The sequence below is a fragment of the Acinetobacter sp. NEB 394 genome, from assembly GCF_013374795.1.
Classification (GTDB): domain Bacteria; phylum Pseudomonadota; class Gammaproteobacteria; order Pseudomonadales; family Moraxellaceae; genus Acinetobacter; species Acinetobacter johnsonii.
Genome location: NZ_CP055277.1, coordinates 1,268,773 through 1,499,458, shown reverse-complemented (window position 1 = coordinate 1,499,458; position 230,686 = coordinate 1,268,773). Strand labels below are relative to the sequence as shown.

The window sequence follows — 230,686 nt, the reverse complement described above, 5'->3', positions numbered from 1 at the left end:
TGCCATCATCAACGCAGGCTTGGCCACCAATGCACGCGCTAATGCAACACGTTGCCGTTCCCCACCTGAAAGCTCACCTGGTTTATGGGTTAAACGATGCGTCAATCCGACACGTTCGAGTAAATATTCGGCTTGCTTTTGTACATCTTTAAAGTTAGTACCTTGACGTAACATCAGTGGCATTGCCACATTTTCCAAAGCGGTAAACTCAGGCAACAGATGATGGAACTGGTAAACAAAACCTAAGTGTTGGTTACGTAAATAACCACGTTCAGCTTCATTCAAACTGTCAAAACGACTACCCTGCAAAAAAACCTGCCCAGAACTCGGACGGTCTAAACCGCCCAAGACATGCAACAAAGTACTTTTTCCCGAACCACTCGACCCCACAATCGAAACGAATTCACCTGCTTTGACTTGTAGAGAGAGGCCTTTAATCACCTCAACGGTCGACTTACCATCGGTAAAATGTTTTTCAATATTTTGTGCTTCTAAAACAATTTTACTCATAACGTAATGCCTCCGCGGGTTGGATTTTTGCAGCACGCATTGCAGGATAAATTGTTGCAAGGAAACTTAAAATTAAAGACAGTGACACAATGGTTAATACATCTTGCCATCTTAAATACGAAGGTAGGTAATTGATAAAGTAGGCATCAAACAGATGAAGTCCCATCACATTGTTTAACCAACCCACAAAACCACTAATTCCAGAGGCGAAAACAATGCCGAGAATCGCGCCCGATACCGTACCAATCACACCAATAATCGTGCCCTGAACCATAAAAATACGAGTAATGGTCGCAGGTGAGGCGCCAAGGGTACGTAATATGGCAATATCCGATTTTTTATCGGTCACAACCATCACCAAGGATGACACAATATTAAATGCAGCCACCAAGACAATCAGGAAGAGCAATAAGCTCACCATGGCCTTTTCCATTTGGATCGCACTAAACAAATTGCCGTGAGTATAGGTCCAATTCGAGGCATAAAAACCACTTGGCAGATCCATCACAATTTCATCAGCTACTTTAGGTGCTGCAAAAATATCATCCAATTTCAAGCGAATGCCTTGCGCGCCATCAGGTAAGCGTAACAAAGTTGATGCATCATTCAAGGCAATGTAGCCCATCATCGAATCGACCTCAGCACCAATGCTGAAAATGCCCACAATTTTGAAACGTTTAAAACGCGGTACCACACCCGCTGGTGATGGAGTTGCCTCAGGTAAAACCAAAGTCACACTATCATTTAAACCTAAACCTAAGGCATCGGTCATTTGTTTGCCTAAAACAATACCAAACTCACCTTTTTTTAAGTTATCAATACCGCCTTCGACCATGTGATCTTGGATAATCGAAACCTTTTTTTCATATTGAGGTTCGATCCCCGTGACCATAATTCCAGCCACTTGGCCTTGTGCCGTAAGCATCCCCTGCAATTGAGTAAACGGTGCTACGCCTGTGACGTGTTCCTTTGTCTCAATTTTTTTTGCAAGTTCAGGCCAATCTGTTAAAATTTGTGTTGAAGAAACAGTGGCTTGAGGTATCATTCCAAGTACACGTGTTTTCAGCTCTCGGTCGAAACCATTCATTACAGATAAGACTGTAATAAGTACAGCCACACCCAGTGTTAGACCGATCATCGAAACCAGTGCAATAAAAGAAATAAAGTGGTTGCTACGCCGTGCGCGAGTATATCTCAACCCTATATACAGCGAGATTGGTTTAAACATACCATCTAGTCCGAGGTCATAATTATGGAAAATTTACAGCATCAAAACGTTCAACCAGAACGTCGTGTGATGTCACGAATCGATGCGGCCTTGAGAATTAACTATCAGATCATTTCTGATGATGTTGCCCTGAATGACCCTTACGATCCTAATTTTGTTTTACCGCGCTATTTTCTACTACTCGCAGAATTAGATCAATTTGATCATGCACTAAACTACGAATTAGAACAATTATCTGAAAAAGATCAACAAATTGCTCGAATCTTATCCCTATTTAACCAGAAATTAAACCTGATCACGGGGTCTTTGTACGACACAATTGTACAAACCATGTTACCTACGCCTGAACATGTGAATTTTTCTGAAAGTGGTTTGAGTTTCTATAGCGAAAAACAAATTCAAGATGGTACTTATATCCACTTAACCTTGAGCCACCCTGAAAACTTCTTCCATATTGCCGCGATTGCACAAGTGGTGTACAGCAATGAAGAGGAAAATGGCAAGTGCCGTACTGGAGCATACTTTATTACCTTGCACCCGCAAGATCGTGTCAAATTGGCCGACTGTATTTCTTTGGCTGTCGAAGATCATTAAAGCCAGAACCTTGGACTAGTTTTGGCTTTTTAACTTTTGGGCAAGTGTCCGACTTGCCTGAAGATCTTTATAAAAGTAAACAAACAAACCTGACAGTAACACCACTGCACCCAAAATCACCATCATCGAGAGTTTTTCTTGATTCAGCACAGCACCTATAAATAAAGCAATCATCGGTGTCATAACGGTAGTCAGCGATAAAGTCGTGGGTTGAATTTTCTGCACCAATTTAAAATAACAGAACATCGCAATCAATGACGCCATGATGACCGTATATAGCAGCGCCAAACAAGTTTTCAAATCGGGCATTTGCTGCGGTGCATGCTGCCAAATAAAAGGCACAATACAGATAGCCGCTAATGTCGACACCAAAATTGAACCAGTCGCTTGTGCAACAGGTTCAATATTCGCATTGACTTTTTTCACCCAGAAAATAGAGGCTGCATAAGAAAATACACTGAGTAACATCAGCCCAATCCCAAACGGATGGACATGCTGTGCTGTACCTGCAAGGCAAATGATCGCAAGTCCTAGCAGTGCAATACACATTCCAAGCCACTGCATCGCACTCAAATAGCTCTTAAAGTAAAAACGTCCGATCAGCCCTGCCATAATCGGTGCTAAGCCAAACATCAATGCAATCATGCCTGAACTAATATAGTTGGTGGCAACATAGGTAAAAAACTGCGAGCCAATCAAGCTAAAAGAACCAGCCAAATAACTATGCCAAGCGACTTTATCGGTGGGGAACTGTCGTTTTAAAACCAATAACAAACAAATCGCCAAAGGCAAAGCAATGAAAAAACGTAATACCAATGCCCACAGCATATGTAAATCGGTCACACTCCACACAATCGCTAAAGGCGTTGTGGACCAAATAAAAACCAATAATCCATAGGTTGCCATCAGATTGGCTTTAGAAGACATAATCAGCTCGATGCTAAATGGTAGTTTTGCGTTTTTGCTTTTGAATGGTTTGGTCTAAAGAACTAGAAAATTCGCGTTTATCACGCTCAGAAATAGGTGGTGGCCCACCCGTGTTTACACCTGCTCCACGTAATGAATCCATAAAATCACGTAAATGTAGGCGGGCTTTGACATTAGCGGTAGTATAGATTTCACCACGTGGGTGAATTGCGATTCCACCCTTTTCAATCACTTGTGCCGCTAGCGGAATGTCTTGTGTCATCACAATATCATTCTCTTTCATGCGTTCGATGATTTCTTTATCCGCGGCATCCGCCCCACTCATCACTTGAATCGAATTAATACGAACGGAAGGCGTAATCCCGACATTTTGATTGGCCACAAAGGTCACTTCAAGTTGATAACGATCTGAAGCACGTAAAATCACTTCACGTAAAATTTTAGGCAATGCATCTGCATCGACCCAGAGTTTAAATGGCAGCACTGCACATCCATAAACAAAAGAAACTACCTTAGTCTAACAAACTCAGTGCTTGAGCATAATAGATAAAACCGCTCAAAATCCCTAATACAGAGCTTGTGTCATACTTTATAAGTATCACAAGGAAATGCTTTTACTATTTTGTCTGTCAAATAAAGTAAGGCTTTACTCTTTTTTGATGATTTTCCAGTAAAAATAAAATATAGGACTTGAAATATAGAAATAACCCTCGATTTAATAGGGATATATAACCTCATTCAATCGTGCATATGAACAATCAAAATAGTCCAGAAATAATCACCATTGATGACCAAAACTTTGGTAGCCACGTCGAGCATTGGAATTTACTCACCGATAACCCTGCACGAGATGTCCCTAAATGGTTAGGTTTAGCTTTAAATGCACCAATCATGCCGATGGGTTTATGCCAGACTGAACAAGATATGGATGCGGGTTGTTGGCTCATTCAAGGTCCAAGTCAAGCGGCTGTTCAACTGACTCAAGTCATCGCGGTTGAAGACAATAAACCCAAGGCTGTTAAAACTGCATTTCCAAGTTTTAATAGCCCCTATAAAGTGTCTGCTGTGGTTGAACGCATCATTCGAGGTCAATCCAACACACAAGCCGTTTTACGCTTAAACTTAGGCAATAACAGCATCGTCTACGCTTATGACAGCTTATATAGCGTTAATCATGCTCAATACCAAAAAGACCAAACCTATATTGCACATCTCAACGCATGGGCATATGAACTAGAAGCGGTCGCAGAACACGAGCAACTGGTGGTTGATGATCCCGCATCGATTAAACATCATCGTGCCTTGAACGATATTTTGGCAGCAAACAATGGCATTGCTCCTGCAAACCTGCAAGAACAGATTGATGCATGGGAACCAAAGTCGGATGATGACAAAGAACCTGTGACTGTCGATTTTTCAAAAATGGTCGCTTATTTGTATGGCGAAAAGATCGGTCAGGAAGATGAAGCATGGTTCCAAGGGAATATTGTGGGCAAAACCAGCATGCAATTTATGGAACAAGATTACACTCTGCTTGATGTTGCCTTGATTCATGAAGACAACCAACCTGCAACACTGATTCGTATTGCCACTAAAAATCCAGAGTACTCCAACTTTAATATTGGACAATACATTCGCGGCAACATTTGGATTCAAGCCAATATTTATTCATTAAATCAATAATTTATAAAAATAAGCCAACTCAGCCTATGCCAGAATGATGTATAGGTTGCGTTGGCTTTTTTATTTATATCAGTACGATTTATTTTAATTTGAATTCATTTGTATAAAACTTATCCACATATTTTATTATCTTTTGGTATTTTAAATTCATTTAAAAGCACATTTATCCACAGTTTTAAATTCAATTATATTATTTTAACGATGAATAATAAAATCCTAAGTTCTATGACTTTCAGATAGTTAGTTATTGGTAGCTACTGGCTTCTGGGTTAACAGAGCATAAACTTGAATATTTAAGTGATTATGTATAGTGGAGATCTGATTATTTTTAATTAGTACTTTATTTAAGCATTTTTTTATGTTAAAAATACAAACATGCAATAGGATTTTAACGATAATTAAATCGGAATAAAAACTTCCATGAAAATTATGCAAGAAGAAAATATACAGCATGTTGAACATCAGTTAGAAAAGCGCTATCAGCTTGACGCTTATTCGTGCATGTTTTTTGTGTTAGGCATGATGATTTCTGCCTACTTCTTACATCAGTTCATCCTGTAACTGATTTCACGTCGCAGCCCAATTCAAAAAAGCCAACTTTGTTGGTTTTTTATGCCTAGATTATCTGCTACGCCGTATCACTGGATCATTCTTTCCATGTTCTACGCTAAGAAACATGGCACCCACAAAATTACTTGTATCTCATAAGCTAAGTTGCTCCCTCCCCCTTACTTGTCGCACTTACCTACTACCGCACGGATCGTTAAAAAGTTTTAAGCATTTAGATATGCCTGCAATTACAAAATAGCAATTTTAGGTATAAAAAAACCTGCAAGTCTAAACTTACAGGCCTCTGAAAATACTATAAAAATTAGAATAAACGATTCATACCATTTAAGGTCGCTACACGATACGCTTCAGCCATCGTCGGATAGTTAAACGTTGTTTCTACGAAATAATTGATGGTATTGTTTGGACTATTCATCACCGCTTGACCAATGTGAATAATTTCCGAAGCGTTATTACCGAAGCAATGCACACCCAGCACTTCCAAAGTTTCACGGTGGAATAAAATTTTCAATTCACCTACTGTGTCACCCGTAATTTGCGCACGCGCCAAATGACGGAAAGAAGCCTGCCCCACTTCATACGGAATTTTTTCTTCGGTTAACTCTTGTTCAGTTTTACCAATCGAAGAAATTTCTGGAATAGTATAAATGCCTGTCGGAATATCAACCACAGGTTCTACACCCACTTCACCGCTCATGTTTGCACCTGCACAACGACCTTGGTCATATGCAGCAGAAGCCAGTGAAGGCCAACCAATCACATCACCAGCAGCGTAAATGTTTTCCACTTCGGTTTGGTATTGATCATTGACTGTAATTTGACCACGGCTGTTTGGCGTAATACCCACATTTTCTAAACCTAAGCCATCCGTATTTCCAGAACGACCATTACACCACAAAATAGCATCTGCTTTAATTTTCTTACCGCTTTGTAAATGTAGCACCACGTGATCATCATAGGTTTCAAGATGATCAATCTGCTCATTATGGCGAATCAAGACACCTTGTTGACGTAAGTGATAAGACAAAGCATCAGAAATTTCATCGTCTAGATAACTCAGCAATTTATGCTGTGTATTAATCAGGTCAACTTTATGATCTAGTCCAATAAAAATAGATGCATATTCACAGCCAATCACACCTGCACCATAAATGATGATTTTTTGGATCGAATAATCAAGGTCTAAAATTTTGTCCGAATCAAATACACGTGGATGGTTAAAATCAAGCGCCGCAGGACGGTATGGACGGCTACCCGTTGCAATCACGATTTGCTTGCACATGATCGTTTCTTTGATGCCTTCAGGGCTAAATACTAAAACCGTATTTTGGTCTTGAACATAGGCACGACCATGGTAAATATCAATTTTATTGCGGTCATAAAAACGTGAGTGTGTATCAACCTGTTGTTGAATCACTTTATGTGCATTTTGAAGCACTTGCTTCATTGTAAACTGACGCCAGTCGCCCATTTTTTTAAACATTGGGTCACGGCGATAACGGATAATACTCGATACCGTTTGACGTAAAGCTTTACTTGGAATGGTCCCCACGTGGGTACAGTTACCACCGAGCTGCTCACGCACATCCACAATCGCAACACGCTTTCCAGATTTGGCAAGTTTCATTGCCGCGCCTTCACCCGCAGGGCCTGAACCTAGAACGACCGCATCGTACTTAACGAAAGTTCCACCAACGACCTCTTTTTTACGTGGCATTCAACGCTCCTTCTTCAAAAAACTTATTACTTATCTTGGGCATATTATGACGTAATTGCAGGCAATTTGCTGTATTTAGCTTACATATATTAAGTGATAACCACATTTAGTAAATGAATAGTATTTCCGCCCTATCAATTCGCATTTCCGCTATACTAATACTGCTATTTTTAGCATCTCCCCCGTCAAAAACAGTGGAATAGTTGAATATGTCTGAAAACCGTAAACCTGAGCAGGGTATCAAACTTCGTGGCGCAGAAAAGGTCGCGCGTATACCTGTAAAAGTTATTCCTACGGTTGAAACGCCACGCAAGCCGGATTGGATTCGCGTGAAAATGGCAGCACCCGAAGAAGTGCAACGCATTAAATCAACCCTACGTGAACAAAAACTGCATACCGTTTGTGAAGAAGCTGCATGTCCAAACCTACCTGAATGTTTTGGTGGCGGTACTGCAACCTTTATGATTATGGGTGACATTTGTACACGTCGTTGTCCTTTCTGCGACGTAGCACATGGCCGTCCAAATGCACTTGACGCAGACGAACCACGTCATATGGCTGAAACGATTTCAAACTTAGGTTTAAAATATGCCGTGATCACGTCTGTAGACCGTGATGACTTACTTGACGGTGGCGCACAACACTTTGTTGACTGTATTAAAGAAGCACGTGCATTAAGCCCGAATACTTTACTTGAGATTTTGGTACCTGACTTCCGTGGTCGTATGGACATTGCGCTTCGCATTATGACTGAGTGTCCACCTGATGTGTTTAACCATAACATTGAAACTGTGCCGCGTTTATACAAAGCGATGCGCCCAGGTTCAGACTACCAACACTCTTTAAATCTGTTGAAAATGTTTAAAGAATATTGCCCTGACGTTCCAACCAAATGTGGTTTGATGGTCGGTATTGGTGAAACTGAAGAAGAAGTCATTTCACTTTTAGATGACTTGCATGCACACGGCGTTGACTATGTAACGATTGGCCAATATTTACAGCCTTCAAAAGAACATGCGCCGATTGACCGCTTCGTTACACCAGAAGAATTTGAACGCTACACTGCGCATGGTCAAAAGCTGGGCTTTAGAAATATTTGGGCAGCGCCGATGGTTCGTTCAAGCTACTTCGCTGACCGTCAATACTATGGCGAACCTGTACCAGCAGTACGTCGCAAAGCAGATCCTGCGAAAAAGATTGCTGTTCAAACGATTGAAGCTTAATTTGCTGAGGTGTTAAACAGTTAAAACACAAAAATTAAAAGCCCTCATATGAGGGCTTTTTTTTATTACGATCTTCGTTCTTTATATTTTTCAATTACGTATTCATACATTTCTAACACAGTCATTGTTCAATAAACATCCTAATCTAATTCAAAGTCTAAAATAATCGTGATGCTACACATCACATCAAATTCATTTTATTACACCTTTTTAGTCTACGTTTTGCCTTATTTTCCGTGGAATTCTATAAAACGTATGACTGACCTCACGGTATAAACAACGGGAGGTTTCAATAGGTTTCATTTTCGCCATTCTGTTTTTAATCTGTATCCTCTGGGCTGTTTTTTATTTTGAACTCAGTCGCTTAATGGCAACTGCAATGATTATTTTTGCATCCCTCTTCGCTGCTATTTTTATCAGTCCGTGGTCATTACTTCTAGGTCTGCCCTTAATTATTCTCAGCCTGATTGTGGTTATTGATCCATTACGCAAGTCCTTAATCACACAACCTGCCTATAAAGCTTTAGCCAAAGCCATGCCGAGTATGAGCAGTACTGAGCGCGAAGCATTGGATGCAGGCACCAGTTGGTGGGAAAAAGAATTATTTATGGGTGCGCCTGACTGGAAAAAATTTGATGGTTATGTCTACCCAACTCTGTCCGCTGAAGAGCAATCCTTCTTAGATCATGAAGTTGAACACCTTTGTAGTTTACTCAATGAATGGGAAATTCATCACCACTTAAAAGATCTTCCTGTTGAGGCATGGCAATACATCAAAGAACAAGGCTTTTTAGGTTTAATTATTCCCAAAGAATACGGCGGTCGTGCCTTTAGCTCCCTTGCCCAAAGCCGCATCATGAGCAAAATTTCTTCACGTTCACTGACCACTGCCGTCAGTTGTATGGTACCCAACTCTTTAGGCCCAGGTGAATTGCTTTTACATTATGGAACTGAGGAACAAAAACAACGCTACCTCCCGGGACTAGCTAAGGGTGAAGAAATCCCCTGCTTTGGTTTAACCAGTCCTGAGGCGGGTTCAGACGCGGGTGCAATACCTGATACAGGCGTGGTCTGCTATGGCGTGTTTGAAGACCAAGAAGTGCTTGGTTTACGTATGAATTTTTCAAAACGCTGGATTACACTGGCGCCTATTGCGACTGTGATTGGTCTCGCTTTTAAACTCTATGACCCTGATGGACTATTAGGCGATGCAAGCAAAACTGAATATGGCATCACCTGCGCATTATTACCTGCCAGTCATGACGGTGTCCAAGTCGGTGCGCGACATAATCCTGGTTCACCCTTTATGAATGGCACGGTCGATGGACAAGATGTTTTTATCCCACTCGATTGGATTATTGGTGGAGTGGAAAATGCAGGTAAAGGTTGGCGCATGCTGATGGAATGCTTAGCCGTAGGTCGTGGGATTTCCCTGCCAGCGCTCTCCACTGCTTCAGCTGAAATGGCTTATTTAAGTGTCGGTGCTTTTGCCAAAGTTCGCCAACAATTTAAAATTTCTGTAGGACATTTTGAAGGCGTGCAAGAAGCCACCAGTGATATTGCCAGCGGTGCATATATGTTAGAAGCTTTTCGCTATATGGTGACTTGTGGTTTAAATAAAGGTGGAAAACCAGCTGTGATGACAGCTATGGCCAAATACTATGCCACTGAAACCATGCGTAAAATTGTCAATCATGGGATGGATGTCGTTGGCGGACGGGCAGTACAAATGGGGCCGCGCAATTTTTTAGCATTGAATTATCAAGCCATCCCCATTTCAATTACCGTTGAAGGGGCCAATATTTTAAGCCGTTCTTTGATGATTTTTGGTCAAGGCTCAATGCGCTGTCATCCTTATTTATATGAAGAGCTACAACTCCTCCAAGCAGAAGATACAAAGGCAGCTTTAGCGCCTTTCGACACGCTATTTTTTAAACATTTGGCTTATACTTTTAACCGCGCAGCACGTTCATTCAGTTATGGCATATTCGGTGGCCCTTCAGATGCTTCCGCACAGACAGATGCTTTCTCACGTCCTTTTTACAAAACCATTAACCGTTTCAGTGCCAACTTCGCTTTAACCGCAGACCTTTGTTTAGGCTTACTTGCAGGCGATATTAAACGCAAAGAAATGCTTTCAGGGCGTTTAGCCGACATTCATGCTTATTTATTTATCGCGACCGCTATTTTGAAGTTTTATGAAAAAGGACAACGTAGTGAGGTGGAACAACAGCATGCACAACTGGCTTTAGAAAAAGCATTTGTCCAAATTCAGGATGCATTCGATGGACTATTCGCAAACTTTCCTATGCGAGCCGCTGCTTGTGTAGTCAAGTTCATCTGTTTCCCTTTTGGTCGTGTTGCCCAGCAACCAAGTGATCAGCTAAAAATGCAATTAGGACTTGCCATCATGGAAAATAACCCGTTCCGTGAACAACTGAAACAGCATGTTTTTTACAATACCGATCCAGATGATGTCTTTGGGCGTATGGAAAATGCCTTCCAAGCAGCATTAAAGATTGATCCACTATGGACGAAGTTTAAAAAAGCGGAATCCAAAGGACAATTTGAAGGCTTAGATTTTGAATCACATATCCAACACGCACTTGAAACAGGATTCATCAACCCTGAGGAAGCCGATCAGTTGATTCATTACAATGCTCACCGATATTTTTGATCATCAGCTTGAACAGACACTAGATTTAAAGAATCCTTACAATACTAAGGCTTCCGATATTCAACTATAGCTAAATTCTAAAAACACTAGCACATGGAAACATCTGTAAAACCTCATTTCCTATGGTTTTAGGTGTGATAATAAATTAAGTATTCAGCTATATAACCTTTCATCGGTTTTCGAAACTCCTAAAAAATAAAAGTCCGTCTACGGGCTTTTATTTTATCCACACAATATAAACCAAGACATCAAAGCGAAGTTTTAAATCCAATACACGTTTAAACGGTAATAGAACTCTTCTACTTCCAAACGGACTTGATAGCCCAGTTGGGTAAGTTCTGCTGAAAGATGACGAATATCTTCTAAGGGTAAATGTTTTGGCAGAACTGTAAATACCGCAGTATTTCCCTGTTTCGCACTCTCCTCAATGAGTGAAGCTAAACGTAATTTATAGACTTCAATATCTAAATACGCTTGGTTGGACATAATTTTTGCCTGTTCAGCATTAATAAAAGCAGCCATCTTTTCCTCCAAATTCGCCCAAGTATTGACTATGAAACTAACGCAGATCAAAACAGCGTATAACGTGATTTGGTAACACTGTGTAGCTATTCCTTAGAGAAATAACAATAAGAATCAAATCGATTTAAAAAGGCAGCGACTACAATCCAAATTTTTCTGTTCACCAAACTCACTTACCGTTACAGAAAAAATAAATAAAGTTACCATCTATTTTATTTAAATAATAATTGTTATCATTTGCAATATTGTTTACTAATACACCAACTCTCTTCCATGAATAGCACCACTCAAATTGATGCCTTGGTTCATTCGGAAAAAGTCTATCCGAAGCCTGCCAAAAAGAAGAAAGTCGACACACCACTTAGCTACCGTCTGATGGTGTTGTATCGATTTGCACTTGCTTTGCTTGGAGGTTATCTCCTTGCTGCGCTCTCTGCATTAACCATTGCCAAAGTCTTTATTGCGAATCCTGTGAATGCGGCCATGAGCGCCACCCTCATTGCATTTTGTCTTAACTGTGCTGCCTTTATTTGGGTCTTTATGGTTCAAAAAACCTTAAAAGCAACACTCGGCATTGCTGTGCCATGTATTGCACTGTATGCCCTACTCAAATTTCTAGGATAGTTTTTCAATGCGTGTTGATCAAAAAGCGGAAGGACCGCGCCAATCCATGTCATGGTTGCATACATGGGCCAGTCTCATTTTAGGGTGGCTGCTGTATGCAATTTTTGTGACTGGAACCCTCAGTTTTTTCCAAAATGAAATTTCTACTTGGATGAAACCAGAAACACATCAATCTATCCCTGCGCAGTCTCAAGTACAACAAATGCAGGTCGCTCTCAACTATTTACAGAAAAACCACCTAGATGCTGGCAGTTGGAACATTCAACTGCCCAACTCACGCCAAACCACAACTGAAGTGACTATTCGTGCCGTTGGTGAAGACCCGAAAGCACGTCGTGGTGGAACACGCATCACCTTAGACAGTGCGACTGGTGAAGTGATTGAACCACGGGATACGCGTGGTGGTGGATTCCTATATCGTTTCCATTTTGAATTGTACGGTTTACCCCGCCTGTGGACGCGTTGGTTGGTCGGGATTGCCACCATGTTCATGTTGGTCGCAATTGTTAGCGGCATCATTACCCATAAAAAAATCTTTAAAGATTTCTTTACCTTTCGCTCTGGCAAAGGTCAGCGTTCATGGCTGGATGCACACAATGCAACCGCTGTTTTTGCACTGCCTTTTCATCTAATGATTACCTTTAGTGGCTTACTACTGCTCATGTTTATGTTCATGCCTTGGGGAATTAACCAAGCGTATGAAAATCGACAACAGTTTTTACGTGACCAACAGGCCAGCATGATTGAGCAGCCCCAAAAAGCTGAAGATGTGCAGCGCGAAGGTAGAGGTCAACGCGACGGCGAAAGAGCGACTCGTGGAGAACGCGGACAGCAACGTGGTGAACATGCTCAAGGTCGTGGTGAGGAACGTCCAAAACCCGAACTCCACCCTGCACCACTGACAGACTTAGCGCCAATTATGGCAGCGGTACAACAACAGTGGAAAGACAATCCAATTTCTTCAATTAACATTATTTCACCCAATACAGACCAAGCCAAAATTGAGTTGCGTGCCTTGCGTGCTGAAAGCGTCGCGCATCGCAATGTGTATGCAACCCTCAACTATAATGGGGTCACGGGTCAAGATGAAACGGATAAAAATATACGAATCAAAAATCCATCGATTCCAAGTGGCATATATAACGTGGTCACCGTCTTACACGAAGCGCGTGGCCTCGACTTAGCACTGCGTTGGTTATTATTCTGCTCAGGTATTTTAGGCACGCTCATGGTGGCGACAGGTCTGATCCTTTGGTGTGTAAAACGTGCACCCCAACAGCAGAAACAAGGCTATAAATCGTTTGGTTTCCGACTAGTTGAAGTCCTGAATATTGCAGCCATTATTGGTTTGCCTTTGGCCTGCGCGGCATATTTTTATGCCAACCGTTTCATTCCAGCAGATGTAGAAATGCGCCTGAACTGGGAAATTCGTAGCTTCTTTACCGTATGGTTACTCACGCTGATTTATGCCATTTTCCGTACCCACCGCCAAGCATGGTTAGACTTACTTTTATTGGCAACACTCGCTTTCGCCCTGCTGCCAGTGGTCAACTTGATGACAGGTGGTCAAGCTTTGTGGAACAGCGTTGGGCAGGGTCAGTGGATGATTGCATCGGTTGATTTAGCCATGTGGGTAATGGCAGTGATTTTCTATTTCGCTTATGACAAAGTTAAAAAACATCAAGGTTTGCCGAATAAAAAAGTGAAAGTACCTGTTCAGGAGGCCGAAGCATGATTTGGTTTCTGGTCATTTGGGCTTTAACAGTCTTAGGTTTTTTTGCACTTGCCAGCAGTATGTCTAAGCACCAAAAGCAAATCTTTGCTAAAGAACTAACACTTCAGCAAACACGCTTAGCAACCACTGTGGGCTGGTTCCTGTTAATTGTTTCTTTGCTCATTTGCTTAACACAAGGACATTGGAGTACCGAAATCAGTTATTGGATTGGCGTAATTAGCTTCGCTGCACTGTTTGTTGGACTTTGCTTAAGTTATTTTGAACAAAAAATTAAGAATATCGCTGTTTCAGTTTTACTCTTATTTATATTCAGCCTAACTTTGCACCTGATCTGAGCGTAAAAGCCAATCTTCGGATTGGCTTTTTCACTTGAAAGCATTAGGCTATCCACAGTTTAAATCTTTGGTTATTTGTATGCCTAAATCTCCTAAAATTCCTGCTGAATTGGTCAATCTTGCAACAACAGGTAATAGTGACGCTCAATTTGAACTTGCTGAACTGTATATGCAAAGTGAAAATGAAGATGACATTACGCTTGCAGAAGAATGGGCGCTCAAAGCAGCAGCATTGGGTCATGTGGAAGCCATGTATTGGCTGGGTGAAGGTTATGCTTTTTATGCCAAAGAACTTCGCGAAGAAGATCCAAGCGAAGCAGAAACCTACTTTGGACATGCACATCACTGGTTAAAACAAGCCGCTGAACTGAAACACCCTACTGCAATATTAGAGTTGGCTGGTTTTTACCGTCGTGGTGATGTGGTTGAAAAAGATGTCGCTAAGTCAATTGAACTGGTACAACAAGCAGCGGAACTGGGTGAAGCTCAAGCCATGCGTGATTTGGCATTCATTTATGAAAATTCATTAGGTGTCGATGCCGATGAAGCAAAAGCCAAATACTGGCACGACAAAGCAGATGCCGCAGAACAAGAATAAACACAACTCCTCCTTTGATGTCATGCCAGTTAGTGAATAAACTGACTGGCATTTTTTAAATTTCATTCGATGGGCCATAAGGTCATCCGCAACCTAAGCAAGAATAAAAGCAATGCTTTTATTTGCAGCATAAGACGAAGTAGTCGCCTTTAAAATGATTTTTTTTGCAACAAAAGGCGCTCTACATTCGGAAAGTAAACAGATTTTTCGGATGACAAATGTTTTGGTTCTTTTGCCGAAACAAAAGAACGCCCAAAAAATTGGACTTAAAACTTACGCACAAAAATAATATCTAAATCCTGCTTTGGTACAAAATCCTTTTCTGTCATTTGAAATTGTGTCGAACTGATCTTTTTCACCTGACCATTCCAACAAAATGAAACCAACTCATTCGGGTCACGCTCAATGGTCAGTTTAAAACTTTGAATAGGTTTCGCCCAATTTGCACCCGTTTTTAAGATATAACCTAACGCTTGATAAGGTGCATATTGCGACTTGGCCTTTTTCAAACCCGCTTTGAAGCTTTGATCCATACAATAGGTTTTTTCATCATCTTCAGGATATAAAGAGACGGAACCACCGACCAATGGCATGTATTCATGTTGTACATGGGTCAACGCATTCGCCTTAAACTTCTGCTGCCAACTATAAATAATTTGCGATTCCCAATAAATTTCATCATCCGCCTGATAAGGTTTTAAAAGCTGTTGAACCGTTTTGTCCTGACAACGATACAAACGCCGATTAAGTGTAGAGTCTTGTTGCAATAACCACGGATACATCAAATCTCGATCTGAAAAACCACATTTTTTCAAACCTGCAGTCACATCGACGACGTCACCATTGGAATTGAAGTCACCACCTGCCGTTAAAGCGGGTAAAAATGCACGCACATGCGTTTCTGGCTGAATCTTTTGTGCATTGGCTTGTACTTTAAAGCTTTGAATCAATTGTTCGGTATGCGCAAAATCACTTTCACGCGAACTGCCCACACGTGGCAAGGGAAATAAAACAGTTTCCGTAATATCTTGAGTGGTAAGATTTTTAAATTGGTAATTCACCCGAATGATGTTTTTACTGATAAACAAATCTTCACTTTGCATACTGATTTTTGGGTTTTTCAGATATTGCACACCGCCCGTTGCCACAAAACCCGTGCTGTCATTCGCACTGGTCTGCATAGAGATAAACACGCATAGTCCGAGGATCTTTTTCATTTAACGTCTTCTTTTCATGTTTATTGTGCTGTTTCCATGCGAGCGTTTGAATGATCAAGCACGATCACTTGTCGGCAGATGCCCTCGACTTGACGTTGCCGTTCAAATACAGATGCAGGCATCGCATCAAAGGAATCAAAGAAACATATTTCTTGTTCATCTATAGAATAAACCAGTGAATGATTTCCAATGCCATCTAAAGTATCGTAATAGACAATGATAAATTTATTTTGCTCAAATGCCTGTTGAATTTGTTGGTAATTGATGGCCGCTAAAACTGGCAGCTTTAGTTGCTCAGCTTCTGCATAACTCAATTTTTCTTGTGCTTGAAGCTCTGTGTCTTCATCAGTATAAAATTGAACATCAAAGCCAAATTTCTTTAATCCGACTGCCAAGCCAATGGTTGTCGTTCCGTTTTCTGCATCGTAACCACAGACCTCTATCAACTGTTCAATATCCGCATCGATATATAAATGCTGGAGTAGCATCCATACCGCATAAATACCGCCATTAGCTTCAAGGTTGATTAAGGATTCAGGGATATTCAAAGCCATAACACAATTCGAAAAAGATGATTGTGTTGATAATAAACAAAACATCGTTGGAACTGAATCAATTTCCAAGTACAATACTTCGCTAGTCGAGGGATGCTGCGACTTTTTCACAGGTACATAAATGTGAAATCGCTAGGCTCGACGATCCGGTTCAAATCCTTTTTGAATCAACAACGGCATCCGCGAACTGAATGATCAATTTTTTATATTAGGAGATCGTGATGAACGCGGTTACTGCTTCATTTACAGATTACAAAGTTGCTGATATTTCACTCGCTGACTACGGCCGTAAAGAAATCAAACTTGCTGAAGCAGAAATGCCAGCACTTATGGGCCTACGTAAGCGTTATGCTGCTGCAAAACCACTTGCTGGCGCAAAAATCCTTGGTTGTATCCACATGACCATTCAAACTGCTGTTTTAATTGAAACATTGGTTGAATTGGGTGCTGAAGTTCGTTGGACTTCTTGTAATATCTTCTCTACTCAAGACCACGCTGCTGCTGCAATTGCTGCGTCTGGTGTTCCTGTATTTGCTTGGAAAGGCGAAACAGAAGAAGAATACATGTGGTGTTTAGAACAACAAATCAATGTGAATGGCACACCTTGGGATGCCAACATGATTTTGGATGATGGCGGTGATTTAACGCTACTTGTTCATGAAAAATACCCTGAAGTGATTGCAAAAATCCACGGTGTAACTGAAGAAACGACTACAGGTGTACAACGTCTGTATGAAATGCTTCGTGACGGTACTTTGAAAGTTCCTGCAATCAACGTCAATGACTCTGTAACAAAGTCTAAAAACGACAACAAATACGGTTGCCGCCACTCACTGAATGATGCCATCAAACGCGGTACAGATATGCTTTTATCTGGTCGTCGTGCGCTTGTGATCGGTTACGGTGACGTAGGTAAAGGTTCTGCGCAATCACTTCGCCAAGAAGGCATGATTGTACGTGTAACTGAAGTTGACCCTATCTGTGCAATGCAAGCATGCATGGACGGTTACGAAGTGGTATCTCCATACAAAAATGGCGTACAGACTGGTAAAAAAGAAGACATCAATGTTGACCTTCTTGAAAACACTGACCTGATCGTAACGACAACAGGTAACTACCACGTATGTGACGCTGCAATGCTTGATTCATTAAAAGCAGGTGCAGTGGTGTGTAACATCGGTCACTTCGACACTGAAATCGACACAAACTACTTACGTGGTTACAAGTGGGTTGAAGTGAAACCTCAAGTTCACCAAGTTTATCGTTCAGAAGATGAAAACAACTACTTGATCCTTCTTTCTGAAGGTCGCTTAGTTAACCTAGGTAATGCAACAGGTCACCCATCACGTATTATGGATGGTTCATTTGCCAACCAAGTCTTGGGTCAAATGCACTTATTCGCTGAAAAATTTGCTGATCTTCCAGAAGATCAAAAACAAGCGGCGATTCGTGTAGAACTTCTTCCTAAGAAATTAGATGAAGAAGTTGCTGCGGCAATGGTTGCTGGTTTTGGTGGTGTCTTGACTCAATTGACTCAAGAACAAGCAGACTACTTAGGTGTAGCTGTTGAAGGTCCGTTCAAATCTGACGCTTATAAATACTAAGTTGCAAACCTCTCCTAACCTCTCTTGCGCTGAACTTTAAAGCAGTGCTTAAAGTCTGCTCAGGAGAGGGACTTTCATTACCAAATGATGTTAGCAGTGAAATCTTGTTATCTCTATTCCATGTAATGAATCCCCTTCTCCCTCTGGGAGAAGGATGGGATGAGAGCAAACACAAAAAATAGCATTTATAAAAAAGGATTTGAACATGTCGAAACACATTCCTATTTCTTTTGAGTTTTTCCCGACCAAAACGGATGCGGGTGCAGAAAAACTGAAAGTCGTACACCAAGAATTACAGCTGCTCAACCCAGAGTTTTTCTCAATTACCTATGGTGCAGGCGGTTCTACCCGTGAACGTACCTTGGCAGCGATTGCAGAATTTAATGGTAAAGGCACACCAGTTGCCCCTCACTTGTCTTGTATTGGTGATGACAAAGCACGTATTGCTGAGTTACTCGACATTTATAAAGATCAAGGCATTGACCGTATTGTGGCGCTGCGTGGTGACTTACCTTCTGGACAAGTCAGCTTAGGTGAATTACCTTATGCCACGGATTTGGTTCGCTTTATTCGTGAACATTCGGGCGACCACTTCCACATTGAAGTTGCCGCTTATCCAGAAATGCACCCTCAAGCAGATAGTTTTGACCTAGACATTCAACGTTTTTGTGACAAAGCCAATGCAGGTGCGAATGCCGCACTGACCCAGTTCTTCTTTAATCCAGATGCCTACTTTTACTTTGTAGATCGTATCCAAAAAGAAGGCGTGAACATTCCAGTTGCACCAGGCATTATGCCAATTACCAATGCCAGCAACTTGATTCGCTTTGCAGATGGTACAGGCGCTGAGATTCCACGTTGGATTCGTAAACAGTTGGCAACTTATGGTGACGATACTGCCAGCATCAAAGCCTTCGGTCATGAAGTGATTGTGAAGCTTTGTGAACGCCTGATTGCAGGGGGCGCACCAAGTTTGCACTTCTACACCATGAATACGACTGACCCTACCCGTCAACTTGTACTAGACCTCGGTTTAGCATAAGTATTTAAACTAGATTCGCCCTATTTGAGAGTAAAACCGAATGCCTCGTTTTTTTATGGAAGCAGAACTCAATGTTGATCACACTGTCGAACTGACTGAAACTGTGTTTCACCACTGGGTAAAAGTTTTGCGTGCTCAAGTCGGTGAAACGGCTACCTTGTTTAATGGACAAGGCGGCGAATATGAAGTGACCTTAAGTGACGTTGCTAAAAAGTCAGCATCAGTTCAGGTCACTGCTTTTAACCCAACCAATCGTACACCTGCGTTTAAAACTTTACTCGGTCAAGTCATGAGTAAAGGTGATCGTATGGACTATGTCATTCAAAAGGCAGTTGAATTAGGCGTTTCCGAAATTCAACTATTAACGTCTGAACGTTGTGAAATGCGTTTGAAATATGACCGCGACCAAAAGAAGATTGATCATTGGCAAGGCATTGCTATCGCGGCATGCGAACAATGTGGCATGAACATTGTTCCCACTATCCATGCTCCAGTCAGCTTAGACAAATGGCTCGCATCCGAATTACCTGCGACTCGGCTTGTACTCGCCCCGAATAAAGAAAAAATCGACGTTTTGGCACATGCGACACCAAACATTGCACTACTCATTGGGCCTGAAGGTGGTTTAAGTGAGGCTGAAATTACAACAGCCAATGAGCACGGTTTTATTAACTGGTGTATTGGTGAGCGTGTATTACGTACAGAGACAGCACCAGTTGTCGCTTTGTCAATCCTCAACTACAATTTAGTGATTTAAATCACATAAACAGCAGAGTCACCCTTTTGTTCTGTTAATATATTGATTATGATGTACAACAATATTACCCTTGACTTATATAAAAATATAAATTGATTGTGTTTTACACAATGTATTTAAATTTGAAAAAAGACACAACACAACACCATTGGGTCATAAAAAAAATAAGGTTTCGCGATTCATGCCAGATATTTCTACAGAAAATCTTGATCGGCACTTGCAGACTGCGCAAATATCGCATTCTATTAGCCATCTTCGTTTCCTCATCAGTAGCTTACTGATTCTAAATTTTTATATTTTCTGTGCATATCACTATAATTTTTCTCAAGATTCTTTTTATTTTAACCTGTGGTTTTTTATTTCCGAGTTTATTCTCAGTATTTTTTGGCTCGTGAACACCGTGTATTTCAACCCGAAAAATCACTCTGCCAAACATGCACACCGCTGGATTCAAGGCATCTGTTTAAGTATTGGTCTTTTGGTTGCAGCAGGCGTCGTATGTATCTACTACTACTTACCCAGCCTATCTGGCAATTTTAACTATACAAATGCCCTACTCTTATCTGCACTTTTAGTGATCGTCACACAGACCGTTTGCCTCACCTATTTAACGCAACGCATCAGTTATTTTTGTTTGGTTTTTATTCCGTCTATCACCCCTTATGTCCTCTCGCAATTTATCAACTTCGATGCCAATCACACTCTTTTTCACCTCACTGTAAACTTTATTCTGATTGTGATTTTGCTTTGTGCCAACGCCACTAACCGTATTAATCAGCACTTATCCCGCCTCTCAATTAAAAATCGAGAGTTGAAAAAAGAAGCTGAAAAACAAGTCGCTTGGACCGATGATTTATGCAAACAACTACAAAACGAAGTGAATAAATCCAAAGAAATTGAACAACAGTTACAACTGAATAATCAATTGCTTGAGCAAAAAGTACGTGAACGAACCTTTGACGTAAATCAAATCAATAAAGACTTAAAAAATAAGCAAGAAAACCTATCGCTTGCCCATGAAATTTCAGGTATTCGTCCTTGGGATTGGAATATTAAAGACCGGCTCATTTCCTTGACCAATCACAAAAAAGAAAAAGTATTTAAAAATTCCACAGAGCATCAACTTCAGCTTCAGTATCTAATTCATCCAAATGATATTGCCCCGTTTAAATCTGCAATGAAAAGTCATTTACGCGGTCATTCAGACCGCTATGAAGCCACTTACCGTGTGCAACACAATAACGGGAAATGGTACTGGGTACATAACACGGGACGCGTCATTGCTCGCGATCCAATCAATCAAAAACCGTTACAAATGGTCGGTATTCGACGTGACATTCAACATGAAAAAAGCAACCAAGAACGTCTGCGACTAGCAGCGAGCGTACTTGAACAAGCTGAACAAGGGATTTTCATCTTAGATGAAGACCTGCGTTATATCGACGTAAATCCGTTCTTTAAACGTTTGGCTGGCTTTGAAGCTGTACAAATTAATGGTAAGCATCTGTTTGATATTGTTGCGAATTATAAGTCACATCAACGCACCACACATAACCAAATCATTGGGCAACTCCTAAAAAAAGGTGAATACGACGGTGAACTTAATGAAAAGTTCCTGTCAGGCAAAGAGCTGTGTATTTGGATGCATCTGAATGCCATTACCGATGAGCAAGATCGTGTCACGCATTATATTGGTATCGTGTCCGATTTAACCGAGCGCAAACTGCAAGAACAGCGTCTGTCTTATTTAGAGAACTACGATACGCTGACCGACTTACCGAACCGTTTTTACTATAACTATCAGCTTCATCAGTATTTGGTTTCTCAGCAAGACAGTATTAAACAACTGGCGATTATTCGACTCAATATTGACCGTTTCCGCCCATTGAATGAATTCTTAAGCAATAATGGCGGCGATGAGCTGCTGCGCCAAGTTGCTCAGCGCCTTCGTTTAACCAATGCTGAAGCCTTGATAGTGGCTCACTTAAATGGTGACGATTTTGCAATTGTATATGAGGTCTCTCATATTCGCCCCTCCGTTCAGGAACATATTGATCGCATTAACAAAGCCTTTAGCCTACCTTTTGATATTTTTGGTCAAGAACATATTATTACGCTTTCAATGGGGATTTCGCAGTACCCTGAACATGGTCGTCAGCTGGACTACTTAAACAACTGTGCAGAACAAGCACTGAGTGAAGCAAAACGTTTAGGTGGAAATGCCACCAAGTTCTACAGCCTGAGCAATACCGTTGCATTAGAAGAAGGAATTTATTTAGAACGCGATTTAAGGCTAGCAATACAAAACAATGAGTTGGTGGTTTATTACCAACCCAAAATCAACTTTCACAATCAGAAGATTTATGGTTTTGAGGCGTTGGTACGCTGGAATCACCCAACCAAAGGCATCGTGCCGCCGAGTCTCTTCATTCCGATGGCAGAAAAAACCAGCTTGATTTCAGATATTGGCCGCATTGTAATTTTACAAACCGCTAAGCAAATCAAAGAATGGAATAAATTGGGTTTTGATAATATCTGTGTTTCGGTCAATGTGGTTGCCCAACAATTACAACGTGGACAGCTTTTAAAGGACTTAGACGAAGCCCTTGATCGATATAAAATCAGTGGTAGTAGCCTCGAATTAGAAATTACAGAATCCACTTTGGTTGAAAACTCAGAAGCAGTGAAAAACCTCCTTGAAACCATCAAATTGCGTGGCATTCATATTTCTTTAGATGACTTTGGTACAGGTTATTCATCACTGTCTTACCTAACTGACTTCCCTATCGATACTTTAAAAATTGATCGAAGCTTCATTTCAAAAATTGGACACTACAAACAAGAAGCCATTGTGAGCGCCATGATTGCCATGGGGAAAGCCATGGGTATGACCGTGGTGGCGGAAGGAATTGAGACCGAACAACAACTGAGTTACCTACAAAACTTAGAATGTGATATCGCGCAAGGTTATTTATTTTCCAAACCTCTTCCGCAGCTCGATGCTACCCAATATTTAAGAGATCATCTCGACACACCCTCGTATACATACTCAATATAAATCAGACTGTTTTAGCTCTAAGTTTGCTTAAAAAGCACCAGCTATCACTGGGATATACCAGCAACTAATGGTATATTTGGTCTTGTCTACTAAAAACTACCAGCTCCGCTGGCTAACCCACGCTACAAAGAGATTCAGATGGACGATCAATCATTAAAACAGCAAGCTTTGTATTATCACGAATTCCCAACCCCAGGGAAAATCAGCGTTACACCTAGCAAGCAGCTGGTCAACCAACACGATTTAGCCTTGGCGTATTCACCGGGTGTCGCAGCACCATGTCTTGAAATTGAAAAAGATCCTTCAAAAGCAGCGCTTTATACTGCACGTGGTAACCTTGTTGCCGTGATCACAAATGGTACTGCCGTTTTGGGTCTAGGTAATATTGGTCCACTGGCTTCTAAACCTGTCATGGAAGGTAAAGGCGTTTTATTTAAAAAATTCGCAGGTGTTGATGTATTTGACATCGAAATTGCAGAAAATGATCCTGACAAAATTGTCGATATTGTTGCTGCATTAGAACCGACTTTTGGTGGTATCAACCTTGAAGACATCAAGGCACCAGAATGCTTCTATATTGAACAAAAACTTCGTGAACGTATGAATATCCCTGTGTTCCACGATGATCAGCATGGTACATCCATTATCGTTGGATCTGCTTTACTGAATGCTTTGCAATTGAATGGCAAAAAAATTGACGAAATTAAAATCGTCGCTTCAGGTGCAGGTGCTGCGGCTCTGTCTTGCCTAGATTTACTTTGTGCCATTGGTGCAAAAAAAGAAAATATTATTGTTGCAGACTCACGAGGTCTACTTACAACAAAACGTGAAGGTCTAGACGACTCTAAAAAACGTTATGTACAAGATGTTGAAGGCACTCAACTGGCTGACGTGATTGCAGGCGCAGACATTTTCCTCGGCTTATCTGCTGCGGGTATCTTAACCAAAGAAATGGTTAAGCTGATGGCGAAAGATCCGATTATCTTCGCACTTGCCAACCCAGATCCTGAAATTCTGCCTGAACATGCACACGAAGTTCGTGATGACGTGATCATGGCGACAGGTCGTTCAGATTATCCAAACCAAGTGAACAACGCACTTTGCTTCCCTTACATTTTCCGTGGTGCTCTTGATGTAGGCGCAACCACTATCAATGAAGAGATGAAAATTGCATGTGTCTATGCGATTGCGCGTATGGCACACATTGAAGCAGATGCGGCATCTTATGGTGAAAAATCTGCATCTTTTGGTCGTGACTACTTAATTCCACGCCCACTTGATCAGCGTCTGATTTTAGAAATTGCACCTGCTGTTGCACAAGCGGCCATGGATTCAGGTGTTGCAAGTCGTCCAATTCAAGACTTCTCTGCATACCGTCAACGTCTTTCTGAGTTTGTTTATAACTCAGCACTGATGATGAAACCTATTTTTGCTCAAGCAAAATCTGATCCGAAACGTATTGCTTATGCTGAAGGTGAAGACCTACGTGTACTTCGTGCAGTACAAATTGCGGTCGATGAAGATCTTGCAAAACCAATTTTAGTCGGTCGTACTGCGGTTATTGAGGCAAACATTAAAAAGTTAGGCTTACGTCTTGAACATGGTGTGAACATCACTATTGTCGATCAAGAAAAAAACCCTGACTACGAATTGTTTGCAGATGACTACTACACACTTATGCAGCGTAAAGGTGTAACACCTGAATATGCACAACGTGAAGCACGTCGTCGTTCAACCTTGATCGCATCGATGTTAGTGAAACATGGTAAAGCAGACGGTATGCTATGTGGTACGTATTCAAGCTATGACATTCACTTAGACTTCGTTAAAAACATCATAGGTAAAAAAGAAGGTCACAACTCTTTCTTTACATTGAATGCTTTAATGCTTGAAGACCGTAACCTGTTCATTGCTGATACTTATGTCAACACCAACCCGACAGCTGAACAGTTGGCTGAAATGACAATTTTAGCCGCTGAAGAAGTACGTCGTTTTGGTATGACACCGCGTGTTGCTCTACTTTCTCACTCAAGCTTCGGTTCAGACCAGACCGACCCAAGCGCGCAAAAAATGCGTAAAGTGTTTGAGATTTTGACGCAAATCGCGCCAGAACTTGAAGTTGAAGGTGAAATGCATGCGGACGCGGCATTGGATGAAAACATCCGTAACTTTGCATACTCAAACTCGCGCTTCAAAGGTTCTGCGAATCTATTGATCATGCCAAACTTGGATGCAGCCAACATTTCATTTAACCTGTTGAAATCAACTTCAGGTAATAATGTCACCATTGGCCCTATCCTACTTGGCGCAGCGAAACCAGTTCATATTTTGACACCGACAGCAACAACACGTCGTTTAGTGAATATGACTGCGCTGACTGTAGCGGAAATTCAAGAAGCGGAGAAAAACGGCGACTAATTGTTTGTCGTTATACACGTATCTTGTGACTTGAGAAAACCTCTATTCTGTAGCATGATGACTGCAAGAATAGAGGTTTTTTCATGCAAGTTTATTTAGTAGGCGGTGCGGTCCGAGATCAGCTTCTGGGTCACCCCTATCACGAAAAAGATTATGTAGTTGTCGGCGCAATGCCTGAACAACTGCTTGCCCAGGGTTTCCAAGCTGTAGGTAAAGATTTTCCTGTTTTTTTACATCCTGAAACCAAAGATGAATATGCGCTTGCCCGTACTGAACGTAAGTCAGGGCATGGTTATCATGGCTTTGAGTTTTATACCGACAGTACCGTTACCTTAGAACAAGATTTAATTCGACGTGACCTCACCATCAATGCTATTGCCATGGATGATGAAGGCACACTGTATGACCCCTATGGCGGCCAACGCGATTTAGAGCTCCGGGTTTTAAGGCATGTTTCTAATGCTTTCGTAGAAGACCCTCTACGCGTCCTTCGTGTTGCACGATTTGCTGCACGTTATAAAACCCTAGGATTTACAGTGGCCGAAGAAACGTTGGCACTGATGCAGCAACTCGCAGACTCGGGTGAACTGGAGGCACTGACTCCTGAACGGGTTTGGAAAGAAACCTCTCGTGCTCTGATGGAAGATCATGCCGATGAATACTTTGAAGTACTACGTCACTGTGGTGCTTTAAAAGTGCTTTTTCCAGAAATCGAGGCGCTTTACGGTATTCCACAGCGCCCTGAGTATCACCCTGAAATTGACTGTGGCATTCATACCATGATGTCCTTACAGCAAGCATGTCGTGCCAACTATGCACTGGATGTTCGTTTTGCTGTTTTGGTACATGACTTAGGCAAAGCTTTGACACCTGTAGACGAGTTACCGCGTCATATCATGCATGAAGAACGTGGGGTCAAGCCTGTGACAGAAGTGTGTGAGCGTCTAAAAGTCCCAACGCAGATGAAGCAGCTCGCAATTACGGTCTGTAAAGAACATTTGAAATGTCATCAAGCCCTGACCTTAAAACCAGGCACTTTGTGGCGCTTACTGCAACGCTTAGATGTACTACGTCGTCCAGAACGGGTTGAAGCCTTTGTACAAGCTTGTGAATGTGACTCACGTGGTCGTTTAGGGCTTGAAGATCGTGAATACCCACAGTCTGCATATATTTTAAAGGTGATGGATGTGGTGCGAAATATCAAAGCACAAGACCTGCCTGCGGATATCAAAGGCCCTGATATTGGTGAAATGCTGATTGAACGTCGAATACACGCAATTGGAGAGCTGAAGTCTCAATATAGTTAAACCTTGATCGACTCAAATAAAGCGCCACAATCGGCGCTTTATTTAATTTCACTTAAGAAATGGATGCGGGAAAAGTAATGACTTTTTCCAACTGCATGTGTTCAGTGGCAATCATTAATAAACGATCTACACCTAAAGCAATACCTGCACATGCGTTCATTTGAGGCAAAGCAGCCAATAAAAACTCATCGATTGGCATTACATGTAAGCCTAACTTTTCACGTTCAGCATTATCGGCTTCAAAACGTGAACGCAACACCTCCGCGTCAATCAATTCATCATACGCATTGGCGAGTTCCAAACCTTCAATATACAGCTCAAAACGTGCTGCAACCCATTCACCGTCTTCATCCGTTTTAGTTTTGGCAAGCGAGGCTAGCTCTGGCGGAAAATCGGTCAAAAAGACGGGCGTATCAAAACCTAGGCTTGGCTCTACAAAATGCGAAAAGAGCAAATCGATATAGCCAAGGCGGTCATCACCCAAGTCCAAATTTAAACCCACGCGATTACAGCAGTCTTTTAACTCCTTCAAACTGGCTTGCAGTGGGTTCAAATCCAAGCGATCCATAAACGCATGCTTATAGCTCAAAATGGTAGGGCGAACTTCACCAAAACGCTGCTTTAATGTGACATTCAATAAATCTGTCACTTCAAACATCAAATCCTTCAAGCTGAAATTCGGTCTATACCATTCCAGCATGGTAAATTCACTATTGTGTTTACGACCATGTTCATCATCACGGAAGACTTTACAGATTTGATAAATCGGCCCACTACCACTAGCCAATAAACGCTTCATGGCAAACTCAGGTGAGGTCTGCAAATAATGCGTTTGTTGTTTGCCTTGTAGATGGCGCTGCGCTTGAACTGAAGCCAAATGCACATCGGTCACACCAGCTTGAGATAAAATCGGGGTTTCAACCTCAAGCACTTCACGTTCAGCAAAAAACTGGCGAATTTGGCTATACATTTGCGCACGCGCTCGCATGGCTTTTAAATCACAGGTTGGCTGATAATGGATCACGTCCTGACTCATGCCTTCGGCCCTCCGTGTGCAGCCCATTCACGGCGTAATGGATAAGTTTTTCTTAAATGATCAAAAGCTTTTTGATCGATCATCCCCTCTTTTAAGCAAGCACGTAAAGCGTGATCATCTCGTAAAATTGGATAGATTTCATTTAAATGCTGTTGAAGTGCAGATTTCAAATCTTGCCCTTCAAAATACTGCGCGCACACAGCTAACTGTGACTCGAAGCTTTTATCTGCTTCAAACTGAAAGGTCTTACAAAAAGCCTCATAGATCATTTGTGTACCACGAGCTTTACCTTCTAAGCTATAACCTGCGATATGTGGCGTCACCAGACTCACAGCTTTCAACACTTGTCCAGAAATCACAGGCTCATGCTCAAAGACATCTAGTACCACTTTGCGCTGTGTTTTTTCGATGTCGACCAATAAAGCCTGCTCTTCAATCACAGGCCCACGTGCAGAATTAATCAATATTGCTGTCGCTTTCATCGCAGCGAAAGCTTCGGCGTTGAACAAATAGTAGGTTGAATGTGATCCTGTTTTGGTTAAAGGCACATGCAATGAAATTGCATCGGCAGTACGCAACAACGTATTTAAATCGACCTGCTGAATCGTATCTTGCTGTACAAAAGGATCATGACCGATCACATTCCAGCCCAATAGTTTGGCCATATAAGCTACGCGAGAACCGACATTTCCTAGGCCAATAATGCCCAAAGTAAAACTTTCTTCAGCGTTCAGCAATGCTGGATTGAGATGGAGCAAAGCCGTAATCACATATTCAGCCACCGCCTGCGCATTACAACCTGCGGCATTCGCCCATTGAATATTCTGTTTCTCAATGGCTTCAATATCTAAATGATCCGTACCAATGGTGGCACTACCCACATATTGAAGTGTGGTGTTATTGATTAATGCTGGATTGACTTGAGTTACGGAACGCACCAACAGTGCTTTGGCATCTACAACATCGGCATGGGTTAAAGTACGCCCTGCTTTGTGCTCAATTTCACCAAATTCGGCAAAAAAATAATCGGTAAATGCGAGATTTTCATCTGCCACGATTTTCATAATGTCTTCCAACGCTTTGTTGGCTCTATGATAACCGTTGCACAAGCGCAACACTATGTTGCTCTGCAATACATCTGAATAAACACTCACGATGTTTCATCTTCATGGGGCTTTGTTGCATAAAGGCTTAAAAGACAGAGTTATCCTAAGTAACTCAATTTTAAGTGACAACTTGGGTGTGAGGTCGGCCTAATTCTGTAAATTTATTTAATACAGCTACGCGTGCATGGATCTCATTCACTTGGCTGTCAAAATTCCTAGCACTGAGTTTATCCCCCAACAATTTAATGCAATACATCTTAGTCTCAACCAAACTTCGCCGATGATAGCCTGACCATTTTTTCCATAGTGTCCTGCCTAAACGTTTAACTGTTCGAAGTAATTCATTTCGCTCTAGCGAACTGATCTTTGTATCTTTCCAAGGTTTCGCATTTTTTCTTGGCGGAATCACCGCATGCGCTTGCCGATCTGCAATAATCTGACGGCAATGCTTAGTGTCATAAGCTCCATCGGTATAAACAGAGTCAATCTGCTCATCTTGTGGAATCTGATCAAGTAAATCACCAAGTACCTGTGAATCACTTACATTATTGGTTGTAAGCTGAACTGCTCGTATTTGCAGGGTTTTGGCATCTATACCAATATGAAGTTTACGCCATTGGCGACGATATTCGGGCTGATGTTTCTTACGTTTCCATTCACCTTCACCCAAAAACTTTAAGCCAGTAGAGTCTACGAGTAGATGAAGCCCATCACTGTTTTTCTGATAACTAATTGCAATATCAATATGCTTTTGTCTTCTACAAAGCGTCGTGTAATCTGGAGCTGTCCAATCTAATCTGCAAAGATGAATGAGACTTTGAACAAAACCTGTAACCATGCGTAAAGAGAGTCTGAATAAAGATTTGATCATTAAACAGCATTGAATCGCTATGTCGGAGTAGGTTTTACTTCGACCTTGTTTGCCTTGTGGTTCTGCATACCATTGTGTTTTTGGATCGAACCAAATGGCAATATTCCCACGATTAATGAGAGCTCGGTTATATGCAGGCCAATTGGTTGTGCGGTAGATTTTGTGTGTAGGCTTCTTCATTTGGAAATTATATTGCCGAAGAAGCCCTTAAGAACAGCTTTGTGCAACAAAGCCGGTATGAGACCAAATGTATTGCTAGATAAATGTAATTGGTCTTTGCTTCGTATCTTCCGTGTGATTGTTCAAGAAGGCAGTTTGAACAAAGCCGCGATTAAGTTATTTTTAACCCAGTCAGCCATTAGTCAAAGTTTAAAAAGACTGGAGGAGCAGATTGGCGAAACATTGATTATTCGAACGGGGGGGAAATTCTATTTAACCGAGACTGGAGAAATTGTATTTGAAGCAAGTATGATGATTTATAGTCAATTAATGGACTATGAAGAACGGTTAAATACAGAGAAAAATAGCTTATCTGGTACGATTAAACTTCTGGTTCTGAGTGGCTTTGTTGCACAAAGCTGTTCTTAAGGACTTCTTCGGCAATATAATTTCCAAATGAAGAAGCCTACACACAAAATCTACCGCACAACCAATTGGCCTGCATATAACCGAGCTCTCATTAATCGTGGGAATATTGCCATTTGGTTCGATCCAAAAACACAATGGTATGCAGAACCACAAGGCAAACAAGGTCGAAGTAAAACCTACTCCGACATAGCGATTCAATGCTGTTTAATGATCAAATCTTTATTCAGACTCTCTTTACGCATGGTTACAGGTTTTGTTCAAAGTCTCATTCATCTTTGCAGATTAGATTGGACAGCTCCAGATTACACGACGCTTTGTAGAAGACAAAAGCATATTGATATTGCAATTAGTTATCAGAAAAACAGTGATGGGCTTCATCTACTCGTAGACTCTACTGGCTTAAAGTTTTTGGGTGAAGGTGAATGGAAACGTAAGAAATATCAGCCCGAATATCGTCGCCAATGGCGTAAACTTCATATTGGTATAGATGCCAAAACCCTGCAAATACGAGCAGTTCAGCTTACAACCAATAATGTAAGTGATTCACAGGTACTTGGTGATTTACTTGATCAGATTCCACAAGATGAGCAGATTAACTGTGTTTATACCGATGGAGCTTATGACACTAAGCATCTCATACCCATACCTCATCTTCTGCAATCTCATAAACTTCATTTTGATCATATCAAAAATATAAAAACCTAGTTTTTTATTTTAGCGTGCACTGAATATCTGCGTTCTTCTAACACAATTACACAGACTCATTTCTATCGGATTGTTGCACTCCATCATTTTCAAAGATGCTCTTAAAGCGACGTTGAAGTGTTCGTCCACTTTGCAGAAAAACGTATGAATTAGAAAATAAGGCTATGCAAAATTTGTCCTTTTTAGGTTCATAGACGAGAGCCATTTGGAAGTACATACTCGGAGCCAGTTATATTGGCCTCAGTGATGCCACCTGTCTCTTATAAATTGTGACTTTAGATCATACGTCTAGATTTTTAGTAGTAATATGGATTAGCTTGTGAGAAAAAAAACGAAATAAAAAAAGCCCCCTGTAACTACAGAGGGCTTTTCAAATTTGGCGGAAGCGGTGAGATTCGAACTCACGGAGGGGTATAAGCCCTCGTCGGTTTTCAAGACCGGTGCATTAAACCGCTCTGCCACGCTTCCATGTGCGCCATCATACGGAGCTTTTGTTTTGATGACAAGTAAAACTTACTGTCAAAGCAACCAACTGCATATTGTTTCATCAAAAACTTATAATTTCGAAGCGATTTCTGCACCTTCGCGAATCGCACGCTTCGCATCTAGCTCAGCTGCCAATTTAGCACCACCAATAATGTGATAATTCGCGAGTGTATTTTGCTCAGCACTTGGCATCAGATCCTTTACAGACTCCTGCCCTGCACACACAACGATAGTATCAACACGTAGCAATTGATCTTGTCCTGCCATATCCACCCAAAGCCCTTCATCAGTCACGGCTTTGTACTGAACCCCACGTAACATACGTACTGCATGCTTTTTCAACTGTGCACGGTGTACCCAGCCCGAAGTTTTTCCCAAACCTGCTCCAAGTGCAGAAGTTTTACGCTGTAATAAATAAATCTCACGAACAGGCGGATGAACTTCTGCGGCCTGCGTGCCTCCTTCAGAAACATAATTCGGGTTTGGATCTACACCCCATTCACGTTGCCAATCTGCAAGCGGTTGTGGCTGAGGTTGATGCTCGGGTTTCAATAAATACTCAGACACATCAAAACCAATCCCTCCAGCACCAATCACCGCAACCTTTCGACCGACAGGTGCGCCGCGTAGCACTTCTGCATAAGACAAGACTTGCGGTGAATCACTCCCTTCGATACGTAATGCACGTGGCACAACGCCTGTGGCAATGATAATTTCTTCAAAGCCTTCACGCTCAAGCTGCTCACGATTCACCTTGGTGTTTAAACGTAAGTCGACGCCAGTTTTTTCAATCTGTACTTTGAAATAACGAATGGTTTCATGAAACTCTTCTTTACCGGGTACAACTTTTGCCAAGTTGAACTGTCCACCCACTTCATGACTTGCTTCAAACAGAGTCACTTGGTGTCCACGACTGGCTGCAACCGTCGCGGCTGACATCCCTGCGACACCACCACCCACTACCGCAACTCGTTTCGGTTGTTTCGCCTTCAAATAAACCAACTCTGTTTCAAACGCTGCACGCGGGTTGACCAAACAGGTTGCACGTTGGTTTTTAAAAGTATGATCTAAGCATGCTTGGTTACAAGCGATACACGTATTGATCTCATCAACACGATTGGTCGCTGTTTTATTCACCCAAAAAGCATCAGCCAATAACGGACGTGCCATTTGCACCATATCCGCTTTGCCCGATGCCAAAATCTCTTCCGCGGTATCTGGCATGTTAATACGGTTTGAGGCAATCACTGGCACAGCCACGTGCTTTTTCACTTCCGCAGTATAGTCAACAAAAGCAGCACGTGGTACCGAAGTCACAATAGTTGGAATCCGCGCTTCATGCCAACCAATCCCTGTATTCAATAAGGTAATGCCTGCTTTTTCTAGTGCTTGCGCAATCGTAACCACTTCTTTCATGGTATTGCCATCATGCACCAAATCGAGCAATGACAAACGGAAGCAAATAATAAATTTTTCGCCGACTTGTGCACGTATTCCTTTAACGATTTCGACCGCAAAACGCATACGGTTTTCAATCGCCCCCCCCCAACGGTCTTCACGTTGGTTCACATGACGGCTTAAGAATTGATTCAGTAAATAGCCTTCTGAACCCATAATTTCTACACCGTCATAGCCTGCCTTTTTTGCAAGACTGGCACAGTTGACGTAATCATCAATGGTATTCAAAATTTGTTTTTCAGACATTTGACGCGGTTTAAAAGGCGAAATCGGCGACTTGATTGGGCTGGCAGAAACCACAAAAGGTTGGTAGCCATAACGTCCAGCATGCAAAATTTGCATTAAAATTTTTGCGCCATGCTTATGTACTGCATGGGTCACTAAACGATGCGGAGCAATATCCCCCAGCGTATTCATCGTACCGCCCGCAGGAAGAAGCCAACCTTGACGGTTTGGAGAAATCCCACCTGTAATGATCAGGCCGACACCACCTTTAGCACGCTCACCGAAGTATGCTGCCAATTTTGGATAATTATAAAAACGATCTTCCAAGCCCGTATGCATGGAGCCCATCACCACACGGTTTTTAATGGTAGTAAAACCCAAATGTAAGGGTTTTAAAATATGTGCATAGCTATTGGTTGTCATCATGAATCCTTATCTCTGGCTTTGCAACTTGTTGCACACTACTTTAGCTGTTTTTTAAAATATTGGGATGACAATTTATAAAAAATTCTTGGCATCTACGGTCAATTCAACTGAGCGCTCAAAAACATACGACAATAAAAAAACCAGTGACGTTGCCCTCACTGGTTTAGTTTTTTAGACCAAAGCCCTTTACTGCCAATGCTTCAGCTTACTGGTTTGACCAATACCCACATTAAAACTATTGGTTGGATCGAGCTTTTCATAATGCGTTCGTAGTGCAGGTTTTGCTACATATAAATGTCCGACATTATGCTCAGCTGGGTATTCCGCCCCACGAGCATCCAGTAAATGCCACATTTGGTGTTCCATCGCCAAAGGATCTACGCCTTTTTTCACAATATAGTCCTGATGAAACACATGACATAAAAAGTGACCATAATAGAGTTTATGAACAATCAGATCATCCATCTCTTTGGGCAAGGTTTCCACCCACTCGCGATCATTACGACGTAATGCAATATCCAGAGCCACAATATCTTCAACTTCTGAACGGTGCGTATCCCGATAGCGAATTGCTGCACCTGCAACAGCAAAACGATGTAAAAATGCTTTACGTCCTTCTTCCTCGCTACAATGGAAAAAATCACCTGAGCTTTTATCTTGGAAATAACGTTTTAAAAAGCTTTCAACTTGCTCGACATCTTGATTTTCAACCCGAATAATCAAGTGATGTTCATATAAATCACGGAAAGCATTCATCCGTTTCGGTAAATGATTAGGCAAAAATTTGGTGATCAATTGCAGGACTTTATCTGACAGTCCTTTCATACCAAATTTTTCTAAGTACGCATCGACCTTATCTTTCATTGCAAATGCAGCAGGTACTTTGGCTGTACCGAGTTTTTCAATAAACATAAAGGTGTCTTTACCGTACTCTGCCCCAATGTCATAAGCCACGCGATGAATGTATTCCCCTGCAATCGGCAATCGCGGCAAATCTTTTAGTAAAAAACGGCGGATTTCAGTCAAATCATCATGTGAATTTGTACCCACGTAGAATACTTGGCTTGGAATTTTTTCAAAGGTATCCAAACGTACGGCAAAGACACATACTTTACCTGCTGAACCCGATGCTTCATATAAACGAGACGGATCGGCATTAAAACGCGCGGGCGTATTTTCATCCACTTGTTTAACATCATGTCCATAACGATGGTCCGATGCGCAGCAGCCTGAGTTATTGATAATATCGCCGATTTGATAATTTTTCGTTTCAAGCTTGCTTAGAATTTCTTCAGGTGTTTCTCCGAGATTTACCCCTAAATGATTCACCAACTCTAACTGACCATCATCATTGACACGGGCATACAATGCCAGCTCAGTATAAGCAGGACCACGGCGCACCAAAGCACCGCCTGAGTTATTACAGACGCCACCTAAAACTGAAGCTCCAATACACGATGAACCAATCACCGAGTGTGGCTCCCGATTAAATGGCACCAATTCTTTTTCAAGTCGATCTAGTGTTGCACCAGGTAGACAAATCACTTGCTGACCGTCATTAATAACCTGAATTCCAACCAATCGACGCGTGCTGATCAGAACCACAGGACGGTCATAGTCATCGCCAAAAGGCGTTGAGCCGCCAGTCAAACCTGTATTGGCTGCTTGCATAATTACAATACAATCTGCATCAACAGCCGCTTGCAGTACTTGCCACTGTTCCAGTAATGACCCTGGTGCAACAACAGCCAGTACTTTCCCTGCACCGTAACGACGACCTTGGCGGTATAAACGTGTGTCTTTATCGTCAGTTAAAACGTGTTGTTTACCAACAATGGTGATGAGTTTTTGAATGGTTTGCTGTGAATCTGAATGGGGTTGCATATTGGTTATCCTATGGATGAATGCTTATACAGTTCAGGCTTTAAAGCATTCATAACGGCGGAGTAATTTCAGTTTTGTTTATATTTAGGAATTAACCTTCGGTTCGACCTACTTTTCTTTTGGGAAAAGTAGGCAAAACCATTGTCATCCGCAAAACTCGTCAAATACTTTCTGATAAATATTATCTTCGCAGAAACATTACTTTAAATATGTAAGCCTGCCTCGAACAATTGCAGATGACATTTACGCGTATCAAAGTTAAGAAAAAACTCGAATTTGACATTTAACAGTTAACGGCTAAGCCAACTCTCGTTCTAACTTCACTAAACAGTCAGACGTAATATCAGCAATGGTTTTTGCACCTGTTAAAGTCATTGCCACACGCATTTCTTTATCAATTAAATCAAGCAGATTTGAAACACCCTCACCGCCTGCCGCACCTAAAGCATAAACAAAGGCACGACCGAGCATACACGTGTCCGCACCCAACGCCAGCATACGTACCACGTCTAAACCATTACGAATACCCGAATCCGCGAGGATTTTAATATCACCCTTGACTGCATCTGCAATTGGCGGAAGTGCACGTGCAGAAGATAAAACGCCATCCAGCTGACGACCACCATGGTTTGAAACCACAATCCCATCTGCACCGAAACGCACTGCATCTTTGGCATCTTCAGGATCTAGGATGCCTTTAATGACCATTGGCCCATCCCAAAACTCACGAATCCACTCAAGGTCTTTCCACGAAATAGACGGATCGAAGTTAGAACCTAACCAACCAATATAATCTTCTAGACCTGTAGGCTTACCTAAGTATTTGGAAATATTGCCCAAGTCATGCGGACGTCCCATCATGCCGACATTCCACGCCCAGTGTGGGTGGAAACACGACTGCATATAACGACGCATTGCTGCATTTGGGCCACTCATACCCGAGTGAGCATCACGGTAACGCGCGCCCGGAACAGGCATATCCACGGTAAATACCAAGGTTGAACAACCTGCCGCTTTAGCACGTTCCAAGGCATTTTTCATGAAACCACGGTCACGTAGTACATAGAGCTGGAACCACATTGGACGTTGAATCGCAGGTGCAACTTCTTCAATTGGACATACTGAAACGGTAGACAGTGTAAATGGAATACCCTTTTTATCTGCAGCGACAGCAGCTTGAACTTCACCGCGGCGTGCATACATGCCTGTTAAACCCACAGGAGATAATGCAACAGGCATCGACAAAGTTTCATCAAACAGTTTGGTCTCTAAACTTAACTGTGACATGTCGTTCAGTACACGCTGGCGCAAAGCAATTTTTGATAAATCTTCTACATTACGCTTCAGGGTATATTCTGCATACGCACCACCATCGATGTAATGGAATAAAAATGGCGGTAAACGACGTCGTGCCGCTTCACGGTAGTCATTGGCAGAAGAAATAATCATGCTTATATCCTGTTTAATCGACTGGCGCGCTGACGACGAGCTTCTTCTTCATCAATCATTCGCACCTGTTGTACTACAAACTCAATGTGTCCACAGACTGCTTTACGTGCAGCTTCTGGATCACGACGTTCAATTGCATTCATGACTTGAAAGTGCTGATCATGCAATTGATCAAAACGGTGTGCTTCGCTATAGACTTTTCGACGTCCCAAAGCGACGTTGAACTGCAACAAATCGAACAGACCACGCATCATCTGAATCAAAACCAAATTATGAGAGGCTTCAGCAATCGCCAAATGAAATTTCGCATCTGCACGAGCCGCCTCATCATCATTTCCCAAAGCCTGAAAATGGTTAATCTGGTCATAATGATGTCGGATATTCACCAGATCTTCTTGGGTTGCGCGTTGTGCTGCATACCAAGTTGTTCCACCTTCTAAAATAATGCGCGCCTCTTGCACATCAAATCGATAGGCAGGATCCTCACTCATCAAATTACTAATCGGTTGTACGATTTGATAACTGGACCACGTTGCTGGTAATTGTTTTAAAAAAGTCCCCGCCCCCACTTTGCTGACCAACATACCCATGCTGGTCAACTGCGAAATGGCCTCTCTTAAAGAAGAGCGAGAGACTTGAAGCTGTTCACACAGTTTTCTTTCAGCAGGCAGACGGTCTCCAACTTGCATATTGCTTTGTTCAATCAATACACGCAGGCTTTGTACAGCTTTATCGGAGACTTTCATCTGCTTTCCTTAACGTTGATACACAATTTGTGTTATGGAATCATCCATGGGAACACATAGGCTTGTAGAGTAATCATAATACCCATCATAATTGTGAACGTTATACTGTGTTTTAAGGTAAAACGGAATAAATCAGACTCTTTACCAACCAGTCCTACCGCCGCACACGCAATCGCAATCGATTGCGGTGAAATCATCTTACCGGTCACACCACCACTGGTATTGGCTGCCACCAGTAAAACTTCTGGCACACCAATTTGCTGAGCTGTGGTGGCTTGAAGCGCTGCAAACAATGCATTGGCAGAAGTATCTGAACCCGTGAGGAATACCCCCAACCAACCCAAGAAAGGTGAGAAGAACGTAAATGCCGAACCTGTATGTGCAAGGGCCAAAGCCAAGGTCGAAGACATACCCGAATAGTTTGCGATAAAAGCAAAAGACAACACCATACCAATTGAATAAATGGGAACTTTCAACTCATTCAGGGTTTCACCAAAAGTTACCACAGCATCTTTCGGTTTCATCTTCAAATAGGCAATGGTGATCAATGCTGCAATAAAAATCGCAGTTCCTGTAGCCGAGATCCAATCAAATTTGTAAATCGCGTCATAGTCTTTAATTTCAGCAACTACAGGTGGCATTTTTTGAATCATTTGATGCAAAAATGGCACTTTGATTGAAATCACGAGATCATGCAATGCACCGTCTTTGGCAAATAAATCCTTAAACGGTTTCACACTCCAGATCGTCACCATCACAGTTAAAATCGCGAATGGAGACCATGCTTTTGCAATTTGTCCTACAGTGTATTTTTGCTGTTTTTGTGCAGCCACATCTTCACTCATTGTTGCGTCTTGATCTACAAAACGGAAAATGTGCTTCGGCTGCCAGTATTTAAACAAAATTGTTAAAGAAACCAAGGATGCAATTGCAGCCGTAATATCAGGTAATTCTGGCCCGACAAAGTTCGAGGTTAAGTATTGCGCAATTGCAAAGCTACTTGCACCCACAATAACCGCTGGCCATGTTTCCTTAATACCGCGCCAGCCATCCATAATCGCCATAATCCAGAACAGCACGATTGGTACCATAAATGGTAGCTGACGACCCACCATTTGACTGATTTCCATCGTATCGACACCAGACACTTGTCCCGCAACGATAATTGGAATACCCATCGCACCAAAAGCCACAGGTGCAGTATTTACGATTAAGCACAGACCTGCTGCATATAAAGGTTTAAAGCCTAAACCGACTAATAATGCTGCAGTAATCGCCACAGGAGCACCAAAGCCTGCAGCACCCTCTAAGAAAGTACCGAAAGCAAAACCCACTAACAGCATTTGTAAGCGCTGATCTTCAGTAATTGAGAGAATAGAAGAACGAATGATGTCAAACTGGCCTGTCTTCACTGAAATTTTATACAGGAATACCGCACCAATAATGATCCATGCAATCGGCCATAAACCGTAGAGGAAACCATAAGCCATCGATGCGAATGCCATCAGCACCGGCATCTTATAGGCAAATAAAGAGACAAGAAGTGCAAGTACAACAGTGATCGTACCTGCCACACTGCCTTTTAAACGAAATACCGCGAGCGCCAAAAAGAAGAAGATAATCGGAATCAGTGCTATTAGACTTGAAATCCAAATATTCCCCATCGGGTCATACATTTGCTGCCATTGAAGCATTGTCATCTCCTTGAAATGCTTACTAAGATTTAATTTTGAGCATATTATTGGCACTTTTGCCAATATTGGACAGACCAATATAAGCAACAGTAAAGAGAAACAAACCAATAATGACTTATGCTTGGCTTATTATGATTTAAAATGAAGTAAAACTTCAATTAAAAGTTAATATTGGTATGACCAATATTAACTACCTTCACAAACTAGATCATATTTCAATCAAATTAATATCATTGTTTTTACTGATATTTTTATGAAAATAATGCCAATTTTAGACTTTAGTCCAATAATATAAAAAATAATCACCGAACTTAAATCCAGCTTAATACTCAAAAAATGGAAAAATCACACAATATTGGTAATACCAATTTAAAACCAAACAAACTTCACCACTTTCCTGATTAATTTACAGCCTAAACATCTTCTAAAAAGACAAAAATTGAGCACACAATATAGAAACCGATTTTATCCAGAAATTTTTCAACAGTATCGATATGCACATGAGCTTTAATATTTTTAAAGCCCTATGATTTTTTAGAAAAACCATTTGGAAAAGTGCTACAATCGCGGACATATGTATTCTTTCAGGCCACCCATTCTCGGTGCCTATATTTATATCGTTAGGATTAACAATGACTGATAATGCAACTATCTTGCAGAATGTCCCAGTTGGCAAAAAAGTTGGTATTGCCTTCTCTGGTGGTCTAGATACTTCAGCTGCACTTTTGTGGATGAAACAAAAAGGCGCAGAACCTTATGCTTATACAGCAAACTTAGGTCAGCCTGATGAAGACGACTACGATGCGATTCCAAAAAAAGCGGAAGCGTATGGCGCAGTAAAAGCTCGCTTAGTTGACTGCCGTTTACAGCTTGCACTTGAAGGTATTGCTGCAATTCAATGTGGTGCGTTCCACATTTCAACTGGTGGTGTACCGTATTTCAACACGACGCCATTGGGTCGTGCAGTAACAGGGACTATGCTTGTTACCGCAATGAAAGAAGATGATGTAAACATCTGGGGTGATGGTTCAACATATAAAGGAAACGATATTGAACGTTTCTACCGTTATGGTTTGTTGACCAACCCTGCACTTAAAATCTATAAACCTTGGTTAGACCAAACGTTTATTGATGAATTAGGTGGTCGTGCTGAAATGTCGCAATTCTTGATCGACAACGGCTTTGACTACAAAATGTCAAAAGAAAAAGCGTATTCAACTGACTCAAACATGTTGGGCGCGACCCACGAAGCAAAAGATCTTGAATACCTCAATGCAGGGATCAAAATTGTTGACCCAATCATGGGCGTTGCATTCTGGAAAGACGACGTAGAAGTTAAAGCTGAAGAAGTATCGATTACTTTTGAAGAAGGCTTCCCTGTTGCAATCAATGGTCAACGTATCGAAAACCCTGTTGAGTTCATCCTTGAAGCCAACCGTATTGGTGGTCGTCATGGTCTAGGTATGTCTGACCAAATCGAAAACCGTATTATTGAAGCAAAATCTCGCGGTATTTATGAAGCACCAGGTATGGCACTTCTACATATTGCTTATGAGCGCTTGGTTACAGGTATTCATAACGAAGACACGATCGAACAGTACCGTATCAACGGTCTACGTTTAGGTCGTTTACTTTACCAAGGTCGTTGGTTCGACTCTCAAGCATTAATGCTACGTGAAACCGCACAGCGTTGGGTTGCGAAAGCCATCACTGGTACTGTGACTTTAGAGCTTCGTCGTGGTAATGACTACACCATCATGAACACAGAGTCTGAAAACCTCACTTATGAAGCTGAGCGCTTGACGATGGAGAAAGGTGATTCAATGTTTACGCCAATGGACCGTATTGGTCAGTTAACTATGCGTAACTTGGACATTACCGATACTCGTGCGAAACTTGGTATTTATACCAATACTGGTTTGCTTGCAGTCGGTACGGGTTCTGCTGTTCCACAGTTAAAAGACAAAAACAAATAAGTTTGTTGAATGTCAAAAAAACCGCTCATAAGAGCGGTTTTTTTATTTCAGTGATTTATTCCGTACAAGTCGATGTGGTTAAAGGCTGATAATAAATCTGATTACGCCCCAATTGCTTGGCACGGTATAAAGCCTGATCTGCGATCCCCAGCAACTCGACTTTGCTCAAATCAACCTCGCCTTTAAAGACTGTAATCCCTAAACTAATGGTGACAAATGGAGACACTTCAGACATTTCATGCGGAATTTCCAACCGCTCAATCGCTCTATAAATATTTGAAGCAACCGCATAAGCGCCATGTGCATCGGTTTCTGGCAATAAAACTACGAATTCTTCGCCACCATAACGCGCCACAAAATCCATATGTCGAATCGCATTTTTAATAGATTTTGCAATCGATGAAATCACATCATCGCCCTTTTGGTGACCATAAAAGTCGTTATATTTTTTGAAAAAATCAACATCGATAAACAAAATGGATAAAGGTGTTTCATCCTGACGTGATTGCTCATAATAGGTATCCATCATTTCGTCAAAATTACGCCGATTTGATATCTTCGTCAGCTCATCATTTTGACTTAAATGCAGCAATTCTGAGGTATGAATTCGATGTATTTTTTCACTAATTTTAGCGCGACGAATATTTAAAAAAATGATGCGCTCGCGAGCGTAGATCATACGACTGATGATAAACCCCAGCAAACAGCTACCCAACATCACACGCCCCATCACGATCGCATCAAACTTGACCAGAGTCGAAATCAGGACTAAAAATGAAACCCCAGCGGCTGCTATACCAGTCATAAAAACATATCCCGGCTTTACCCCAGTCAGCAAATACCCCAAGACATAAATCATGCAAATGATCATCATTGCTTGATGACGCAAAGCTTCGGTATGCACCGACATGGTCAACCAAGTCGTCGAGACCACAGCCCAAAACACAGCAAACATGGCTGCATAAGCAAAAAAAGGCTTCAGCTTGGTAAAATGTGAAAAAATATAAAGGAACAAAAGACAAACAGCACCATTTAGCAGCCCCAGTAAACAATGAATAAAATCTTGTTTAAAATGAGACTGCTCAATAATCCAGTAATCCCCCGGAATCGTTAAAATGGCAAAAATAAAATAAGCCAAAACACCTGACCATAAAAAGTCATTAATATTGCGACGCGCGCGCTCCAAGTTTAATCGCCAAAACTCTTGTTCTAATTTCTGAGGAAAAACCTGACCAATACGACGGTTGTGTCGTGTAATCAGCTCTTCCATTTTTTCTTTATCGTACTGAAGTTTGGCGAGGTTGTATTTATATTCCATACCAGACCAGATTTAATTCTTGTAGTTGCTTAAAAATAACACAAAATTACAAAGATAAATCATAATAATCAGACAAGATGCCTTTATTTGTCATTACCATTTTTGCCGTATATGCATTATCATCTGTTTTATTTCTTTGACAGAAATCGCCTTGAATACGATTACGATTCTCCAACCAGATGATTGGCACGCTCACCTTCGTGATGGTCTTGCATTACAACGTACTGTTCCCGATTTAGCCCAACAGTTTTCACGCGCTATTTGTATGCCAAATACCGTACCTCCCGTTAAAACGGTTGAGGAAGCGAATGCGTACCGTGAACGCATCATGGCGCATGTTCCAGAAGGCAATGCCTTCGACCCACGCATGGTGTTGTATTTTACTGACACAACTTCGCCTGAAGAAGTCAAAAAAATTAAAAATTCTGAGTTTGTAAACGCGATTAAACTCTACCCTGCTGGTGCGACCACCAACTCAGACAATGGTGTAAGCGGCATTCGTAAAGTCTATGCTGTCATTGAGCAACTTGAAGAGCATCAGGTTCCATTGCTGTTGCATGGTGAAGTCACACATAATCATGTCGATATTTTTGACCGTGAAAAGCGCTTCTTAGACGAAGTTCTTTCTCCGTTGCTGAAACAATTTCCAAAACTGAAATTGGTTTTAGAACACATTACGACCAGTGAAGCGGCCAACTTTGTTTTAGAACAAGACCGCAATGTGGCTGCAACCATTACCCCACAGCATTTACTGTTTAACCGTAATGATATGTTGGTTGGTGGCATTAAACCACACTTTTATTGCTTACCGATTTTAAAACGTCAAACCCATCAGCAAACTTTGCTCGAAGTTGCAACCAGTGCCAACCCTAAGTTTTTCTTAGGTACAGACAGTGCACCACACTCTAAAAATGCCAAAGAAAATGCATGTGGATGCGCAGGTTGCTACAGCGCACCAACGGCAATTGAACTTTATGCTCAAGCATTCGATCAAGTGGGTAAACTTGAACGCCTTGAAGGTTTTGCCAGCCACTTTGGTGCAGATTTCTACGGTCTACCGCGCAATACTTCAACAATTACACTCGTAAAAGAAGACCAAGTCATCCCTGAGAGTTTAGACTATTTGGATGGTGAACAAATTATTCCGCTGTATGCGGGTAAAACCATTCAATGGAGAAAAGTGTGACAAATGAAACATTGCCAATAATTGGTCAGCGTTTCCGTGGTTTTCTACCTGTTGTTGTCGATGTCGAAACAGCAGGTTTTAATGCACAGACCGATGCCTTATTGGAAATTGCCGCAATTCCGATTATTTATAATGAAGAAGGTCAATTTGTACCGGGTCCTGCACATCATGCGCATATCAACCCCTTTGAAGGTGCAAATCTAGACCGTCGCTCATTGGACTTTATTGGTATTGATCCCTTTAATCCCATGCGCATGGCTATGGCTGAAGACGAAAAAACAGCATTAAAACGTATTTTTAAAGCCGTCAATGAAGTCCGTCGCCAACAGAACTGTACACATGCGGTCTTGGTCGGTCATAACGCCCACTTTGATTTAGGCTTTTTACAGGCAGCGATTGCACGTACAGGGACTAAAAATCAAAACCCATTTCACAGTTTTTCAGTATTTGACACCGTCACCTTAAGTGCTGTGATGTTTGGTCAAACTGTTCTTGCGAAGTCATGTATTCAAGCAGGGATTGAGTTCGATGGTAGAGAGGCCCACTCGGCTTTATACGACACTCAAAAGACCGCCGAACTGTTCTGTTATATTTTGAACAAACTCGCGCCACACCTACTTGACACTCTGGTGGCGGATCAATAAGATACCGCCATCCTCGCAACGTCCCTATCGTCTAGAGGCCTAGGACATCGCCCTTTCACGGCGGTAACCGGGGTTCGAATCCCCGTAGGGACGCCATCTTATTCTATTTCTAGAAAACACTACTTTTCATTTAATCGGTTCTGATTGACCACCGATATTTCATTTCAATTTTAACCATGCACTCGCTATACGATGCTTCGTGTTTTTCAAGGTTGATTGCTATGCTTAAGAAATCTTTAATCTTTTTATTGATTCTATCGCCTTCTATTTTTTATCTATGGTTTGTCCAACAAGGGACCAATAACACCAAACAAGACCCTGTTGCACAAGAACTACATTCAAGTGCTGAAAACAGCTCTTCTTATCCAACACCCGACCACTAAAAAATAGTCTTTAAGCATTTGTTTTTTAAATTGATAGCCAAAGTTCATTAGAAAATTTCAATTCACGTGATTTTTCATCTTATTAAAAACTAGAATATAACTTTAAGCCCATTGTTTGATTTTCTATGCAATCTGCAACGCCGCCTTCGCAGTCTTCAATTGATTCACCGCAAAATACCTCATTAAAACGTGCCATGAGCTCGCGCCACCTGATCATGCTATCGCTTGGTGGTGCCATTGGCACAGGCCTATTCATAGGCTCAGGCGAAGTGATCTCTCAGGCAGGCCCTCTCGGTGCTGTGCTGGCTTATATTATTGGCGGGTTGATCGCATATATGGTCATGCTTTGCCTTGGAGAGCTTGCAGTACATTTACCTGTTTCTGGTTCATTTGGTGCCTTTGCAACACGTTATATTGGCCCTGGCACAGGCTATATGGTTTCGTGGATGTATTGGCTCGGCTGGTCAGCAACACTTGGCACCGAATTTACCGCAGCAGCCATTTTGGTACAGGAATGGTTCCCACAAACGTCGATCTGGTTATGGACGCTAATCTTTGCCAGTGGCGTACTGATTTCAAACCTTAGCTCAACCCGAGCTTTTGCAGAGTCTGAGTTTTGGCTGTCCATGATCAAAGTCGCAACTGTACTTATTTTCATTCTATTAGGCTTTGCCTGTATTTTCGGTGTTATCCCTTTTCAGGGGTATGAGTCTGCGCCCTTATTCAACAACTTAACCTCACAAGGCTGGCTACCAAATGGCCTTATTCCGTTGTTTACCACCTTATTAATTGTGAATTTCGCTTTTAATGGCACAGAAATGATTGGCATTGCCGCAGGTGAAACTGAAAACCCAGAAAAAATGTACCCAAAGCCATTCATGCCGCGGTTTGGCGCCTGATTATTTTCTTTGTTGGTACTATCATTGTCATTAGTTCCCTGCTCAGCTACACCAACACAGGTTTGCAAGTGGGCGGACATGGCGGCTTAAGCAGCAGCCCGTTTGTAACTGTATTCACCCAAATGGGCATTCCCTATGCTGAAGACTTTATCCGTTTTGTGATTATCACGGCATTATTATCAACCGCGAACTCAGGCTTATATGCTGCATCTCGTATGATGTGGGCCCTGTCCTCACAAAACCAACTCCCCAAGCTTTTTGCCAAAGTGAGTAAATCTGGGGTGCCTTATATTGCCATTTGGGTCACCATGATTGGTGGCTTGCCGGGCTTGCTCTCTGAGCAATTTGGTGCAGATGTCATTTTTAAGAACTTAATGGGTATTGCAGCATTCACCATGGTGATTGTCTGGATGAGTATTTGCTGGAGTCAGTTTAACTTCCGTCGCCAATGGTTAAAGCAAGGTCATGCTTTATCGGAATTGAAATTCCGTACCCCGTGGTATCCGTTGGTTCCGATCCTAGGCTTTATCTGCTGTACTGCGACAGGTTTAAGTGTGGCGGCAGACCCTGAAATGCTTTCAGGTTTTATTGGCTGCTTGCTCTTTATGGCCGCTTGCTATGCCAGTTACTATTGGCTCTATCACAATAAAAACTAAGCATCTTCAGCAAAGTGAGCTCAAGCTTATTTTTTGAGCTCGCTTTTGCAACAATAAAAAATTAATTCAATTTAATTACTTGTTTTGCCTAATGTTTGAACTTTCAACCACCACAGAGCAAAAACCCTTTTGACAAATAGGCCTTTAATCCTTAATATACGCATCACCTCGCAACGTCCCTATCGTCTAGAGGCCTAGGACATCGCCCTTTCACGGCGGTAACCGGGGTTCGAATCCCCGTAGGGACGCCATATCTTGATCTTATCCGATCAACACTTATTCATAATTACTATTATTTCATTGCAGATTTGCAGTTTTTCACTACAATAGCCCGCTTCATTCCTGAACTTATTAACGCTTATGCACTCATCTCCGAATGATGCTTCGCATCAGGGCAATTCTGCGCCTTTAAAACGCGCTATGAGTACTCGACATCTGGTTATGATTTCGCTTGGCGGCGCAATCGGGACTGGCCTATTTTTAGGATCGGGTGAAGTCATTGCACAAACGGGGCCTGTAGGTGCCATTATTTCTTATTTCCTCGGCGGGATCATTGCATATATGGTCATGCTGTGTTTAGGGGAACTTGCTGTTCATATGCCTGAGTCTGGCTCATTTGGTGCTTATGCCAAACGCTATATCGGGCCAGGTACAGGTTATACCATCACATGGCTGTACTGGCTGACGTGGTCCGTCACGCTAGGCACCGAGTTTACAGCTGCTGCACTTCTCATGCAGGAGTGGTTTCCAGATAGCTCAATGTGGATGTGGACCCTTGTTTTTGGTGCTTTTGTATTTAGTTTAAATATGATCTCGACCAAATGGTTCGCTGAATCTGAGTTTTGGTTGGCTTTAGTCAAAGTTATCACGGTTGTTATTTTTATTTTATTGGGTCTACTCGCTATTTTTGGCGTGATTGGCTACAGAGGCTATGAAGCTGCACCTTTATTTAGCAACTTAACGGCTCAGGGTTGGTTCCCAGAAGGCTTGTTCCCTATCTTTACCACCATGTTGATCGTGAACTTTGCATTTTCTGGTACAGAGCTGATTGGTGTTGCTGCGGGTGAAACCAAAGATCCTGCTAAGAATGTACCCAAAGCCATCAATACTGCGATTTTCCGCTTATTGATTTTCTTTGTGGGTACCATCTTGGTCGTGACTTCACTCCTCCCGCATCAAGAAGCAGGTTTAGCGGCTGAAGGCGTGAGTAGCAGTCCATTTGTGACCGTATTCCAGCACATTGGCATTCCTTATGCTGAAGATATCATTCGTTTTGTGATTATCACTGCGTTGCTATCTGCTGCAAACTCAGGACTATTTGCCGCTTCGCGTATGATGTGGTCGCTATCTTACCAAAAGCAATTACCAGCAGTATTCTCAAAAATCAATGCACGTGGTGTCCCTTATGTGGCAGTTATCGTGACCATGATTGGGGGTATGCCGGGTTTACTGTCTGAGCAGTTTGCACCTGAAGCCATTTTTACAAACCTTTTAGGTATTGCAGCGTTTACCATGGTCGTCGTTTGGATGAGTATTTGCTTAAGCCAATTTAACTTCCGTCGCCAATGGTATAAACAAGGACGTAAAAAAGAAGAATTAGGTTTTGCAGCACCCCTGTTTCCTATTGTGCCAATCCTTGGCTTTATCTTCTGCTTTATCACCTGCGTCAGTATGGTGTTTGATCCAAGTATGCGTATTAGCTTCTTTGGTTGTTTATTGTTTATTACAGTATGTTATGCAAGTTATTACACCTTTTATCACAAGAAAACTTAATCCGTATTGTTAAAAAGAGCGACTTCGGTCGCTCTTTTTTTATACTGTTTTTATCGAGTACGTCATCGGTGCATGCACGATAAATATTGTATGGATTCATGGGATGAATCAGCAGCACAAGACTGCACGTACCCTGCTTCAACATTGGCTTGTGATCTTACAACAGGTACTGAGTGAACTTGGCCGTGCAGATGACCTTCCCTATCTTCAGCGGCACAGTCGGCTGGCCTTTTATGGAGATCTTCTAACACGTCAGCATTTAGAAAACACCCTCAATGCCAGCACCCTCATGCCACAACATTGGTCTCCTTTTTCTTTTTTACATCCTATTCACCTGACGCACACCGCTGCACCCAATATCGAACATCAAGCTGAAATTTCTAAAAACCCCCAGCTCACTATTTCAGATGAACTCTCATTCAATAATAAAATTAAATACATCAGCCTCCTCGGCAAAGATCTGGCCTTACGTGACTTAGCCAGTTTAATCAACCACTTCCCAGAGCTGCATAGTAGCTTTATTCATCGTTTTTTGATGGAAGCGTACCTATATTTATCCAATCCACACTTCATCCACACCGTGCATACACGTCTGCATGAGCACTTACACGGTACGAAACCTAATGTTGTGATTGCCCATTCTCTAGGCAGCGTGATTGCCTATAATTATTTAATTCAACACCCTGAACTTAAGATTCAAACACTGATTACCCTCGGTTCACCACTGCCTTTCGCGTTATTCAATGTCATTTACAGCAACCCATTCAACGGCCTACTGCTTTATATGGTGATTGGATCAATTTTTATTCAGATGCTGATTTTCTGAGTGCTTTTCCACTGAACCAAAAACCATTTGCTTTTACTCCCGCGATTATCAACAAGCAAATCACCACCGATCTTGCTCATCCTCATCTGATCGAAGGCTATTTACGCCACCCCGAGTTCATCAACAATTTGCTAAGTTTGCTTAAAAAACCAGCTCAAATCATATGATTTTTAATCATTTTATCTAGATTGTTTTAAATTTATGCACTCAACACTTAAAACTGGAATTATTTAGAGAAAAGCGTTTGACACCCCTCTATTTTCGCCCTAATATACGCCCACCTCTGAAACGTCCCTATCGTCTAGAGGCCTAGGACATCGCCCTTTCACGGCGGTAACCGGGGTTCGAATCCCCGTAGGGACGCCAATTTCAGAAGTAAAGTTTTATTAAGTCCCTATCGTCTAGAGGCCTAGGACATCGCCCTTTCACGGCGGTAACCGGGGTTCGAATCCCCGTAGGGACGCCATTACTTAAGATCAAAAGTAGTCGGTTTTAAAACATCACTTCTGTACTGTCCCTATCGTCTAGAGGCCTAGGACATCGCCCTTTCACGGCGGTAACCGGGGTTCGAATCCCCGTAGGGACGCCATATTCGAGATTGATTTTTCTAGAGTGATCTCATAAAAAAGCCCAAGCATTATGACTTGGGCTTTTTATTGCCTGTCTATTTACGATCAACTTCAACTAAAGCAGTCGAGGCAAAAATAGCCTGTGGCGCAATCACAGTTTCATTCAAGGGAATGCTTTGCCCATATCGCTGTTGCATGAGTTGCTTGACTTCAGGCGAGCTTAAATCAAATTGCTTCAGTTTGGATAACGGCGCCAACTCAATGCCTAAAGCATCATGATAGGCCTTCCAGACTATTTCTGAGCAATATAAAGCACGATTGTCCCACTCAAAATAAAGATCATAAGGCTGGCCTAAGTATTGTTCTGCGTTCTTGATCAGTTGCTGCTTTTGCTGAACAGTCAAATTCGTTTTAAAGCGCTTCACCACATAATGCCGCTCAACCCCGCGATCAATCCACTGCTGAAGTGCCGTATATTTCACAGGCTGAACTGCCTCTAAAACCCATGCTTTTCCATCTTTATTAACAATTAAACCCATATGGCTATAACGGGACTTGGTCGCTTTTTGTATCCCTAAACTTTGTTGAGACTTCGAGACGTGAAAAATAATATCACCTGTTTGATAGGATGTATTCGCCCATAGCAGTTGAGGACTTGCCAAAACTAAAACAGCACTTAAATGTATTAGTTCAGACTTGATCGTACATTCTTCTTGAAAAAGAGAAAGTTACCCGTTTTGATAAAGGTGTCGAAATCTTAATCAAACAAAGGTAACTTTCTTATGTTGCATACTAACAATCAAATCATTAAACACAAAGTAGGTCTGCTTAATTTAGCTGAAGAGCTTCAGAATGTATCCAGAGCATGCAAAGTGATGGGTGTTTCAAGAGATACATTTTATCGCTATCAGGAATTAGTGAAGTCTGGTGATATTGACGCACTGATTAATAAGTCCCGTCGAGTACCAAATTTAAAAAACCGTGTAGATGATGCTACTGAACAGGCTGTTATTGATTTCGCAATTCAATATCCCGCATATGGTCAGCACCGTACTAGTAATGAATTACGCAAGAAGGGTGTATTCGTTTCAGGGAGTGGGGTTCGCTCTATATGGCTTCGTCATGATTTAGAAAACTTTAAGAAACGTTTAAAAGCACTTGAGGCTAAAGTGGCACAGGATGGTATTGAATTAAATGATCAGCAGATTGCGGCACTTGAACGTAAGCATGAGGATGACGTTGCTTGTGGTGAAATCGAAACAGCTCATCCAGGCTATTTAGGCGCGCAAGACACCTTTTATGTCGGGAATCTCAAAGGTGTTGGACGAATCTATCAACAAACATTCATCGACACTTATAGCAAGGTCGTTCATTGCAAGCTCTATACAACAAAAACACCGATTACAGCGGCTGATTTACTCAATGATCGTGTGTTGCCATTCTATCAATCTCAGGACTTACCAATGCTTCGCATCCTCACAGACAGAGGTACTGAGTATTGCGGTAAGGTAGAACAACATGACTATGAGTTGTATCTGGCAGTTAATGATATTGATCACACGAAGACAAAAGCAGCTTCGCCGCAAACAAATGGTATCTGTGAGCGTTTCCATAAGACGATTTTGCAGGAGTTCTATCAAATTACGTTTAGGAAGAAGCTTTATAGCTCATTGGAAGAATTACAAGTTGATCTAGACGATTGGCTGAAATTCTATAATACTGAACGGACTCATCAAGGAAAAATGTGCTGTGGTCGTACACCACTTGAAACTTTACTTGATGGAAAACGGATTTGGGCTGAGAAGAATTTAGCTCAAATTTAACCTGACAGGCACAATAAAAAATGGGTAACTGTCAGATCAGGTTTGAGCTAGTACACTTATTTAAACCCTGAGCTACATCGACAACTTAAAGAAATTGATATTCACTTAAGCACGCATGCATACTTTGCAGGCGATGTGTTTAGTTATGCCGATATCTTGATGTGGTTTCCACTCTATGCGGCCAGTTATGCCACTCCGCAGTTTGCTCAGTATAACTCTATTCAACACTATTTCACCCAAATACAAAGCAGACCTGCCTTCAATGCTGCAATGGCACGTGGGCAATGGTCCGCTTCTGATTTTGAACAGTATTGGTCTATCACGCAGTAATGCTATGCTTAAGCTGACTTTCTAGAGTTGACTTGCCCTTTAATCACCGCCTTTAGATTGCCTTTTAAATAATGAAAAAACACTTTGAGCGGTGACAGTTTCGGATTTGGTCGTTTACCTTCTGCGATATCCTTAAATTGCGCGGCATACCAGATCACTTCCATAATCGCCATTTTATCGATCATTGAAATGCCTGTTTTGATCTTATCGACTGCATAACGCACATCTTGACCTGCAATTAAACGGTTGGTCACGTCAGGTTCTACCGCAAACGGGCGTGCCATCCCAATAAAATCACATGCACCACTTTCTAAGGCTGCGTTCATCCCCACAGCAGTACGAAAACCGCCTGTCACCATCAACTTACACTGGACTTGTTCACGAATTTTTTCAGCAAACTCTAAAAAGTAAGCCTCACGTGCAATGGTCGATGCCTTACGTTTTTCTTGCTTCACCCCTGCCATCGCAGGTGCTTCATAACTGCCGCCTGAAATCTCAATCAAATCAATCCCAGCAGCATCAATGGCTTTAAATGTCGCAATGACATCTTCTTCCGAGATTCCACCACGCTGAAAATCTGCTGAATTAAGTTTGACCGAAATAATAAACTGCTCTGAAGTCGCTGCACGTACTGCTTTATAAATTTCTAATAAAAAACGCATGCGGTTTTCAGCAGAGCCACCCCATTGATCTTGGCGTTTATTGGTGAGTGGCGATAAAAACTGACTGATGAGATAGCCATGTGCACCATGTAATTGCACGCCTTCAAAGCCCGCTTTCTCACAAATGGCAGCTGAAGTTGCAAAACGTTGGATAATATCAAGGATTTCATCTTCACGAAGCGCTCGCGGCGTTCCGAAGCTCATTGCTAAAGCAGGGCTAAACGGTACTGCTGAAGGTGCAACCGTTTCCTTATTTAAACCCTTAGGACATTGACGGCCCGGATGTGACAACTGCACCAATTGCACCATGCCATGTTTTTTACCAATCACAGCCCATTGTTTTAGTGGTTCTAAGTCACGTTCGGTTTCAATCACCACCACGCCTGGTTCATTTTTAGCTCGGAAGTCCACCATCACATTACCTGTAATGGCACAGCCTAGGCCTCCTTTTGCCCAAGCCTCATACAAACCTAAGTGCAAATGATTCGGCTGGCCTGCATGATTGGCGAGTGCTTCACTCATCGCCCCTTTAATCATCTTATTTTTAAAATGGACCTGCCTAATGTCGATTGCGCTTGCAAGCTGGCTCATGAAAATTCATCCTTTAATATTTTTTAGTGTTTTTACTCTATGTATTTTTTGGCGACAGTCAAGAGAATTTGACAATTCATTTTGTCAAAATTTCTGATCTTTTATTTAGAAAATGATTTTACTGATACTGACTGGCTTGAATCAATTGACGCGTATAGTCAGACTGCGGTTGTTCAAAAAGTTGTTCAGTGGCTTGTAATTCCACTACTTTGGCATGTCGCAAGACCAAAATCTGTTGGCAGAGTGCCCGCACCACTTGTAAGTCATGACTAATAAACAAATAACTCATGCCCTGCTCGTGTTGTAGACGTCGTAATAACGCCACAATTGAACGCTGCGTACTTCGGTCTAAGGCCGAAGTTGGTTCATCTAAAATCAACAGTTTAGGTTGAAGCACCAAGGCTCTCGCCAAAGCCACACGCTGCCTCTGCCCACCAGATAGCTCATGTGGATAATAGTTTTTAAATGCGACTGGCAACTCCACCTGAGTTAAGACATTCTCAATACGCTGTGTTCGCTCAAACAAAGACAAAGGCTTTAAAGTCAAACCTTCTGCAATGATTTGTTCAACACTCATGCGTGGGTTCAAACTTGCGAACGGGTCTTGAAATACGGTTTGAAAATCACGACGTAGCGGAAGTAATGCCTTTTGCGAGAGTTGGTTTAAATCATGTTCTCCAAACCGGATCTGCCCTCGACTTTCAATCAACCTTGCTACAGCCAGTGCCAAAGAACTTTTGCCTGCACCACTTTCCCCAACAATTCCCAACGAATGCCCTTGAGCCAAGCTCAAATCCAAAGCTTCAACCGCAGCAAGATACTGGGTCGTTCGATTAAACCAGCCCTTTTTAATCGGAAATTTAACCTCGAGTTGTTTTAAGCGGAGCAAAGGAGCAGTATCTTGTACGTTAATAGCTTGACCAAAAGAATGATTGAGTAAGTTTTGAGTATAAGCAGACTGCGACTGCTCAAAAATCTGCGCAACCGCCCCTTGCTCTACGACCTTGCCTTGATGGATGACTACGACATCATCAGCATAATGTTTCACCAAATTGAGGTCGTGGCTGATCAAAATCATGGCCATGTTATGGCGCTGTTGTAAAGACTTCAGCAACTCTAAAATTTGAACTTGCAGCATGACATCTAGTGCCGTGGTGGGCTCATCAGCAATCAAAATATCAGGCTCTTGCACCAGTGCCATGGCAATCATGACCCGCTGGCGTTGGCCGCCAGACAGCTCATAAGGAAAACGCTGTAACACACTTTCAGGATTTGGAATACCCACATCTTCTAACAAGGCAATCACGCGTTGTCGCGCTTGCTTTTTAGACCAACCCTGTAACCATAAAGCCTCGGCAATGATTTTTTCTACTCGATGTAAAGAATTCAAGGCAGTCATCGGCTCTTGAAAAACTATTGCGATTTTTTGCCCACGAATCGACCTGAATTGCGCATCGTTTAACTCGAGTAGCTCTTTTCCGTCTAATAGCACTGAGCCCTGCACTTGCAATGCTTTCGGTAATAACCCCATCAAGGCTAAAGCACTAATCGATTTTCCTGAACCGCTCTCTCCAACCAGCGCCAAAGTCTGCCCAGCATACAGTTCAAAACTGAGCTGATCGACCAATAGGCGTTCTGCACTTTGAATACTCAGTGCATTCACTTTAAGTATAGGGGCTGTACTATTGGCGTCTAGGGTCAAATGCATCGCGCAAAGCCTCCCCGATATACATCAGCAACGCAAGCACAAGGGCCAAGCTGAAAAAGCCAGACAGTGCTAACCATGGTGCATTTAAATTATTCTTGCCTTGTAACAAAAGCTCGCCCAATGATGCCGCATCAGGCGGTAAGCCATAACCCAAGAAATCCAGTGCTGTTAGCGCTGTAATATTGGCCGTTAAAATAAAAGGCAGTTGTGACAGGCTAGAGCTGATTGCATTGGGTAAAATATGCCGAAAGATAATAGCTCGGTTGGTGACACCTAAACTTCGCGCGGCACGGACATAGTCTAGCTGACGGGCCCTTAAAAACTCAGCACGTACCAGTGGAACTAAAATTGTCCAACTGAATAACAGCATGATTAAAAACAGCCAGTAAATATTTGGGCTAAACATACTGACTAAAATCATCACCATGAACAGCATGGGTAACCCACCCCACACTTCTAAAATGCGCTGTCCGATTAAATCGACCCAACCACCGTAATAACCTTGTACTGCTCCAATCACAATGCCCAGTACAGCTGAACTGAAAGTCAAAATAAAACCGAACAGCAATGAGACACGTAAACCATACAACACGCGTGCCAAGACATCACGACCTTGGTCATCTGTCCCGAGCCAATTTTGCATTGTGGGTGGTGACGGTACAGGGACTGTCAAATCAACATTGGGGGTTTGATATGAATATCGAATCAACGGCCAAACAACCCAACCTTTTGCTTGAATCAGCTGCTGTACCACTGGATCTTTATATTCAGTTTCAGTTTCGAAAACACCGCCAAAAGTCGTTTCAGGATAGTGTTTCAATACAGGGAAATATAAGGTCTGATCATACTTAACCAATAGTGGTTTATCATTCGCGATTAGCTCTGAGGCTAAAGACAGTACAAAAACACAGATAAATAAAATACTACAACTAAGACCGAGCTTATTTTGCTTAAATCGTTTGAAACCTGCCTGTAAAATGGGTGACATCAGCCTCTCCCTTGCGAATCAAAATGTATTCGCGGATCAATCCACTGATACAACACATCGCCAATTAGACGCAGCAGCAAGCCCAACAAAGTAAAAATGAACAATGTGCCAAAAATCACAGGATAGTCACGCTGCACAATCGCCTCAAAGCCCAATAAGCCTAGACCATCCAGATTAAATATGATCTCAATAAATAAATTGCCTACAAAGAAGTAAGCGATTAAAGCTTCAGGTAAACCAGCAACCACAATTAATATCGCATTGCGAAACACATGACCATATAACACTTGCGACTCAGTCAGACCTTTAGAACGTGCCGTCAGCACATAAGGCTTGCTGAGTTCTTCCATAAACGAATACTTGGTGAGATAAGTCACTGTGGCAAAGCCACCAATCACCATCACCAAAAGCGGTAAAGCCATGTGCCAAAAATAATCTTTAATTTTGCCCCATAACGACAAATCCGCAAAATTTTCCGAAACCAAACCTTGTAAGGGGAACCATTGGAAATAAGAACCGCCTGCAAAAAAGACAATCAAGAGAATTGCAAAAATAAACGCAGGAACTGCATAGGCCACTGCCAACAGGAGCGATGTAGACTGATCAAATACTGTGCCGTGCAATCGGGCTTTTTTGATGCCCAAAGGAATCGAAATCAGATAAATTAGCAAAGCACTCCATAGCCCCAAGGACACGGATACAGGTAATTTATCCTTAATCAGCGCTGTAACGGGCTGGTCTTTAAAAAAGCTCGTGCCGAAGTCCAGTTGCGCGTAATTTTTCACCATTTCAAAAAAGCGTATATGCATGGGCTGATCAAAACCATAATGTGCTTTGATCTTTGCGAGCATTTCATCACTGAGCCCTTGCGCGCCTTGATAGACATTTGAGCCTCCACCTGCACCGCCCAAATTACCCAAAGTTTGCATAGCTTCCGCTTGTTGAATGGCTTGCTCAACAGGACCACCGGGCGCAATTTGAATCACAGCAAAATTGATCAGTAAAATCAGAAATAAGGTCGGAACGATCAGCAACAGCCTTTTGAATATATAAATACGCATCTCAAAAACCCCTATACCAGCTTATGGCTTGGCTGCCTGACCTAAGTACTGACTCACCTGTTTCGCCTGTTTGGCATCACTCCACCAATAATCCAAACCGACATGCAACTGTGGACTCCGTGCCGGTTTTTGGTACATATTCCAATAGGCATACCATTGATCCGCTTTACCATAGGTTGGAATTTGATAATAACCCGCACGCAACAAGCGATCTAAAATACGCGTTTGAACGACCACTTGCTTACGATCATGCGCTTGAATCAACTGTCGGATCATCTGATCAATCACCGGATTTTGAATACCCGAATAATTATAATTTCCCACCTGATGGGCTGAAGCACTGCCCCACAGTTGCACCTGTTCTTTGCCTGGTGTCAAAGACTGTGGCATCGTTTGTAGGGTCATATCAAAATCTTGAGTCCGCATCCGCTCATAATACTGGGGTGTATCAACCTGTCGAATGTTCAGCTGTATTCCTAGGCGCTTTAGGTGGCGAACAAAAGGCGTAATTTCACGCACAGCATCACTCGGCTGAATCAGAAACTCAAACTGAATCGGCTTATTTTTCCGATCTAACAGTCGACCTTTTGCATTATATGTATAGCCATTTTTTAATAAAATCTGTCGTGCGATGAGTAAATTATTTCGATTATAGCCCGATCCATCTGAAGCTGAATAACGCCAGTTCTTTAAAACACCATCTCGCTGTACGGGATGCAATTTCGCCAAATAAGGCTTCAATATTTTGATTTCAGCAGCCGAAGGTAGACCCTTCGCCTCTAATTCACTATTAGAAAAATAACTTTGTAGGCGTTGATATTGCCCATAGAACATCGCTTTGTTTTGCCACCCAAAGTCGTAGGCATAAGTCAAAGCTTGGCGAAAATAAATATCTTGAAAAGGCTGACGACGGGTATTAAATACAAAACTTTGCGTTGGAATTGGATTGAAATGCTTAAAGCGATATTTTTTAACGAGACCTTGTTTTACAGCGGGAAAGTTATAGGCTGTCACCCATTGTCGTGCGGACTCTTCCTCATGCAAGGTATATAAACCCGCCTTAAACGCAGTAAAAGCAATATCTTTGCTACGATAGTACACATAACCCACGCGGTTAAAATTATAGCGCCCTTGGTTGACCTTTAAATCTCTGGCCCAATACTTTGGATTACGCTTATAAACAACGCGCTGCCCTGCATTGATTTTCTCTAAGAGATAAGGACCTGAGCCTAAAATCGGTTTGATCGAAGTTTGACTAAAGTCTTTGCCTTGCCAGTCTTTTTTGGAATAAATTGGCATTCTGGCTACAATCAAAGGCATTTCCACATTATTTCGGGTTTTAAAATGCATTTTGACGCTGTATTTGGACAATACTTCGGTCTTGGCTAAATCCGATAAATACATCTGTAAGCCAAAATTGGATTTGCTTTGAAAGATATCAAAACTGAACTTTACATCGGCTGCGGTAACAGGACTGCCATCACTAAACCGTGCTTTTGGGTTTAAATGAAAAATGATGGTGTTAAAGTTTTTCGGGTCATAGCTGACCTTTTCTGCCAGCAACGGATACATCACCGCAGGCTCATCCAAAGAACTACTCATGAGCGAGTCAAATAAATAATTGGTTCCCTCAACCGCAGTACCACGACCATTCATACTGTTTAAGTTATCAAAATTCCCGATGACTGCACGTGTTAATTCGCCACCCTTTGGCGCCTGCACATTGGCATAAGGTAAATGATCCAATTGGCTATATTTCGGCGTAGCATAAGGTGCAATAAAAGGCATGGTCTGCAGTTCAGACCATGCCTTTAATGGAATCGCTACAAGGCTGAACAGCAAAAATGTTGTTCTAACCTTCATCGGGGCTTTCTCTGAAATTGCATTTCAACTCAATATTAGTTCGGCACCTTAATTACATCACCAATGCGCAACTGCGTATTCGGTTTAATGTCATTGAGCTCAGCCAATTGCGAAGTGTCCATACCATAACGACTTGCCAGTCCAATTAAGGTATCACCACGTTTCACTGTGTACTGTGAAATCAGTTTTGGAATTTGAATGGTCTGCCCAACTTGTAAGCCCGCACGCGGACTCAGATTATTTAAACTAGCAAGCTCTGACACAGACATCCCAGCACGGTTTGCAATTGAGTTTAACGACTCACCTGACTTCACTTTATAAGCTTCAGTTGCACGGCTAGAAGTTGCTTGTGGCTTTGCTGCCACTGTTTCTGTTTTGATTGGAGCTGAATCAACATCACCTTCAATTTTTAAACGCTGACCAACACGAACATTCGCCGTACGGCTTAGGTTGTTTAATTCAGCCAAATAGTTCAGTTGCAAGTGATATTTACGCGCAATGCTATTTAGGGTTTCACCCGATTTCACCACATGGATATCGGTTGAGTTATTACTTGCAGTAGTTTGTTTTTCGACTGTTTTCGGCGTTTCAACAGTAGGCACTTCACCCGTTAATTTGAGTTTTTGACCTGCACGTAAGCCCGCTGTACGACTCATGTTGTTGAGGTCAGCAATATAATCCATACCCAAATTATATTTCGAAGCAATCGCAGTTAATGAGTCTCCGGACTGAACGGTGTAAGTATCTGGCACGGTTGAACCCGCAGGGATCTTAATACTTTGACCCACTTGCAAGCCGCTATTGCTTGAAAGATTGTTGAGATCAACCAGCTCCGACAGGCTCATCTTCGACTGTAATGCAATGCTATACAATGTATCACCACGTTGTACTTTATAGCTTTCAACTTTGAACTGTGGCTCAGCTTTAACTGAAGGCGTTTTAGCACTACTTGTCGCTAAGCTTTTAACATCATTAAGTGGCACATTAATTTTTTGTCCAACTAACAGATTACTGCCCGCATTTAAACCTGGTGTTAAATCTGCCAATTCTTGATTTGACAGCGCATAACGGTCTGCAATCAGTTTCAGATATTCGCCACGTTTCACCGTATACGACTGAGTTGCTACTTTGGTTAGGCTGCTGTTCTTTTCATCATTGACTTTAGCACGGGATTGAGCCGTTTCTTTTAAAGAAAGCTTTTGCCCCACACGTACACCACTCGTCACGCTTAAACCGTTATAGTCGGCCAACTGTTTTAAGCTTAAACCAAACTCATCCGCAATGCCTGTTAAGGTATCATTGGCACGAACAGTATAACTCTCGGGTTTAGTCTCAGCTTTCACGGTAGAACGCACTTCGACTTTTTCAGCTTGTGGTTTTGCATCATATAAATAAATCGATGTACCGACATAAAGTGTGGCATTGGCATCCATTTGGTTCCACTTCGCGACATCACGCCAGTTCACCCCATTTTTGGCGGCAATCAGCGCCAAAGTATCACCCGGTTGTACGGTATAAGTTGAACGTTTACCTTTTGGCGGCACAATCACAATTTCAGAGTCAGTCTTAACAAAGTTTTTGCCTTGATTACGCTTCACTTCATCTGAATCTAAGCGGGTATTGTCAGCCACGGATTTTGGATAAGCAAAACCTTTGGTTAACTCTTTACCTTGCAGCTCAGCCACAGACTGACTGGTTTGAATTGCGGTGAGCTTAATTTTACCATCCAAAGGATCTACAATTTCAGTCCCTTGAGGGGCCAAAGCTTGAATTTCAGCAACCACTTCATCTTGTTCAGCCTGCGTTGCAATCGGCTTCAGAACTTCATCGACAGTTTTGCTTTGACCTTCGGCTTGAATTGCCGCGGTTAACTGTTCACGCTCTGCTGCGGAAATTGGTGGTTCAACGGAAACTGGTTTCACTGGGGTGACAGGCGTAACTGCAACGGGAATACGCGGCGCACTTGGAATACCACTATTGGCAGCAAATGCAGCCAGTGCATTAGACCCTTTAGGCGTTGAACCACGAGGCGTAGAGATAGCTGCACTGCTTGACGACGTTAATGTAGACGAAGTGGCAGGCTTCGCTGCTGTGGTTTTTGTGGTAGTCGTCGCTAAAACAGGTGGTGTAGTTTTCGATGGTGTGATCGATTTGGTGTTTAAGGTCGGCGGTTCAATTTTGCTTGGTTGAATGGTTTGGTTATTTTCAGGCAGCTTGGTATTTGCAGATGCCCACAAGCCGCCTGAACCACCCTGTAATTTTTTCAAACGTACATCCACTGAAGGACTCAAATCCGCAGGAATTAAAATCCGCATTGGACTTGCACCATCAATCCATTCACCACGGTGTCCCGGATTTAACTGATACAGCTCGGCACGACTTAAACCTGTAATCGACGCAACTTCATTTAGACTCACTGCGCCCACAGTAACTTCTCTAAAGTGCGGACGATTGGCAATCGGTGGTAAATTGATGTTATAGGCATTTGGATTTTTAATGATCTGTGCAACCGCCAAGAACCGTGGCACATAGTTCATGGTTTCTTCAGGCAGTTTTAACGACCAATAATCTGTCGGCAAACCTGCGGCTTTATTACGGTTAATCGCTTGTTGAATACGGCCCGGACCTGCGTTATAAGCCGCTAGTGCAAGTTCCCACGAACCAAACTGGTTATATAAACTGCCCAAGAACTCATATGCAGCACGCGTTGACTCCACCACATCACGGCGTCCGTCGTATTGGCTACTTTGTTTTAAGCCATAAATGCGGCCCGTACTTGGAATAAACTGCCATAAGCCCGCAGCCGCAGCACTACTGGTTGCAGCAGGGTCATACGAACTTTCAATCACAGGCAGTAGAGCCAGCTCTGTTGGTAAACCGCGACGCTCCGCTTCTTTAACAGTGTGATACAAATAACGTGAAGCACGTGCACTTAAACGATCCAAATACGGTTGGCGTGAAATGAACCACCCGCGCTGTGCATCAATACGCGGATTCCAATGATCGCTGTTCATTTTAAAGCCCACGGTCATACGCTTCCAAACGTCACCGTGCTTTAACACCAACAGGCGATCCCCTTCCACCGCACGCATGTCGGTTGCAGAAAGTAAATCTTCTAAAGAATCTAGGCTGTTTGCATCTAGGTAGTTCGATCCGACTTGTTTGGATTTAGATGTTTGCGTTGCACTTTGCGTCGAGGAACAACCAGCCAGTCCAAGTGTCGCAAGTGCTGAACCGAGTACTGTAATTTTAAATAATGTCGGTAACATCGGTTGGCCAAAAATGGCAGCTGACTTATACATAAGAAAATCCAAACAACTCGTATAAAATTTATTTTTTAGATCTGCCATTGTAGTAAAGCACGCCGCAGACACAAGGCGTTAATTTAACTTGAAATCAGTATAAATGTTACAAGAAATTAAAAAAGCTGCATCTTATACACTTCTCTAGTGCATTTGCGTTATACAATGGTGCCCGCTTAGTTTTAATTTTCAGTTTACGGAAGTTGTGTATGTCACAAACAATTACCCTGTATGTCGATGGTGCTTGTCGTGGAAACCCTGGTCTTGGGGGATGGGGCGCGTACATTATTACAGAAACTGAAGAACATAAACTGTGTGGCGGTGAAGACAACGCCACCAATAACCGTATGGAACTCACCGCGGCCATTGAAGGCATTCTTTTTTGCCCAACCGATGCGAAGTTGGTCGTCTGGACAGATTCAACCTATGTCAAACGTGGCATTACCGAGTGGATTACGGGTTGGAAAAAGAAAAATTGGAAAGACGTTAAAAACCCAGATTTATGGAAAAAACTCGATGCAGCCTGCCAAGGCCGCGATATCGATTGGCACTGGGTTAAAGGCCATGCAGGTCATGAAGGTAATGAAATGGCAGATCAATTGGCAAACCTTGGTGCCGATCAAACACAGGATCAACTTCGTCAGTCTAAAACAGCGATAACAGAACCGTCTGTAGATAAAAAAAAAGTTGAACCAGACTGGTTGTTAAACGACCCTTTTGGTTTGGGTTTCGATGACGAAGAAGCCGATAACAGCGAAGATTTAGCCGAAAGTGAAATACACGTTGCAGAACAAGAGCCAAGTTTAATGGCTGAACCAGAACTTGGCACAACGGTTGCTTCTACTGAACAAACGCCTGAAGTTGCGGCAAGTGTCGATTTAACACAACTCAAACAACATCCGCAAATTGTGATTACTCCACGTAAGGTTGAGGTCTTTGGACCTCGACAGCTCATTCTCGATACAGAGACCACCGGTTTCTATTATCAAGATGGCGATCGCATTATTGAAGTTGGCGCGATTGAAATGGTCAATCGAAAGCTTACCGGAAGCTCTATTCATATCTACATCAATCCAAAAAAACCTGTGGGCGACTCTGAAAATATCCACGGTATCTCTGATGACTTTTTAAAAGATAAACCGCTATATCAAGAGATTGCCGACACCTTATTTGCCTATCTCAAAGGTGCGGAAATCATTGCGCATAATGCAAGCTTCGATATGAACTTCTTAGACATGGAGTTCAAACGTGCAGGATTTGTTGCGCTTTCTGAAGTTTGTGTAGTGACAGATACCCTCGCGATGGCAAAATCTAAGCATCCGGGGCAAAAAAACTCACTCGATGCCTTAGTTCGCCGTTACGAAATTCCACAGCGTGACCGTACCTTCCACGGGGCCTTACTGGATGCTGAAATTCTAGCCGACGTTTACTTGGCTATGACAGGTGGTCAGGTTTCCTTTGATATGGATGCCCTGTCACATAGTGAACAACAAAATGGGCAAAGTCAGCATCAAACACTAGATATTGAACTGGCGGTAATTCACCCTTCAGCCGAAGAACTTGAAGCACATGAGACTTGGGTCAAACAATACCAAGAAAAACACGGCACACCCTGCCTTTTTGCCAAATAAATTCTAAAGTTTTTGTTAACTTTTGTATTACAAGATTTTTCAGTTAGGCTATAGTGATGAACAAGTTGCTATCCCTTCTTTGGGCCGCATATAAACACGATAAAACACTAGGATAGGTGCAGATCAATGTCTTACCAAACCTCTATTCATTTTGATCCAACGGCGCTGCTGATAATAAAAAATGAAGTGGATAACTCCATTAAGCTGGTTGAATCAGCTGTGAGCACCTTAGCAGAAGATCAGACTTTACCTTTTGGAATTGACGATGCATTAAACCAATTTGAGCAATGTGCTCAAGTGCTTGCATTGATTGATATGTCGAGCTTAGCCAAAATTGCTGAATATTCCGCAGAGCTTATGCGCAAGATCATGGTGAATCCTGAACAGATTAATACGCAAGATGTGATTGCACTCAGCGAAGGCACGACCATGCTGAAGCGCTATATTGAGTTCATTTGCTTAAGAGAAGTGAAAATTCCACAGTTTTTACTCGACACCTTAAACCGTCTTGAAATCGCATTAGCAAAGCCTTTAACGCAAGAAGGTCAGCACATCGAGTCATTACTGGACTGTATCACCCCAGATTTTAGCCTCCCTCAAGCACCAAGTCTTGAAAAATCACAATATGTTCACCGCCTGTACAAGCTGTCTTTAAGCCAAATGCTGAAACAAGAAGAAAGCGAACTTGATTTACAAGCAATGAAATTGGTGGGCACTTATTTAGCGGGTCTAGCAGAACAAACGCCGAGTAAACAATATTGGAACTTGGTCTATGTTGCACTCAATCAAATTGAACAATTGCTCATTAATGAACCACGTTTACGTACTTTGATTAGCATCGAACGTAACATTGCACAGTTCTTTACTGCGCCTGAACGTTTCAAAGCCAGCCTCACCGATCTTGCCAACATTCTCAGCTTATGTATCAGCCAAGAAGACGAAGTATCCCAACACATCCGTGGCAAACTCAATATTGGCGACGACCTACTCACAGATACGCAGCTGCAAGTTTTCAGTCGTCATCTGTATGGCCCAGATTTCGACACGATGCATACCATTAGTGATTTGGTAACCACCGAAATGTCGCAAATCCGCAATGACATTGAGTACAACTATCAAAACATGACGCCTGAGAAGACCCAAGAGCTCCAAGCAAAACTGGTCGATTTGGCGAACATCTTCAAAGTATTGAACTTAAATGAAGCGCATAATGACTTAAACCGTCAAGCAGCATCACTTAGTCAAGCAGATATGCTGAAAGATGAAGGTTTTGCGCAGCAGTTGATGAACGTGATCTTGTCGGCAATGAACTCCATTGGAGTGCTAGAACGTCACCATACTTCAAGCCGCCTACAGCTTCGTGTGAACAACATGAATATTTCACTAGACCGTTTAGATGAAGCCCATGCTGCGTTATTGTCAGAGGCTAAAACGTCTATTGACTTAAGTAGTCAAGCTTTGGCGCAATATCAGCAAGAACAAGATTTAAGTGCTCTTGAGAATACTCCTGCACAACTACGTGAAGTTGCGGGCGCAATGTTGTTCTTAGGCGCTGAAAATGGTCAAACCGCCCTGAATATTTCAGCAGATTTTGTGCAACAACAAATCACGGCTGAAACTGCGCTCACTGCTGCTCAGGTGAATCATGTGCTTGACGCTCTCGCAAGTGCAGATATGCTGATTGATAACTTAAAAAACAAACAGCCTGTATTACACAGTATGTTTGATGTAGCATTGAACAGTAGCCAAAAACTAAAGACTGTTGCCTAATGTCAGAACTTTCACTTGCTTATATTTTCCACCAACAACAATTGTTGGTTGACCATAATTTTCAATTGCCTCGTGTAGAAAAGCTAGCAAGTGATTTAAGTTTTCACTCGGGTGATCAAGTGATTGCCCGAGACCTGCTAGACAATGAGCCGATTCCTGAAGGCTTAGAACTCATCCCAATTCGCCAGTTGCTTCCACTCTGGAGCACCAAACAATTCGAACAGGCCAGCCGAGCTATTCAGCTGCTAGAATGGCGTCGCAATCATAAATTTTGTAGTCATTGCGGCCACACCACAGAAGTACATGCTAGCGAATATGCCATGATCTGCCCTGCCTGCGGTTATCATCAGTATCCACGGGTACAACCCTGTGTCATCACCGTCATTACACGAGGTGAAGATGAAATTCTGTTGGCAAAAAATGCGCGTAATACCCGCAGTAATATGTATGGTTTGATTGCAGGCTTCGTTGAAGTCGGTGAAACCTTAGAAGAAGCTGTACGCCGCGAAACTCTGGAAGAAGTCGGCATTCGAGTTAAAAATGTTCAATACTTGGCGAGTCAGCCTTGGCCATTTCCAAGTAACCTAATGATTGCATTTAAAGCAGAATACGCATCGGGTGAGCTTTGCTTACAAGAAGAAGAAATCAGTGATGCCCAATTCTTTAAGTTTGATCAACTGCCTGAAATTCCGTTCAAAGGCAGTATTGCACATGCCATGATCATGCATGCGACAGAAGGCACAACAGTCGCAGATGATACACGTGAGTGGCTGTAAGCTCACTCACTATATCTACAACAAATACACGTTAAATGCCAATTAGTGCTTAAGCGCATCCTCGAGCGCCTGCATAATTTTTTGCTTGGTCGTGAAGTAACGACTAAACAAACTCGATACTGAACCAATCATTGAAATATGACCGATGCGCGGCACAGTCCAAAGTTGACTGTAGTTACCTTTTTCTTTCAATCTACGATCCAAATCAACAGCATTGCTCAACCCGACTACATCATCATTCTCTGCAACCAACAGATAATGTTTAACTGTATTCGACTCGACGAAATAATACGGCATCACCTCTTGATAAGGTCTGTTCTGATCAAAAGCATCTGCACAAATTGGATCGCCTTTATAGTCGAAATGATATGGGCCTGCCAAACCAATAATAGCGGTAATTTGGCTGCGGCATTGTATTTCATATGGCTTCGGATGATAGAGCGCAGACATCACATTAAACGCGCCCGCAGAGTGTCCCATCAACACCACTTTTTCAGTCGAAATTTGATATTTAAGCTGATGTACATTGAGATAATTTAAAGCCAAGCTGAGATCATCAATAGAGGCAGGAAAAATATGCTCAGGCGCCAAGTGATAGTTAATCACCGCCACATCAAAGCCTTCTTTGGCAAAGGCTTCGCCAATAAAACGATAATCTTTTTTATCGCCATGCATCCATGCACCGCCATGCACAAATACAATCAGAGGCCGATGTTCGCGCGGTGTTAGTGTACGAAACAAATCTAAACGATGTCGCGCGCGTAGCCCATAGGCCACATTTTCTTGGACCGAATAACCCTTACGCGGTGTTAAACGGTTTAGGGCATAACTACCGACATCATAAATACGAAACTCACGATAGAGTAATCTTGCATACTCTACCGAACGATTCAGTCTTTGAACAAAAGGCTGAAGCTTATTGAACATTATTTGGCTCAACTTGGTCTGGGTCTATCGCAACAGGCGTTTGCTCTGTCGGTGTTGAATTGATCATTGGTGATGCAAACGCACTGGTCGTTTGGGACTGTTGTTCTATATTATCCACCAGTGTGATAATTTTAGTCACATTCCCCACTTGCTGTAAAACTTGGTTTAAATCGGTAATTTCAGCACCATTTAAACGTCCCATCACATATAACACGCCATCTTCGGTGTGAATACGCACTTTCGCATCTGAAACAACAGCAGCTTTCATGATCAAGCCACGTGTATTTGCCGTAACTGAGGTGTCTTGCATGATGGTGCTATAACTAATTTGGTTTCCAACTGTAATGTAGTTATGCACGGTTTTGACATCCGACATCGCACGTACATTGTCTTCAGCCAACTGACGTAAGTGTTGATCGGGTACTTGTCCTGTTAATAAGACATTGCCATGAAAACTTTCGATATTGACACGTGACTGTTTAAAACGACTGTCCAATTTATATAAGTTAATTTTTGCAGTACGCTCAATTGAAGAGTCAATAAAGACCTGCCCTAATGAACGTGCACCGCTTTCTGTTCCTACAGCGGCTGTTCCTGTCCCACCCGAAATGAAACTTGCACATCCAGATAAACTTGCGACGCATAATACGGTCATTGCAATACGATTGAACACTCAGCAAGACTCCTCAACTTTTCAAACTATTTTAATTCAGCATTTCAGCTTTGATTTTGTTCAAAGATTAATAAAGTCTTGATCAAAAGTAAAAGCATTTTCTATCCATTGCTGATCATAAGTGAATTTTGAAAAATCTTGCTGTATGGTTTTTGCAATTTCTTTAAAAAAATCAAAACAAATCACATCAAAGCGGCAATAATATTGCTGGAAATGTGGATGATCTTGTAAAAATAACATGGCCGTTTTTGCTATTTTGCGTTGTTTTGAATAGGAAATTGTTTCAATAGCCTGTGCAAAACGCGTTTTTGAGCGTGCTTTGACCTCAACAAAAACCAATTCCTGCCCTTTTTGTACAATCAGATCAATTTCTCCAAAGCGCGAGTGATAATTGGACTGCACATGAACATAACCCTGTTCTTCTAGCACAGTCAAAGCTTGTTGCTCTGCCCATTGTCCCAGTTTCATCTCTTTATCTTCCCTACTTTATTTTTGTTTTTTAATCATCACATTTCGAAAAACTCAATTTCGATCAAAAATCTCACGTCTTGATGTTTAAAACCACTGCTGTGAGTCTCTCGAACCAATCAATTCATTTCATTCTACTTTTAAAGCCCTCCTGACGTTTAAATTTCAATCGAATGTCTTACCGACTCCTGCAAATCCATCGCCGACAACATTCTAGCTCACGCCACGACGGACAATTCAGGTAGAATGCTTATCGCGGTATCGGTTGAATGTACCAAAGCACACGACTCACCCCCCATCCTTTTATTATTTTGCAGCGCGGAGAAAACCCATGAGTGCCCAGTTATTTGTAGTCGCAACCCCTATTGGGCACTTAGATGACATGACTTACCGCGCAATTGATGTACTAAAATCAGTCAAAATCATTGCTGCTGAGGATACACGAACTTCAGCACAATTACTGAAACACTTTAATATTCAAACTCCACTTACTGCATGCCATGATCATAATGAAAGCAACAAAATTGACATCCTTATTCAGCGTTTGTTGAAAGGTGAAGATATGGCGCTTATCAGTGATGCAGGAACGCCTCTTATCAGTGATCCAGGTTTTAAATTGGTTCGTGCAGCACAAGAGCATAATATCCGCGTAATCCCTGTTCCTGGCGCTTGTGCTGCCATTGCCGCTTTAAGCTCAGTGGGCTTACCAAGTGATCGTTTCAGCTTTGAAGGTTTTTTGTCTTCTAAACAAACCCAACGACTGGCAAGTTTGGAAAAACTCAAAGACGAAACGCAAACCCTGATTTTTTATGAGGCACCACATCGTATTTTAGACAGTGTCAGTGACATGGCTAAAGTCTTTGGTGCTGACCGCCCTGTCGGTTTTGCTCGTGAAATTACCAAAACCTTTGAAACCATTAAGAAGATGACTTTAGGTGAGTTGGTTGAATTTATTGCAAACGATCATCATCAACAAAAAGGTGAGATTGTATTGGTTGTTGGTGGCGCGACCACTGAAAAAGATATGGCGCAAGAAAAACTCGACCAGCTTTTAACACGTCTCTTACAAGATTTGTCGGTGAAAGCTGCATCACAGTTAGCGGCTGATTTGACCGGCATTAAAAAGAAAATTGCTTACCAACGTGCTTTAGAATTAACACAAGATCAGGCTGAATAGGCTTCAATAGCTTAGAATAAAAGTATTGTTTTTGTTGTGAATGAAAAAAATAAAGAGCAACAGACGTAAGTGCTTTGGCCTTTCTCTGCTGCTCTCCATGTTAAGCGGTTCCATGTGAACCGCTTAACTCAAATTATCGTAGTTATATCATTTAAAATTTATAAGCATGTGTATGGGTTGACTGATCGTCAATTACAATCTCTATCGAATTAGCTTGCTTCTTGGTAAATACGACCACCGGGTAATTGGCAAAAGTATTGTTTCAATGCATCCAAACAACGATGGATCTTCATCGGCTGTTGTTCATGCTTTGAAATGATGGCGTATAGCGTAAAGTTAGGGAGCTTCCACTCTGGAAGAACTTCCACTAAAGAACCGTTAACCAATTCTTTTTGGACATCCAAATATAAAATACGTGCAATCCCATGCCCATGTTGGCATAAAGTCTTTGTCACTAAAATATTATTACTGGCTACTCTTGATTTCATCTCAAGTTTAACTGCGTCACCTGTCACCACATTTTTAAAATCAAAATCATGATTATTTTTCATAATCGTGATCGGAATAAGATCATGATTTTTCAAATCTTCAGGTCGTGAAATTGGTGCAGACTGATTCAAATAGCTCGGTGAAGCAACCAAAATCTGTTCCACGCGCGCCAATGGCACAACATGTACGCTTTGATCGTCAACTGTTGGGCTCATTCTGAGGGCAATATCAATTCGCCCATTCATCAAATCCACATAATGATTATCTGCTTCAATATGAATAGATAATCCGCGATGTGCAGACATCCAATGCGACAAAGCAGGAATCACATGATTGGCACCTAACTCTGGCGTAGTGGCTATTCGCAGCTCACCCACGAGATCATCGCGCAATTCATTGATACGTATTTTGCCACGTTCAGCAGCGGCGAGCATTTCTTGACAGCTGTGGAAAAAAGCCTGGCCTGCTTCAGTTAAATTCAACTTTCTTGTTGAGCGATGTAAAAGAACAACTTCCATCTCTTGCTCTAAAGAACGAATTTGCTGACTCACAGCACTTGTAGTGATGCCTAACTCACGCGCAGCACCACTAAATGAACTCTTTTCGACAACACAAGCAAAAACACCCATTGCCCGTAGTTGATCTAACATAAAATTCTCTCTGGATTCATGAGAAGTTTTCATCTATTTGATAAAAACAACTCATTGTATTATACGGTGAATTTTTTGCGTTGCATCCAGATTTTTTAATTTAATGGTAAAACTATAGTCGGATTGATTGGCTTGCCATCTAAGCGTACTTGGAACTCTAACATGGTGCGCGTTGCACCTGTGGATCCCATTTCAGCAATTTTCTGTCCTGCCGTCACATTTTGACCGCTCTTCACATTCATCGCACTGTTGTGTGCATATGCTGTGATATAACCATCAATATGCTTAACCAAAATTAAGTTTCCATATTCTTTCAATCCGTCTGCTGCATACACCACTTGGCCATCTGCTGCTGCATAAATTGGATCACCTTGGTTACCAGCATAGCGAATACCTTTTACATTATTTGCTAAATTATAACCTTGCAAAACAGCGCCATTACTTGGTTTTACCCAGCGTAAAGTTGAACTTTTCGAGCTCGCAACAGGTGCGGTCGGTACTTTAGCAGGAGTTGTTGTGGTTGTGGTGGTCGTATTTTGACTCGGGAGACCAACATTTTGACGTTGAATTGGAGCGGTTTGTGTAATAGGTTGCGTCGTGGTTGTACGCGGACTACCCGAACCTTTTAAACGTAATGACTGCCCCACATAAATACGATACGGCGCAGCAATATCATTCATGTCTGCAACAGAGGTATAACTCAGCCCATAACGAGTTGCAATACCGCTCAGCGTGTCGCCTGAACGAACTGTATAATAGTCTGGTGCTTTCGCAAAACGTGTTGCATTGTTAACCTGTGGTTTAGAAGCACAACCACTCAAAATAACAGTTGAAACTACAGCTGTGGATAACACGACAGTTTTCAGTAGTGCTGTAGGAATTGCAATAAAACGAATTTGAGACAACACAGACATTTATCTTACTCTCTAAAAATAGAAAAAATAATCAGTTTAATTTGCGCTAAGATTAGCAAAAAAGTATGTGAAAATAGTATCTCTGCGCGTATTTTCACAAAGTTATAACAAACAGCTGAATACACTCCCTGTATTGCTCAGCTGTAGTGCCTTTTAAGCACTTATTTGCCCTTGTAATGCATGCAAAACTTCATAGTTGGTTGCATCCATCTGAATAGGCGTAATACTGACAAAACCATTCGCCACGGCGAAAAAGTCTGACTCTACCTCATCATAGCCTCTTTTCGGTTCTGCCACAGCTTCACCTGCAAGCCCAATCCAGTACACTTGACGACCACGTGGGTCAACATGACTGGTAATCGGCTTAGACTGCAGACGACGTCCTTGATACGTAATTTTAGCGCCTTGTAACTCAGCTACATCAGGAATATTAATATTTAAAATATGGCGTGGTGGCAATGCAGGCAAACCTTGTTTCACAAAGTCATGCACCCACTGTGCAGCATGATGATAATCTTCTGGACGATTGTACGAACGCACTTCAGGGCCCGCAAGTGATACCGCAATGGCTGGCTGTTTCATTAGACGCCCTTCAAATGCTGCTCCAACAGTACCTGAGTAGAGTACATCATCACCCAAGTTTGCCCCGCTATTAATGCCACTAACAACCAGATCAAACTCAAAGTCAAATAAGCCATTCATGGACAAATAGACACAGTCCGCGGGTGTACCATTGACTGCCCACATGTCGGGTGCAATTTCGATTGGGCGTAAGGGTCGATCTAAAGTCAAAGCACTAGAAAAACCACTGCGTTCACTTTCGGGTGCTACAATCACCACGCGACCTAATGGACGTAAAGCATGTGCGAGCGCTTGAATACCTGGTGCAAAAACACCATCGTCATTGGCTATTAAAATATTCACTGATGGATCTTCTTCAATCTATATGAGTCGGTAAAAGCCTTATACATCTATTTTGCACTCGTCTTCGTCTTTTTAATCTGCAATTCAAACAGGTAGATTTACGGGTAGCTTGAAAAAAACTAAATCTTTAAAGCGAAAAGAAAAGCTATAGAGTCCTCGATGCAGAACGACTATACATTGAGATCAGGCAATCTGAAAAGATGAAATCATTGATCTGGGTGAGTACTTCACTCTTGCATGAGCAGAGTACAAAAAAGAGAGAGCCTAAAAATAAAAGAAGCTAAGTATACGTTCAAAGTGTTTACTGGAGAGTACGCCTTCAAAAAGATAAAATATAGATCTCTTGATTCTGTAAAAGCACTCTTCTCTTACATAGAAAAATAACTATAAAGCAAAGAGTTAAAAAATCTAAGAAAGCGAGTTTAGCTATCACTCACTATTACAGAACACGCTTTAAGCATGAGTATGTTGAGCCAAGTTATTCGCGTTTTTTACTCATTTCGGATAACAAATCCAGTTGTATTTCTTGTATTTGGGCTAACCTATTCCACTGATGCATCAACAGATGATCTAGTTTTTCATTTAAATGTTGAATTTCTAACTCTGCCTTTAAATTAATTTTATAATCGTTTTGCGAGCGCAATCTGTCTTTGGCCTCCTGTCTATTTTGGCTCATCATAATCACAGGAGCTTGAATCGCTGCAATACAGGATAAAATTAAATTTAATAAAATAAAGGGATACGGATCGGCAGGATGCGTGACCATAACCACTGTATTCACAATAATCCAAATGGCTAGGAAAGTCGCAAAGCACATGAGAAAAGCCCAACTACCGCCAAAGGTCGCAATTTTATCTGCCAGCCTTTCCCCTAAAGTCCAATTTTGATCCAACTGATTTTCAACATTTTTGGTGATCACTTCATGTTGTTGCAAACTTTTAATCACCTCATATTCAAGATCAGTCACTTCCCCCTTTTCAGACTTTAACAGTGAATGAACATACTGAATTCGATATTTGGTTAAGTCCGCTTGGCATATATAACTTTGAGGCGACCATTCTGGAAAATCATGTGAAATTTCTTCGGTAATAGATTTTCGTATTGCCCCCATAGGAATGAGATTTTTAATGAGGAATTTCTGCCCACAGACTAAACATTCATGACTTTGATTTTTTTCGCTCATGCTCGTTCTCTTTTATAATCATTATTGGTTTTGGGGAGATAAACATCATCGAACAAATTTTAAACCAATGTCAAATTTTCAGGATCACTCAGAGTAGCTCCTCATTAAGTTTTTTCTAGACAGTAGCTATGAATAAAAAAATGCCACAGATATAATCATAATTCTGTGTCTTAAATAAGACTAAACAAGTTCATATCATCAGGCTAAAAATTAAAAAAATCCAGCTTTAGAGCAAGGAGACAATCAATGTCTAACTCCGCAAGGCCTATGCGCTTAGGTCTACTTTTTCATACCATATTACTCACAGGTATCACCGCTAACGTAGATGCAAATACACCACCTGTAATGTTGACTTCTCCTAAAAATTTTATATACCCAGATGTAGATAATACTCTAAGTGAAAGTCTTTATCCGAATGAGACCACCACGGCTAAAGAAATCGCGAACATCATTGAAATGACAATCCGAAAACAATATGCCACAGAAATTGCGCTACGTGATGCGCACCCTAAAGCACATGGTTGCGTACGCGCAGAATTTAAGATAAATGAGGCATTGCCTCAAAACATGACCCATGGTGTTTTTATTCCGGGAAAAACTTACCAAGCGTGGATTCGTTTTTCGAATGGATCGAGTAATGCAAAACAGGCGGATATAAAAAAAGATGCACGCGGCATGGCGATCAAACTTTTAGCCGTGCCAGAGAAAAACCTTTTAGATGAACCTGCGGCTACGCAAGACTTCATTATGATCAATCACCCTGTATTCTTTGTAAATGACCCTGCTCGTTATCTATCATTTATGCAAGATATCAACAGCGATCGTTTTCTAAAAAAACTGCATGTCCCTTTTGCTTTAGGAGCCAAAGGAACTTGGATTGCCTTGAACACTAGAAATAAAATTTCAAATCCACTGCAAACCAGATACTGGTCTATGGTGCCCTATCAGTTAGGAGTCGGCGATCATCGTCAAGCGGTAAAGTACTCTGCTCGTGCATGTTCAACTGTTGTTAGCCCGATTCCAGTTACTCCTCAAAAGGACTTTTTAAGAGCGGCACTTCGAACGACCTTACAAGATCGTGATGCCTGCATGGAGTTTTTAGTACAACCTCGGACATCCAGCGCAATGTCTGTTGAAGACTCAATGACGGAATGGAAAGAAGACCAAGCTCCTTTCTATAAGGTGGCCACTATTCGTATTCCTCAGCAAGTTTTTGATACCCCTGAGCAAAATAAGTTTTGTGAAAATCTATCCTTTACACCATGGCATGCATTAGCTGAACATAAACCACTGGGTGCGATAAACCGAATGCGCAAAGTCATATATGACCAGATTAGTCGCGTCAGACATGAGATGAATTCGGCTAAACAAACCAACGCTAACAACGTCGAAGATCAATAAGGAGCCCTATGGTTAAACTCAATGGCCTATTAATCTGTGTGTCTAAAGAAGAAGTCCGTATGGTGATAGAACTCCTTCCAGAACATATTGAATTAACTCATCAAGAAGAAGGTTGCATTTCTTTTGAGGTCAAGCAAAGCCTCGACCCTTTTATCTGGGAGGTGCAAGAAGTGTTTGATAGCATGAAAAGTTTTAAACATCACCAAAGTAGAACGGCCTCGTCCATTTGGGGAGTGAAAACGCAAAATATTAAACGGCAGTATAAAATATCTGAGGGCGATTAACAGTTATTCGGTTCACAACTTGCCTACACGTATACGCGTTTTTTATCCTAAATATGATTCCTGCACCAACAAGCAGATCATCCTAAAGACTGCCAAAACTGAAGATTAGAAGAGTTAAGATGATCATTGGCGATTAAAAGGTCCAAAACAAAAAACTTTATTAAAAAATGACTGGTCAGAAATTTTCATTGAATTCTAACTGAAAATATATATATTGAGTCTCCGCATCCACCATAAATATGTGATTTTAAAAATGATTAAAAGCTTAACATTACGTAATTTCTTCGGATTAGGCATGGCTATCATGATTTCTCAATCTGCTTTTGCACTAGAGGGATTAAGTACAGAAGAAGCCAACACCATCGTGAAAGAAGATATTGCAGCAGCGCAAGTCATGACCGAATTTTGCCCTGCTTTGGTGGGTCAAGGCCCTAAAATTGAAAGCAACATTCAAACTTTAATTCAAACCTATTTACAAGACTACTCAGATAAGTCGATGACCTATGCAAAATTACAGTCAGACAGCGAATACCAGTCGATTCTGCAAGAAGCTCGTACAGATGCAAAGGGTACTGACAAAGCAGAACAAAAGTCAGTATGTGATGACGTTGTAAACTTTGAAGGTTAATTCAAGTTTTACATCTATATCGCAAAGAAAGGATGAATAATGGGGTTGTTCATCCTTTTTTATTAGACTGAAAAATGTAAAAACAATGAAGCGACTTCAACAGCTTCTATACATTTTTGCGCTTACATTTACTTAAAATTTGTTTAAGCTCATCCTATTATGGCAACAACATGTATGCACTTAGGGTTTAGAATGAATTTAAATGTAATGAAAAAAGTGATTTTGGCAGTTTGTGGTTCTTCTTTAATTGCCATCAGTTCGGCTCATGCGGCCAATAAAGACGAAAATATTGAAGTGACTCCACTGCAACAAGTGACGCAGCAAGAGTTGGCTGCAATTTATGTCCTATCAGAAGTTTGTCCAAGTCTCGTTTCAGACCAGAGTCAGTTTGAAAATGGCTACAACACTTTGGCCAAAGAGTATCTACCGCAACAGAAAAACCCGACTGAATACCTCAAAAGCCTCAGCAAAGAGAAAAAATTTAAGCCTATTTTAGCCGAAGCTCAATCCGATGCGAAAAAAGCAGGTAAAGCGAAAAACCAAGAAATTTGTAAAGAATTGAGCACTTACAGCAAATAATACCAATTGGTTACAATATCTTTGAAATAAGCCGATTTCTCCCGTAGAAGTCGGCAGAACTTTGTCCTAAAATGCAAAGCTCTCGTGCTTATACTAAAGAAATCGGAACCCCTTAGAATGATTCAAAAAAGCGCCCTTGCTGCGGCATTACTCGTACCAAGCATTTCATTTGCAGCAACTGTCTTATCCTCACCACCAGAACTAAATAATAAATCATATGTGCTGATGGATTATGAGACTGGGCAAATCCTCGCATCTAAAAATGAAAATGAAAAATTAGCACCAGCGTCAATGACAAAAATGATGACGAGTTTCATTATTGAGCAAAAGTTGTTGGCGGGCGAGCTAACCGAAGATGAAAAAGTTCGGATGAACGAGTCTGCTTGGTGTCGTGGTAGTAGTTCAGAATCATGTATGTATGTGCCATTAAATGGTACTGCAACTGCATTAGAGATGTTACGCGGCATTATCATTCAATCGGGTAATGATGCATCTAAGGCTATGGCTGAGCACATTGCCGGGAACGAAGGCACTTTCGTTCACATGATGAACACTGAAGCAAAACGTATCGGCATGACCAATACCAGCTTCATGAACTCAACAGGTATGCCTGCTGAAGGTCACTACTCGACCGCTAAAGACATGGCAACGCTTGCACAGCACATCATTCACGACAGTTCAAAATATTATCCGATTTATTCTGAAAAAGAATTTACCTTTAACGGTATCAAACAAGGCAACCGTAATGCCCTGCTTTATACTGACCCAAGTGTGGATGGTTTAAAAACTGGTCATACTGACGAAGCGGGTTATTGCTTAACAACTTCGGCTAAACGTGGCCCAATGCGTTTGATTTCTGTGATTTTTGGTGCGCCAAGCATGCAAGAACGCGCAACGCAAACACGTGAAATTTTAGCGTGGGGTTATGCAAACTTTGAAACTAAAAATGTTCAAGCTGCGAACCAAGTTTTAGCAAAATCAAAAGTGTGGTTTGGTAAAGAAAGTGACGTACAAATTGGTTTAGCTGAAACCTTTAACGTGACTATGCCTAAAGGCCAAGCCAACGCAATCAAAACACAACTCGTGGTTCAACCGAAACTGACTGCACCGTTGAAAAAAGGTCAAGTGGTTGGTAAATATGTAGCAAGCCTTGATGGTAAAGTGATTGCTGAAAAACCACTTGTGGCGCTAAAAGATGTTGAAGAAGCAGGTTTCTTTGCACGTATGCTTGACCACATCAAACAATTCTTCTCAAACTTATTCTAGTAATATTTAGACTTAAGTTAAAGCATCCACACCTCGGTCTGGGTGCTTTTTTATTTTATAATGGACACCTACGCAAAGGCAGAACACCAAAATGGCTAAAAATATTCGCCCTTATTTGAACAGCACTCCACAGCTTGGCAACAACTGCTATATCGATGAAATGTCGGTAGTGATTGGTGATGTCATCTTGGCTGAAAATGTTTCTGTGTGGCCTTTTGCTGTGATTCGTGGTGATGTAAATCATATTCGGATTGGTAAAAACTCGAATGTACAAGACCATGCAATGCTGCATGTTAGTCATAAAAAAGCAGATAAACCAAATGGCTCGCCGTTAATCATTGGTGAAGATGTTACCATTGGTCACCATGTCACCTTACATGGCTGTACCATCGGCAACCGTGTTTTAATTGGTATCAATAGCATTGTTTTGGACGATGTCATCATTCCTGACGACGTGATGATTGGCGCAGGAACACTGGTTCCACCAGGGAAAGTGCTGGAAAGTGGCTACTTATATGTCGGTAGTCCTGCCAAAAAAGTTCGTCCTCTGACAGAAAAAGAATTAGCATTTTTACCATATTCAGCACAAAACTATGTCAAAGTTTCGGGGCATTATTTAGAGTCATAATCATTGGGGCTATTTCCCCTGCATTTGGCAGATACAATAATGTTCTTAGAATCTGCTGCAAAGCCTTTGAGCTTTTTTGTTCGCATATCATATTGCCTGACGATGCTGTGAATATAAACACCGAAAACTCATACAAGGAAATCATTTAATTTTTAGCCTCTTAATAGCACTTGATAAACCTTGTACAATCTGACTAAAATTTCAACAACTATTATTAATTATTAAAACGATGCCATCTATCTATCAATTAAAACCAGCATTTCAAAATCTATTACGACCTTTTGTACAACTGTTATATAAATCTGGAATTACAGCAAATCAAGTCACTTTATTGGCGATGTTGATTTCGACTTGCTTAGGCTATTTTCTATATCAACATTATTTAGCCCATCCTATTTCTGGGCTTTTATTGTTATTTCCACTGTGGATGCTCATTCGTATGGCCTTCAATGCAATTGATGGCATGTTAGCGCGTGAGTTTAAACAGCAGTCCAACTTGGGCGCTTTTTATAATGAATTGTGTGACATTATTTCCGATACTGCACTCTATCTTTGTTTTATTGCCTTTGGTTTTATTAATGCAAAACTACTATTGCTTGTCGTTTTTCTTGCCCTGCTCAGCGAATATGCAGGTGTAATGGCGCCACTTATTGGCCAAGAACGGCGTTACGATGGCCCAATGGGTAAAAGTGATCGCGCTTTTTGGCTCAGTTTAATTGCTGTTATTATTAGACTTCCGTCATAAATCAAAAAACGTACAATTTATTTGATCTTAAATTAATCAGCAAAATTATTTAATTCAAGAGATAATCCTTGGATGAAATTCAAAGATATTCAAAAATTATCAGACGTTAAGTTTCGTAGGCTTAGCGGTGTTAGTTGGGCTACATTTAACCTCATGTTGGCCGAGCTAAATAAGCATTTACCTCGTCATATTGGTAAAGGACGACCGCATAAATTACCGTTGGAAGATCGCTTGCTCTTATGTATAGAATATTGGAGAGAATATCGAACATTTTTCCATCTTGGTATGAGTTACGGTGTATCTGAAACGAGTGCAATTCGTATTACACGTGTTATTGAAGATACCTTAATCCGTTCTGGAAAATTTAACTTGCCAAAACAACTTCCTAATCGAGATGAAGTGGATTGGGAAGTTGTTGTGATTGATGCAACTGAAATATTAGTTCAACGTCCAAAAAAAACAGAAGAAATGGTATAGCGGTAAAAAAAAGCGACATACCTTTAAATTTCAGCTATCTATGCACTATACAACAGGTGAAATACTGAGTGTATGTGGAAGTCATGGAAGCATGCATGATTTTAAAATATTTAAAAAAAGCATGAGGAAATTAAAATTTAAGCCCTTTTTTATTGTTGATAAGGGGTATTTAGGGATAAAGAAATTGGGTTTTGGATGCCTCATGCCATCTAAAGCAAAGAAAACTGAAAAACTAGATTCTGAATTAAAAAAGTTAAATAGAGAGATTGGTCGTAGACGAATTCAAGTAGAGCATGTATTTGGAAGGATGAAATGTTTTAAGATTTTATCTTGTGTATATAGAAATCGTCGTAAAAGATTAAACCTGCGGTTTAATTTACTTGCTGGCATATACAATTTAGATTGGGTGAAAGATAAACAATTAAATTGATTGAAAAATGATTTATGAAGGAAGTCTATTGTGATATTTCCATACATCAGTACAAATCTACAACTTCTCGGTAGAATTTGTAATGGCATTCTTATTCTCATTGCTCTACTGCTTCTGCTCACCATATTTAACCGAATTAAAAATAGTTTAAAGACAACTTCTTCATAATTTTATTATTCAGAGTAAAAATAGATGTATAACAATAGTCAACACACTTTTACCAGTCATGATGGGACCGAACTGTTTTACCAACACTGGGCAACGGCTACACCATCTACAACAAAAAAAGCCATTATTCTCTTTCACCGTGGCCATGAACACTCGGGGCGTATGGCGCATTTAGTTAACGAACTTAATTTACCAGATTTCGATTTCTTTGCATGGGATGCGCGCGGCCATGGTCATTCGCCCGGTGAGCGTGGTGATGCGCCAAGCTTTTTTGTATGTGTCAAAGACATTCAAGCTTTCGTACAACATATTGAACAGAAATATGCCATTTCTACGGAAAATATTGCCGTAGTCGCTCAAAGTGTTGGTGCTGTTTTAGCTGCAATTTGGGTGCATGATTATGCACCTAGAATTCGTGCGCTCTGCTTAGCCTCTCCTGCTTTTGATATTAAATTATATGTGCCTTTTGCTGAACCAAGCTTAAGGGTGATGGCAAAGTTGCGTGGCAATTTCTTTATACAAAGCTATGTAAAAGCCAATATGCTCACGCATGATAAACAACGTGCTCAAAGCTATGATACCGACCCTAGAATTGCCAAAGCAATTTCAGTCAGAATGTTATTGGGGCTATATGATGCTTCAAAACGTATTGTCGCGGATGCACAAAATATCTTTGTTCCAACACAAGTTTTATGTTCAGGCTCAGATTTTGTGGTCTTCCAAAAACCGCAGCAACAGTTTTATCAAAAACTACCGCATCCCAAAAAAGAATTTCATATATTAGATGGCTTCTTTCACGATACTTTGGGTGAAAAAGACCGTCATATAGCGACTGAAAAAATCCGTCGTTTTATTCAGCAATGTTTTGCTGTGGAATATCAAGCCCCTGATCTTTTAAATGCAGATAAAATTGGTTCAAGTTGTGCCATTGCAGAGGGTCTTAGTGCGCCACTCCCAGCGAAATCCATGAAGAATGCATTTTGGGAGTTGACTAAAAAGAATTTGAAAATAGGAAGTCATTTATCTAAAGGCTTAAAAATTGGCGAAGATACAGGGTATGACTCAGGTAGCACTTTAGACTTCGTTTATCGTAACCAAACAGAAAGTGCTAATCTGATTGGTAAAATCATTGACCGACAATATCTCAATGCGATTGGTTGGCGTGGTATTCGTGTCCGTAAACAGAACATTGAGCATCTGGTGCAGAAATACGCTGACATTCTTATCAAAAAACGTAAACCACTCAGAATTATGGATATTGCTTCAGGACACGGTCGTTATATTCTCGATGCCGTTACACAACTTCCAAAACGTCCAGACTCGATTTTATTGCGCGATTATAGTGATATTAATGTCCAAGCTGGGCAAAAAATGATTGCAGAGCGAGGCTTAAGTGATGTCGCTGAATTTGTTCAAGCCGATGCATTTGATACACAATCCCTTGCATCTGTTAAACCGAAACCGACGTTGGCTGTCGTTTCAGGTTTATATGAATTGTTTAGTGATAATGACCTGCTGCGACAATCACTGGAAGGTTTAAGCAAAGCCATCCTCAAAGATGGTTATTTAATTTACACAGGTCAAATTTGGCATCCTCAGCAAGAATTTATTGCACGCGCCCTAACCTCACATCGTGAAGGTGATGCATGGGTCATGCGTTTACGTTCTCAGGCTGAAATGGATGCCCTTGTAGAAGCAGCAGGCTTTAAAAAAGTAGATCAATGTATTGATGAGTTTGGAATATTTACCGTGTCCGTTGCCCAAAAGCTTTAAAATCACAGGATGACATGATCAGTCTTTGGATCATGTCATCCATGTAAAACTTAAAAATAATAATCTGTGGACGTTTTATGCAAATACTGAAAAAAGAAACAGGCACTTGGAAATGGGGAATCCTGTGTTTGATTTTCCTTGCACCGTTTTTCTTTCTCACTTATGGATTTGCAAATCACTATGCATCACAACTGCCCAATGTGCCGAGTATTGTCTATGACTGGGAAAAACACATTCCGCTTTGGTCATGGAGCATCGTGCCATATTGGTCCATTGATCTTTTTTACGGTCTATCTTTGCTGTTATGTTGGAATAAATTTGAGCTGAAACAGCATGCACTTCGGCTATTTAGCGCACAGCTGATTTCGATCAGTTGCTTTCTTCTTTTTCCACTCAAATTTAGTTTTGAACGACCACCTTTAGATGGCTTTTTTGGCCTATGGTTTGATGTTTTGATGGGTTTTGATAAACCTTTTAACCAAGCACCTTCTCTCCATATCGTTTTATTGGTCATCCTTTGGGACTTCTTCCGCAGACACAGCTCAGGTCAGTGGAGATACTTTGTCGACCTTTGGTCATTTTTAATTGGCATATCGGTACTCACCACATGGCAACATCATTTTATCGATATTCCAACAGGTTTATTGGCAGGTGCATTATGTTTGTGGTTATTTCCAATTACGGCAAAATCACCCTTTAAAAAAGATGGTTTGCAGACTTTAACGCCAAAGCATTTAAAGTTAGGCAGTTATTACCTATGCGGCGCATTACTTTTCCTAATCTTGGCCTATCTGTTCCAACCTTGGGGATTATGGTTACTTTATCCAGCAATCAGTCTATTTGGCGTTGCTTTAAGCTACTATTTAGTTCGCCCTCATTTCTTCCAAAAGCAAGCAGATGGAAGTTTGAGCATTGCCGCTACAATGTTATTTGCCCCTTACCTAATCTTTGCGTGGTTGAACAGTCGAATCTGGACAAAGAAACATCCCGAAGACTCCAAAATTTTAAAAATTGAAAACACAACCATTTTTTTAGGGCGCATCCCAACACGTTCTACAATACAAAAATATCAGGCCGTTTTTGATTGTGTTGCAGAGTTGCCAGTGAATCCGAAAAATTCATATTTTCAATATCCAAGTTTAGACTTAATTCCTTTACAGGCCGACCAACTTCAACGTGCGGTTGAAGTGTTCAACCAATTAATGGCAGCAGCTTCAAGCCAGAGCACACAACAGCATGTATTAATTTACTGTGCGCTGGGTTATTCCAGAAGTAGCGCTATTCTCTGCGCTTGGCTTATGCAACAGCAGCATGCAACACAGGTAAATGAGGCCATTCAAATAGTTCAATCCGCTAAACCATGGGTTAGACTGAACGACGTACAAATCAAAAATCTCAATACTTATCAGTTAAAACTCAAAGGATCGGCCTCATGAAAATGCACTTTTATGTGGCGGCAAAACTTTTATCTGCAACGTATGGTTTGTTATTTTCAGGCTATGTCGCATTTGTCTTAACCGTTTTGGCTATACTACTTAAAAGCTGGCAATCTCTTGAGTTTTGGATATTAATTTTTATATGTTTCGGTTTGATGGCGATACAGCATTACCTAGCACTCAGGTTGAAATTTGATGCTGAACTCATTGAAGTGATTGCGCAACAATCTGATACAGTGGCCATCGAAGACTTAACGCAACAGTTTGATCAATCATTACTGCAATTTAAGCTCATACCAAAATCGAAAGTGGGTCGAGATTGGTCTTTGCGCTTTGCAGGCTGTTTCCGTTTGTTTAAACTGCAAATAACTATATTGTTTATACAATATATAGTTCTAATGATTCTAATTTATAAATTATTGGCACAATAAACCTCTTTCTACTGGCTAAAAGTCCATTGAAATTATTGATAAAATTGGTTTATGCAATGAATAAAACTCCGCTTCAAAACGAGAAAAAAACAGCTTTAGAGCAAACCCAAAGTCATTTTGCGACTCATTCTATTGCCCGTTTAATTGCATTTTTTACACGGCGTGGAGCGCGTCTGCTAACGGGTACACGTAGTTTATGGATCGGTTGTCAGCCTGTGCCCAAACAGCGTATTTATTATGCTAACCACAATAGCCATATCGACTTTATACTGCTGTGGTCATCTTTGCCGACAATCATGCGACGGAAAACCAAGCCTGTGGCTGCTTCTGATTATTGGCTGAAAGATGGCTTTCGCCAATTCCTTATTAAAGATACCTTCAATGGTATAACGATTCAGCGTAACCGAGATGATCATACTGATCCATTACAACCCGTTAAAGATGCGCTTGAACAAGGTTACTCGATTATCTTTTTTCCTGAAGGTACGCGCAATCTAAATGATGATATTGAATTACTACCCTTCAAAAGTGGCTTATATAATTTGCACAAACAGTTTCCAGACATTGAAATTGTTCCCGTTTGGATTTCAAATTTAAGACGGGTTATGCCCAAAGGCGCATTTATCCCTCTACCTTTGCTTTCTACCGTATGTTTTGGTTGCCCTTTAGAGCAACATTTAGACATGGATAAGGCCATCTTTATAGATTATGCGCAAAAACAATTATTAAAATTAAAAGAGGTTGAAAATCAATGATGTTAGACAACCTTAATAAAACCTATGCCCTATTTGCTATTTTTGCAGGCATTTTAGTTTTTGCTTCAACTGTTGGTTTTATTCTCAAACAAAAAGCCGGCTCTCAATCTTCACCAGTTATCGATAACTTAAATGCACGAATCAATGCATGGTGGGTCATGCTCATCGTGATTGCTGCTGCAATTTTACTCGGAAAAACCGCATTTATTGTATTATTTGGAATTATCTCTTTGTTTGCCCTACGTGAGTTCATTAGCCTGCTTCCCACCAGACGTGGCGATTATTTTCCATTACTGATTGCATTCTATTTTGTTATTCCTTATCAATATTATTTGATTTATACCGACTGGTATGGGCTTTATTCAATCTTCATTCCACTCTATGTATTTTTATTAATTCCTATTGCCAGTTTAAAACAAGAAGATACCACCCATTTTTTAGAACGAAGCTCAAAAATTCAATGGGGACTCATGGTCAGCGTATTCTGTATTTCACATGTTCCAGCATTGTTGAATTTGAAACTCCCAGAGTTTAAAGGTGAACCAATTTGGCTAGCCATTTGGTTAATTATGGTGGTTCAAGTATCTGACGTGTTGCAGTATGTGTGTGGAAAATTATTTGGCAAACACAAAGTTGCACCCGTTTTATCCCCGTCAAAAACAGTCGAAGGCCTACTCGGTGGTATTTTCTTAGCCACAGCTTTAGGGACTGCAATGGCTTGGTTAACGCCGTTTAGCTATGTTCAAGCTGCTTGTATTGGATTGGTTGTTTGTATCTTTGGCTTTTTTGGCGGCCTCGTTATGTCTGCGATTAAACGTGATCGTGGTGTTAAGGATTGGGGACAACTCATTCATGGCCATGGCGGAATGCTAGACCGCATTGATTCTATTTGCTTTTCTGCACCTATTTTCTTTCATATACTTAGATATTGGTGGAGTTAATTGGAAAATTGGGTTAGGCAAATATTTAAACGATAAATTTCCCCTAGTCCAACCCAGTTCCAGCACTCGCTTGGCTTGCATTCTGCCTCATAATATTTTGTCGATGCTGCCTAACGTCTATGTGGTATTACCTTACAAGCGTCCTTTTGTAATTTTCTTAACCGCTTCCCAACACGTCTCAAACCAAAGCAAATCTCCATAGCCACGCACTGCTAAATTTTGTAGAATAGCCCTTTTACCCCATGGTGCTTTTATATGACCGCTTGGACAGCTCACGTCACCGTCGCAACTGTTGTTGAAAAAGACGGAAAATTTCTATTTGTAGAAGAGCATACTGCGGGTGTAACACACACTGTATTTAACCAGCCTGCAGGCCATGTTGAATCAGGTGAAACACTCATCGAAGCTGCCATTCGTGAAACTATGGAAGAAACTGGACATGAAGTGTCTATAGATGCGTTATTGGGCATTTATACTTATACACCACCCATGTTTCCAGACCGCACGTATTATCGTTTCTGCTTTTTAGCGCAGTCACTCCATCACCATCCAACCGCCGAACTCGATACAGGTATCGTGGGTGCAGTATGGATGACTTTGGATGAACTACTTGAAACGGCCCGTGCACGTAGTCCATTGGTGATTAAAGCAGTTCAAGACGCACTCGCGGGTCAAAAATATCCTTTATCGCTCGTTTATGAGCACCAAAATTCTCCCCTTATTTCAAGTTTGGATGCCTAGTCCTATGCAACAACGTGTCATCGTCGGTATGTCGGGTGGTGTAGATTCTTCTGTTTCTGCTGCTCTTCTTCTTCAACAAGGTTATCAAGTTGAAGGTCTTTTCATGAAGAACTGGGAAGAAGATGACGGTACGGAATACTGCACAGCGATGGAAGACTTAGCCGACGCTCAAGCCGTCTGTGACAAACTAGGGATTAAGCTACACACCGCTAACTTTGCTATGGAATATTGGGATCGTGTATTTGAGCATTTCTTAGCGGAATATGCTGCAGGCCGTACTCCAAACCCAGATATTTTATGTAATAAAGAAATCAAATTTCGTGCGTTCTTAGATCATGCTATGCAACTGGGCGCAGACTTTATTGCGACTGGTCACTATGCACGTCGCGGCGAAACTATGACCAACTCTAAAGGTGAGGAATACGCACCTTTACTGCGTGGTTTAGATAAAAACAAAGACCAGACCTATTTCTTACATGCTGTGCATGGCCGTGAAATTAATAAGACGTTGTTCCCTGTCGGTGAAATTGAAAAGCCTGAAGTACGTAAGATTGCCGAACAATATGACTTAGTCACAGCGAAGAAAAAAGACTCAACAGGCATCTGTTTTATTGGTGAACGTCGTTTTAATGACTTCTTAAAACAATACTTACCTGCACAAGCTGGAAAAATCGTCTTAGATGATGGCAAAGAGGTTGGTGAACATCACGGCTTAATGTACTATACGCTCGGTCAACGCGGTGGTATTGGTATTGGTGGTTTGAAAGGTGTGGCTGAAGGCGCATGGTTCGTTCTACATAAAGATATTGAAAACAACCGTTTGGTGATTGGTCAAGGTCATGAACATCCACTCATGCAAAGTACTACACTTTGGAGTGAAACGATTGACTGGGTCGCAGGTGAAATGCAGATTCCTGAAACAGGTTTCCGTTGTACCTCTCGGACGCGCTATCGCCAAGATGACCAAGATTGTGTGATCTTTAATGATCCGACTACCCCAGGTGGCGTACGTGTTGAGTTCGATGAACCCCAACGTGCCGTGACTCCGGGTCAGAGTGTCGTATTCTACTCAGGTGAAGTTTGTTTAGGCGGTGGCGTGATTCATCATACCAATGCTCCTAAACCTGATTTTATTTAAAGGATTTTAAGACATGGCTGAGTTACCGTTTCAACAGCCTCAAACTTTGAACGAACGCCAAAACCGAGCTTTGGCGTTGGCGGCTGTTTTTCAGTCCGCGCAACTGACGCATATGACCGCCTTGAGCGGTCAACAAAGTATTGGGGAAAGCGGTAACTTCTATTTAGAGCAGTTGATTAAAGCCAGTTTAAATATCCGACCAAAGGGCAACCAAAGCGGACAAACTTTAGACTTCTTTCATCAGCTGGCGGACATCTCCTTAGGACTAAAAACCTTAGAAAGTAGCATTACCCAACCCTTTAATACCTCACCAAAAACTCGAATTCCCAAATTATCCACTGCTAAACTTCCCATGACTTATGCCATGGCACTCTTACAACTCGAAAAGAAAGTGTATAGCAACCCCAAATTCGTTGAAATTATTGAACAGTCCCAACAAAAAATCTTAAGACAGCTTTCTTTTTTCGATAATAACTATTTACACCCAAGCATCATTGCCAACCTCGCACAAACCTATGTCGACACTGCTGGGCAAATTAACCCACGCATTATGGTGCGAGGTAATGCAGAAGCATTTAAAGACTCATCGCATACCAACCGCATTCGAGCTTCCCTCTTCACTGGCTTACAAATGGCACATTTATGGCGTCAGCTCGGTGGAAGTTCATGGGGCATGGTGTTTAGTAAACGCAAATTGCTCAAAGATATTCAAGATCTCGCTCGTTTACAGTATCAGGTGATTTAACACATGATCGACGGGCTTTTAGTTTTACGTTTAATTCCAAAGTTTAAGGAATCGCTATGAACGCTTTAACCGCACTTTCTCCATTAGATGGACGCTACGCTAGCAAATGTGATGCGCTTCGTCCTTTCCTCTCTGAGTTTGGTTTAATCCATGCTCGTGTGACTGTTGAAGTGCGTTGGTTACAAGCGCTTGCAAACCGTCCAGAAATCACTGAAGTGCCTGCTTTCAGTGCTGCGACCAATGCTGCACTTGATGCAATTGTTGCTGACTTTTCTGAAAACGACGCCAACCGTATTAAAGACATCGAACGTACTACAAACCATGACGTCAAAGCGGTTGAGTACTTCCTGAAAGAAAAAATTGAAGGCATCGAAGAGCTTAAAAATGCGGGTGAATTCATTCACTTTGCATGTACGTCTGAAGACATCAACAACTTGTCTCATGCATTAATGCTGAAAAGTGGTCGTGATGTATTGGTTGCATCTATGCAGCAAATCATTGACTCAATCGTGGCATTGTCTGAAAAGCATGCTGACCAACCTATGTTGTCTCGTACACATGGTCAGACGGCAAGCCCAACCACTTTGGGTAAAGAAATGGCAAACGTAGCATATCGTCTTGCGCGCCAAATCAAACAATTCAAACAAGTTGAGCTTTTAGGCAAAATTAACGGTGCAGTAGGTAACTATAACGCTCACCTTTCTGCTTACCCAGACATCAACTGGCCTGCACACTCACAAGCATTCGTTGAATCTTTAGGTTTAAGCTTTAACCCGTACACCACTCAAATTGAACCGCATGACTATATGGCGGAACTGTTTGATGCTTTACGTCGTTTCAATACGATTTTGATCGACTTTAACCGTGACGTTTGGGGTTATATCTCGCTTGGTTTCTTCAAGCAAAAACTCAAAGATGGTGAAGTGGGTTCTTCAACGATGCCACACAAAGTAAACCCTATTGACTTTGAAAACTCAGAAGGTAACTTAGGCTTAGCCAATGCAGTACTGGCACACCTTGGCGAAAAACTTCCAATTTCTCGATGGCAGCGTGACCTAACGGACTCAACTGTACTACGTAACATGGGTGTTGGTTTTGCACAAAGCTTGATTGCTTTTGAAGCTTGTTCAAAAGGCATTGGTAAACTTGAACTCAATGCTGCACGTATTGATGAAGACTTGAACAATGCGCAAGAAGTTCTAGCTGAACCAATTCAAACCGTCATGCGTCGTTACAACGTTGAAAAACCATACGAAAAACTAAAAGCATTAACTCGTGGTCAAGCCATGACACGTGACATGATGGTTGACTTCGTCAATGGTAATGAACTTGAAGCTGTCCCTGCTGCTGACCGCGCACGTTTAGCGGAAATGACACCTGCAACCTATACAGGTAACGCAGCTGAACAAGCAAAACAAGTTGCTGACTTAATTTCTAAAATCTAATTTTAGAAATTGAAAAAAAGCGAAGCTTCGGCTTCGCTTTTTTATCTATAATGCAAACAAGAATCTCCTATATGCATAATTGAAAAACCAATAAAAATGATGACAATCCTGAAAAGTACAACACCGAAAGCTCACATTGACTATCAACTGAAAAAGCCGCATTGGATTGCTCTCACTGTACTCGCTGTCGCCATTGCTTTCGCATCGATCCACCCCCTTGAAGTCAGCTCTTATATTTTGCATCAGGTCGGAACCGTATTCATGTTGGTGACGCTGATCATTTGTCTTTATAAAATGGGGCTCAGCTTAATCAGCTTTATGCTTTATATTGGTTTTTTGCTGATTCATATACTCGGTGCGCATTATCTATATTCTTATGTGCCCTATAATGAATGGTCTATGCAGTATTTAAATCTAGACCTCAACCAGAGTTTCGGTTGGACGCGGAATATGTATGATCGCTTTGTACATTTAGCGTACGGTTTGCTGCTCTACCCATTTTTCTATCGTCTGTTTCAAGTGTGGTTACCCCAACTTTCTAAACTCACCCTATTCTTGCTGGTCATTCAATTTGTGATGGCAAGTAGCCTCATTTACGAATGGATTGAATGGTTTATTGCGATGGGCTTATCACCTGAAGATGCTGAAAACTACAATGGGCAACAAGGTGATATTTGGGACGCGCATCAAGACATGCTTTTAGCCACAGTTGGTGCAATCATCACAGGCATAGCCTGTCTATTGAAAAAGTAGTCATTTTGTCTACCATAAAAAATAACGACAGGACTCATTCAAGTATAAGTGATTTGTGCATCAGCTTTAAAAATACAATAAAAAACACCACGTCAGGCGTGGTGTTTTTAACTCTTAGTCTTTCGCAGACTCATCTGTTGGCACTTCAGTAATTCGGCCACCGCGAGCAAGGAATGCCGCAACTTCGTCTTCAAGTGCTTGGCGTTGTTTTAATTTTGCAGTCACCGTCAGTGTTTCAGCTTCGGCAACATCACCATCGCTTGCAGCATTATCAGAAGAATCTGATGCGCCTTTTTCCGCTGCTTGAGCTTCGTCTTCGTCGACTGCTGAGTCTTCTACATCATCATAATCATTTGAATCAGTCATCTTAATCTCCCCACAAATGACATTTTAGGTTCCCATGAATTACTGGTTTCCAATTATGTTGAAATTTAACAAGCTCTCAGCCTTTCGCATAGTCTTATTCAACGGAAAATCGTATCTTTTTTAATCAAAATCGTAATCTTATTTTACGACTGGCTAAAAAATAACACTTCCCGTCTTAGACAGCATAACGCGTCTCTTTGAGCAAGCCTAGACCATTGGCCTGTGCCATAAAAGCATCTTTTAATACAGGCAATTTTTCAACCTGTTTCAAACCAAAGTTTCGCGCCCACACCACAGGAAAGAGTTGTGTGGTTTCCATCCAACCGATGGCAGACATGCTATGCATCATGGCATCATTTTGTCCTTTACGGCGGTGTTCATAACGCTTCAGTGTTTGCTCATGTGCCCACACGCCACGTGCTAGATCATGTAGTAATACATCACACAGTACAGCCGCATCAAGACAACCAATATTCACCCCCTGTCCTGCTAAGGGATGAATCACATGAGCCGCATCACCAATTAAAGCCAAGCCTGCTTTAACATATTGCTGTGCAGCACGTGCTTTGAGTGGGAAAGTGGCACGCGGTGTCGCTTCCAACACTTCGCCTAACATGTGATGACTTTCTCGCGTTAACAGCTGGGTAAATTCAGCATCTGAAAGTGCAGCATATTCTTCTGCATAATCATCGGGGAGCGTCCATACGATGGACTGCCAATGCCCTGCTTGCTCTGGTTTTAAACTCGCCATTGGTAAAAATGCCAAAGGCCCCGTTTCTAAAAAAATCTGACGTGCAACGTGTTGATGAGGCTGAGCTGTACGAATGGCACAGCTTAAACCAGCCTGTTTGTAGTCCAGCACATCGATATCGATAAACGCTTGTTCCCGTACAAAAGAGTTAACACCATCAGCACCAATCACCAGTTTGGTTTTCAACACCGTACCATCGGCCAAATGGATATACCACAGCCCAACACCTTCTTCGACACGGGCAACTTTAACTTGGGTGCGGTAATCATTGAGTACAGCAAGCATCTGCTGTTGAATCGCTAAATTAAGCAAACTTGGCTCGACCATAGAACCGAGTGCTTGTTCGCCTTGTGGTTCCTGCGTGGACACATGACCAAAGTTAATTTCACCATAGCCATTTTTATTCCACACCTGCATGCCACTATACGGCATCTGGCGGGCAATTTTGTCCCAAACATCAACGGTTTTAAGTAGGTGTATCGTCGCTAGACTGAGTGCCAAGACACGTGGGTTTGCAACACTTAAAGTCTTTTGTTCATCTAAAATAGGTGCAGCATCCAGTACGGTAACCTGAACACCGCCTTGTGCTAAAAGCAAGGCGGTCAGTCCACCCACCAAACCACCACCAATGATCAGCACATCTAAAACATCAGTTTGAACATGACTCATGCTTTTAGCCCCATTGCATAGTTGGCAACGAGCGGTTTAATACCAGGAATCGTATCAAACGCGACCAAACCAGTATTACGAATAAACTTTAAGATTGGATTGCTATTGCTAAAGCCTCGTACCACCGAATCACAGAACTTAATCACGCGTTGTTGATCGGTCAAACGTGAAGCCTCATAGGCTTGCAACATCTCAGCATCGCCCAAGTCTGCATTTTGCGCAATTTGCTCCGTCAAATAGCGTACTAAGACGTGCGCATCTCGCATACACAGGTTAAAACCTTGCCCCGCAACGGGGTGAATGGTATGCGCAGCATTGCCCATTAAGACCACACGTCCTACGGCCTGCTTTTCTGCTAGCACTTGTGACAATGGAAAACTAAAACGCTTACCTGTTTTTTGGAACTTTCCTGCACGGTCGCCATAGGTTTCTTGCAAAGCATCTAAGAAATGCTGGTCATTTTCATCGCCTAACCATTCACCTTCTGTGCCTTTTTTCACAGGCCAAACCACGGAGCGACGGTATTCACCTGGAAGCGGCAACAGTGCCAATGGCCCTAAGCTACTAAAACGCTCAAAACCCACATGGTTGTGCGGTTTTGAGGTTTGTACCGTGGTCACAATAGCGACCTGATCATAATCATGTTCTGAAGCACCTATTCCTAAGGCTTTACGGCAGAATGAATCACGTCCATCTGCAGCAATGACAAGTTTTGCTTGAAGTGACAGTTGTTCTTCTCCACGACTCGCGTCTATGTAGGCCATATCGGCATCTTGGGTCAGTTGGGTGACTTGTACACCATCAATCAGCTCAATGAACGGTTGTTTTTGGACTTCCGTCAGTAGTACACGACCGAGCCATGCGTTTTCGATGACCTGCCCGAAGCTTTCGACTTTTTCTTGTTCTGCTTTGAGTCGAGCTTTACCAAAGCTACCTTGTTCGGTGATATTTACTTCAAAAATAGGCGTTGCATGTTCTTGTAAAGCGCTCCATAAACCCAGTTCTTGGTAAATTTGAACTGTACGACGAGACAGTGCGCTGTTTCGTGCATCAAAACTAGAATGGTATGGCGCAAGGTTTACATCATCATAATTTGGGTATTTGATCGCCTCTAAAAGTTTCACCGCAATGTTTTGTTTGGCTAACATCAACGCCAGACTCAGTCCGACCATACCACCACCGACTATGATGACTTCTTGTTGCATGCTTCTATCCTTTTTATGGCGTACTTAAAGTCAAAAAACTTCAAATACCTCTAAGTTTTAATGGATTTATATTACATCAAAGATTTTCTTTTTTATAATGAAACGGATGTTTTTATGTACTTTCACCGTACGACCCTGTTGCATAAGTTATGATGCTGACAACGATTAACACCTTGACTTACTCTTGGCTCGAAATCTTTGTTAAAGTTAATTTATAAAAATTATGTGACCTTGGCTAAGTATTTAATATAAAGCTGGAACAATAATTAAAAAATTCATTCTAGCACTCAATAACCACCAATTCTTAACATTAAAACGGCTTTGTTGCACAAACCTATCTGTAAAGGGTTTTTCAGCGATATAATTTTCAAATGAAGAAGCCTACACACAAAATCTACCGCACAACCAATTGGCCCGCATATAACCGAGCACTCATGAGTCGCGGAAATATTGCCATTTGGTTTGATCCTGCTACGCAATGGTATGCGCCATCAAAAGGCAAACAAGGGCGAAATCAAACCTACTCCGACGCAGCCATCCAATGCTGCTTAATGATTAAATCCTTATTCCGTCTGTCTTTACGTATGGTCACTGGCTTTGTGCAAAGTCTGATTAAACTTTGCGGATTAAATTGGATAGCTCCAGATTACACCACGCTTTGTAGAAGACAAAAGCATATTGATATTGTAATCAGCTACCAAAAAAGTAGCGATGGGCTGCATCTACTCATGGACTCTACAGGCATGAAGTTTCTAGGTGAGGGCGAATGGAAACGCAAGAAACATGGACCTGAATATCGTCGCCAATGGCGTAAACTTCATATTGGTATAGATGCTAAAACCCTACAAATACGAGCAGTTCAGCTTACAACCAATAATGTCAGTGATTCACAGGTGCTTGGTGATTTACTTAATCAGATTCCACAAGATGAGCAGATTAACTCTGTTTATACCGATGGAGCTTATGACACCAAGCAATGCCGTCAGGTCATTGCAGATCGGCAAGCGCATGCGGTGATTCCACCTAGAAAAAATGCGAAACCATGGAAAGATACAAAGAGTAACTCGCTAGAGCGAAATGAATTACTTCGAACAATTAAACGTTTAGGCAGGACACTATGGAAAAAATGGTCAGGCTATCATCGTCGAAGTTTGGTTGAAACTAAGATGCATTGCATCAAATTATTAGGAGATAAACTCAGTGCAAGGAGTTTTGATAGCCAAGTGAATGAGATCCATGCACGTGTAGCAGTCCTTAACAGATTTACGGAATTAGGTCGACCACTTACCCAAGTTACGCCTTAAATTTGGCTCAATTAGGGGCGCTTTGCATTTCAAATCTTTGTGCAACAAAGCCCATTAAAACTATAAATTAGCAGCAATCATTCAAATATATTTTGTATTAGAAATTTCCCTTTATTTGATTAAGATTAGACATTTTTCATCAAATAAAGGGATTTTTTCAAGACTTGTTCTAAGTAGGCCTAAGATCATCAATCTGATGTTATTCCAAAATATAAATTAATCATCTAAATGGAAAAGAATTATAGATACTTTTTTTAAGCACATCCAAATATTTTTGATAATTAAAACAATAATTTTCAATATTTACATCATTCAAAGATTGGATATCATTTGGGTTGATATGTTGAAAATTTTCTCTTCCTATAGAGCAAAAATAATCCCAAAATTTCCACATACCACCTTTATGAAGATCACCATCCCATAGCCAAAAATTAGGTATATCATAGCTATCTGCAATAATTAAACCATGCAAACTCGATGAACAAATAAATTCACAAGAAGATATTTTTTTTGCCGTTTCTTGAATATTTTTATCTTCAAGATCAATAATTATACAACTTGGAGTGCATTCAAGTAATCTCTTGACCCATTTTTTATTTTTCTGAGAATGATGAATAATTAATCCCCATTTTACACTAGTATTCCTTTTACTCCACAATAGGTTCGTCAACAACCCGGGATCACCTAAAGGAATATTCTCGTTAATATCAAATTGAGATTTTGTTAATGGGCCTCTAAGACAATGTAATATTAAATCTTGATTCGATAAATTTATAGGTTGTATTGCTCCAGTTCCCCAAATATGTAAAGGGGACTTTCTAAAGATACTTTTTTTTCGATCAGCAGAGTGTAAAATACTACCTATACCAAACATATCTGCATCTTTCGGTGGACTCCATTTTGTTTTTCGTTTAGAGACATATTCTATAATATATGGTGTAAGTTCTGATGTGTGCTGAAAAAACAGGAGGTTTTAACTTGGTAAACTAAACACACTCATCAGGAGTTTACCATGAGCAAGAAACACAAGACTTACACCACAGAATTTAAAGCTGAAGCCATCAAATTAATTGAAGCCAATCAAGGCAATGTCTCGGAAACAGCTAGACAACTTAGCATTTCAATGCAAACTCTTTCAAATTGGAATACCAAAGCAAAGGCTGGAACTTTAGCAGGTACAAAACAGTATTCACCTGATCTAAACGTTCTACTCGAAGAAAATAAAAAACTCAAACAACAGCTCAAAATAGCTGAAATGGAACGTGAATTTTTAAAAAAGGCAGCAGCGTACTTTGCCAAAGAAAGTCAGTAAGGTACGCCTATATGAAACAAAAAAGATATTCTTTTCCAATTACCTTAATGGCTCGATTACTTCATGTTTCAGTTTCATGTTTTTATGATTGGCTCAAGAGAGGCGTGAGCAAAAGAACGATTCAACGAAATCAACAGACGATATTGGTGAAAATAGCCCATGAGGAGACAAGGCAGAGCTATGGTTATATTCGATTAACCAAATACTTACAAGCTCAGGGCATAAAAATGAGTATGTACGCTGTACGTCAGATAAAAGCGCTGAACCACCTGTATTGTAAGCGACACAAGCGTTTTAAAAGGACTACGAATAGTGACCATAATCGAGCGATCTATGAAAACCTGCTGGAGCAACAATTCTCAATGACTAGACCAAATCAAGCATGGTCAAGTGATATTACGTACATATGGACTGTTGAAGGATGGCTGTACTTAGCAGCGGTAAAAGACCTTTACACGAAGCAAGTGGTTGGCTATAGCTTAAATGAGCGCATGACAACACAGCTTGTTTGTAATGCGCTAAATATGGCTATTCACAATCAAAAACCAACCAAAGAACTGATTGTGCATTCAGACAGAGGAAGTCAATATTGCAGCCATGAATATCGAAATATACTTGAGCAATATGGTTTTCAAGGTTCAATGAGCAAGCGCGGAGACTGTTACGATAATGCACCGATTGAAAGCTTTTGGGGAATACTGAAAAATGAGTTAGTGCATCATTACAACTATCAAACCAGAGAAGAAGCCAAAGCAGATATTATAAAATACATTGAATTATTTTATAATCATCGAAGAATTCAAAAGGGTTTGGGTTTTAAGACACCAAATCAAATGGCCGAAGACTTTTATAAGTTGGCTGCCTAGAATCTCCCAAGGGAAAGTCTCCTGATAATTCAGCGTATATCATTCATCACCAAAGTTAATCACATTCTCATTCTTAGGTTTCCACCAATAAGCTTTTATTTCGTTAATGTGAAGCATAATATTTATATCTATATAACCTAAAAAAGAATACGGAAAGGAGCTGACTTGACAAATAAGAGGACTAAAATGATCAGTTGAATAAACTAGGACTTACGCATTGACGGATTCAAAAAAGTATTAAAATACTTTATAAAGTATCTGTGATCAGACGAATTAAAAATGCTTCTACAGCAACTTGTACACTACCCATTTATATGGGCTTTCTCATGACAGAACCGAACTCTATTAGCTGCACACAACTTGCCGAGACTTATAACATCTCGCATGATAGTGTAAATCGCTTTCTAGAGCGTGAAGACTACACACCTCACGACCTATATCAAGAAGCAATTCAACATATTGATAATAATAAACTTATAGTCAGTATTGATGATACTGTTTTAGATAAACCGTATAGTCAGCATATGGACTTGGTTAGCTATTTTTGGTCAGGCAAACACCACCGATCCGTCAAGGGTATTAATCTCATTACCTTGTATGCGACAGATCAAAATGGTCAAAATATTCCAATTAATTTCCGAATTTATGACAAATCTGAAAGTAAAACCAAGAATGATTACTTTATGGATATGTTAAGTGAAGTACTCAGTTGGGGTGCAAAGATTCAATTTATTACAGGTGATAGTTGGTATTCATCGACTGCAAATCTAAAAACCATAAGAAAATATGGTATTCGATTTATGTTTGGTATCGACTGTAACCGTAAGGTTTCCCCAGAAAAAGGACAATGGTTTCAACTGCGTTTATTGCCGAATTTCCATCAGGGTCAAGTGGTCTGGCTTAAAGATTTTGGCTTTGTACAATTATTTAAGACTCAGTTAAAAGAACAGCAGAGGTTTTATATTGTGCATCAAGATGAAGATGATTTATTGTCCTTTGAGGGTTTTCATGAATTACATTCAAGTCATTGGAAAATAGAACAATATCACCGAGTGATTAAACAGGTTTGTCATATTGAAAAGTTTCAAGTAAGACGATCTAAACTGATTTCGAATCATATTTTTTCAGCCTTGATGGCCTACGTTGAGATACAAAAGAACCAGTTTGAGCGGATCTTTGAAAATGTATATCGTTGGCAGAAGAAGTTATTTAGACCAATGATCAAAAACTTCATTGATGACTTTATTCTCGATAAAAATCATCTGCTACCACAGAGAATCTATAAATAATACTGCGTAAGTCCTATAAACTTAAAATTTTAGTAATATTTATTCGAAGGTAAGTATAAATATTAACATAATATTCCTTACATAAAATCAATCTTTATACAGTAAATGATATTTATCGCGCCATTAACGCTTCGATTTCGTCTACCGACTTCACCACTTTCGCAGTCAAATTCAATGGACCGTTTTGGGTTGCTACGATGTCATCTTCAATACGAATACCAATACCACGCCATTTCGCATCGACCGTTTCATCATCAGGTGCAATGTATAAGCCCGGTTCAACCGTCACGACCATGCCTTCTTCATAGGCACGCCACACACCTTCTTGCTTATATGAACCCACATCATGCACATCCATACCCAACCAGTGTCCTGTACCATGCATATAAAACTGACGGAAACTTTCCTTTTGGATTATCTCTTCAATATCACCTTGCATAATCCCCAGATCAAGTAGACCTTGGACTAAAATGCGCACAGCAACATTATGTGGTTCTTTATACGAGTTCCCTACACGCACTGCATCAATGGCAGCAAGTTGTGCATCAAGCACTACATTATAAAGTGCTTTTTGCTCAGAGCTGAACTTTCCGTTGACGGGAAAAGTACGGGTGATGTCTGAAGCATAATATTCATATTCACACGCTGCATCGATCAACACCAAATCGCCATCTTTTAGCTCTTTGTTGTTCTCTACATAGTGCAAAATGCAGGCGTTTTCACCGCCACCGACAATGCTGTTATACGACGGCACGCAGCCATTTTGACCAAACATATAATTCAGCTCAGCTTCTAGAGCATATTCCATCATGCCTGGCTTAACAGTTTGCATGGCACGAGTATGAGCTTGTGCAGAAATATCTGAAGCTGTTTGCATCAATGCAATTTCTTGTGCTGATTTAAACAAACGCATTTCATCTAAAATACGATCGAGCTGTATCACTTGTGCAGGTGCAGCAGTCCCACGACGTGACTCACCATTGGCCGTCGTGATCCATTTTGCTACGCGCGCATCAAATTCGGGCTGTTGCCCAATACGATAGAATAATTTTTCTTTGCTTAAGAGTTTTTCAATGATTTCTTCATCTAACAAATCTATCGCATACGCTTCGTCAGCTTCATAGTCGTTTACCGCACCATCCACACCTGCGCGGTAACCATTCCAGATTTCCATCTCGCGGTCACGTTCACGGCAGAACAAACTGTAGCTATAACCGTCTTCATCATCCTCGGCAAAGGTTTCAATAACCGCTACGGCTTCGGGCTCAGCAAAACCGGTTAGATAAAAGAAGCTGCTATCGGTGCGGTATTTATAGTCTGCATCACGATTACGCATCGCCACTGGACTGGTTGCAATAATGGCAATACTGTTCGGACCCATTTGTGCAGCCAAACGGTCACGGCGTTCCTGAAAATCCACTTGCGTTAGTTTCATGTTTGATCTGTCTTTTTTATACCAGAGAATATAAGTGCCACGCGCACTCTATCATGTACGCGCAGCAAGTCTTATGCCAATCAGCTTGGGCGATGCGGCGTAAACATTTCTACAACATTGTTTGCTTCTGTTACAGAACGATCAATTTGTTGCTTGTTATGAAAGTGTTTAAGCAGAGAACTTTCCTCAACCGCAATCTTTTTACGGCCTACAGATAAGCTCACAGGAATTAAACGTACAAACTCGTATAACTCTTGATAGCTCTCCTCACCCTCTTCATCATCATCGGTTTCTTCAAACTCAACTGCCGCCACATCCTGTAAATGTTCGATCAGTTCCATTTCATCTGGGCGAATATGACCTGACGCCAAACCAAAGCCCAGCACTACGCCTGCGCACCAATCCGCCAAAGCTTGTACACGGTCTGCGAGCGTATGCGTGTCATCGGGAAGTAATGGTAAATAGTCCAATTCATCTTCAGAAAGTGCATGTGCAACATCTTCTGCTTCATCGGCTAACAAAGCCAAGGCTTCTTCACTTAACTCTGGAATTTCCAAAGTCGTGAGGATGTGTTGCCACTCTTCACGGCTCGGTGCCTGAGTTACACAAATGATACCTGTGAGTAAACCATGTAACTCACTTGGGCTAGAAATCTCTTCAATTTTAGAAAAATTTGGCTGCCATTCTGACCAACCTGAAATATCGTCTTGCATTCGTTTATCCAATCTCTATACTTCTTATATATTACCTTTGTTTGCAGCACTGTGCGACCACGATATGTTAGAAGAATTACAGCGTCTACAGGCGCATATTGGCGTTTTAAAAACGCGACTTGCTCATTTTGAAAGTGAAAATAGCACTTTAAATGCAGCTAAACTGGATGCTGAAGAACAGCACCGTTCTCAAGTTGTGCAAAAAAATGGCTTAATTACCCAGAAACAAGAACAAATTGATGATTTAACTGAGCAATTAAGCAGCGCTCAGACCCAATATCAACATTTGAACACCGATGCGACTGCTTTGGCCGATCGTTATAGTCGTTTGGAAAAAAGTTGTACGGATTTAAAAAATCGCTTTCAGGAAATCTTGGCTGAACGTAATGAATTACGTGCAATTAAAGAAAAAATGAACAATGATCAGCGTCAAGCTCAGCAAGAAATCCAAGCACTTCAGCAAGAACGTGAAAGATTGTTACAAAAAAATGAGCATGCTAAAGCTAAAGTCGAAGCCATCATCCAACGTTTGGCTATTTTAGGCACAGAGCAAGATCATCACGCGCAAGAAATTCAACAACTTGCCCACCCTACTGAAGCTGGCGAGGAAGTTTAATCATGAGCGAACCAATTACCGTTGAATTACGTGTCTTAGGTCATAGCTTTCGTTTAGTCACAACGGAAAAAGAAAAAGCCGACCTTGAACGTGCAGCTCTGCTTTTAAATGATAAATATGATGAGTTTCGCCGTAAAGCGCCACGGGTAGAACCCAGTAAAATTATCATTATGGTGGCACTAGAGTTAATGCAAGAAGTGTTGTCGATGAATAAAACACTGCAAGAGTATGCACACGCAGAACGATTACTGGCAAATATTATCGATGACGTTGCGGAACTTGTTTAAACTCGACTTAATTGAATAAAGTATCAACACTTACTCCAGTTGTTTACAGTTCGTAGCGGTGTATGAGTTGCCATCAGCGTGAGATTCGTTATACTTAAGGCAACTCTGAGGTGTTCGCCAGCGGGTCTATTCCCCTGCCGATACTTAAACTTATGGATGTGTTCTGTATATTTAGAGTGTATGCCCACTTTCATGTGGGAAACCCAGCAAGTATACGTCGCGTCCACCTTGAACTCATCGGGTTCAGGGTAACGACACATGCAGCGGCATCTTCGGAGTACTTTATTTAATTAAAAATAATAATTACATACATCGTTAATACTCTTTCATTTTTATTTTTCAAGTTTATCGTTTTCATCTTGTCTCCCAGCTACCAAACAAAATGATTATTGAATATCTCTATCTCTTAAAATAACGCTTTTATTGGACTATTAAATCTTTATCGAACCATTTTTCCACTACATTTGTCCATAAAACAAAGCCAATCAGCCCTCAATTATTAAGAATTTCTAAATGAAAAGCCTGACTTAGCTACATGCTGCATCAGGTTCATTCAAATGATTTATTTTTTTAGCAAATCGATCCAATAATATGCTCTGCGTGACAAGTTGTGCCTTGCAAAGCTGTCAATTGAATCACTCCACTTTGATGTGCAAGTACAGGGACTTCCATTTTCATGGCTTCCATAATCGCCACCACTTGCCCCTCTGCGACCTGCTCCCCGTTTTCTACCTTCCAAGCGCTAATTACGCCATTGATTGGTGCAAGTAAGTGTTCAGCACTCACTGCTGTTTCTGTAGCTGGTTGGTCTTGAGACGTCATTGTAGGGTTTTGTGCAAACATACCCGCAGGTAAGCCTAAACGGTGTAATTTCCCATCAATTTCAATATAGCTGAGTAACATCGGCTGTTGATGATTCGGAATACTGCGTTTCGTTGGCTTTAAGTCCTGTTTAAAATCATTTTCAATCCAACGAGTATGAACATTAAATGTGGCGGTAAAATCAGCTTCATTTAATACAACACGGTGAAAGTCTAAAACCGACGCAACCCCTTCAATTTTAAATTGCTTCAGCGCACGTTTAGCGCGAGCAATAGTAACCTCACGTGTCGGGCCAGTGATAATCAGTTTTGCCATGAGCGAATCAAAATGACTCGACACCAAAGAGCCTGTACGAACACCTGTGTCTACGCGTACGCCCTGACCAAACGGGGCTTCAAATAAACTTAATACACCAAATGCAGGAATGAAGCCACGAGCAGGGTCTTCAGCATTGATACGAAACTCAATGGCATGCCCCTGCGCTTTAGGGGTTTCTTTGATTGAAAGTTCATGGCCTTGAGCCACACGAATTTGCTCAACTACCAAATCGACATTGGCCGTTTCTTCCGTAACAGGATGTTCCACCTGCAAGCGGGTATTAACCTCTAAAAATGAAAGCTTTCCATCACGGCTCAGCAAATATTCAACGGTACCCGCACCGACATAGTTAGCTGCCTGACAGATATTTTTGGCTGAAGTTAAAATTTCTTCATAAATTGCATCGCTGATAAAAGGTGCTGGGGCTTCTTCAACCAACTTCTGATTACGACGCTGTAGCGAACAATCGCGTGTACCTAAAACCACTACATTGCCATGTTGATCTGCAATCACTTGCGCTTCAACATGGCGGGGTTGATCTAAGTATTGTTCAATAAAACACTCACCGCGACCAAAAGCGGCTTGCGCTTCTCGTACAGCCGAATCATACAGCTCCTTTACATCTTCCAGTTTCCAAACGACTTTTAAACCGCGACCACCACCGCCAAACGCGGCTTTAATCGCAATAGGTAAACCAAACTGCTTTGCAAACTCGAGTGCTTCATCAGCATTATTTAGTGGGTCTTGTGTACCTTGAACTAAAGGTGCGCCCACTGAAGCGGCTATCTTACGTGCTTCAATTTTATCACCCAACTTTTCAATGGCACTTGGTGACGGCCCGACCCACTTTAAGCCTGCATCAATCACGGCCTGAGCAAATTCAGCACGTTCAGATAAAAAACCATAACCTGGATGCACCATGGTCGCTTTGGATTTTTTAGCAACCTCAAGAATGGCTGGAATATTCAAATAAGTTTCACGTGCAGTTGCACCCGCCAAACCCCATGCTTCATCCGCCAGTTCGACATGCATACTGTTCATATCGTCATCTGCATATAACGCAACTGAACTAATACCCATATCACGGCAAGCATGAATAATACGAACGGCAATTTCACCACGGTTTGCAATTAATAATTTTTCAGTAGTCATCATTCATTCTCAAAATCTGTAAATTCGGTCATTTTTTTAAATTTGATTTGGCAACCTGCTGGAATCTGCGCCACCAAGTCCCAATGGTGCTTTGCCACAGCCGCAATGACGGGGTAACCACCAGTTAAAGGATGGTCATTCATAAACAGTACAGGTTGACCACTGGGTGGAATCTGCAAGGCACCAATGCAAGTTCCCTCACTTTCCAACTCATGGGTAATTTTGCGTTGCAATGGTTGTTCACCTGAAAGCCTCAGTCCAACTCGATTGCTTTCATTGGTCACAAGCCAAGCTTGTTGACATAAGCGCTCAATGCTCTCTGCTTCGAACCAATCCGTTCGCGGTCCCATTACAATGTCGAGCTCAACCACATCGCCGACTTTGGGCAAGTTCAATTTCACAATTTCAGTAATACTGATATTTGAAACGTCAACCTGTCCTTGATAAACCGTATCCCCCATTTTTAGAGGTTCTGGTCCTAATATGGCCAAACTATCAAATGAGACACTATTAAGCACAGGCTGTACGTCGATACCACCACGAATCGCCAGATAATTTCTTAGCCCTGCCGTCGGTGCTTGAATCTGAAATTCATCACCTTCATCAAGGGCAATCGCCTGATAACTTTCAAAGTCAGTCTTTTGGCCATCACTAAATTTCACGTGGATGTTTGAAATCGCTCCCGTAACCGCAATGACTGCGGACTGATGCATTTTGGCTTTCAAACCACCATTTAAAACTTCAATCACAGGCGTCGGAGTTGGGTTACCGACAATTCGATTTGCACTGTGCATCGCCGATACATCCATCGCCCCTGCAACACCAACCCCAATCTTGGTCTGGTTAAAACGCCCTTCATCTTGAATCAGCATGTGTAGGCTCGGTGCAGTTACCGTAAACAAAGGCATGGATTGTTTGGGTTCAACTGTACGAGTGACTTGCTGTGCTACGCTAACCGTAGTCGGTTGATGTGTGACATCTTCAAAATGGACCGTCATCCCCGGTAACAATAGCGCTGGATTTTTACGCTCTAGATCCCACATTTTTTCAGCAGTCGTACCGATCAACTGCCAGCCCCCCGGACTGTCTTTCGGGTAAATCCCTGAATATTGTCCTGCCAGTCCCAAAGAACCCGACGGTATTTTTTTACGTGGCACAGCTAAGCGAGGAATATCTGTAAATGGTCGATCGGGACTGCTCATATAAGCAAAGCCCGGTGCAAAGCCAATAAAAGCCACATTCCAAACACTTTGACGATGCTTCAAGATAACTTCAGCAATTGAAAGCCCTTGTAACTCTGCAACTTGAGCAAGATCTTCGCCCGTATAGCAGATAGGAATAATCAATTCTTGGACATTACGCTCACCGCCTGAACCAATTTTTACAGTCTGAATCGAAGTAACCAGTGTTTTAAAGGTGGTCTCAATTTCATTAAAAAATACCAAAATCGTTTTTGCAGCAGGGACTAAGTCTTTAATTCCATTCAATTGCATCGTGTGCAATTTATTGTACAACGCCAATGTTTCCTCTAGGCTGTCAAGCTCTATAAGAAAACAATCCGCGTTTACCGATAAAAAACGCATATGCCTATCCTTTTAATTGTTCTTTGGTGCTGCTTAAGCTATCCATGCACGATCAGGAATGTCGGTAATCAACATATGACCGGGTGCATGGCTTATGGCAAAAGGAATTTTTGAGTTCATCACCGCCGCTTGTGGGGTTACACCACAAGCCCAAAACACAGGAATTTCCCCTGTCTCAATACGTGAAGCATCGCCAAAGTCTGGCTGATTCACATCACGAATGCCTAAACCTTCAGGATGTCCAATATGCACAGGTGCACCATGCACACTTGGCATCCGTGCTGTAATTTTGACGGCATCCGCGATTTGATGGGATGGAATTGGGCGCATAGAAACCACCATATTGCCCGAAATACGTCCCGCAGGCTGACACTGAATATTACTCAAATACATCGGCACATTGGTCTGATCATGGATATGACGAACTTCAATACCTGCTTCTTGCAATGCGGTTTCAAAAGAAAAACTACAGCCAATTAGAAACGTCACCAAGTCAGGATGCGCATGATAAATGTCACTCGCATCCGTGACTTCATCGACCATTTCACCCTCTTTCCAGATGCGATAACGTGGAAAGTCGGTGCGTATATCTGAGTTCTCTGCCAGTCTTGTGGCATAAACACCTTCCTCTAGCACATCTAAAACAGGACAGCTTTGCGGATTGCGATGTGCATACAGTAGAAAATCATAAGCCCAATCTTTAGGTACCGAAATCATATTGACCTGCGTCATGCCCGCAGCCATACCCGCCGTTGGTTTGTCAAAGCCTGCACGAATTTTTAAACGTGCCGCTAAAGCGGCTTCAAGCTGTTCTGAGTCGACTCGGATATCCTTATACATTGCATACTTCCTCATGCTTTAAGACAAAGGGACGAATTTCAATATGATGATTTAGCAGTTCAGCTTTAATCGCAGCCGACATCTCTAAAGCACCTGCGGTGTCACCATGTAAGCAAATCGTGTCCGCTTGAATCGGGGTAAATACACCATCAATCGAATCAACACCGCCATTTTTCAACATAGACACCACACGGCGTGCCACAAAGGCTGAGTCATGTAAAACAGCCCCGTCCAAACGTCGTGAAACCAATGAACCATCACTGTTATAAGCACGGTCTGCAAATGCCTCAGATACAACCTTTAAGCCTGCTGCACGTGCTTGCTCAACCAAATGGGAACCTGCCAGTGCCACCAAAACCAGTTCTGGGTTATACATTTTAATGGCATCAATCACCGCAGCGGCCTGAGCGTGATCGTGTGCAATAGTGTTATACAGTGCGCCATGTGGTTTCACATATTGCACGTGAGAACCAGCCACTTTAGCTAGACCATCCAGTGCAGAAATTTGATACAACACATCGGCAATCAGCTCATCACGTGACACATCCATATTGCGACGACCAAAACCGACGAGGTCTGGATAAGATACATGCGCGCCAATCGCGACATTTAATTCAACAGCCTTACGCAGTGTTTTTAAAATCCCCAGCGGATCTCCTGCATGAAAGCCACATGCAATATTGGCACTCGTCACCACGGGTAGAATTTGGTCATCATTGCCCATTTTCCATGAACCAAAACTTTCACCTAAGTCACTATTTAAATCTACAAACATGGCTTGATTCCTTTATCACTTCACCGTCTACTGGCTTAAAGTTTGGTTAAATAATTAAAGACTGTGGTAAAGGACATATAGCCCATCCACCATGTCAACATACATGTGAGTACACCCAAAATAAGTAACCATTTTGGATAGTTATAATTCCCCATCATATCTTTACGGCAAGCGGCAACATAAACAAAAATAGTCAAACCGATTGGCAGTACCAAGCCATTAAAGCCACCAACAAAGATCAATAATCCAGCCGGTGTCGCGCCCAGTACGACATACAGCAATAAAGCTAAAGAGATAAATGTAATGGTGATGTAATTGGTTTGTTTTGGACTCAGGTTTTTCTTAAATGCGGTAAAGAACGAAACCGAAGTATAAGCGGCACCAATGGTACTACTGATCCCTGCTGCCCAGAAAATCAGACCAAATAATTTATAACCGAAAGTCCCTGCGGCATATTGAAAAGCTTGTGCTGCTGGATTGGCATCATGGCTGGCTAAATCAATGCTTGCACCACTCACCACTACACCCAAGAAAGCTAAAAACAGCACATAACGCATGATGCCTACAACCACAATACCTTTGGTTGCAGCTCTTGCGACTTCATCAATATTTTCAGGGCCAACCGCGCCTTTATCCAGTAAACGATGGGCGCCTGCATAACAGATATAGCCGCCGACCGTTCCACCAACAATCGTAGTGATGATGGCAAAATCAATCTGATCGGGTGCAAACGTTTGATGAACAGCTTGACCCACAGGTGGCATCACAATGACGGCAACAATGATAATCAAGATGATTTTGAGCAACCCCAAAACGATCATGCTTTTATCCATCGCCAGCGTGGCTTTTCTTGAAGCAAAAATTAAAATGGCTAAAGCACCACTTAATATGCCGCCCCATTTAGTGTCCAAACCAAATAATGCATTGAGACCTAAAGCTGCGCCTGCAATATTACCAATACTGAAGAAGAAGCCACCCAAAATGACCAGAAAAGCCAGTAAGTAGCCACTGCCCGGCAAGGCTTTATTGGCAATATCCGAGGCACGCATTTGCGTCAGCGTTACGACACGCCAAATATTTTGCTGAACCACATAATCAATCAAAATAGACACGAGAATGGCAAAGCCAAACGCCGCACCCAATTTCACAGTAAAAACTGCGGTTTGAGTTAGAAAACCAGGTCCCATGGCGGAGGTTGCCATCATGAAGATTGAAGCAACAATGGCCCATTGGCGATCTGATAAAAAAGAAGATTTTAATAAAGACATATTTAATGCGTTCCTCGTCCATTTGAGCTTAATAACGCTATTTTCAAGTTGAACCAAGAACATCATTTTGTTTGCAAATTCTGTTCTTAAATCCCTTTAACTGACAAAGATTCCCAGTTGCCCAACCAAAGCCATGGCGGATCAAATCTTCTATTTGAAATAAGAACATAGGCAAGCACGATGAACAATACGACTTTTTACATCCATTATTAAAACTAAATAACTGTATTTTATTATTTTTTATTTATTATTTATTAAAAGTCTAATGATAAATTTTACTTATCACGCACGATAAGCTGCTTTTATAGTTTTTCAAACAAATTACGTTTTGAGATAAAGTAACATCACTTGTAAAAAAGCTGTGTGCGCCTCAATTATTTTTTAATTTTCTCAAGCAATCTTTTCATTGCGCTTTCAGAAACAGTGACTGCAACATCGGTTAGTTTCTCTTTCAAGGCCGCATCATTTCCTTGCATATAAATCGAGGTGAAATGAAAGGTTTTGAGTTGGATCGGTGTATTTAAAATCTCTAAACGACCATCTGTAATTTCCTTTAAGGCCCTTAAGGTCGGCACAACGGCGATCCCTAAACCTTGCTCCGCAAGACGCAATAAGGTCGCAAGCGAATAACTGGTAATAGACAGCGGCTCATCCAGTGCCTGCTCTTTCATTTTGGCCTTGAGCTCTTTATAGGGATAGGTAATTTTCGGGTAGGTTAAAATGGTATGAGACATCAATGCCTTAAACGACATTTGACCCACACCACCTTTGAAAGATGGGGCTGCCAAAAAACTCAGTTCAAAGTCACACAGCGCCTGCTCTACACACTCAAAAGCCAAAGTCGGCCCCAACAAAAAGGCCATGTCCAAATCCCCTGTACGCACACCCTCTTGCAAATTTGGAGTCAAATCCACCACAATTTCCACAGAAACTTTAGGAAACTCTTTTTGTACTTTCTCGATATATTCAACCAACCACGTATAAACGATCGTCTCAGAAACACCTAAACGAATTGTTCCTGTGAGGTGTTGGTTTTCAGTCAGCTCAGCCACCAAATCGGTTTCCAAACGCATAAACTTTTCAGCATATTTAAACAGAGTCATGCCTTTATGAGTGGGTTTAAGCTGTCGAAAACTGCGATCGAGAACTTTAAAACCTAAATCATTTTCAAGAGAGGTGATTTTTTGTGAAACGGCAGGCTGAGTCGTTTGTAATTTTGTGGCAGCCTTATTGAAACTATTTAAAGTCACAACCCAATAAAATGCTTCTAGATTTTTTAAATTCACCCTGAATCCTGCCTTTACTCCATCCCGCTTATAGTACGGCAGTTCCCCCTATTTTTTAAGTTACTGTTTTATATAATTTCAAAATGTCTTACGAGATGACGCTCATTCAAGCGCTATGCCTTACCCAAATACATCTATTTTGCGTCTTTTACAACCTTACTCGGTCTAACCGAATCAAGGCTCTTTAAATCAAGTTGAGTCAAAAAAAGACGCTTGTAAAAAGCAATATTTATTCGCGCTGCGCTTCATTCCATTACGAATCATCATAAAAAAAGCACCTTTGTTGAAAAGATGCTTTTTTTAAAACTCAACTTAAAAAGAGACCGTAAAAATCTAAAAGCACTTATTTACTCTTTTGTAGACGTAAAGCATTTAAGACCACCGACAGTGAGCTCAGTGACATCGCCACCGCAGCGAACATCGGGGTGAGTAATAACCCTGTTAATGGATAGAAAATTCCTGCTGCGACAGGCACACCCAAACCGTTATACACAAAGGAAAAAGCAAGGTTCTGTTTCATATTACGAACACCTAGTTTCGCCATATGTAGAGCATCGGCTGCGCCACGAATATCACCTTTAACCAAGGTGACTTGTGCGGTTTGTTTAGCAATATCAGTTCCATTGCCCATGGCAATTCCGACATTGGCTTGTGCCAAGGCTGGTGCATCGTTAATGCCATCTCCCGCCATCGCCACAATTTTACCTTGGGCTTGATATTTCTTCACAATGTCCAACTTTTCAGTTGGCGTACAGTTGCCATAGACTTGTTGAATACCCAATTCCTTAGCCACCAACTGGGCATTTTGTTCATGGTCACCTGTTGCCATGACCACTTCAATACCATCATCAATCATCTGTTGAATGACTTGCTGCGCATTGGCCTTAATCGCATCGTGAATAGAAATATAAGCCAGCACTTCTTGGCTATTGCTTAAGAAACTGATCACATTGCCTATCGCACGCTGCTGGTTCAACTGGCTTTGCAAAGTATCATCTAAAGTGATGCCGAGTTGTTCAAGCAGCTTTTGGCTACCAATATAGAGGGTTTGCTCGCCAATCTGACCTTTGACACCAAAGCCAGTCACATCCTCAAAGTCTGCCACTTTAAGCAATTGCTGTGCAGGCACAATTTGCGTCAAAGTCTGTGCAATCGGGTGACTTGAATATTGCTCAATCGAAGCAATCCACTGTTCCGCTTGCGCTTGGTTCACATTTGGGCTGAGCAACTGAATTTCTTTAAGGCTTGGTTTACCTTCCGTCAGAGTCCCTGTTTTATCGACAATCAGGGTATTCACTTTACTTAAAGCTTCAATCGCCTCTGCATCTTTAAACAGTACCCCTTTTTGTGCCGCGCGCCCTGTAGTGGCCATCACGGACATTGGCGTCGCTAAACCCAGCGCACATGGGCAGGCAATAATCAGGACCGCCACCGCACACATCAGTGCCAGATCAAATTGCGCACCACCAAACACCATCCAAGCAGCAAAGGTCAGTACACTAATCAGTAACACCACAATCACAAAATACTTGGCAAACACATCGGCCAAACGTTGTAACGGTGCTTTAGAGCGCTGTGCTTCTGCCACTGTCTGAATCATTTTCGCCAAAGTGGTATTCGCCCCGACCGCCGTGGTTTGAATACGAATACTGCCTTGTTGATTGACCGTACCGCCAATCACCGTGTCATGCATTTTCTTTTTCACAGGCACAGGTTCACCGGTCATCATGGCTTCATCGACATGGGTTTTGCCTTCAACCACCACACCATCCAGTGGAATCTGCTCGCCCGAGGAAATCTGTAAAATATCGCCTTGTTTGACCATGCCAATATCCACTTCTACCACTTGATCGTTTTGAACCAACTTGGCCGTATTGGCTTGCAGTTTCAGTAAGGCTTTAAGTGAATCTGCAGTCTTGGCACGTGCTTTTAACTCCATGATTTGCCCAAGTAAACTTAAAGACACGATCATACAAGCTGCTTCAAAGTACACTGCAACGCCATGCCCTGTTTTGGCTTCCATTGGAATTACACTTGGGAAAATCGTTGCCACTACACTATAAATATAGGCCGCCAACACCCCTACACCAATGAGGCTCCACATATTTAAGTTGCGGGTTTTATAAGAGGTCCAGCAACGCTCAATAAACGGTTTACCCGCCCATAGCACTACAGGAGTCGCTAGGACCAACTCAATCCACGGCTGAATATGCGGTGAAATGAAACTATGAATATGTGAACCCATCGCCAGTCCAAACACGATCAGGGTCAGTGGTAAGGTCATCCAAAAGCGATGGCTAAAATCCACCAATTCAGGGTTCGGTGCATCATCTAAAGTCGGTTGCATCGGCTCGAGTGCCATACCACAAATCGGACACGTCCCCGGTCCCTTTTGTACAATTTCAGGGTCCATCGGACAGGTATAGTCCATATCCGCCGCGCCTTCAGGCACAGGACGCTGATCGGGTGGAATCAGATAAAACTCAGGATCCCCTTTAAACTTATCTAGGCAGGAAGGATTACAGAAATAATAGGTCTGTTGTTGATAATCTGTTTTTAACTCTGTATTTGGGTCAACCGACATGCCGCAGACGGGGTCAATAAATGTGGATGACCCTGATGGAGTAAGATGTTCATGCTTTCCTCCACCGCAGCAGCTACTTTTGGCAGCTTCTGCTTTCGGCTTGGGTGCACAACAACTAGCTTTGCTTTCTGCTTCTGTTTCAGGTTTAGGCGCACAACAAGATGCTTTTTTCTCAACCACTTTCGAGGTCGAACCACAACAACCTGAGGATTTAACTACAGAATCTGAACGTTCAGCCTTTACATAAGCCTCTGGGGTTGCAATAAACGTTTGCAAACATTTTTCACTACAAAAATAGTAGTTCTGCCCCTGCCACTCGGTGTGCGGTTTACTTAAATCAGTTACGGTCATGCCACACACCAGGTCAATAAATGTGGTCTTCTCTAAATTTGACACAGGTTTTGATCCGCAACCACAACCCTTGGATGCAACTAATGTACCTTCCTCTTTAGCCTGCGCACATGCATCAGTTATATCTGTTTTGGATTGACTACAACAAGCACTGGGCGCTTTTTCTGATGTTAAGTAAGCCTCTGGATTGGCCGAAAATTTCTTTAAACAGCCTGAGCAACAAAACAAATAACGAACTGATTGATGCTCATACACATGGGGAGAGTCCTCTGCGACCGTCATCCCACAGACAGGATCGATATTCACCACCATCGGCGCTAATTTCTGTTTAGAACAGCAAGACGTTTTATGTTGCTCACTCATTCTGACTTACCTTTTATTTTTTGATTGTGTTAGCATAAAGTCTGTACCTAGGTACTGAGTCAAGCCTTTTGGAGATTATTTTATGCTCACTATCGGCAAACTGGCGAAACACTGTCAGGTGAATGTGGAAACCATTCGTTATTATCAACGGATCGGTCTCATGCGCATTCCTGAAACCTCGCAAAACTATCGTTACTATAGTCAGCAAGATATTGAAACTTTAAGCTTTATTCAAAAAGGTAAAGATGCAGGCTTACAGCTCAGTGAAATTCAAGATCTATTGCATTTGCAACTGGATGACCGAGAAAAAGTCCGTGATGTGATTCAGCAACGACTGGAAAAAATTGATCAACGGATTCAAGAATTAAATGCACTGAAACAGCGTCTTTCAACTTGGGTGGATGAATGTAAAACCACCACTGACAGTTGCTGCCCAATTTTGCAAGAACTGAAAAAAGGTTCAACGACTGCGCCATAAACAGATACCATCTTTTAAATTTGGCGATCATTTTCACACTCATCTTTCCGATACTCAGGACTGCGTTCACCATGTCGATTGAACTTGCCCAACTCAGAAAACAGCTTCGCAAACAACGCAGACAAGTTTCCGCCTATCAACAGCAGCAGTCCGAACTTCAAATTTTACAGCGCCTAAGACGTGCGCCCGAATTCAAACATGCCACTCGCGTCGGGATCTACCTACATGCTTTTGGGGAAATTCAGACCCGTAAAATCATTGAATATTGTTTTCATCAAAAAAAAGCAGTGTATTTACCGATGATTTGCAATATGAATCAGCGCTTGGTGTGGGTCAAAGTTTCACGCAATCAATTTCAAAATAAACGCTTTTCCCTCCATCCGCTGGGTATGCAAGAGCCCATGGCAACACGTGGCCAGCACGTTTCACATTTAGATCTGCTACTCATGCCCTTATTGGCGTGTGATCCTTATGGCACACGCATTGGTATGGGCGGTGGTTTTTACGATAAAACCTTGGCTTCTGCGCGCTATCACCGTCCATTTCGTCTTGGTTTGGCTCATCACTTCCAGTTGGTGCCACAGCGCTTGAATCGAGAAACATGGGATCAGCCTTTAGATGGACTGCTGACCCCTCAACAACATTTACGCTTCAAGCGCTAAAATTGACATTTTTGACTGTTGAGAATACTTAAAAATCACATGCTTAGTCATTTTTTATACAATTTATTTTGACCTGCCCTTGTATTTTTTAAAATACCCATCACTATAAAAAACATGGCAACACCGTTGTCACTCATTAGGAGTGCCCATGTCTGAAATTATTATGAATCAAGAAACCTTAGAGCCTCAGGTTCCAAGTGTATTACCACTTTTAGCGTTACGTGATGTGGTGGTGTATCCACACATGCAAATCGCGCTATTTGTAGGTCGTGAAAAATCGATCAATGCAGTTGATGTGGCTCGTAACAGTGACAATCTAGTATTTGTAGTTGCTCAAAAAGATTCTCTTTCAGAAGAAATTGATCACGACAACTTATATCAATACGGTACTGTCGCGAAGATTGTGCAAGTTGTGAATCATGAAAATGATGAAAACTGTATAAAAGTATTAATTGAAGGCTTGCATCGTTCAAAGCTAGAAAAAATCATTGATGAAAATGATTATCTAACCGCAGAACATGCACTTAGCCCAATGTCAGTCCACATTGACGAAACAACGCAAGAAACACGTGTACAAGAATTACGTGCCCTGTTTGCTCAATATGCCGAAGCAAAACTACGTAATGCACGTGAACTGATTGCTGCTGCGAACAAGATTGACGATTTACTGCAATTGTTATTCTTCGTAGCGACCCGTGTCCCACTGAATATTGATGTGAAGCAAAAATTCCTCGAACACGATGAGTTTGAAGCACATCTACAAGAACTGATGACGTATTTATTGCAGCAATCTGAAGAACAACAGATTGAGCAAACTTTACATGACTCAGTGAAGCGCCAAATGGAGAAAAATCAACGCGAATACTTCCTCAATGAAAAGATGAAGGTGATTCAGCGTGAGCTTTCTGACATGAATGGCGGCGCGGAAGATGACGTGGCTGAAATTGAAAAACGTCTTGCTGAAGCTGATTTGCCTGAACACGTGCGTAAAAAAGCTGAAAGCGAATTCCGCAAACTCAAAGCAATGCAACCTGCGTCTAGTGAAGCGGCTGTGGTGCGCAATTATATTGAGGCCATTTTAGATACGCCTTGGAATAAAGCCAGCAAAGTCAGCATTAACTTAAGCAAAGCGCAAGAAATTTTAGATACCGATCATTACGGCTTAGATGACGTAAAAGATCGTATTGTGGAATATCTCGCAGTTCAATCGCGCGTGAAAAAACTCAAAGGCCCAATCCTTTGTTTGGTTGGCCCTCCAGGTGTAGGTAAAACTTCGCTGGGTGAATCGGTTGCGAAAGCGACAGGTCGTGAGTTTGTACGTATGGCGCTCGGTGGCGTACGTGACGAAGCAGAAATCCGTGGTCACCGTCGTACCTATATCGGTGCGATGCCGGGTAAAATTGTGCAGTCTTTAACGAAAGTTGGCGTGAAGAACCCATTGTTCTTGCTCGACGAAATTGACAAGATGGCACAAGACTACCGTGGCGACCCTGCTTCTGCATTGCTTGAAGTACTCGATCCATCACAGAACAGCAAGTTTAACGATCACTATTTAGATCTTGATCTGGACCTGTCTGAAGTGATGTTCATCTGTACTGCCAACAGCATGAATATTCCAGAAGCTTTGCTGGATCGTATGGAAGTGATTCGTCTACCGGGTTATACCGAAGATGAAAAAGTGAATATTGCTGAGCGTTACCTTGTTCCGAAAGCAATGAAAAATAATGGTCTACGTGCGAAAGAATTGACTGTTCATGAAGAAGCGATTCGTGACATCGTGCAACGTTATACACGTGAAGCTGGTGTGCGTAGCTTAGAACGTGAAGTCTCTAAAATTGCCCGTAAAGTGGTAAAAGAAGCGGTTAGCAAGAAGGCGAAAAACCTGCAAGTTGATGTGACTTCGGCCAATCTTCCAGACTACTTAGGTCCACATAAGTTTGACTTTGGTATGGCGGAAGATGAAGCTCAAGTCGGTCGTGTTAACGGTTTAGCGTGGACTTCAGTGGGTGGTGAGTTGTTGACCATTGAAGTTGCTGCGGTCAAAGGTAAAGGTAAATTCATTACCACGGGTTCACTCGGCGATGTAATGAAAGAATCGATTACCGCTGCTATGACTGTCGTGCGTACCCGTGCAGATGAATTGGGTATCGAGTCGACACGTTTCGAAGAAACCGATGTTCACGTCCACTTACCAGAAGGTGCAACACCGAAAGATGGCCCTTCTGCAGGTTTAGCGTTAACAACTGCATTGGTTTCTGCTTTCACAGGCATCCCAATTCGCCCTGATATTGCCATGACAGGTGAAACCAGTCTCGGTGGTCGTGCAATGCGCATTGGTGGCTTGAAAGAGAAACTTCTGGCTGCACACCGTGGTGGAATTAAGCTGGTCTTCATTCCTCAAGACAACGTCCGTGATTTATCTGAAATCCCTGACAATGTTAAAGAAGGTTTAGAGATTAAAGCGGTGAAATCAATTGATGAGATTTTACCACTGGCGTTGACATCTATGCCTGAGCCTTTGGTCAAAGCACCAATAGTGAAAGCGGTCGATGAAGGCAAAAAAGCTGCACGCCACTAATTCTGCATCTTAAAAAAAAGAGAGCTTCGGCTCTCTTTTTTATTACAATTTACTGTAGATAACACCACACATCTTTATGCTTTTATTTCCTACAATAATTTGATCAAGAGATACATGTAGGACAACTAAAATGAAAAACCCGATTGGCTGGTTTGAAATTTATGTGGATGACTTATCTCGTGCCAAACAATTTTATGAATCTGTTTTTAATATTCAATTAACTGAATTAACCCCACCAGCGGATGATAATTCACTGCAAATGTGGGCTTTCCCCTCAGACATGCAAGCCTATGGCGCTTCAGGTGCACTGGTGAAAATGCCAGGCCTATCCGCAGGAGGAAATAGTACCTTAATCTATTTTTCATGTGACGATTGTGCGAATGAAGCGAGCCGGCTTGTTGAGTCTGGTGGAAAAATTCATGAAGCAAAAACGGCTATTGGTGAATATGGTTTTATTGTGCTGGCCTTTGATAGCGAAGGAAATATGATTGGCCTACATTCCATGACGTGAAATAGATGAAGCCCCAAATTTTCACTTAGGTTGTTTGAATTTTTGTATTAAACCTTTTCCTCTATCATCAATCAGACTTGAAAAATCGATAAAAAGCCCGATATAAATAATAAGAACAGATACGCGCTGTATGTTTCTTTTTATTGATGATTTGAAATTGCATGGTCATCTGATTCTCCAGACGGATGACCTTTTATCGCAGTTCTCGCTACTTGGGAACTGCGTTTTTTATTGCTCAAATATATTAAGGTTTCAATAAATGCTGTACCAACCCATCGATCACATTCGCCATTTTGGTCAAATTCAACGTTGCTAAGCGGTCTGCTTTGGTATGGTAGTGACCATTTCGATAAAATGCGGTATCGGTAATCATGACTGCGGGAATATCAAACTCCCAATAATTCAAGTGATCTGAAAAATCAAAAGCATTAGCAAAGCTCGGAGCAACCAAACGCTGACATTCCAACTGATCAAGTTGCTGCATCGCTGTACAATAGCCTGAGCCTAAATCACGTGAGCTGACGTTACTTACGGTCGCAATAAAATTACCATGGCTTGGATAAATCCACTTTAAGCCCACAGGATAGCTTTGGATGGGTTGTTCGCTAAAGAATCCGATCATTTCTAAAATATACACGCCTTTAATCTTATCTTTTTGTGACTGAACCGATTTCGCATGCACATAGCTGCCCATTTGTTCAGTTTTAGAAAACGGTGGTTCTTCTAAACTATAGAACACAAAGTCCACATTGTTGGGCAATTTAGACTTTTGCTCTGCCAAAATACGCGCCGTTTCAATCACACCAGCAACGCCAGAGGCATTGTCATCTGCGCCATCCTGATCGCCAAAGACGTCATAATGCGCCCCAACAATCACGCGGTCTGCCCGTCCGACGTTTAAACTACACACTACATTTCGGTAAATTTGCTGATTGGCCGTAAAGTTTTGATAGTGACACGGAACGCCTAATAATCGCATTTGTTCTTTGATCCATGCAGAGACACGGTTTAGTTCATCAAGATTTTTATAGTTCCGTGCTTTGCCCTGACCAATCACTTGCTCTAAATAAACTTGTAGATTTTGTTCATCAGCCATTTTGACGTTGCTTGCAAATACCTGCACTGTGAAAGCACCCAGTACAACAATCAACAAAAAAGCCTGTTTTTTTAAAGTTTTGAGCCACATTGTTATTATTCCAAGTATTTCTTATTCCTCTCATCTGTTGAATTAAGCAACATTAGTTCAGTGAATTCAATTGCATTTTGTTTCGTCTCACTACAAAGCCTTGCTTTCACCGTTATAATGAATCGTCTCCTTATACATGCCCCATTATGAAAATCCGTATTCTGACCATTGGTCAAAAAATGCCAGCGTGGGTACTGACTGGTTTTGAAGATTATTTCAAACGTATTCAACCTTTTGTGCAAACGCAGATTATTGAACTGCCAATGGCAAAGCGCGGTAAAAATGATTCAGAAGCAGATATTTTAAAATACCGTCAAATTGAAGGTGATAGCATTTTAAATGCAATGAAAGGTAACGAAGTACTGATTGCTTTGGAAGTCGGTGGTCGTGATTTTAGCACCGAAAAACTGGCAGAAACCATGAAAGGGTGGATGCTTGAGGGCAATGATATTGTGCTTGCTATTGGTGGGCCTGACGGTCACTCTGAAGCAGTACGCAAAGCAGCTGCTTGGCATTGGTCTTTATCCAAACTGACCTTACCACACCCGATGGTTCGCGTGATGCTGATTGAACAACTCTACCGAGCTATGAGTATTAATCATAATCATCCTTATCATCGTGCAGGTTAAGCTCAAGTATTGTTCTTTTTTTGGAACAATACGTTGATATTTCCCCCATTACACAGATGATAAGAATCTGACAAAATTCTTTTCATCTTCTCCTATTAGGCTTTCACAATGAACTTACAAACGCTACCCGGCTTATTCATTTCTCATGGCTCACCCATGCTTGCGTTGAATCCAGAGCAAGTTGGGCCTGCGTTGCATCGTTTGGGTCTAAACTTACCTACACCACAAGCAATTGTGATTATGTCCGCGCACTGGGAAAGTAACTCACTTGAAGTAAGTACTGGAGTACGTCCGGAGACATGGCATGACTTTCGAGGCTTTCCTGCTGAGCTTTATGACATTCGCTACCCAGCACCCGGTCAACCTGTTCTAGCCGAAGAAATTCTACATTTATTAGCAGAAGCAGGTTTTTCAGCTCATGCAAACAGTACCCGTCCGCGTGATCATGGCGTTTGGATGCCTTTACTTCATATGTATCCAGATGCAGACATTCCTGTGGTGGAAATCTCACTCCCGATGAATCTGTCCGCAGAAGAGATTTATAAAATTGGACAAACTCTTGCACCACTTCGTGAGCAGCAGGTGTTACTGATTGGTTCTGGAAGTATCACACATAACTTAGCCGAGTTGTCTTGGCATGGTCAGTCACAAGCGGTACCTGAGTGGGCATCGACGTTTCGTAATCATGTGGCCGCGAAACTTAGCCATCAGGACTTTGACGCTATTTTAGACTGGGAATCGATTCCTTTTGTCCGCCGTAACCACCCAACATTAGAACACTTTGCCCCAATATTTTTTGCAATGGGTACAGGGCATCGTTTTAATATTGTGCATAGCAGTTTTACCATGGGTGCACTGGGCATGGACATTTACCGTTTCGACTAATGTATAAATTTTACTTATATATTAACAAAGAAATATTTATGGATACATTTTGAAACCCAAAAGAACTGAATGTATCCATTCTTTTAAAAATAACATCGGATAGCATGTATCTTGTTATTTTAAATCAAGAACTTGTAAGCCATGAAATTAAAATATTTAGCGATTGTCCTTTTCCCACTCGCACTGGCTGCTTGCCAATCATCTGATATTCAAAAAGTAGGAGATTTGGCTGTGTCTGTACTACAACAAAATGCAGATCAAACACTCGCAAACTACCATTGGAGCGCGAATATCCCAGATGCGCCTAAACCTTTGGTTTTAAACTTTGACAAACAAGCAGGTCGCTTAGGCATTGCAACCAGTTGTAACAGTATGGGTACCAGTTGGAAAGTTGAGAATAATCAAATTGTGACGGGTAACCTGATGGCGACTCAAATGGCATATGAACCAAAAGCCATGGCTCAGGAAGGCATCGCAGCAGATTTATTTGACAACCTTAAAGCACCGTTTGTTTTAAACCTAAATGATCCTGATGCACCAACACTGACCGTGGTATCGGCAAAGGGTGAAAAAATTGTATTCACTGGTAAGCAAACTGCTGAGTCGAAATATCAAAGCCAAGGTGAAACTGTTTTCTTAGAAATCTCACCAGAAACCAAAACATGTTCTGCAGGTGTTGCCCGTATGGAATGCCTACAAGTTCGTGAAATTAAATATGCTGAAAATGGCGTAAAGACACAGGTCGATAAAGACTGGACTTTATTCTATAACCACATTGATGGCTTCACCCACAATCCGAAAGAGCGTCAAATCGTGCGTGTTAAACGTTATGAAATTGCCAACCCTGCGGCTGACCAATCAAAATATGCTTATATTCAAGACATGATTATTGAACGTGAAGCAGTCAAAGGTTTATTGTAATCGTTCAATGATCTGTAAAAAAACCGAGGCTATCGTCTCGGTTTTTTATAGAGATTTTTCTAAGTGTATATAAACTTAGAATACGCCTTGAGCAAGCATTGCATCTGCAACTTTTACAAAGCCTGCAATGTTGGCACCATTTACATAGTTCACAGTACCATCTGCTTGTGTACCGTATTTCACACAGTTACGGTGAATTTCTTTCATGATCGCATGTAAGCGCTCATCGACTTCTTCAAAAGTCCAACCCAAACGCAAAGCATTTTGTGACATTTCTAGGCCAGAGGTCGCAACACCACCCGCGTTGGATGCTTTACCTGGTGCGTATAAAATTTTCGCTTCAACGAATTTTTCGACTGCATCTAAGGTAGAAGGCATGTTCGCCCCTTCAGCGACACAAATTACTCCATTTGCAAGAAGTACTTCAGCATCTGCCTGATCTAACTCATTTTGAGTTGCACATGGCAGTGCAATATCACATGGAATAGACCATGGACGCTGACCTTCTAAGTATTCAAAGCCATGCTTAGACGCAAACTCAGAAATACGACCGCGCTTCACATTTTTCAATTCCATCACTTCAGCAAGTAAAGCATCGGTAAAACCTGCTTTTACATATACCGTACCCGCAGAGTCAGACAATGAAACGACTTTTGCACCCAGATACATTGCTTTTTCAGCAGCGTACTGTGCTACGTTACCAGAACCAGAAATCGTGACTGTTTTGCCTTGGAAGCAGTCGCCACGTGTTTTCAGCATTTCTTCAGCAAAATACACTGTGCCGTAGCCCGTTGCTTCAGGACGCGCCAAAGAACCACCAAAGGTCAAACCTTTACCCGTAAACACAGATGAAGTGTCATTACTCAACTTCTTCATCATGCCAGCCATATAGCCCACTTCACGACCACCCACACCAATATCACCCGCAGGGATATCCGTATTTGAACCTAGGTGACGGTATAGCTCAATCATTAGCGCTTGGCAGAAACGCATAATTTCGCCTTCAGACTTCCCCTTAGGATCGAAGTCTGAACCGCCTTTACCACCACCCATTGGTAGTGTCGTTAACGCATTTTTAAAGGTTTGCTCAAAGCCTAAAAATTTTAGGATCGATAGATTCACCGATGGATGAAAACGCATACCACCTTTAAATGGACCAATTGCCGAGTTGTACTGAACACGGAAAGCACGGTTGACATGTGTTTGACCTTGATCATCCACCCATGAAACGCGGAATTGAATCGCACGCTCTGGCTCAACTAAACGTTCTAGCAAGCCGTGGTCTGCATAACGAGGATTTTTTTCAATGAACGGCCAAAGGCTGGTCATGACTTCCTCTACCGCTTGTAGAAACTCGGGTTGATGTTCATCACGTGTTTTCACGTAATCTAAAAACTCATTAAGGCTGTTATATTTCAACGCTTAATCCTCAGCAGAAAATGGATCAAAATTGGTCAAATTTTATAAACAATGTTAAATTTTGGCGCAAACAATTAAATATCTTTTACCAACAATTCACAACACATTTCTGTCAAAAAACATATTTATCATTTATATAACAATTATTTATATAAAATATACCTAGAATTTTTTATAAAAAAACACCAATGAAAACACGGGCTTAAAATCTTTTTTTGCTCAAAAATGATGCAGTTAATGAACCATTTCAGAACACAGGATTATTCAAAAAAAACATGGTAAAATTCAGTGATCTACCTATTTCTCCTAATATCTCTGCAAATTCAGTTGCAGGATTGGTTTACGCATGAATTCGCACATTTCCCTGATCCAAAATATCGATGCTCTCCTTCCCCAAACCCAATGTGGACTCTGCGGACATCGTGATGGATGTCTGCCTTATGCCCAAGCCATCAGCGAAGGTGAAGCAGCCAATAAATGTGTACCTGGCGGGCAGCCTGTAGCCGATGCATTGGCTCAGTTACTAAACCGGCCAGCATTAATTGCAGAAGAAAGTGTTTGGCCTATTCAAGCCGATGGCCGCCCACAGAGAATGAAAGCAATCATTCGTGAAGATGAATGCATTGGTTGTACCAAATGTATTAGTGCCTGTCCTGTAGACGCCATTATTGGCTCGGGTAAACTCATGCACAGTATTTTGACTGACCTGTGTACAGGCTGTGAACTGTGTATCCCACCTTGTCCTGTTGACTGTATTGACCTTATTCCAGATGTAAACGGTATACCGACGGAAATCTTACGCAAAACTGAGCAAGATGATTTAAGACAACGCTATTACGCACATATTCAACGTGAAGAAAAACAGCGCCTACACCGTAAAGGTCCAGTGGTTCGTGCCGAAATTGATACGGCTTTATTTGCCCAGTTTTCAGCACAGAACGATGCTGTACCTGATATTCAAATCCTCGACAAAGAGCCAGAAATAGCAGCAAAGTTCGATGCAAAATCCACCATTGAGCTGGCGAAATTACGTGTACAAATCAAAAAACTAGAAAAGCAGCTCAGCGTGCGTGAAGATACGAAAAAACGTCTGTTGTTAGATGACTTAACCCAACAGCTTCATCAGTTACAGGGAGCTTAAGCATGCTAACCACAAGCGGAAAACCTGTAAAAAACATGACCAAAAAGCAAATCCAAATCTTTTTTGAACGTTTACGCGCACAACGTCCAAATCCCAAAACTGAATTGAATTATTCGAGTCCTTTTGAGCTGTTGGTGGCTGTGACCTTGTCTGCTCAGGCGACGGATGTGAGTGTCAACAAAGCTACAGATAAACTCTTTCCAGTCGCCAATACACCTGAAACTATTTATGCCTTAGGGGTAGATGGTTTAAAAACCTATATTAAAACCATAGGCTTATATAATGCAAAGGCTGAGAATGTGATCAAAGCCTGTAAAATACTGATTGAAAAACATAACAGCATCGTGCCAAACAACCGTGCCGATTTAGAAGCCTTGCCCGGTGTAGGACGAAAAACAGCCAATGTGGTGTTAAATACTGCTTTTGGACAACCGACGATGGCGGTCGATACGCATATTTTTCGTTTAGGCAATCGTACGGGATTAGCGGTCGGCAAAAATGTGCTTGAAGTCGAACATCGTTTGGTAAAAGTCATACCGAAAGAATTTATTGTTGACTCGCATCATTGGCTCATTTTACATGGTCGATACTGCTGTATCGCACGCAAACCGAAATGCCATGAGTGTATTGTTTCAGATGTGTGTAACTGGCCAGATCGTTTTGAATTTGGTGCAGCACGTATTGCCACAACGACGATAGAAGCTGAACATTAAAGTTCAGTTTTTTATTTTTGATTCGATTTATCTTTTAAGTCTTGCTGCAACTTCGGATGTAACTGACGTTCTGGCTGCGTCTTCGACATTTTTTCTTGCTTACTGACATCGCGTAGCATTTTTACGCTGATATAAAACAGACCTACTAATACCGCCGCAGCAACAATAATTAAAACAATGATTCCAACTTGTGCCACACGCGACTCCATTTTAACAGGATCAAGAAAAAGAGCCCTAATATGACTTAGAGCTCTTTCAATGTCAAAACATTGCCATGTTTAAAACATGCAATTATTTGTCTTGATCAAGAATCGCAAACAAATCTGCTTGTACTTCGTCAATTGGACGTAAGCCATTCAGCTTGTCATAGGTTGGTGCATTTTCACCAGACGCTGCGCGACCTTGGTAGAAACCAACCAACTGTTCAGTTTCAGTGTGGTATGAACCTAAACGCTTACGAATCGTTGCTTCTTGGTCATCAGGACGTTGTACCAGCTCTTCACCAGTTTCGTCGTCCTTACCTTCCACTTTAGGTGGGTTGTAAACGATGTGATAAACACGGCCCGATGCAGGGTGCTGACGGCGACCAGAAAGACGTTGTACGATTTCTTCGTCAGGAACATCAATTTCAATCACGTGATCAATGTTGATACCTTCATTTTCAAGCGCTTCGGCTTGAGGAATGGTACGAGGGAAACCATCAAAGATACAGCCATTTACACAGTCAGGTTGCGCAATACGTTCTTTCACTAAACCAATGATCAGTTCATCAGATACAAGACCACCATTGTCCATCACGCTTTTAGCTTGTAGACCGAGTTCAGTTCCTTCACGAATTGCAGCACGGAGCATATCACCGGTTGAAATTTGTGGGACATTGTAGCGCTTACAGATCAACTGAGCTTGTGTACCTTTACCTGCTCCAGGTGGTCCGAGTAAGATAATGCGCATAAAAAAACATCCTCATTTAAACAATGTATTTGACACTTTGTACATATCGAAAAATTCGACATATTTTTAGCATCTAATTATAAGAAAGCTACAAACAAATGTATTGTACCCGCAATGAAGCCTGTTACCCCACCCAATAGAATCAAAATCCATTCGTCTTCCTGAAATGCAGGACGTAATAAGTTTTGAAATTCTTTCGGCGTTAGCTCCCGAATACGGTCTCTAAACATTTGATAGATTTTCTGTGCACGGCTCGCATTGAACGCTGGGTCGCATACAGGCACCATCGTAATTTCAATTGAACGATCAATCAAGTCCGTCTTGAGTTTTGCGTATTCACGTGGCCCCAAAGACAGCTGCAAAGATGTTCTCACCAATGGTGTTTCCATGATTTCATTAATATGACGTTTGACAATACGACGGGTCTTGTCTTTTTTATTGCCATACATCATTTCAGTCATGATGGATTTTAACGTAATCAGGTCTTCTGTGACTACACTTGCAAACACATCAGACACTTCTTCTTGACGCTTCATGAAAGCGCCTTGCACATTATAAGTCCCAATGCGCGGAATCACAGGTTTAATCCATGGAAACTTACGATCTTTTGTTAATTCAGTCAGTTGCAAGTATCGAACATAGTGTGGCTCAATTGGATTAAACACCATCCAAATCGCAATCCAGTTGGTTAAGAAGCCCCATACTGCCGCCCAAAATGGCACGGTCCAATGCCATGGCACCACAAACCAAACAATCATTTGGAAGATACCAAAGAACATCCCAATGAGGGCACTAATATGCCAAATAAAGTTGATTTCTTTCTGACCCACTTTCAAGAACATACGCACCATTAGTCTGCGGTCACCTTCCATTTGGCTGACCACCATATCGCGCATATCCACAAGTGACTCGACGTTCATGGTCAGTTCGGTCACTAATTCTCTGAGCACAGCCGGAAGCTGTTTGTGTGCCTGCGCATAAATTCGACGCTTAATCGAATAAGGTAAGTTTTCCCAAAGTACTGCATTGCGGTCAATCATGACTTCATCAATCAGGTGCTCAAGTTCAAAACCAACTTGCTCACCAATGATCCGTGCCATATCCTCAGGATCCATTGCATCTAAAAATTCACGCAAAGAACCAAGCTTAGATAAGGTGTTATCCGTAATGATGCCTGAAATACGCCCCGCTTTTCTAGGCACAATGCCCTGCCACCCCACAGGCAAACGCCCAATATGAAAACCCCAAAATGTAATCGGGTAAAAAACCATTTTCAGGGCCATCCAAACGTGCGCCCACGTCACAAAAGCAGTCACAGGAATAATGCTGAGTACAGCCCAAAAATCGGGTCGATTCAAAAAGGTTTGCCACAACTGATTGACGTACTCAAGCATGCATAACTTCCATATTTAATTTTATTAACTGAATTATATAGCGTTTTAAAAAAGATATTGTGTCTATAAACCGAAACTTAGAGTATAGGAAAATTGTAGTCTCGGTTCGGTTTCTACAATCACATCCCCCGATTTAGTTTCGAGTTTTTCCCCTGCGCCAATCCCCACACTGAAAGTGCTGATTCGTTCAGGACTAAGTAACACATAAGCAAGATCTACACCACCACCAAGGCGAGATTCGTACTCGCCATCTACTTTCTTACTGTCAATATGCCCTGCATAAACACCGAGATAATAACCATTTTTATCTTTACCGGTAAAATGAACTGGAAATCTAAAACCCAGTTGACCACCTACAGGGTAATCATCATTGATAAATACCCCAGCTTTTGCGTATGCAATGCCATAAGGATTCAACCATTCCAGATTGGTGTGCAGTAATTTCTGCGTTACACCAGCCCCTACATTCCACGTTTGAGCACTGCCAGCAGGAATTTTTGCATCTGGCAAAAAGGAATTATCTTGAGCGTAGGCTACGTTTGCACAGGCAACAAGTGCCAACACTGGATAAATTCTTGTCATTATTGTCACCATTATCCGTAATGTTATTTTAGTAATTGGTCCCTTTTTACAGGATTTTGACTGTAGCAGAATTTATAAAACACTTATATACAGCAATTTATATTTTTGATGTCTATAAAGTCAAAATTTAGGCAAAAATGAAAAGCAGAAGCAGCGATAACAAATATCAAAACAGTGTGACATGCGTTAGAATAGCGCGCAGGTATTTTCCTCTTTATCCATGTGTTTAAGTCGATTTGGTATGAAACAGCACTTTCCTTTAAAAAATGTCCAACAAGAAAAGCGCATTTTTCGAAATCGTACCTTTATCTCCATGGGTATTGTGGTCTTTTTCTTGCTGATTTTAGTCACTCGCTATGCCTATTTGCAGCTGGTGCAATTTGATGAGTTTTCAACGGCATCCGATCAAAACCGTATCCGCCTACAACCTTTAGCCCCTGCGCGTGGTTATATTTATGACCGCAATGGTGTGCTGTTGGCGGACAACTATCCTGTCTTTACCGCGACGATGAGTCGAGCGGATGTGACGGATATTGATGCTACGATTGAACGTTTAACGCCAATCTTAGAACTCACCCCTGATGATATTGAGCGCTTTAACAGTCGTATTAAAGCCTCACGTAAAACTGAACGCGTTTCCATTAAACTTAATCTCAATGAAAACGATATCGCTCGCTTTAGCGAAGTTAAATATCAATTCCCGGGGGTCAATATCGAAACCCAAATGACACGTTACTATCCACATGGTGAACTGTTTGCCCATGTGATTGGTTATGTGGGTCGAATTAACGATAAAGAATTAAAAAGCATCAATAAAGATTTGTATGCAGGCACTAACCTGATTGGTAAAATTGGGGTAGAAAATTCCTATGAAGATTTGCTGCATGGTGTACCAGGAAATGAGTCGGTCGAAGCCGATGCGCATGGTAACGTGCTACGTCATTTGGGTCGCAAAGAACCCGTTCGTGGTAATGACTTATATCTTTCACTCGATTATGGTTTGCAGACGGTTGCCTCAGAGCAGCTTGCAGGTCGTCGTGGTGCAATCGTGGCGATGGATCCACGTACAGGTGAAATCCTTGCCTTGGTCTCAAGTCCAAGTTTTAACCCTAACCTGTTTGTCACTGGCATTAGTCATACCGACTATAGCGGTTTACGCGATAACCTCGATCAACCGCTATATAACCGTGCTGTACAAGGCGCTTACCCACCCGGCTCAACCATTAAACCGATGTTTGGTTTAGGTGGTATTCATTATGGCTTAATTGATTGGGGCACGGCCATTTCCGATCATGGCTATTTCACACTTCCGGGCGATTCGCATAAATTCCGCGACTGGAAAAAATCAGGACACGGCGTAGTCAACTTGCATAAATCACAAGTAGTCTCTTGTGATACCTTCTTCTACATTCTGTCGTTCCGTATGGGCATTGAAAAAATGAACACATGGATGCGGCAGTTTGGCTTTGGTGAAAAAACTGGTGTGGACTTACCAAGTGAAAGTACAGGTCTTTACCCCAACCCTGAATGGAAAATGCGTACCCGAGATGCCAAGTGGCTCAAAGGGGAAACCATTTCAGTGAGTATTGGACAAGGTGCTTTTACAGCAACACCGCTGCAATTGGCTATGGCAACAGCCATTACCGCCAACCATGGTTCACATGTGATTCCGCATGTTTTACAAACCAGTAAAGGCGCAAAACCACATAAAGACTTAAATGCACCTGATGGCAGAATCCAGTTCAATGGCACCGATCAAGACTGGATACAAATGCGTGATGCCATGGTCGATGTCATTGAAACAGGGACTGGACGTGGCATTCGCACGCCAATGTATAAAATTGCAGGTAAAACCGGTACTGCACAGGTCAAAAGTATTGCTCAAGGTAAACGCTATAATGAAGCCCTGCTGACCGAACGTCAATTAGACCACGGTTTATTCGTGGGCTTTGCACCTGCGGAAAACCCTGAAATTGCGATTGCAGTGGTTTGGGAAAATGGTCGTCATGGTGGTTCTGCGGCACAGCTGGCTCGTCCGATCTTAGACTACTGGTTACTCACTCGTCATAAAAATCCAATTCGTCCACAAAACCATCAAATTAGTGGTGGTTTGATGACAGCGGGGATTAAACCGGGTGAATTACCAAGTGGTAGCACTCCACCAGCGACCACGGCAGGAACAAGTGCAGCAACACCAACCAGTATTCCAAATACAGCACCCGCTTCAACAACGGCAAATACAAGCCGTTCAGCTACACCACCTTCTGCACCTGTGGAGTCAGACTAATTATGAAAAACCAACTCCGCATCATTGGAGGGGACTGGAAACGTCGTCAACTGCCTTTTGCCAATATTGAAGGTTTACGCCCTACGCCTGATCGCGTACGTGAAACTTTGTTTAATTGGCTCATGTGGGATGTGCAAAATACCAATGTTTTGGATATTTGTGCAGGTTCGGGTGCGTTGGCATTTGAAGCCTTATCACGTGGTGCCTCAAAAGTAGTGATAATTGAACCTGACCGCAGTCAAGCACAGTTTTTAACACAAAACTTGGAACTCCTTAAAGTCCCTAAGTCTCGTGCCCAGTTAAAAGTAGCGACTGCACAGCAAACATTACCCACCTTAAAAGAACAGTTTAATTTGGTCTTTTTAGACCCGCCGTATAGCCTAGAGCTATGGGAAGAACTAGCCCTCTTGGCGGATCCGATGATTCAAAATAATGGCTATATTTATGTGGAAGCCGACCGAGATTTGAATCAGTTAAAACTTCCAAGCACTTGGATTCAAATAAAGAACACCAAAGCTGGTACTGTTCGCGCAGGCTTATATCAAAAGAAAGTGGCGGTTTGTCCATAATTAGGACTTTACACCCTTTTGATTGACTTTATCAGGCTGCCTTAGCGCATATTAGTATGGTTCTGAGCTACGCAATGTATGAAGATCAATATACATATTCAAAATCAAGCTAAGACTTCAGTCATTTTTCATGTCTAAAACTATGTAGACAGATCGAAAAACCGTACACTCGCTAAAATTTTAAATATATCGCATATGACTTGGTTGATCTTTATCTTAGGTGCAATGGTGGCGGGTTTTGTACAGGGGCTCACAGGCTTTGCATTTGCCTTAATCGCCATGTCATTTTGGGTCTGGATCTTGGCACCTCAGCTCGCAGCGCCCTTGGTGGTTTTTGCCTCGGTCTGGAGTCACCTAATTTCCTTAAAGTCAGAATCTGCCTTTCAACTTGATAAAAATCTCGTTGTACCTTATATCCTTGCAGGTCTGATTGGCGTTCCACTGGGAACCTATCTGCTAGACATCATTCAAGCACATACCTTTAAACTGGTTCTAGGAATTTTTTTGATTCTTTGGTGTCCATTAATGCTACTTAATCCCCAAATTCGCTTCATTCAAAACTCTGGAAAATACGCCGATAGCAGTATTGGTTTTCTTGGGGGTGTATTGGGTGGGCTGGGAGGCTTTTGTGGCTCATTGCCTTCGGCTTGGGTCATGTTAAAAAACCTTCCTAAAGAGCAACAGCGCTTAATTTTAAGGCATTTTAATTTCGCCATTCAGCTATTCACCTTACTCACCTATCTGCTCCGCGGAAATTTAAACTTGCAACATTTACCCTATATGGGCATCTTACTTCTGAGTGTGAGTCTACCTGCCATGCTCGGCGCGCAATTGTTTTATAAAATTTCTGAGCGGCAGTTCAAACATACGGTACTGGGTTTATTGTTTAGTTCAGGCTGTTTTCTATGTATCAGCTATCGCTTTCTGTAACACCATAAGACCTGAATCTGAACCTGAGTAATAGCTTGGGTCAGCAATTGTGTATTTTGTGTCAATATAGGCTCATCTTTAAACAACCTAGCTCTACTGGGCTTTCTCCAACTCCAAAAATCTTTATACAATTGGCGCACCTTCCAACCCATCGCTCACCATATATGAAACTGCCTCTTGCACTACTGAGTTTTTGCTTTATCAGTGCTTGCTCCATAAGCTCATCCAAAGAAATAAAACAAGCCGAAAAACTTCTCCAATCTTTTAACTGTCAAAATATAGAGCACGATCAGGCAGACCACAGCAGTATGACCAGTTATCATGAACAAGTGCTTGCCAGCAGCAAACAAAAAGCCAAATCCTATGTAGAAAGCTATCAACATGGCGATCAAATTTTTGACCTGCCCCTGCCCGAAGTGATTGAAACACAGCTACAAAGTTATACGGCCGCATGCCAGTCACTAGGTGGGGTTTTACCCAATCCCCAGCAAAACCCTTAAAATACGATTAGCAATAAAAAAGACAGCTCGAAAGCTGTCTTTTTTAATTTCATATGACTTAAATTTGAAGTTAAGACACAGTTGAGTCGTTGTGATAGCGAGTATCGACACTGAAATCTTGAGGAAATTTAGCAGAAATTTGCGCATAAAATGCCATAATTTCAGCCATATCTTTTTCATAGTCACCAGTAGGATAAATAATTTTACCCACCCCAGTTTTTTTCTTCGCGTAGTCCATATAGGCCAGCGCAATCGGAACACCAGCACTGACTGCAACATGGTAAAAACCTGTTTTCCACTGTTCCTGCTTGGCACGTGTCCCTTCAGGGGTGACCAACATGACCAACTTAGGGTGCTCTTTAAAAAGATCACTCATGAGTTGCACCATACTTGGACGTGGTTCACCTTCATGCTTCGGACGACGGTCAATACCTATCCCGCCCATTGCACGAACAAATGGCCCAAATGGTAGTTTCATATAGCTGTCTTTAATAGTGATACGGACATGCACACCTAAGGCCTTTAATGCCAAACGAGCGTACAACGCATCCCAGTTGCTGGTATGTGGCGCTGCAATCATTACACATTGATCGATATTCAAATCCCAATGATTATCAATCTGCCACCCCATTAAGGCTAAACTTTGTTCTGCAAGCTTTTCGAACACAAAAAAATACCACATTACTGAAAATCCGCGCCGATTCTAGCAATGCTGCTGATCAAATACACGGCGAGGCGCTCAATAAAACAACAATTAATCTATAAACGTATATTTTATTTAATTCCAAATATTTCAGGAAAAAACGGGGTCTTCGAAATTAAAGGTGAAAATACGTGAATAGTATTCTTTATTGAAGATACAGAAGCACTCACAGATCTTCACAGATTCATTTCCAGCACTCCTGTAAGGTAAAACTAAACACTGAATAATATCGGGTGCTGTATATGCAAAAGATTTTTTTAGTACTATGCCTATCTTTCACCATGTTAACGGCATGCTCAAAACCGAATGAAAACAATCCTCCACCAGATCACAATGTCACGGCATCTCTGGACGACAGTACTAGCGCAACCGCGTTAGATACACCAGACACAGCAAATGCCTTAGATTGGGTAGGCACATATCAAGGGGTTCTGCCCTGTCACGATTGTTCTGGGATCGACACTGAACTTGAACTGACCTTAGATCGTCATTTCGTGCTGAAACAAAAATTTTTAGGCAAATCGAATAATAATTATGTCAATGAAGTGAAAGGCTCATTTCAATTTTTGACTGGCTCTGATCAACTGATACAGCTCGACTCATCAGGTGATAGCCGTATTTATTATATTGGTGCGCAATTTATTGAGATGCGTGGCGATAAAGGCCAAGTACTGGATCAACCTGAGTTCAACTTTAAACTCACCAAATCCTTAGAATAGACACTCGCAACATCATGCATGATTTAAATTACTTATTTGTATGTCGCAGCATGAACTCCCCCAAACATCAAAAAGGTGGCTGAATTACTTCGGCTCCCTTTTTTCATAATTTACTTCTTTTGGTTCTGCAAATTTTTAATTAACTCACTAAAATCAAGTGTTGCAGCCTTTTGTACAGGTGGATAGTCCATCAACGATTTAATGTGTGAACCCAGTAATGCCTGTAAGGGTTCAGAAATCCATTGCTTGGTTTGAATAATGTCTGAACGATCTCTGATACTATCAAAAGTCTCAGATGGGTCTTGACGAAGGTTGTACATCGCTGGAAATTTTTGCTTTTGATATTGGTCGTAATAATTTTCACTGGTTTCAAAATGAACTTTCCATTGATTAATACGAACTGCACGTAAAATCGATTCATGATAGTACAGAAAATTATCTCGCATACTCTCTTTTGATTTGCCGGTCCAATAGTCGATATTGTTTACACCATCAATAATTTGCTTACGATTGGTTTTCATCTCCTCGACCACATTCGCATTCCCTGCGACATTCGCCAAAGTTGTAAACAAATCCATATGCGACTGAATGCCATGCTTCACTTGCCCCGCAGGAATATGTCCCGGCCACCGCACCATCATTGGAACACGGACTCCCCCTTCATAAGTCGTCATTTTCTCGCCAAGGAATGGCGTGGTTCCACCATGGTTTTTGGCACTGTGTTCAGGACCATTGTCCGTAGTATAAACAATAATGGTGTTATCCAACACCCCCATCTTCTTCATTTCATCCAGCACATGACCAACTTGCATGTCATGCTCAATCATGCCACTACCGTACAAATCTTCTTCAGAAGTGGCTTTTAACGCCAGATGACGATGTGAGTCACGTAAATGTGTGAACACATGCATACGACTTGGGTTTAACCATACAAAAAACGGCTTGTCTGCTTTTTTACTGCGCTTCATAAAATCGACACTGGCAGCGATAAATTCATCATCCACCGTTTCCATACGTTTACGGGTTAAAGGGCCTGAGTCTTTACACTTTTGTTTACCCATCACACCAAAACGAGGATCGATAGTTCCATCATTATCGTTGGACGAATAACAGTGTAATACACCACGTATTCCATACTGATTCACAAATTCAGGATCTTTTGGATAATCATACTGTTCAGGAAATTCTTCAGTATTTAAGTGATATAAATTACCAAAGAATTCATCAAAACCATGTACTGTCGGTAAGCTATCGTTCCGATCACCCAAATGATTTTTACCAAACTGACCACTCATATAACCTAACGGTTTCAACACTTCTGCCAAAGTCGGTGTTGCAGCTTTAATCCCTAAAGGTGAACCTGGACGACCGACTGTCGTCATACCTGAACGAATCGGATATTGTCCCGTAATAAATGCTGCACGTCCAGCGGTTGAACTTGGCTGTGCATAGTGATCGGTAAACATCACGCCTTCTTTGGCAATACGATCAATATTCGGCGTGTCATAGCCCATAACACCATGACTATAAGCACTGACGTTCTGCCAGCCTACATCATCGGACATAATCACCAAAATATTGGGTGGTTTCGCCATGAGTGCTGTTGAAAGTAATGCTCCACCTACCAAGGCTAAAGAGCGAGAAATTCAGTTTTTTTGCATGGTATTTTCCTTAAACACATTCGTATACAACGAATTTTCATCCTTGTTTCAAACCCAATTGGCACTACACACAGAACAATATCAGTGCCTTAAAAATTTAATTTTTAGAAAAAGCATTTTCTAAAAACCTGTGACAACAGTTTCCTAATGCGGTCATATCCGTTTAGCAATTTCATTTTTAGATAAAAGTGCAGTATGAAAAAAACGTTTTAAACCTGAGCAAAGATAATGTAGACCCGCCTCTCCATCAGGGGTTTTGAGGAACCGATCTTTCGGACAATCTCCCCAGCAAAATTGAAGATATGGACATTTTTGGCAGTATTCTGGCAGTGACTTCGATTTAGCATATGCAAATTTCTTTTGTCGCTCAGAAAAAACTAAATCGCCTTGATGAATCTCGTGAATGTTGCCCAATTTATATTCGGGATAAACAAAATGATCACAAGAGAAGAGGTCGCCATTGTGTTCGACCGCCAAGGATTTCCCGCAAATTTGACCCGACACACATTTCTGCGCTCCATAGCCGAACATCATTGAAACCATGTTTTCAAACTGGTCGATAAAGACCTGCCCAAAGTCTTGCTGTAACCATTCTTTCCACACAGTTGAAAGGAATATGCCCCAATCATCGGCAGCAATCGACCAGTCTGTCACCACAGAGTCTGAGCTGCCCGGCTGCGCTGCTGAACAGCCCAATTTAGGTAAATCTTGAGGATTCCAATGGCCTGGTGCTGTCTGCTGAAACTGGGCACTTTCCATTCCCGGAATCAGTTGAATCATGCGCGGTTGCACCTGATCGCGGATAAAACGATAAACATCTAACGGGCGTTTCGCATTATCACGGTTCACCACACATAAGGCATTAAACGGAACTTGATACTGGCGTAATAACGCAGCAGCCTGCATGACTTTGGCATGCGTCGGTTTTCCACCTTTGTTATAGCGATGGATATCTTGCAACTCGGCAGGCCCATCTATGGATAAACCCACCAAAAAATCATGCTGTTTTAAAAATGCGCACCAGTCTTCATCCAGTAACGTACCATTGGTCTACAAATCATTTTCAATACGTTGATGAGGTTTCGCATATTTCTTTTGCAGCTCAACCACTCTTTCAAAAAAGGCTAAGCCCATCAGCGTCGGTTCGCCACCTTGCCAACTAAAAATAACTTCGTTGCCCGTTTGCGCTTCGATATATTGCTTAATATGTAACTCAAGCATCGACTCAGACATACGTGGAACTTTTGGTTGCTGTAACATGTCTTGTTTATGCAAATAGAAGCAATAACTACAGTCTAAATTGCACTGTGCCCCAGTGGGTTTGATCATCACGTGATAGCGATAGGTTTGTCCCTGCACTTGCAGGCTTCTTAAAGGCGGAGATTCAGCTTGTATAGGTATCATTCGCATTTTAGAATCCTCATTTTTTTCAGCGTTCAGGCACAAATTCACAACTGTACAAAACCATGTACACAAGTTATTTTGCGAAAAAAGATCTGGTAGTTTCATTCCATTCACTGCATGAAGTCGGCTAAAGACCCAAGCCATTTTTTGTTTTGAATGGATTAACCAGAGTGATTATTGCCGTTAAACATGCAACAGGAAGGCTGCTATACGATGACCTTGCAAATCTTTTGATAATTTCAATGTTTTATAATTCATTCTCTTCTTATCCCTAAGCTTAATTTTCATGAGCAAAACCACTGTGTAAGAGTAAAAATCAACAGCCAATTCCAATTTTGGCCTACTGAAAAATACTGACCCATCTCACACAGTTGCATTGCTTGGTAGAGCACGTTATCAAACTTTGAAAACAGAGAAACCACTCAAAAGAATGGTAATTGCATTTTTTATGGTCGTTATATACTTGAGCTACGTCATCCTCCAAACCTAAACACCATTCTGTTGAACCCAAACTAGACATATTTTATAAAATGTGAAGCTTCGCTTTTAGAACTTCGACATAGACTATTTTAAGAATTGAGAAGCTGGATAATGAATTTTTAAATGATCCATTTATACCTAATGTGCTGACTCGTCTCCGTCTTATCTTTTGTTTTTATTCACACAGTCAGAAACATCAAAAAGTTCAATAAAAAAGGCCGCTCATAGAGCGACCTTTTTCTTTTCAAATATATGTGAGTAACTATGAATAAATTACAAACACTTATTTAATTAGGGTTGGAATTACATCATTCCGCCCATACCACCCATGCCGCCCATATCAGGCATTGCAGGCTTGTCTTCTGGAACGTCAGTAATCATACATTCAGTTGTCAACATTAAACCTGCTACAGATGCAGCATGCTCAAGTGCAGAACGCGTTACTTTCGCAGGGTCAAGAATACCCATTTCTAGCATATCGCCATACTCAGAAGTTGCAGCATTATAACCGAAGTTACCTTCGCCATTTTTCACAGCATTGATCACAACTGAAGGCTCATCACCCGCATTCGCAACGATTTGACGAAGTGGCGCTTCAATCGCACGACGTAAAATGTTGATACCAACATTTTGGTCGTCATTCGCACCATTTACACCGTCAAGCGCAGCTGCAGCACGTACCAGTGCAACACCACCACCAGCAACTACACCTTCTTCAACAGCAGCACGTGTTGCATGAAGCGCATCATCCACACGGTCTTTCTTCTCTTTCATTTCAACTTCAGTCGCTGCACCAATTTTGATTACAGCTACACCGCCTGCCAATTTAGCAACACGTTCTTGAAGTTTTTCTTTGTCGTATTCAGACGATGATTCTTCAATTTGCGCACGAATTTGAGTGACACGTTCAGCAATTTGAGCTGCATCACCAGCACCGTCAACAATCACAGTGTTCTCTTTAGACACAGTGATTTTGTGCGCAGTACCTAAGTCTTGAAGAGAAGCTTGTTCCAAAGTCATGCCTACTTCTTCAGAAATCACAGTCGCGCCAGTCAAGATTGCGATATCTTGAAGCATTGCTTTACGACGGTCACCAAAACCTGGCGCTTTAACCGCACATACTTTGATAATTCCGCGCATGTTGTTAACAACAAGTGTAGCTAAAGCCTCACCTTCAACATCTTCAGCGATGATTAAAAGTGGTTTACCAGTTTTAGCAACAGCTTCAAGTACAGTAATTAATTCACGGATGTTGCTGATTTTTTTGTCAACAAGCAAGATGAACGGATTTTCAAGTTCAGCCGTTAATGTGTCTTGTTTGTTTGCAAAGTATGGGCTGATATAACCACGGTCAAACTGCATACCTTCAACAACGTCCAAAGCATCTTCAAAGCCTGAACCTTCTTCAACGGTAATCACGCCTTCTTTACCTACGCGTTCCATTGCTTGTGCAATGAGTTTACCTACAGTTTCGTCAGAGTTTGCAGAGATTGAACCGACTTGTTCAATCGCTTTAGTATCAGAAGCAGGTTTTGCTGTTGCTTTAATTTCAGCAACCAATGCTTTAACAGCCAGGTCAATACCGCGTTTCAAGTCCATTGGGTTCATGCCCGCTGTTACAGACTTGATGCCTTCATTTAAAATTGCTTGAGCTAGTACAGTTGCAGTTGTTGTACCGTCACCCGCGATGTCATTGGTTTTAGAAGATACTTCACGAACCAATTGAGCGCCCATGTTCTCAAATTTGTCTTTTAGAGAAATTTCTTTCGCAACCGTTACACCATCTTTAGTGATGTGCGGCGCACCGAAAGAACGGTCGATCACAACGTTACGGCCTTTAGGACCCAAAGTTACTTTTACAGCATCTGCAAGCACGTTTACGCCTGCAATCATTTTAGAACGAGCTGAATCACCAAATTTTACGTCTTTAGCTGACATACTAAACTCCAAATATTCTTAAATTTTAATCAATTGTATTGCTTAAACAGCAAATGAACGTTCTGAATTAACCTTCAAGAACCGCTAAAATATCAGACTCTTTCATCACAAGAAGTTCTTCGCCTTCAACTTTAACTTTAGTGCCTGCATATGCACCAAACAATACATTGTCGCCCACTTTTACATCTAAAGCACGAACGCCATTGTCTGTAATTTTGCCATTGCCTACTGCAATGATTTCACCTTGAGCTGGCTGTTCAGCAGCAGAAGTACTCAAAATTAAACCACCCGCAGTTTTAGTTTCCTTTTCTACGCGGCGAATCACAACGTTGTCATGTAAAGGACGAATTTTGCTCATTTCTAGCTCCATAGACATTTTCAAAATGCCATTGTTTACGATGTGAAGATGACTTCTTATTCCTAGGTCATCAACAAAATTTTGATATGACACTTTTGTGGGGATGGAATAAAACGCTTCAAGGGCAAACACAAAATATTTTTATATTTTTGCGCTCTTTTTAAGCAAACCTAAGCAAAGTTTAGACACTCGATTCAATCTGAGGTATTTTGCTGCATCAACTCGAAGCGATTTGTTTCAGCGTTAAAGCTCAAATGTTGTACATCGGCATTCGGCAAAATAATATTCAGGCTATTGGGCAAACCCGCATGTAAACGATAAGATGTTGCCGTTCCAGCATGGATATCCAGCACTGGATGCGATACCCCAAGTTGATAAATCTGATTCAAATCATAAACGGCAGCGTGGTGTAAATGCCCATGTAAAAGTCCATTTAAACCATGTTGGCTCCATTGCTCCAATGCAATACGACCAAGCATCGGACAGTCTTTCACACCATGACTATGGTCTGGCGGAGTATAAAAAGGCTGATGCGCAGCGATCAGTTTAAGTTTGTGTGCAGGTGCTTGCTGCAATTTTAGGTCAATCTCTTGAATTTGGCTCAGTGAAATATGCCCTCGCGTATGGTAACGCCGACGAATACTATTCACTCCAATGACATAAAAATGTTCAGTTTCTAAGGTGTTTTCCATCCCCCCAAAAAACAGTTGATAACGTGCAAAGGGGCTAAAAAAACGATTCCACACATGGTACAGCGGAATATCATGATTCCCTGGCACCACCAAATACGGCAGCTTTAAACTGTCTAAAAACTGCCGACAAGCATAAAACTGAATAAACCGTGCACGTTGGGTCAAGTCCCCACTGACCACTACGGCTTCAAAAGGATGTTCCTCACATAACTGACGAATGGCCTGCATACAGGCTTCGCGTTCGGTTCCAAAGTGTAAATCCGACAAATGTAAAATCATGCGGGAACCATGATATTCAGCGCATGCTTACGTACTGTAATTTTCAGCGGTGGTGTCATCGTGACAATTTCTCCATCTACTGCAACCGTGAGCTTATTACGCTTTGAATGAACAATCACTTCATCTGCTGCAAAGCTATAGACATCGGAAGCCTGATCCAAATTGCCTTTTATCAGCTGCCATAAGGTCTTGAACAAAGTCCGCTTATCACTTTTTGCTACTACCACGCCCGCTACTTTGCCTGCTTCCGCCGCCTCGGCAATACGTAGTTTCATTTCAGCTAGTTGAAGCTGATTATTGCCAAAGAAAATCAATGGCGTTTTCACTGGATAGCGCTGTCCATCGACTTCTACTTCAAGTTTTAACTCTTTTCGGTCGCGGATGAGAACATCCAATGCCGAGGTATACGCATGCAATGGAAAACGTCCAAAATGCTTATTAAACTGCTCTCTTTTTTGAATAAATAAAGGATAAAGCCCTAAACTGGCATTGTTCAGATAGATATGTTGATTCAGCTGTGCCACATGTACAGAACGTGGCTGCCCTTCACTAATTGCTTTGGCCGCTTCTAATAAATCCAACGGAATATTCAACACTCGCGCAACATAGTTAAATGTACCTAGAGGCAAGATCCCCATAGGAATATCCGTTCCCATCAATTTAGATGCAACTGCATTTAAAGTTCCATCACCACCTGCAGCAACGACGACCCCTACATTCTCCGCTTGACGATGACGTAGTAAAATATCTTGCATCATCTGATCAAAGTTGATGCACTCACTTAACTCAAATGACTGTATTTCAAAACCCGCAGTACTCAAATCTGCTACCAACTGTTCATACACTTCATCTTTATTTGCAGCATGAAAACCTGATTTTTTATTATAAATAAGTGATAAAGGTTTGAGTTGTTCTGACATTTTGCACCTAAATTTGAAGTAATTGCTCTATTTTTGTCCAAATATTCAACACTTAACAGTTTTGTTATGTAAAATTCAAATGACTACCATTTATTTAATCAATAATAAATCTCAATCACAAAATAAATGCAAACATATGATTTTAATAATAATATCTTAAATGAATAATCCTCATAAATATAATAAATACACAAAATAAAAGCAAGAAATCTAACCAAACTATTGTTTTTTAATAATTAAAATGAAGCAACTCCATCGAACTGTTCATAATTTAGATACGCCTTTGGTCTTATTTTTTTTATCAAATTATGCTTTAATACAGCCACTTTTTTTCATCTTTTCATCTCTGCAGTAAATTTTATTGCTGAGATTGTACTTTGTACAAACGTGTACATATTTGAGATAGGCCTCACCATGACCCAAGTGAACGCACCAGAATTCGTTCGTCACCCTAAGCTTATTGCGTGGGTGGAAGAAATTGCAAAATTAACAAAACCAGCGAAAATTGAATGGTGTGACGGCAGCGAAGAAGAATATCAACGTTATATCAACTTGATGATCGCTAACGGCACAATGCAAGCGCTTAACCAAGAAACGCATCCTGGTTCTTATCTTGCTAATTCTGATCCTTCTGACGTTGCTCGTGTTGAAGGTCGTACTTACATCTGCTCTGAAAAACAAGAAGATGCTGGTGCAACAAACAACTGGGAAGAGCCTGCTGAAATGCGTGCTCGCCTAAATGGTTTGTTTGACGGTTCAATGGCAGGTCGTACTTTATATGTAGTGCCGTTCTCTATGGGCCCATTGGGTTCTCATATTGCGCACATTGGTATCGAATTAACTGACTCTCCTTATGTAGCAGTTAGCATGTCTAAAATGGCTCGCATGGGTAAAGCTGTTTATGACGTTCTTGGTACAGACGGTGAATTTATTCCTTGCGTACATACTGTTGGTGCGCCGCTTGCTGATGGCGAAAAAGACGTTGCTTGGCCTTGCAACCCTGAAAAATACATCGTGCATTACCCAGAAACACGTGAAATCTGGTCTTACGGTTCTGGTTACGGCGGTAACGCATTGTTAGGTAAAAAATGCTTAGCTTTACGTATTGCATCGTCTATGGGTCGTCAACAAGGTTGGTTAGCAGAACACATGTTGATCCTTGGTGTGACTAATCCTCAAGGCGAAAAACACTACATCGCAGCAGCATTCCCTTCTGCTTGTGGTAAGACAAACTTCGCGATGTTGATTCCACCAGCTGGCTACGAAGGTTGGAAAATTGAAACTGTAGGTGACGATATTGCTTGGATCAAACCAGGTGAAGATGGTCGCTTATACGCAATCAACCCAGAAGCAGGTTTCTTCGGTGTAGCACCTGGTACAAATACCAAGACCAACCCGAACTGCATGGCGACATTGACTAAAGATGTCATCTATACCAACGTTGCGGTAACTGACAACGGTGAAGTATGGTGGGAAGGTCTTACTAAAGAAGCACCTGCTAACCTGACCAACTGGAAAGGTCAACCTCACACTGGCGCAGAAAAAGCGGCTCATCCAAATGCGCGCTTCACTGTTTCAGCAGGTCAATGTCCTTCTATTGATGCTGACTGGGAAAATCCAGCTGGTGTTCCAATTTCAGCATTCATCTTTGGTGGTCGCCGTGCAGACACAGTGCCTCTAATTTCAGAAGCATTTGACTGGGTAGATGGTGTTTACAAAGCTGCAACGATGGGCTCTGAAACAACTGCTGCTGCTGTTGGTCAACAAGGTATCGTTCGTCGTGACCCATTCGCAATGCTTCCATTTGCGGGTTACAACATGGCGGATTACTTCTCTCACTGGTTAGAGCTTGGTGAAGAAGTAGCAGCAAAAGCTAAAGCTGCGGGCAACAAACTTCCAGGCATCTACAACGTGAACTGGTTCCGTCGTGATGCTGAAGGCAACTTCGTATGGCCTGGTTTCGGTCAAAACATGCGTGTTCTTGAGTGGATTATTGACCGTTGTGAAGGCCGTGCTGATGCAGTTGAAACACCAATTGGTTTAGTTCCAACTTATGAACAGTTGAACTGGACAGGTTCTGACTTCACTAAAGCCCAGTTTGACCTTGTGACTTCTCAAGACAAAGATCAATGGATCAAAGAGCTTGAAAGCCATACTGAGCTATTCGACAAACTTGGTGAACGCCTACCAGCTGCACTTAAAGCTCGCCAAAACGAACTTTTAGATGCTGTTAAGCAATCTGCTTAATCTTTAAATTAAGCCAAAAAAGACCGCGTAAGCGGTCTTTTTTTAATCTATTTATAATTTTAAAACTTTATAACTCAACAAAAACTTATCAAGGGGTAATTCATGCTTAAAAAACTCACACTCACAATCGGTCTACTGGGTTTATCAAGCCTAGTCATGGCTCAAACAGAAGTAGCAACAACTCAGCCAGCACTTCATGTTTGCGCAATCAAAGGCACACCTGATTCAACTCAATTTGAAATCAAAAAGCGCATCAAAGTCGCTAAAGGCACTTATGGCAGCGTGGTTGAACTCTATCCGCGTTTTGCTGAGCGTGCACATCAAGTCGGTGGTAATGTCGTCATCAACTACAATGCCAGCCAACGTTTTGGCTTTTGGCCTTGGCGTATTGTTCGCCCAGTCGTTTGGGGAACGGCTGTAAAATGGAAGACACCTGTAGACTGTAAACAGCTCGGCGGTATCGAAATTTAAATCTAAAAAAGCCGCGATAGCGGCTTTTTTAATAGAACGAAATCAACTGTATCCATTACACATACTTAACACTATGCAGCATCCCCCTGCATACGACGCAGGTGTAAATCCTGCAAGTAGATGTCTAAAGCTTGAGTTTCTAGTGCATCAAATTTTAAATACAGTTTAGTCCGTCGTTTTAAAATATCTTCACTGCTGATGGCCCACTCACGTTTCACCATATAATCCACTTCTTGCTGATACAAACCATGGCCAAAAGACTGCCCTAAAGTTTGTACATCTTTGTTCTCAGCGAGCATATGCCATACTCGACTACCATAACTGTTTGCCCAACGATGCGCTGTTTGAGACTCTAGCCCTTTGATTTCATGCATCAACTCAGCACATAAAACCTCGACTGAACTAAAACCTTCCGCACCTGGGAGTTTTGCCGCAGCCGTCCATTCCGCCTTCATGTGTGGAAAATAACGTTTCAACTGTAGTAAAGCCGCTTCCGCCAACTTTCGATAAGTCGTTAACTTTCCACCATAAACAGATAACAATGGCGCTTCATCCGCAACAGGTTTAGACATTGCCAGTACATAATCACGTGTCACTTTAGAGGCTTGGGTACTTGCATCATCATACAGCGCCCTTACGCCTGCAAAGCTTGAGATTACATCTTCTGGCTGTAATTGAAGCTTGAAATGATCATTAATCACATCAATCAAATAAGCAGTTTCGTGCTCGGTGATGTATACATGATTTGCATCACCCTCAAACTCTACGTCCGTGGTACCAATCAGGTTGTATTCATCTAAATAAGGAATTACAAACACAATGCGTTGATCGTCATTTTGCAAAATAAATGCATGCGGTTCCGAGTATAAACGCTTTACAATAATATGACTGCCCTGAACCAATCGAATGCCTGCTTTTGGGGTTTGAGACAGTTGTTGTTGAATAAAATCTGTGACCCATGCACCCGTTGCATTAACTAAAGTTCGAGCTTTAATTTGGTAGTGTTGTTTTTGATGCTCCAACGTTAGGCACCACACACCCTCCTGCTGAACCGCAGAAACGCATCGCGTTTGTGTCCGAATTTGAGCCCCTAGCTCATGTGCTTGGATTGCATTAACCACGACCAAACGCGCATCATCCACAGTACAATCTGAATATTCGAAACCACGTTTAATCGTATCTTTTAGCGGGCTATCGACATTAAAATGAACAAGCTCTGAACCCTCTAATGTTTCTCGTTTTGCCAAATAGTCATAGATAAATAAGCCTGAACGAATCAGCCATGCAGGACGCAAATAAGGCAAATGCGGCATAATAAAACGCATAGGATGGATCAAATGTGGGGCTTTTTTTAACAGGACTTCACGCTCTAATAGCGCTTCACGTACCAAACGAAATTCTTTTTGTTCGAGATAACGCAATCCACCATGAATGAGCTTACTACTGGCTGAAGACGTATGACTGGCTAAGTCATCTTTTTCACAGACGAAAACACTTAAACCACGCCCTACAGCATCATTTGCAATGCCCACCCCATTGATGCCCGCGCCCACAACGGCAATATCATAAATGGCATCTGTGTCTTGCATATTCACCTCTCTCGTTGAGTTATTGTGTTATTTTTGTTCTTCACGCTAAACTTAACATCAAAATCCAACCTTGTCATATTCCACAGCCAGTCAAATCAGAGAAAATTCGTTACTCTAAATAAATTAATAGCCGCATCTATTTTTACAATTTAATTGTAAATTTTGACTATTCAGTGAAAAATCGACTAATTTCCAAGCTAAAAAAACGTTCCTTTCTAAAAATTAAGATTCACCATAAAATAAAAAAATTCTATAAACTCTTGTATTTTAATTGATTATTCACACATTAAAAAATCACAAGACTTTGTTTTAGATAAGTAAAACGATAATTTCCTATTAAAATAAAGATATTCATTAGAAAAACTTAACAGCATATAAATCATACCAACATTTAGACTAAAGTCGAATGAAGTCCAAGGATAAGGGGCGTATAACGAAACAGAATTTTTTGTTTAATCTTAAAATATATTGTTTTAACTTTTTCTACTTAAAAAAGTTAAAAGATGTATTTTCCGAACTTCTCTTTGGGAAATTTTTGTGACTGATCTATCTCCCCAAGCTGCTCCAGTAAGCATCGATAAAAAGACCCGTTTAAAATCGATTCTCGGTGGTTCAGCTGGTAACTTAGTTGAATGGTATGACTGGTATGTCTATGCCGCATTTACCTTATATTTCGCGCCACAGTTTTTCCCTGAAGGGGATGACACGGTAAAACTTTTACAAGCTGCTGCCGTCTTTGCACTGGGCTTCCTGATGCGTCCTATTGGCGCGTGGATCATGGGCATTTATGCAGACCGTAAAGGACGTAAATCAGGTCTTACCCTGTCTGTATCGTTAATGTGTGTGGGATCTCTGATTATTGCCTGTGCACCTACCTATGCCAGTGTGGGTATGCTCGCACCTGCCTTATTACTCTTTGCCCGTCTATTGCAAGGTTTAAGTGTTGGTGGAGAGTACGGTTCAAGCGCAACCTATTTAACGGAAATGGCTGGAAAAAACCATCGTGGTTTCTTCTCTAGTTTTCAGTATGTGACTCTCATTTCAGGTCAGCTCTTGGCGCTGTGTGTGTTGATCATTTTACAACGCACGATGAGCGAAGCACAGTTATCTGAATGGGGCTGGCGTATTCCCTTCTTCATTGGCGCTGTACTTGCGATTGTGGTGTTCTGGATTCGTCGTGGCTTGGTTGAGACCCAATCCTCAAAAGATGCACAGGAACAAGCTAAAAATGGTGGCCCAAAATCAAGTGCACTTGCTTTATTTACCAAATACCCAAAGCAAGCCTTCACTGTGATTATGCTGACAGCGGGTGGAACACTGGCATTCAACACCTTTACCACGTATTTACAAAAATACTTAGTTAACACCTCAGGTTTTGAGAAAACCACAGCAACAGAGATCACCACAGCAGCAATCTTTGTCTTCATGCTATTACAACCTGTGGTGGGCGCACTGTCTGATAAAATTGGTCGTAAACCAATTATGATCACTTTTGGTGTATTGGGTGTGCTATTCACAATTCCAATTTTCAATGGTCTAGGCTCAACTAGCAGCCCAACAACCGCATTCATGTTATGTATGAGCGGTATGGTGATTGTGACAGGTTATACTGCGATTAATGCCGTAGTCAAAGCAGAGCTCTTTCCAGCACATATTCGTGCACTAGGGGTTGCCCTGCCTTATGCGATTGCCAATACTATCTTTGGTGGTACAGCAGAACTTGTGGCGTTGAGCTTTAAAAATGCAGGACATGAAAACTACTTCTTTTACTACATCACCTTCATGATTGGTTTATCTCTACTGACTTACATCTTTATGAAAGACACCAAAAAGCACAGTATGATTACCGATCATTGATGCTTAAAGTAAGTGTGTAAGTTAATAAGCTAGACATAAAAAATGCCTTCTCGAATGAAGGCATTTTTTATGTCTGATCAATTTTTTGCCGAAACTTGATTGATTGAAATATCGTGAATTACACCCGCGTATGGCATACTAAGAACAAGAATAATGTTAGGAACTTTTTATATGAAAAATACGTATAAACTTTTAGGCTTAAGCTGTATCGTTTTAGCCGTATCTGCATGTCAAAGCACACCTCGTCAATACAATGGCAATGTTGGCTATCAAATTGAACATCAATCAGCGTCGAGCGCTACCCTTGCTTATACGCTTGCTGCTCGTAAGAACCAGCAACTCGATGAAAACAAATTACAACGTGCTTGCCAAAAAGTTTTAGGTTCACAAAAGAATTATAAATTGGCGATTTTAAGTATTAATGAAATTCCTAATACTGCAGCAGATGTTCCCGAATATGGACGCCAAATTGGTCAAACTCGTGCCACTTTTGGCTTAAGCAATACACCTGACTTACACCAAGGTGAAAACTTTGCAACACGCGAGTCACTTGAAGCACGACCAAGCACACTACATGTTGTACGCTATACGTGCTCTTAAGACCTTCTGATATATAAAAAATGGCTTAATGCCTTTTTTGAACATTCAACGTTCGATAAAAACTCACATTGCGAAACTCTAGTGACTCATCTAGATCTGGCCAAGTTGTGGCACTACGCTCATCAAGCTTTATGTATTGCGGATGGCTAAAATTTTTAACACGACTATCTGCCACCCAAACTTCAGGTGCAAACTTTAAAAATTCATCTAAAAAGAAACGATTACACTGATCATATAAAACATCGGCAGCCAATAGCACATCGACCTGTTCAGATTGATACAAGTCATCCAAATACTCTAGCTCTACGTTATTGAGTTCCGCATTGGCACGGCAAGCATCTAAACTAACTGCATCAATATCACAACAAATTACACGTTTTGCACCCGCTATTTTGGCTGCAATCGCCACCACACCTGAACCTGCGCCAAAATCCAACACTACCTTATCTTTGACATGATGTGGCTCTGCCAGTAACCACTGCGCCATGGCTAGACCTGACGCCCAACAAAAGATCCAATATGGCGTTTCATTCCAAATACGACGAATGATTTCATCATCCAGTTTATCGGTTGGAAATACGGGAGGAATGAGCCACAGCGAAATAGATGTTTCAGGAAGCTGTTGCGCAAGCAATTCACACTGTGGAATCACTTCATGCAAGGCTTGAAGTAAATGATCTGGGGCTTTGGGGAATTGGAAAGTACAGCTCATGGACATTTTATATTTGTAGAATTTTTTAATAAACGCACAACGGAGTCTTACACATTAAGACGCATGATATGCATAACCTTCGGTTCGACCTACTTTTGTTTCGACAAAAGTAGGCAAAACCATTGCCATTTGCTGAACTCGACTGAAATCATCATTTATTTACTGCTTCGCAGAAACATTTTTATCAAATTTAGTCCGGCCTCGAACAACAGCAAATGACGATGTCACGACTCCCAAACCATCATAAAACTGATTTTAGAGTCTTATAAAAATTAACCTAAAGCTTTTTCAGCAGCTTCAACTGTTTGACGAATCAACGTGGTAATGGTCATTGGACCTACGCCACCTGGAACAGGTGTATACGCAGAAGCGACTTCTTCAATACCGACCAACTGAATGTCGCCTACACCACCACCATCACGTGGATGGAAACCAGCATCAACAACCACTGCACTTTGTTTGATCCAATCTTTTTGAATCAATTCTGCCTTACCAACCGCACCCACGATAATATCGGCTTGCTTTACAAAGTCAGCTAAGTTTTGAGTACGTGAGTGACAGATCGTTACGGTTGCATTGGCTTGAAGTAACATCGCAGCCATTGGCTTACCTAAAATTGCAGAACGACCTACAACAACGGCATGCTTTCCAGCAATTTCAATATTGTTTTCTTGCAAAATAGTCATAATGCCGGCAGGCGTCGCAGAGCCATATGCTGCTTCTCCCATGGCCATACGACCAAAACCAAGACACGTTACGCCATCCACATCTTTTGCAAGAGAAATTGCATCAAAACATGCACGCTCATCAATTTGTTCAGGCACTGGATGTTGAAGCAAAATACCGTGAACATCAGGATTTGCATTCAGTTTTTCAATTTCTGCCAACAATTGTTCAGTGGTGGTCTCTTTTGGCAGTTCAACTTTAAGTGAGTCCATACCAACACGACGGCAGGCATTTCCTTTCATACGTACATAAGTTGCAGATGCACCATCGTCACCCACCAAAATAGTCGCAAGAATTGGGGTACGACCTGATTTTACTTTGAGCGCTTCAACGCGAGTTAACAAGTCAGCTTCAATTTGTTTTGCCAATGCACGACCATCTAAAACTAATGCCACGGCACATCTCCAAGTGTTGATATGAATCAATTTTGCACATAATACATGATAATTTTAAATATTTTTCGCTATATGCTGTTTTTATGCGCATACGAATGAAAGCACTATTGTTTTTTTTTCAGAGCTTGCTAATATACGCATCAACAAGACGCGGCGGGGTGGCAGAGTGGTCATGCAGCGGACTGCAACTCCGTGGACGCCGGTTCGATTCCGACCTCCGCCTCCATCTTGTTAAAGCCCGAGTGGTGAAATCGGTAGACACAGGGGATTTAAAATCCCCCGCCCACAAAGCGTGCCAGTTCGAGTCTGGCCTCGGGCACCATTCTTATACTTCTAAGTATGGTGCATATAAAGAACCCAGCGTTAAGCTGGTTTTTTTATGCCTACAGAAAAAGCATAATGCAATGCACAAAAAAGAGAGCACATTGACTCTCTTAAAAATAATATCTCATTCGTTTATCACGATAAGGGTGGTCATAAGTAATGTTGCAGATCTTGTTCTAATTTTTCTTGAAAATGAGCTGGCTCAATAATTTTAATGTATGGAATCCAATAACGTACCAAAGGTAAAAGTTGCATTTCATGGCAAATTTGACAATCAATTAATAAACCACCCGATGCATCTTCTAGTACAATTTGTTGCTCTGGCAATAACAGACGTTGCTTAAAATATAAAGCAACTTCAGGTCGCACCGATATTTTGACCGTTTGCTTATGCTTTGCAAACCAAATCCCCTCACTAAGCTCTAATTGGGTCAAAACTTCTAAATGGTGCTCGAAAAGCTCCGACTCATGTACAACCACTTGATCTATTTTACTTAAACGATAAGCACGTAATTCATCAGCTACAGCTGCAGCCAAATACCAACTTCCCTGATGATGAATTAAACGATACGGGTCAACATGGCGCAAACGATCATTATAAATAAAACTGATTTTTTGACGCTTATGAATCGCGCCCGCAAAAACCTGAAAATGTTCAGCAAATTGCTGTGCATTTTCATAATAATAACCTTTGGCAGAGAACACTTGATTCGCTCGCTCATCAAGCAGGCCACGTAGAAAAGACATATCTAGAGATGGATAGAGCTCACTGATCCCAGAAAGCTGCGCAAAGTTCTGAATGTCTTGTAGCTTAAAGCGCCCAAGATAAACAGGATCTAAAAAGTACTTCTTGGTATATTCATCTTGAAGTAAAGGTAAATACGTATTGAGACGATCAAAATCTCGCTCTATTGTCCGAGTACTCACCTGAAATTCATGTGCTAGTTCTGCAACCCCCAATTGATACCCAGTATTTAATTTAGTCAAAATATTTGCTAAACGCTCCGCAAGGCGTTCATGTGTTGAAGCTTTACGCTTCATATTGCCCTCGCTGCACAATCAATGTTGTGTCTTTATTTATAGTTAAATGCCTAAGCATTAAATTCAATATAAATCACTGAATAATATTAAGTAAAAGACAAACAGTCAACTTTCAAGCTATGTCATGTTTTTATCAAAAAAAGCGCTCAATGTTAGTTAGATTTCCTCTTCTTTACAGCGGTTTTCTGATGCGCTAATCGCTCTATATAGCGTTCAAAATGAATTAAGGCTTTATACAACTTGTGTAACTCATCAGGTAAAACACTATTATAGATAACCGCCTTATGCAAGCGCTTGAGCGCACGGAAACCATGCGCATGTGTATATGATGTCGATAAAATTTTCATGACAACCCTCTTTTCTGTTTTATTTTTCATTTAAAACCACGTAAATTTGTCAGGTTTAAATTTAGTTTCAAATTTACACCACGGTTTTGACAGGTTGTGTCGAACAGTTATCATTTTTTAATCTTTGTGAAATTATTTTCTGTTTTCAGTACATTATTTTTATTTTTTGGAAAAATTTTAGGCAAAAGAAAAGCCGACATGATGACAGCTCTACTTTTTATACTCTAGAAATATTACAGGATTGTTACCACAACTTTACCCACGTGCTCACCCGTGTCCATGCAGGCATGCGCTGCTTGAATCTGATCAAACTCAAAAGTTTGATAAATCATCGGCAAGCAATCGCCTTTGGCCCATAACGGTGCCACATGATCTTGTAAACCTTGTGCAATCTCAGCCTTCTCAGCGGTATTTCGTGCACGCATGGTCGAACCTGTGATGGTTAAGCGCTTCATCATAATTTGCCCCAACTTAACCTCTTTGGCTTTTGCACCCCCTAAAAAGGCAATATAAACCAAACGTCCATCGCGGCGGAGCAAGTTCAAATTCTTTTCTAAATACGGTGCACCCACCATATCTAAAATGACATCAATACCAGCATTATCCGTTTTCTCATTGATCAGGTGTTCAAAGTCTTGGGTTTTATAATTGATGGCATCTGTCAAATTCGCAATGGCTTGTACTTTTTCATCGCTGCCGACGGTTGCAAAGGTTTTAATGCCCAATGCTTTACATAGCATGAGTGCCGTGGTGCCAATGCCACTGGTTCCACCATGTATTAACACCACTTCCCCTGCTTTGGCTTTACCCATTTGGAATACATTGGCCCAGACCGTGAAAAAAGTTTCAGGAATAGCCGCCGCTTCCACAAAGCTTACATTTTCTGGAATATGTAAAGTTTGACTTTGTGGAACTACACAATACTCGGCATAACCACCACCATTGGTCAAACCACAAACTTTATCGCCTAATTTAAACTGGGTAACTTCAGCTCCAACTGCAACGACTTCACCTGCAACCTCAAGCCCCGGCACTTGTGTTACCCCAGGCGGCATTGGATATAAACCTTGACGCTGTAAAATATCTGGACGGTTAATGCCAAACGCATGGACCTTAACCAAGACCTCATCTGCTTTTGCTTTAGGGATAGTCACTGTTTCATATGCCAGCTTATCCACACCACCCGGCTCTGTAATAATGACCTGTTGCATCGTTGTTTGTGACATGATTTATTCCTAACTCTTGCGATATTTTTCAAGTTTCATAGACCTATTTGATCATAGAAATAAATTGAAATGAAGAACACCGTACTTATGTATAGTGTGAAGCCTATTTTGCTACGTGATAGCGCTGATTATTGATAAAAAAAGCAAGCTGCGACATCAATGCAACTGCACTCGACATCCCTCTCAAACATTACGTAGAACGATTAGGGCCAGATGAAAAACACAGGTATTCAGTTGCGTGGCTGATCAGGCAAAGATACAAACCGCATTAGAAATTTACGAACCAAAGGCAAAACACCATAATCAGAGGAAATGCAATCAGCCAAGATAGACTCCAGCTTTTGAGCCAAAGGTGGAAGAAATTATGCACTAGGCCTTTATTTAACAGTAAGTTAAAACCAGAAATAGATCCGCTCATCAGACCTGAAAGTAATAAAGGCATTAACCAATTTAAGTGTTTGATATGAATTTTGGGGAGCGTGTTGAACATAATCGACCTGAGTAAATAAAAGTTAGCTTTGGTTTTACGTTTTAACGGTTTGTTTTAAAGCTTTCATAAACTGCCCAAAATGTGGCATAAAATCTTTAAAGAGCGGAAGGCTTTTATGCTCTAGCATCACCTCACTAAAGAGCTTTAAACCAACAGCAAATGATTTCGCTGCTTCATCATCCAGCATTTGACTGTTTTGAATCACCTGTAACACGTTAAAAATATCGTCGTGGTTATAGCTGTTAAAACTCAAAATATCGGTATAGGTCGACGGGTTGCCTTGAGCATCTGCAATGTGTTTAAGTGTGACTTCATAAGCATGTTGTTTCATTCTGTTTTCCTAGAGACGTGCAATATTCACCGCTGCTTGATCAATTTGTTCTGCAATAACACGAATTTGTTCAGCGCTCAGCTCACTGTGTTGTATCTTGAGCTTTAAGGAAGCTTTGAGGTTTTCCATCGCACGTTTAATGTCAAGATATTGTTCATTATTTTGAATTTTTTTACGCGTATCGAAACGAGATAAAATCTTTTCCACATTTGCTTGCTCAACCTCAAGATGCTTCAAACCCAAGGCCGTTATACGGTATTGCTTACGTTCAGCATCATCTAACGCAACCTGAACAAACTGCTGCTCTTCCAAATAATTCAAGGTTGGATAGATCGTTCCTGCACTTGGGCAATAGCCCCCTCCCACAATTTCACTCACTTCTTTAATAAGGTCATAGCCATATTTAGGTGCGAATGAAATGAGATGTAAGGCTAAAAGTTTCATCTGACCCGCTTCAAATAGGCGCTGTTTACGTAACACTGGCGCTATTTCCAAATGAGTAAAGGATTCAACTTTTTGTGTTCTAGACATGTCTAAGATACAACTTTAAATTATTAAGATATATCTTAGTTAATTTTTTAATGATTGCAACCTTAAATTCTGAAATAGAACATCAGAATTTATAATCAAATAGGTAAACGTGAAGGATTACTTGATCTTTTTAGATAAGATTGCTGAACAGTTGTAATACCGCTAAAATTTAACCTCTGTTTGCATGCTCACACCCTCAAGCAAACTCTGACAAAACTCCTAAAATTCAGAATTAAATTAAAATGACAGATCAACTTAGAAAAAAATTTGAAAACCTACAACTCAATGCTGGGCAAGGCAAGATCAGTGCATTTCTTTCTGTTTCCTTAGGCTTTTTGGGTATTTTTGCGGCTTTATGTTTTTTATTCCCCACTGTGCTCACCACACCAGAACTACGCCCGCTCTATAGCAAACACTATGATATTTTCTACTATACCTTACTGTTTGGCATTGTAATCAGTGCTGGTTTTGGTACCTATAGTGCGATCATTAAACAGAATAAATATGGTTTTTATGGTTTGTGTATCACCATTTTAGCGGCTGTTTTAGGCTGTGGGCTGATCAAAGCGCCGACATTGCCTGCGCTACCATTTTATGCAGGTTTTGATTATTTCGTTATTACCTTAATCATCCTTGCTTTAGTTTTCATACCACTTGAAGGATTCTTTGCAAAGAACACTGAACAGAAAATTCTGCGCGTCGGCTGGGTCACAGACATGAAATATTTCATGTTTAGCCATATTGGCATTCAGCTTTTTTCGTTTTTAACGGTCATGCCTATTCAGTATTGGATCACACATATTCCCAATAACCCGATTGTGCCTTATGTGCAGGCACAACCGATTTGGTTGCAGTTTATTGAGTTATTGATTGTGGTGGACTTCACCACCTATTGGTTACACCGTGCGATGCATGAAGTGAATTTTTTATGGCGCTTTCATGCCATTCACCATTCAACGGAACAAATGGACTGGCTAGCCTCTTCACGCTTACACATCGTTGAAGTGTTAATGACCCGTTTTATCGCAACCTTACCAATTTTCTTGTTAGGTTTTCATACGTCTGCTGTCTTTGCTTATTTGGTCTTTATTTCTTTCCATGCCATTTTTATTCACTCCAACGTGCGTTTCCGCTTTCCCTATCTGCGCTGGCTGATCGCAACACCTGAGTTTCACCATTGGCATCATTCTTCTGAAAAGCCTGCGATTGATAAAAATTATGCAGCCTTTATTCCACTTTATGACGTGATTTTTAAATCGATTTACATGCCTAATCATTTGGCCAGTGTATATGGCACAGTCGGCTATAAAATTCCAAACAGTTTTGTGAAGCAATTTACTTGGCCATTTAAACGTTATGTGAATAAACTGAAAAAGCGCTTAAACAAAGATAATGAGACTTCCTAACAAAACCAATCGATTAACAATCTCAATAATTAAAGCTTGTCTAATCCCTCACCAAAATAGAAAACCTGTATCTCCGCAGGTTTTCTTTCATTTTCCAAGCTTTGTAGATCGAACTTAAATTACGCTCGCCCTTTAAATTCTTTTACCATACGATCACTCACGTCTTCTGGATAACAAAGTGGCGAGCACCACCGACTCGATTGTAAGCACTACGTTTACCACACCGACTTCCATTTCTTGCAGTATTGTAAGGACAATTTCCCGAATACGTTTGTATCGATTGTTGAATAATTTCCTTCTTAATCGCTTCATCACTTTGCGTAGCCTGTTTAGCATCAGCAGCAAAAGTTAAAGTTAAACCAATAAATAATAATATTTTTTTCATAATACCCCTCTACAAAAGAGGCATTCTATAGCACTGAATTTTTATTGAAATATCACATTATTTATTTGAATAATATTTATCCATCTAAAATAGAAATAAAAAACCCACCTTACGGTGGGTTCCTTCAAATCAGCTCAATCTCTTATAGGCGAACCAATTCCACAATTTTATCAGCTAGCTCTTCAACCGCATCTTGAGTGAATGCGACATCTGTACCGTCGACAAGGTCAGTCACCACAACCACACCTGTTTCACGTACTAATGCAACCTGATCAGCAGTTAGACCTGCTTTCGCAATTGCAACCACACCTTGTTGAATTAACAAGGTTTCAAGTGCTTGTGCATTTTCTAGGGCTTTCGCAGAGACAGTTACCGCAGCAGGTTTTTGACCTAAACGTGCAGCACGGTCTTCCGCTGTGACAGGGTTGCTATGCGCAGACCATTCCACAGACTCTTCCACCATACCCGCACCAATCGTCACGTTGTTTAAACGGTCGATGAAGATAAACGAACCTGTATAACGACTGTCTTGGTAGCGATCAAATACGACAGGCGCATCAAACTCAACGGTAACATGAGCAATAGCGTTCAGCTCAAGGCTATCCACTTGTGCCTTTTCCAATGTGTTGACATTGGTACGGTAGTTAATAGCAGTGACTTTTGCAGGAACGGTTTGCGTACCCACTTTTAGGTTGTACAACTTACCAATCACCAGCGGTTGATCTGCCATCCAAACCACAGTGGCATTGACCGAACGTGAAATTTCTGGCGCAGCTTGATCCGCACGCACAAGCACGTTACCACGCGAAATATCAATTTCGTCATTCAGAGTCAAGGTTACCGCTTGACCTGCAACGGCACGCTCTAAGTTCCCATCATAAGTAACGATTTCTTTAACCGTCGACGACTTACCTGATGGTAAAGCCACGATTTTGTCACCTACCGATACATCACCTAGCGCAACCGTACCGCAGAAACCACGGAAGTCGAGGTTTGGACGGTTCACATATTGCACAGGGAAACGGAAATCGTTGGTCACTGAACTGCGGTTAATTTCCACAGACTCAAGCGTACCCATTAACGTTTCGCCTGTATACCATGGCGTATTTGGTGATTTATTGACAACGTTATCACCATTCAATGCTGAAATAGGCGTAAAGATAATGTTGTTTGGCTTACGGTCACCCAATTGCGCCACAAAACCTGCATACTCCGTCTGAATTTCATTGAAGCGCGCTTCAGAAAATTCAACCAAGTCCATTTTGTTAATCGCAACAATAATGTTCTTAATGCCCAGTAAGCTTGCAATATAAGTATGGCGACGCGTCTGAGTTTGTACACCATAGCGCGCATCAATCAAGATAATCGCAAGATCACAGGTTGACGCACCAGTCGCCATGTTACGCGTGTATTGCTCATGTCCTGGCGTGTCGGCAATGATGAACTTACGTTTTTCAGTTGAGAAATAACGATAAGCAACATCAATGGTAATACCCTGCTCACGTTCAGCTTGTAGACCATCTACAAGGAGTGCTAAGTCAGGTGCATCGCCTGTCGTACCGACTTTTTTAGAGTCACGAGTTACTGCTTGCAATTGATCTTCATAAATCAATTTTGAATCGTAAAGTAAACGACCAATTAAAGTTGACTTACCATCATCGACATTACCGCAAGTCAAAAAACGCAATAGGTCTTTATTTTCATGTTGTTTTAGATAGCCCAAGATATCTTGGCTAATCAGTTCTGATTGATGAGACATTGCTCAAAACTCCACATATTCTTTAGAAATCGGTTTTTAATCTCTTTAATCCCTCTAAATCTCCCTTTGTTAAGGGAGACTTTCCCCTTCACAAAAGAAGGGCTTTTCTCCTCTCTTAGAAAAAGATGAGCAGCACTGCTGCGCAAGGGGAGAGATTTATCAACAGTTAGAAATAACCTTCTTGCTTTTTCTTCTCCATCGAGCCCGCCTCATCATGGTCAATCATACGACCTTGACGTTCAGAGCTGGTTGCAAGCAACATTTCTTGGATAATTTCAGGTAAGGTATTTGCCGTTGACTCAACTGCACCCGTAAGTGGGTAACAACCAAGTGTACGGAAGCGTACCGATTTCATTTGTGGAATTTCACCTTCTTTTAAAGGCATACGTTCATCATCAACCATAATCAGGGTGCCACTACGCTCAACCACAGGACGTTCTGCAGCTAAATAAAGTGGAACCAATGGAATGCTTTCCAAGTAGATATATTGCCAAATATCAAGCTCAGTCCAGTTTGATAGTGGGAATACACGAATACTTTCACCTTTGTTCACTTTACCATTGTAAAGATTCCAAAGTTCAGGACGTTGGTTTTTCGGGTCCCAACGGTGTTTCGAGTCACGGAATGAATAGACACGTTCTTTGGCACGTGATTTTTCTTCATCACGACGCGCACCACCAAATGCCGCATCAAAACCGTATTTATCAAGTGCTTGTTTTAAGCCTTGAGTTTTCATGATGTCGGTATATTTTGAGCTACCATGATCAAATGGGTTAATGCCCGCATCTTTCCCTTCTTTGTTTTGATGCACGATCAAATCAAAGCCATGGGTTTTTGCCATGTTGTCGCGGAAAGCAATCATGTCTTTAAATTTCCAGCCCGTATCTACATGCAGAAGCGGAAATGGAAGCTTGGCAGGATAGAACGCTTTAAGCGCCAGATGCAGCATCACTGCTGAATCCTTACCAATAGAATAAAGCATCACTGGGTTTTCAAACTCAGCAGCTACTTCGCGGATAATATGAATACTCTCAGCTTCAAGCTGTTTAAGATGAGTAAGTCTTTCCTCATTTAATGACATTGACAGCACCAACTCACAAAAATCGTGTACTTATTACACTTTTAAAAATATATATTCATTATAAAGATTTAGTTATACACACTATTGCTTGTTTTATTATATTTATATGCAAAAACCTCATATAAAACAAAATTGATAAGCCCTATAAGTTTTATTCAACAATTATATATCCCCCAAATAAACTCAAATATTACATCAACTTCATTCAAAGTATTCAGCCTATTTACCAATTCACCCTTCAATTTTCCTCTAATTTTCTGCTAGGTAATACATCTACAAATACCTAAAGTCGGTTTTATTTCAGTTCTATATATGTGACTCACCAAACTCGCAACCTAGAAGACTAAAAAGCACACTACAGACCAGCTTGTTGATTATATATCAACATGATAGCAAATAAAGTTAAGCTAATTGCACGAGCCATAAAAAACCCGCAATGAATGCAGGCTTTTTATGTTCAGATCAAACTTAGTTTTTATGACGCATGTGTGGGAACAGAATCACATCACGAATACTTGCTGCATTAGCGAATAACATGACTAAACGGTCAATACCGATACCCTCACCCGCTGTCGGTGGTAAACCATACTCAAGTGCTTCAACAAAGTCTGCATCGTAGTGCATTGCTTCATCGTCACCCGCGTCTTTTTCTGAAACCTGTGCTTGAAAACGTTCAGCTTGGTCAATTGGGTCATTCAACTCGGAGAAACCATTCGCAAGTTCACGGCCACCAATAAAGAACTCAAAACGGTCCGTAATGTGTGGGTTATGATCATTACGACGTGCCAATGGCGATGTTTCAGCTGGATATTCTGTAATGAAAGTCGGTTGACGTAGCTGAGTTTCAACAGTTTCTTCAAATACGATGGTTTGAAGTTTGCCCAGACCAAAACCTGGTTTTACCTGTTCTTTCAGCTCTTCTTGCACAAATTTTGCCAAGAATTCACGATCATTGACATTTTCAGGCATGAACTGTGGGTTGTGTGCAAGAATGGCATCAAACATTGAAATTTTCTTGAATGGGCCTTTGAAGCTATACACTTCTTCACCATAAGGCACATCAGTTGAACCCAAAATGTCCAGCGCTAAACGCTCAAGCATATTTTCGGTAAGTTCCATCAAGTCTTTATAGTCGGCATAAGCTTGATAGAATTCAATCATGGTGAATTCTGGGTTATGACGCGTCGAAACACCTTCGTTACGGAAGTTACGGTTAATTTCAAACACACGCTCAAAACCACCAACAACCAAACGCTTTAAGTAAAGCTCAGGCGCGATACGTAAGAAAAGTGGCATATCCAAAGCATTATGATGCGTTTCAAATGGGCGCGCTGATGCTCCACCTGGAATCACATGCATCATCGGTGTTTCTACTTCCATGAAACGCTGCTCAGTTAAGAAGGCACGAATGCCTGAAACCACTTTGGCACGGATTTCAAAAGTCTTACGTGTTTCTTCGTTCACAATCAGGTCAAGATAACGCTTACGATATTTAACTTCAGTGTCGTTTAGACCATGAAATTTATCTGGAAGTGGACGAAGTGACTTGGTTAAAAGCTCAAAGTGTTCAATATGTACATAAAGGTCACCTTTACCTGAACGACCGATATAACCTTTCACCGCGATAATATCGCCAAGATCTAAGCTCTTAATGGTTTCTAAAGTTTCTGGTGCTAATTCTTTACGCGCCACATATAACTGTATACGACCCGTCATATCTTGGATCACGATGAATGAACCGCGGTTCAACATCACACGACCCGCTACAGACACATAAACATGCTCTGCTGCTTCAATTTCTTCTTTGCTTTTGTCTGCAAATTGATCTTGTAAGTCTTGCGCATAATGTTCACGTTTAAACGTGTTTGGCCATGGGCTAGTGCCCGTTTGTTTGGCTTGATCTTCAATCTGCTTTAACTTGGCATGACGCTGTGCAATTAAATCGTTTTCGGAAATGGCTTGTTCAGAAGTCGATTGAGCGTTTTGTTGCGTCATCTCTGCCTCGTATATGTATTAAAAAACGGAAGTTGCATAGCATAGCAGAATTCCAGACGAATGAGCATCATCAAAAACCACGCGGTATATAAAAAAGTATACATCCTGTTTATTTCTGAGCTTATACGCCCACCGTATAAAAGGTCTGTCTATTTCTTAGACCAAAAGCTAACTTCATTTCACGGTTAATCCCTCTACAATGGACATTATAAATCGTGGAAAAGTAAACTTTTCTCCACTCATAAAATAATTTAGTTTTTTTAATTGAATGATAAATCATGAGCAGATGCGAATCTAAAATTTTGTTTTTGCATGGATTAGACTCCTCACGTGAGTCCACTAAATTCCATGCCATTGATGCAAAGCAGAAATTTTGTATCGATATCGATTATCGCTATCTCAATTTTTCTACCGTAGCCAGTTTCTACGACGATATTATTGAAAAAATAAAACCTGAAATTATTGTTGGACATTGTATTGGTGCGTATTGGGCATTGAAAATGTCGCTACTGCATCAAATTCCGTGTGTGATTGCCAACCCACGCTTAGCCCCTGACTTCCGCGATGATTACCCGAGCATTAATGATACTGACTTAGATCACAATGTACCGCAAGTGGCCTATTTAGAGCTGGGAGATGAATTAATCGATATGTACGCGGCACAGGAGATTTTAGAAAATTACATGTTGATTCAAACGGTTGAAGGTGGACATCACCGACTACTTAAACCTGAAAATATTAATCAACTGATTGAACATTTAGAACAACAATATTTATATAAATAAAAAAAGCCTTGGATGTCCCAAGGCTTTTTAATCTGCTTACGCCGCAACAGATTCTGGTTTTGATTTGTCATCTAATACTGACCAAATCTTTAAACCTAAGTCAGCATGCAAATCAGGCAAATCAAGAAAAATACTGGCACCTAGCACTTCATGATTACATTTTGCCACTAACTGTTTAACGGCTTTTAATGTCCCGCCTGTCGCTAAAACGTCATCTACAATAATCACTTTTTGCGATGGAGTATTGGCTGCCATTTCTAAACGGTCTAAACCGTATTCCAAACTATACCCCACACCCACGACTGGTGGTGGCAGCTTGCCTGCTTTGCGCACCAACAATAAACCTTTACCTAAACGTTGTGCCAATAAGCTCGCAAGGACAAAGCCACGCGCTTCTACAGCAACAAAACTGTCTACTTCCGCTAACTGCTCAGCAGGAATACTTGCAATTAACGCGTCGGTTAAAGGCTCAATATTGCTCATAAACAATGGTGTTAAATCGAAGAAACAAATCCCAGGTTTTGGAAAATCTTGGACCGTACGAATGTGCGACCACAACGTTGTAGACAAGTTGTTCATAGGAGATCAATAAAATTTGAAAAGGAATAGATGAATTTTACAGCTTTATCTGTTAAAAAAACAGTCAAGCACTGGCTATGCAGCCGACTGAACAACCAAAATATTTATGTAAGTTATTGTTTTTAATTAAATCATTTTTTTAATAAATATTAGGTATAGATGTACTCAATGTTAAAATAGCAATTTAATTCTACATTTGAATCACGACCATAGTCTATATTTTTAAGGATTTTAAAAGACCAGCTGATTGAAAAAACACAGCTTTTTGACTTGCAATCATCTATATCTTTCACACTTTTGCAAAATACGATCTGGTTTTAAATGATACGTTTTGTCCTGATCATCGCTTTTAGCAGATAGATTCAATCATTAAACTCCGATATTTACTTTACATTCGTATTAGAACTGCGTAAAAATTTAGGTTAGCGAAGCATGCTAACCACTCAGATGAATAGCAGCTTGCGTAATGGATTATTTTGCTGAACCCTTTCTTGTTCAGCGTTTTGGAGAGTCAAATGAAGAAGTATCAATGCATCGTTTGTGGATGGATTTATGACGAAGCAGAAGGTTGGCCACAAGATGGCATCGTAGCGGGAACGAAATGGGATGATATCCCTGACGATTGGACTTGCCCAGATTGTGGCGTGTCAAAAATCGATTTTGAAATGGTTGAAATCTAATTCATAGTGTTAAAGACCATGCAGCATGGTCTTTTTTTACGTCTTTAAAATAATCTCTGGAGAACCTTATGCATCCCATCGTCATCATTGGCTCAGGTATGGCAGGCTATGCTGTAGCACGTGAATTTCGCAAGCTGAACCCTGAACAAGAGCTGCTTATGCTATGTGCAGATGATGCGACTAATTATGCCAAACCAACATTGTCCAATGCCTTTGTTGCCAACAAAGCGCCTGAACAAATTGCTTTGGGTGATGCAGAGAAAATGGCAACACAACTGAAAATGCAAATTGCCACGCATACTTGGGTGAAAGAGATTCATGCTGAACAGCAGCAGTTAACCGTTATTAAAGATGGCGCTGAATCTACACAGCCCTACTCTCAATTGGTTTTAGCGGTAGGTGCAAACCCAATTCGCTTAGCCATTGCGGGCGATGGAAGTAATGACATTCAAGTTGTAAACAATCTAGACGACTATAAAACCTTCCGTGCAAAACTTGAAAAACGTGCAGACAAGCGTGTAGTCATTTTAGGTGCAGGTCTCATCGGCTGCGAATTTGCCAATGATTTACAACATACAGGCCATCAAGCTACCGTCATCGACTTGGCAAACCAGCCTTTGGGTCGTTTATTGCCAGCGCATGTTTCAAGTGCCTTTAAAGAAAACCTTGAAGCAACAGGTATTCATTTTGTCCTTGGCACCACAGTTGAAAAAGTGTCTAAAATTGAAAATGGTGACTATGTTGTGACCTTAGCCAATGGTCAGTCTTTGGTCGCAGATGTAGTCTTATCTGCGATTGGTCTACAACCAAACATTTCCCTTGCAAAAGAAGCAGGTATTCAAACCAGTCGTGGCATTTTGACCAATGCACAACTTGAGACGAATCAACCACATATCTACGCCGTCGGAGATTGTGCTGAAGTCAATGGACTCTTGCTGCCTTATGTCATGCCGATCATGCAGCAAGCACGCGCTTTAGCGAAAACCTTAAATGGCGAGACCACTGCGGTGCATTACCCTGCTATGCCTGTAGCAGTTAAAACACCTGCTGCGCCGCTCACTGTTTTACCTGCACCAATTGATGCAGAGGTGAACTGGGAAACTGAAGAGTTAGATGATGGCATGATTGCCAAAGCCCTAGACAGTCAAGGCACACTTCGCGGCTTCGTACTGCTTGGAGCAACCGCAGCGAAACAACGTTTAGCATTAACAAAACTGGTTCCAGACTTGATTCCAGCACAGGTTTAGAGTTTAAATAAAAGGATATTTATAACAATAGATGTCCTTTATGTGAGGATTACAATAATGAATAGCGCACTCCAATATAATCTTTCACCCTATACCTCTTTCATGCGCGAAACCAAAGTCGACTTAGGCAATGGTATTGAACTCCATGTCGAAATCGGTGGCGAAGACCATCATCCGACCATTGTTTTGATCATGGGCTTAGGAGCACAGCTGTTATTTTGGCCTGATTTCTTCTGCAAATCTCTGATTGATCAAGGATTCCGTATCATTCGCTTTGATAACCGCGATATTGGTTTATCTTCAAAAATTAAACATCAAGGGCCACGCTTAAATACCCTCAAACTAATGGGGCGCTTTGCTTTAGGTTTAGATAACCGTGGTGCACCTTATGACTTATATGACATGGCTGACGATGTAGCACTACTCTTAGACCGTTTAGGTTTAGATGAAAGTTATGTGATTGGTGCATCCATGGGTGGTATGATTGGGCAAATTCTAGCAGCGCGTCATCCACAGAAGGTCAAAAAGCTCGGCCTAATGTTCACCAGTAACAACCAACCTTTACTGCCGCCGCCTTTTCCAAAGCAACTCTTTAGTCTAATTGGTCGACCTGAATCGACCGATGAAGAAGGAATTGTGAGCCACTCTTTGAAAGTGTTTAAGATCATTGGCTCGCCTGATTATCACAATCCAATCGAGTCAATTCAGACTTCTCGCAAATTATATCGCCGAAGTTATTACCCTGCGGGTGTACTTCAACAGTTTTTAGCAATATTATGTACAGGTTCTTTATTGCAACTGGACAAACAGATTCAACAACCGACCCTTGTGGTACACGGTTCGCGAGACCGTTTACTCCCGCCTAGTCACGGAAAGGCGGTTGCAAAGGCAATTATGGGCGCTAAATTTGAATTAATTGATGGAATGGGGCATGATATCCCACCGCACTTCATTCCAAATCTTAGCGAATTATTTGCACAACACTTTAAATCATAATCATTAGGACACTATGGCTGCATTACCATCCTTAAGACAGCTGTCATATCTCGTTACACTGTCAGAAACGCTGCATTTTACTGAAGCTGCACGCCGTTCATTTGTAACCCAATCGACTTTGTCGGGCGGGATTATGGAGCTTGAACGCCTACTCGGTGGCGTACTTGTAGAGCGTGATCGCCAAAATGTGCGCTTAACTCCTCTAGGCGAGCAAGTCGTTGCTCGTGCTCGTGTTCTACTGGCAGATGCTCAAGACCTGATGCGTTTAAGCCGAGAAATGAGCGAGCCTTTAACTGGTGATTTACATCTAGGTGTTATTCCAACCATTGCGCCATTTATTCTGGCGCAATTGTTAGATGAAGTGCATAAGCAACTCCCTAAAATTCAACTACATTTGCACGAAGCGCAAAGTGAGAAAATTGTAGAGAAACTCGAACATGGCAATTTAGACATGGTCGTTTTGGCTCTACCTTTTGATACACGTGGCTTAAAAGTTGCTGAAGTCGCAAAAGAAAGTTTGTTTTTGGTCTGCAATAAATCAGATATCGCAAGCCAAGCCAAATCGCTGGATGACTTAGACCTTTCGCGTTTAATGTTGCTTGAAGAAGGCCACTGCTTACGTGACCACACTTTAAGTGCCTGCCCAATTGGTGAACGTAAGAATGACCATCGCTTAAAAGCGAGTTCTTTACCGACCCTTGTGGAAATGGTATCGGCTGATCTTGGTTTTACCCTATTACCGGAAATCGCAATTCATACCAATATGATTAAAGCGAATCCAGAGTTGATGGTCAAACAAATTGAAGCTGCTCCAAGCCGTATCTTGGCTTTGGTGACACGTAAAAGCACGCCGCTACAAAGCGAATTTGATGTGCTATTACAAATCCTACAAAAAATTACTCAAAATCTGCACTAAGCTTATTTTAGTGCATAAAAAAGGAGTCAAACATGACTCCTTTTTTTGTACCTAAATCTTTAGTAGACTCAAGCACAACCCCTAAAGTTATTTAATCACATCTAGCAAATAACGCTGTGCATTATGCTCGGTTTCGCCTTCAGCAGGTGTGGCACGAAGCCAAGTTCCATCACCCTGTAGTAACCAAGCTTGTTGATTATCCTGCAAATAGGTCAATAAACCTTGTTGATAAATACGTTTTTTCAAAGCTGGATCTTCAATTGGGAAACATGCCTCAACACGATTAAATAGATTTCGATCCATCCAGTCGGCGCTCGAACCATAAATACGCGCATCGCCATTATTACTAAAATAGAAAACACGCGTATGTTCTAAGAAGCGCCCCACGATCGAACGTACACGAATGTTTTCCGAAAGCCCTGGCAAGCCCGGGCGTAGACAACAAATTGAACGAATAATGAGATCAATTTGTACACCTGCTTGTGATGCCTCATACAGCTTGTTGATCAGTTGCACTTCGGTTAGTGCATTCACTTTCACAATAATCTGCGCTTTCTTACCTGCTTTCGCATTGGCAATTTCGTCATCAATAAAGTTGATCAGTTGAGCATGGAGCGTAAATGGCGCATGAAGTAGCTTTTTCAGCTTCGCCATTTTCCCCATACCTGTCAATTCTTGGAAAATACGGTGTACATCTTCACACAACTCTTTATCGGTCGTAAGCAAACCATAGTCGGTATAAATACGTGCATTACCCGCATGGTAGTTACCCGTTCCCAAGTGCACATAACGAACGAGTTTATTATTTTCACGGCGTACCACAAGAATCATTTTGGCATGAGTTTTATAGCCCACAATGCCGTAAACAACCACAGCACCCGCTTCTTGTAGCACATTTGCCACTTCGATATTTGACTCTTCATCAAAACGCGCACGCAGCTCAATCACCGCGGTAACTTCTTTACCATTACGCGCCGCTTCTGCTAGGACTTGTACAATTTCAGAGTCTGCACCACTGCGATAGAGGGTTTGCTTAATCGCCAACACTTGTGGGTCACGTGCAGCTTCACGCAACAAGTTAATCACAGGTGCGAAAGACTCAAACGGATGATGTAGTAAAATATCCTGCTTCTGCATTGCAGAGAACATGCTTTCCGACTTTTTCAACACTTTAGGAATAACAGGAATATGTGCGTCATACCGTAGATGTGGACGTTTAAAATTGGACAATAAACGCGCCAAGTTCACAGGTCCTTCGACTTTATACAACTGCTCCTGATGCAGATCAAATTCATCTAGCAAGTAGTTATAAATATGTTCTGGACAGTTTTGTGTAACTTCCAAACGTACTGCTCGTCCAAAACGACGTGAACTTAACTCACCTTTCAGTGCTTTGGCTAAGTCTTCAACATCTTCGTTGAGCGCCAAATCAGCATTCCGTGTGACACGGAACTGATAACAGCCTGTAGCTGTCATCCCTGGGAACAAGTCAGAAACATGCTCATGGATAATCGCTGAAAGCATCACATGATGCTCTTTTCCAACTGTGAGTTCATCCGGTAGACGAACCACACGTGGCAATGAACGTGGTGCAGGAACAACGGCCAAATCAATCTGACGCCCAAATGCGTCTTTCCCTTCCAAAGTCACGATAAAGTTGAGACTTTTATTCACTAAACGCGGAAATGGATGCGCAGGGTCAAGGCTAATCGGTGTTAAAACAGGTGCAACCTGTTCTTGGAAATATTTCTTCACCCATGAGGACTGTGCAGGTGTCAGTTCCCCACGGCGTAAGAAGCAAATGTCTTCCTCACGTAGTTTCGGCAGAATTTCATCATTGAGAATACGATACTGACGTTCAATTGCGGCATGTGCGGTTTGCGAAATTTGATCGAGTACTTGGCGTGGAGTTAAGCCATCGGGGCTACGGCTTTCATTGCCCAGATCCAACTGTTCCATGACGCCCGCAACACGAATTTCAAAGAACTCATCTAAGTTACGTGAAAAAATCAGTAAGAAATTCATCCGTTCTAACAGCGGATGTAAAGGATCTACGGCTTGTTCCAATACACGTAAATGGAAATCTAATATCGATAACTCACGGTTAATATAGCGATCGTTATACGCGTATTCAGGTTGTAGTATCGGAGATGTGCTTGCTGCCGTATTCATAGCTAACCTTTGATTATTTGAATGCGTTTTATCCTGATAAGTATGCTTCAATTTTGTGACAATTTCATAAAAAAAAGCCCATAAATTTGGGCTTTTTCACATTAATCAAATTAAGGGATATCGCTATAGCGCATATACTTTCGAATCATGCGCTCACGGTTTTGCAACTTACGGTCATTTTGATGGTCTTGGTAGTATTTCGGATTGGGTAAAATGGCCGCTAAAAAGACCGCCTGCTCTCGGCTTAAGCTACGTGAACTTTTACCAAAGTAGTGTTGGGTTGCAGCTTCCACGCCATAGATATTATCGCCAAACTCCACCGAGTTTAGGTATACCTCTAAGATGCGTTCTTTGCTCCACATCCGTTCCATCATCCAAGTTGCAACAGCTTCTTGACCTTTACGAATGAATGAACGCTTGTTATATAAAAATAAGTTTTTGGCCAATTGCTGAGAAATTGTTGAACCACCGGCAACCACTTTGCCCGTGTCATTATTACGTTCAAGCGCCGCTTGAATGCCATCCCAGTCAAAACCATGATGTTGCATAAATTTGCCATCTTCAGCCGCAACAATAGCTTTTTTCATGTACTCACTGATCTCGTCATAATCACGCCATTCGTGTTGAATGGGTTTAGATGGCTCAGACCAATAATCAATCCGCATAAACATGGTGGTTTCCACTGGCTTGTAACGCCACCACGCTAGGCTTGCAAAAATCCACAACTGTACCAAAAGCACGAAGCTGACAACGACTAACAAACTACGAACAATAAAAGCTTTCATGCCAGTGGCTTACTCCAAAAATCATTTTTATTCATGCTAAGCTGAGGCAAATATAGCAAAATTTTAGCAAGAATAGCATGACCGAGCTTACACCTCCGCAAATCAAAACAAAATTCGACGTACATTTATGGTGGATTACCGCCGTCATTATTGCCGTGAATGTTGGACTGTTTTTTTGGCAAGTCCTGCATGGCATGGATGTCAGCAATCCAAGTACGGCTGATGCCATACGCTGGGGAGCAGACTATGCACCGCTCACCTTCTTGACTGAACCGATGCGTTTATTGAGCAGTATGTTCTTTCATTTTGGCTTGGTTCACCTCATGTTGAACATGTGGGCGCTGTATATTTTTGGCAGTGTGCTGGAGCAAATTTTTGGACGTGTCTATTTTCTTGCGCTATATGTTCTTGCTGGTCTCATGGGTAGCTTGCTCAGTGGTTATATTGCCATTCAAGACAGTTATGAACTGATTCGTGTGGGTTTAGCAAACCCTGAACTCTTGCCGCGTGTCGGTGCAGGGGCTTCAGGTGCCGTCATGGGACTGGGCGCAGCACTGACGGTTCTATCGCTACTACCGATGCTCCCACAGCAACGTTTTATTTTAGATAAAAAGACTTTGCTCATCGTGATGGGAATCAACTTAGCCATGGGCTTTATGATTTCAGGGATTAACAATGCCGCACATATTGGCGGCATGTTGATGGGTACTATTTTGGCGGCACTTTGGTATCTCTCCCAAAAGACACAGCAGCGTTGGATTATGCCGCTGAGCCTTGCTTTGGCAGCCTGCGGTTCGTATTGGTTTTACTTACACTGCCAAAACCTTGTGGTCTATATTCAACCCTTATGGTCAGAAGTGTTAATGATGATGCGTCAACAGCTCAATTTCTAAGATTCAACGCTTAACATGTTAAGAGATCAATCACGATTGATTGATCTCTCTCAAACTTTGTAAAGGCGGAATATCACTGAGATAACTTAAGCGATAACGCCCAATCAGCGCGCAGAGTAAGGTCATGAACAGTGGTAAAATGAGCCAGATTTCCCAGTGTGGCTGAATAGCTAATCCCATGCGATAACATGCTACTGCACTTATTGCTTCAGCAAATAAACAAGAAACCACACCTGCCATAAAACCAATAAAGCCAATTTCTAGACTGAGCATAGTTCTGAGTTTTTGCTTGGAACCACCAAATGAACGTAAGAGCGCCACTTCACGTTTACGCTCATCCATAAGTAAGTTCAGGCAAGCAATTAAAACCAGAATACCTGAAATACTCACTAAAACTGCAAGGATCGTGACAATCTGCACCAGCACCGTCACGATGCGCTTAATTTCATCTAAAATTAAACTGACATCAATAAAGACGGTGTTGGAAAATTGTTGAATGATACTGACCAATTTCGCTTTGTCTGACTCAGGAACATAGAAACTGCCCAAATAACTGCCCGCATTTTCATCCATGGTCTGTGGCGCAAAAATAAAGAAGAAGTTTGGGCTAAAACTTTCCCATTCTACAGTTCGTAAGTTCGCCACTTTGGCGTGAATGACACCCTCAGGTAAGCTAAAGGTCAGTTGATCCCCCACTTTTATCTCAAGCTCTGTTGCGGTATTGGCTTCTACCGAAACTTGTCCTTTTGCTGTGAGTTTTGATGCGCCAGAGACAATTACATTATCTTTAGGATAACGGTCTGCTTGAGTCAAATTTAATTCGCGGCGTAAGGAATTATTTTGCTTCACCAAATCCTCAGCAAAAGGCTGTCCATTTTTGGCAATCAGTCTACCTCGAATATTCGGATAGAGCGGCGTACTGTTCCAGTGGTTCTGCTCAATTTGTGCTTTTAACTCAGGCATGTCAAAAGGCGGTAAACCATATACAAACTGATTGGGCGTTCCCGCAGGGATTTGCTGCTGCCAACGCTCTAACAAATCGGTTCGTAAGACGGCTAAGACCGTAATTAAACTAAGCCCCAAAGCCAAAGCGGTAATCTGAAACGCAGTCTGGTAAGGTGTGCGGACATAAGCAGAAACCGCATTTTTCAAGCCACGGATAAACTTCAAACTCAGCCAAACCACACTGTATAACACTACACATAGAAGGATAATTGCACCAATCACCATGGCTGTCAGTACCATGTTTTCAGTCAGAACAATACTAAATAATACAAGACTTGCCGTTCCTGCGAGCAACATCCAAAACATAGACGAAACCGATTTTTCTTGACTGCGAATGACTCGGATCGGTGGGGTATTCAAAAGTTCCCAAAAACTCGGTAAGACAAAACCCAGAAGTACTACGGCACTGGTCAACATGGCAATCGGAATCGGCCCGAGCAGCATATCCCACGCTGAAAATGCAATACTTAAGTGTGGAATCAGTTGTAACATTAGCTGTAACAGGCCATAACCCAACCCTACCCCCACTGCACTCCCGACCAGCATGGCAAGCAAGAACACCACACCCAACAAGCTGAGATAAGCCCAGAGAATTTGTGACTTCGCCGCCCCCATACAACGCAATAGCGCAATGTGATCTTGGTTTTGTTGTACAAAGCGCTGACTGGTCAAAGCAATCGCAATTCCACACAGCAAAATCGTTAAAATATTCGCTAACTGCAAAAAAGTGTCCAAATTTGCAATTGGTTTCATTAAGCGGGTATTACCCTCACTGGCATTGCGTAAGCGTAAGCTGTTTTGTGGCTCTTCAGCATTGACACTTTGAGCTGCCGCACTGACCTCTTCAGACAATACATTCTGCTTCTTAAAAGTTGCTTCAAACTGCTGAGTATTTTGTGCTGTACCTGCCATCAGTAGACGATAGTCAATACGACTACCGACTTGTATAGCATTGGTCTTGGCAATATCTGCTTTTGAGATAATCACCGTCGGCGAGAACCCCGAAAAGCCTAACTCTTGATTGGAATCATGCTCAATCAAGCCTGTGATCTTAAACACACCATCTGCAATATTGAGTTGATCGCCCAGTTTAACCCGTAGCAAATCCATAGCACGCTGACTCAACCAAGCTTCACCTGAAGCAATATGCTTAGCAGCAGGCTGAATACGTAACTCTCCGCGCAGAGGGAAGGCTTGATCGATGGCTTTGACATTAACCATAACAAACTGATCATCGGTATATGCCATCGAACTAAAGACAGTGACTTCAGATTGCGTTAAATCAAGAGCTGTCGCTTGTGCTTTCCATTTCGGGTCGAGTTTTTGGCTGTCCGTTAAAACCAAGTCCCCTGCTAGCATCTCAGCGGCTTGAAGCGCTACGGCATTTTGAATTTGCTCATTACTAAACTTCAGCGCGGTCGTTGCACTGATCGCGAGAATCAACGCAATAATCAATAAATACACACCGCTACTTTTAAAACTTTGCTTCAGTAAGGGTTGAAATAGCGAATTCATTTTATCCTCCCGTTCGAGGATGTTCGATCAACTGTCCATCGAGTAATTCAAAATGGCGCTGGCACTGTTCTGCAAGCGTATGGTCATGCGTCACTAAAATCAGGGTCGTACCCAACTCACGGTTCAATTGAAACAATAATTGCTCAATTTCTCGCGCAGTTTGACTGTCTAAGTTTCCTGTTGGTTCATCGGCAAAGATAATTTTTGGCTCAGCAATCAATGCACGAGCAATTGCGACGCGCTGCTGCTCCCCACCCGAAAGTACCTTCGGTGTTTGGGTGGCTTGTCGCTCTAATCCAACCTTTTGCAACAAACTCAAAGCGCGTTGCTCCGCTTCAGCGAAGTTAAATGATGCATGAAGCCGTAACGGGAGCATCACATTTTCAACCGCAGTCAGGTGTGGCAGCAGTTGAAAGGACTGAAATACAAAGCCAATATGCTTTAAACGCACCTGTGCACGCTGTTCTTCATTGAGCTTGGAAATACTTTCACCACAAACGATTAACTCACCATCGCTGGCCTGATCTAAAGTCGCCAAAATACCCAGTAAGGTAGATTTTCCAGAACCTGAACGTCCTGTAATTGCGACTTGTTCACCTGCTAATATGCTCAGACTCAAATCTGAGAAAATGGTCAGTTCTTTTTGCGGAAGTTTAGGGTCTGTTGACACTTACTGTTCATAATTAACCCTATAACGGTAGCCATAAAAATATACAGGCTAAGGCAACAGAACTTTGATAATTTCTTTTGAGCTTGTCATATCGAGTAGCTATTCCTCTAAATTGCTTTAATCTACAAAACATATTTTCAACTAAATGCCTGATTTTATATAAATACCAGTCCATATGGTCATTGTTCGATTGGCTATTCGTTTTCTTTGGTATATTCGCTTTAGTCCCTGTTTTCCTGATCTGTTCACGCAGTGGTTCTGAATCATAGCCTTTATCTGCGCATACCACTTTTGTCTCTTTTAAATCTAATGTTGATATTAAATCAGGCGCAACTTTAACATCATGTGTGGTTCCATCGGTAATCATGAAATCAATAGGATTACCATGTGCATCAACAATCAAATGTATTTTTGAGGAGTTTCCTCCTACACTTTTAGAAATAGATTGATTCGCTATGCCGGCAGAATGTTGATGAGCACGTACATGAGAGCCATCAATAAAAATCCATTCCATATCGGGGCATGAGGCTAGTAATTTGAATAATCTAAGTAACTTACCGCTGCTTGACCAACGATTAAAACGTTTGAAAATAGAGTTTGAATGACCAAAACAAGAAGGAATATCTCGCCACGGACAACCTGTTCTAATTCTATAGAGAATAGCTTCAATAAAATTGCGTAAATTTGAGTTGTGGTGAATGGATAAATTACGCAGAATAACTTTCAACTTTTGCCAGTGTTGATCTGTCAGCATGGTACGAGGCATAGCGAATAGTAAAATTGGGTTTGGTGATTTGATTTTACTACTTCGCTATTTTTTTAAGCTAAAAGTGTCAACACACCCTAATCTTTTGTGTCAGTTGCTGGGCAGAAATAATCACTTGTGGCATGATGCTTACATCACTATGAACTTGGGTCATAACATCCCTATATGCAAATATTCGTGCAAAATCGCAAATTTAAAAAACGTATCAGTTCATACTTGGTTTTGCTTGCACTGTGCCTAAGCCCCACTTGGGTTTTTGCAAAAACCGTGATGGTTTTAGGAGATAGCATTAGTGCAGGTTATGGCATAGAACCACAGCAAGCATGGGTAAATTTACTGCAAAAACGGTTAGACCAACAGTATCCGAAACAACACAAAGTGGTCAATGCCAGTGTGAGTGGTGAAACCACCAGTGGAGCTTTGGCTCGTTTACCCAAACTGTTGCAAACGCATAAGCCAAATGTGGTGGTGATTGAGCTTGGAGGGAATGATGGACTCCGTGGTCAACCCCCTCAGATGATTCAAAAAAATTTAGCGCAACTGATTCAACAGAGTCAAAAAGCCAATGCCACTGTGGTTGTCTTGGGAATGAAAATGCCACCAAACTATGGCACAGCCTATAGCAAGGCATTTGAAAATAATTACAAAGTGGTCAGTCAACAATACAAAGTTAAATTGCTGCCCTTCTTTTTGGAAGGTGTAGCGGGAAATAAAAGCTTGATGCAAAAAGATTTGGTTCATCCAAATGGCAAAGCACAGCCTATTTTATTAAATTTAGCTTATCCCTATATAAAAGGCGCTTTATAAAGCGCCTTTTACTCTGATCAGCACATAGGATCAGAAGTCAAAAAAAACCACTTCACCACTTTCAAGTGAGTACTCAGCGCCAACCACTTGTAACTTGCCTTTGGCAATTAAACTTTCAAGCACAGCTGATCCATGACGTAACTGATTTACAGAGGCAAATACATTTGAACGCACCGCGTGTTTAGACAGTTTGCATAAATCATGTTTCAGTTCAGTTTGCATCAAGGTTTCAACCGAAGGACGGACACGGTTTACAATCGACATCAAGTTTGCAGACGGTGGGCTATCTGGGTTCATCAGGGTGTCAATGGTGGCTTGAATCGCGCCACAATGGCTATGACCAAGTACCACAACGACCGCACAGTCATAACGCTCAGCAGCAAACTCAACACTGCCAACCTGTGAAGGTGCAACTACATTTCCTGCAACACGAATAACAAACAGATCACCCAAACCTTGGTCAAAGACCATTTCTGCAGGCACACGAGAATCAGAACATCCCAGTACAATGGCAAATGGATTTTGGTCTTCCGCCATCTCTGCTCGTGCTTGGTGAGACAATTGCTTATGGTGGGTTGTCTCACCCGCTACAAAACGTTGGTTACCTTGTTTTAGACGGCTTAAAGCTTCTTGAGCTGTTAGCATTCCCTTTCCCACTCGGTTGTTATTAAGTTGGACTAGTTTAATCCCAGCGAAATTGATTGTCACTTGCAAAAAACATAGCCGCTTCTTTTTTTGCTTGATTTTAAATTTGCATTTTATCTCAATCGAATTGTTATGCAGTTCACACTTTATCCAAATGCAGTATATCCTTTCAAATAAATAATTAATGACATTTGCATGAAAGCTATTAGAATCAAACAGACCTGTAAATAAACATAAAAACTATTCAAAATCAGAGCATTTTTATCTTATTCGGTCAGTTTTTTTATTCATCTCCGTTTAAGGATGAACCATGATGATGCGCTCAAAATCCGTCTTGAAACAAAGTCTAAAGGCTGGTCTATTCGCCTTAGCTTTGTCATTTTCTTTCGCCAGCCATGCGGTAGAAAATACCATCATCAAAGACAAGCTCAGTTTACAAAGCTACCTTCTACAAGAGCGAGTCACCGCCGGCTTAAAAACCAAAACACTTAAAGTGGATGACATCGTTTGGAGCTATAACGAAGGCGGTGCAGTTGATAAGCCAACGATTTTGCTGATTCATGGTTTTGCTGGAAATCGAGACAATTGGAACCGTGTGGCACAGTTTCTAACCCCCTATTACCACGTAGTCATCCCTGACCTTCCAACCAACGGCGACACCAAAGTCCCAGATGATTTTGATCTCTCTATGCCAAATGTCACAGAGCGACTCCGTCGTTTTGTTGAAGCTATTCATATACAAGATAAGCTGAATGTTGCAGGACATTCCATTGGTGGTTCAATTGCAACTCTATATGCCGCGCAATACCCTTTTGACACGCAAAGTTTGTTTTTATTAAACAGTGCAGGCATTTATAAAAACGCCAACACCAACTATGCCAAAGACCCGCATTATTTAAAGCACTTGATTGTGAGCAAGCCGGGCGATTTAGATGATGTGATGCAACGTGTCATGCAAACCCCAATCAAAATGCCCTATTATTTAAAACGCGCCCAAGAAAAACAGTTAATTACTCAGGCTGAAAAAAACAGTAAAGTGATTGATCAATTGGTGACCTTGAACCGAATTTATACCACTGACTCCTTTGCTCGAGTGACCCGAAATATTGAAGCACCCACCCTCATTTTATGGGGTAAGCAGGACAAAATTATCAATGTCGAAGTGGCGAATGAACTCAAATCCTTATTGAAACATGCTGAAGCTCCTGTCATCCTTAACAATGTTGGTCATATGCCACTTTTGGAGGCAGAACAGGCCGTTGCACAGCACTACCTGCCTTTTCTTGCAAAAACACAAAAGTTAAAAAATCCATTGGCTGATAAACTGATTCCACTAAATTAATTTTGTTGAGTACGTATGCAGAAACACCCGATGATTGAGCAGCTCATTGAAGCTCATCTTAATTTTTTAGATCATGAGTTTTCGCAAGCAAGTACCGTACAAAATGAATTCACCCTCTTTTATCAATGGTTTAGAAAACAAAATTTACAGCAACTGTGGAGCTTTGAAGACATCAATGCGTTGTTGCAAAAACAAATCCTAGCCACACCTGCAACCGATCATCTAATCTCACAAATTGCTGAGCACATCAAGTTTGCTTTAATACATCCCATCAATGAAACAACAAAAATTGCCGATGTGATTCCTGTACTCACCATCGATAAAATTGCGCAGTATGTCACGAGTAAAAGTGGGCATCGTCAGCGTCTAATTAAAACTGTAGTAAATAACCCAGCTTTTTCAGCCATGATTACTCAGCTCATTCAGCACTCAATTCAAGACTATTTAAACAACTCCGTCATAACCAAACGTGTGCCGGGTGTTTCTAGTTTTATGAAAATGGGCAAGTCCGTTCTGGAAACCGTCACAGACTCAAACCTAAATGACACTATTGGGCATTATTTACAAAAGAACATCTTAAAACTCAGTCAAATGAGTGAACAAGTGTTAAATCAAAACTTTAATGATGAAAAGCTATATCACTTTCAAGCCAACCTCTGGCACAAAATCAAAGATATGCCTTTATCAGTTTTGAAAAATTATATTGAAGTACAGGACTTGCCTCAAACTGTCACTATCGGGCACGAAATTTGGGAGCATATGCGTCAAACAGACTATCTGCAGCAACAGGTGCATGATGGTGTTTACGCTTGGTACATTCGCAACCAAGAACGTCCTTTTGATTTACTACTACGCGACTTAAATATCGACGAAGCCCTAGTCCAAAATCAACTTCAAGATTTGTTGAATCCTATTATTCAAGAGCTCATTCGTTCTGATTACTTACGTGATCGAGCACGCTATTATTTAGAACAGTTTTATTATTCTGACCAAGCACAAGCGATTTTAAAGCCATAAAAAAAGCCGCATTATGCGGCTTTTTTCTTTCATAATTTAGAATGCGTACTTCAAGCTCGCATAATAAGCTCGACCTGGTTCGTTGTAGGTTTGGTTCAAGTCATTATTACGAACAAGTTGCTCATCAAATAAATTACTCACACCTAAACGACCGCTAAATTGATCTGTAAATTTGTATCCAACATTAATCCCTGCGATACCATAGCTTGGCACACTTTTCGTGTTCATCGTTGTATTACGCGTTTCAGCAAATTGACGTGGTTTTTGGCGACCATATTGGGTATAAACGAAATTCACATCAAATTGATCTGTAATATCATAGTTGAAAATCGAATTAATCGTGTAATTAGGTACAACTGACAGAGGATTTCCTGTGGTTTTATTCACTGAATCCATCATATAAGTAAAGTTGTTTGTCCAATTAATATTACCAAAATCTAAGCTAACACTTCCTTCTAGACCTTGAATTAAAGCCTTTGGAATATTGGTCCACTCTAATAAATGATATGTTGTTGAACCTACGGTTGTCGTTCCAACGACTTCGTCACCTGATGTGATTTTGTTTTTATAATGAACCGTACCGGGTTTGTCGGAGACTTTTTTATTTAAGTTAGGCCACCTGACCTAACGGGTTAATCTTATCATAGTACATTGCTTCAAACTCAAAAGGTGATACATAACCCAGTGCACTGTGTACACGCTCTTTATTGAACCAATCTACCCAGTTTAGTGTCGCAAGTTGTACATCCGCTAAACCTTGCCAATCCGCTTTTAAATATTCAATCACCTCTGTTTTGTATAAGCCATTCACCGTTTCAGCCAAAGCATTATCGTATGAATCACCGGTCGTACCGACTGATGCTCGTAAATTTGCTGCTTCTAAACGATTGGTATAACGAATGGAAAGATATTGCACGCCTCTGTCACTATGATGAATCACGTTCTTTGGCATGCCTCGATCATGCAATGCTTGCTCCAGTGCATCGAGCACCATATCTGTATTCATACGTGTTGATACTTTCCATCCAACAATTGCTCGCGAGAACACATCAATAATAAAGGCGGTATAGACCCAGCCTGAATGAGTTTGAATATACGTGAAGTCAGCGACCCATAGTTGGTTTGGATGATCAGCATTAAAATTACGTTTCACTAAATCATCTGCTCGTTTTTGATCATCTCGGCTACGGGTGGTTTGTTTATTCTTACCACGCCAAACACCTTGTATACCTAGCTTCTGCATCAATCGAGCAACTGTACAACGTGCGATAACACAACCTTCACGTTTCAATTGTTGCCAGACCTTACGCACACCATATCGACCTAAACTTTCTTTCCAAATACGTTTGATTTGCTCTGCATGATGTAAATCATGCAGAGCACGTTTCGCTCGATGTTCTGGGTTATCAACGAGATCTAAAGCCCGATAATAGGTCGAAGCTGCAATCGGTAAAATTCTACAAATCGCTTCAACACCATATCGATCTTTATTGTTCTGGATAAAATCCACCATTATTTGTGTGGGCGGTCGAGCTCCGCCTGGGCGAAAAAAGCGGCTGCTTTACGTAGAATTTCGTTAGCACGTTGCAGTTCTTTATTTTCACGTTCGAGTTGTTTAATACGTTCTTGATCTGAAAGTTGCTGTACTTTAATTGGGTTTTGTTTATCTAAATATTTTTGATACCAAACACGTAGAGTTTCAGGAGTACAACCTATCTTGGGAGCAATAGCGGTGATTGCAGCCCAAGTAGAAGGATAATCTTTTTCAGATTCAATCAATAATTGAACCGCTCTATCTCTGATTTCAGGGGTGTATTTTACTTTTTTCATCGGGACATTCTCTCAAGAAAAGTGGTCTCCGACAAACCCGGTACGGTTCATAATCATTACGGAACCACGTTAAGCTTGCATTCACAATATCTTTTTCAAACTGGATACCCACTTCCTTGTTAATAGAAGTCTCAGGTTTTAAGTCTGCATTTCCAACTAAATAGCAACTTCCCGAAGCCGTTGCTGTGGTGTCAGGACAACCATTCCCGCGTGTAAAGAGTAAGTAGCCTTCTGCATTTTGATACATATTTGGCGCTTTATATGCTCTTGCTATACCACCTTTTAAAGTGAAGTAATCTCCAAGTTTTTGGGTAATGTTTAAACTTGGACTCCAGTTTGACCCAGACTTACTATGATCATCAAAACGAACTCCCAAGACCAAATCTGTTGCATCAGTTACTTTAAAGTTATCTTCAATGTATGCAGAAGCAATTCGTGATTTCATGTGAGTACGATCAGATGGCAACTGTACCAAACCAGAGGCATCTGCTTGTACTGTACTGGTTGCATCACTAAACTTATCTTCAACCCACTCTGCGCCCAAGGTGAGTGCTTGAGGAAGAAATATATCCAATGGAATATTGGTTTCAGCATTAAAACGTGTGGTATCTAGCACCGACGTTTTTTTATCAAATGAATTTGGACTTCCTTCTGGCCCACCAGCTAATGACTCAGGAATACGCTTATTTTTAGTTTTATCAAATTGAGCCAATAATTTTGTATCACCCCATGCCCATTTTCCTTCATGGGTTAAAGCATAACTGTCCCGGTACATCGTATTAGTTTCTTTACCTAACAATCCATTGACGTACGCAATGTTGCTAAAGCTAGAATCTGGATTGGTTGCATCTGCATTACTGTTTTGAATATCACCTGTATATTCATTCCCTTGACGACCAAATGAAGTGTCAAGAGTCAAGCTCTGTTAATCATTAATCTGCCAAGCTAAACGCCCTGAGATATCTTTATTCTCAACGCCTTCTCGACCTGCTGCACGACTACCACTTTCTGTCAGTGGGTTGATATCTGCAGCATCGGCATCTGTCTTGTTATAATTTCCATATAAACGATAAGACAATACGTCCTTAATAATTGGACCACTCAAGTTAAAACTTTCTCGATGGCTCGAACCTTCTTTTGAGTTCTCAGGTTGGTTAGTAAATACCTCAACCGAACCATGAACTTCGTTTGTGACTTTTTTAGTTTTAATATTAACAACACCACCCATGGCACCTGAGCCATAACGAGCAGCCGCTGGACCACGTAATACTTCAATAGATTCAATTGCATCTGCAGGCACCCAGTTTGAGTCACCGCGGGTATCACGTTCCCCTCTCCAGCCATAACGCACAGAATTTCTCGAATTCACAGGCTTACCATCAACCAAAATCAAGGTATTTTCTGGGCCCATACCGCGAATATCAATTTGGCGGTTATTACCACGTTGTCCCGTTGCACTATTGCCTGTTAAATTTACGCCAGGCATCCGACGTACATATTCAGAAATATCATTTACAACAGGTAATTTTTCTAAATCTTTATCCGTAATAATAGATGCGCCTAGAGACTGCTTAACCTGTTCCTCAGCCGTTAATACAATCGTCTGTAATTGTGTTGCTTCTTTCTCTTTTGTGGTTTCCACAACGTCATTCGCCATCGCAAATGAACTCATTGCCCCTACAACAGCCAAAGCTAAAGTTGATCTCGTCAGATTTTTACCCATAACGCATACACCCAAATACAAAAGAAGGAGAGATTGTGTAAATTTCGTAGACCATCTTAACAAATGATAAACATATTGCAATAAATATTGATAATTATTATCAATTACATTTTGCCTTTAGATAAAATATAACCCCCTAATTTAAGGAGGTTATTTAGTAAAATGGTTTAAAATTATTTGAAGTACGCGCCTTCTGCCTGTGTATGATCTGTCTGGTCGATGACACGACTTAACTCAGGAATGTGCTGTTGCAGAGTCGTTTCAACACCTTGTTTCAAAGTGACGTCAATTGCTGAACAACCTTGGCAACCACCACCAAATTTTAATACAGCCGTTAAACCATGCTCTTCATCTTCAACAACTTCAACCAATGCACAGTTACCGCCATGACCAGCTAGACCTGGGTTAATTTCAGACTGAAGAATATACGTAATACGCTCTTCAATTGATGCATCAGGACCAACGCGTGGTACTTTCGAGTTTGGTGCGCGGAATGTCAACTGCCCACCAAAACGGTCTTTGTTGTAATCAATCACCGCATCTAATAAGTATGGAATAGACGGTGTGTCGATATACGCAGGAAAGTCTGGATAATCTTGACGGTAATCGGTTGGGATCACTTCTTCAGGCGCACTATATGCCATACAACATTCAGCACGTGGTGTACCCGGATTTTCAACGAATACACGTACAGCAATGCCCGGTGTATTTTGTTTTTCTAATAAATCACGTAAATACTCTTGTGCAGTCGGAGTAATCAATAAGTTTGGAATTTCCTCTGCAACTGCAGTGCTGCTGTTCTCAGTCGACATAACAATCATTTCCTCAAGCTGAAGTTGCTATTTTAACTGAAGATGCGGGGTAATTAAAAAAAATCAACCAAAATTGTCGGATTTATTGTGAAAGTTCATCTTTCCGCTCAATTTAATGGCATTATGACCACAAGATAGTTATATGTAGAACATCTCAGAAATGTTGGATTTACCTTTTAATCATACAGTTACGATCATTATTATTACGGTCATTATTTCTATGGTGGCATTTTCAAATCAGAACGTGATGAATCGTCTGATTTTCTGGCCTCCTGCGATGCAACGTGGACAATACGATCGTTTTATTACACATGGCTTTATTCATGCCGATGGTATGCATCTCCTGTTCAATATGTTCACCTTGTTTTTCTTTGGTAGCATTATTGAAAGTTTTTACCGTCAATACTTCTATGAGTTAGGTTTTATTTTGTTTTATCTGGGTGGCTTAATTTTTGCCATTTTACCAAGTTATTTAAAACATAAGAATGATGTGCGCTGGGCAAGCCTTGGTGCTTCTGGTGCGGTCTCTGCGGTATTGTTCGCTTATGTGTTGTTTGAACCTTGGAAGCTGATTTTTGTATTTTTTATTCCCGTGCCTGCGATTATTTTTGCAGTGTTGTACGTGGCCTATAGCATCTGGTCGGGTAAAAAAGGCAACTCCAACATCAACCATAGCGCCCATCTTTGGGGAGCTGCTTATGGGGTCATAATGACCTTAATTTTAGAGCCGCGTCTTATTCCACATTTTCTGAGCAAATTAACCCAGTTACCTATTTAAAACCGAACGCCTAGATTGCACATGGATTGCATCCATACGCATATAGGCTCAGTAACATTTTTCTACAGCAACGGGTGGTCCTAATTTTTACAATGAACATCAGGACCACAATAAACCAAGGAAATTGCGATGAAAATAATGTCTATATTTGCAGCCTTGATGATCAGCCTCAGTTTTACAGCCTGTGCGGTACACACCCCTGAAGGGAGTATCATCGTCGATCCTGATCGTTCTTATTATCCTCATGGCCAAGGCGATTTCTGCCCACCCGGACAGGCCAAAAAAGGTCGCTGCTAAACTCAAAAGCCTTCTATTCAGAAGGCTTTTTTATTACATATATTTTTACATAAATTTGGCATGAAATGCCAAGCAGGAATTTGATTTGGCATAGATAATGTTTACAACTGTATATAAATAGCAAATGCCAGTGAGATTTCTTGCATGTCCAATCCCTTAGATGGTCTTCAATTTCCAATTTACTCGAAAACACAAAAAGTTAGCACCTCACGTACAGGGAAAGAGATTATTGCAGAGGCCTTAGCCAATGTTGATCACCAAAGCTCTGTTACTGCACTTACAGAAAAGAACTGGCGTAAACAATATCCACGCTATTTTAAATCCTTAGTTGAATTTGGGATTTGTAATCAAATTGCACCGATTCAAATAGCACAAGATGGGCTCAACAAAGCACATAATGTGTTTGAGTTTTATCGCGATGGCCAAAAGCATCTCCTCAAAGATGTGATGTCACTTAAAACTACACCGCTACACACCATCAAACTCAAAGGTGAAAGCGATGCTGCACCTGAGTGGTCAGTACCTTATAAAGGCCAACAACTCACAGGTGATGCATTACTCGCACAAATCCAAACGTGGTTAGATGCTGGGGTGATTGAACCCAGTCATGCTGAAGCACTAATTGCTTGTGTGGAACATCCTGAATGGTTTGATTTATCTGACCGCACTATGGTTTTGTTCGGTGCGGCATCTGAAGCGGGTCCGCTCACATGGTTAGCCCAATGGAAAGCCAATATTGTGGCGGTTGATTTACCCAATAGACGTGTGTGGAGCAAAATTTTAGACACCATTCAACACGGTAATGCCACGCTATATGCCCCATCAGTTGAAGCTTTGAGCGCGGAAACACCTGTGTCTGTGCTTAAAGAAAAACTTGGTGCGAACTTACTGACACAAGTGCCTGAAATTGCACAATGGTTAGTACAAAACCCACATCAGTTAGATTTGGCTGCGATTGCTTATTTGGATGGTGAAAAACATGTCCGCGTTTCCGTTGCAATGGATGCGATCATGCAATATGTCAGTGCACAAAAAGCAGATACCAGTTTGATGTATATGTGTACACCTACCGATGTCTATGCCGTACCTGAAGAAGTCATTAAAGCATCTGAGCAAAAGTTCAGTGGTCGTTCTAAAACTCAGCAGATGATCAGTAAAAGTATTTCAACCCTCAGCGGACAACTATTTTTTAAGAAAAACCTACATGACCTCGTCGAGTCAGATAATACGAAGTCTTATGGCATCACCGACTGTTTAGTGATTGAGCAAGGACCGAACTACGCATTGGCTAAGCGTATTCAACAGTGGCGTGCAACGCTTGCTCGATCAGAAGGTCAACGTGTCAGCATAAACATTGCACCATCAACCACTACGCATTCCGTCACCAAAAATCCACTGCTCAAAGCCGCATTTAATGGGGCAAGCTTGTTTGATGTTGAAGCCTTTAAACCTGAAACGACCAATGCCATCATGGCGGCTTTATGGATCCATGACCTGCGTAATCCTGCGTCTGTAGCGAATCCGGAGGTCAAACTTGAACATCCTTTAGAGCTGATGATGCATGGTGCAAACCATGGTGGCTTATGGCGTGTCGCTTATTTAGCACGTACTGCACTGCCCTTTGCAGCACTTTATGGCTTTGCCGCAGATAAACTACCTTTAGACAAAGTCTGGGCGAAGTTCAAAAAGTAAAATATGAACAGCATCGTTCATAAAATACAGAGCTAAAAAAAAACGCTACCTTAGGTAGCGTTTTTTATTATTGGTTTTTACCAATCAGATTAAACAAACTGTAGGAACAACCAAAACAAACCACCTGATAAACAGATTGTTGCTGGCAAGGTAAAGATCCAAGCCGAAAGAATGGTTCTTACTGTTGCAAAGTTCAGACCAGACTTGTTTGCCACCATGGTCCCTGCTACCGCAGAATTCAATACGTGTGTAGTCGATACGGGCATACCAAAGCCATCAGCAGCTGCAATCGTAGTCATCGCCACCAATTCTGCTGACATACCTTGACCATAAGTCATATGGTTTTTACCAATACGCTCACCTACAGTCACGACAATACGCTTCCAGCCCACCATCGTACCTAGACCTAAAGCCAATGCCACAGCCACTTTCACCCATGTTGGGATGTACTGTAAGAATGAATCAAGGTTACTACGATATTCTTTTACTGTCTTTTTGCCCGCTTCCGACATCGCTGGCAATTGATCCGCTTTATCCAAACGTTTGAACGCTGTCGTGCTTAAGTACATGTCATTACGTAGTGCAGAAACTTCAGCTTCAGGAATAGCTTTAAGATCTCCATAATGGCCAACACGCTCACCCAAATGATCTGTCAAACTGGCTAAAGCAGGTACGACTTCTGGGGTTATTTCTTTGGTTTGAATATATTGCGTGATTACCGTACGGGCTTTTTCATCTGCAATATCGTTATGATTCGGATAAATCACAGCCGCAGTTTGATCTGAAAGTTGAGCAAATGACTGAATATGCTGTGAATCTAAATTCTTATTTAAAGAATAAGCCAAAGGCACAATACCAATCAAAATCAGCATGATTAGCCCCATACCTTTTTGACCGTCATTTGAACCGTGCGCAAAACTTACACCTGTGCAAGTAAAAATCAAAATGGCACGAATCAGTGGCGGTGGTGGTTTGTTGCCTTCAGGTGGTTGGAACAGTTCCAGTTGTTTCTTAAAGATTTTTTTCACCAATAAGAACAACACTGCTGCAAAAGCAAAACCGATCATTGGTGAAAACAGTAAAGCTTTACCGACTTTAATCACCTGATCCATATCGACACCCGAAGCACCGCTACCCGAATGCATCAGGTAGTTCATGATGCCCACACCCAAGATTGAACCAATCAAAGTATGTGAACTTGATGCTGGAATACCCAAGAACCATGTGCCCAAGTTCCACAAAATCGCAGCAATCAACATGGCAAACACCATGGCAAAACCTGCGCCTGAGCTGACATTCATAATCAACTCAACGGGCAGCAACGCAATAATACCGTAAGCCACTGCGCCACTTGCGACCATAACCCCAAGGAAGTTACAGAAACCAGCCCACATCACCGCAACAGGCGCAGACAGTGCATTGGTATAAATGACCGTTGCAACCGCATTGGCAGTATCGTGAAAGCCATTTACAAACTCAAAACCCAAAGCAATGAACAACGCCGTCGCTAAAAGGATTAAAGAGTAAAGATTCAGTGCAGGAACATGCGATAAGTCAGCAGAAAGCTGAAAGCCAATATAAATTAGCGTTGAAATAATGACCGTTAAAAACACCGGCATAAAAAATTTCGGTGTAGGTACGTGCACATTCGTCGACTTGACCTGTGTCACGTGCACCTGATCTTGGACGGGAGGAATATTAGAATTCATGCAGACGGCTAAAGAGGATATCAATATCCCCTATTGTTCAATTTAATTGTGACAATTATATGACAAATGCGTGTCACATGAAGCCAATTTTTTCATAATTGGCTTATTTTAGATCAGCAGTAAATCACCTATAGGCCTTGAACGCACTGTGCTGGCTCAAAATTTAATTTTTCGGTGCTACTTACGCTGAATTATTTTCTTACATTTGGCTGTGCTGTCTGTAACAATCTGCTCTAATCAATATTTTTTCATCTCTATTTATTCTGATCTATTAACATAGCGGTTCTATATTTCACTTTCGTGAAAACTAAAGCTAAATCAGCCTTTTTTATTTGCCATATAGCCAATACCACTTGAATTAGGCATCAATCGACCTGCTTTTCTGCTAAAATATTACACGTTTTGAAAACCTGTTTGTGAGTTTTGAATGTCTACACTTGCCACCTTAAAAGCACTTCTTGCCGAGCGCATCCTTATTATCGATGGTGCGATGGGTACCATGATTCAGCGTCACAAGCTCGAAGAAGAAGATTATCGTGGTGAACGCTTTGTAGATTGGGCTTCTGACCTCAAAGGTAACAATGACCTTTTGGTACTGACTCAGCCGCAAATTATTCAAAGCATTCATGAAGCTTACCTTGATGCAGGTGCAGACATTATTGAAACCAACAGCTTTAATGGCACACGCGTTTCAATGTCGGACTATCACATGGAAGATCTCGTTCCCGAGATCAACCGTGAAGCAGCACGCTTAGCTAAAGCGGCCTGTGAAAAATATTCAACCCCAGATAAACCTCGCTTTGTTGCAGGCGTACTTGGCCCAACCTCACGTACTTGTTCAATTTCACCCAATGTAAATGACCCAGCGTTCCGTAACATTACCTTTGATGAACTGAAAGAAAACTATATTGAAGCAACGCACGCCTTAATCGAGGGCGGTGCAGACATCCTCTTGATTGAAACCGTTTTTGATACATTAAACTGTAAAGCTGCAATTTTTGCGGTGAAAGAAGTCTTTAAGCAAATTGGTCATGAATTACCACTCATGATTTCAGGGACCATTACCGATGCTTCAGGTCGTACCTTAACAGGTCAAACTGCTGAAGCGTTCTGGAACTCGGTGCGTCATGGTGACTTACTCTCAATTGGTTTTAACTGCGCCCTAGGTGCAGATGCCATGCGTCCACACGTGAAAACCATTGCTGATGTAGCCGATACTTTTGTTTCAGCGCATCCAAATGCAGGCTTGCCAAATGCTTTTGGTGAATATGACGAAACCCCAGAGCAAACCGCAGCCTTCATTAAAGAATTTGCAGAAAGTGGTTTGATCAATATTACAGGTGGTTGCTGTGGCACAACGCCTGATCATATCCGTGCCATTTACACTGCGGTTAAAGATATAAAACCACGTCAGATTCCAGAAACCAGACCTGCCTGCCGTTTAAGTGGTTTAGAACCATTTAATATTTATGATGATTCATTATTCGTTAATGTCGGTGAACGTACCAACGTTACAGGTTCAAAAAAGTTCCTACGTCTTATCCGTGAAGAAAAATTTGCTGAAGCCCTAGAGGTTGCACAGCAACAAGTCGTTGCAGGCGCACAAATTATTGATATCAACATGGATGAAGGGATGCTCGATTCGCAAAATGCGATGGTGCATTTCCTTAACCTTGTCGCTTCTGAACCTGATATTTCTCGTGTGCCGATCATGATTGACTCATCAAAATGGGAAATCATTGAAGCTGGTTTGAAATGCGTACAAGGTAAGCCAGTCGTCAACTCGATTTCCTTAAAAGAAGGTTATGACGAGTTTGTCGAAAAAGCACGTTTATGCCGTCAGTACGGTGCAGCGATTATTGTCATGGCCTTCGATGAAACTGGTCAGGCAGATACCGCAGAACGCAAGCGTGAAATCTGTAAGCGTTCTTATGATGTTTTAGTCAATGATGTTGGCTTCCCCGCTGAAGATATTATTTTTGACCCGAACGTGTTTGCAGTGGCAACAGGGATTGAAGAACACAACAACTATGGCGTCGATTTTATTGAAGCCACAGGTTGGATCAAACAGAACCTACCGCATGCCATGATCTCGGGTGGTGTCTCTAACGTCTCCTTCTCCTTCCGTGGTAATGAACCTGTACGTGAAGCGATTCACTCGGTATTCCTTTACTATGCCATTAAGCAAGGCATGACCATGGGTATCGTGAACGCGGGTCAAATGGCCATTTATGACGATATTCCAAAAGAACTGAAAGATGCGGTTGAAGATGTTGTACTGAACCAAAACCAAGGTGAATCAGGTCAAAATGCTACAGAAAAATTACTCGAAGTTGCTGAAAAATTCCGTGGTCATAGCGGTGCGCAACGTGAAGCAGAAAACCTTGAATGGCGCAATGAGTCTGTAGAAAAACGTCTTGAATATGCCTTAGTTAAAGGCATCACGACGTATATTGATGAAGATACTGAAGAAGCTCGCCTGAAAGCCAAACGTCCTTTAGATGTGATTGAAGGCGCTTTGATGGATGGTATGAACGTGGTCGGTGACCTATTCGGTTCAGGCAAAATGTTCCTGCCGCAAGTGGTTAAATCTGCGCGTGTCATGAAACAAGCTGTGGCTTGGTTGAACCCGTACATTGAAGCTAAAAAAGGCAATGCACAATCCAAAGGTCGTGTGTTAATGGCAACGGTAAAAGGCGATGTACATGATATTGGTAAGAATATCGTGGGCGTGGTCTTGGGTTGTAATGGTTACGACATTGTTGACCTTGGTGTGATGGTGCCTGCCGAGAAGATCCTACAAACCGCGATTGATGAGAAATGTGACATCATTGGTTTATCGGGTTTGATTACCCCATCTTTGGATGAAATGGTGTTTGTTGCGAAAGAAATGCAACGTAAAGGCTTCAACATTCCATTGTTGATTGGTGGTGCGACCACCTCTAAAGCGCATACCGCAGTCAAAATTGATCCGCAATATTCAAATGATGCTGTGATCTATGTGGCTGATGCTTCTCGTGCAGTGGGTGTGGCAACCACCCTACTCTCGAAAGAAATGCGCGGTAATTTTATTGCTGAGCATCGTGCTGAATATGCCAAGATTCGTGAACGTTTAGCGAATAAACAGCCGAAAGCAGCGAAGCTCAGCTATGCGGATTCGGTTGAAAATGGCTTTAAGATTGATGAAAACTATATGCCTCCAAAGCCAAATGCTTTGGGTACGCAAGTCATCACCAACTACCCATTGGCGACACTGGTTGAATATTTTGACTGGACACCATTCTTTATTTCTTGGAGCTTGGCGGGTAAATTCCCGAAAATCTTAGAAGATGAAGTGGTGGGTGAAGCCGCGACCGATTTGTACAATCAAGCGCAAGCGATGTTGAAGGACATTATCGACAATGATCGTTTCGACGCGCGTGCTGTGTTTGGTCTATACCCTGCACAACGTACAGGTGCAGATACGGTCAGTGTGTTTGATGAAGCAGGTCAAACGGTAACGCATACTTTTGAGCATTTACGTCAGCAGTCTGACAAAGTAACAGGCAAACCAAACTTGTCTTTGGCGGATTACATTAAGCCAACAACGACTCAGCAAGATTATTTGGGTGGCTTTACTGTATCGATCTTTGGTGCGGAAGAGTTGGCAAATGAATATAAAGCCAAAGGTGATGACTACTCTGCGATCTTGGTTCAGTCATTGGCAGACCGTTTTGCTGAAGCTTTTGCCGAGCACTTACACGAGCGTATTCGTAAAGAGTTCTGGGGCTATAAAGCCGATGAGACTTTGGGCAATGAAGAATTGATCAAAGAGAAGTATGTCGGTATTCGTCCTGCTCCTGGTTACCCTGCTTGCCCAGAGCATTCTGAAAAAGCAGTATTGTTTGACTGGTTAGGTTCGGAAGCGAAGATTGGTACGAAGTTGACTGAACACTTTGCAATGATGCCGCCTTCTTCTGTAAGTGGTTTCTATTACTCACACCCTGAAAGTGAATACTTTAATGTGGGCAAGATTTCTCAGGATCAACTTGAGGATTATGCAAAGCGTAAGGGTTGGTCACTGGATGTAGCGAAGCGTTGGTTAGCACCGAATTTGGATGATTCGATTGTTTAAATAATCAAATTATGTAATACTTATTCTAGATTCTCTTTAGTTTTTTTATAAATTCGACTATCTTTCTTTGATAGAAAATTTTATAAAAGTTTAGCGTTTCGCTAAACTAACGTTATTGTGAGAAATTTAGGATACCATTAGATGAATTTCTTCGTACCTAAAGTTACTTAGAAATTAATCTAACGCTATCCTGAGTAAAGAGATTCAAAAGGTGAGCTAACCCTCACCTTTTTTATTAGAAATTAAATTTATGTCTTTTGAATACTTTATACTAGGGCTTGTTGAGAATTAACAAATGCTACTGATTAATTTACAATAGTACTATGGATAGATACATACTTACTGATGCCCAATGGGCAAAAATGGAACCTTTTTGCCTAGGTAAAGTGACCGATCGAGGTCGTAGTGGAAAAGATAATCGATTATTTTTAGAAGCAGTCCTATGGATTGCCCGTACAGGCAGTCCATGGCGTGATCTACCTCCTCATTTTGGTAAATGGAATACCGTCTTTAAAAGATACCGTGATTGGGTGAAAGCTGGTGTATTTGAAAATATTTTTGCATCTGTAAATGAAGATGTTGATTTGGAATACGCCTTGATTGATGGAACGATTGTTAAAGTTCATCGACATGGGCAAGGTGCAAAAGGGGGACTTTCAAACAGTCTATAGGTAAATCTCGAGGTGGAATGACCTGTAAAATTCTTGCCTTAGTGGATAGTCTAGGCAACCTTATTAAATTTCGATTAATGCCTGGTCAATATCACGATTTAGTAGAAACCAAACCTTTAATTGAAGATGTTGATTTTCAAGCATTACTGGCTGATAAAGCATTTGATGCAGATTGGCTCATCCAAGAACTCAATGAACGTAAAGTGAAAGTGGTGATCCCACCTAAATCTAATCGAAAAGTAATGAGAGCATTTGATACGATTATGTATAAATGGCGTCATCTCATTGAAAACTATTTCTGTAAGTTAAAAGAATGGTGGTGTTTTAAAAAGTATGCTGACATTAAATGAAGCCATTATTGATGTAAAAGAAGGTTAAGTCGAAGGCTTTAAAATGGTTTTCAAGCTTTTTGGAGAAATTACAACTTCTTCTAAAACCACGCCTTATTCGATGCCTTATTTTGCAATTATTACCTTCAATTCCTACAGTAAAAAACTTACCAATACTTTGCTTGCAGTTTTTAAAAGCAGTGATGAAACTGTCCCAATGATCACTTGCAATTCGGGTGTAGTGAATACCTAATTGTTTAAGCTTTGTCTTCAACCTTTGGACTGTAGCTAAATCTCTCTTACCCCAAACATAAGCAACAATCTCACCTGTTTCTCGATGGTAAGCGTAAATAAGCCATTGTTTATTATTTTTATTTCCAACAAAAGTCCAGAATTCATCTACTTCGAGAGATTCATAATGACTTTGTTTAGGCTGAATTTGATAGGCCGATTCAGTTAAAGTCCGTAAGACTTTACCGATACTAATGCGCTCAACTTCAGCGATATCTCGTATACCGCTGCCTCTGACCATTAACTGTAATATTTTACGAGTAATGCCAGAATTACATCCTAGATAGCTCAGAGCATGGTCACCAATAAACTGACGTTTGCAGTCTTTGCATTGGTAGTTCTGTTTCCCATCTACTTTGATGCCATTTTTCTTTATATTGTCACTGAGGCAGGTTGGACATTTGATTTCTAGAGTTATTTGCATTTCTCTATTTTATCAAAATTCAACCTGCTTTTTTTTAGCATACTTTTTGATACACCACCAAAAGAATTTAAACGTATAGCGATGCGTAGTTGTAAAACAGATACGAGTTTTGAAGCCATGATTCAATTGTGCGCGAGTTTAATTAACTCTCGGTAATTCTCAACAGACCCTAGAACATATTGATAATTGGGGTACTAATAGATTCAAAGTTAGTATTGATAAGCCTATTATTTTCGTTTGTGGTGGGCAACTGGAATATATAGATCAATATAAAAATCAATCCGATGCTTTTCCTCAAAAGTTTCAAAGCTTACGAAAATTCTTTTGTGATAATATTTTCTATGTTCAACATGCTAAAAAAAATGTTATATGTGAGAATATACATTTAGCTGAAGATTTTTATAATTATATTCAGGTAGGAAGATATACCAACTTATTAGATTTTGAGCACGATATTGCACAGATTTCATCACATGTTTTAATATTTCTTGAAAGTGAGGGTGCCTTAGTCGAGCTAGGAATGTTTATCGGTAATGAGCATCTTAATAATAAGCTTGTAGTCGTAGTTCCAAATGAACATCGTCAAAGTGAATCATTTATCAATTTTGGACCTCTCGAATATTTAAAATCTATAAATGATGATTCTGTTTTAACCTTTGACTGGTGTAACAATAATAAAAACTACACTCAAGATATGGTTCAATCAATTACAGAAGAATTGATCGAAAAATTACCAAAAACAAAAAGTATAGCTTTTAATTCAAACAATAGTTCCCATCATATATTTCTCATATACGAATTAATTAAAATTTTCTATCCTATTACAGTTAAAGAATTAATTGACAGCCAAAAAATTATTTTGGATACAAATAGTTTCTCAAAAAGAATATGTGAAAATTATACTTATTTATTAAAGAGCTTAGGCTATATTGAGTCATATGACTACTCATCTAAGACATACTTCTACCCAGTGAATCCTGACCTAATTAAGGTATATCTCAAACGCAAAAATACTGAATGCCCTCCTTTCGATATAATAAAGTTAGGTTTAAGTAAAATTTCTTACTTAGAAAATGATAGAAAACGCAAACAGGCTTTTGAAAAAATTCAACAGATATTAAATGGTGATCCTAAATGATTGAGTTAAACCTACTTAAATCTTTAAACACCGATTTCCCATTAGGTGAAGATAATATTTTATCCTTTGCTCGTACTGCACCTCATAGATATAAAACTTATGAAATTTTAAAAAGAGATGGGGTTAGTAAGCGAAAAATAGCTCAACCATCCAAGGAAGTAAAATTACTACAACGTTCAGCATTGAAAGTACTAGAACCTATTTTACCAGTCCACCCATTAGCTTTTGCTTACACAAAAGCACGTAGTATTAAACATAATGCTCTAATACATAAAGAATCTAAATTTATTCTAAAATTAGATTTAACAAATTTTTTTAATTCTATTACTCCAAAACTACTATTAGAAAAATTTCATACAGCAAATATTTCACTTACCCATAATGATCAAGATTTAATTAGCCATTTATTCTTTTGGAAAGAAAAAAGAAATGAAAGTCCCAAATTAAGTGTAGGGGCACCATCTTCTCCCCTATTATCTAATTTTATTATGTATAACTTCGATACTAAAATTATTGAGGTTTGCAAAAAAAATGGATGTTTATATTCACGCTATGCAGATGATATAACTATATCTTCAACGGAAAATTTTTATCAATTAAACTTACCTTTCATTATTGCAAAAATATTAAGAGAAGAATTTGGTGAAAGTATTACCCTGAATAACACTAAAACTAAATATATTAGCAGTGCTTATCGTCGTCAAGTGACAGGAGTTATTCTAACCAACGATCAAGATATATCTATTGGTCATAGAAAAAAGCGTCTACTTTCATCAAAAATACACCATTTCAAAATTCAAAGGCTTTTAGATCCAAATGAAATTCAAAAATTAAAAGGAGAACTAGCGTTTGCTTTCTATATTAAACCAGAGCTTAGAAAAAAATTTGAAATTAAATATGGACAAAATACGATCACAAAAATTCTTAAATACAAACGCTTATAAGGAAAATCAAATTTAGCTTGGCTTGGTTCAATTGAGTTCCTACAGTCTTCAAGTCTTACTTTAAGAAAGCAAGAAGCGATGCAAATTTTAGACTGTCATTAAATTATTGAAAAGTTCCACCTTTGAAAAAGGGGGATTTTTTCAAACAAAGCTAATAAATCACTTCCACAACACTATCAATCTGCCAAACACTTGCATATTATCAAATATCTAAGCACCCACACCCCAAATTGATCCACAGACTAATCACTTCCTTCAACTGTAAGGTATAGACTGCGATCACACACTCAAGGACGAGGTTCGCAGCGGACAATAAAAATCTACGATGAAGTTAAGAATTGGCTTTTGCCGATAAAACTGTAATCCTAAAATTTGCTTACGGCATAATCTTTGCCATAGCCATTGTTCTGCATCGGTCATATTGTTGCGTAAATCACGAGATGGCTGTTTTAAGTTCTTATTGTAGGGTTGCATTACGATGCTCTTTTTTAAATATTCTTTTAAGAATCTTGGCATAATATCTAGCAGAAAATGACAATGCACGAAACATCATCATGAATTCAACCCAACTTTTCCTCGGTGTAATCTTTAGTTCAATTGGTTTAGGCTATTTTCTCTATAGCAAAAAACAAAAAATGACCGTGCCTTTGTAGGTCTAGTTTTAATGATTTTCCCTTACTTTATTGAAAGTAACGCATTACTAGGCAGTATCGGCTTGCTTTTGTCTATTGTTCTCTATTTTTTACGTTTTTAAAGTGATCAAGCCGTTTTAATCAATTCAAATTTAATCTCTACCACATTCCAGTGATGCATCATCTCCCGTAGCACGATAAAGTAAATCAAACTAGAAAGACCGTCATCAGCCACCTTAGACACATAGTATTCCCTGCGCTCAACAAATGTATTGAAAGCACTTTCAAGTTGCACACGGTCAAGTTGCTGCTGATCTGGAAAAAATAATGCTAAAACCTTTTGGAATATTACATCTGAAGTCATGGCGGTCTTAGGTTGGGCATACTTCATTTGAACGGATTCTAACAACTCTTCAATCACATAAATCATCGACTCAATCGCAAGCTCATCCAGCAACCCATGACGCATACTGTTTGACTGTATAAAGCTTAAGCCTTGGTCCAGCTGTATATGCTGTCCATCCATTTCAAATGAAAGCTGGTCTATGCCCAAGGAAAATTTGAGTACACCATCAAGATCAGTCATCGCTTCAATCCTCTAAAATCAAAACACACAACCCTAGTGCATTTATACATAACAATAATCATCAGGCCAAAATGCAATCGCGCCATCTTCGTTTGATAAGATAGCGCGATTGAAACTGAAGGTCAGCAGTATTCAGTTAGTTTGCTTGCGTCTTCGGTAAAAAGAAGGTCGCCAAACCGAGTAAAGGCAATAACGAACACACGCCAAATACCCATTGAATGCCTTTGACGTCGGCCAAATATCCTAAACCTGCTGCGGCAATACCACTTACACCGAACATTAAACCAAACATCAAACCTGCAATCATGCCAACTCGTCCCGGGACGGCTTCTTGAGCATAGACCACCATAGCGGCAAAGGCAGAGGAAAGTACTAAACCTGAGATAATCGAAAGTACTGTCGTCCAAAATAGATTGGCATGTGGCATCATCAACGCAAACGGCGCCATGCCGACAAAAGACACCCAAATCACTGCTTTACGCCCAATTCGGTCTCCAATCGGCCCACCTGCAAATGTACCCAGAGCCACCGCTGCCAAAAAGGCAAACAAATTCAACTGCGCACTTTGCAAACTGAGCTGAAACTTGTGCATTAAATAAAAAGTAAAATAGTTACTGATACTGGCGATGTAGGTAAATTTGGCAAACATCAAAACGCAAATGGTCGACAGCGCGATGACGAGTTGACGCCCATGCAGTTTGCTTTGCACTTGATGCGCTTTCGCAGCCAATTGTTTTTTACTGTGGCTGATGCTCCAACGGCTGACACCGAATAGCACCCAAATCGCAAGTAATGCAAACACAATCAACCATGCCAAGGCGTGCTGTCCGAAAGGCACAATAATCAGCGCGGCCAATAAAGGCCCAATGGCTGTACCTGTATTGCCACCGACCTGAAAGGTCGATTGTGCTGTACCAAAGCGCCCACCTGAAGCCATTCGCGCCACACGAGAGGCTTCAGGGTGAAAGGTTGAAGATCCCACACCAATCAACGCCGAAGCCATGAGCAGTACAATAAAATTTGGTGAAAATGCCAACAGTAAAATGCCGCTAAAAGTCACCACCATGCCGAGTGGCAGCAGATAAGGTTTCGGATGTTTGTCGGTATACAGTCCAATCCAAGGTTGCAGTAGCGATGCCGTAATTTGATAGACCAATGAAATCAGTCCGACTTGCGCAAAGCTGAGCGAGAAATTGGTTTTCAGCATCGGGTAAATAGCTGGCAAAACGGCTTGAATCAAGTCATTGAGCAGATGTGCAACCGCCACCGCTCCCACCACTTTTATGATCATGCCTTGCGGTTGCTCATTGATCGTAGCTTCGCCCATACCCTCTTTCATTTGAATTGAAGACGACATCCCTCGCAAACTCCATGTATTTTTCATCAGGCATTGATTGTAAAATGTCATTCACAAGACTATCTTCCAATAATCATTGTATAACTGACAATTTTAAACCACACATGCCAAATTCTCTGATTCAAACCGAAATGTCCGAATTGGTGATTGGACTGTCTTCTGAGCATACCTACCGAGAGATTACCCCTGCGCATACCCATTCGCGGGCGCAGTTTCTGTATGCTTCGACAGGGATGATTCAAGTGTTCACCCCGAATCATGTCTGGATCGTGCCGCCGATGTGTGCACTATGGATCCCGACCCATGTTGAGCACAGTGTGATTTCATTAAGTCGAGTTAAACTCAATACCGCATTGGTTCAGGCCGATGCAGCTGCACTGCTGGGGCAACATTGTTTTATTATTCGGGTCAGTAAGTTATTGCATGAACTGCTCATTCGGCTCAATGCGATTGAACACATTCCACCCTCCGAACTGATCAGCTCTGATGAACTGTCTCGATCTTTACAGATTTTAATTTTTGATGAAATTCATAAAGCCAATCTGTTGCCCATTCAAATTCCGTGGCCACAAGACAAACGCTTAATGAATATTTGCCAAGCACTATTAAGTACGCCCGATCAGTTAAAAGATTTAAGCACATGGGCAGATGAAATTGGCACCAGTTCCAGAACCTTGATGCGCATGTTTCAAAAGGAAACGGGGCTGTCTTATCGCGCATGGGTTCAGCAAATGCATATTGCCCATGCCTTAAGTAAAATTGCCAGTGGTGAATCTGTCGCGCAGATTGCAAGATCTCTTGGTTATAGCAATCCGAGTGCATTTAGTAGCATGTTTAAACGTCATTTGGGACAGACCCCGCAACAGTTTAAATATAAAGATGAATAGAACGATACTCGCGACTAAGCACTCAGGCGATCGACAAATAAAATACCATTGAGATGGTCGATTTCATGCTGCACTATGCGCGCAGGAAAACCTTCAAAAGTGCTTTCCATTACTTCACCAGTCAAAGTGTGATACAGCACCTTAATACTTTGCGCACGCTGTACCTGACCGCGTTCATTCGGCACACTTAAACAGCCTTCTTCACCTAAGGTTGTTGCCTGAGAAAACGCTAAAATTTCAGGATTGACCATCACCACGGCGTCCATTTCTGGTGCATCGGGATAGCGTAAATTTGGCCGTGAAGCCACAATAATGACCCGCTTTGAAATATAGACTTGTGGTGCAGCAATGCCTATACCACTCCGCTCCAACATGGTCGCAATCATGGCAGAGGCCAACTGCATGAGCCAGTCGCTATTAAATTCTGCATCTGCGACGCGAGCGGCTTTGAGTCTTAAAATATCTTCACCACGTTGTGCAACAGGTAAAATGACACTCATACACAAATCCTCATTTTTATACCTATTTATTCTTTTTATATCATAAGCTTTTTATCTCACCTGCGTTATATGTTTACGTTGACCATCAAATCAACGATGTTGATTCATGTATAATTTTTAGTTCACTCCCAGTAAAGAAAGATTGATTATTCATTCAAAAAAGACTTCTTTAAAATCAAATATAAACCTTTATTCAGCTTTGGAAATATACGCATGGATGCAACACCACGTTTGACCAGAGAAGACAAACGTACCCTTGGGCTGTCATCACTCGGTGGTGCACTTGAGTTCTATGACTTTGTTATTTATGTTTTTTACGCCAAAATTATTTCTGAGCTGTTCTTTCCCGCAGGGCTCAGCCCATTTTGGGCTATGCTGAATACTTACGGTATTTTTGCCGCAGGTTACTTCTTCCGTCCACTTGGCGGTGTAGTCATGGCGCACTTTGGCGACCTCATCGGGCGCAAGCGTCTATTTAGCTTATCTATTTTGCTCATGGCTTTACCTACCCTCATGATCGGGGTCATGCCGACCTTTGAAACGATTGGTTATGCCGCACCTTTACTCTTACTCCTTATGCGGGTGGTACAAGGCATTGCAATTGGTGGAGAAATTCCAGCGGCATGGACCTTTGTTTCTGAACATGTCCCATCTGAAAAAATTGGTTTTGCCAATGGCTTACTTACGGCTGGTTTGTCACTCGGCATCTTGCTCGGTGCTTTAATGTCACTGTTCATTTCTCTTCAGTTTAGTGAAACATATGTACATGATTGGGCATGGCGCATTCCCTTTATTGTGGGCGGTATTTTTGGCTTAGTGGCCTTGTATTTACGTAGTTATTTGAAAGAGACCCCAGTATTCAAAGCCATGCAAGCACGTAAAGAGCTTTCTAAAGAAATGCCGGTCAAACAAGTCTTAGCCCGTCATAAAACCGCCGTGGTGATTGGTATGCTCTTGACTTGGTTCTTAACTGCTTGTGTGGTGGTCCTGATTTTAGCCATGCCAAACTTACTGACGGGTGCCTTTGGATTTGAACGTAGCGATGCTTTTCAAATGCAAAGTGCTGCGATCATCATGCAAATGCTGGGATGCATACTCGCTGGGACATTGGCAGATCACTTTGGTGCAGCCAAGGTCTTGGTTTTTGGCTCGCTCGGTGTCGCCGCTATCGCAACCATTTTCTATCACAGTTTAGGTGCGGTCAGTCCAACTACGGTGTTTGCACTGTATATGCTTTTGGGATTCTTTTCAGGCACGGTTGGGCTTGTGTCCTATAGCATGGTCAAGATGTTCCCTGCTTCGATCCGCTTTTCGGGCATTTCGTTTTCCTACAATGTCGCCTATGCTATTGCAGGAGGCATCACACTGCCTCTGGTTCAATGGCTCAGTCTCTATAGCAACATTGGCGCGATGTATTATATTTGGCTGGTCTGTTTGGTTTGCTTCTTCACAGCTTTGGTTTATCGAACTCGGTTCGAGACGAAGCACTAAAATGACAAAACCCTTCAATCGAAGGGTTTCTTTTTATGCAAGCTACTTTGAAAACATGAGGTCAAAGCCTTTAGCTTAAAGTTTCTGCATGCAGATTTTGGCGCAGTTCATCTTCCACAATATCAAGCTCGATTTGGCTAAACTTACGAATTTCGCCTTCAGCATGTTTTTCTAACATACCGCCAATTAATGGCACTTTCACTTTTACCGTCCATTCCAGTTGAAAGTGAATCTGCTTATCATTACCCGATACACTACGTTGGCACACAGCTTCTAAAGGTAAGTTAGGGTCTAAACGGACTTCCGAGCTGAGCACAACTAAATTGCTGACGTCGGTACGTTGTAAACGAAATGCATCTTTTAGAAATTTCTTCGCAATATCAGGAATATTGACATCCAAATTATACGCGCGCTTAAGGGTATAAATATCACCAACTTTATTCGACTCCAAAATTTCCAACTTCTCACCGGGAATACGGCGACAAACATTTTCATGTAAGCTGATATTGGCTGCGAGTCGACGGAAGTCATCCAAAGAAACACCTTTGATGGTGGCATTGACTACAAACTGATGTGCCATAACATTAAATCCTTTATTTTTTTGTTTTTGTAAACATCCATGCCCTGATCAGGACTGAAAAACTGGATCTCGTCATCCTGTAGAAGGGTCAAATATAGACGATGCTCCAGCACAGACTATACCGTGATCTAGATTTCAATGTGTGCCATTCTGTATGACAATATCATCTGCAATATAAATAAAAACCACGCGCTCAAAACAGGCCAAGCGAATATCAAAATGCTCGGCCCCATCATCCAGTCCTGTGACCGCCCAACTTGCACTACTGGGTAAGTCATCCAGCCAAGTGGCCTGATAAAAATCCGCAACCGAAGCAAAGTCCAAATATTGCTGTGGACTTCCCTTTAACCGTTCGACGACCGACTCAAATTGAGCCAATTGTATTTGTTTAAAGTCAATCAACACTGCCTAGCCTAAACACTTTTCAGCTGTTGTTTATGGCGTACCTGTGTCCATTGCCACCATCCAAAAGCCGCCAAGCCAACAAAGCCTGCATATAAAGCCGCGGTTAGGAACAAATCTTTATAGATAAACATACCGACATAAACAATATCGACAAATACCCACAGCACCCATGTCGCAATATGTTTACGACTGGTCCAATAAGTCGCCAACAGGCTAAACGCTGCGAGCTGGGCATCCAATAGCGGTACAGCAGCATCGGTCAAATACTTTAAGCTCAGACCAAATACTGCACCAGCCGCAGCGGCAAGCAGCATTTGCAAAATCACTTGCCGAGCTGTAATCGGTTCAATTCGAATCTCATGATCTTGTTGTTTACCTTTGAGCCAGTGATAAAAACCGTAAAAGTTCACCACCACAAAGAAAAACTGCAAAATGGTTTCGCCATATAGCTTATAGGTATAAAACAAATAGGCATATAACAAGAAAGCAGCGAAGTTAAACCACCAACACCACATATTGCGCTTAATGGTCAACGTCACCCCAATTAAGCTAATGATGACTGCAAATATTTCAAGGCTAGACATGGTTCAACTGGTATTCAAAGAAGTGCTGCTATTATGAAAAAAAACTCAATAAAGGCAAGACAATTCCGCTCAATCTAAACGTCGTTTTTTTCGGTGAATCGGATCAAACTGTCGAGTCACAGAATGAATACGCATAAGTTTTGACAGTTTTCTAACAATCGTTTAAAAACTTATAAAACGATGCAGGAATAATCAAAATGTCAGAACAACAAGGTCGTGTCAGTCGCGAAGTTCGCGGTTCGTTATTTTTAATTGGTTTAGATCGCGTAGCCAAGCGCAATGCTTTCGATAGTCATATGATTCATGACTTATCACTGGCCCTTACCGAATATGAGGATGATCCTTCACTGCGCTGTGCTGTAATTTTTGCGCACGGAGAACATTTTACTGCTGGGCTTGATTTGGTTGAGTTGCAACCCAAACTCACTGCAGGCGTTTTCGACTTTCCCACGACACAAATTAACCCTTGGGGCACCAGCTCCAGACCTCGTACCAAACCCGTGGTTGTGGCAGTCAAAGGCTTTTGCTTTACCGCGGGAATTGAACTGATGCTCAATGCCGATGTGGTTATTGCCGATGCCAATACACAATTTGCCCAAATGGAAGTACAGCGCGGTATTTTACCCTTTGGCGGTGCAACGGTTCGCTTTGTACAAGCGGCGGGTTGGAACAAAGCTATGCGCTATCTACTCACAGGTGACAGCTTCAATGCACAAGTAGCTCTCGACCTCAATTTAATTACCGAGGTCGTAGAAGCATCCACGCCAAATGCTGCATTAGAGCGAGCATTGAGCCTTGCAGAATCAATTGCACAAGCTGCACCACTTGCCGTTCAAGCCACGCTGGCTTCTGCACAACAAGCAGTACAACACGGCGCAGACTATGCCTTTGCACATTTACAAGAGCACCTCAGCCCACTACTCAAAACCCAAGATGTCCAAGAAGGTGTCATGGCGATGCTACAACGCCGCCCTGCTCAGTTTAAAGGACAGTAAAGCCCAAAAGTCTGGAACCGACTTTAGTATTTAACAAAAAAGAAGAAACGATAATGCAAGCCACAGCCCATTTAGATTCGCCCCAAATTGAGAAACAAACTGTAAAATTTTCAGCAACCGATGGTTATGTACTCGTTGGCACACGTTATTCCTCATCTGAGCCGATCAAAGCCAACATCATTGTTGCCAGTGCAACAGGTGTACCACAGCAGTTCTATCGCCGCTTTGCCGAGTATGCAGTAGCTCTAGGTTATCAAGTCCTAACTTTTGATTATCGTGGTGTGGGACTTTCTGCACCGAAGCAACTCAAAGGTTTCGGCATGTCCTATTTGGACTGGGGCCAGCTAGACTTGTCGGCTGCCATTGACTCTATCCTCAAAGATGGCAAACCTATTTTTGTGGTTGGACACTCTTATGGAGGCCAAGCACTCGGTTTAACCCACAACCATGGCCAAGTCACTGCGATGTATTGCTTTGGCACGGGTGCGGGCTGGCATGGCTATATGCCGTTTCGGGAGAAAATGAAAGTACATGTCATGTGGAATCTTATTTTCCCACCGATGGTTGCACTAAAGGGCTATCTGCCTTGGAGCCTATTGAAAATGGGTACCGATTTACCTGTCGATGTCTACACACAGTGGCGAAAATGGTGTAAAAATCCGACCTACTTTTTTGCAGATCCCGAGCAACAACACTTACTGGAACAATATGCACAGGTCAAAACTCCAATCTATGCTGTTTCAGCACTGGATGATGACTGGGCTTTACCCAACTCAAGGCACGCATTTATGCAGCATTATCGGAATGCGAACATGCATTATCGCAATATTGAAGCCAGTGACTATGGCTTGAAAGAAATTGGACACATGGGATATTTCCGCCAAGGGGCCGAAGCCATCTGGGAAGATATGCTGAACACTTTCGATGGCTATTTATCCTCACCAACCACTACGGAACGTTAAAGCTCTATGCGCCCACAAAAACTGAGTAAAGAACAAATCCAGTTGCATTGCATGCAAACCTTTAAAACCCATGGTTATGCAGGCACCAGTATGGATTTACTAGCAAAGTCTTGTGGGCTCAGTAAAGCAGCATTTTATTATTATTATCCCAATAAAGAAGCTTTGGTTTTAGATATTTTGCAAGTCAGCCAGCAATACTTAAACCATAAATTGTTCAGCATTTTGTGTGATACGCACTTAGCGTATTGCGTTCGCTTTGAACACTTGCACCAGCAATCTGTCAGCTTTTTTAGTGTTGGTGTTCAAGGCTGCTTAGTCGGGATGCTGTCATTGGAAATCCCACATTTATCCGAACAAATTGATCTCAAAATTCAATCGATTTTCCAAGATTGGGAATTGGCGTTGTTGCACTACTTTCAGCAAGTCATGCCTATTGCTCAAGCTGAGGCACTGGCTAAAATCAGTGTTGCCGATTATGAGGGGGCAATCTTAATGACACGCTTAAAACAGGATGACTTCTATCTAACTCATGTTGCAGAACGAATTCTTAAACAGTTATCCATGGCTGTGATGGAAGCTGCGGAGGCTTAAGCGAGGAGATCAATCACGAGTACGATGGCTTTTTTTATGCTCGCGTCCACTGCGGTCAATATGCGTATAAAACATGCCATAACGACTTACATAATATTCAAGCGACTGATCATAGAAGCTCCAAAAAATAGACCATTCATTTAAATCCATTTTGCGGATTTGCGTCTGGGTTTTCGCAGGCATTTTGACCAATAAGGTACTTTGCATCAGCGTTGCATCTTCTTCAGCAGTGAGCAATATCGCTTGATCTAGAAATAGAGTCGCCACGTCATCGAACAGCTCTTGTTCATAAGCATCAACTTCAATAACACGCTCAACCTGAGGTGCTCTATTGGTATGCGTTGTCATTTGAGAAGATGCTGCTTCCGATTCAACCACTTTTTTTTGTCGATTCAAAAAACGTTGCTTTTTTTGAATTTTGATTACAATAATAGATGTCGCAACCAAAGCAATGACTATGCAAATCATTAATAAAAATGTCGCCATGCTCTGCTCTCGTAAAAAATATTCCCTTTTAAAATACAGCATTACCGCTCAAATAAACACCAAATTAATTAAACAGAGTACGTATGAACTCAAATGCTCAATTCGATGACTTGTAATTGGGTGTTGATTCTCAGACCAATTCAAGTGATTCAACACATATTCTCACAAACGTGAAAGGCATCACGATATGTGATTTTCCACTCACAAAATCACTATAAAAAGTAATTAACTTAGTGCGATTGAACAACAAAGTTACATCCGTACTAACAGTAATTCAATTTAATAAATACAGTCACTAGCATGAAATAGCTGCTTCTATAGCTCTAAGAACAAAAGATGATACGGGCAGCCCAAATTCAGGACATTTCTGAAATTTTAGATGTCGTGCACGACAGTATTCGATCATGTATCAAAGACCACCATCGCCATGAAAGTACGATTCAAATTTGGCTAGAAAATAAAACCCAATCCAACCTGATTATGTGGATGCACTATAACGACAGCTGGGTCTATGTACTCAATCAGCACGTAGTGGGTTTTATTATGGTCAGTGACCAAGGGCGTATTTTACTCAATTATATTTCATCCGCTGAACAACAGCGCGGCATTGGAAAAGCTTTATTAGAAACTGTTATTGAACATCTTAAACGTAAAAAAATTCACCAAATTAGTTTAGAAAGCACCCAAACAGCATGCTCTTTTTATCAAAAACATGGCTTTCAAATCCATGCCCAAGACATCCCAAATCCCAAAATGGTGCCTATGATTAAACTCTTATGCTAAGGGTGATTGAGCGAGGCATGGCTCAACTAAACATCACTCATTTTCATCTGATTCATTGGGCATTTTCATCTGATCACGCCCCGCTTCTTTGGCTTGATACAGTTTTAAATCGGCCGCCTTCATAAGGTCGTGAATATTGGCATAACTCGTTTCATGATCCATCCACGACACTCCCATACTCAAAGTCACATAATCTTTGCCATCTAGGCGGTTATGATGCTCAAAGCGCGCACTACGCACCGCATCTAAAACGGTTTGCATAATCTGACTAATAATTACAATCGGGACATTATATAAAATAATGGCAAATTCTTCCCCACCATAGCGTGCTAAGTAGGCATTATGTGGCAGTACCGCACCAATCACTTTCACTAAATTTTGCAGAACTTCGTCGCCCTTTAAGTGCCCATAGTAATCATTATAATTTTTGAAATAATCGACATCCATCATGGCAAAAGCCAAAGTTGCATGACTATCTTGTTGTGTTTCAACGAAGCGCTGCTGAATCTCTTGATTCAATGCACGCCGATTATAAGCGCCTGTTAAGGCATCAATTTGAATTTGATATTCGAGTTTTTCATTTAAGTCATGTAACTGTGAAGTGCGCTGTTGCACTTTTTGGTCTAGAGAATCATTCAATTCAATTAAATTATTATTTAAACGTTCGGTATGGTAAGTCTGATAAGCGTAGTTACGTGATTGTTGGAACATCACCAAAAGTGCATACAGACTGGTAGAGATAAAAGAGAGATGAATCGAATCAATTACATGTAGCGTCAACAAAAAGTCATGAATGAACGATATACACAGCAATACCACGGCGTATAAATTGAGTTTTGAATATTTTTGCTTGGTCTTTAAAGTAATGTAAAAACCATAGGCAAAATTAAGCAAAATAATAATACTGAAGAATGCGCTATAAAAAGCCAGCTGCTCAAAAACAACTTGCTCGGATAACAAGGTAATGACGATATTCAAGGTCAAAACCAACATGGAGACGGTATAAATCCAATGCTGTAAATAGTGCTGATTGAGCAAATACATATAGCTCAAAAAGAACATAACCGCCAAATAGATAAATAAATATTCTAAGCGGATTCCCCACAACCAGTTGATATCTAAGAAGGTCGTGTAGGCATAAGGCGCGGTAAAAAGATTGTGTAAGGCAAGAAATAAAATAAAAATACCAAAGACAAAAATACCTCTACTATTTCGCTCATCCGAACCACGGAAAATAGAAAACATAGTGGTGAACAAACCCACACCAAATACCGCGCCACAGATCATGGCGATACTCATCATCAGTTGCTGATAATGTCGATTAATCGTTTTAGCAATGCCAATATGCATGGGGCTTTCAAGTCCACCACCTAACTTATTAAAGTTTGAGGCTTGTATGCTCAGGGTGAAATAAGGACGATCGGGAACAAAATAAGCAATCCGCGGTGCATTTTCTGTTTGTTGTGCTTCTGCATTATCGGCAACATCTCCCAAACGGACTAAAAAGTCTCCATTGAGATAAACCCGATAAGCTCCAGATTGGTTGGGAATGTGAATGGCTAATCTTCGGCCAATGAATTCCTCTGGAATTTTAAAATGTGCAATAAAGGTGCCGTAACCAATATTACTGCCAGTAAGTTCCTTAAACGAAATTGGCAACTCCGTTGCTTTTGAAACTAATTTGGGATTGGGCCGAGTAATCAGTTCATGGTCATAATACAACCACGTCCCTTTTAAATAACCAGTGGTTTTTTCACCAAACTGAAGATCATAGAGGTGGATCAGGAAATTTGAACAACACTTATAAGTGATATTTTGCTCCCCAAATGATGTTATAAACATCAATATATGGAGTATTTTATGACACGTAGACCAAGAAGAAATCATTCAAATGACTTTAAAGCTAAGGTAGCACTTGCTGCGATTAAAGCAGAAAAAACACTTGCTGAATTGAGTGCTGAATTTGATGTTCATCAAAACCAAATTATTGACTGGAAAAATCAACTGATTTCAGCTTCCTCGCAAGCTTTCGATCAATCAAAAGCTCCAACAGAACCACCCATCGATCTAAAAAAACTACATGCAAAAATCGGTGAGCAGGCATTAGAAATTGATTTTTTAGAAGGTGTGTTGAAGAAACTGGGCCGCTTCAACCACAAAAGTTAATCGATGACTCACTTCAGATTTCAGTATCTAAGCAAGCTAAGCTGCTGAAAGTCTCCCGTGGTTGTTATTACTATCGCCCAAAACCTGTGAGTGAATCAGATCTGAAGCTGATGCGCTGTATGGATGAGTTACATATGCAATACCCTTTTGCAGGTAGCCGTATGATGCGTGATTTATTGAATCGTCAAGGACATCATATAGGACGACGTCATACACGTACTTTAATGAAGAAAATGGGCATTAATGCGTTATATCGTAAACCAAATCTAAGTCAGGCCAATCAAGCTCACCGTAAATATCCATATCTGCTCAAAGGATTGGCTATTCAGCGCAGTAATCAAGTGTGGTGTACGGATATAACGTATATCCCTATGGCAAAAGGCTTTGTTTATTTATGTGCTGTGATTGATTGGCATAGCCGCAAGGTACTTGCGCATAGGGTATCGATTAGTATGGAGGTGGATTTTTGTATTTCGGCTTTAAATGAAGCAATTGAAAAATATGGATCACCTGAAATATTTAATACAGACCAAGGCAGTCAGTTCACCAGTGATGCATTTATTGATGTATTGAAATCAAATGGCATTCAAATCAGTATGGATGGTAAAGGTCGATGGATTGATAATGTGATGGTTGAACGATTATGGCGGAGCGTTAAATATGAAGAGGTGTATCTCAAAGCTTATAGCAGTGTCACAGATGCGAAAAAGCAATTGAGTGCATATTTTGAGTTTTATAATTTGAAACGACCTCATTCGAGTCTGGACAAAATGACTCCAGATGAGTTTTACTATGACCAGCTACCACAACAAAATAAGGTAGCTTAACTAGAGCAGAATATCACTTATAAATAAGCTTTTAGTTGTTCAAACAAGTGGGACCACCTCTCATTGACATTTTTTTGATGCAAATAATACTCTGCGGGTTCGGCTTCATATTGCGCCCACGTCGAAGGTATTAGACTTAAAATTAGCAAACAGCTGATAATAAACCAGATAAACGGCTGTTTACTCAATGAGCTATACAAAAGCGACTCTTCCCTTAAATACGCTCTGCCTAATAATCAATCTACAAATGTTTTTCTTAAAAACCAAGTGTTTTTACAAATGAATCAAATACATCCTTGTAATTGACTCTTTTATTTATCAATATTTTTGATTAATCACGTGTTTTTACATCATACAACTCAATTTCAAAAATCAAATTTGAATTGGCAGGAATAATATTACCCATTTTACGCTCACCATAAGCCAAATGTGATGGCACGATGAGTTTACGTTTACCACCCACTTTCATGCCCATAATCCCTTGGTCCCAACCTTTAATGACACGGCCTGTCCCAATCACAGTTTCAAAGTAGTTCCCGCGGTCTAAAGATGAGTCAAATTTGGTTCCATCTTCTAACCAGCCCGTATAATGCGTGGTGATTAAAGCACCTTTAACCGCTTCTTTACCTTCACCGACAACCAAATCAATAATTTCTAATTCTGCGCTCATGTTTTCGCTCCCAACCTATTTAATCAATAAATCTAGTTAAACTGCATGCTTATTGCAATTGCGTCCACTCAATAATGGCTTGAGCATTGTCACCAATTAAGGTCCACTCACCATCCATTACATTCAACTGAAGTTGCATGGTCCGCTCACACAGGGCTTGAACCGCTTCAGTACTTGCAGTCGACAACTGCCAAATTTCAACATTGTTCAATGTCTTCAACTTACTGTTGCGCTTATACCATTCATCGACCGCTGTGCCATAAGTGACAATCGCCACTTGCTTACAACGTGCACTGGCTTTTTTCACTTTATCTTCGTCTGGGCTACCCACTTCAATCCATTTCACCAACTGACCCGTGAGGTCTTTTTCCCACAGCGCAGGCTCATTGGTTTCAAATAAGTCTTTGGTAAACTCTAAAGCTTCATCCGCAAAACGTGCAAACGCTAACAAACGCACCATCAAACGCTCAATGGTTTCTGAAGGATGCAATGCCAAAGTCAGTTGATAGTCCCCATATTGGTGGACATCCATATTGGCAATATTCAAATCTGCCTTATAAATTGTAGCTTTAAGCGCCATACATACCATCCTCAAATTTGCCGACTAGCATATAAGATTTCGGCTTTTTTTGCTTAAAACAATTTAAGTCATTGCTCAATGCGACATGCAAAAAGTGCGCTTTCAAAACCCATCCAATCTCTTTCTTTTTGAACAATCAATTCAACTCGGTTATCAATCCCTTCTTCAACATCTTGATAGTTAAACTGTTCAGGATTGAAATTAAATGCCTTCCACCCCTGATTGGTATGGAAAATTCCTTTAATCCGTCGCCAATCTTGCTGTTCGCAAAGCAAATCGAGTAAATCGTAAAAGTCAAAAACCCAACGCTTCGGCATTTTCCAACCTGCAACACTATAACCTTGTGCCGTTTCTACATAGTGATACGGCAACTGTTTAATCTCGGGAAAATCTTGTTGAGTCGCTTTCAACTGTTGCTGAACGTTCAGTAAAGGCTGTTTGAATCGTTTTGTTCCGATGTACTCAAAATCGATTTGCGTAAGCTCAATCTTGCCCTGCTCTGCCATCAGCCACTGCTGAGCATAAGGCTTATATTCGGTTTGCAGTTTTTCAAGAGCATCTTGATCTGCTTTTTGCATATGAGCTTGATGCGAAACCACCACAATCTGCGCCGCTTTTAATTGATCCTGATAAAGATTTTGTGCTGTCCAAGCATGATCATGTAAACGCGAACCATCCAGCACCGTGATCGGCGCACGCATCTGTAGGGTCGAGTGCCAATGTGGCTCGGTCAGTTGCTCCAGTAACTGTGCGGGATGTCCCAAGCCTGTGGGTTCAATAAACAACCGATCAGGCTTTTGTTCTGAGAGCAAACGAGACAGTGCAATTTGCATCGGTAGTTGGCTGCTACAACATAAACAACCACCGAGTAATTCTTTCACCGCATAGCCTTCCGTTTGTGGCATGAGCTGTTGATCTACGCCAATTTGCCCAAACTCATTCATCAGTACCGCCCAAACTTCATGTTCAGGTTTCTGACCTAACAAATGCTTGAGCAAAGTGGTTTTACCTGCACCAAGAAAGCCCGAAATAATATGCGTAGGAAGCGCCTGCGGCATCGACATCAGTTTCAAAATTTTATACCTAGCATGGAATATGATAAAATCAGCACAATAAAATAAGCCATCATCTTAATTTAAATCACCAATTTTCTCATCTCAAATCCATGGCATCGAACACTCAGCATTCAGTTGGCTGACATTTCATTCATTTATACCCCTATTGGACAAACTTCCTTACATTTTACTCAGTACTGAAATTAGGGTTTCGCACTTAATTCGCATGCTTTGTACAGTTTATGTGAGTTTTCAAACATCCATATTGATCATTAATTCTTCATTTCCTCTCAATCTATTCACAAAAAACTTCTACTTGTTACTTAAAGCTTACTATTTTTTCATCATCTGTAGTTTTAGGTAATGTGCACTTTTCACATTGTTGCTTCGATTGAACCGCAGATATTCAGGCGATAGCATGAAGCTCAGTTCAAATTGATGTGATGATCAGTCTGAACTATTTTTATCTATAAAATATAAGGATGCCAAAACCATGAAACTTTCTCACTTAATTATTGCAACATCTTTAACAGCTGCGAGCTTTGCAACTTTTGCTGCACCTCAACAAGCGCCAGCTCAAGAAGACAAAGTTGTAGTATCAACCCAAGAAACAGCTGAAACTACAGACTTAAGTGCAAATGCACCTGCTTCGGAAGCATCAGCAGAACAACCGAATCAAGAAAAAGCTGCTAAATAATTGAAATGTTGAGAGATCCTGTGGCTTACTCTGCTGCTGGATCGCAACAACTTTTTAGCGTCACTTGAAACCAAGATATATCCTATCTTGGTTTCTTTTTATTTATGCGCATAGACTTTAGAAGTTTGAGATCAACAGGTGCAAAAAGCCAAATTTGCGTAGTTTTCCCATATGAGCTTCTATTCAAAACATCAACGTCAGACATAAAAAAAGATCCCCTATACAGGAGATCGTTTTTTTAAAACTTAACTATGTGATGCTTTTTTATAAATACTGCACGAAGGATGATGGTTCTCTTGTAAACGCGCGACCTTACGTTGTTCTGCTGCTTCAAAACGACAGCGCTTCCAGTCATTGTCCAAATTCAACGCAGGAATTTGTTTTGGCTTACCATTTTCATCTACCGCGACCATGGTGAAGTAACAACTATTGGTATGGCGTACTGTACGCTTTTGAATATTTTGTGCTTCAACACGAATACCAATTTCCATCGAAGTACGACCGACATGGTTCACGCTTGCCAAGAAAGTTACTAACTCGCCGACATGAATCGGCTCTTTAAAGTTAACTTTATCAACCGATAAGGTCACCACATAACTTCCTGAAAAACGACTTGCACACGCATATGCCACTTGGTCTAACAGTTTCAAAATGGTGCCACCATGCACATTTCCTGAAAAATTCGCCATATCAGGTGTCATTAAGACCGACATAGTGAGTTCAGACTGGTCATCCGCAGCCGCAGCAATTTGATCTAATGGGGACATCGCGTTCTCTAATTGGTAAGATAATAGGATATGTGACATTTATTATATCGGTTTTGAACGCTAAATTTGGTAACAAAACCATCATTATTATTTATAGTGATTTAAGTATCATTCAAAAAAATATATATAAAGAAGACTAAGCTTTTGAATCTATAGGCCTTCTTTAAATTTTAATTTATTCAAAAACATTGTCGCTGTGATATTTTCGCAGCATATAAATGGCTTTGAGCATGATTAATTGTAATTCGAGTTATAGAGATGTATAAAAGCCCATTCAGGCTTTTATGTCGAAATCACGCGTGATCAATGCGTTCTTACTTGAATACTTTGAATATTCAATTTTTGCTTATAATTTTTCTGCGCAAAAACTTTTTGAATCTGTCCTAACTGCGCAACGGTTGCATCGACCCCAGCTTGCATAGTCAACTCACGTCCACTCACATCAAAAATATGTACTTTCTCGCGCAAGTCTGGCTGAATCACAATATCAGCATTTTTCAGCTCAATTTGTGCAAGGTTCTTTTGCATGATATTGATATTTTGGTTGAACAGTCCCCAGACATTTGAGGTTTCGGTATACATCGGCTGCGCCAGAATATCGACCGCGATAATAATATCTGCCCCTAACTTACGTGCGACATCAACAGGTACTGGGCTGACTAAACCACCATCTACATATTCATCAGTACCAATCTTGGTTGGAATGAACATACTCGGGATCGATACCGATGCCCGAACCGCTTGCCCAGTATTGCCATAGTTAAAGACAACTTTTTTACCTTCTTTTAATTGCGTCGCCACTACATACATCGGGATAGGTAAGCTTTGAAGTGGCATATCGCTCACTTGTTCATTGACATAGTCTTCAACTTTTTGACCATCAAAGAAACCTTTCATGTCCAAACGAATATCGCGCACATCACTGGCTTTCATATTCAGCGCAATATCACGAATTTGATTGGCATTTTTACCACTTGCATACAGTGATCCGACGATACTGCCGGCACTGGTTCCCACGATAAAGTCGGGACGAATCCCCGACTGCTCTAAGACTTGAATTGCGCCAATATGTGCATAACCACGTGCACCACCACTCCCCAACACCAAGGCAATAATTGGACGGTTCTGTTCTTTTTTGAGCTGTTTAAAATTGATCTGGTTGAGTCGCTCTTGGGCTTCACCTGACTCAGTTTCGGCTGAAAAAGCCTGATTTGGCGTTTCTTGAGCCACTTTGGGCATGCTTTGACAGCCTGCTAAAGCGAGCAATGTAAACGACATAAGGCTAAGTTTAATGTTTAACATGATTCACCGAGGTTGAGATAGCGCGAAGTTTTCCAGCAGCATAGTGTATGAAAATCAGCAGTCCAAGTACTGTTGTTTTTCGTAAAAGCGTCATATTTCTCTATTATAATCTGTTTCAATTTTTCAGCATAATTCAACATGCACACTCAGCAGCTCATTCGCATCTTTCTGCATTTTTTAAAATTGGGCTGCTTGTCTTTTGGTGGCCCTGCTGCTCATTTGGTGTTTTTTCACCGACATTTTGTACAACAACTTCGGTGGTTGAGTGATGCTGAATATGCCCAGTTGGTTGCTCTCGCACAATTGCTCCCAGGACCGACCAGCAGCCAAGTGGGTATTGCCATTGGTTATCAACTCCAAGGCTACCGCGGTGCGTGCGCGGCTTGGCTCGGTTTTACTTTGCCGTCTATGCTCCTCATGGCATGTTTCGCGGTACTGGGTCAGCAGTATTTCAATCAACTCAGTGCGATGACACTACATAGCATTCAGTTGATCGTTTTTGCTGTGGTGGTCTGGGCCTTTTGGCAAATGTTGACAAGTTTCTGCAAAACTATCTGGCAATATGTGCTGATGCTACTTAGCACCTTGTTTCTTTACTTTGTGCCATGGTCATTCAGCCAAGTTATCGTCATCTTTGTTGCTGCTCTCGTCGGTATTTATTTCGCATCAGATTCGACATCAAAGCTCCAAGACAGCAGCTTAAAATCAAAAGTCCAAGCAAAGCAGACTTATCTTTGGCTAATTGCCTTTGTTTTGCCTTTTGTAGTTTTTATGGTGTTGCATTCATCTTCTTCACTCTTCTCACAGAGCCTGTTCAGTTTTTACCAAGCAGCATCTTTGGTTTTTGGTGGTGGGCATATTATTTTGCCACTTTTACATCAGGACTTCGTCTCCAGCCATATTTTATCTGCCGAACAATTTGACTTGGGTTATGCGCTGGCTCAACTCATGCCCGGCCCCTTATTTAGTTTCGCAAGTTACTTAGGTGCTTTACTGCCTTTAACTCCGTTTGTTTGGCTGAATGTGGTTCTAGCCACTTTAGCAATCTTTCTGCCCTCATTCTTTTTAATATTTGCCACCTTGCCCTATTGGTCTTGGCTTATGCAGCAAGCTGCGATACGAAAAGCCGTGATTGGGATTAATGCAGCAGTGGTCAGTTTACTGCTGTGTTTAGTGATACAAATGGGACAAAGTTATTTCAAGCATTGGACTGACTTAGGTTTTGTGATCGCGGTGATTTTACTGCTTCGAACCAAACTCCCGATTTGGCTAAGCCTGATTTTAAGTTTTGCACTCTATCAGCTGTTCTTTTACTTTAGCGGTTAAATAGCCATAAAAAAGCCCCTATCAATATAGAGGCTTTTTTATGTACTAAGTGATTACCAAATGTCTGATTTCACTTTGTCTTTAAATTTAGGATGGTTATCCAATTTAAACACAGGCTCTTTCACACCTTGTTTCAGCTGTGCCAAATAGTCTTTTAACAGCATCAATAAGAATGGTGTTAATAACAAAATGGCAAACAAGTTAATGGTGGCCATGATACCCATGAACAAATCCGCAGTGTTCCAAATGAGAGGCACACTCATCACTGAACCGAGATACACCATAATCAAAACAAAGATACGGAAGACAAACATCACCTTGGCATTGTTATTGATAAATTGCACATTACCTTCTGCATAGGCATAGTTACCAATGACCGATGAAAAGGCAAACATGAATAAAATCGTTGCAAGGAAGTCATCACCCCAAGAACCAATTTGGCTCTCTAAAGCCATTTGGGTGAGCGCTACGCCTTCAAAGCCCGCATCATGATAAAGTCCTGAGGCCAAAATAATAATCGCTGTACATGAACACACCACAAAGGTATCCACAAATACACCGAGCATTTGTACCAAACCTTGGTTTACAGGGTGCTTCACATCCGATGCAGCTGCCGCATTCGGTGCTGAACCCATACCTGCTTCATTAGAGAATAAACCACGTTTAATCCCCATCATCATTGCCATAGAAACCATCGCACCGAAGAAACCACCAGCAGCAGCTTCAAACTCAAAAGCTTTAGAGAAAATGAGCTGGAAGATATCAGGTAAAATAGCGTAATTAATTACGGCGATATATAAAGCAACAGCCAGATACAACAAGGCCATCAATGGCACAAAACTTTCTGCCACTTTGGCAATACGTTTGATCCCACCAAAGATAATCATTGCGGTCAGCAAGACTAGACCTAGTCCAACCCAAGACACCACAATATGAATGCCACCGAGTTCAAATGCTAGATTGGCTTTATCCCATCCCCATGCATGTGCTGTTGCACCTGTAATTGCATTGGCTTGTACTGCGTTAAACACAAAACCATAGGTTGAAATAAGCGCAACAGCAAAGACTACACCCAACCATTTTTGTTTCAGGCCTTGGGTAATATAGTAGGCAGGTCCACCACGGAACTGTTTATTTTCTTGGTCGCGCACCTTAAATAACTGCGCGAGAGATGACTCAACAAAAGCCGAACTCATGCCTAAAAATGCAGTGACCCACATCCAAAATACTGCACCCGGCCCACCAATCGCAATTGCGATCGCAACACCCGCGACATTACCTACACCTACACGACTTGCAAGCCCAGTGACAAAAGCCTGAAAAGGTGTAATGCCATGATCATCATCACATTCCTTACGGCTTGATTTCATGACCTTGATGCTATGCAAAAATAAGCGAACCTGTACTGCACCCGTAATTAGGGTGTAAAACAAACCGACCGCAACAAGGAAAATCACCAAAAAGTCCCACAGAGGTCCATTCAGCGTATTCACCCACCCGAGTAATGTTTCATTTAATTGATCATTCATCTCGATGCCCTAATTATTGTGAGAGACCTGAAAGCAAAAAAGCCCTAGTTTCCTAGAGCAAATTGCATTTTCAATTAGTTAAAATATTGCAAAATAGACTGAATGACAGCCACGTTAATCAAGTCTACAAAGAATGCGCCGCATAAAGGCACAATCAAGAATGCCTTGTGCGAAGGACCATACATGTTGGTAATCGCCTGCATGTTTGCAACCGCAGTCGGTGTTGCACCCATACCAAATCCACAGTGACCCGCAGATAACACCGCAGCATCGTAGTTTTTACCCATCACACGGAATGTTACAAATGCAGCATACAAGCCCATCGTAATCATTTGTGCACCTAAAATCACCACAAGCGGACCAGCAAGGTCAGCCAATTGCCATAATTTCAATGAAAGCAAAGCCATCGCAAGGTACAACGACAGTGATGCATTACCAAATACATCAATCGCACGGTCAAAGATTTGAACTTTGAAAATACCTTCCAACACATTACGTAAAATCACACCACCTGCAAGCGCCCAAACAAAAGTCGGTAACTCAAGCATTGTGCCTTTCATATGGCCGGTCATAAAGTCAGCAAAAGCCAAACAGCCTGCAAACAAACCTAATGTCGTAATCGCATTATCCGCAGTGATTAAACGCACACGATGTGGATATTCAAACGGTACATATTCTGTTGAATTAATATCAGTCAGTGGCGTGTTATCACTCTTTTCAATTTGTTCATTGGTGCGAGGCGTTGCCAATTGATAGCGGTTAATAAGTAACTTCGCTAAAGGACCACCAATCAAACCACCAATAATCAAACCAAATGTCGCACTCGCCATACCCAAAGCTAATGCACCTTGGATACCATGTTTAACTTCTAAAATTTCACCCCAAGCACCCGCAGTACCATGACCACCAGTTAAGGTAATTGAACCTGCAATCAAACCAATAAGTGGGTCAATACCCAATAAAGTTGCAAGGCTAATGCCGACAAAGTTTTGCACCACAATAAATGATGCGACAGCCATCAAGAAAATAACCAGACCGATCCCGCCCTCACGCAATTTGGCAAAGTTTGCACTTAAACCAATTGAGGCGAAGAAAATCAGCATAAAGCTTGTTTGCAATTCGCTACTGGTCGTAATGCTATAGCCCCAAAGACTATGCACAACCAAGGAGATAATCGCTGCAACTAAACCACCTGCGACAGGCTCAGGAATGTTGTAGCGTTTCAAGAAACCAATTTTATTTACCAAGAAGCGGCCAAGTAACAAAACAATGACAGCAGCAATCAAGGTATAAAAAGCGTTAAAAGTAAATTCCATGACAATTGTCCATAAAGCGGATGCTTAGATTTTGTTATCTGGCTAATAAGCCACCGAATCCATTGATACTTCAAGAGATATTTCGTAAATCTGAGACAAACTCAGTCTTGCGTATGGAAATTCAGGCAATGGGTAAATTGGTAACAAACTAAGCGATCTGATGCATAACATGTTCAGTTCTACACGATGAGTAAACTGAAATAACGTAATGCCCAATAATGTTTGGACACAGATACGGTTTTTGAAAAAAATCACAAAACCGCCCCATATTGCTTTAAAAACAAGCAATAAATGCACAATATGGGCGAAAGACGGACATTATGCAGATTTTTTATAGATAATCTTTATTTTTTACAATAATTTCAAACTATTTCACTTATTCTTTTTCTACCCTAATACTTAAGTCTATATTTAGGTTGTATTTAGTACAGTTAAAAATGACTTGATGAAGAATGAAAAAAACAGGAGCCTAAAGCTCCTGTTTTTTAAACTACATCTATATCATCACATGATTAGAAGCTGTATTTCGCCATTAAGCCAACACGGTTGTCTTTGTAGCTATTACCAGCAAAGGTATCACGTTTACCATTGATATATTCAACACCTAAGTCCAATGGCTTAACTGGTGAATAGATGAAGTTAATCCATGCTTGATAAACTTCTTCGTTTGCTGTTGGGTTTGAAGTTGCATAATCTGTGCTGTCATCTGCAAATAGAGCACCATACGCTAAAGTCGAACGTAATTTTTCGTTGAATTTATACGTACCACCGACTTGTACACCAAACGCTTCATTTTGTGCGATCTTGCCATTTGAAGTATTAACCACATATGCAGAGTTGCTGCCATACAAGTAGTTACTGTTACCATCCACATAAGACACATCAGCACTTATTTTTAGTGGGTCCATTACTTGATAGTTTACACCAGCAGCTAAGCCCCAAGCTGTATCAGAGTCATCAGCCGATTTATAATTTTCAACTAAAGCACGAGCAGATACAGAGCCTTTGCCATCAGCAAAACCTTGCGTCAACTTCGCAGTTAAGTTGGGTACGCTATATTTAATTGCAGCATCTGAACTACCACTATTGCTATTTCCTTCTTCCGCAGCAATAAATAATTTCGTTGCAGGTGATAAATTAAAGCCATAACGTACTTGTGGAATACGTGCTGCTGTACCGCCACCCACGTTGGTGGCGAAGTCAATCATTTCTGGTGCATGGTTAGACAGGAAGTTGGATGTGGTTTGACCAAATAACCAGTTGTTATAGGTTAAATATGCATGACGGATACGCAGTGCTTCATTTGTTCCAGCGAAGTCGACTTCTACTTTACCGCCCAATTTGTTATCACCAGCCACATTGGTATTGAAATCTAAACCTAAACGTGTAGTTTTCGCTGTTGCACGAAGTTTGTCTTTTACATCTTCTTTAGAGCTTGCAACTTTGTTGAAGTCGTCGTCCGCACCTTCAATAATGTAGTTTGCATCGCCACGAACAAAACCATACAGGTTAATGTCTGCGCCAGACTTAGATTTGAACGAAGACAGTGGAGATTCAGCTTTTACAGGAGCTGGCTGTGTTTTCACCTGTTGAATCTGAACTGCTTGTTGTTGTTGAACTTGTTGCTGTTGTTGCATTAAAGCTTTTAACTCAGCAACTTCGGCACGTAGCTGAGCGAGTTCTTGTTGTTCTTTGGTTGCAGCATGAGTTGTTGTCATCATCAGAGCAGCCACACTAAGTGCTAGGCTTTGAGCGATAAATGGCTTTTTATTGAGGGCTAAACGCATACACAAACTTCCTTTATTACATTGTTAATAGTGAATCAAAAATTCCATTTCAGTAAAGTTTTTTGCACAAAAGACCACTCCGTTTTGGTCTTTTCATATGCAAAGTAATCTTATAAAGATGAAAAATCGCACATTTCGATGTTTTAAGATATGACCTTTTATTACTCTTGCCACTAAAGTCTAATGCCATCAATTTTGAACTATAATTGATGTTATTCGCGATTGGCTTTGAAGCATCAAATTACAATTTAGACAGACTTTTGCAATAATTAAGTAACAATTATTCATATTTTCTTAAATATAGACTGAGTTTTATTTGATATCTATACTTTTTTCTTATAACTAAAGTCTTAGTCTAATCGATAACCACCTATGCTCAGTGATGGGTCAAAATCACACCTTTGCACCAAAAAACCCCAACTATTCAGACGATTATTGCGCATGGTTCATTGAACGCCCTCAGGCACCAATACACACCCACAGAAAAAGTACATGTGATCGCAGGGAAAAAGCCCAACGAAATACTTGAGCGGGTCTGTCATACTCAATTTAGATCGTCTTCACATCCTCAAAAAACATCGAACAACAAAAAAGTTTTGTATTTTATCCGAAAAAATTGATTTCGGCTTTTATTGAGCACCGCAGTGAAAATGGTTGGGGCTTGTATGGCTGACTTAATATTCAAAAAGGTGAAAAAGCGAAAATCGCACAGCAGCAATCATGTAATGACTAATTTTTTGATGCACCTGCCGAACTATTCTTCACAGTCAATCCAGCCATGGGCATCAGCACGAAAATGGATATTGCCATGATGATACAAAAGACCATGATTACAGCCAAAGCACGAGACATATACGCTTGCCCATAAGCCGCATGGAATCATCTTCATGCTCTCGTGCTGAATATACTTGGTGCTGCACAATTTGAAGAATTGGTCTGCGGCATGACGATGGGTTATGCGGATCCTGAGCAGATCGTCAATCGCTTTATAACACCACGCGTGCCAGTTGAAGATTTTGCAGTATTCTTAAACAATGAGTGAGATTTAAAGCATTCATTTAAATATAAAAAAGAGACTAAAATGAGTCTCTTTTTTATATAGTCACGACTTCAATTTTTAGGCTTTTTCGTGCTCAAGCTTAAACACATAATACAAAGCCAAAGCCACAAAAATAGCCATGACAATGGCCATATTCAAAAGTGCCGACCAGAGTAGAAAATTAAGAATCACGCCACAAAGTAGACCACAACCAAATTGCATGCTGCCCATAATCGCACTAGCCGTTCCTGCCCGTGCACCCTGCTCAGACATTGCAATCGCCATGGCATTTGGCCCTGTAAAACCGATTGCTGCGACAGCGAGAAACATCCCTGCGCATACGATATATAAGGGCGCATGCGTCATGCTGCCCGCTACCAACAGCAGCCCCACACCAGCCAACTGCAAAAAACTGCCTAATTTTAAGCGCTGAAATACACTTAACTTTTGTGCCAGACGTTTATTTAAAGTCGAGAACAGCATAATCCCAACTGCATTGGCACCAAAGGCATAGGCAAAAACTTGCTGACTTAAGCCGTAACCATCCATCAGAATGGCAGCAGAAGCACTGATATAGCAAAAGAGTACAGCCCCAGCAAAGCATCCAACAAACATCGGGCGTCTAAAACTCGAATCTTGCAGAATCGCCCCGTAAAGGTTTAAAACTTGGTTAAAGTTAAGCTTTAAACGACGTTTCGGATCTAAAGTTTCTTCAAAGAAAAAGTGTACGCAGCACAGGCTTCCCAAGCCAACGACCATCAAAAAGCCGAAAATACTATGCCAACTACTGAAACTCAGTACCAGTGCTCCCAAGCTTGGTGCAATAATCGGTGCGATGGTGGTCACGATCATCATACTGGCAAATGCTTGGGCTGAGGCTTGCATATCTAAACGGTCACGAATCGCAGCACGGGCAATCACCACGCCCACACAACCACCTAAGGCTTGCAAAACCCGAGCGGCAATGAGACTCCACTCACTGTTTGCAAACACACACAATAAACTGGCAAGAATGTAGAGACTTAGGCCAAAATACAGCGGTTTTTTCCGCCCAATTCGGTCACTTACAGGTCCATAAATCAGTTGTCCAATCGCCAAGCCCAAGAAGTACGCAGGTAAGCTGTTGGCCACCATTTGTGTGCTTACCCCAAAGTCATTCGCCATTTGTGGCAAAGCAGGTAAATACATATCAATAGACAGTGGACCGAGTGCAGTCAGTGAAGCAAGTAAGAGAATCCAAGCGTTGGAATAGACCGCTTTTTCCTGTGTAGTCGACATAGGATTAATTTATGTTTTGGAAGGAGAGTTTGCAGACAAGTTTACACGCTCCATAGTATGATTTATACCAGAGCAGGTGAAATTTCACATATTCTCATATTTGAAAATTGTCCAACCCTAAGTGACAAACAAAGGTGTCCTTTGAAAGCATGGCTGACGAGTCTAAAACAGGCTACTTATAATACAACCTTCATGTATAACCTCCGCATGGTCATTACTTTTGCAGGGACTGCTTTTGTTCCATATTTTATGGGTTTTCAACTGGCAACTATTCCGCTGACACTCGGCGCAGTTGCTGCGGGTTTAAGTGATATTGATGACCGCTTTTCCGTGCGGATCATGAATTTAATTTTTACCTATATTGGCTTTTTCATTACCGCAACGTCGATTTACTTTTTATTTCCGCATCCAATTTTATTCGCACTGGGTCTAATCGTTTCGTGTATTGGTCTGATTTTACTAGGCTCACTAGGACGTCGTTATGCCACCATTTCCTATGGTTGCTTAGTGGTTTCCGTTTACTCCATGCTCGGTGTCGGACTTTTTGACAACTGGTATACACAACCATCTCTGCTGGTGATTGGAGCAATTTGGTATAGCGTTATTTCAACTATCAGTTTTCTGCTCTTTCCCGTTCGTCAGGTTCAAGACAATCTATCGAAGTGTTATTCCTCACTCGCCGATTTTCTGTTTGCCAAATCCAACCTGTTTGATGTCGATATGACAGCTAACAGCTATCAACAGAGCATGATTGAACTATCGTTGGAAAATGGTAAATTAATTGCAATTTTCAACGACATGAAAACCGCCCTACTCACCCGTTTAAAAGGTGACCGTGGACAACGAGATACCCGTCGCAGTCTGCAATATTATTTTGTGGCACAAGATATTCACGAGCGTGCAGATTCAGCACATATTGACTATCAAAAACTGGCGAAAATTTTTCAACACAGCGATATCTTATTCCGCTTTCAACGAATTTTATCTATACAAGCCAAAGCCTGTAAAGACTTAAGCAGCAGTATCTTAAACCGGCAAACCTACACCCATAATAAACGCTTTAAACATGCATTTGAAAACCTCCGTTTATCACTAGAAAAGCTCAGAGACGAACAACAATACGACCAAATTTGGGTCAACGCTCTGTTTTCGTTGTATCAAAACTTAAAGTCGATTGATGCACAGCTACGTAACTTAGAAACTGAACGCAATATTAAACTAGATAAAGCTAAGCATATCGAAAGCCAGCTCAAAGATGATGACCTGAAAGGCTGGGATGACATTAAGGTTCGGATTAAACAACATCTCACCCCAGAGTCGGTTTTATTTCGACACGCGATTCGTCTGTCTATCGTGCTATTAGTTGGATATATCTTTGTTCAAGTCACCAACATTGAATATGGGTACTGGATTCTACTTACAGCACTATTTGTCAGTCAGCCCAATTTCAACGCAACCAAACGTCGTTTACGTTTACGTATCGTAGGGACGTTGGTCGGAATCATTTTAGGGTATGCCGTATTGTACTTTGTACCTTCGATTGAAGGACAACTTCTCGTATTGGTTATCAGCGGGGTACTTTTCTTTGAGCTTCGCAGTAAACAATACGCTCAAGCCACCGCTTTCATTACTATCTTGGCGCTGATTAATTTCAACTTAGATGGTATGGGATATGAAGCTGCCCTTCCGCGCATGATGGATACCTTAATTGGCTGTGGTCTGGCATGGTTAGGCGTGAGTTTCATTTTCCCTGACTGGAAGTTTCGTCGCCTCCCCCGCACAATTTATCGTTCGCTTTCCGCACAATGTGATTATTTGGCTGAGGTGATTGAGCAGTATAAGTCTGGACGCAACAATGGCCTGAATTATCGCGTGGTCCGTCGTGCCGCACACAATACTGATGCCGAAGTTGCTTCACTCATTTCAACTTTAGCCACCGAGCCCGACTTTGACCCAACGCAAAAGAGTTTGGCGTTTGAATTCTTGTGCCTCAATCATACCTTTATTAGCTATATTGCAGCTTTGGGGGCTCATCGCGAAAAAATTGACGACCCAGAAATTTTAGAATTGATGGATCGTGCTTTTGACAATATCCAAGGTGCACTCCTGCGGGATGAAATGCCTGATTTAACTGCCCAGAATATGCTACAGACCATTCGTCAGCGTTTAAGCCAAAATAATGAGGAAGATCAGAAGGCATTGATCATTTTACAACAGCTTTCGTTGATGTTTAGTATCTTGAATCAGTTCAGTCGTTTGAAGCAAAGTTTAAGCCACGAACGGGATCATGAGGCCACAGAATTGGCTTCATTATAATTTGGGTGATTTTGGAACAATATACTCACTGAAATGCTCTAAATGATGCTAAACTTTTTGCAGTTTTAAATCTGTTACTTTCACTATGACCGCGAAAAATTTATACGCTTATACTTTACAGCCTGTGACCTATGAAATCACTGAAGCTGAACAACGCGATGCTCAATTAAAAATTTGGCGTAGCACAAACAAAATTAGCATGAAAGCTTGGATCATCATGGCTGTCGTTACAGCCCTTTCGATTCTTGGCCTAATTTTACTCAAAAATTATTCAACCATCTTTTGTTGGGTCGCAATCGCCTGCGTCGTGGTTTACCTTTTAGTCCGTAAATTCGGCTTAGAATGGTATGTGAAACGCAAAATGAATGAGTTTCCAGTTCAGGAAATTAAAGGCATTCGTTTAGGCGTACAACCTCATGGTCTGATTATGCGCCAGCAAATGGGCATGCAAGAAGGTGTCGGTGCGATCGGTTGGAAAGACATCTACGAATGGTATAACACACCTGAGTTTTTGTTGATTAAATTCAAAGTGAAAGGCCAAGAAGGGGCTTACATTCTGCCAAAACGCATGGATAGCAAAAACTTCTCGTTTAATACGATTCGTAAACATTTAAAAGAAACAGTCGGTGAAGCGCAGCCACTTTAAGTCCTGCCTTTCTCTTCTGTAAAAAAAACCTCCAACTTTTGGAGGTTTTTTTATATCCCAAACCCTCGAATAAAAATGATAATGAGAATAAATATTAATTTCTAAATCCATATTATCTTCTCAATCTTCAGGTATAATTTCCGCACAACAAATCGCTCACCATTAAGTATCGCCATGTTTAAAAAAACATTTTTCCAAGTGCATTGGTTTTTGGGAATCACTGCGGGTCTTATCCTGTCGCTTATGGGCGTCACAGGGGCCATCTATTCTTATGAACAACAAATCTTAAAATGGATGAACCCAGATAGCTACACCGTTCAAGCAACACAAAACAACAAATTAACCCCTGCTGAGCTGTATCTACATTTCCAAAAACAAGATTCTGCCATCAAAATCAATAGTATTACGATTGCTCAAGAGCCAACCACTTCAAGTACGGTCAATATCGAGAAAGAAGGCGCACGTCGTGGTTATAACATGATGGTGAACCCGTATACTGCTGAAGTCTTACCCGAAGTTAAAGGCCGTGAGTTTTTTAACTTTATTCAACAGTTGCACCGTAATTTAACCGTCGGTCCTGTCGGTAAACAAATTACTGGCGCTTGTACCCTCATGCTTATTTTCTTTGTATTGAGTGGCCTGTACTTACGTTGGCCCAAACGTCATTCCATCAAACAATGGTTTTTTATTAAACCTAAATTGAAAGGACGTAACTTCATTTGGGATTTGCATGCTGTTGTTGGTACTTGGGTGGTGATCTTTTATCTGATCTTGGCCTGTACAGGACTGTACTGGTCTTATGATTGGTGGCGCGATGGCATGTTTAAAGTCCTCGGTGTTGAACGCCCACAAGCACAAATGCAAGAAGGACCCCGTCCAAATGCTGGTGCAGCTCAAGGCCCACGTGGCGAACAGGCTGGTGCTCGTGGTGGCGAATCACGTGAGCAAGGTCGTGGCGGCCCACAAGGTGAACACACAGCCCGTGGTGAACGAGGTCAAGGCGAACAACATGGTGAGCGTAAAGGCTTATCTCCAGAACAAGTACAAATTGCTTTAACCCAAACGTGGACAGGATTTAATGCACAAGTGGGTCGGGGCTATTCAACCCTGACCCTAAATATTCCGAAAAAGCCTGATGGTACACTTGAGCTTTCATTTGTAGATGCAATTCCACAGCATGAGCGGGCGCGAAACTCAGCGGTCTTCAACTATCAAACTTCACAAATTGAAAAAATGGAGTTGTATGAGCAGAAGAAGCTGAATGAAAAAATCATGAGCAGTATGCTTCCTGTGCACCGTGGTAGCTTCTTTGGCCCAATTTATCAATTCTTTGCAATGCTTGCATCACTGATGATGCCACTGTTCTTTGTAACGGGTTGGATGCTGTATCTCAAACGCCGTAAACAAAAGAAACTCACTCAGCAAGCCCGTGGTGGAGCGTTGAATGTTCCAGTTGATCCACATGCGAAACCATGGCTCATTGCCTATGCAACTCAAACGGGTGTTTCTGAACAAATTGCTTGGCGTACTGCAACCAGCTTACAAGAAGCAAGACAACCTGTAAGCGTTAAAGCTGTGCAACACTTAACACAGGATGACTTAAAAGCTGCTGAGCAAGTGCTTTTTGTTGCAAGTACTTATGGCACGGGTGAAGCACCTGACTTAGCCAGTAGTTTTGAAAAGAAATTTTTAAATACAACTTTGGATTTGTCACACCTTCACTATGCCGTGTTGGCTTTAGGCTCTCAAGAATATCCTGACTCCTATTGTAGTTTTGGACATCGCATTAATAGTTGGTTAAAAGCCAATGGCGCACATGCTTTGTTTGAAACGATTGAAGTCAACAACGCAGATAACAATGATATTCAACGTTGGAACAGTGCTCTTGCCTCTGCAACCAAACTTGAGCTTCAAGCCATGAATATTGACAAAACCTTTGATCAATGGACTTTGGCACAACGTGAAGTACTCAATCCAAACAGTGTCGGAGCACATGCTTATAATATTGAGCTAAAAACCAACTTCGATGCAACATGGCAAGCGGGTGACATTGCTGAGGTTCAGCCAGGTAACAGCACCGCACGTATCCAAGCCTTTATGAAAAAGCATCACATTGCAGCACAGAGCATCGTTGAGTCTTTAGCCATTTCGATTGAGCAAGCGCTTTGGGATAAGAACCTCAACACAGAGATTGAACCTTTTGCTAATTTGGAACATTTACTGGAACAGTTGAGCCCTTTACCTACACGTGAATACTCGATTGCAAGTGTACCGACTCAACAAGTGTTACGTTTGGTCGTGCGCCAACAGCAAGATTCAGCAGGTGAACTGGGCTTAGGTTCTGGTTGGTTAACCCAACATGCAGAGCTTCAGCAACCTATCGCACTACGTATTCGTACCAATGAATCATTCCACTTGATCAATGACAACCGTCCTATCATTTGTATTGGTAACGGCACAGGCATCGCGGGTTTAATGAGTCTACTTCATGCACGCACACGCCTAGACTATACGCAAAACTGGTTGATCTTTGGTGAGCGTCAACGTGAACATGATTTCTTCTATCAAAGTACGATTGAAGCGTGGCAAACCACAGGCATGCTACAACGCTTAGATTTAGCGTTCTCGCGAGATCAGGCAGAGAAAGTCTATGTACACCATAAACTGCGTGAACAAGCCACTGAGCTTAAAACATGGGTTGAAAATGGTGCCGTAATTTATGTCTGCGGTAGCATTAATGGTATGGCGAGTGATGTCGATGCTGCGCTAATTGAAATCTTAGGCGAAGAAAAATTAGATCAATTACGTCAAGAAGGTCGTTACCGTCGCGATGTTTACTAAACACTAAGTCCAAATGAAAAAACCGAGCCACAGTGCTCGGTTTTTTCATGCGTAAATTTGCTAGAATCATGCAAACAATAACCCACAAGCCTGTATGCAAAAATCAAAAAGAGTCATTAGTTTTATTATCGGGTCATTACTGCTCGCAGACGGCTTGTATTTTGTTTTACAACTACGCTTTAATTTTGGCACCCTCTTGCCCTTATTGATTGGACTAGGTCTAATCATTTATGCACTGGCTTATCCTAAACTTATCGCCTATATTCAAACCAATACAATCAGACAATCAATATGGCGTTGGGCTTGGCCGATTTTCTTTGTTTGGGTTTTTAACTTAGTCATTTTCTTCGTCTTTTTAGGGTTTTCAAATCAACAAAATACCCCTCATGTCGCTGCACCCGCTATTGTAGTTCTTGGCAGTGGTCTGAAGCATGGCAAACCGAGTCCAACATTGGCCAGCCGTTTAGATCAAGCGGCAAGCTATGCCAAGCTACATCCCAACAGCATTATGGTCGTCAGTGGCGGCCTCTCCTTTCAGCAAAAAAATAGTGAAGCTGAAGCAATGCGACAATATCTGATTGATTTACACCATATCCCAGTACAGCGTATTTACACCGAAGATCAAAGCACCAGTACTGAGTTAAATCTGATCAATAGTAAAAAGATTTTAGCCAAGCAGCATATTTCTCTCCAGCAACCTATTGCTATTGTGACCAGCGATTTTCATATCCCCCGTAGCCGTGCTATAGCCATACGTCAGGGTTATCAAACGCCTATCATGATCAGCGCTCAGACACCTCTTGCCACTCGCTATAATGCATGGTTACGTGAATATTTTGCGTATTGGAGTGGTTGGCTACTCAATGAATACTAAAATAAAATCCTCATGAATTAATGAAGACGGATTGTCCGTGGCGACGGTAATTGTAATTGTTTAAATAATTCAGGCTTCTGCATCGAAAATTGATATAAATAGTTTTTGATATCTAATAACAATTTTTCTGGTGCAACCAAGACATTTTGCCCTTCGGGGCTTAAGTTCATAGAGACCGTAGTTTTTTCTGAACGTAAGAATGGAATCACTTTTTCGACTAAATCGCTGAGACCAATACTCTGGATTTCGTAGCCCGCCCAATTATCTTTTACCAAAAGCTGCGCTAAACCTTTACTCTGCCACATCGCAAAAGAACGTTGTCCAGTCGGCGTAGCACATAAAGCCCAGCCATCTTGATATAAGGCTATAACATGACCTTGATGCACGATAGTTTCGATAAAAAGACGATAGATTTCAAGAGGATCGTAAGCAGTATTTTGATTTTTAGACGCAGCTTTGCGTTGATATGGGTTTCTCATAAATCTGTCATATTTTAAAATTATTATTGCACAGAAGTGTATGAAAACAGCTTGAGATAAGCAAGGTTTTTACGATAAGGGAATATGGTGGGCGCTGACGGGATCGAACCGCCGACATTCTGCTTGTAAGGCAGACGCTCTACCAACTGAGCTAAGCGCCCTTGAGAAATAAAAATAGCGTCGCTATTTTTATAATGCAAGAAAGAAATCTTGCTTGATTCCATTTACTAGCACAAGGGATCTAGAAAATGGCGCAGCGGACGGGGCTCGAACCCGCGACCCCCGGCGTGACAGGCCGGTATTCTAACCAACTGAACTACCGCTGCAACGGTAATTGCGAATGCAATTAGGGTCATTAAGCTTTACAGTTTGAATATGGTGGGCGCTGACGGGATCGAACCGCCGACATTCTGCTTGTAAGGCAGACGCTCTACCAACTGAGCTAAGCGCCCTGATTTAAGATTGTCAGTCTTAGTTTTCAAATTTAAGCTCAGGGACTTAAATTTATATTTTATATGGCGCAGCGGACGGGGCTCGAACCCGCGACCCCCGGCGTGACAGGCCGGTATTCTAACCAACTGAACTACCGCTGCGTCGTAAAATATGGTGGGCGCTGACGGGATCGAACCGCCGACATTCTGCTTGTAAGGCAGACGCTCTACCAACTGAGCTAAGCGCCCTGATTAAGATTGTCAGTCTTAGTTTTTAAACTTAAGCTCAGGAACTTAAATTTAATTGATTCTTTGAATGGCGCAGCGGACGGGGCTCGAACCCGCGACCCCCGGCGTGACAGGCCGGTATTCTAACCAACTGAACTACCGCTGCATCGCAAAAAATCTGGTGGGCGCTGACGGGATCGAACCGCCGACATTCTGCTTGTAAGGCAGACGCTCTACCAACTGAGCTAAGCGCCCTCATTAAGGATTCTGTATAAATGGCGCAGCGGACGGGGCTCGAACCCGCGACCCCCGGCGTGACAGGCCGGTATTCTAACCAACTGAACTACCGCTGCACTTACACAAAGTCACTAATGTGGCACAAACAATATTAAAAATCTTAAGTGGCGCAGCGGACGGGGCTCGAACCCGCGACCCCCGGCGTGACAGGCCGGTATTCTAACCAACTGAACTACCGCTGCACGTAAGATCTTTAACGTAAAGGCTTGGTGGGCGCTGACGGGATCGAACCGCCGACATTCTGCTTGTAAGGCAGACGCTCTACCAACTGAGCTAAGCGCCCTTAACGTCTTTATCGTTTGTGAGGTGCATTATAGAGAATCTTTACAGGCTGTCAAACGCTTTTCGGCTTGTTTTCGCTTTTTTGCAATCGAGTGATTAAAAAATAGGTCAAATGGTATAAAAACAAGTATTTTCTGTATGTTATTTAACATATTTGCGAAAATTAAAATGATTATTCGCTAAATTTCTTTTCCTCAAAATACACATTTTCTATGACTAATCCCCTTCTTCTACTCAATATTCATATTTTAAATTACAGCGTTGAATACTCAATAAAATAAGCTTGCACATTTTTTAACATCTATTTTTAGAGTTCAAGTTTATGTTCGGAAATATAAACCAGCGCATTGCAATCAATTAGTTCAAATAACTCTATGACATCCGTATTACGCATACGAATACAGCCATGCGACATCGGCATCCCCATTGGTTCACTATCTGGTGTTCCATGAATATAGATATAACGTTGATAGGTATCGCAGCCTTCCCCGCGATTGAAGCCCTCTTCTAAACCACTCAGCCATAAAATCCGAGACAAAATCCAGTCACGTTCAGGAAACTGCTTGGCTAAATCGGTGTCGTATACTTCACCTGTAGGCTTTCGAGCAATAAAAACGGCATTTTGCGGTTGCTCAGCACCATGCTTCTCAGCAACCAGATGCCAACCTCGCGGCGTTTTACCACTATTTTCAGTTTCGCCAATACCATTTTTCCCTGACGAGATCAGATAAAATTTATTCTTTTTAGGCAGCGTTAGAGTCTGTTCAGCCAGATCAATCAAGACGTCTGCATCAGCAATTACATAAGACATCAATTGTCCTCTATTTGTTTTTTATCTATTACAGTATTTGGTTCTGGACGTAACCATAACCATATTGCGACAAGCAGCATGGTGGTATTGGTAAATAATTTCACTAAAAATGGTGCATTGGTCAGTAGCATGATCAGTCCACTGATCAACATCATGATACTGGCAAACCATTTCGCTTTACGTGGTACAGTTCCATTGGCACGCCATGCTCTTAACGTTGCGCCATATTTAGGATGGTTGAGTAACCAAGCATCCATTTGTGGCCAACCTTTAGATGCAGCCCAAGCGGCCAAGATCAGAAAAACAGTGGTTGGCATACCCGGCAACAGTGCACCGATAAAGCCTAGGATGACAAAGATCACCACTAAACAACGCCAAAACAACGTTTTCATACCACTTTCCTGAGCAATGAATTGCGGTAGTATAAAGTGTTTTTTAACTCTATCCGTTGTCCTTCTGCATATTTAGCTTCTTTTTTAAGGCACTCGCATGCACCTTATTTCACAACATCAGTTGTTCGAACCTTGGCTCCAACTCAAACACCCATTGGTTCGCCAGTTAGCTTTTGCTGTAGCAAGTCCAAATATTTTGTCTGCGTTGCCGTTAGAACTCGATATACAACATGCTTTTCATTTTCATCCCTCACAGATCTGGCAACAGCACTTTCAAACCTATTTATCTCGCCTTAAACAGCTCGATCAAGACCCGAAAGAACTCGAAGACTTTATGGCTCAGTTGAAAAGTACCCGTCTAGGTCTACGCTTTGAAATGTTCATGTGGTTTTGGTTACTGGATCATCGCTATCATGCATACGAGTTATTGGGGCATAGTATTCAAATCATTGATGGTGCTCGGACTACAGGTGAGCTGGACTTTTTAATTAAAAATACCGAAACCAATCAAGTCGAGCATTGGGAAGTCGCGTTAAAATATTATTTGGGTGAAACAAATCTGAGCTTAACCACATGGTATGGTTTAAATCGTACCGACACTTTAAACCGAAAATTAAAACACTTTACCCATAAACAGTTTCAATTCCAGCAAGCTTTGAACACAGACATTCAGGCTCGCTTTGCCGTTTTAAAGGGGCAACTC

The 230,686-nt window shown here is 41.4% G+C and carries 198 protein-coding genes, 18 tRNA genes, 1 other RNA gene, 14 pseudogenes and 1 other annotated feature (2 of these 232 running past the window's edge); of the genes and pseudogenes, 115 read left to right on the top strand and 116 right to left on the bottom strand.

Annotation, left to right across the window (positions count from 1 at the left end; genetic code table 11):
- Positions 1–510, bottom strand: partial view of a lipoprotein-releasing ABC transporter ATP-binding protein LolD gene (lolD, locus tag HUK62_RS07090; protein ID WP_004693913.1) — the 5' portion only. 174 nt of this gene lie to the left of the window's left edge; the window shows 510 of its 684 coding nt (coding positions 1–510); its start codon is at positions 508–510; the stop codon falls past the left edge of the window.
- Positions 503–1,738 carry a lipoprotein-releasing ABC transporter permease subunit gene (locus HUK62_RS07085; RefSeq protein ID WP_004693914.1) on the bottom strand — a complete coding sequence of 412 codons (1,236 nt, stop codon included), beginning with the start codon at positions 1,736–1,738 and terminating at the stop codon, positions 503–505. The genes lolD and HUK62_RS07085 overlap by 8 nt, the downstream gene beginning before the upstream one ends.
- 24 nt (positions 1,739–1,762) lie before the next feature.
- Between HUK62_RS07085 and HUK62_RS07080 the strand changes: the two genes are divergently transcribed.
- Entirely contained in the window at positions 1,763–2,332 is a 570-nt protein-coding gene (locus HUK62_RS07080; RefSeq protein WP_176537472.1) for a PilZ domain-containing protein, read from the top strand.
- Between the two features lie 15 nt (positions 2,333–2,347).
- Here the strand turns inward: HUK62_RS07080 and HUK62_RS07075 are convergent, their stop codons facing one another.
- Positions 2,348–3,259, bottom strand: a complete 912-nt coding sequence (locus HUK62_RS07075; RefSeq protein ID WP_176537471.1) for an EamA family transporter — start codon at positions 3,257–3,259, stop codon at positions 2,348–2,350.
- A gap of 13 nt (positions 3,260–3,272) precedes the next feature.
- The gene (locus HUK62_RS07070) at positions 3,273–3,743 is read right to left on the bottom strand and encodes a YaiI/YqxD family protein (protein WP_176537470.1); all 471 of its coding nucleotides are present in this window, start codon (positions 3,741–3,743) and stop codon (positions 3,273–3,275) included.
- 266 nt (positions 3,744–4,009) lie between these two features.
- On the opposite strand from HUK62_RS07070, the gene HUK62_RS07065 reads away from it, so the two are divergent.
- The gene (locus HUK62_RS07065; protein ID WP_176537469.1) at positions 4,010–4,942 is read left to right on the top strand and encodes a hypothetical protein; all 933 of its coding nucleotides are present in this window, start codon (positions 4,010–4,012) and stop codon (positions 4,940–4,942) included.
- A gap of 420 nt (positions 4,943–5,362) precedes the next feature.
- A complete protein-coding gene (locus HUK62_RS07060) occupies positions 5,363–5,503 on the top strand; it encodes a hypothetical protein (RefSeq protein WP_004693924.1) in 141 nt (46 codons plus the stop codon).
- 310 nt (positions 5,504–5,813) lie between these two features.
- Here HUK62_RS07060 and sthA read toward each other — a convergent pair whose 3' ends face one another.
- Entirely contained in the window at positions 5,814–7,229 is a 1,416-nt protein-coding gene (gene sthA, locus HUK62_RS07055; protein ID WP_004693926.1) for a Si-specific NAD(P)(+) transhydrogenase, read from the bottom strand.
- 209 nt (positions 7,230–7,438) lie between these two features.
- Here sthA and lipA point away from each other — a divergent pair, with 209 nt between their 5' ends.
- Positions 7,439–8,452, top strand: coding sequence for a lipoyl synthase (lipA, locus tag HUK62_RS07050; protein ID WP_004693928.1), 1,014 nt, complete (start codon positions 7,439–7,441; stop codon positions 8,450–8,452).
- A gap of 292 nt (positions 8,453–8,744) precedes the next feature.
- Positions 8,745–11,199: pseudogene (locus HUK62_RS07045) on the top strand (acyl-CoA dehydrogenase).
- A gap of 191 nt (positions 11,200–11,390) precedes the next feature.
- Here HUK62_RS07045 and HUK62_RS07040 read toward each other — a convergent pair.
- Positions 11,391–11,651: a hypothetical protein gene (locus HUK62_RS07040; RefSeq protein ID WP_004980661.1), complete on the bottom strand. Its 261-nt coding sequence runs from the start codon at positions 11,649–11,651 to the stop codon at positions 11,391–11,393.
- A gap of 273 nt (positions 11,652–11,924) precedes the next feature.
- On the opposite strand from HUK62_RS07040, the gene HUK62_RS07035 reads away from it, so the two are divergent.
- The 4 genes from HUK62_RS07035 (at position 11,925) to HUK62_RS07020 (ending at position 14,943) form a co-directional block, all read left to right on the top strand.
- Positions 11,925–12,275, top strand: coding sequence for a hypothetical protein (locus HUK62_RS07035; protein WP_176537468.1), 351 nt, complete (start codon positions 11,925–11,927; stop codon positions 12,273–12,275).
- A 7-nt stretch (positions 12,276–12,282) separates the two neighbouring features.
- Entirely contained in the window at positions 12,283–14,010 is a 1,728-nt protein-coding gene (locus tag HUK62_RS07030; protein ID WP_176537467.1) for a PepSY-associated TM helix domain-containing protein, read from the top strand.
- Positions 14,007–14,345, top strand: a complete 339-nt coding sequence (locus tag HUK62_RS07025) for a DUF3325 domain-containing protein (RefSeq protein WP_176537466.1) — start codon at positions 14,007–14,009, stop codon at positions 14,343–14,345. The genes HUK62_RS07030 and HUK62_RS07025 overlap by 4 nt, the downstream gene beginning before the upstream one ends.
- A 79-nt stretch (positions 14,346–14,424) precedes the next feature.
- Entirely contained in the window at positions 14,425–14,943 is a 519-nt protein-coding gene (locus HUK62_RS07020) for a tetratricopeptide repeat protein (protein ID WP_176537465.1), read from the top strand.
- A gap of 266 nt (positions 14,944–15,209) precedes the next feature.
- Here HUK62_RS07020 and HUK62_RS07015 read toward each other — a convergent pair whose 3' ends face one another.
- Both HUK62_RS07015 and HUK62_RS07010 read right to left on the bottom strand, forming a co-directional pair.
- Complete coding sequence (locus HUK62_RS07015; protein WP_176537464.1) at positions 15,210–16,160, bottom strand: DUF4424 family protein; 951 nt, start codon at positions 16,158–16,160, stop codon at positions 15,210–15,212.
- Positions 16,161–16,180: 20 nt separating this feature from the next.
- The gene (locus tag HUK62_RS07010) at positions 16,181–16,714 is read right to left on the bottom strand and encodes a cysteine peptidase family C39 domain-containing protein (RefSeq protein ID WP_176537463.1); all 534 of its coding nucleotides are present in this window, start codon (positions 16,712–16,714) and stop codon (positions 16,181–16,183) included.
- 221 nt (positions 16,715–16,935) lie between these two features.
- Between HUK62_RS07010 and ahcY the strand changes: the two genes are divergently transcribed.
- The 6 genes from ahcY (at position 16,936) to HUK62_RS06980 (ending at position 26,900) form a co-directional block, all read left to right on the top strand.
- Positions 16,936–18,318 (top strand): adenosylhomocysteinase, encoded by a 1,383-nt coding sequence (gene ahcY / locus HUK62_RS07005; protein ID WP_130234983.1) that lies wholly within the window; start codon positions 16,936–16,938, stop codon positions 18,316–18,318.
- 205 nt (positions 18,319–18,523) lie between these two features.
- The gene (gene metF / locus HUK62_RS07000) at positions 18,524–19,360 is read left to right on the top strand and encodes a methylenetetrahydrofolate reductase [NAD(P)H] (protein ID WP_176537462.1); all 837 of its coding nucleotides are present in this window, start codon (positions 18,524–18,526) and stop codon (positions 19,358–19,360) included.
- 40 nt (positions 19,361–19,400) lie between these two features.
- The gene (locus HUK62_RS06995) at positions 19,401–20,117 is read left to right on the top strand and encodes a 16S rRNA (uracil(1498)-N(3))-methyltransferase (protein ID WP_004693949.1); all 717 of its coding nucleotides are present in this window, start codon (positions 19,401–19,403) and stop codon (positions 20,115–20,117) included.
- A gap of 181 nt (positions 20,118–20,298) precedes the next feature.
- Complete coding sequence (locus tag HUK62_RS06990; protein ID WP_176537461.1) at positions 20,299–23,175, top strand: GGDEF domain-containing phosphodiesterase; 2,877 nt, start codon at positions 20,299–20,301, stop codon at positions 23,173–23,175.
- A gap of 138 nt (positions 23,176–23,313) precedes the next feature.
- Positions 23,314–25,593, top strand: a complete 2,280-nt coding sequence (locus HUK62_RS06985) for an NADP-dependent malic enzyme (protein ID WP_176537460.1) — start codon at positions 23,314–23,316, stop codon at positions 25,591–25,593.
- 83 nt (positions 25,594–25,676) lie between these two features.
- The gene (locus HUK62_RS06980; protein WP_176537459.1) at positions 25,677–26,900 is read left to right on the top strand and encodes a multifunctional CCA addition/repair protein; all 1,224 of its coding nucleotides are present in this window, start codon (positions 25,677–25,679) and stop codon (positions 26,898–26,900) included.
- A 52-nt stretch (positions 26,901–26,952) separates the two neighbouring features.
- Here HUK62_RS06980 and epmA read toward each other — a convergent pair whose 3' ends face one another.
- The 3 genes from epmA to HUK62_RS06965 form a co-directional block, all read right to left on the bottom strand.
- Positions 26,953–27,936, bottom strand: coding sequence for an EF-P lysine aminoacylase EpmA (gene epmA, locus HUK62_RS06975; protein WP_176537458.1), 984 nt, complete (start codon positions 27,934–27,936; stop codon positions 26,953–26,955).
- A complete protein-coding gene (locus HUK62_RS06970) occupies positions 27,933–29,000 on the bottom strand; it encodes a 4-phosphoerythronate dehydrogenase (protein ID WP_176537457.1) in 1,068 nt (355 codons plus the stop codon). The genes epmA and HUK62_RS06970 overlap by 4 nt, the downstream gene beginning before the upstream one ends.
- A 160-nt stretch (positions 29,001–29,160) precedes the next feature.
- Positions 29,161–30,093, bottom strand: a complete 933-nt coding sequence (locus HUK62_RS06965; protein ID WP_176537456.1) for an IS5 family transposase — start codon at positions 30,091–30,093, stop codon at positions 29,161–29,163.
- A 12-nt stretch (positions 30,094–30,105) separates the two neighbouring features.
- On the opposite strand from HUK62_RS06965, the gene HUK62_RS06960 reads away from it, so the two are divergent.
- Entirely contained in the window at positions 30,106–30,501 is a 396-nt protein-coding gene (locus HUK62_RS06960) for a LysR family transcriptional regulator (RefSeq protein WP_176537455.1), read from the top strand.
- A gap of 27 nt (positions 30,502–30,528) precedes the next feature.
- Positions 30,529–31,131: pseudogene (locus tag HUK62_RS06955) on the top strand (IS5 family transposase); the annotation flags it as partial.
- Between the two features lie 452 nt (positions 31,132–31,583).
- On the opposite strand, the gene HUK62_RS06950 reads toward HUK62_RS06955, so the two are convergent.
- The 6 genes from HUK62_RS06950 to lldP form a co-directional block, all read right to left on the bottom strand.
- Positions 31,584–31,674: transfer RNA gene (locus HUK62_RS06950), tRNA-Ser, on the bottom strand.
- Positions 31,675–31,761: 87 nt separating this feature from the next.
- Positions 31,762–33,798, bottom strand: coding sequence for an NADPH-dependent 2,4-dienoyl-CoA reductase (locus HUK62_RS06945; RefSeq protein WP_176538455.1), 2,037 nt, complete (start codon positions 33,796–33,798; stop codon positions 31,762–31,764).
- Between the two features lie 189 nt (positions 33,799–33,987).
- Positions 33,988–35,685, bottom strand: a complete 1,698-nt coding sequence (gene dld / locus HUK62_RS06940) for a D-lactate dehydrogenase (RefSeq protein WP_176537454.1) — start codon at positions 35,683–35,685, stop codon at positions 33,988–33,990.
- A 297-nt stretch (positions 35,686–35,982) separates the two neighbouring features.
- Entirely contained in the window at positions 35,983–37,134 is a 1,152-nt protein-coding gene (gene lldD / locus HUK62_RS06935) for an FMN-dependent L-lactate dehydrogenase LldD (protein WP_176537453.1), read from the bottom strand.
- 2 nt (positions 37,135–37,136) lie between these two features.
- Positions 37,137–37,880, bottom strand: a complete 744-nt coding sequence (gene lldR / locus HUK62_RS06930) for a transcriptional regulator LldR (protein WP_004694009.1) — start codon at positions 37,878–37,880, stop codon at positions 37,137–37,139.
- Positions 37,881–37,912: 32 nt separating this feature from the next.
- On the bottom strand, positions 37,913–39,580 hold the full coding sequence (gene lldP, locus HUK62_RS06925) for an L-lactate permease (RefSeq protein ID WP_171428548.1): 1,668 nt from the start codon (positions 39,578–39,580) through the stop codon (positions 37,913–37,915).
- Positions 39,581–40,206: 626 nt separating this feature from the next.
- Between lldP and argG the strand changes: the two genes are divergently transcribed.
- A complete protein-coding gene (gene argG / locus HUK62_RS06920; protein WP_176537452.1) occupies positions 40,207–41,550 on the top strand; it encodes an argininosuccinate synthase in 1,344 nt (447 codons plus the stop codon).
- A gap of 55 nt (positions 41,551–41,605) precedes the next feature.
- Here argG and HUK62_RS06915 read toward each other — a convergent pair whose 3' ends face one another.
- Positions 41,606–42,868, bottom strand: coding sequence for a GGDEF domain-containing protein (locus HUK62_RS06915; RefSeq protein ID WP_176537451.1), 1,263 nt, complete (start codon positions 42,866–42,868; stop codon positions 41,606–41,608).
- 151 nt (positions 42,869–43,019) lie between these two features.
- Between HUK62_RS06915 and pyrC the strand changes: the two genes are divergently transcribed.
- The 11 genes and pseudogenes from pyrC (at position 43,020) to HUK62_RS06860 (ending at position 49,824) form a co-directional block, all read left to right on the top strand.
- The gene (pyrC, locus tag HUK62_RS06910; RefSeq protein ID WP_176537450.1) at positions 43,020–44,054 is read left to right on the top strand and encodes a dihydroorotase; all 1,035 of its coding nucleotides are present in this window, start codon (positions 43,020–43,022) and stop codon (positions 44,052–44,054) included.
- Positions 44,039–44,698 carry a ribonuclease T gene (gene rnt / locus HUK62_RS06905; RefSeq protein ID WP_176537449.1) on the top strand — a complete coding sequence of 220 codons (660 nt, stop codon included), beginning with the start codon at positions 44,039–44,041 and terminating at the stop codon, positions 44,696–44,698. Before pyrC ends, rnt begins: the two co-directional genes overlap by 16 nt.
- Positions 44,699–44,718: 20 nt before the next feature.
- A tRNA-Glu gene (locus HUK62_RS06900) sits at positions 44,719–44,794 on the top strand.
- A gap of 125 nt (positions 44,795–44,919) precedes the next feature.
- A complete protein-coding gene (locus tag HUK62_RS06895) occupies positions 44,920–45,081 on the top strand; it encodes a hypothetical protein (protein ID WP_176537448.1) in 162 nt (53 codons plus the stop codon).
- Positions 45,082–45,206: 125 nt separating this feature from the next.
- Positions 45,207–46,636: pseudogene (locus HUK62_RS06890) on the top strand (amino acid permease).
- A 175-nt stretch (positions 46,637–46,811) separates the two neighbouring features.
- Positions 46,812–46,887, top strand: a tRNA-Glu gene (locus HUK62_RS06885).
- A 109-nt stretch (positions 46,888–46,996) separates the two neighbouring features.
- Complete coding sequence (locus tag HUK62_RS06880) at positions 46,997–48,409, top strand: amino acid permease (RefSeq protein ID WP_176537447.1); 1,413 nt, start codon at positions 46,997–46,999, stop codon at positions 48,407–48,409.
- A 79-nt stretch (positions 48,410–48,488) separates the two neighbouring features.
- Positions 48,489–49,402, top strand: a pseudogene (locus HUK62_RS06875) (alpha/beta hydrolase).
- Positions 49,403–49,525: 123 nt separating this feature from the next.
- A tRNA-Glu gene (locus HUK62_RS06870) sits at positions 49,526–49,601 on the top strand.
- Between the two features lie 24 nt (positions 49,602–49,625).
- Positions 49,626–49,701: transfer RNA gene (locus tag HUK62_RS06865), tRNA-Glu, on the top strand.
- Positions 49,702–49,748: 47 nt separating this feature from the next.
- Positions 49,749–49,824 (top strand) — tRNA-Glu (locus tag HUK62_RS06860).
- Between the two features lie 75 nt (positions 49,825–49,899).
- On the opposite strand, the gene HUK62_RS06855 is transcribed toward HUK62_RS06860, so the two are convergent.
- Positions 49,900–50,505: a YiiX family permuted papain-like enzyme gene (locus tag HUK62_RS06855; RefSeq protein WP_176538454.1), complete on the bottom strand. Its 606-nt coding sequence runs from the start codon at positions 50,503–50,505 to the stop codon at positions 49,900–49,902.
- An 81-nt stretch (positions 50,506–50,586) separates the two neighbouring features.
- Between HUK62_RS06855 and HUK62_RS06850 the strand changes: the two genes are divergently transcribed.
- The gene (locus tag HUK62_RS06850; protein ID WP_004642076.1) at positions 50,587–51,627 is read left to right on the top strand and encodes an IS481 family transposase; all 1,041 of its coding nucleotides are present in this window, start codon (positions 50,587–50,589) and stop codon (positions 51,625–51,627) included.
- Positions 51,628–51,720: 93 nt separating this feature from the next.
- Positions 51,721–51,957, top strand: a complete 237-nt coding sequence (locus HUK62_RS06845) for a glutathione binding-like protein (RefSeq protein WP_228723762.1) — start codon at positions 51,721–51,723, stop codon at positions 51,955–51,957.
- An 8-nt stretch (positions 51,958–51,965) separates the two neighbouring features.
- Here the strand turns inward: HUK62_RS06845 and HUK62_RS06840 are convergent, their stop codons facing one another.
- From HUK62_RS06840 to HUK62_RS06815, 6 genes are all read right to left on the bottom strand, one after another.
- The gene (locus tag HUK62_RS06840) at positions 51,966–53,210 is read right to left on the bottom strand and encodes an NADH:flavin oxidoreductase/NADH oxidase family protein (protein ID WP_176537446.1); all 1,245 of its coding nucleotides are present in this window, start codon (positions 53,208–53,210) and stop codon (positions 51,966–51,968) included.
- A 118-nt stretch (positions 53,211–53,328) separates the two neighbouring features.
- The gene (locus HUK62_RS06835; protein ID WP_176537445.1) at positions 53,329–54,918 is read right to left on the bottom strand and encodes a dipeptide ABC transporter ATP-binding protein; all 1,590 of its coding nucleotides are present in this window, start codon (positions 54,916–54,918) and stop codon (positions 53,329–53,331) included.
- Positions 54,893–55,906: an ABC transporter permease gene (locus HUK62_RS06830; protein ID WP_176537444.1), complete on the bottom strand. Its 1,014-nt coding sequence runs from the start codon at positions 55,904–55,906 to the stop codon at positions 54,893–54,895. Before HUK62_RS06830 ends, HUK62_RS06835 begins: the two co-directional genes overlap by 26 nt.
- Positions 55,906–56,967: a microcin C ABC transporter permease YejB gene (gene yejB / locus HUK62_RS06825; RefSeq protein WP_176537443.1), complete on the bottom strand. Its 1,062-nt coding sequence runs from the start codon at positions 56,965–56,967 to the stop codon at positions 55,906–55,908. Before yejB ends, HUK62_RS06830 begins: the two co-directional genes overlap by 1 nt.
- A gap of 21 nt (positions 56,968–56,988) precedes the next feature.
- Positions 56,989–58,830: an extracellular solute-binding protein gene (locus HUK62_RS06820; RefSeq protein ID WP_176537442.1), complete on the bottom strand. Its 1,842-nt coding sequence runs from the start codon at positions 58,828–58,830 to the stop codon at positions 56,989–56,991.
- A 35-nt stretch (positions 58,831–58,865) separates the two neighbouring features.
- Positions 58,866–62,132, bottom strand: coding sequence for a LysM peptidoglycan-binding domain-containing protein (locus HUK62_RS06815; protein ID WP_176537441.1), 3,267 nt, complete (start codon positions 62,130–62,132; stop codon positions 58,866–58,868).
- A gap of 209 nt (positions 62,133–62,341) precedes the next feature.
- On the opposite strand from HUK62_RS06815, the gene dnaQ reads away from it, so the two are divergent.
- The 3 genes from dnaQ to nudC all read left to right on the top strand — a co-directional run bounded on the left by dnaQ (position 62,342) and on the right by nudC (position 66,309).
- Positions 62,342–63,763, top strand: coding sequence for a DNA polymerase III subunit epsilon (gene dnaQ / locus HUK62_RS06810; RefSeq protein ID WP_176537440.1), 1,422 nt, complete (start codon positions 62,342–62,344; stop codon positions 63,761–63,763).
- Positions 63,764–63,889: 126 nt separating this feature from the next.
- Positions 63,890–65,533: a chemotaxis protein gene (locus HUK62_RS06805; protein ID WP_176537439.1), complete on the top strand. Its 1,644-nt coding sequence runs from the start codon at positions 63,890–63,892 to the stop codon at positions 65,531–65,533.
- Positions 65,533–66,309: an NAD(+) diphosphatase gene (gene nudC, locus HUK62_RS06800; protein WP_176537438.1), complete on the top strand. Its 777-nt coding sequence runs from the start codon at positions 65,533–65,535 to the stop codon at positions 66,307–66,309. The genes HUK62_RS06805 and nudC overlap by 1 nt, the downstream gene beginning before the upstream one ends.
- A 42-nt stretch (positions 66,310–66,351) precedes the next feature.
- Here the strand turns inward: nudC and HUK62_RS06795 are convergent, their stop codons facing one another.
- The 3 genes from HUK62_RS06795 to HUK62_RS06785 are packed head-to-tail and all read right to left on the bottom strand — an operon-like array spanning position 66,352 to position 68,377.
- Entirely contained in the window at positions 66,352–67,236 is an 885-nt protein-coding gene (locus HUK62_RS06795; protein ID WP_005399778.1) for an alpha/beta hydrolase, read from the bottom strand.
- Positions 67,226–67,909: a BON domain-containing protein gene (locus HUK62_RS06790; protein WP_005399779.1), complete on the bottom strand. Its 684-nt coding sequence runs from the start codon at positions 67,907–67,909 to the stop codon at positions 67,226–67,228. The genes HUK62_RS06795 and HUK62_RS06790 overlap by 11 nt, the downstream gene beginning before the upstream one ends.
- 60 nt (positions 67,910–67,969) lie before the next feature.
- On the bottom strand, positions 67,970–68,377 hold the full coding sequence (locus HUK62_RS06785; RefSeq protein WP_005399780.1) for a YraN family protein: 408 nt from the start codon (positions 68,375–68,377) through the stop codon (positions 67,970–67,972).
- A gap of 331 nt (positions 68,378–68,708) precedes the next feature.
- On the opposite strand from HUK62_RS06785, the gene rsmI reads away from it, so the two are divergent.
- Complete coding sequence (rsmI, locus tag HUK62_RS06780) at positions 68,709–69,554, top strand: 16S rRNA (cytidine(1402)-2'-O)-methyltransferase (RefSeq protein ID WP_062034476.1); 846 nt, start codon at positions 68,709–68,711, stop codon at positions 69,552–69,554.
- Between the two features lie 209 nt (positions 69,555–69,763).
- On the opposite strand, the gene HUK62_RS06775 is transcribed toward rsmI, so the two are convergent.
- From HUK62_RS06775 to HUK62_RS06760, 4 genes are all read right to left on the bottom strand, one after another.
- The gene (locus HUK62_RS06775; RefSeq protein ID WP_176537437.1) at positions 69,764–70,693 is read right to left on the bottom strand and encodes a LysR family transcriptional regulator; all 930 of its coding nucleotides are present in this window, start codon (positions 70,691–70,693) and stop codon (positions 69,764–69,766) included.
- 95 nt (positions 70,694–70,788) lie between these two features.
- Positions 70,789–71,607: a peptidoglycan DD-metalloendopeptidase family protein gene (locus HUK62_RS06770; RefSeq protein WP_176537436.1), complete on the bottom strand. Its 819-nt coding sequence runs from the start codon at positions 71,605–71,607 to the stop codon at positions 70,789–70,791.
- Between the two features lie 153 nt (positions 71,608–71,760).
- On the bottom strand, positions 71,761–72,531 hold the full coding sequence (gene surE, locus HUK62_RS06765; RefSeq protein ID WP_176537435.1) for a 5'/3'-nucleotidase SurE: 771 nt from the start codon (positions 72,529–72,531) through the stop codon (positions 71,761–71,763).
- A gap of 478 nt (positions 72,532–73,009) precedes the next feature.
- Positions 73,010–73,714: a DUF1003 domain-containing protein gene (locus HUK62_RS06760; RefSeq protein WP_078388870.1), complete on the bottom strand. Its 705-nt coding sequence runs from the start codon at positions 73,712–73,714 to the stop codon at positions 73,010–73,012.
- Positions 73,715–73,960: 246 nt separating this feature from the next.
- On the opposite strand from HUK62_RS06760, the gene HUK62_RS06755 reads away from it, so the two are divergent.
- From HUK62_RS06755 to HUK62_RS06665, 20 genes and pseudogenes are all read left to right on the top strand, one after another.
- Positions 73,961–75,115 (top strand): catalase family protein, encoded by a 1,155-nt coding sequence (locus HUK62_RS06755; protein WP_176537434.1) that lies wholly within the window; start codon positions 73,961–73,963, stop codon positions 75,113–75,115.
- An 8-nt stretch (positions 75,116–75,123) separates the two neighbouring features.
- On the top strand, positions 75,124–75,399 hold the full coding sequence (locus HUK62_RS06750; RefSeq protein ID WP_125281851.1) for an antibiotic biosynthesis monooxygenase family protein: 276 nt from the start codon (positions 75,124–75,126) through the stop codon (positions 75,397–75,399).
- A 253-nt stretch (positions 75,400–75,652) separates the two neighbouring features.
- Positions 75,653–76,027, top strand: coding sequence for a hypothetical protein (locus HUK62_RS06745; protein WP_176537433.1), 375 nt, complete (start codon positions 75,653–75,655; stop codon positions 76,025–76,027).
- Positions 76,028–76,219: 192 nt separating this feature from the next.
- Complete coding sequence (locus HUK62_RS06740) at positions 76,220–76,606, top strand: hypothetical protein (protein WP_176537432.1); 387 nt, start codon at positions 76,220–76,222, stop codon at positions 76,604–76,606.
- Positions 76,607–76,723: 117 nt separating this feature from the next.
- Positions 76,724–77,872: a D-alanyl-D-alanine carboxypeptidase PBP5/6 gene (gene dacC / locus HUK62_RS06735; protein ID WP_004694204.1), complete on the top strand. Its 1,149-nt coding sequence runs from the start codon at positions 76,724–76,726 to the stop codon at positions 77,870–77,872.
- A 91-nt stretch (positions 77,873–77,963) separates the two neighbouring features.
- Positions 77,964–78,500, top strand: coding sequence for a gamma carbonic anhydrase family protein (locus HUK62_RS06730; RefSeq protein ID WP_004694206.1), 537 nt, complete (start codon positions 77,964–77,966; stop codon positions 78,498–78,500).
- Between the two features lie 229 nt (positions 78,501–78,729).
- Positions 78,730–79,224 (top strand): annotated as a pseudogene (locus HUK62_RS06725) (CDP-alcohol phosphatidyltransferase family protein); the annotation flags it as partial.
- A gap of 93 nt (positions 79,225–79,317) precedes the next feature.
- Entirely contained in the window at positions 79,318–79,722 is a 405-nt protein-coding gene (locus HUK62_RS06720) for a transposase family protein (protein WP_176536857.1), read from the top strand.
- Positions 79,723–79,759: 37 nt separating this feature from the next.
- Positions 79,760–80,152: pseudogene (locus HUK62_RS06715) on the top strand (transposase family protein); the annotation flags it as partial.
- A 27-nt stretch (positions 80,153–80,179) separates the two neighbouring features.
- A pseudogene (locus HUK62_RS19270) lies at positions 80,180–80,320 on the top strand (CDP-alcohol phosphatidyltransferase family protein); the annotation flags it as partial.
- A gap of 24 nt (positions 80,321–80,344) precedes the next feature.
- On the top strand, positions 80,345–82,093 hold the full coding sequence (locus HUK62_RS06710; protein ID WP_176537431.1) for a bifunctional alpha/beta hydrolase/class I SAM-dependent methyltransferase: 1,749 nt from the start codon (positions 80,345–80,347) through the stop codon (positions 82,091–82,093).
- Between the two features lie 77 nt (positions 82,094–82,170).
- On the top strand, positions 82,171–83,529 hold the full coding sequence (locus HUK62_RS06705) for a phosphatase PAP2/dual specificity phosphatase family protein (RefSeq protein ID WP_176537430.1): 1,359 nt from the start codon (positions 82,171–82,173) through the stop codon (positions 83,527–83,529).
- Positions 83,526–83,960 carry a hypothetical protein gene (locus tag HUK62_RS06700; RefSeq protein WP_125281170.1) on the top strand — a complete coding sequence of 145 codons (435 nt, stop codon included), beginning with the start codon at positions 83,526–83,528 and terminating at the stop codon, positions 83,958–83,960. Before HUK62_RS06705 ends, HUK62_RS06700 begins: the two co-directional genes overlap by 4 nt.
- A 56-nt stretch (positions 83,961–84,016) precedes the next feature.
- Positions 84,017–84,715 carry a lysophospholipid acyltransferase family protein gene (locus HUK62_RS06695; RefSeq protein WP_114393010.1) on the top strand — a complete coding sequence of 233 codons (699 nt, stop codon included), beginning with the start codon at positions 84,017–84,019 and terminating at the stop codon, positions 84,713–84,715.
- Positions 84,712–85,656 (top strand): phosphatidate cytidylyltransferase, encoded by a 945-nt coding sequence (locus HUK62_RS06690; RefSeq protein ID WP_125281168.1) that lies wholly within the window; start codon positions 84,712–84,714, stop codon positions 85,654–85,656. Before HUK62_RS06695 ends, HUK62_RS06690 begins: the two co-directional genes overlap by 4 nt.
- Positions 85,657–85,911: 255 nt before the next feature.
- Positions 85,912–86,397 carry an NUDIX hydrolase gene (locus HUK62_RS06685; protein ID WP_058869272.1) on the top strand — a complete coding sequence of 162 codons (486 nt, stop codon included), beginning with the start codon at positions 85,912–85,914 and terminating at the stop codon, positions 86,395–86,397.
- Positions 86,398–86,401: 4 nt separating this feature from the next.
- Positions 86,402–87,535 (top strand): tRNA 2-thiouridine(34) synthase MnmA, encoded by a 1,134-nt coding sequence (gene mnmA, locus HUK62_RS06680; protein WP_005399800.1) that lies wholly within the window; start codon positions 86,402–86,404, stop codon positions 87,533–87,535.
- 13 nt (positions 87,536–87,548) lie between these two features.
- A complete protein-coding gene (gene hflD / locus HUK62_RS06675; protein WP_004980842.1) occupies positions 87,549–88,280 on the top strand; it encodes a high frequency lysogenization protein HflD in 732 nt (243 codons plus the stop codon).
- A gap of 56 nt (positions 88,281–88,336) precedes the next feature.
- A complete protein-coding gene (purB, locus tag HUK62_RS06670; RefSeq protein WP_005399801.1) occupies positions 88,337–89,725 on the top strand; it encodes an adenylosuccinate lyase in 1,389 nt (462 codons plus the stop codon).
- A 96-nt stretch (positions 89,726–89,821) separates the two neighbouring features.
- Positions 89,822–90,478 (top strand): DUF2238 domain-containing protein, encoded by a 657-nt coding sequence (locus HUK62_RS06665; protein WP_159127817.1) that lies wholly within the window; start codon positions 89,822–89,824, stop codon positions 90,476–90,478.
- 114 nt (positions 90,479–90,592) lie between these two features.
- Here HUK62_RS06665 and HUK62_RS06660 read toward each other — a convergent pair whose 3' ends face one another.
- The 3 genes from HUK62_RS06660 to ubiH form a co-directional block, all read right to left on the bottom strand.
- Positions 90,593–90,844, bottom strand: a complete 252-nt coding sequence (locus HUK62_RS06660; RefSeq protein ID WP_004694228.1) for a hypothetical protein — start codon at positions 90,842–90,844, stop codon at positions 90,593–90,595.
- Between the two features lie 175 nt (positions 90,845–91,019).
- Positions 91,020–92,264, bottom strand: coding sequence for an FAD-dependent monooxygenase (locus tag HUK62_RS06655; protein WP_176537429.1), 1,245 nt, complete (start codon positions 92,262–92,264; stop codon positions 91,020–91,022).
- Positions 92,261–93,469 (bottom strand): 2-octaprenyl-6-methoxyphenyl hydroxylase, encoded by a 1,209-nt coding sequence (gene ubiH, locus HUK62_RS06650; RefSeq protein WP_176537428.1) that lies wholly within the window; start codon positions 93,467–93,469, stop codon positions 92,261–92,263. The genes HUK62_RS06655 and ubiH overlap by 4 nt, the downstream gene beginning before the upstream one ends.
- Before the next feature lie 371 nt (positions 93,470–93,840).
- Here ubiH and HUK62_RS06645 point away from each other — a divergent pair, with 371 nt between their 5' ends.
- Positions 93,841–94,773, top strand: coding sequence for an IS5-like element ISAba12 family transposase (locus HUK62_RS06645; protein ID WP_176537427.1), 933 nt, complete (start codon positions 93,841–93,843; stop codon positions 94,771–94,773).
- Between the two features lie 220 nt (positions 94,774–94,993).
- On the opposite strand, the gene HUK62_RS06640 is transcribed toward HUK62_RS06645, so the two are convergent.
- Complete coding sequence (locus tag HUK62_RS06640) at positions 94,994–95,647, bottom strand: polysaccharide pyruvyl transferase family protein (RefSeq protein WP_176537426.1); 654 nt, start codon at positions 95,645–95,647, stop codon at positions 94,994–94,996.
- Between the two features lie 138 nt (positions 95,648–95,785).
- On the opposite strand from HUK62_RS06640, the gene HUK62_RS06635 reads away from it, so the two are divergent.
- Both HUK62_RS06635 and HUK62_RS06630 read left to right on the top strand, forming a co-directional pair.
- Positions 95,786–96,951, top strand: a protein-coding gene (locus HUK62_RS06635; protein WP_176537093.1) for an IS3-like element ISAba22 family transposase whose coding sequence is annotated in 2 segments (ribosomal slippage) — positions 95,786–96,044 and positions 96,044–96,951 — 1,167 coding nt in all. Because the reading frame shifts where the segments join, the coding sequence is not laid out codon by codon here.
- A gap of 260 nt (positions 96,952–97,211) precedes the next feature.
- Complete coding sequence (locus HUK62_RS06630) at positions 97,212–98,240, top strand: transposase (RefSeq protein ID WP_176536921.1); 1,029 nt, start codon at positions 97,212–97,214, stop codon at positions 98,238–98,240.
- A gap of 112 nt (positions 98,241–98,352) precedes the next feature.
- On the opposite strand, the gene pepP is transcribed toward HUK62_RS06630, so the two are convergent.
- Positions 98,353–99,675 carry a Xaa-Pro aminopeptidase gene (pepP, locus tag HUK62_RS06625; protein WP_176537425.1) on the bottom strand — a complete coding sequence of 441 codons (1,323 nt, stop codon included), beginning with the start codon at positions 99,673–99,675 and terminating at the stop codon, positions 98,353–98,355.
- A gap of 80 nt (positions 99,676–99,755) precedes the next feature.
- On the bottom strand, positions 99,756–100,388 hold the full coding sequence (locus tag HUK62_RS06620; RefSeq protein WP_125274664.1) for a UPF0149 family protein: 633 nt from the start codon (positions 100,386–100,388) through the stop codon (positions 99,756–99,758).
- A gap of 64 nt (positions 100,389–100,452) precedes the next feature.
- Between HUK62_RS06620 and HUK62_RS06615 the strand changes: the two genes are divergently transcribed.
- From HUK62_RS06615 to ssrS, 3 genes are all read left to right on the top strand, one after another.
- Positions 100,453–101,004 carry a hypothetical protein gene (locus tag HUK62_RS06615; RefSeq protein ID WP_004980866.1) on the top strand — a complete coding sequence of 184 codons (552 nt, stop codon included), beginning with the start codon at positions 100,453–100,455 and terminating at the stop codon, positions 101,002–101,004.
- 2 nt (positions 101,005–101,006) lie between these two features.
- The gene (locus tag HUK62_RS06610) at positions 101,007–101,291 is read left to right on the top strand and encodes a cell division protein ZapA (RefSeq protein WP_004694243.1); all 285 of its coding nucleotides are present in this window, start codon (positions 101,007–101,009) and stop codon (positions 101,289–101,291) included.
- Positions 101,292–101,390: 99 nt separating this feature from the next.
- A non-coding RNA gene (ssrS, locus tag HUK62_RS06605) (6S RNA) lies at positions 101,391–101,574 on the top strand.
- Positions 101,575–101,861: 287 nt separating this feature from the next.
- Here ssrS and HUK62_RS06600 read toward each other — a convergent pair.
- The 7 genes and pseudogenes from HUK62_RS06600 to HUK62_RS06570 form a co-directional block, all read right to left on the bottom strand.
- Positions 101,862–103,583: a biotin carboxylase N-terminal domain-containing protein gene (locus tag HUK62_RS06600; RefSeq protein WP_176538453.1), complete on the bottom strand. Its 1,722-nt coding sequence runs from the start codon at positions 103,581–103,583 to the stop codon at positions 101,862–101,864.
- Positions 103,583–105,166: an urea amidolyase family protein gene (locus HUK62_RS06595; RefSeq protein WP_176537424.1), complete on the bottom strand. Its 1,584-nt coding sequence runs from the start codon at positions 105,164–105,166 to the stop codon at positions 103,583–103,585. The genes HUK62_RS06600 and HUK62_RS06595 overlap by 1 nt, the downstream gene beginning before the upstream one ends.
- 33 nt (positions 105,167–105,199) lie before the next feature.
- Positions 105,200–106,006 (bottom strand): putative hydro-lyase, encoded by an 807-nt coding sequence (locus HUK62_RS06590; RefSeq protein ID WP_176537423.1) that lies wholly within the window; start codon positions 106,004–106,006, stop codon positions 105,200–105,202.
- On the bottom strand, positions 105,999–106,781 hold the full coding sequence (locus HUK62_RS06585; protein WP_126035901.1) for a 5-oxoprolinase subunit PxpA: 783 nt from the start codon (positions 106,779–106,781) through the stop codon (positions 105,999–106,001). Before HUK62_RS06585 ends, HUK62_RS06590 begins: the two co-directional genes overlap by 8 nt.
- 35 nt (positions 106,782–106,816) lie before the next feature.
- Positions 106,817–108,071, bottom strand: a pseudogene (locus HUK62_RS06580) (NRAMP family divalent metal transporter).
- 352 nt (positions 108,072–108,423) lie between these two features.
- Positions 108,424–109,335, bottom strand: a complete 912-nt coding sequence (mumR, locus tag HUK62_RS06575; RefSeq protein ID WP_176537422.1) for a LysR family transcriptional regulator MumR — start codon at positions 109,333–109,335, stop codon at positions 108,424–108,426.
- Positions 109,336–109,678: 343 nt separating this feature from the next.
- Positions 109,679–112,633, bottom strand: coding sequence for a heavy metal translocating P-type ATPase (locus tag HUK62_RS06570; RefSeq protein WP_176537421.1), 2,955 nt, complete (start codon positions 112,631–112,633; stop codon positions 109,679–109,681).
- Positions 112,634–112,715: 82 nt separating this feature from the next.
- On the opposite strand from HUK62_RS06570, the gene HUK62_RS06565 reads away from it, so the two are divergent.
- The 4 genes from HUK62_RS06565 (at position 112,716) to HUK62_RS06550 (ending at position 116,862) form a co-directional block, all read left to right on the top strand.
- The gene (locus tag HUK62_RS06565) at positions 112,716–113,111 is read left to right on the top strand and encodes a MerR family transcriptional regulator (RefSeq protein ID WP_176537420.1); all 396 of its coding nucleotides are present in this window, start codon (positions 112,716–112,718) and stop codon (positions 113,109–113,111) included.
- A gap of 71 nt (positions 113,112–113,182) precedes the next feature.
- The gene (locus HUK62_RS06560) at positions 113,183–113,773 is read left to right on the top strand and encodes a 5-formyltetrahydrofolate cyclo-ligase (RefSeq protein WP_176537419.1); all 591 of its coding nucleotides are present in this window, start codon (positions 113,183–113,185) and stop codon (positions 113,771–113,773) included.
- Between the two features lie 148 nt (positions 113,774–113,921).
- Positions 113,922–116,351, top strand: coding sequence for an endopeptidase La (gene lon / locus HUK62_RS06555; protein ID WP_010326303.1), 2,430 nt, complete (start codon positions 113,922–113,924; stop codon positions 116,349–116,351).
- A 130-nt stretch (positions 116,352–116,481) separates the two neighbouring features.
- Positions 116,482–116,862 (top strand): VOC family protein, encoded by a 381-nt coding sequence (locus tag HUK62_RS06550; protein ID WP_004980894.1) that lies wholly within the window; start codon positions 116,482–116,484, stop codon positions 116,860–116,862.
- 244 nt (positions 116,863–117,106) lie between these two features.
- Here HUK62_RS06550 and HUK62_RS06545 read toward each other — a convergent pair whose 3' ends face one another.
- A complete protein-coding gene (locus HUK62_RS06545) occupies positions 117,107–118,048 on the bottom strand; it encodes a M28 family peptidase (protein ID WP_176537418.1) in 942 nt (313 codons plus the stop codon).
- A gap of 146 nt (positions 118,049–118,194) precedes the next feature.
- Between HUK62_RS06545 and rlmH the strand changes: the two genes are divergently transcribed.
- The 3 genes from rlmH to HUK62_RS06530 all read left to right on the top strand — a co-directional run bounded on the left by rlmH (position 118,195) and on the right by HUK62_RS06530 (position 120,483).
- A complete protein-coding gene (gene rlmH, locus HUK62_RS06540) occupies positions 118,195–118,677 on the top strand; it encodes a 23S rRNA (pseudouridine(1915)-N(3))-methyltransferase RlmH (protein ID WP_176537417.1) in 483 nt (160 codons plus the stop codon).
- A gap of 108 nt (positions 118,678–118,785) precedes the next feature.
- Positions 118,786–119,562 (top strand): class III extradiol ring-cleavage dioxygenase, encoded by a 777-nt coding sequence (locus HUK62_RS06535; protein ID WP_125281155.1) that lies wholly within the window; start codon positions 118,786–118,788, stop codon positions 119,560–119,562.
- Between the two features lie 141 nt (positions 119,563–119,703).
- Positions 119,704–120,483 carry a DUF4377 domain-containing protein gene (locus tag HUK62_RS06530; protein ID WP_176537416.1) on the top strand — a complete coding sequence of 260 codons (780 nt, stop codon included), beginning with the start codon at positions 119,704–119,706 and terminating at the stop codon, positions 120,481–120,483.
- A 75-nt stretch (positions 120,484–120,558) separates the two neighbouring features.
- On the opposite strand, the gene gdhA is transcribed toward HUK62_RS06530, so the two are convergent.
- Entirely contained in the window at positions 120,559–121,902 is a 1,344-nt protein-coding gene (gene gdhA / locus HUK62_RS06525; protein ID WP_004980905.1) for an NADP-specific glutamate dehydrogenase, read from the bottom strand.
- Positions 121,903–122,248: 346 nt separating this feature from the next.
- Here gdhA and HUK62_RS06520 point away from each other — a divergent pair, with 346 nt between their 5' ends.
- Together HUK62_RS06520 and nth are read left to right on the top strand one after the other, a co-directional pair.
- Positions 122,249–123,043, top strand: coding sequence for an RnfABCDGE type electron transport complex subunit B (locus HUK62_RS06520; RefSeq protein WP_176537415.1), 795 nt, complete (start codon positions 122,249–122,251; stop codon positions 123,041–123,043).
- A 2-nt stretch (positions 123,044–123,045) separates the two neighbouring features.
- The gene (nth, locus tag HUK62_RS06515) at positions 123,046–123,756 is read left to right on the top strand and encodes an endonuclease III (RefSeq protein WP_148826427.1); all 711 of its coding nucleotides are present in this window, start codon (positions 123,046–123,048) and stop codon (positions 123,754–123,756) included.
- Between the two features lie 11 nt (positions 123,757–123,767).
- Here the strand turns inward: nth and HUK62_RS06510 are convergent, their stop codons facing one another.
- The 4 genes from HUK62_RS06510 to HUK62_RS06495 form a co-directional block, all read right to left on the bottom strand.
- On the bottom strand, positions 123,768–123,965 hold the full coding sequence (locus HUK62_RS06510; protein ID WP_176537414.1) for a hypothetical protein: 198 nt from the start codon (positions 123,963–123,965) through the stop codon (positions 123,768–123,770).
- A gap of 82 nt (positions 123,966–124,047) precedes the next feature.
- Positions 124,048–124,707 (bottom strand): adenylate kinase, encoded by a 660-nt coding sequence (gene adk / locus HUK62_RS06505; RefSeq protein WP_004980915.1) that lies wholly within the window; start codon positions 124,705–124,707, stop codon positions 124,048–124,050.
- Positions 124,708–124,784: 77 nt separating this feature from the next.
- Positions 124,785–126,101 (bottom strand): hypothetical protein, encoded by a 1,317-nt coding sequence (locus tag HUK62_RS06500; RefSeq protein ID WP_176537413.1) that lies wholly within the window; start codon positions 126,099–126,101, stop codon positions 124,785–124,787.
- Between the two features lie 63 nt (positions 126,102–126,164).
- Positions 126,165–126,683: a hypothetical protein gene (locus HUK62_RS06495; RefSeq protein ID WP_176537412.1), complete on the bottom strand. Its 519-nt coding sequence runs from the start codon at positions 126,681–126,683 to the stop codon at positions 126,165–126,167.
- 241 nt (positions 126,684–126,924) lie between these two features.
- On the opposite strand from HUK62_RS06495, the gene mrdA reads away from it, so the two are divergent.
- From mrdA to HUK62_RS06475, 4 genes are all read left to right on the top strand, one after another.
- Positions 126,925–128,970, top strand: coding sequence for a penicillin-binding protein 2 (gene mrdA, locus HUK62_RS06490; protein WP_176537411.1), 2,046 nt, complete (start codon positions 126,925–126,927; stop codon positions 128,968–128,970).
- Between the two features lie 2 nt (positions 128,971–128,972).
- Entirely contained in the window at positions 128,973–129,539 is a 567-nt protein-coding gene (gene rsmD, locus HUK62_RS06485; RefSeq protein ID WP_176537410.1) for a 16S rRNA (guanine(966)-N(2))-methyltransferase RsmD, read from the top strand.
- Positions 129,540–129,734: 195 nt separating this feature from the next.
- A complete protein-coding gene (locus HUK62_RS06480) occupies positions 129,735–130,469 on the top strand; it encodes a sulfite exporter TauE/SafE family protein (protein WP_176537409.1) in 735 nt (244 codons plus the stop codon).
- A 164-nt stretch (positions 130,470–130,633) separates the two neighbouring features.
- A complete protein-coding gene (locus tag HUK62_RS06475; protein ID WP_176537408.1) occupies positions 130,634–130,969 on the top strand; it encodes a hypothetical protein in 336 nt (111 codons plus the stop codon).
- 70 nt (positions 130,970–131,039) lie between these two features.
- On the opposite strand, the gene HUK62_RS06470 is transcribed toward HUK62_RS06475, so the two are convergent.
- Positions 131,040–131,636: a 1-acyl-sn-glycerol-3-phosphate acyltransferase gene (locus HUK62_RS06470; protein WP_010326291.1), complete on the bottom strand. Its 597-nt coding sequence runs from the start codon at positions 131,634–131,636 to the stop codon at positions 131,040–131,042.
- Positions 131,637–131,914: 278 nt separating this feature from the next.
- On the opposite strand from HUK62_RS06470, the gene HUK62_RS06465 reads away from it, so the two are divergent.
- Entirely contained in the window at positions 131,915–132,391 is a 477-nt protein-coding gene (locus HUK62_RS06465) for a copper resistance protein NlpE (RefSeq protein WP_176537407.1), read from the top strand.
- Between the two features lie 110 nt (positions 132,392–132,501).
- Here HUK62_RS06465 and HUK62_RS06460 read toward each other — a convergent pair whose 3' ends face one another.
- From HUK62_RS06460 to HUK62_RS06435, 7 genes are all read right to left on the bottom strand, one after another.
- Positions 132,502–133,986: an arylsulfatase gene (locus HUK62_RS06460; protein ID WP_176537406.1), complete on the bottom strand. Its 1,485-nt coding sequence runs from the start codon at positions 133,984–133,986 to the stop codon at positions 132,502–132,504.
- A gap of 219 nt (positions 133,987–134,205) precedes the next feature.
- The gene (locus HUK62_RS06455; RefSeq protein ID WP_228723746.1) at positions 134,206–135,042 is read right to left on the bottom strand and encodes an SPASM domain-containing protein; all 837 of its coding nucleotides are present in this window, start codon (positions 135,040–135,042) and stop codon (positions 134,206–134,208) included.
- Positions 135,043–135,102: 60 nt separating this feature from the next.
- Complete coding sequence (locus HUK62_RS19010; RefSeq protein WP_228723745.1) at positions 135,103–135,462, bottom strand: hypothetical protein; 360 nt, start codon at positions 135,460–135,462, stop codon at positions 135,103–135,105.
- Positions 135,463–136,239: 777 nt separating this feature from the next.
- Positions 136,240–137,874: a chaperonin GroEL gene (groL, locus tag HUK62_RS06450; protein ID WP_004694331.1), complete on the bottom strand. Its 1,635-nt coding sequence runs from the start codon at positions 137,872–137,874 to the stop codon at positions 136,240–136,242.
- A gap of 67 nt (positions 137,875–137,941) precedes the next feature.
- On the bottom strand, positions 137,942–138,232 hold the full coding sequence (locus tag HUK62_RS06445; protein ID WP_010326285.1) for a co-chaperone GroES: 291 nt from the start codon (positions 138,230–138,232) through the stop codon (positions 137,942–137,944).
- 194 nt (positions 138,233–138,426) lie between these two features.
- Complete coding sequence (locus tag HUK62_RS06440; RefSeq protein ID WP_176537405.1) at positions 138,427–139,203, bottom strand: metallophosphoesterase; 777 nt, start codon at positions 139,201–139,203, stop codon at positions 138,427–138,429.
- Positions 139,200–140,123, bottom strand: a complete 924-nt coding sequence (locus tag HUK62_RS06435) for a diacylglycerol kinase family protein (RefSeq protein WP_176537404.1) — start codon at positions 140,121–140,123, stop codon at positions 139,200–139,202. The genes HUK62_RS06440 and HUK62_RS06435 overlap by 4 nt, the downstream gene beginning before the upstream one ends.
- 414 nt (positions 140,124–140,537) lie before the next feature.
- On the opposite strand from HUK62_RS06435, the gene HUK62_RS06430 reads away from it, so the two are divergent.
- Together HUK62_RS06430 and HUK62_RS06425 are read left to right on the top strand one after the other, a co-directional pair.
- Positions 140,538–142,370: a phosphoenolpyruvate carboxykinase (GTP) gene (locus HUK62_RS06430; RefSeq protein WP_176537403.1), complete on the top strand. Its 1,833-nt coding sequence runs from the start codon at positions 140,538–140,540 to the stop codon at positions 142,368–142,370.
- A 102-nt stretch (positions 142,371–142,472) separates the two neighbouring features.
- Entirely contained in the window at positions 142,473–142,841 is a 369-nt protein-coding gene (locus HUK62_RS06425; RefSeq protein ID WP_078390144.1) for a hypothetical protein, read from the top strand.
- 71 nt (positions 142,842–142,912) lie between these two features.
- On the opposite strand, the gene glpD is transcribed toward HUK62_RS06425, so the two are convergent.
- Positions 142,913–144,430: a glycerol-3-phosphate dehydrogenase gene (glpD, locus tag HUK62_RS06420; protein ID WP_176537402.1), complete on the bottom strand. Its 1,518-nt coding sequence runs from the start codon at positions 144,428–144,430 to the stop codon at positions 142,913–142,915.
- Between the two features lie 537 nt (positions 144,431–144,967).
- Between glpD and HUK62_RS06415 the strand changes: the two genes are divergently transcribed.
- Together HUK62_RS06415 and HUK62_RS06410 are read left to right on the top strand one after the other, a co-directional pair.
- A complete protein-coding gene (locus HUK62_RS06415) occupies positions 144,968–146,287 on the top strand; it encodes an MFS transporter (protein WP_062034098.1) in 1,320 nt (439 codons plus the stop codon).
- Positions 146,288–146,458: 171 nt separating this feature from the next.
- Positions 146,459–146,887 (top strand): hypothetical protein, encoded by a 429-nt coding sequence (locus HUK62_RS06410; RefSeq protein WP_058869220.1) that lies wholly within the window; start codon positions 146,459–146,461, stop codon positions 146,885–146,887.
- Between the two features lie 25 nt (positions 146,888–146,912).
- Here the strand turns inward: HUK62_RS06410 and HUK62_RS06405 are convergent, their stop codons facing one another.
- Both HUK62_RS06405 and folD read right to left on the bottom strand, forming a co-directional pair.
- A complete protein-coding gene (locus HUK62_RS06405; protein ID WP_176537401.1) occupies positions 146,913–147,599 on the bottom strand; it encodes a 50S ribosomal protein L11 methyltransferase in 687 nt (228 codons plus the stop codon).
- Positions 147,600–147,871: 272 nt separating this feature from the next.
- Positions 147,872–148,720 carry a bifunctional methylenetetrahydrofolate dehydrogenase/methenyltetrahydrofolate cyclohydrolase FolD gene (gene folD / locus HUK62_RS06400; RefSeq protein WP_176537400.1) on the bottom strand — a complete coding sequence of 283 codons (849 nt, stop codon included), beginning with the start codon at positions 148,718–148,720 and terminating at the stop codon, positions 147,872–147,874.
- Positions 148,721–148,872: 152 nt separating this feature from the next.
- Between folD and HUK62_RS06395 the strand changes: the two genes are divergently transcribed.
- A tRNA-Cys gene (locus HUK62_RS06395) sits at positions 148,873–148,946 on the top strand.
- A gap of 10 nt (positions 148,947–148,956) precedes the next feature.
- A tRNA-Leu gene (locus HUK62_RS06390) sits at positions 148,957–149,042 on the top strand.
- Positions 149,043–149,194: 152 nt separating this feature from the next.
- Here the strand turns inward: HUK62_RS06390 and HUK62_RS06385 are convergent.
- The 6 genes and pseudogenes from HUK62_RS06385 to HUK62_RS06360 form a co-directional block, all read right to left on the bottom strand.
- Positions 149,195–150,085 carry a WYL domain-containing protein gene (locus tag HUK62_RS06385; protein ID WP_176537399.1) on the bottom strand — a complete coding sequence of 297 codons (891 nt, stop codon included), beginning with the start codon at positions 150,083–150,085 and terminating at the stop codon, positions 149,195–149,197.
- Between the two features lie 152 nt (positions 150,086–150,237).
- Positions 150,238–150,432 (bottom strand): hypothetical protein, encoded by a 195-nt coding sequence (locus HUK62_RS06380; protein ID WP_176538452.1) that lies wholly within the window; start codon positions 150,430–150,432, stop codon positions 150,238–150,240.
- A gap of 233 nt (positions 150,433–150,665) precedes the next feature.
- Complete coding sequence (locus HUK62_RS06375; RefSeq protein WP_176537398.1) at positions 150,666–151,658, bottom strand: NAD(P)H-quinone oxidoreductase; 993 nt, start codon at positions 151,656–151,658, stop codon at positions 150,666–150,668.
- A gap of 230 nt (positions 151,659–151,888) precedes the next feature.
- Positions 151,889–152,148, bottom strand: a pseudogene (locus HUK62_RS06370) (DUF2798 domain-containing protein).
- 34 nt (positions 152,149–152,182) lie between these two features.
- The gene (locus HUK62_RS06365) at positions 152,183–152,479 is read right to left on the bottom strand and encodes a DUF3861 domain-containing protein (RefSeq protein WP_176537397.1); all 297 of its coding nucleotides are present in this window, start codon (positions 152,477–152,479) and stop codon (positions 152,183–152,185) included.
- Between the two features lie 9 nt (positions 152,480–152,488).
- Complete coding sequence (locus HUK62_RS06360; protein ID WP_176537396.1) at positions 152,489–153,010, bottom strand: PadR family transcriptional regulator; 522 nt, start codon at positions 153,008–153,010, stop codon at positions 152,489–152,491.
- Positions 153,011–153,252: 242 nt separating this feature from the next.
- Here HUK62_RS06360 and HUK62_RS06355 point away from each other — a divergent pair, with 242 nt between their 5' ends.
- Entirely contained in the window at positions 153,253–154,416 is a 1,164-nt protein-coding gene (locus tag HUK62_RS06355; protein ID WP_176537395.1) for a sterol desaturase family protein, read from the top strand.
- A 119-nt stretch (positions 154,417–154,535) separates the two neighbouring features.
- Here HUK62_RS06355 and HUK62_RS06350 read toward each other — a convergent pair.
- The 4 genes and pseudogenes from HUK62_RS06350 to lysS all read right to left on the bottom strand — a co-directional run bounded on the left by HUK62_RS06350 (position 154,536) and on the right by lysS (position 159,636).
- A pseudogene (locus tag HUK62_RS06350) lies at positions 154,536–154,801 on the bottom strand (hypothetical protein).
- Positions 154,802–154,943: 142 nt separating this feature from the next.
- A complete protein-coding gene (gene cysN / locus HUK62_RS06345; RefSeq protein WP_176537394.1) occupies positions 154,944–156,560 on the bottom strand; it encodes a sulfate adenylyltransferase subunit CysN in 1,617 nt (538 codons plus the stop codon).
- A gap of 166 nt (positions 156,561–156,726) precedes the next feature.
- Positions 156,727–157,641, bottom strand: a complete 915-nt coding sequence (cysD, locus tag HUK62_RS06340) for a sulfate adenylyltransferase subunit CysD (protein ID WP_087527204.1) — start codon at positions 157,639–157,641, stop codon at positions 156,727–156,729.
- Between the two features lie 468 nt (positions 157,642–158,109).
- The gene (gene lysS / locus HUK62_RS06335; RefSeq protein ID WP_176537393.1) at positions 158,110–159,636 is read right to left on the bottom strand and encodes a lysine--tRNA ligase; all 1,527 of its coding nucleotides are present in this window, start codon (positions 159,634–159,636) and stop codon (positions 158,110–158,112) included.
- Positions 159,637–159,914: 278 nt separating this feature from the next.
- Here lysS and HUK62_RS06330 point away from each other — a divergent pair, with 278 nt between their 5' ends.
- Entirely contained in the window at positions 159,915–160,421 is a 507-nt protein-coding gene (locus HUK62_RS06330) for a YqiA/YcfP family alpha/beta fold hydrolase (protein ID WP_062034108.1), read from the top strand.
- Between the two features lie 36 nt (positions 160,422–160,457).
- Here the strand turns inward: HUK62_RS06330 and HUK62_RS06325 are convergent, their stop codons facing one another.
- Positions 160,458–161,000: an adenine phosphoribosyltransferase gene (locus HUK62_RS06325; RefSeq protein WP_058869209.1), complete on the bottom strand. Its 543-nt coding sequence runs from the start codon at positions 160,998–161,000 to the stop codon at positions 160,458–160,460.
- 515 nt (positions 161,001–161,515) lie between these two features.
- On the opposite strand from HUK62_RS06325, the gene rubA reads away from it, so the two are divergent.
- The 4 genes from rubA to oxyR all read left to right on the top strand — a co-directional run bounded on the left by rubA (position 161,516) and on the right by oxyR (position 164,839).
- Entirely contained in the window at positions 161,516–161,680 is a 165-nt protein-coding gene (rubA, locus tag HUK62_RS06320) for a rubredoxin RubA (RefSeq protein ID WP_004694381.1), read from the top strand.
- Between the two features lie 68 nt (positions 161,681–161,748).
- The gene (locus tag HUK62_RS06315) at positions 161,749–162,927 is read left to right on the top strand and encodes an FAD-dependent oxidoreductase (protein WP_176537392.1); all 1,179 of its coding nucleotides are present in this window, start codon (positions 161,749–161,751) and stop codon (positions 162,925–162,927) included.
- A gap of 57 nt (positions 162,928–162,984) precedes the next feature.
- The gene (locus HUK62_RS06310) at positions 162,985–163,923 is read left to right on the top strand and encodes an alpha/beta hydrolase (protein ID WP_004694383.1); all 939 of its coding nucleotides are present in this window, start codon (positions 162,985–162,987) and stop codon (positions 163,921–163,923) included.
- Between the two features lie 13 nt (positions 163,924–163,936).
- A complete protein-coding gene (gene oxyR / locus HUK62_RS06305; RefSeq protein WP_087010525.1) occupies positions 163,937–164,839 on the top strand; it encodes a LysR family transcriptional regulator OxyR in 903 nt (300 codons plus the stop codon).
- Between the two features lie 87 nt (positions 164,840–164,926).
- On the opposite strand, the gene ppk1 is transcribed toward oxyR, so the two are convergent.
- Together ppk1 and mtgA are read right to left on the bottom strand one after the other, a co-directional pair.
- Positions 164,927–167,011, bottom strand: a complete 2,085-nt coding sequence (ppk1, locus tag HUK62_RS06300; protein WP_176537391.1) for a polyphosphate kinase 1 — start codon at positions 167,009–167,011, stop codon at positions 164,927–164,929.
- 110 nt (positions 167,012–167,121) lie between these two features.
- Positions 167,122–167,796, bottom strand: coding sequence for a monofunctional biosynthetic peptidoglycan transglycosylase (mtgA, locus tag HUK62_RS06295; protein ID WP_004694386.1), 675 nt, complete (start codon positions 167,794–167,796; stop codon positions 167,122–167,124).
- A 77-nt stretch (positions 167,797–167,873) separates the two neighbouring features.
- Between mtgA and HUK62_RS06290 the strand changes: the two genes are divergently transcribed.
- Entirely contained in the window at positions 167,874–168,689 is an 816-nt protein-coding gene (locus HUK62_RS06290) for a rhomboid family intramembrane serine protease (protein WP_176537390.1), read from the top strand.
- Between the two features lie 30 nt (positions 168,690–168,719).
- Here HUK62_RS06290 and HUK62_RS06285 read toward each other — a convergent pair whose 3' ends face one another.
- Genes HUK62_RS06285 through HUK62_RS06275 form a run of 3 tightly spaced genes read right to left on the bottom strand, consistent with a single transcriptional unit; the run spans position 168,720 to position 172,645 of the window.
- Positions 168,720–171,209 (bottom strand): FtsX-like permease family protein, encoded by a 2,490-nt coding sequence (locus HUK62_RS06285; protein ID WP_176537389.1) that lies wholly within the window; start codon positions 171,207–171,209, stop codon positions 168,720–168,722.
- Position 171,210: 1 nt separating this feature from the next.
- The gene (locus tag HUK62_RS06280) at positions 171,211–171,879 is read right to left on the bottom strand and encodes an ABC transporter ATP-binding protein (protein ID WP_176537388.1); all 669 of its coding nucleotides are present in this window, start codon (positions 171,877–171,879) and stop codon (positions 171,211–171,213) included.
- A 19-nt stretch (positions 171,880–171,898) separates the two neighbouring features.
- A complete protein-coding gene (locus HUK62_RS06275) occupies positions 171,899–172,645 on the bottom strand; it encodes an IS5-like element ISAba31 family transposase (RefSeq protein WP_005262957.1) in 747 nt (248 codons plus the stop codon).
- Between the two features lie 165 nt (positions 172,646–172,810).
- Here HUK62_RS06275 and HUK62_RS06270 point away from each other — a divergent pair, with 165 nt between their 5' ends.
- Entirely contained in the window at positions 172,811–173,452 is a 642-nt protein-coding gene (locus tag HUK62_RS06270) for an arylesterase (RefSeq protein ID WP_176537387.1), read from the top strand.
- 30 nt (positions 173,453–173,482) lie between these two features.
- Here the strand turns inward: HUK62_RS06270 and HUK62_RS06265 are convergent, their stop codons facing one another.
- Positions 173,483–174,097, bottom strand: a complete 615-nt coding sequence (locus HUK62_RS06265) for a carbonic anhydrase (protein WP_004981036.1) — start codon at positions 174,095–174,097, stop codon at positions 173,483–173,485.
- A 310-nt stretch (positions 174,098–174,407) separates the two neighbouring features.
- Between HUK62_RS06265 and HUK62_RS06260 the strand changes: the two genes are divergently transcribed.
- Positions 174,408–175,439 (top strand): alpha/beta hydrolase, encoded by a 1,032-nt coding sequence (locus HUK62_RS06260; RefSeq protein WP_176537386.1) that lies wholly within the window; start codon positions 174,408–174,410, stop codon positions 175,437–175,439.
- A gap of 15 nt (positions 175,440–175,454) precedes the next feature.
- The gene (locus HUK62_RS06255; RefSeq protein ID WP_176537385.1) at positions 175,455–176,456 is read left to right on the top strand and encodes a hypothetical protein; all 1,002 of its coding nucleotides are present in this window, start codon (positions 175,455–175,457) and stop codon (positions 176,454–176,456) included.
- A gap of 36 nt (positions 176,457–176,492) precedes the next feature.
- On the opposite strand, the pseudogene HUK62_RS06250 reads toward HUK62_RS06255, so the two are convergent.
- The 4 genes and pseudogenes from HUK62_RS06250 to nfuA all read right to left on the bottom strand — a co-directional run.
- A pseudogene (locus tag HUK62_RS06250) lies at positions 176,493–177,026 on the bottom strand (TonB-dependent receptor); the annotation flags it as partial.
- Positions 177,027–177,066: 40 nt separating this feature from the next.
- Positions 177,067–178,286, bottom strand: a protein-coding gene (locus HUK62_RS06245) for an IS3 family transposase (protein ID WP_176537384.1) whose coding sequence is annotated in 2 segments (ribosomal slippage) — positions 177,067–178,010 and positions 178,010–178,286 — 1,221 coding nt in all. Because the reading frame shifts where the segments join, the coding sequence is not laid out codon by codon here.
- Positions 177,895–178,011: a sequence feature (AL1L pseudoknot), on the bottom strand. It overlaps the preceding gene by 117 nt.
- A 46-nt stretch (positions 178,287–178,332) precedes the next feature.
- Positions 178,333–180,009: pseudogene (locus HUK62_RS06240) on the bottom strand (FepA family TonB-dependent siderophore receptor); the annotation flags it as partial.
- Between the two features lie 173 nt (positions 180,010–180,182).
- Positions 180,183–180,821 carry a Fe-S biogenesis protein NfuA gene (gene nfuA / locus HUK62_RS06235; protein ID WP_176537383.1) on the bottom strand — a complete coding sequence of 213 codons (639 nt, stop codon included), beginning with the start codon at positions 180,819–180,821 and terminating at the stop codon, positions 180,183–180,185.
- A gap of 160 nt (positions 180,822–180,981) precedes the next feature.
- On the opposite strand from nfuA, the gene HUK62_RS06230 reads away from it, so the two are divergent.
- From HUK62_RS06230 to HUK62_RS06220, 3 genes are all read left to right on the top strand, one after another.
- The gene (locus HUK62_RS06230; RefSeq protein ID WP_062034421.1) at positions 180,982–181,599 is read left to right on the top strand and encodes a rhomboid family intramembrane serine protease; all 618 of its coding nucleotides are present in this window, start codon (positions 180,982–180,984) and stop codon (positions 181,597–181,599) included.
- Positions 181,600–181,728: 129 nt separating this feature from the next.
- Entirely contained in the window at positions 181,729–181,896 is a 168-nt protein-coding gene (locus tag HUK62_RS06225; RefSeq protein ID WP_004694400.1) for a hypothetical protein, read from the top strand.
- A gap of 144 nt (positions 181,897–182,040) precedes the next feature.
- Complete coding sequence (locus HUK62_RS06220; RefSeq protein WP_176537382.1) at positions 182,041–183,588, top strand: hypothetical protein; 1,548 nt, start codon at positions 182,041–182,043, stop codon at positions 183,586–183,588.
- 89 nt (positions 183,589–183,677) lie between these two features.
- Here the strand turns inward: HUK62_RS06220 and HUK62_RS06215 are convergent, their stop codons facing one another.
- On the bottom strand, positions 183,678–185,297 hold the full coding sequence (locus HUK62_RS06215) for an inorganic phosphate transporter (RefSeq protein WP_176537381.1): 1,620 nt from the start codon (positions 185,295–185,297) through the stop codon (positions 183,678–183,680).
- 427 nt (positions 185,298–185,724) lie between these two features.
- Here HUK62_RS06215 and metH point away from each other — a divergent pair, with 427 nt between their 5' ends.
- The 3 genes from metH (at position 185,725) to HUK62_RS19000 (ending at position 190,432) form a co-directional block, all read left to right on the top strand.
- On the top strand, positions 185,725–189,411 hold the full coding sequence (metH, locus tag HUK62_RS06210) for a methionine synthase (protein ID WP_176537380.1): 3,687 nt from the start codon (positions 185,725–185,727) through the stop codon (positions 189,409–189,411).
- A gap of 323 nt (positions 189,412–189,734) precedes the next feature.
- Complete coding sequence (locus HUK62_RS19005) at positions 189,735–190,082, top strand: IS5 family transposase (protein ID WP_228723744.1); 348 nt, start codon at positions 189,735–189,737, stop codon at positions 190,080–190,082.
- Positions 190,079–190,432 carry a transposase gene (locus HUK62_RS19000; protein ID WP_228723761.1) on the top strand — a complete coding sequence of 118 codons (354 nt, stop codon included), beginning with the start codon at positions 190,079–190,081 and terminating at the stop codon, positions 190,430–190,432. Before HUK62_RS19005 ends, HUK62_RS19000 begins: the two co-directional genes overlap by 4 nt.
- Here the strand turns inward: HUK62_RS19000 and HUK62_RS06200 are convergent.
- Complete coding sequence (locus HUK62_RS06200) at positions 190,425–191,126, bottom strand: IS1 family transposase (RefSeq protein WP_004693132.1); 702 nt, start codon at positions 191,124–191,126, stop codon at positions 190,425–190,427. The two genes, HUK62_RS19000 and HUK62_RS06200, sit on opposite strands and share 8 nt — an antisense overlap.
- Before the next feature lie 178 nt (positions 191,127–191,304).
- On the opposite strand from HUK62_RS06200, the gene HUK62_RS18885 reads away from it, so the two are divergent.
- On the top strand, positions 191,305–192,264 hold the full coding sequence (locus HUK62_RS18885; RefSeq protein WP_218015314.1) for a retron St85 family effector protein: 960 nt from the start codon (positions 191,305–191,307) through the stop codon (positions 192,262–192,264).
- A complete protein-coding gene (locus HUK62_RS06190) occupies positions 192,261–193,208 on the top strand; it encodes a retron St85 family RNA-directed DNA polymerase (protein ID WP_176537378.1) in 948 nt (315 codons plus the stop codon). The genes HUK62_RS18885 and HUK62_RS06190 overlap by 4 nt, the downstream gene beginning before the upstream one ends.
- Before the next feature lie 306 nt (positions 193,209–193,514).
- Here HUK62_RS06190 and HUK62_RS06185 read toward each other — a convergent pair.
- Positions 193,515–193,682: pseudogene (locus tag HUK62_RS06185) on the bottom strand (DUF559 domain-containing protein); the annotation flags it as partial.
- Between the two features lie 80 nt (positions 193,683–193,762).
- Between HUK62_RS06185 and HUK62_RS18995 the strand changes: the two are divergent.
- A pseudogene (locus HUK62_RS18995) lies at positions 193,763–193,962 on the top strand (amino acid transport protein).
- Between the two features lie 5 nt (positions 193,963–193,967).
- On the opposite strand, the gene HUK62_RS06180 reads toward HUK62_RS18995, so the two are convergent.
- Positions 193,968–194,426 carry a hypothetical protein gene (locus tag HUK62_RS06180; RefSeq protein ID WP_176537377.1) on the bottom strand — a complete coding sequence of 153 codons (459 nt, stop codon included), beginning with the start codon at positions 194,424–194,426 and terminating at the stop codon, positions 193,968–193,970.
- 136 nt (positions 194,427–194,562) lie between these two features.
- Entirely contained in the window at positions 194,563–195,783 is a 1,221-nt protein-coding gene (locus HUK62_RS06175) for an MFS transporter (protein WP_176537376.1), read from the bottom strand.
- A 104-nt stretch (positions 195,784–195,887) separates the two neighbouring features.
- Between HUK62_RS06175 and HUK62_RS06170 the strand changes: the two genes are divergently transcribed.
- A complete protein-coding gene (locus tag HUK62_RS06170) occupies positions 195,888–196,670 on the top strand; it encodes a helix-turn-helix transcriptional regulator (RefSeq protein ID WP_176537375.1) in 783 nt (260 codons plus the stop codon).
- A 14-nt stretch (positions 196,671–196,684) separates the two neighbouring features.
- On the opposite strand, the gene def is transcribed toward HUK62_RS06170, so the two are convergent.
- Positions 196,685–197,170, bottom strand: coding sequence for a peptide deformylase (gene def, locus HUK62_RS06165; RefSeq protein WP_176537374.1), 486 nt, complete (start codon positions 197,168–197,170; stop codon positions 196,685–196,687).
- Positions 197,171–197,383: 213 nt separating this feature from the next.
- On the opposite strand from def, the gene HUK62_RS06160 reads away from it, so the two are divergent.
- Positions 197,384–198,661 carry an MFS transporter gene (locus HUK62_RS06160; protein ID WP_176537373.1) on the top strand — a complete coding sequence of 426 codons (1,278 nt, stop codon included), beginning with the start codon at positions 197,384–197,386 and terminating at the stop codon, positions 198,659–198,661.
- A 70-nt stretch (positions 198,662–198,731) separates the two neighbouring features.
- On the opposite strand, the gene HUK62_RS06155 is transcribed toward HUK62_RS06160, so the two are convergent.
- The 3 genes from HUK62_RS06155 to pnuC form a co-directional block, all read right to left on the bottom strand.
- Entirely contained in the window at positions 198,732–199,241 is a 510-nt protein-coding gene (locus HUK62_RS06155; protein ID WP_104222162.1) for a DUF2505 family protein, read from the bottom strand.
- Positions 199,242–199,376: 135 nt separating this feature from the next.
- A complete protein-coding gene (locus HUK62_RS06150) occupies positions 199,377–199,646 on the bottom strand; it encodes a hypothetical protein (RefSeq protein WP_176537372.1) in 270 nt (89 codons plus the stop codon).
- A gap of 8 nt (positions 199,647–199,654) precedes the next feature.
- Complete coding sequence (gene pnuC / locus HUK62_RS06145; RefSeq protein WP_005399896.1) at positions 199,655–200,230, bottom strand: nicotinamide riboside transporter PnuC; 576 nt, start codon at positions 200,228–200,230, stop codon at positions 199,655–199,657.
- Between the two features lie 197 nt (positions 200,231–200,427).
- Between pnuC and HUK62_RS06140 the strand changes: the two genes are divergently transcribed.
- From HUK62_RS06140 to HUK62_RS06130, 3 genes are read left to right on the top strand one after another with little or no spacing between them, the layout of a single operon-like run.
- Entirely contained in the window at positions 200,428–201,225 is a 798-nt protein-coding gene (locus HUK62_RS06140; protein ID WP_176537371.1) for a crotonase/enoyl-CoA hydratase family protein, read from the top strand.
- Between the two features lie 53 nt (positions 201,226–201,278).
- Entirely contained in the window at positions 201,279–202,187 is a 909-nt protein-coding gene (locus tag HUK62_RS06135) for an alpha/beta fold hydrolase (protein WP_176537370.1), read from the top strand.
- Between the two features lie 6 nt (positions 202,188–202,193).
- Positions 202,194–202,778: a TetR/AcrR family transcriptional regulator gene (locus tag HUK62_RS06130; protein WP_176537369.1), complete on the top strand. Its 585-nt coding sequence runs from the start codon at positions 202,194–202,196 to the stop codon at positions 202,776–202,778.
- Positions 202,779–202,787: 9 nt separating this feature from the next.
- On the opposite strand, the gene HUK62_RS06125 is transcribed toward HUK62_RS06130, so the two are convergent.
- Positions 202,788–203,264 carry a hypothetical protein gene (locus tag HUK62_RS06125; RefSeq protein WP_058869184.1) on the bottom strand — a complete coding sequence of 159 codons (477 nt, stop codon included), beginning with the start codon at positions 203,262–203,264 and terminating at the stop codon, positions 202,788–202,790.
- A gap of 336 nt (positions 203,265–203,600) precedes the next feature.
- Here HUK62_RS06125 and HUK62_RS06120 point away from each other — a divergent pair, with 336 nt between their 5' ends.
- Positions 203,601–204,047, top strand: coding sequence for a GNAT family N-acetyltransferase (locus tag HUK62_RS06120; protein ID WP_176537368.1), 447 nt, complete (start codon positions 203,601–203,603; stop codon positions 204,045–204,047).
- A gap of 33 nt (positions 204,048–204,080) precedes the next feature.
- Here HUK62_RS06120 and HUK62_RS06115 read toward each other — a convergent pair whose 3' ends face one another.
- Positions 204,081–205,889, bottom strand: coding sequence for a diguanylate cyclase (locus HUK62_RS06115; protein ID WP_228723743.1), 1,809 nt, complete (start codon positions 205,887–205,889; stop codon positions 204,081–204,083).
- An 18-nt stretch (positions 205,890–205,907) separates the two neighbouring features.
- Between HUK62_RS06115 and HUK62_RS06105 the strand changes: the two genes are divergently transcribed.
- Positions 205,908–207,040 (top strand): IS3 family transposase gene (locus HUK62_RS06105; protein WP_227554019.1). Its coding sequence is split into 2 segments (ribosomal slippage): positions 205,908–206,160 and positions 206,160–207,040, totalling 1,134 coding nucleotides; the frame shifts between segments, so codons are not numbered across the junction.
- 331 nt (positions 207,041–207,371) lie between these two features.
- On the opposite strand, the gene HUK62_RS06100 is transcribed toward HUK62_RS06105, so the two are convergent.
- The 3 genes from HUK62_RS06100 to HUK62_RS06090 form a co-directional block, all read right to left on the bottom strand.
- Positions 207,372–207,710 (bottom strand): FKBP-type peptidyl-prolyl cis-trans isomerase, encoded by a 339-nt coding sequence (locus HUK62_RS06100; protein ID WP_004981094.1) that lies wholly within the window; start codon positions 207,708–207,710, stop codon positions 207,372–207,374.
- 49 nt (positions 207,711–207,759) lie between these two features.
- Positions 207,760–208,290, bottom strand: a complete 531-nt coding sequence (locus HUK62_RS06095) for a YaeQ family protein (RefSeq protein WP_087010480.1) — start codon at positions 208,288–208,290, stop codon at positions 207,760–207,762.
- Between the two features lie 68 nt (positions 208,291–208,358).
- Complete coding sequence (locus HUK62_RS06090; RefSeq protein WP_218015312.1) at positions 208,359–209,363, bottom strand: GTP-binding protein; 1,005 nt, start codon at positions 209,361–209,363, stop codon at positions 208,359–208,361.
- A gap of 475 nt (positions 209,364–209,838) precedes the next feature.
- Here HUK62_RS06090 and HUK62_RS06085 point away from each other — a divergent pair, with 475 nt between their 5' ends.
- Positions 209,839–210,042, top strand: a complete 204-nt coding sequence (locus HUK62_RS06085; RefSeq protein ID WP_004694446.1) for a hypothetical protein — start codon at positions 209,839–209,841, stop codon at positions 210,040–210,042.
- A 245-nt stretch (positions 210,043–210,287) separates the two neighbouring features.
- On the opposite strand, the gene HUK62_RS06080 is transcribed toward HUK62_RS06085, so the two are convergent.
- Together HUK62_RS06080 and HUK62_RS06075 are read right to left on the bottom strand one after the other, a co-directional pair.
- Complete coding sequence (locus HUK62_RS06080) at positions 210,288–210,809, bottom strand: acyl-CoA thioesterase (protein ID WP_004694449.1); 522 nt, start codon at positions 210,807–210,809, stop codon at positions 210,288–210,290.
- A 303-nt stretch (positions 210,810–211,112) separates the two neighbouring features.
- Entirely contained in the window at positions 211,113–212,111 is a 999-nt protein-coding gene (locus HUK62_RS06075; protein WP_176537367.1) for a patatin-like phospholipase family protein, read from the bottom strand.
- Between the two features lie 138 nt (positions 212,112–212,249).
- Between HUK62_RS06075 and chrA the strand changes: the two genes are divergently transcribed.
- Positions 212,250–213,437: a chromate efflux transporter gene (chrA, locus tag HUK62_RS06070; protein WP_125280409.1), complete on the top strand. Its 1,188-nt coding sequence runs from the start codon at positions 212,250–212,252 to the stop codon at positions 213,435–213,437.
- 53 nt (positions 213,438–213,490) lie between these two features.
- On the opposite strand, the gene HUK62_RS06065 is transcribed toward chrA, so the two are convergent.
- From HUK62_RS06065 to HUK62_RS06055, 3 genes are all read right to left on the bottom strand, one after another.
- Positions 213,491–214,966: an alanine/glycine:cation symporter family protein gene (locus HUK62_RS06065; protein ID WP_078388425.1), complete on the bottom strand. Its 1,476-nt coding sequence runs from the start codon at positions 214,964–214,966 to the stop codon at positions 213,491–213,493.
- Positions 214,967–215,040: 74 nt separating this feature from the next.
- The gene (gene gltS, locus HUK62_RS06060; protein WP_176537366.1) at positions 215,041–216,282 is read right to left on the bottom strand and encodes a sodium/glutamate symporter; all 1,242 of its coding nucleotides are present in this window, start codon (positions 216,280–216,282) and stop codon (positions 215,041–215,043) included.
- A 512-nt stretch (positions 216,283–216,794) separates the two neighbouring features.
- Entirely contained in the window at positions 216,795–218,069 is a 1,275-nt protein-coding gene (locus HUK62_RS06055; RefSeq protein ID WP_176537365.1) for a DcaP family trimeric outer membrane transporter, read from the bottom strand.
- A gap of 895 nt (positions 218,070–218,964) precedes the next feature.
- Between HUK62_RS06055 and HUK62_RS06050 the strand changes: the two genes are divergently transcribed.
- Entirely contained in the window at positions 218,965–219,111 is a 147-nt protein-coding gene (locus HUK62_RS06050; protein ID WP_176537364.1) for a hypothetical protein, read from the top strand.
- Positions 219,112–219,186: 75 nt separating this feature from the next.
- Here the strand turns inward: HUK62_RS06050 and HUK62_RS06045 are convergent, their stop codons facing one another.
- Positions 219,187–220,386 carry a multidrug effflux MFS transporter gene (locus HUK62_RS06045; RefSeq protein ID WP_176537363.1) on the bottom strand — a complete coding sequence of 400 codons (1,200 nt, stop codon included), beginning with the start codon at positions 220,384–220,386 and terminating at the stop codon, positions 219,187–219,189.
- Between the two features lie 141 nt (positions 220,387–220,527).
- Here HUK62_RS06045 and yccS point away from each other — a divergent pair, with 141 nt between their 5' ends.
- The 4 genes from yccS (at position 220,528) to HUK62_RS06025 (ending at position 227,063) form a co-directional block, all read left to right on the top strand.
- Positions 220,528–222,702 carry a YccS family putative transporter gene (gene yccS / locus HUK62_RS06040; protein WP_125280406.1) on the top strand — a complete coding sequence of 725 codons (2,175 nt, stop codon included), beginning with the start codon at positions 220,528–220,530 and terminating at the stop codon, positions 222,700–222,702.
- Between the two features lie 85 nt (positions 222,703–222,787).
- Positions 222,788–223,348, top strand: a complete 561-nt coding sequence (locus HUK62_RS06035) for a YcxB family protein (RefSeq protein ID WP_004981126.1) — start codon at positions 222,788–222,790, stop codon at positions 223,346–223,348.
- 174 nt (positions 223,349–223,522) lie between these two features.
- The gene (locus HUK62_RS06030; protein ID WP_176537362.1) at positions 223,523–226,189 is read left to right on the top strand and encodes a sulfite reductase flavoprotein subunit alpha; all 2,667 of its coding nucleotides are present in this window, start codon (positions 223,523–223,525) and stop codon (positions 226,187–226,189) included.
- 94 nt (positions 226,190–226,283) lie between these two features.
- The gene (locus HUK62_RS06025; RefSeq protein ID WP_176537361.1) at positions 226,284–227,063 is read left to right on the top strand and encodes a YdcF family protein; all 780 of its coding nucleotides are present in this window, start codon (positions 226,284–226,286) and stop codon (positions 227,061–227,063) included.
- A gap of 17 nt (positions 227,064–227,080) precedes the next feature.
- On the opposite strand, the gene HUK62_RS06020 is transcribed toward HUK62_RS06025, so the two are convergent.
- The 13 genes from HUK62_RS06020 to HUK62_RS05960 form a co-directional block, all read right to left on the bottom strand.
- Entirely contained in the window at positions 227,081–227,542 is a 462-nt protein-coding gene (locus tag HUK62_RS06020; RefSeq protein ID WP_004694470.1) for a DUF2750 domain-containing protein, read from the bottom strand.
- Positions 227,543–227,627: 85 nt separating this feature from the next.
- Positions 227,628–227,703: transfer RNA gene (locus HUK62_RS06015), tRNA-Val, on the bottom strand.
- Positions 227,704–227,791: 88 nt separating this feature from the next.
- A tRNA-Asp gene (locus HUK62_RS06010) sits at positions 227,792–227,868 on the bottom strand.
- Positions 227,869–227,918: 50 nt separating this feature from the next.
- Positions 227,919–227,994: transfer RNA gene (locus HUK62_RS06005), tRNA-Val, on the bottom strand.
- Between the two features lie 64 nt (positions 227,995–228,058).
- A tRNA-Asp gene (locus tag HUK62_RS06000) sits at positions 228,059–228,135 on the bottom strand.
- An 11-nt stretch (positions 228,136–228,146) separates the two neighbouring features.
- A tRNA-Val gene (locus HUK62_RS05995) sits at positions 228,147–228,222 on the bottom strand.
- A 68-nt stretch (positions 228,223–228,290) separates the two neighbouring features.
- Positions 228,291–228,367, bottom strand: a tRNA-Asp gene (locus tag HUK62_RS05990).
- A 13-nt stretch (positions 228,368–228,380) separates the two neighbouring features.
- Positions 228,381–228,456: transfer RNA gene (locus HUK62_RS05985), tRNA-Val, on the bottom strand.
- 21 nt (positions 228,457–228,477) lie between these two features.
- Positions 228,478–228,554: transfer RNA gene (locus tag HUK62_RS05980), tRNA-Asp, on the bottom strand.
- A gap of 49 nt (positions 228,555–228,603) precedes the next feature.
- Positions 228,604–228,680 (bottom strand) — tRNA-Asp (locus HUK62_RS05975).
- Between the two features lie 25 nt (positions 228,681–228,705).
- Positions 228,706–228,781, bottom strand: a tRNA-Val gene (locus HUK62_RS05970).
- Positions 228,782–229,087: 306 nt separating this feature from the next.
- Positions 229,088–229,591: a cell wall-recycling L,D-carboxypeptidase ElsL gene (elsL, locus tag HUK62_RS05965; protein ID WP_078425403.1), complete on the bottom strand. Its 504-nt coding sequence runs from the start codon at positions 229,589–229,591 to the stop codon at positions 229,088–229,090.
- On the bottom strand, positions 229,591–229,983 hold the full coding sequence (locus HUK62_RS05960) for a YbaN family protein (protein WP_148826485.1): 393 nt from the start codon (positions 229,981–229,983) through the stop codon (positions 229,591–229,593). The genes elsL and HUK62_RS05960 overlap by 1 nt, the downstream gene beginning before the upstream one ends.
- Before the next feature lie 97 nt (positions 229,984–230,080).
- On the opposite strand from HUK62_RS05960, the gene HUK62_RS05955 reads away from it, so the two are divergent.
- Positions 230,081–230,686, top strand: the 5' portion of a protein-coding gene (locus HUK62_RS05955; protein WP_176537360.1) for a DUF1853 family protein. 273 nt of this gene lie beyond the right edge of the window; only the first 606 of its 879 coding nucleotides appear in the window; its start codon is at positions 230,081–230,083; its stop codon lies off the right edge, out of view.

Excerpts from the sequence above, each read along its gene's own strand:
- nfuA (WP_176537383.1), bottom strand. The coding sequence starts at position 180,821 with ATGTCGACTGAGAACAGCAGCACTGCAGTTGCAGAGGAAATTCCAAAC.
- nth (WP_148826427.1), top strand. The coding sequence starts at position 123,046 with ATGCTAACCACAAGCGGAAAACCTGTAAAAAACATGACCAAAAAGCAA.
- nudC (WP_176537438.1), top strand. The coding sequence starts at position 65,533 with ATGTCAGAACTTTCACTTGCTTATATTTTCCACCAACAACAATTGTTG.
- HUK62_RS06820 (WP_176537442.1), bottom strand. The coding sequence starts at position 58,830 with ATGAAGGTTAGAACAACATTTTTGCTGTTCAGCCTTGTAGCGATTCCA.
- elsL (WP_078425403.1), bottom strand. The coding sequence starts at position 229,591 with ATGTCTTATGTAATTGCTGATGCAGACGTCTTGATTGATCTGGCTGAA.
- HUK62_RS19005 (WP_228723744.1), top strand. The coding sequence starts at position 189,735 with ATGGATAGATACATACTTACTGATGCCCAATGGGCAAAAATGGAACCT.
- HUK62_RS06590 (WP_176537423.1), bottom strand. The coding sequence starts at position 106,006 with ATGTATAAGGATATCCGAGTCGACTCAGAACAGCTTGAAGCCGCTTTA.
- HUK62_RS06535 (WP_125281155.1), top strand. The coding sequence starts at position 118,786 with ATGAACTTACAAACGCTACCCGGCTTATTCATTTCTCATGGCTCACCC.
- rsmI (WP_062034476.1), top strand. The coding sequence starts at position 68,709 with ATGAGTGCCCAGTTATTTGTAGTCGCAACCCCTATTGGGCACTTAGAT.
- HUK62_RS06255 (WP_176537385.1), top strand. The coding sequence starts at position 175,455 with ATGCAGAAACACCCGATGATTGAGCAGCTCATTGAAGCTCATCTTAAT.
- HUK62_RS05960 (WP_148826485.1), bottom strand. The coding sequence starts at position 229,983 with ATGAAAACGTTGTTTTGGCGTTGTTTAGTGGTGATCTTTGTCATCCTA.
- HUK62_RS06775 (WP_176537437.1), bottom strand. The coding sequence starts at position 70,693 with ATGTTAGATCAACTACGGGCAATGGGTGTTTTTGCTTGTGTTGTCGAA.
- HUK62_RS06140 (WP_176537371.1), top strand. The coding sequence starts at position 200,428 with ATGTCAGAACAACAAGGTCGTGTCAGTCGCGAAGTTCGCGGTTCGTTA.
- HUK62_RS06880 (WP_176537447.1), top strand. The coding sequence starts at position 46,997 with ATGCACTCATCTCCGAATGATGCTTCGCATCAGGGCAATTCTGCGCCT.
- HUK62_RS06520 (WP_176537415.1), top strand. The coding sequence starts at position 122,249 with ATGAATTCGCACATTTCCCTGATCCAAAATATCGATGCTCTCCTTCCC.
- epmA (WP_176537458.1), bottom strand. The coding sequence starts at position 27,936 with ATGAGTCAGGACGTGATCCATTATCAGCCAACCTGTGATTTAAAAGCC.
- HUK62_RS06805 (WP_176537439.1), top strand. The coding sequence starts at position 63,890 with ATGTCTTACCAAACCTCTATTCATTTTGATCCAACGGCGCTGCTGATA.
- HUK62_RS06380 (WP_176538452.1), bottom strand. The coding sequence starts at position 150,432 with ATGAAAATTTTATCGACATCATATACACATGCGCATGGTTTCCGTGCG.
- HUK62_RS06700 (WP_125281170.1), top strand. The coding sequence starts at position 83,526 with ATGAAAATGCACTTTTATGTGGCGGCAAAACTTTTATCTGCAACGTAT.
- HUK62_RS06760 (WP_078388870.1), bottom strand. The coding sequence starts at position 73,714 with ATGAGCGAAAAAAATCAAAGTCATGAATGTTTAGTCTGTGGGCAGAAA.
- HUK62_RS06695 (WP_114393010.1), top strand. The coding sequence starts at position 84,017 with ATGAATAAAACTCCGCTTCAAAACGAGAAAAAAACAGCTTTAGAGCAA.
- HUK62_RS06895 (WP_176537448.1), top strand. The coding sequence starts at position 44,920 with ATGCTTAAGAAATCTTTAATCTTTTTATTGATTCTATCGCCTTCTATT.
- rsmD (WP_176537410.1), top strand. The coding sequence starts at position 128,973 with ATGAAAAACCAACTCCGCATCATTGGAGGGGACTGGAAACGTCGTCAA.
- HUK62_RS06180 (WP_176537377.1), bottom strand. The coding sequence starts at position 194,426 with ATGACTGATCTTGATGGTGTACTCAAATTTTCCTTGGGCATAGACCAG.
- HUK62_RS06995 (WP_004693949.1), top strand. The coding sequence starts at position 19,401 with ATGCCTCGTTTTTTTATGGAAGCAGAACTCAATGTTGATCACACTGTC.
- cysD (WP_087527204.1), bottom strand. The coding sequence starts at position 157,641 with ATGTCATTAAATGAGGAAAGACTTACTCATCTTAAACAGCTTGAAGCT.
- HUK62_RS06200 (WP_004693132.1), bottom strand. The coding sequence starts at position 191,126 with ATGCAAATAACTCTAGAAATCAAATGTCCAACCTGCCTCAGTGACAAT.
- HUK62_RS06135 (WP_176537370.1), top strand. The coding sequence starts at position 201,279 with ATGCAAGCCACAGCCCATTTAGATTCGCCCCAAATTGAGAAACAAACT.
- metF (WP_176537462.1), top strand. The coding sequence starts at position 18,524 with ATGTCGAAACACATTCCTATTTCTTTTGAGTTTTTCCCGACCAAAACG.
- HUK62_RS06285 (WP_176537389.1), bottom strand. The coding sequence starts at position 171,209 with ATGAATTCGCTATTTCAACCCTTACTGAAGCAAAGTTTTAAAAGTAGC.
- HUK62_RS07015 (WP_176537464.1), bottom strand. The coding sequence starts at position 16,160 with ATGAAAAAGATCCTCGGACTATGCGTGTTTATCTCTATGCAGACCAGT.
- rubA (WP_004694381.1), top strand. The coding sequence starts at position 161,516 with ATGAAGAAGTATCAATGCATCGTTTGTGGATGGATTTATGACGAAGCA.
- HUK62_RS06565 (WP_176537420.1), top strand. The coding sequence starts at position 112,716 with ATGCTCACTATCGGCAAACTGGCGAAACACTGTCAGGTGAATGTGGAA.
- HUK62_RS06115 (WP_228723743.1), bottom strand. The coding sequence starts at position 205,889 with ATGTTTATAACATCATTTGGGGAGCAAAATATCACTTATAAGTGTTGT.
- HUK62_RS06190 (WP_176537378.1), top strand. The coding sequence starts at position 192,261 with ATGATTGAGTTAAACCTACTTAAATCTTTAAACACCGATTTCCCATTA.
- HUK62_RS06310 (WP_004694383.1), top strand. The coding sequence starts at position 162,985 with ATGAATAGCGCACTCCAATATAATCTTTCACCCTATACCTCTTTCATG.
- HUK62_RS06690 (WP_125281168.1), top strand. The coding sequence starts at position 84,712 with ATGATGTTAGACAACCTTAATAAAACCTATGCCCTATTTGCTATTTTT.
- HUK62_RS06075 (WP_176537367.1), bottom strand. The coding sequence starts at position 212,111 with ATGTTAAACATTAAACTTAGCCTTATGTCGTTTACATTGCTCGCTTTA.
- HUK62_RS06475 (WP_176537408.1), top strand. The coding sequence starts at position 130,634 with ATGAAACTGCCTCTTGCACTACTGAGTTTTTGCTTTATCAGTGCTTGC.
- HUK62_RS06755 (WP_176537434.1), top strand. The coding sequence starts at position 73,961 with ATGTCTAACTCCGCAAGGCCTATGCGCTTAGGTCTACTTTTTCATACC.
- HUK62_RS06640 (WP_176537426.1), bottom strand. The coding sequence starts at position 95,647 with ATGTTTGGTATAGGTAGTATTTTACACTCTGCTGATCGAAAAAAAAGT.
- HUK62_RS06460 (WP_176537406.1), bottom strand. The coding sequence starts at position 133,986 with ATGGCGAAACCACCCAATATTTTGGTGATTATGTCCGATGATGTAGGC.
- HUK62_RS06220 (WP_176537382.1), top strand. The coding sequence starts at position 182,041 with ATGTCCAATCCCTTAGATGGTCTTCAATTTCCAATTTACTCGAAAACA.
- HUK62_RS06045 (WP_176537363.1), bottom strand. The coding sequence starts at position 220,386 with ATGTCGACTACACAGGAAAAAGCGGTCTATTCCAACGCTTGGATTCTC.
- HUK62_RS06315 (WP_176537392.1), top strand. The coding sequence starts at position 161,749 with ATGCATCCCATCGTCATCATTGGCTCAGGTATGGCAGGCTATGCTGTA.
- ahcY (WP_130234983.1), top strand. The coding sequence starts at position 16,936 with ATGAACGCGGTTACTGCTTCATTTACAGATTACAAAGTTGCTGATATT.
- HUK62_RS06065 (WP_078388425.1), bottom strand. The coding sequence starts at position 214,966 with ATGAATGATCAATTAAATGAAACATTACTCGGGTGGGTGAATACGCTG.
- HUK62_RS06125 (WP_058869184.1), bottom strand. The coding sequence starts at position 203,264 with ATGGCGACATTTTTATTAATGATTTGCATAGTCATTGCTTTGGTTGCG.
- HUK62_RS06445 (WP_010326285.1), bottom strand. The coding sequence starts at position 138,232 with ATGAGCAAAATTCGTCCTTTACATGACAACGTTGTGATTCGCCGCGTA.
- HUK62_RS06405 (WP_176537401.1), bottom strand. The coding sequence starts at position 147,599 with ATGAGCTGTACTTTCCAATTCCCCAAAGCCCCAGATCATTTACTTCAA.
- HUK62_RS06225 (WP_004694400.1), top strand. The coding sequence starts at position 181,729 with ATGAAAATAATGTCTATATTTGCAGCCTTGATGATCAGCCTCAGTTTT.
- HUK62_RS06385 (WP_176537399.1), bottom strand. The coding sequence starts at position 150,085 with ATGAAGCGTAAAGCTTCAACACATGAACGCCTTGCGGAGCGTTTAGCA.
- mnmA (WP_005399800.1), top strand. The coding sequence starts at position 86,402 with ATGCAACAACGTGTCATCGTCGGTATGTCGGGTGGTGTAGATTCTTCT.
- HUK62_RS06375 (WP_176537398.1), bottom strand. The coding sequence starts at position 151,658 with ATGTCACAAACAACGATGCAACAGGTCATTATTACAGAGCCGGGTGGT.
- HUK62_RS06770 (WP_176537436.1), bottom strand. The coding sequence starts at position 71,607 with ATGTCTGTGTTGTCTCAAATTCGTTTTATTGCAATTCCTACAGCACTA.
- HUK62_RS06175 (WP_176537376.1), bottom strand. The coding sequence starts at position 195,783 with ATGTCGTCTTCAATTCAAATGAAAGAGGGTATGGGCGAAGCTACGATC.
- HUK62_RS07065 (WP_176537469.1), top strand. The coding sequence starts at position 4,010 with ATGAACAATCAAAATAGTCCAGAAATAATCACCATTGATGACCAAAAC.
- ppk1 (WP_176537391.1), bottom strand. The coding sequence starts at position 167,011 with ATGAATACGGCAGCAAGCACATCTCCGATACTACAACCTGAATACGCG.
- HUK62_RS06970 (WP_176537457.1), bottom strand. The coding sequence starts at position 29,000 with ATGAAAATCGTGGCAGATGAAAATCTCGCATTTACCGATTATTTTTTT.
- rnt (WP_176537449.1), top strand. The coding sequence starts at position 44,039 with ATGGAGAAAAGTGTGACAAATGAAACATTGCCAATAATTGGTCAGCGT.
- mtgA (WP_004694386.1), bottom strand. The coding sequence starts at position 167,796 with ATGAAAGCTTTTATTGTTCGTAGTTTGTTAGTCGTTGTCAGCTTCGTG.
- HUK62_RS06025 (WP_176537361.1), top strand. The coding sequence starts at position 226,284 with ATGCAAAAATCAAAAAGAGTCATTAGTTTTATTATCGGGTCATTACTG.
- HUK62_RS06705 (WP_176537430.1), top strand. The coding sequence starts at position 82,171 with ATGCAAATACTGAAAAAAGAAACAGGCACTTGGAAATGGGGAATCCTG.
- HUK62_RS07080 (WP_176537472.1), top strand. The coding sequence starts at position 1,763 with ATGGAAAATTTACAGCATCAAAACGTTCAACCAGAACGTCGTGTGATG.
- HUK62_RS06685 (WP_058869272.1), top strand. The coding sequence starts at position 85,912 with ATGACCGCTTGGACAGCTCACGTCACCGTCGCAACTGTTGTTGAAAAA.
- HUK62_RS06645 (WP_176537427.1), top strand. The coding sequence starts at position 93,841 with ATGAAGAAGCCTACACACAAAATCTACCGCACAACCAATTGGCCCGCA.
- metH (WP_176537380.1), top strand. The coding sequence starts at position 185,725 with ATGTCTACACTTGCCACCTTAAAAGCACTTCTTGCCGAGCGCATCCTT.
- HUK62_RS06510 (WP_176537414.1), bottom strand. The coding sequence starts at position 123,965 with ATGGAGTCGCGTGTGGCACAAGTTGGAATCATTGTTTTAATTATTGTT.
- pnuC (WP_005399896.1), bottom strand. The coding sequence starts at position 200,230 with ATGTCTAGCCTTGAAATATTTGCAGTCATCATTAGCTTAATTGGGGTG.
- HUK62_RS06585 (WP_126035901.1), bottom strand. The coding sequence starts at position 106,781 with ATGTTTGTAGATTTAAATAGTGACTTAGGTGAAAGTTTTGGTTCATGG.
- HUK62_RS06355 (WP_176537395.1), top strand. The coding sequence starts at position 153,253 with ATGACAGATCAACTTAGAAAAAAATTTGAAAACCTACAACTCAATGCT.
- HUK62_RS06270 (WP_176537387.1), top strand. The coding sequence starts at position 172,811 with ATGCAAATATTCGTGCAAAATCGCAAATTTAAAAAACGTATCAGTTCA.
- dnaQ (WP_176537440.1), top strand. The coding sequence starts at position 62,342 with ATGTCACAAACAATTACCCTGTATGTCGATGGTGCTTGTCGTGGAAAC.
- HUK62_RS06435 (WP_176537404.1), bottom strand. The coding sequence starts at position 140,123 with ATGTCAGAACAACTCAAACCTTTATCACTTATTTATAATAAAAAATCA.
- HUK62_RS06840 (WP_176537446.1), bottom strand. The coding sequence starts at position 53,210 with ATGAGCCAGCTTGCAAGCGCAATCGACATTAGGCAGGTCCATTTTAAA.
- HUK62_RS06945 (WP_176538455.1), bottom strand. The coding sequence starts at position 33,798 with ATGACAACCAATAGCTATGCACATATTTTAAAACCCTTACATTTGGGT.
- HUK62_RS06325 (WP_058869209.1), bottom strand. The coding sequence starts at position 161,000 with ATGAACAACTTGTCTACAACGTTGTGGTCGCACATTCGTACGGTCCAA.
- HUK62_RS07010 (WP_176537463.1), bottom strand. The coding sequence starts at position 16,714 with ATGGCTTTGAATATCCCTGAATCCTTAATCAACCTTGAAGCTAATGGC.
- HUK62_RS06615 (WP_004980866.1), top strand. The coding sequence starts at position 100,453 with ATGTTAGAAGAATTACAGCGTCTACAGGCGCATATTGGCGTTTTAAAA.
- dacC (WP_004694204.1), top strand. The coding sequence starts at position 76,724 with ATGATTCAAAAAAGCGCCCTTGCTGCGGCATTACTCGTACCAAGCATT.
- oxyR (WP_087010525.1), top strand. The coding sequence starts at position 163,937 with ATGGCTGCATTACCATCCTTAAGACAGCTGTCATATCTCGTTACACTG.
- pepP (WP_176537425.1), bottom strand. The coding sequence starts at position 99,675 with ATGAAACTAACGCAAGTGGATTTTCAGGAACGCCGTGACCGTTTGGCT.
- chrA (WP_125280409.1), top strand. The coding sequence starts at position 212,250 with ATGCACACTCAGCAGCTCATTCGCATCTTTCTGCATTTTTTAAAATTG.
- HUK62_RS07075 (WP_176537471.1), bottom strand. The coding sequence starts at position 3,259 with ATGTCTTCTAAAGCCAATCTGATGGCAACCTATGGATTATTGGTTTTT.
- HUK62_RS06655 (WP_176537429.1), bottom strand. The coding sequence starts at position 92,264 with ATGAGTCATGTTCAAACTGATGTTTTAGATGTGCTGATCATTGGTGGT.
- HUK62_RS06430 (WP_176537403.1), top strand. The coding sequence starts at position 140,538 with ATGACCCAAGTGAACGCACCAGAATTCGTTCGTCACCCTAAGCTTATT.
- HUK62_RS06600 (WP_176538453.1), bottom strand. The coding sequence starts at position 103,583 with ATGACTACTGAAAAATTATTAATTGCAAACCGTGGTGAAATTGCCGTT.
- cysN (WP_176537394.1), bottom strand. The coding sequence starts at position 156,560 with ATGTCTCATCAATCAGAACTGATTAGCCAAGATATCTTGGGCTATCTA.
- yejB (WP_176537443.1), bottom strand. The coding sequence starts at position 56,967 with ATGCGTATTTATATATTCAAAAGGCTGTTGCTGATCGTTCCGACCTTA.
- HUK62_RS06160 (WP_176537373.1), top strand. The coding sequence starts at position 197,384 with ATGGATGCAACACCACGTTTGACCAGAGAAGACAAACGTACCCTTGGG.
- HUK62_RS06990 (WP_176537461.1), top strand. The coding sequence starts at position 20,299 with ATGCCAGATATTTCTACAGAAAATCTTGATCGGCACTTGCAGACTGCG.
- HUK62_RS06660 (WP_004694228.1), bottom strand. The coding sequence starts at position 90,844 with ATGACTGATTCAAATGATTATGATGATGTAGAAGACTCAGCAGTCGAC.
- HUK62_RS06365 (WP_176537397.1), bottom strand. The coding sequence starts at position 152,479 with ATGAAACAACATGCTTATGAAGTCACACTTAAACACATTGCAGATGCT.
- lon (WP_010326303.1), top strand. The coding sequence starts at position 113,922 with ATGTCTGAAATTATTATGAATCAAGAAACCTTAGAGCCTCAGGTTCCA.
- HUK62_RS06290 (WP_176537390.1), top strand. The coding sequence starts at position 167,874 with ATGACCGAGCTTACACCTCCGCAAATCAAAACAAAATTCGACGTACAT.
- HUK62_RS06330 (WP_062034108.1), top strand. The coding sequence starts at position 159,915 with ATGAGCAGATGCGAATCTAAAATTTTGTTTTTGCATGGATTAGACTCC.
- def (WP_176537374.1), bottom strand. The coding sequence starts at position 197,170 with ATGAGTGTCATTTTACCTGTTGCACAACGTGGTGAAGATATTTTAAGA.
- sthA (WP_004693926.1), bottom strand. The coding sequence starts at position 7,229 with ATGCCACGTAAAAAAGAGGTCGTTGGTGGAACTTTCGTTAAGTACGAT.
- HUK62_RS06085 (WP_004694446.1), top strand. The coding sequence starts at position 209,839 with ATGAAACTTTCTCACTTAATTATTGCAACATCTTTAACAGCTGCGAGC.
- HUK62_RS06620 (WP_125274664.1), bottom strand. The coding sequence starts at position 100,388 with ATGCAAGACGATATTTCAGGTTGGTCAGAATGGCAGCCAAATTTTTCT.
- HUK62_RS06100 (WP_004981094.1), bottom strand. The coding sequence starts at position 207,710 with ATGAGCGCAGAATTAGAAATTATTGATTTGGTTGTCGGTGAAGGTAAA.
- HUK62_RS06560 (WP_176537419.1), top strand. The coding sequence starts at position 113,183 with ATGTCGATTGAACTTGCCCAACTCAGAAAACAGCTTCGCAAACAACGC.
- gltS (WP_176537366.1), bottom strand. The coding sequence starts at position 216,282 with ATGGAATTTACTTTTAACGCTTTTTATACCTTGATTGCTGCTGTCATT.
- HUK62_RS06410 (WP_058869220.1), top strand. The coding sequence starts at position 146,459 with ATGAAAAATACGTATAAACTTTTAGGCTTAAGCTGTATCGTTTTAGCC.
- HUK62_RS06360 (WP_176537396.1), bottom strand. The coding sequence starts at position 153,010 with ATGTCTAGAACACAAAAAGTTGAATCCTTTACTCATTTGGAAATAGCG.
- argG (WP_176537452.1), top strand. The coding sequence starts at position 40,207 with ATGACTGATAATGCAACTATCTTGCAGAATGTCCCAGTTGGCAAAAAA.
- adk (WP_004980915.1), bottom strand. The coding sequence starts at position 124,707 with ATGCGCATTATCTTACTCGGACCACCTGGAGCAGGTAAAGGTACACAA.
- HUK62_RS06035 (WP_004981126.1), top strand. The coding sequence starts at position 222,788 with ATGACCGCGAAAAATTTATACGCTTATACTTTACAGCCTGTGACCTAT.
- HUK62_RS06785 (WP_005399780.1), bottom strand. The coding sequence starts at position 68,377 with ATGAAACTGGGACAATGGGCAGAGCAACAAGCTTTGACTGTGCTAGAA.
- HUK62_RS06745 (WP_176537433.1), top strand. The coding sequence starts at position 75,653 with ATGATTAAAAGCTTAACATTACGTAATTTCTTCGGATTAGGCATGGCT.
- hflD (WP_004980842.1), top strand. The coding sequence starts at position 87,549 with ATGGCTGAGTTACCGTTTCAACAGCCTCAAACTTTGAACGAACGCCAA.
- HUK62_RS06610 (WP_004694243.1), top strand. The coding sequence starts at position 101,007 with ATGAGCGAACCAATTACCGTTGAATTACGTGTCTTAGGTCATAGCTTT.
- HUK62_RS06465 (WP_176537407.1), top strand. The coding sequence starts at position 131,915 with ATGCAAAAGATTTTTTTAGTACTATGCCTATCTTTCACCATGTTAACG.
- HUK62_RS06720 (WP_176536857.1), top strand. The coding sequence starts at position 79,318 with ATGAAATTCAAAGATATTCAAAAATTATCAGACGTTAAGTTTCGTAGG.
- HUK62_RS06665 (WP_159127817.1), top strand. The coding sequence starts at position 89,822 with ATGATGACAATCCTGAAAAGTACAACACCGAAAGCTCACATTGACTAT.
- HUK62_RS06545 (WP_176537418.1), bottom strand. The coding sequence starts at position 118,048 with ATGTGGCTCAAAACTTTAAAAAAACAGGCTTTTTTGTTGATTGTTGTA.
- HUK62_RS07060 (WP_004693924.1), top strand. The coding sequence starts at position 5,363 with ATGAAAATTATGCAAGAAGAAAATATACAGCATGTTGAACATCAGTTA.
- HUK62_RS06595 (WP_176537424.1), bottom strand. The coding sequence starts at position 105,166 with ATGCGTTTTTTATCGGTAAACGCGGATTGTTTTCTTATAGAGCTTGAC.
- groL (WP_004694331.1), bottom strand. The coding sequence starts at position 137,874 with ATGTCAGCTAAAGACGTAAAATTTGGTGATTCAGCTCGTTCTAAAATG.
- HUK62_RS06260 (WP_176537386.1), top strand. The coding sequence starts at position 174,408 with ATGATGATGCGCTCAAAATCCGTCTTGAAACAAAGTCTAAAGGCTGGT.
- HUK62_RS06795 (WP_005399778.1), bottom strand. The coding sequence starts at position 67,236 with ATGTTCAATAAGCTTCAGCCTTTTGTTCAAAGACTGAATCGTTCGGTA.
- HUK62_RS06830 (WP_176537444.1), bottom strand. The coding sequence starts at position 55,906 with ATGTCACCCATTTTACAGGCAGGTTTCAAACGATTTAAGCAAAATAAG.
- lldR (WP_004694009.1), bottom strand. The coding sequence starts at position 37,880 with ATGAAAGTCTCCGATAAAGCTGTACAAAGCCTGCGTGTATTGATTGAA.
- HUK62_RS06130 (WP_176537369.1), top strand. The coding sequence starts at position 202,194 with ATGCGCCCACAAAAACTGAGTAAAGAACAAATCCAGTTGCATTGCATG.
- HUK62_RS06265 (WP_004981036.1), bottom strand. The coding sequence starts at position 174,097 with ATGCTAACAGCTCAAGAAGCTTTAAGCCGTCTAAAACAAGGTAACCAA.
- HUK62_RS06095 (WP_087010480.1), bottom strand. The coding sequence starts at position 208,290 with ATGGCGCTTAAAGCTACAATTTATAAGGCAGATTTGAATATTGCCAAT.
- HUK62_RS07040 (WP_004980661.1), bottom strand. The coding sequence starts at position 11,651 with ATGGCTGCTTTTATTAATGCTGAACAGGCAAAAATTATGTCCAACCAA.
- HUK62_RS06170 (WP_176537375.1), top strand. The coding sequence starts at position 195,888 with ATGCCAAATTCTCTGATTCAAACCGAAATGTCCGAATTGGTGATTGGA.
- HUK62_RS06495 (WP_176537412.1), bottom strand. The coding sequence starts at position 126,683 with ATGACAAGAATTTATCCAGTGTTGGCACTTGTTGCCTGTGCAAACGTA.
- HUK62_RS06850 (WP_004642076.1), top strand. The coding sequence starts at position 50,587 with ATGTTGCATACTAACAATCAAATCATTAAACACAAAGTAGGTCTGCTT.
- HUK62_RS06055 (WP_176537365.1), bottom strand. The coding sequence starts at position 218,069 with ATGCGTTTAGCCCTCAATAAAAAGCCATTTATCGCTCAAAGCCTAGCA.
- HUK62_RS06500 (WP_176537413.1), bottom strand. The coding sequence starts at position 126,101 with ATGCTTGAGTACGTCAATCAGTTGTGGCAAACCTTTTTGAATCGACCC.
- HUK62_RS07035 (WP_176537468.1), top strand. The coding sequence starts at position 11,925 with ATGAATAGCACCACTCAAATTGATGCCTTGGTTCATTCGGAAAAAGTC.
- glpD (WP_176537402.1), bottom strand. The coding sequence starts at position 144,430 with ATGCAAGACACAGATGCCATTTATGATATTGCCGTTGTGGGCGCGGGC.
- HUK62_RS06275 (WP_005262957.1), bottom strand. The coding sequence starts at position 172,645 with ATGCCTCGTACCATGCTGACAGATCAACACTGGCAAAAGTTGAAAGTT.
- HUK62_RS07020 (WP_176537465.1), top strand. The coding sequence starts at position 14,425 with ATGCCTAAATCTCCTAAAATTCCTGCTGAATTGGTCAATCTTGCAACA.
- HUK62_RS06230 (WP_062034421.1), top strand. The coding sequence starts at position 180,982 with ATGTTGGATTTACCTTTTAATCATACAGTTACGATCATTATTATTACG.
- dld (WP_176537454.1), bottom strand. The coding sequence starts at position 35,685 with ATGCAACCCCATTCAGATTCACAGCAAACCATTCAAAAACTCATCACC.
- HUK62_RS06730 (WP_004694206.1), top strand. The coding sequence starts at position 77,964 with ATGGCTAAAAATATTCGCCCTTATTTGAACAGCACTCCACAGCTTGGC.
- HUK62_RS06440 (WP_176537405.1), bottom strand. The coding sequence starts at position 139,203 with ATGATTTTACATTTGTCGGATTTACACTTTGGAACCGAACGCGAAGCC.
- purB (WP_005399801.1), top strand. The coding sequence starts at position 88,337 with ATGAACGCTTTAACCGCACTTTCTCCATTAGATGGACGCTACGCTAGC.
- HUK62_RS06915 (WP_176537451.1), bottom strand. The coding sequence starts at position 42,868 with ATGGAATATAAATACAACCTCGCCAAACTTCAGTACGATAAAGAAAAA.
- HUK62_RS06155 (WP_104222162.1), bottom strand. The coding sequence starts at position 199,241 with ATGGCACATCAGTTTGTAGTCAATGCCACCATCAAAGGTGTTTCTTTG.
- HUK62_RS06215 (WP_176537381.1), bottom strand. The coding sequence starts at position 185,297 with ATGAATTCTAATATTCCTCCCGTCCAAGATCAGGTGCACGTGACACAG.
- lldP (WP_171428548.1), bottom strand. The coding sequence starts at position 39,580 with ATGACAATGCTTCAATGGCAGCAAATGTATGACCCGATGGGGAATATT.
- HUK62_RS06570 (WP_176537421.1), bottom strand. The coding sequence starts at position 112,633 with ATGAGTGAGCAACATAAAACGTCTTGCTGTTCTAAACAGAAATTAGCG.
- HUK62_RS06020 (WP_004694470.1), bottom strand. The coding sequence starts at position 227,542 with ATGAGAAACCCATATCAACGCAAAGCTGCGTCTAAAAATCAAAATACT.
- HUK62_RS06985 (WP_176537460.1), top strand. The coding sequence starts at position 23,314 with ATGGACGATCAATCATTAAAACAGCAAGCTTTGTATTATCACGAATTC.
- HUK62_RS06835 (WP_176537445.1), bottom strand. The coding sequence starts at position 54,918 with ATGCATTTGACCCTAGACGCCAATAGTACAGCCCCTATACTTAAAGTG.
- HUK62_RS06120 (WP_176537368.1), top strand. The coding sequence starts at position 203,601 with ATGATACGGGCAGCCCAAATTCAGGACATTTCTGAAATTTTAGATGTC.
- HUK62_RS06480 (WP_176537409.1), top strand. The coding sequence starts at position 129,735 with ATGACTTGGTTGATCTTTATCTTAGGTGCAATGGTGGCGGGTTTTGTA.
- HUK62_RS06815 (WP_176537441.1), bottom strand. The coding sequence starts at position 62,132 with ATGTATAAGTCAGCTGCCATTTTTGGCCAACCGATGTTACCGACATTA.
- HUK62_RS06740 (WP_176537432.1), top strand. The coding sequence starts at position 76,220 with ATGAATTTAAATGTAATGAAAAAAGTGATTTTGGCAGTTTGTGGTTCT.
- HUK62_RS06030 (WP_176537362.1), top strand. The coding sequence starts at position 223,523 with ATGTTTAAAAAAACATTTTTCCAAGTGCATTGGTTTTTGGGAATCACT.
- mrdA (WP_176537411.1), top strand. The coding sequence starts at position 126,925 with ATGAAACAGCACTTTCCTTTAAAAAATGTCCAACAAGAAAAGCGCATT.
- HUK62_RS07085 (WP_004693914.1), bottom strand. The coding sequence starts at position 1,738 with ATGTTTAAACCAATCTCGCTGTATATAGGGTTGAGATATACTCGCGCA.
- HUK62_RS06550 (WP_004980894.1), top strand. The coding sequence starts at position 116,482 with ATGAAAAACCCGATTGGCTGGTTTGAAATTTATGTGGATGACTTATCT.
- HUK62_RS07025 (WP_176537466.1), top strand. The coding sequence starts at position 14,007 with ATGATTTGGTTTCTGGTCATTTGGGCTTTAACAGTCTTAGGTTTTTTT.
- lipA (WP_004693928.1), top strand. The coding sequence starts at position 7,439 with ATGTCTGAAAACCGTAAACCTGAGCAGGGTATCAAACTTCGTGGCGCA.
- HUK62_RS06750 (WP_125281851.1), top strand. The coding sequence starts at position 75,124 with ATGGTTAAACTCAATGGCCTATTAATCTGTGTGTCTAAAGAAGAAGTC.
- HUK62_RS07030 (WP_176537467.1), top strand. The coding sequence starts at position 12,283 with ATGCGTGTTGATCAAAAAGCGGAAGGACCGCGCCAATCCATGTCATGG.
- rlmH (WP_176537417.1), top strand. The coding sequence starts at position 118,195 with ATGAAAATCCGTATTCTGACCATTGGTCAAAAAATGCCAGCGTGGGTA.
- ubiH (WP_176537428.1), bottom strand. The coding sequence starts at position 93,469 with ATGCAACAAGAAGTCATCATAGTCGGTGGTGGTATGGTCGGACTGAGT.
- HUK62_RS06080 (WP_004694449.1), bottom strand. The coding sequence starts at position 210,809 with ATGTCCCCATTAGATCAAATTGCTGCGGCTGCGGATGACCAGTCTGAA.
- HUK62_RS06710 (WP_176537431.1), top strand. The coding sequence starts at position 80,345 with ATGTATAACAATAGTCAACACACTTTTACCAGTCATGATGGGACCGAA.
- lldD (WP_176537453.1), bottom strand. The coding sequence starts at position 37,134 with ATGATTATTTCTTCTGCCAATGACTACCGTGAAGCGGCACGACGTCGT.
- HUK62_RS06965 (WP_176537456.1), bottom strand. The coding sequence starts at position 30,093 with ATGAAGAAGCCTACACACAAAATCTACCGCACAACCAATTGGCCTGCA.
- HUK62_RS06980 (WP_176537459.1), top strand. The coding sequence starts at position 25,677 with ATGCAAGTTTATTTAGTAGGCGGTGCGGTCCGAGATCAGCTTCTGGGT.
- lysS (WP_176537393.1), bottom strand. The coding sequence starts at position 159,636 with ATGACGCAACAAAACGCTCAATCGACTTCTGAACAAGCCATTTCCGAA.
- HUK62_RS19010 (WP_228723745.1), bottom strand. The coding sequence starts at position 135,462 with ATGCGAATGATACCTATACAAGCTGAATCTCCGCCTTTAAGAAGCCTG.
- HUK62_RS06425 (WP_078390144.1), top strand. The coding sequence starts at position 142,473 with ATGCTTAAAAAACTCACACTCACAATCGGTCTACTGGGTTTATCAAGC.
- HUK62_RS06530 (WP_176537416.1), top strand. The coding sequence starts at position 119,704 with ATGAAATTAAAATATTTAGCGATTGTCCTTTTCCCACTCGCACTGGCT.